At 70.3% G+C, this 228581-nt stretch carries 218 protein-coding genes and 2 pseudogenes (2 of these 220 running past the window's edge); 152 read left to right on the top strand and 68 right to left on the bottom strand.

Features of this window, described 5'->3' with window-relative positions:
* The 35 genes from HKK74_RS03300 to HKK74_RS03470 all read left to right on the top strand — a co-directional run.
* Positions 1–293: the 3' portion of an MCE family protein gene (locus tag HKK74_RS03300; RefSeq protein WP_187241530.1), read on the top strand. 1132 nt of this gene lie to the left of the window's left edge; the window shows 293 of its 1425 coding nt (coding positions 1133–1425); its start codon lies beyond the left edge, outside the window; it ends in the stop codon at positions 291–293.
* Complete coding sequence (locus HKK74_RS03305) at positions 257–832, top strand: Rv1363c family protein (RefSeq protein WP_187241532.1); 576 nt, start codon at positions 257–259, stop codon at positions 830–832. The genes HKK74_RS03300 and HKK74_RS03305 overlap by 37 nt, the downstream gene beginning before the upstream one ends.
* Positions 829–1449 carry an Rv1363c family protein gene (locus HKK74_RS03310; RefSeq protein ID WP_187241534.1) on the top strand — a complete coding sequence of 207 codons (621 nt, stop codon included), beginning with the start codon at positions 829–831 and terminating at the stop codon, positions 1447–1449. Before HKK74_RS03305 ends, HKK74_RS03310 begins: the two co-directional genes overlap by 4 nt.
* Before the next feature lie 528 nt (positions 1450–1977).
* Positions 1978–5445, top strand: coding sequence for a DNA-directed RNA polymerase subunit beta (gene rpoB, locus HKK74_RS03315; protein ID WP_187241536.1), 3468 nt, complete (start codon positions 1978–1980; stop codon positions 5443–5445).
* A 32-nt stretch (positions 5446–5477) separates the two neighbouring features.
* Complete coding sequence (locus HKK74_RS03320; protein ID WP_187241537.1) at positions 5478–9350, top strand: DNA-directed RNA polymerase subunit beta'; 3873 nt, start codon at positions 5478–5480, stop codon at positions 9348–9350.
* Between the two features lie 262 nt (positions 9351–9612).
* Positions 9613–11388: a hypothetical protein gene (locus HKK74_RS40690; protein WP_187241538.1), complete on the top strand. Its 1776-nt coding sequence runs from the start codon at positions 9613–9615 to the stop codon at positions 11386–11388.
* A 428-nt stretch (positions 11389–11816) separates the two neighbouring features.
* Positions 11817–12191: a 30S ribosomal protein S12 gene (gene rpsL, locus HKK74_RS03330; RefSeq protein WP_187234303.1), complete on the top strand. Its 375-nt coding sequence runs from the start codon at positions 11817–11819 to the stop codon at positions 12189–12191.
* Positions 12191–12661 carry a 30S ribosomal protein S7 gene (gene rpsG / locus HKK74_RS03335; RefSeq protein WP_187241540.1) on the top strand — a complete coding sequence of 157 codons (471 nt, stop codon included), beginning with the start codon at positions 12191–12193 and terminating at the stop codon, positions 12659–12661. The genes rpsL and rpsG overlap by 1 nt, the downstream gene beginning before the upstream one ends.
* A 43-nt stretch (positions 12662–12704) precedes the next feature.
* Positions 12705–14816, top strand: coding sequence for an elongation factor G (gene fusA / locus HKK74_RS03340; protein WP_187241542.1), 2112 nt, complete (start codon positions 12705–12707; stop codon positions 14814–14816).
* An 81-nt stretch (positions 14817–14897) separates the two neighbouring features.
* Positions 14898–16091 (top strand): elongation factor Tu, encoded by a 1194-nt coding sequence (gene tuf, locus HKK74_RS03345; protein WP_187241543.1) that lies wholly within the window; start codon positions 14898–14900, stop codon positions 16089–16091.
* Positions 16092–16193: 102 nt separating this feature from the next.
* Positions 16194–16502 (top strand): 30S ribosomal protein S10, encoded by a 309-nt coding sequence (rpsJ, locus tag HKK74_RS03350; protein ID WP_141956729.1) that lies wholly within the window; start codon positions 16194–16196, stop codon positions 16500–16502.
* Between the two features lie 13 nt (positions 16503–16515).
* On the top strand, positions 16516–17166 hold the full coding sequence (gene rplC, locus HKK74_RS03355; protein WP_187241545.1) for a 50S ribosomal protein L3: 651 nt from the start codon (positions 16516–16518) through the stop codon (positions 17164–17166).
* Positions 17163–17807, top strand: a complete 645-nt coding sequence (rplD, locus tag HKK74_RS03360; RefSeq protein ID WP_187241546.1) for a 50S ribosomal protein L4 — start codon at positions 17163–17165, stop codon at positions 17805–17807. The genes rplC and rplD overlap by 4 nt, the downstream gene beginning before the upstream one ends.
* Positions 17804–18106 carry a 50S ribosomal protein L23 gene (gene rplW / locus HKK74_RS03365; protein ID WP_187241548.1) on the top strand — a complete coding sequence of 101 codons (303 nt, stop codon included), beginning with the start codon at positions 17804–17806 and terminating at the stop codon, positions 18104–18106. The genes rplD and rplW overlap by 4 nt, the downstream gene beginning before the upstream one ends.
* A gap of 125 nt (positions 18107–18231) precedes the next feature.
* The gene (gene rplB, locus HKK74_RS03370) at positions 18232–19065 is read left to right on the top strand and encodes a 50S ribosomal protein L2 (protein WP_187241550.1); all 834 of its coding nucleotides are present in this window, start codon (positions 18232–18234) and stop codon (positions 19063–19065) included.
* An 11-nt stretch (positions 19066–19076) separates the two neighbouring features.
* On the top strand, positions 19077–19355 hold the full coding sequence (gene rpsS, locus HKK74_RS03375) for a 30S ribosomal protein S19 (protein WP_187234310.1): 279 nt from the start codon (positions 19077–19079) through the stop codon (positions 19353–19355).
* A gap of 26 nt (positions 19356–19381) precedes the next feature.
* A complete protein-coding gene (gene rplV, locus HKK74_RS03380; RefSeq protein ID WP_187241552.1) occupies positions 19382–19774 on the top strand; it encodes a 50S ribosomal protein L22 in 393 nt (130 codons plus the stop codon).
* A complete protein-coding gene (gene rpsC / locus HKK74_RS03385) occupies positions 19774–20649 on the top strand; it encodes a 30S ribosomal protein S3 (protein WP_187241553.1) in 876 nt (291 codons plus the stop codon). Before rplV ends, rpsC begins: the two co-directional genes overlap by 1 nt.
* A 7-nt stretch (positions 20650–20656) precedes the next feature.
* Positions 20657–21076: a 50S ribosomal protein L16 gene (gene rplP / locus HKK74_RS03390; RefSeq protein WP_187241555.1), complete on the top strand. Its 420-nt coding sequence runs from the start codon at positions 20657–20659 to the stop codon at positions 21074–21076.
* Positions 21076–21324 (top strand): 50S ribosomal protein L29, encoded by a 249-nt coding sequence (rpmC, locus tag HKK74_RS03395; RefSeq protein WP_187241556.1) that lies wholly within the window; start codon positions 21076–21078, stop codon positions 21322–21324. The genes rplP and rpmC overlap by 1 nt, the downstream gene beginning before the upstream one ends.
* Entirely contained in the window at positions 21317–21589 is a 273-nt protein-coding gene (gene rpsQ / locus HKK74_RS03400) for a 30S ribosomal protein S17 (RefSeq protein WP_187241558.1), read from the top strand. Before rpmC ends, rpsQ begins: the two co-directional genes overlap by 8 nt.
* Positions 21590–21725: 136 nt before the next feature.
* Positions 21726–22094: a 50S ribosomal protein L14 gene (gene rplN / locus HKK74_RS03405; protein WP_187241560.1), complete on the top strand. Its 369-nt coding sequence runs from the start codon at positions 21726–21728 to the stop codon at positions 22092–22094.
* 11 nt (positions 22095–22105) lie between these two features.
* Positions 22106–22420 (top strand): 50S ribosomal protein L24, encoded by a 315-nt coding sequence (gene rplX / locus HKK74_RS03410; protein ID WP_222721879.1) that lies wholly within the window; start codon positions 22106–22108, stop codon positions 22418–22420.
* Positions 22420–23001 carry a 50S ribosomal protein L5 gene (gene rplE, locus HKK74_RS03415; RefSeq protein WP_222721828.1) on the top strand — a complete coding sequence of 194 codons (582 nt, stop codon included), beginning with the start codon at positions 22420–22422 and terminating at the stop codon, positions 22999–23001. Before rplX ends, rplE begins: the two co-directional genes overlap by 1 nt.
* Before the next feature lie 55 nt (positions 23002–23056).
* On the top strand, positions 23057–23242 hold the full coding sequence (locus HKK74_RS03420; RefSeq protein WP_187234317.1) for a type Z 30S ribosomal protein S14: 186 nt from the start codon (positions 23057–23059) through the stop codon (positions 23240–23242).
* 148 nt (positions 23243–23390) lie between these two features.
* Positions 23391–23789: a 30S ribosomal protein S8 gene (rpsH, locus tag HKK74_RS03425; protein ID WP_187234318.1), complete on the top strand. Its 399-nt coding sequence runs from the start codon at positions 23391–23393 to the stop codon at positions 23787–23789.
* Positions 23790–23805: 16 nt separating this feature from the next.
* The gene (gene rplF, locus HKK74_RS03430; protein ID WP_187241562.1) at positions 23806–24342 is read left to right on the top strand and encodes a 50S ribosomal protein L6; all 537 of its coding nucleotides are present in this window, start codon (positions 23806–23808) and stop codon (positions 24340–24342) included.
* A 2-nt stretch (positions 24343–24344) separates the two neighbouring features.
* Positions 24345–24731 carry a 50S ribosomal protein L18 gene (gene rplR, locus HKK74_RS03435; RefSeq protein ID WP_222721829.1) on the top strand — a complete coding sequence of 129 codons (387 nt, stop codon included), beginning with the start codon at positions 24345–24347 and terminating at the stop codon, positions 24729–24731.
* Between the two features lie 58 nt (positions 24732–24789).
* Positions 24790–25407 carry a 30S ribosomal protein S5 gene (gene rpsE / locus HKK74_RS03440; protein WP_222721830.1) on the top strand — a complete coding sequence of 206 codons (618 nt, stop codon included), beginning with the start codon at positions 24790–24792 and terminating at the stop codon, positions 25405–25407.
* Positions 25404–25586, top strand: coding sequence for a 50S ribosomal protein L30 (rpmD, locus tag HKK74_RS03445; protein ID WP_187241564.1), 183 nt, complete (start codon positions 25404–25406; stop codon positions 25584–25586). Before rpsE ends, rpmD begins: the two co-directional genes overlap by 4 nt.
* Position 25587: 1 nt before the next feature.
* Positions 25588–26040: a 50S ribosomal protein L15 gene (gene rplO, locus HKK74_RS03450; RefSeq protein WP_187241565.1), complete on the top strand. Its 453-nt coding sequence runs from the start codon at positions 25588–25590 to the stop codon at positions 26038–26040.
* 142 nt (positions 26041–26182) lie between these two features.
* Positions 26183–27484, top strand: a complete 1302-nt coding sequence (secY, locus tag HKK74_RS03455; protein WP_187241935.1) for a preprotein translocase subunit SecY — start codon at positions 26183–26185, stop codon at positions 27482–27484.
* Positions 27484–28134 (top strand): adenylate kinase, encoded by a 651-nt coding sequence (locus tag HKK74_RS03460; RefSeq protein ID WP_187241567.1) that lies wholly within the window; start codon positions 27484–27486, stop codon positions 28132–28134. Before secY ends, HKK74_RS03460 begins: the two co-directional genes overlap by 1 nt.
* Positions 28135–28160: 26 nt before the next feature.
* Positions 28161–28991, top strand: coding sequence for a type I methionyl aminopeptidase (gene map / locus HKK74_RS03465; protein WP_187241569.1), 831 nt, complete (start codon positions 28161–28163; stop codon positions 28989–28991).
* Positions 28992–29054: 63 nt separating this feature from the next.
* Entirely contained in the window at positions 29055–29501 is a 447-nt protein-coding gene (locus tag HKK74_RS03470) for a DUF1707 SHOCT-like domain-containing protein (protein WP_187241571.1), read from the top strand.
* Positions 29502–29582: 81 nt separating this feature from the next.
* Here the strand turns inward: HKK74_RS03470 and HKK74_RS03475 are convergent, their stop codons facing one another.
* Positions 29583–30140 carry a hypothetical protein gene (locus tag HKK74_RS03475; protein ID WP_187241573.1) on the bottom strand — a complete coding sequence of 186 codons (558 nt, stop codon included), beginning with the start codon at positions 30138–30140 and terminating at the stop codon, positions 29583–29585.
* A 276-nt stretch (positions 30141–30416) separates the two neighbouring features.
* On the opposite strand from HKK74_RS03475, the gene infA reads away from it, so the two are divergent.
* From infA to truA, 8 genes and pseudogenes are all read left to right on the top strand, one after another.
* Positions 30417–30638, top strand: coding sequence for a translation initiation factor IF-1 (gene infA, locus HKK74_RS03480; protein ID WP_187234325.1), 222 nt, complete (start codon positions 30417–30419; stop codon positions 30636–30638).
* 88 nt (positions 30639–30726) lie between these two features.
* On the top strand, positions 30727–30840 hold the full coding sequence (gene rpmJ, locus HKK74_RS03485; RefSeq protein ID WP_018657566.1) for a 50S ribosomal protein L36: 114 nt from the start codon (positions 30727–30729) through the stop codon (positions 30838–30840).
* A gap of 241 nt (positions 30841–31081) precedes the next feature.
* Complete coding sequence (gene rpsM / locus HKK74_RS03490; RefSeq protein WP_187241575.1) at positions 31082–31462, top strand: 30S ribosomal protein S13; 381 nt, start codon at positions 31082–31084, stop codon at positions 31460–31462.
* A 64-nt stretch (positions 31463–31526) separates the two neighbouring features.
* Positions 31527–31928 (top strand): 30S ribosomal protein S11, encoded by a 402-nt coding sequence (gene rpsK, locus HKK74_RS03495; protein ID WP_187234327.1) that lies wholly within the window; start codon positions 31527–31529, stop codon positions 31926–31928.
* A 14-nt stretch (positions 31929–31942) separates the two neighbouring features.
* Positions 31943–32569: a 30S ribosomal protein S4 gene (gene rpsD, locus HKK74_RS03500; RefSeq protein ID WP_187241577.1), complete on the top strand. Its 627-nt coding sequence runs from the start codon at positions 31943–31945 to the stop codon at positions 32567–32569.
* 123 nt (positions 32570–32692) lie between these two features.
* On the top strand, positions 32693–33706 hold the full coding sequence (locus HKK74_RS03505; RefSeq protein WP_187241579.1) for a DNA-directed RNA polymerase subunit alpha: 1014 nt from the start codon (positions 32693–32695) through the stop codon (positions 33704–33706).
* A gap of 92 nt (positions 33707–33798) precedes the next feature.
* A complete protein-coding gene (gene rplQ / locus HKK74_RS03510) occupies positions 33799–34338 on the top strand; it encodes a 50S ribosomal protein L17 (protein WP_187241581.1) in 540 nt (179 codons plus the stop codon).
* Positions 34339–34532: 194 nt separating this feature from the next.
* Positions 34533–35369: pseudogene (truA, locus tag HKK74_RS03515) on the top strand (tRNA pseudouridine(38-40) synthase TruA); the annotation flags it as partial.
* Positions 35370–35550: 181 nt separating this feature from the next.
* On the opposite strand, the gene HKK74_RS03520 reads toward truA, so the two are convergent.
* The 3 genes from HKK74_RS03520 to HKK74_RS38945 all read right to left on the bottom strand — a co-directional run bounded on the left by HKK74_RS03520 (position 35551) and on the right by HKK74_RS38945 (position 39071).
* Positions 35551–37068, bottom strand: a complete 1518-nt coding sequence (locus HKK74_RS03520) for a hypothetical protein (RefSeq protein ID WP_187241583.1) — start codon at positions 37066–37068, stop codon at positions 35551–35553.
* A 24-nt stretch (positions 37069–37092) separates the two neighbouring features.
* A complete protein-coding gene (locus tag HKK74_RS03525) occupies positions 37093–38280 on the bottom strand; it encodes a hypothetical protein (protein ID WP_187241585.1) in 1188 nt (395 codons plus the stop codon).
* 122 nt (positions 38281–38402) lie between these two features.
* Positions 38403–39071 carry a CAP domain-containing protein gene (locus HKK74_RS38945; RefSeq protein ID WP_312881212.1) on the bottom strand — a complete coding sequence of 223 codons (669 nt, stop codon included), beginning with the start codon at positions 39069–39071 and terminating at the stop codon, positions 38403–38405.
* Between the two features lie 353 nt (positions 39072–39424).
* Between HKK74_RS38945 and rplM the strand changes: the two genes are divergently transcribed.
* The 3 genes from rplM to glmM all read left to right on the top strand — a co-directional run bounded on the left by rplM (position 39425) and on the right by glmM (position 41871).
* Positions 39425–39868 carry a 50S ribosomal protein L13 gene (gene rplM, locus HKK74_RS03535; RefSeq protein ID WP_187241587.1) on the top strand — a complete coding sequence of 148 codons (444 nt, stop codon included), beginning with the start codon at positions 39425–39427 and terminating at the stop codon, positions 39866–39868.
* Positions 39869–39942: 74 nt separating this feature from the next.
* Positions 39943–40461 carry a 30S ribosomal protein S9 gene (gene rpsI / locus HKK74_RS03540; RefSeq protein ID WP_187241589.1) on the top strand — a complete coding sequence of 173 codons (519 nt, stop codon included), beginning with the start codon at positions 39943–39945 and terminating at the stop codon, positions 40459–40461.
* A gap of 69 nt (positions 40462–40530) precedes the next feature.
* Positions 40531–41871, top strand: a complete 1341-nt coding sequence (gene glmM / locus HKK74_RS03545; protein ID WP_514130589.1) for a phosphoglucosamine mutase — start codon at positions 40531–40533, stop codon at positions 41869–41871.
* Positions 41872–41889: 18 nt separating this feature from the next.
* On the opposite strand, the gene HKK74_RS03550 is transcribed toward glmM, so the two are convergent.
* Entirely contained in the window at positions 41890–42528 is a 639-nt protein-coding gene (locus HKK74_RS03550) for an HNH endonuclease family protein (RefSeq protein WP_312881213.1), read from the bottom strand.
* Positions 42529–42652: 124 nt separating this feature from the next.
* Here HKK74_RS03550 and HKK74_RS03555 point away from each other — a divergent pair, with 124 nt between their 5' ends.
* From HKK74_RS03555 to tsaD, 15 genes are all read left to right on the top strand, one after another.
* A complete protein-coding gene (locus tag HKK74_RS03555) occupies positions 42653–43600 on the top strand; it encodes a DUF389 domain-containing protein (RefSeq protein ID WP_187241594.1) in 948 nt (315 codons plus the stop codon).
* A gap of 35 nt (positions 43601–43635) precedes the next feature.
* Complete coding sequence (locus HKK74_RS03560) at positions 43636–44556, top strand: ABC transporter ATP-binding protein (protein WP_187241596.1); 921 nt, start codon at positions 43636–43638, stop codon at positions 44554–44556.
* A complete protein-coding gene (locus tag HKK74_RS03565; protein ID WP_187241597.1) occupies positions 44553–45470 on the top strand; it encodes an ABC transporter permease in 918 nt (305 codons plus the stop codon). Before HKK74_RS03560 ends, HKK74_RS03565 begins: the two co-directional genes overlap by 4 nt.
* On the top strand, positions 45467–46378 hold the full coding sequence (locus tag HKK74_RS03570; RefSeq protein WP_187241599.1) for an ABC transporter ATP-binding protein: 912 nt from the start codon (positions 45467–45469) through the stop codon (positions 46376–46378). The genes HKK74_RS03565 and HKK74_RS03570 overlap by 4 nt, the downstream gene beginning before the upstream one ends.
* A 34-nt stretch (positions 46379–46412) precedes the next feature.
* Positions 46413–47129: an ABC transporter permease gene (locus HKK74_RS03575; RefSeq protein ID WP_187241600.1), complete on the top strand. Its 717-nt coding sequence runs from the start codon at positions 46413–46415 to the stop codon at positions 47127–47129.
* 52 nt (positions 47130–47181) lie between these two features.
* Positions 47182–49050, top strand: coding sequence for a glutamine--fructose-6-phosphate transaminase (isomerizing) (gene glmS / locus HKK74_RS03580; RefSeq protein WP_187241601.1), 1869 nt, complete (start codon positions 47182–47184; stop codon positions 49048–49050).
* A gap of 329 nt (positions 49051–49379) precedes the next feature.
* Positions 49380–49760, top strand: a complete 381-nt coding sequence (locus HKK74_RS03585) for a holo-ACP synthase (protein WP_187241602.1) — start codon at positions 49380–49382, stop codon at positions 49758–49760.
* A complete protein-coding gene (locus tag HKK74_RS03590) occupies positions 49760–51259 on the top strand; it encodes an NAD(P)H-hydrate dehydratase (protein WP_187241603.1) in 1500 nt (499 codons plus the stop codon). Before HKK74_RS03585 ends, HKK74_RS03590 begins: the two co-directional genes overlap by 1 nt.
* A 39-nt stretch (positions 51260–51298) precedes the next feature.
* The gene (alr, locus tag HKK74_RS03595; protein ID WP_187241604.1) at positions 51299–52444 is read left to right on the top strand and encodes an alanine racemase; all 1146 of its coding nucleotides are present in this window, start codon (positions 51299–51301) and stop codon (positions 52442–52444) included.
* A gap of 11 nt (positions 52445–52455) precedes the next feature.
* A complete protein-coding gene (locus tag HKK74_RS03600) occupies positions 52456–53538 on the top strand; it encodes an alpha/beta fold hydrolase (RefSeq protein WP_187241605.1) in 1083 nt (360 codons plus the stop codon).
* Positions 53535–53993: a tRNA (adenosine(37)-N6)-threonylcarbamoyltransferase complex ATPase subunit type 1 TsaE gene (gene tsaE, locus HKK74_RS03605; RefSeq protein WP_312881214.1), complete on the top strand. Its 459-nt coding sequence runs from the start codon at positions 53535–53537 to the stop codon at positions 53991–53993. The genes HKK74_RS03600 and tsaE overlap by 4 nt, the downstream gene beginning before the upstream one ends.
* A gap of 108 nt (positions 53994–54101) precedes the next feature.
* Positions 54102–54821 carry a hypothetical protein gene (locus HKK74_RS03610; protein WP_187241606.1) on the top strand — a complete coding sequence of 240 codons (720 nt, stop codon included), beginning with the start codon at positions 54102–54104 and terminating at the stop codon, positions 54819–54821.
* 66 nt (positions 54822–54887) lie between these two features.
* A complete protein-coding gene (tsaB, locus tag HKK74_RS03615; RefSeq protein WP_187241607.1) occupies positions 54888–55562 on the top strand; it encodes a tRNA (adenosine(37)-N6)-threonylcarbamoyltransferase complex dimerization subunit type 1 TsaB in 675 nt (224 codons plus the stop codon).
* On the top strand, positions 55559–56113 hold the full coding sequence (rimI, locus tag HKK74_RS03620) for a ribosomal protein S18-alanine N-acetyltransferase (RefSeq protein WP_246491168.1): 555 nt from the start codon (positions 55559–55561) through the stop codon (positions 56111–56113). The genes tsaB and rimI overlap by 4 nt, the downstream gene beginning before the upstream one ends.
* A complete protein-coding gene (gene tsaD, locus HKK74_RS03625) occupies positions 56106–57137 on the top strand; it encodes a tRNA (adenosine(37)-N6)-threonylcarbamoyltransferase complex transferase subunit TsaD (RefSeq protein ID WP_187241608.1) in 1032 nt (343 codons plus the stop codon). The genes rimI and tsaD overlap by 8 nt, the downstream gene beginning before the upstream one ends.
* A 20-nt stretch (positions 57138–57157) precedes the next feature.
* On the opposite strand, the gene HKK74_RS03630 is transcribed toward tsaD, so the two are convergent.
* The 3 genes from HKK74_RS03630 to HKK74_RS03640 form a co-directional block, all read right to left on the bottom strand.
* Positions 57158–58084, bottom strand: a complete 927-nt coding sequence (locus HKK74_RS03630) for a phosphotransferase family protein (RefSeq protein WP_312881215.1) — start codon at positions 58082–58084, stop codon at positions 57158–57160.
* A gap of 138 nt (positions 58085–58222) precedes the next feature.
* Positions 58223–59806, bottom strand: a complete 1584-nt coding sequence (locus HKK74_RS03635) for a hypothetical protein (protein WP_312881216.1) — start codon at positions 59804–59806, stop codon at positions 58223–58225.
* A 215-nt stretch (positions 59807–60021) separates the two neighbouring features.
* Positions 60022–60264, bottom strand: coding sequence for a TFIIB-type zinc ribbon-containing protein (locus HKK74_RS03640; protein WP_187241610.1), 243 nt, complete (start codon positions 60262–60264; stop codon positions 60022–60024).
* Positions 60265–60964: 700 nt separating this feature from the next.
* Here HKK74_RS03640 and groES point away from each other — a divergent pair.
* The 4 genes from groES (at position 60965) to HKK74_RS03660 (ending at position 64810) form a co-directional block, all read left to right on the top strand.
* On the top strand, positions 60965–61276 hold the full coding sequence (gene groES, locus HKK74_RS03645; protein ID WP_425544376.1) for a co-chaperone GroES: 312 nt from the start codon (positions 60965–60967) through the stop codon (positions 61274–61276).
* A 111-nt stretch (positions 61277–61387) separates the two neighbouring features.
* On the top strand, positions 61388–63010 hold the full coding sequence (gene groL, locus HKK74_RS03650; RefSeq protein ID WP_187241611.1) for a chaperonin GroEL: 1623 nt from the start codon (positions 61388–61390) through the stop codon (positions 63008–63010).
* Positions 63011–63245: 235 nt separating this feature from the next.
* The gene (locus HKK74_RS03655) at positions 63246–63890 is read left to right on the top strand and encodes a sigma-70 family RNA polymerase sigma factor (RefSeq protein WP_187241941.1); all 645 of its coding nucleotides are present in this window, start codon (positions 63246–63248) and stop codon (positions 63888–63890) included.
* Positions 63887–64810, top strand: a complete 924-nt coding sequence (locus HKK74_RS03660; protein ID WP_187241612.1) for a hypothetical protein — start codon at positions 63887–63889, stop codon at positions 64808–64810. Before HKK74_RS03655 ends, HKK74_RS03660 begins: the two co-directional genes overlap by 4 nt.
* 25 nt (positions 64811–64835) lie before the next feature.
* Here HKK74_RS03660 and HKK74_RS03665 read toward each other — a convergent pair whose 3' ends face one another.
* Positions 64836–65225: a DUF5319 domain-containing protein gene (locus HKK74_RS03665; RefSeq protein WP_187241613.1), complete on the bottom strand. Its 390-nt coding sequence runs from the start codon at positions 65223–65225 to the stop codon at positions 64836–64838.
* A 209-nt stretch (positions 65226–65434) separates the two neighbouring features.
* Here HKK74_RS03665 and guaB point away from each other — a divergent pair, with 209 nt between their 5' ends.
* From guaB to glpD, 3 genes are all read left to right on the top strand, one after another.
* Positions 65435–66931: an IMP dehydrogenase gene (gene guaB, locus HKK74_RS03670; RefSeq protein WP_187241614.1), complete on the top strand. Its 1497-nt coding sequence runs from the start codon at positions 65435–65437 to the stop codon at positions 66929–66931.
* A gap of 11 nt (positions 66932–66942) precedes the next feature.
* Positions 66943–68055, top strand: a complete 1113-nt coding sequence (locus HKK74_RS03675; protein ID WP_187241615.1) for a GuaB3 family IMP dehydrogenase-related protein — start codon at positions 66943–66945, stop codon at positions 68053–68055.
* Between the two features lie 133 nt (positions 68056–68188).
* Entirely contained in the window at positions 68189–69898 is a 1710-nt protein-coding gene (gene glpD / locus HKK74_RS03680) for a glycerol-3-phosphate dehydrogenase (RefSeq protein WP_187241942.1), read from the top strand.
* 9 nt (positions 69899–69907) lie between these two features.
* Here glpD and HKK74_RS03685 read toward each other — a convergent pair whose 3' ends face one another.
* From HKK74_RS03685 to HKK74_RS03700, 4 genes are all read right to left on the bottom strand, one after another.
* Entirely contained in the window at positions 69908–70651 is a 744-nt protein-coding gene (locus HKK74_RS03685; protein WP_187241616.1) for a DNA alkylation repair protein, read from the bottom strand.
* Positions 70648–72411, bottom strand: a complete 1764-nt coding sequence (locus tag HKK74_RS03690; protein ID WP_187241617.1) for a GMC oxidoreductase — start codon at positions 72409–72411, stop codon at positions 70648–70650. Before HKK74_RS03690 ends, HKK74_RS03685 begins: the two co-directional genes overlap by 4 nt.
* A gap of 4 nt (positions 72412–72415) precedes the next feature.
* A complete protein-coding gene (locus tag HKK74_RS03695) occupies positions 72416–73981 on the bottom strand; it encodes a succinic semialdehyde dehydrogenase (RefSeq protein ID WP_187241618.1) in 1566 nt (521 codons plus the stop codon).
* 128 nt (positions 73982–74109) lie between these two features.
* Positions 74110–75069, bottom strand: coding sequence for a zinc metalloprotease (locus HKK74_RS03700; protein ID WP_187241619.1), 960 nt, complete (start codon positions 75067–75069; stop codon positions 74110–74112).
* A gap of 217 nt (positions 75070–75286) precedes the next feature.
* Between HKK74_RS03700 and guaA the strand changes: the two genes are divergently transcribed.
* The 4 genes from guaA to HKK74_RS03720 all read left to right on the top strand — a co-directional run bounded on the left by guaA (position 75287) and on the right by HKK74_RS03720 (position 80204).
* Entirely contained in the window at positions 75287–76852 is a 1566-nt protein-coding gene (gene guaA / locus HKK74_RS03705) for a glutamine-hydrolyzing GMP synthase (RefSeq protein ID WP_376771504.1), read from the top strand.
* A gap of 91 nt (positions 76853–76943) precedes the next feature.
* The gene (locus HKK74_RS03710) at positions 76944–77687 is read left to right on the top strand and encodes an SRPBCC family protein (RefSeq protein WP_187241621.1); all 744 of its coding nucleotides are present in this window, start codon (positions 76944–76946) and stop codon (positions 77685–77687) included.
* A 196-nt stretch (positions 77688–77883) separates the two neighbouring features.
* Positions 77884–79359, top strand: a complete 1476-nt coding sequence (locus HKK74_RS03715) for a hypothetical protein (protein ID WP_187241622.1) — start codon at positions 77884–77886, stop codon at positions 79357–79359.
* Positions 79360–79460: 101 nt separating this feature from the next.
* The gene (locus tag HKK74_RS03720; protein ID WP_312881218.1) at positions 79461–80204 is read left to right on the top strand and encodes a class I SAM-dependent methyltransferase; all 744 of its coding nucleotides are present in this window, start codon (positions 79461–79463) and stop codon (positions 80202–80204) included.
* Here HKK74_RS03720 and HKK74_RS03725 read toward each other — a convergent pair.
* The 6 genes from HKK74_RS03725 to HKK74_RS38950 all read right to left on the bottom strand — a co-directional run bounded on the left by HKK74_RS03725 (position 80182) and on the right by HKK74_RS38950 (position 87982).
* A complete protein-coding gene (locus HKK74_RS03725; protein ID WP_187241623.1) occupies positions 80182–81177 on the bottom strand; it encodes a CDP-alcohol phosphatidyltransferase family protein in 996 nt (331 codons plus the stop codon). The two genes, HKK74_RS03720 and HKK74_RS03725, sit on opposite strands and share 23 nt — an antisense overlap.
* Before the next feature lie 75 nt (positions 81178–81252).
* Positions 81253–81426, bottom strand: a complete 174-nt coding sequence (locus HKK74_RS03730; protein WP_187241624.1) for a hypothetical protein — start codon at positions 81424–81426, stop codon at positions 81253–81255.
* A 192-nt stretch (positions 81427–81618) separates the two neighbouring features.
* Positions 81619–82479, bottom strand: coding sequence for an FAD binding domain-containing protein (locus tag HKK74_RS03735; protein WP_187241625.1), 861 nt, complete (start codon positions 82477–82479; stop codon positions 81619–81621).
* Positions 82476–84872: a xanthine dehydrogenase family protein molybdopterin-binding subunit gene (locus HKK74_RS03740; protein WP_187241626.1), complete on the bottom strand. Its 2397-nt coding sequence runs from the start codon at positions 84870–84872 to the stop codon at positions 82476–82478. The genes HKK74_RS03735 and HKK74_RS03740 overlap by 4 nt, the downstream gene beginning before the upstream one ends.
* On the bottom strand, positions 84869–85360 hold the full coding sequence (locus HKK74_RS03745; protein WP_187241627.1) for a (2Fe-2S)-binding protein: 492 nt from the start codon (positions 85358–85360) through the stop codon (positions 84869–84871). Before HKK74_RS03745 ends, HKK74_RS03740 begins: the two co-directional genes overlap by 4 nt.
* An 825-nt stretch (positions 85361–86185) precedes the next feature.
* Positions 86186–87982, bottom strand: a complete 1797-nt coding sequence (locus HKK74_RS38950) for a DUF222 domain-containing protein (RefSeq protein WP_222721835.1) — start codon at positions 87980–87982, stop codon at positions 86186–86188.
* 253 nt (positions 87983–88235) lie between these two features.
* Here HKK74_RS38950 and HKK74_RS03755 point away from each other — a divergent pair, with 253 nt between their 5' ends.
* Together HKK74_RS03755 and HKK74_RS03760 are read left to right on the top strand one after the other, a co-directional pair.
* Positions 88236–89168, top strand: coding sequence for an NAD-dependent epimerase/dehydratase family protein (locus tag HKK74_RS03755; protein WP_187241628.1), 933 nt, complete (start codon positions 88236–88238; stop codon positions 89166–89168).
* Positions 89165–90121, top strand: coding sequence for an RNA polymerase sigma-70 factor (locus HKK74_RS03760; protein ID WP_312881219.1), 957 nt, complete (start codon positions 89165–89167; stop codon positions 90119–90121). The genes HKK74_RS03755 and HKK74_RS03760 overlap by 4 nt, the downstream gene beginning before the upstream one ends.
* A 241-nt stretch (positions 90122–90362) precedes the next feature.
* Here the strand turns inward: HKK74_RS03760 and HKK74_RS03765 are convergent, their stop codons facing one another.
* On the bottom strand, positions 90363–91913 hold the full coding sequence (locus tag HKK74_RS03765; protein WP_187241629.1) for an alkaline phosphatase D family protein: 1551 nt from the start codon (positions 91911–91913) through the stop codon (positions 90363–90365).
* Between the two features lie 355 nt (positions 91914–92268).
* On the opposite strand from HKK74_RS03765, the gene HKK74_RS03770 reads away from it, so the two are divergent.
* Complete coding sequence (locus tag HKK74_RS03770) at positions 92269–92793, top strand: cupin domain-containing protein (RefSeq protein ID WP_187241630.1); 525 nt, start codon at positions 92269–92271, stop codon at positions 92791–92793.
* Between the two features lie 21 nt (positions 92794–92814).
* Here the strand turns inward: HKK74_RS03770 and HKK74_RS03775 are convergent, their stop codons facing one another.
* Both HKK74_RS03775 and HKK74_RS03780 read right to left on the bottom strand, forming a co-directional pair.
* Entirely contained in the window at positions 92815–93012 is a 198-nt protein-coding gene (locus HKK74_RS03775; protein WP_187241631.1) for a hypothetical protein, read from the bottom strand.
* Positions 93005–94378: a PspC domain-containing protein gene (locus HKK74_RS03780; RefSeq protein ID WP_187241632.1), complete on the bottom strand. Its 1374-nt coding sequence runs from the start codon at positions 94376–94378 to the stop codon at positions 93005–93007. Before HKK74_RS03780 ends, HKK74_RS03775 begins: the two co-directional genes overlap by 8 nt.
* A gap of 175 nt (positions 94379–94553) precedes the next feature.
* Between HKK74_RS03780 and HKK74_RS03785 the strand changes: the two genes are divergently transcribed.
* The 4 genes from HKK74_RS03785 to HKK74_RS03800 all read left to right on the top strand — a co-directional run bounded on the left by HKK74_RS03785 (position 94554) and on the right by HKK74_RS03800 (position 98311).
* The gene (locus HKK74_RS03785; RefSeq protein WP_187241633.1) at positions 94554–95729 is read left to right on the top strand and encodes an ATP-binding protein; all 1176 of its coding nucleotides are present in this window, start codon (positions 94554–94556) and stop codon (positions 95727–95729) included.
* A gap of 52 nt (positions 95730–95781) precedes the next feature.
* On the top strand, positions 95782–96411 hold the full coding sequence (locus HKK74_RS03790; RefSeq protein WP_187241634.1) for a LuxR C-terminal-related transcriptional regulator: 630 nt from the start codon (positions 95782–95784) through the stop codon (positions 96409–96411).
* 119 nt (positions 96412–96530) lie between these two features.
* Entirely contained in the window at positions 96531–97802 is a 1272-nt protein-coding gene (locus HKK74_RS03795) for an outer membrane protein assembly factor BamB family protein (RefSeq protein WP_187241635.1), read from the top strand.
* Complete coding sequence (locus HKK74_RS03800) at positions 97799–98311, top strand: hypothetical protein (RefSeq protein ID WP_187241636.1); 513 nt, start codon at positions 97799–97801, stop codon at positions 98309–98311. Before HKK74_RS03795 ends, HKK74_RS03800 begins: the two co-directional genes overlap by 4 nt.
* A gap of 15 nt (positions 98312–98326) precedes the next feature.
* Here HKK74_RS03800 and HKK74_RS03805 read toward each other — a convergent pair whose 3' ends face one another.
* Positions 98327–98527 carry a YbaK/EbsC family protein gene (locus HKK74_RS03805; RefSeq protein WP_222721836.1) on the bottom strand — a complete coding sequence of 67 codons (201 nt, stop codon included), beginning with the start codon at positions 98525–98527 and terminating at the stop codon, positions 98327–98329.
* 17 nt (positions 98528–98544) lie between these two features.
* Positions 98545–98847 carry an ArsR/SmtB family transcription factor gene (locus tag HKK74_RS03810; RefSeq protein WP_187241637.1) on the bottom strand — a complete coding sequence of 101 codons (303 nt, stop codon included), beginning with the start codon at positions 98845–98847 and terminating at the stop codon, positions 98545–98547.
* A 108-nt stretch (positions 98848–98955) separates the two neighbouring features.
* Here HKK74_RS03810 and HKK74_RS03815 point away from each other — a divergent pair, with 108 nt between their 5' ends.
* From HKK74_RS03815 to HKK74_RS03825, 3 genes are all read left to right on the top strand, one after another.
* A complete protein-coding gene (locus tag HKK74_RS03815; RefSeq protein WP_187241638.1) occupies positions 98956–99438 on the top strand; it encodes a MarR family winged helix-turn-helix transcriptional regulator in 483 nt (160 codons plus the stop codon).
* Entirely contained in the window at positions 99438–101069 is a 1632-nt protein-coding gene (locus HKK74_RS03820) for an MDR family MFS transporter (protein WP_187241639.1), read from the top strand. The genes HKK74_RS03815 and HKK74_RS03820 overlap by 1 nt, the downstream gene beginning before the upstream one ends.
* Before the next feature lie 143 nt (positions 101070–101212).
* Positions 101213–101734, top strand: coding sequence for a MarR family winged helix-turn-helix transcriptional regulator (locus tag HKK74_RS03825; RefSeq protein ID WP_187241640.1), 522 nt, complete (start codon positions 101213–101215; stop codon positions 101732–101734).
* Positions 101735–101785: 51 nt separating this feature from the next.
* Here the strand turns inward: HKK74_RS03825 and HKK74_RS03830 are convergent, their stop codons facing one another.
* The 3 genes from HKK74_RS03830 to HKK74_RS03840 all read right to left on the bottom strand — a co-directional run bounded on the left by HKK74_RS03830 (position 101786) and on the right by HKK74_RS03840 (position 103870).
* Positions 101786–102238: an SRPBCC family protein gene (locus tag HKK74_RS03830; protein WP_187241641.1), complete on the bottom strand. Its 453-nt coding sequence runs from the start codon at positions 102236–102238 to the stop codon at positions 101786–101788.
* Positions 102239–102457: 219 nt separating this feature from the next.
* A complete protein-coding gene (locus HKK74_RS03835; protein ID WP_187241642.1) occupies positions 102458–102865 on the bottom strand; it encodes a hypothetical protein in 408 nt (135 codons plus the stop codon).
* A 66-nt stretch (positions 102866–102931) separates the two neighbouring features.
* On the bottom strand, positions 102932–103870 hold the full coding sequence (locus HKK74_RS03840; RefSeq protein ID WP_222721837.1) for a nucleoside hydrolase: 939 nt from the start codon (positions 103868–103870) through the stop codon (positions 102932–102934).
* A gap of 1013 nt (positions 103871–104883) precedes the next feature.
* Here HKK74_RS03840 and HKK74_RS03845 point away from each other — a divergent pair.
* From HKK74_RS03845 to dhaL, 3 genes are all read left to right on the top strand, one after another.
* Positions 104884–107289 carry a DUF7617 domain-containing protein gene (locus HKK74_RS03845; protein ID WP_222721838.1) on the top strand — a complete coding sequence of 802 codons (2406 nt, stop codon included), beginning with the start codon at positions 104884–104886 and terminating at the stop codon, positions 107287–107289.
* A 117-nt stretch (positions 107290–107406) separates the two neighbouring features.
* On the top strand, positions 107407–108402 hold the full coding sequence (dhaK, locus tag HKK74_RS03850; protein WP_187241644.1) for a dihydroxyacetone kinase subunit DhaK: 996 nt from the start codon (positions 107407–107409) through the stop codon (positions 108400–108402).
* The gene (gene dhaL, locus HKK74_RS03855; protein WP_187241645.1) at positions 108402–109037 is read left to right on the top strand and encodes a dihydroxyacetone kinase subunit DhaL; all 636 of its coding nucleotides are present in this window, start codon (positions 108402–108404) and stop codon (positions 109035–109037) included. The genes dhaK and dhaL overlap by 1 nt, the downstream gene beginning before the upstream one ends.
* A 16-nt stretch (positions 109038–109053) precedes the next feature.
* On the opposite strand, the gene HKK74_RS03860 is transcribed toward dhaL, so the two are convergent.
* Positions 109054–109644, bottom strand: a complete 591-nt coding sequence (locus HKK74_RS03860) for a hypothetical protein (protein WP_187241646.1) — start codon at positions 109642–109644, stop codon at positions 109054–109056.
* A gap of 350 nt (positions 109645–109994) precedes the next feature.
* On the opposite strand from HKK74_RS03860, the gene dhaM reads away from it, so the two are divergent.
* Complete coding sequence (dhaM, locus tag HKK74_RS03865) at positions 109995–110411, top strand: dihydroxyacetone kinase phosphoryl donor subunit DhaM (protein WP_187241647.1); 417 nt, start codon at positions 109995–109997, stop codon at positions 110409–110411.
* Between the two features lie 86 nt (positions 110412–110497).
* On the opposite strand, the gene HKK74_RS03870 is transcribed toward dhaM, so the two are convergent.
* The 3 genes from HKK74_RS03870 to HKK74_RS03880 form a co-directional block, all read right to left on the bottom strand.
* Positions 110498–111394: a DUF1963 domain-containing protein gene (locus tag HKK74_RS03870; protein ID WP_187241648.1), complete on the bottom strand. Its 897-nt coding sequence runs from the start codon at positions 111392–111394 to the stop codon at positions 110498–110500.
* A 58-nt stretch (positions 111395–111452) separates the two neighbouring features.
* Complete coding sequence (locus HKK74_RS03875) at positions 111453–111908, bottom strand: hypothetical protein (protein ID WP_187241649.1); 456 nt, start codon at positions 111906–111908, stop codon at positions 111453–111455.
* Between the two features lie 101 nt (positions 111909–112009).
* Positions 112010–112264 carry a hypothetical protein gene (locus tag HKK74_RS03880; protein WP_187241650.1) on the bottom strand — a complete coding sequence of 85 codons (255 nt, stop codon included), beginning with the start codon at positions 112262–112264 and terminating at the stop codon, positions 112010–112012.
* Between the two features lie 150 nt (positions 112265–112414).
* Between HKK74_RS03880 and HKK74_RS03885 the strand changes: the two genes are divergently transcribed.
* Together HKK74_RS03885 and HKK74_RS03890 are read left to right on the top strand one after the other, a co-directional pair.
* Positions 112415–113224, top strand: coding sequence for a helix-turn-helix domain-containing protein (locus HKK74_RS03885; RefSeq protein ID WP_187241651.1), 810 nt, complete (start codon positions 112415–112417; stop codon positions 113222–113224).
* A complete protein-coding gene (locus tag HKK74_RS03890) occupies positions 113221–113493 on the top strand; it encodes a DUF397 domain-containing protein (protein ID WP_187241652.1) in 273 nt (90 codons plus the stop codon). Before HKK74_RS03885 ends, HKK74_RS03890 begins: the two co-directional genes overlap by 4 nt.
* A 236-nt stretch (positions 113494–113729) precedes the next feature.
* Here the strand turns inward: HKK74_RS03890 and HKK74_RS03895 are convergent, their stop codons facing one another.
* A complete protein-coding gene (locus HKK74_RS03895; protein ID WP_187241653.1) occupies positions 113730–113957 on the bottom strand; it encodes a hypothetical protein in 228 nt (75 codons plus the stop codon).
* Positions 113958–114337: 380 nt separating this feature from the next.
* On the opposite strand from HKK74_RS03895, the gene HKK74_RS03900 reads away from it, so the two are divergent.
* On the top strand, positions 114338–115174 hold the full coding sequence (locus tag HKK74_RS03900) for an aminoglycoside phosphotransferase (protein ID WP_222721839.1): 837 nt from the start codon (positions 114338–114340) through the stop codon (positions 115172–115174).
* Here the strand turns inward: HKK74_RS03900 and HKK74_RS03905 are convergent.
* On the bottom strand, positions 115155–116090 hold the full coding sequence (locus HKK74_RS03905) for an aldo-keto reductase family protein (protein ID WP_187241999.1): 936 nt from the start codon (positions 116088–116090) through the stop codon (positions 115155–115157). The genes HKK74_RS03900 and HKK74_RS03905 overlap by 20 nt on opposite strands.
* Before the next feature lie 66 nt (positions 116091–116156).
* On the opposite strand from HKK74_RS03905, the gene HKK74_RS41790 reads away from it, so the two are divergent.
* On the top strand, positions 116157–116363 hold the full coding sequence (locus HKK74_RS41790) for a type II toxin-antitoxin system HicA family toxin (protein ID WP_376771509.1): 207 nt from the start codon (positions 116157–116159) through the stop codon (positions 116361–116363).
* A 115-nt stretch (positions 116364–116478) separates the two neighbouring features.
* On the opposite strand, the gene HKK74_RS03915 is transcribed toward HKK74_RS41790, so the two are convergent.
* Complete coding sequence (locus HKK74_RS03915) at positions 116479–116943, bottom strand: hypothetical protein (protein ID WP_187241654.1); 465 nt, start codon at positions 116941–116943, stop codon at positions 116479–116481.
* Positions 116944–117231: 288 nt separating this feature from the next.
* Between HKK74_RS03915 and HKK74_RS03920 the strand changes: the two genes are divergently transcribed.
* The 3 genes from HKK74_RS03920 to icmB all read left to right on the top strand — a co-directional run bounded on the left by HKK74_RS03920 (position 117232) and on the right by icmB (position 120898).
* Positions 117232–117744, top strand: a complete 513-nt coding sequence (locus HKK74_RS03920) for a DUF6879 family protein (protein WP_187241655.1) — start codon at positions 117232–117234, stop codon at positions 117742–117744.
* 408 nt (positions 117745–118152) lie between these two features.
* Positions 118153–120399, top strand: coding sequence for a DNA helicase PcrA (pcrA, locus tag HKK74_RS03925; protein ID WP_246491169.1), 2247 nt, complete (start codon positions 118153–118155; stop codon positions 120397–120399).
* A gap of 97 nt (positions 120400–120496) precedes the next feature.
* A complete protein-coding gene (icmB, locus tag HKK74_RS03930; protein WP_187241657.1) occupies positions 120497–120898 on the top strand; it encodes a coenzyme B12-dependent isobutyryl CoA mutase small subunit in 402 nt (133 codons plus the stop codon).
* Positions 120899–120981: 83 nt separating this feature from the next.
* Here the strand turns inward: icmB and HKK74_RS03935 are convergent, their stop codons facing one another.
* Positions 120982–122373 carry a glycoside hydrolase family 15 protein gene (locus tag HKK74_RS03935; protein WP_312881220.1) on the bottom strand — a complete coding sequence of 464 codons (1392 nt, stop codon included), beginning with the start codon at positions 122371–122373 and terminating at the stop codon, positions 120982–120984.
* 357 nt (positions 122374–122730) lie between these two features.
* On the opposite strand from HKK74_RS03935, the gene sucC reads away from it, so the two are divergent.
* The 3 genes from sucC to HKK74_RS03950 all read left to right on the top strand — a co-directional run bounded on the left by sucC (position 122731) and on the right by HKK74_RS03950 (position 127074).
* Positions 122731–123921 (top strand): ADP-forming succinate--CoA ligase subunit beta, encoded by a 1191-nt coding sequence (gene sucC, locus HKK74_RS03940; protein WP_187241658.1) that lies wholly within the window; start codon positions 122731–122733, stop codon positions 123919–123921.
* A 3-nt stretch (positions 123922–123924) separates the two neighbouring features.
* Complete coding sequence (gene sucD, locus HKK74_RS03945) at positions 123925–124833, top strand: succinate--CoA ligase subunit alpha (protein WP_187241659.1); 909 nt, start codon at positions 123925–123927, stop codon at positions 124831–124833.
* A 270-nt stretch (positions 124834–125103) separates the two neighbouring features.
* A complete protein-coding gene (locus HKK74_RS03950) occupies positions 125104–127074 on the top strand; it encodes a cell division protein PerM (protein WP_312881221.1) in 1971 nt (656 codons plus the stop codon).
* Positions 127075–127139: 65 nt separating this feature from the next.
* Here the strand turns inward: HKK74_RS03950 and HKK74_RS03955 are convergent, their stop codons facing one another.
* Entirely contained in the window at positions 127140–127670 is a 531-nt protein-coding gene (locus HKK74_RS03955; protein WP_187241660.1) for a DUF4190 domain-containing protein, read from the bottom strand.
* 117 nt (positions 127671–127787) lie between these two features.
* Here HKK74_RS03955 and purN point away from each other — a divergent pair, with 117 nt between their 5' ends.
* From purN to HKK74_RS03975, 4 genes are all read left to right on the top strand, one after another.
* On the top strand, positions 127788–128450 hold the full coding sequence (gene purN, locus HKK74_RS03960) for a phosphoribosylglycinamide formyltransferase (RefSeq protein ID WP_187241661.1): 663 nt from the start codon (positions 127788–127790) through the stop codon (positions 128448–128450).
* Between the two features lie 4 nt (positions 128451–128454).
* Entirely contained in the window at positions 128455–130008 is a 1554-nt protein-coding gene (gene purH / locus HKK74_RS03965) for a bifunctional phosphoribosylaminoimidazolecarboxamide formyltransferase/IMP cyclohydrolase (protein ID WP_312881222.1), read from the top strand.
* 130 nt (positions 130009–130138) lie between these two features.
* A complete protein-coding gene (locus HKK74_RS03970) occupies positions 130139–130300 on the top strand; it encodes a hypothetical protein (RefSeq protein WP_187241663.1) in 162 nt (53 codons plus the stop codon).
* Positions 130301–130396: 96 nt separating this feature from the next.
* Positions 130397–131248 carry a bifunctional methylenetetrahydrofolate dehydrogenase/methenyltetrahydrofolate cyclohydrolase gene (locus HKK74_RS03975; protein ID WP_187241664.1) on the top strand — a complete coding sequence of 284 codons (852 nt, stop codon included), beginning with the start codon at positions 130397–130399 and terminating at the stop codon, positions 131246–131248.
* A 42-nt stretch (positions 131249–131290) separates the two neighbouring features.
* On the opposite strand, the gene HKK74_RS03980 is transcribed toward HKK74_RS03975, so the two are convergent.
* Positions 131291–132004 (bottom strand): FHA domain-containing protein, encoded by a 714-nt coding sequence (locus HKK74_RS03980; RefSeq protein WP_187241665.1) that lies wholly within the window; start codon positions 132002–132004, stop codon positions 131291–131293.
* 187 nt (positions 132005–132191) lie between these two features.
* Between HKK74_RS03980 and HKK74_RS03985 the strand changes: the two genes are divergently transcribed.
* The 6 genes from HKK74_RS03985 (at position 132192) to HKK74_RS39575 (ending at position 140831) form a co-directional block, all read left to right on the top strand.
* Positions 132192–133334: a citrate/2-methylcitrate synthase gene (locus HKK74_RS03985; RefSeq protein ID WP_187241666.1), complete on the top strand. Its 1143-nt coding sequence runs from the start codon at positions 132192–132194 to the stop codon at positions 133332–133334.
* The gene (locus HKK74_RS39570) at positions 133334–133651 is read left to right on the top strand and encodes a DUF3017 domain-containing protein (protein ID WP_222721927.1); all 318 of its coding nucleotides are present in this window, start codon (positions 133334–133336) and stop codon (positions 133649–133651) included. Before HKK74_RS03985 ends, HKK74_RS39570 begins: the two co-directional genes overlap by 1 nt.
* A gap of 162 nt (positions 133652–133813) precedes the next feature.
* Positions 133814–135034, top strand: a complete 1221-nt coding sequence (locus HKK74_RS03995) for an NADP-dependent isocitrate dehydrogenase (protein ID WP_187241668.1) — start codon at positions 133814–133816, stop codon at positions 135032–135034.
* 200 nt (positions 135035–135234) lie between these two features.
* Positions 135235–136215 carry a malate dehydrogenase gene (locus HKK74_RS04000; protein ID WP_187241669.1) on the top strand — a complete coding sequence of 327 codons (981 nt, stop codon included), beginning with the start codon at positions 135235–135237 and terminating at the stop codon, positions 136213–136215.
* A gap of 153 nt (positions 136216–136368) precedes the next feature.
* Positions 136369–138141: an HSP90 family protein gene (locus HKK74_RS04005; RefSeq protein WP_187241670.1), complete on the top strand. Its 1773-nt coding sequence runs from the start codon at positions 136369–136371 to the stop codon at positions 138139–138141.
* On the top strand, positions 138138–140831 hold the full coding sequence (locus HKK74_RS39575; protein ID WP_246491170.1) for a hypothetical protein: 2694 nt from the start codon (positions 138138–138140) through the stop codon (positions 140829–140831). Before HKK74_RS04005 ends, HKK74_RS39575 begins: the two co-directional genes overlap by 4 nt.
* 33 nt (positions 140832–140864) lie before the next feature.
* Here HKK74_RS39575 and galK read toward each other — a convergent pair whose 3' ends face one another.
* Positions 140865–142022, bottom strand: a complete 1158-nt coding sequence (gene galK / locus HKK74_RS04015; RefSeq protein WP_187241671.1) for a galactokinase — start codon at positions 142020–142022, stop codon at positions 140865–140867.
* Positions 142023–142038: 16 nt separating this feature from the next.
* Between galK and galT the strand changes: the two genes are divergently transcribed.
* Positions 142039–143133, top strand: a complete 1095-nt coding sequence (gene galT / locus HKK74_RS04020; protein WP_222721842.1) for a galactose-1-phosphate uridylyltransferase — start codon at positions 142039–142041, stop codon at positions 143131–143133.
* 60 nt (positions 143134–143193) lie between these two features.
* On the opposite strand, the gene galE is transcribed toward galT, so the two are convergent.
* A complete protein-coding gene (gene galE, locus HKK74_RS04025; protein WP_187241673.1) occupies positions 143194–144147 on the bottom strand; it encodes a UDP-glucose 4-epimerase GalE in 954 nt (317 codons plus the stop codon).
* A 204-nt stretch (positions 144148–144351) separates the two neighbouring features.
* On the opposite strand from galE, the gene HKK74_RS04030 reads away from it, so the two are divergent.
* The 3 genes from HKK74_RS04030 to HKK74_RS04040 are packed head-to-tail and all read left to right on the top strand — an operon-like array spanning position 144352 to position 146977.
* Positions 144352–145341: a hemolysin family protein gene (locus HKK74_RS04030; RefSeq protein WP_312881223.1), complete on the top strand. Its 990-nt coding sequence runs from the start codon at positions 144352–144354 to the stop codon at positions 145339–145341.
* A gap of 18 nt (positions 145342–145359) precedes the next feature.
* Positions 145360–146439 carry a tryptophan--tRNA ligase gene (gene trpS / locus HKK74_RS04035; RefSeq protein WP_187241951.1) on the top strand — a complete coding sequence of 360 codons (1080 nt, stop codon included), beginning with the start codon at positions 145360–145362 and terminating at the stop codon, positions 146437–146439.
* Positions 146402–146977, top strand: a complete 576-nt coding sequence (locus HKK74_RS04040) for a 2'-5' RNA ligase family protein (RefSeq protein WP_312881224.1) — start codon at positions 146402–146404, stop codon at positions 146975–146977. Before trpS ends, HKK74_RS04040 begins: the two co-directional genes overlap by 38 nt.
* Here HKK74_RS04040 and HKK74_RS04045 read toward each other — a convergent pair.
* Positions 146960–149092 carry a DUF6077 domain-containing protein gene (locus HKK74_RS04045; protein ID WP_187241674.1) on the bottom strand — a complete coding sequence of 711 codons (2133 nt, stop codon included), beginning with the start codon at positions 149090–149092 and terminating at the stop codon, positions 146960–146962. The two genes, HKK74_RS04040 and HKK74_RS04045, sit on opposite strands and share 18 nt — an antisense overlap.
* Positions 149093–149398: 306 nt before the next feature.
* Here HKK74_RS04045 and HKK74_RS04050 point away from each other — a divergent pair, with 306 nt between their 5' ends.
* A complete protein-coding gene (locus HKK74_RS04050) occupies positions 149399–150451 on the top strand; it encodes a YihY/virulence factor BrkB family protein (protein ID WP_187241675.1) in 1053 nt (350 codons plus the stop codon).
* Between the two features lie 33 nt (positions 150452–150484).
* Here HKK74_RS04050 and HKK74_RS04055 read toward each other — a convergent pair whose 3' ends face one another.
* Positions 150485–151750, bottom strand: a complete 1266-nt coding sequence (locus HKK74_RS04055; RefSeq protein WP_187241676.1) for a D-alanyl-D-alanine carboxypeptidase family protein — start codon at positions 151748–151750, stop codon at positions 150485–150487.
* 171 nt (positions 151751–151921) lie between these two features.
* Between HKK74_RS04055 and HKK74_RS04060 the strand changes: the two genes are divergently transcribed.
* The 11 genes and pseudogenes from HKK74_RS04060 to HKK74_RS04110 all read left to right on the top strand — a co-directional run bounded on the left by HKK74_RS04060 (position 151922) and on the right by HKK74_RS04110 (position 165892).
* Entirely contained in the window at positions 151922–153526 is a 1605-nt protein-coding gene (locus tag HKK74_RS04060) for an acyl-CoA mutase large subunit family protein (RefSeq protein WP_187241677.1), read from the top strand.
* Positions 153527–153863: 337 nt separating this feature from the next.
* Entirely contained in the window at positions 153864–155030 is a 1167-nt protein-coding gene (locus HKK74_RS04065) for a glutamate--cysteine ligase (RefSeq protein ID WP_187241678.1), read from the top strand.
* Between the two features lie 106 nt (positions 155031–155136).
* Positions 155137–156402 carry an amidohydrolase gene (locus HKK74_RS04070; RefSeq protein ID WP_187241953.1) on the top strand — a complete coding sequence of 422 codons (1266 nt, stop codon included), beginning with the start codon at positions 155137–155139 and terminating at the stop codon, positions 156400–156402.
* A gap of 826 nt (positions 156403–157228) precedes the next feature.
* On the top strand, positions 157229–158278 hold the full coding sequence (locus HKK74_RS04075) for a BMP family lipoprotein (RefSeq protein ID WP_312881225.1): 1050 nt from the start codon (positions 157229–157231) through the stop codon (positions 158276–158278).
* A 100-nt stretch (positions 158279–158378) separates the two neighbouring features.
* On the top strand, positions 158379–159920 hold the full coding sequence (locus HKK74_RS04080; RefSeq protein WP_187241679.1) for an ABC transporter ATP-binding protein: 1542 nt from the start codon (positions 158379–158381) through the stop codon (positions 159918–159920).
* Positions 159921–159940: 20 nt separating this feature from the next.
* Positions 159941–161032, top strand: a pseudogene (locus HKK74_RS04085) (ABC transporter permease); the annotation flags it as partial.
* Positions 161033–161112: 80 nt separating this feature from the next.
* Positions 161113–162300, top strand: a complete 1188-nt coding sequence (locus tag HKK74_RS04090) for an ABC transporter permease (protein WP_187241956.1) — start codon at positions 161113–161115, stop codon at positions 162298–162300.
* Between the two features lie 76 nt (positions 162301–162376).
* Positions 162377–162808: a cytidine deaminase gene (locus tag HKK74_RS04095; RefSeq protein ID WP_187241680.1), complete on the top strand. Its 432-nt coding sequence runs from the start codon at positions 162377–162379 to the stop codon at positions 162806–162808.
* A complete protein-coding gene (locus HKK74_RS04100) occupies positions 162808–164085 on the top strand; it encodes a thymidine phosphorylase (RefSeq protein WP_187241681.1) in 1278 nt (425 codons plus the stop codon). The genes HKK74_RS04095 and HKK74_RS04100 overlap by 1 nt, the downstream gene beginning before the upstream one ends.
* Before the next feature lie 47 nt (positions 164086–164132).
* Positions 164133–165227: an adenosine deaminase gene (locus tag HKK74_RS04105; protein WP_187241682.1), complete on the top strand. Its 1095-nt coding sequence runs from the start codon at positions 164133–164135 to the stop codon at positions 165225–165227.
* A complete protein-coding gene (locus HKK74_RS04110; RefSeq protein WP_187241683.1) occupies positions 165224–165892 on the top strand; it encodes a PH domain-containing protein in 669 nt (222 codons plus the stop codon). Before HKK74_RS04105 ends, HKK74_RS04110 begins: the two co-directional genes overlap by 4 nt.
* A 22-nt stretch (positions 165893–165914) precedes the next feature.
* Here HKK74_RS04110 and HKK74_RS04115 read toward each other — a convergent pair whose 3' ends face one another.
* The 3 genes from HKK74_RS04115 to HKK74_RS04125 form a co-directional block, all read right to left on the bottom strand.
* On the bottom strand, positions 165915–166580 hold the full coding sequence (locus HKK74_RS04115; RefSeq protein WP_187241684.1) for a class F sortase: 666 nt from the start codon (positions 166578–166580) through the stop codon (positions 165915–165917).
* Positions 166564–167184, bottom strand: a complete 621-nt coding sequence (locus tag HKK74_RS04120; protein WP_187241685.1) for a hypothetical protein — start codon at positions 167182–167184, stop codon at positions 166564–166566. Before HKK74_RS04120 ends, HKK74_RS04115 begins: the two co-directional genes overlap by 17 nt.
* 183 nt (positions 167185–167367) lie before the next feature.
* Positions 167368–168753 carry an NAD(P)H-quinone dehydrogenase gene (locus HKK74_RS04125; protein WP_187241686.1) on the bottom strand — a complete coding sequence of 462 codons (1386 nt, stop codon included), beginning with the start codon at positions 168751–168753 and terminating at the stop codon, positions 167368–167370.
* A gap of 85 nt (positions 168754–168838) precedes the next feature.
* Here HKK74_RS04125 and HKK74_RS04130 point away from each other — a divergent pair, with 85 nt between their 5' ends.
* From HKK74_RS04130 to HKK74_RS04140, 3 genes are all read left to right on the top strand, one after another.
* Complete coding sequence (locus tag HKK74_RS04130) at positions 168839–169294, top strand: gamma-glutamylcyclotransferase family protein (protein ID WP_187241687.1); 456 nt, start codon at positions 168839–168841, stop codon at positions 169292–169294.
* An 87-nt stretch (positions 169295–169381) separates the two neighbouring features.
* Positions 169382–170164, top strand: coding sequence for a purine-nucleoside phosphorylase (locus tag HKK74_RS04135; RefSeq protein ID WP_187241957.1), 783 nt, complete (start codon positions 169382–169384; stop codon positions 170162–170164).
* A gap of 175 nt (positions 170165–170339) precedes the next feature.
* Positions 170340–172007: a phospho-sugar mutase gene (locus HKK74_RS04140; RefSeq protein WP_187241688.1), complete on the top strand. Its 1668-nt coding sequence runs from the start codon at positions 170340–170342 to the stop codon at positions 172005–172007.
* 156 nt (positions 172008–172163) lie between these two features.
* Here the strand turns inward: HKK74_RS04140 and HKK74_RS04145 are convergent, their stop codons facing one another.
* From HKK74_RS04145 to HKK74_RS04155, 3 genes are all read right to left on the bottom strand, one after another.
* Complete coding sequence (locus HKK74_RS04145; protein WP_246491172.1) at positions 172164–173516, bottom strand: hypothetical protein; 1353 nt, start codon at positions 173514–173516, stop codon at positions 172164–172166.
* A 112-nt stretch (positions 173517–173628) separates the two neighbouring features.
* Positions 173629–174324, bottom strand: coding sequence for a hypothetical protein (locus tag HKK74_RS04150; RefSeq protein ID WP_187241689.1), 696 nt, complete (start codon positions 174322–174324; stop codon positions 173629–173631).
* Between the two features lie 135 nt (positions 174325–174459).
* Complete coding sequence (locus HKK74_RS04155) at positions 174460–176208, bottom strand: acetyl/propionyl/methylcrotonyl-CoA carboxylase subunit alpha (RefSeq protein ID WP_187241690.1); 1749 nt, start codon at positions 176206–176208, stop codon at positions 174460–174462.
* 455 nt (positions 176209–176663) lie between these two features.
* Here HKK74_RS04155 and HKK74_RS04160 point away from each other — a divergent pair, with 455 nt between their 5' ends.
* From HKK74_RS04160 to HKK74_RS04170, 3 genes are all read left to right on the top strand, one after another.
* A complete protein-coding gene (locus HKK74_RS04160; RefSeq protein ID WP_187241691.1) occupies positions 176664–176936 on the top strand; it encodes a WXG100 family type VII secretion target in 273 nt (90 codons plus the stop codon).
* Positions 176937–177118: 182 nt separating this feature from the next.
* Complete coding sequence (locus tag HKK74_RS04165; protein WP_187241692.1) at positions 177119–178123, top strand: SPFH domain-containing protein; 1005 nt, start codon at positions 177119–177121, stop codon at positions 178121–178123.
* A 30-nt stretch (positions 178124–178153) separates the two neighbouring features.
* Positions 178154–178492, top strand: coding sequence for a hypothetical protein (locus HKK74_RS04170; protein WP_187241693.1), 339 nt, complete (start codon positions 178154–178156; stop codon positions 178490–178492).
* 51 nt (positions 178493–178543) lie between these two features.
* On the opposite strand, the gene HKK74_RS04175 is transcribed toward HKK74_RS04170, so the two are convergent.
* The 3 genes from HKK74_RS04175 to HKK74_RS04185 form a co-directional block, all read right to left on the bottom strand.
* Positions 178544–178864: a PIN domain-containing protein gene (locus tag HKK74_RS04175; protein WP_222721846.1), complete on the bottom strand. Its 321-nt coding sequence runs from the start codon at positions 178862–178864 to the stop codon at positions 178544–178546.
* A gap of 65 nt (positions 178865–178929) precedes the next feature.
* Positions 178930–179190 carry a hypothetical protein gene (locus HKK74_RS04180; protein WP_187241695.1) on the bottom strand — a complete coding sequence of 87 codons (261 nt, stop codon included), beginning with the start codon at positions 179188–179190 and terminating at the stop codon, positions 178930–178932.
* Positions 179191–179346: 156 nt separating this feature from the next.
* On the bottom strand, positions 179347–183825 hold the full coding sequence (locus tag HKK74_RS04185; RefSeq protein WP_187241696.1) for a type VII secretion EssC family protein: 4479 nt from the start codon (positions 183823–183825) through the stop codon (positions 179347–179349).
* 276 nt (positions 183826–184101) lie between these two features.
* On the opposite strand from HKK74_RS04185, the gene HKK74_RS04190 reads away from it, so the two are divergent.
* The 10 genes from HKK74_RS04190 (at position 184102) to HKK74_RS04235 (ending at position 193881) form a co-directional block, all read left to right on the top strand.
* Positions 184102–184980: a hypothetical protein gene (locus HKK74_RS04190; protein ID WP_187241697.1), complete on the top strand. Its 879-nt coding sequence runs from the start codon at positions 184102–184104 to the stop codon at positions 184978–184980.
* Entirely contained in the window at positions 184981–185784 is an 804-nt protein-coding gene (locus HKK74_RS04195; protein ID WP_246491173.1) for a hypothetical protein, read from the top strand. It begins immediately after the preceding gene.
* A complete protein-coding gene (locus HKK74_RS04200) occupies positions 185785–187086 on the top strand; it encodes a TadA family conjugal transfer-associated ATPase (protein ID WP_187241698.1) in 1302 nt (433 codons plus the stop codon).
* A gap of 31 nt (positions 187087–187117) precedes the next feature.
* Complete coding sequence (locus tag HKK74_RS04205; RefSeq protein WP_187241699.1) at positions 187118–188089, top strand: type II secretion system F family protein; 972 nt, start codon at positions 187118–187120, stop codon at positions 188087–188089.
* A complete protein-coding gene (locus HKK74_RS04210; RefSeq protein ID WP_187241700.1) occupies positions 188086–189003 on the top strand; it encodes a type II secretion system F family protein in 918 nt (305 codons plus the stop codon). Before HKK74_RS04205 ends, HKK74_RS04210 begins: the two co-directional genes overlap by 4 nt.
* 278 nt (positions 189004–189281) lie before the next feature.
* Positions 189282–189494, top strand: coding sequence for a Flp family type IVb pilin (locus tag HKK74_RS04215; RefSeq protein WP_187241701.1), 213 nt, complete (start codon positions 189282–189284; stop codon positions 189492–189494).
* 4 nt (positions 189495–189498) lie between these two features.
* Positions 189499–189966: a TadE/TadG family type IV pilus assembly protein gene (locus tag HKK74_RS04220; protein ID WP_187241702.1), complete on the top strand. Its 468-nt coding sequence runs from the start codon at positions 189499–189501 to the stop codon at positions 189964–189966.
* Positions 189963–190382, top strand: coding sequence for a TadE family protein (locus tag HKK74_RS04225; RefSeq protein WP_312881228.1), 420 nt, complete (start codon positions 189963–189965; stop codon positions 190380–190382). The genes HKK74_RS04220 and HKK74_RS04225 overlap by 4 nt, the downstream gene beginning before the upstream one ends.
* A gap of 35 nt (positions 190383–190417) precedes the next feature.
* A complete protein-coding gene (locus HKK74_RS04230; protein ID WP_187241704.1) occupies positions 190418–190801 on the top strand; it encodes a pilus assembly protein TadG-related protein in 384 nt (127 codons plus the stop codon).
* Positions 190802–191001: 200 nt separating this feature from the next.
* Positions 191002–193881 (top strand): AfsR/SARP family transcriptional regulator, encoded by a 2880-nt coding sequence (locus HKK74_RS04235; RefSeq protein ID WP_187241705.1) that lies wholly within the window; start codon positions 191002–191004, stop codon positions 193879–193881.
* Positions 193882–193923: 42 nt separating this feature from the next.
* On the opposite strand, the gene HKK74_RS04240 is transcribed toward HKK74_RS04235, so the two are convergent.
* The 6 genes from HKK74_RS04240 to HKK74_RS04265 all read right to left on the bottom strand — a co-directional run bounded on the left by HKK74_RS04240 (position 193924) and on the right by HKK74_RS04265 (position 200394).
* Positions 193924–195159 carry a YncE family protein gene (locus HKK74_RS04240; protein ID WP_187241706.1) on the bottom strand — a complete coding sequence of 412 codons (1236 nt, stop codon included), beginning with the start codon at positions 195157–195159 and terminating at the stop codon, positions 193924–193926.
* A 91-nt stretch (positions 195160–195250) separates the two neighbouring features.
* A complete protein-coding gene (locus HKK74_RS04245) occupies positions 195251–195757 on the bottom strand; it encodes a methylated-DNA--[protein]-cysteine S-methyltransferase (RefSeq protein WP_187241707.1) in 507 nt (168 codons plus the stop codon).
* A gap of 15 nt (positions 195758–195772) precedes the next feature.
* On the bottom strand, positions 195773–197233 hold the full coding sequence (locus HKK74_RS04250; protein ID WP_312881229.1) for an AlkA N-terminal domain-containing protein: 1461 nt from the start codon (positions 197231–197233) through the stop codon (positions 195773–195775).
* A gap of 229 nt (positions 197234–197462) precedes the next feature.
* Positions 197463–198470 (bottom strand): NYN domain-containing protein, encoded by a 1008-nt coding sequence (locus HKK74_RS04255; RefSeq protein ID WP_187241709.1) that lies wholly within the window; start codon positions 198468–198470, stop codon positions 197463–197465.
* A gap of 85 nt (positions 198471–198555) precedes the next feature.
* Positions 198556–198777: an acyl-CoA carboxylase subunit epsilon gene (locus HKK74_RS04260; RefSeq protein ID WP_187241710.1), complete on the bottom strand. Its 222-nt coding sequence runs from the start codon at positions 198775–198777 to the stop codon at positions 198556–198558.
* A 24-nt stretch (positions 198778–198801) separates the two neighbouring features.
* A complete protein-coding gene (locus tag HKK74_RS04265; RefSeq protein WP_187241711.1) occupies positions 198802–200394 on the bottom strand; it encodes an acyl-CoA carboxylase subunit beta in 1593 nt (530 codons plus the stop codon).
* 152 nt (positions 200395–200546) lie between these two features.
* Between HKK74_RS04265 and HKK74_RS04270 the strand changes: the two genes are divergently transcribed.
* On the top strand, positions 200547–203204 hold the full coding sequence (locus tag HKK74_RS04270) for a phosphoenolpyruvate carboxylase (RefSeq protein WP_187241959.1): 2658 nt from the start codon (positions 200547–200549) through the stop codon (positions 203202–203204).
* Positions 203201–203365, top strand: coding sequence for a hypothetical protein (locus tag HKK74_RS04275; protein WP_187241712.1), 165 nt, complete (start codon positions 203201–203203; stop codon positions 203363–203365). The genes HKK74_RS04270 and HKK74_RS04275 overlap by 4 nt, the downstream gene beginning before the upstream one ends.
* A gap of 3 nt (positions 203366–203368) precedes the next feature.
* On the opposite strand, the gene HKK74_RS04280 is transcribed toward HKK74_RS04275, so the two are convergent.
* Entirely contained in the window at positions 203369–204403 is a 1035-nt protein-coding gene (locus tag HKK74_RS04280; protein ID WP_187241713.1) for an ion channel, read from the bottom strand.
* Between the two features lie 157 nt (positions 204404–204560).
* Here HKK74_RS04280 and HKK74_RS04285 point away from each other — a divergent pair, with 157 nt between their 5' ends.
* Positions 204561–205670, top strand: coding sequence for a TetR/AcrR family transcriptional regulator (locus HKK74_RS04285; RefSeq protein ID WP_187241714.1), 1110 nt, complete (start codon positions 204561–204563; stop codon positions 205668–205670).
* A 64-nt stretch (positions 205671–205734) separates the two neighbouring features.
* Here the strand turns inward: HKK74_RS04285 and HKK74_RS04290 are convergent, their stop codons facing one another.
* Positions 205735–206361 carry a transcriptional regulator gene (locus tag HKK74_RS04290; protein ID WP_312881233.1) on the bottom strand — a complete coding sequence of 209 codons (627 nt, stop codon included), beginning with the start codon at positions 206359–206361 and terminating at the stop codon, positions 205735–205737.
* 17 nt (positions 206362–206378) lie between these two features.
* On the opposite strand from HKK74_RS04290, the gene HKK74_RS04295 reads away from it, so the two are divergent.
* Positions 206379–207941 carry a pyruvate, phosphate dikinase gene (locus HKK74_RS04295; protein ID WP_187241715.1) on the top strand — a complete coding sequence of 521 codons (1563 nt, stop codon included), beginning with the start codon at positions 206379–206381 and terminating at the stop codon, positions 207939–207941.
* Positions 207942–207989: 48 nt separating this feature from the next.
* On the opposite strand, the gene HKK74_RS04300 is transcribed toward HKK74_RS04295, so the two are convergent.
* Genes HKK74_RS04300 through HKK74_RS04315 form a run of 4 tightly spaced genes read right to left on the bottom strand, consistent with a single transcriptional unit; the run spans position 207990 to position 211316 of the window.
* Entirely contained in the window at positions 207990–208769 is a 780-nt protein-coding gene (locus tag HKK74_RS04300; RefSeq protein ID WP_187241716.1) for an enoyl-CoA hydratase/isomerase family protein, read from the bottom strand.
* Positions 208770–208793: 24 nt separating this feature from the next.
* Positions 208794–209792 carry an adenylate/guanylate cyclase domain-containing protein gene (locus HKK74_RS04305; RefSeq protein WP_187241717.1) on the bottom strand — a complete coding sequence of 333 codons (999 nt, stop codon included), beginning with the start codon at positions 209790–209792 and terminating at the stop codon, positions 208794–208796.
* 27 nt (positions 209793–209819) lie between these two features.
* A complete protein-coding gene (locus HKK74_RS04310) occupies positions 209820–210326 on the bottom strand; it encodes a PH domain-containing protein (RefSeq protein WP_187241718.1) in 507 nt (168 codons plus the stop codon).
* Positions 210327–210380: 54 nt separating this feature from the next.
* Positions 210381–211316 (bottom strand): biotin--[acetyl-CoA-carboxylase] ligase, encoded by a 936-nt coding sequence (locus tag HKK74_RS04315; protein WP_187241719.1) that lies wholly within the window; start codon positions 211314–211316, stop codon positions 210381–210383.
* A gap of 77 nt (positions 211317–211393) precedes the next feature.
* Between HKK74_RS04315 and HKK74_RS04320 the strand changes: the two genes are divergently transcribed.
* The 5 genes from HKK74_RS04320 to HKK74_RS04340 all read left to right on the top strand — a co-directional run bounded on the left by HKK74_RS04320 (position 211394) and on the right by HKK74_RS04340 (position 217782).
* Positions 211394–213457, top strand: a complete 2064-nt coding sequence (locus tag HKK74_RS04320) for an RNA degradosome polyphosphate kinase (protein WP_222721847.1) — start codon at positions 211394–211396, stop codon at positions 213455–213457.
* Positions 213458–213491: 34 nt separating this feature from the next.
* Positions 213492–214493: an NUDIX domain-containing protein gene (locus HKK74_RS04325; protein WP_312881234.1), complete on the top strand. Its 1002-nt coding sequence runs from the start codon at positions 213492–213494 to the stop codon at positions 214491–214493.
* A gap of 99 nt (positions 214494–214592) precedes the next feature.
* A complete protein-coding gene (locus HKK74_RS04330; RefSeq protein ID WP_312881235.1) occupies positions 214593–215270 on the top strand; it encodes a response regulator in 678 nt (225 codons plus the stop codon).
* Positions 215267–216307, top strand: coding sequence for a HAMP domain-containing sensor histidine kinase (locus tag HKK74_RS04335; protein ID WP_312881236.1), 1041 nt, complete (start codon positions 215267–215269; stop codon positions 216305–216307). Before HKK74_RS04330 ends, HKK74_RS04335 begins: the two co-directional genes overlap by 4 nt.
* A complete protein-coding gene (locus HKK74_RS04340; RefSeq protein ID WP_187241722.1) occupies positions 216304–217782 on the top strand; it encodes a DUF4153 domain-containing protein in 1479 nt (492 codons plus the stop codon). Before HKK74_RS04335 ends, HKK74_RS04340 begins: the two co-directional genes overlap by 4 nt.
* A 42-nt stretch (positions 217783–217824) precedes the next feature.
* On the opposite strand, the gene HKK74_RS04345 is transcribed toward HKK74_RS04340, so the two are convergent.
* The 3 genes from HKK74_RS04345 to HKK74_RS04355 all read right to left on the bottom strand — a co-directional run bounded on the left by HKK74_RS04345 (position 217825) and on the right by HKK74_RS04355 (position 220323).
* The gene (locus HKK74_RS04345; protein WP_187241723.1) at positions 217825–219357 is read right to left on the bottom strand and encodes a CYTH and CHAD domain-containing protein; all 1533 of its coding nucleotides are present in this window, start codon (positions 219355–219357) and stop codon (positions 217825–217827) included.
* A 155-nt stretch (positions 219358–219512) separates the two neighbouring features.
* The gene (gene bfr, locus HKK74_RS04350) at positions 219513–219992 is read right to left on the bottom strand and encodes a bacterioferritin (protein WP_187241724.1); all 480 of its coding nucleotides are present in this window, start codon (positions 219990–219992) and stop codon (positions 219513–219515) included.
* Positions 219993–220089: 97 nt separating this feature from the next.
* Complete coding sequence (locus HKK74_RS04355; protein ID WP_187241725.1) at positions 220090–220323, bottom strand: (2Fe-2S)-binding protein; 234 nt, start codon at positions 220321–220323, stop codon at positions 220090–220092.
* A 342-nt stretch (positions 220324–220665) separates the two neighbouring features.
* Here HKK74_RS04355 and HKK74_RS04360 point away from each other — a divergent pair, with 342 nt between their 5' ends.
* Together HKK74_RS04360 and HKK74_RS04365 are read left to right on the top strand one after the other, a co-directional pair.
* Positions 220666–221337 carry a response regulator transcription factor gene (locus HKK74_RS04360; protein ID WP_187234426.1) on the top strand — a complete coding sequence of 224 codons (672 nt, stop codon included), beginning with the start codon at positions 220666–220668 and terminating at the stop codon, positions 221335–221337.
* Between the two features lie 81 nt (positions 221338–221418).
* Positions 221419–222696: a sensor histidine kinase gene (locus HKK74_RS04365; RefSeq protein WP_187241726.1), complete on the top strand. Its 1278-nt coding sequence runs from the start codon at positions 221419–221421 to the stop codon at positions 222694–222696.
* Here HKK74_RS04365 and HKK74_RS04370 read toward each other — a convergent pair.
* A complete protein-coding gene (locus HKK74_RS04370; protein ID WP_187241727.1) occupies positions 222680–223279 on the bottom strand; it encodes a GtrA family protein in 600 nt (199 codons plus the stop codon). The genes HKK74_RS04365 and HKK74_RS04370 overlap by 17 nt on opposite strands.
* 223 nt (positions 223280–223502) lie before the next feature.
* Here HKK74_RS04370 and HKK74_RS04375 point away from each other — a divergent pair, with 223 nt between their 5' ends.
* Together HKK74_RS04375 and purE are read left to right on the top strand one after the other, a co-directional pair.
* Positions 223503–224639 (top strand): 5-(carboxyamino)imidazole ribonucleotide synthase, encoded by a 1137-nt coding sequence (locus tag HKK74_RS04375; protein WP_187241728.1) that lies wholly within the window; start codon positions 223503–223505, stop codon positions 224637–224639.
* Between the two features lie 23 nt (positions 224640–224662).
* Positions 224663–225136: a 5-(carboxyamino)imidazole ribonucleotide mutase gene (gene purE, locus HKK74_RS04380; protein ID WP_187241963.1), complete on the top strand. Its 474-nt coding sequence runs from the start codon at positions 224663–224665 to the stop codon at positions 225134–225136.
* Between the two features lie 10 nt (positions 225137–225146).
* On the opposite strand, the gene HKK74_RS04385 is transcribed toward purE, so the two are convergent.
* Positions 225147–226316, bottom strand: coding sequence for an acyl-CoA dehydrogenase (locus HKK74_RS04385; RefSeq protein WP_187241729.1), 1170 nt, complete (start codon positions 226314–226316; stop codon positions 225147–225149).
* Between the two features lie 68 nt (positions 226317–226384).
* Here HKK74_RS04385 and HKK74_RS04390 point away from each other — a divergent pair, with 68 nt between their 5' ends.
* Positions 226385–227704 carry a UDP-glucose dehydrogenase family protein gene (locus tag HKK74_RS04390; RefSeq protein WP_187241730.1) on the top strand — a complete coding sequence of 440 codons (1320 nt, stop codon included), beginning with the start codon at positions 226385–226387 and terminating at the stop codon, positions 227702–227704.
* 93 nt (positions 227705–227797) lie between these two features.
* On the opposite strand, the gene HKK74_RS04395 is transcribed toward HKK74_RS04390, so the two are convergent.
* Positions 227798–228581: the 3' portion of a glycosyltransferase family 2 protein gene (locus HKK74_RS04395; protein ID WP_187241731.1), read on the bottom strand. 275 nt of this gene lie beyond the right edge of the window; only the last 784 of its 1059 coding nucleotides appear in the window; its start codon lies beyond the right edge, outside the window; its stop codon occupies positions 227798–227800.

A 228581-nucleotide genomic window follows, 5' to 3' on the forward strand; every position in this document is an offset into this window, starting at 1 on the left:
CAGGGGCCACCGAGGGCGCGGGCGAGCCTCCTGGGGGCGCTCAGGGCGGCTCTGCCTCGCAGGCCGCCGGTGAGCGGCCGGACGGCGGCGAAGGGCGGGGGGACCAGCCGGCCGCCGCGGCGGCCCCGCCCGCTTCGACCGGCTCGGTGCAATTGGCCGGATACGATCCTGCGACCGGAGCCGTCTACGGTCCCGACGGCAGACGGTACGAGATGAGCTCGGCCGGTGGTCAGCAACGTCTGTTGGGAGACGCCTCATGGAAGTGGCTGTTGCTCGGGCCGCTGGCGCCGTGAAGGGCGCGTCCACGGACCCGGCGTCCACGGACCCGGCGTCCGGCGGGCCGCTGGCCGGCCGAGCGGGGCGGCTCGCCGCGGTTGTGCTGGCCATCGCCGTGATCGCGCTGGCGGTGACGGCGAGCTGGCTCGGCCTGTCGGTATGGCGTGAACGCGCCGCCGCCGACCGCGCGGCCGGCGCCGAACAGGCGGCCCGCCAGACCGCGGTCAACATGGTGAGCATCGACTACCGCAACGTCCGGCAGGGCGTCGACCGGGTGATCAGCGGCATGACCGGTGACATCAAGGACCAGTGGGCCACCCAGGCCAAGACCATCGTCGACACCGCCACCAAGAACCAGTCCACCTCCACCGTCCAGGCGGTGCGGGCAGGGGTCGTGTCGGCCGACGGCGACTCCGCCGAGGTGATCGTCGCGGTGACGGCCGTCACCAGCAGTCCGAAGGTCAAGCAGGCGGCCCCTCGCTACTACCGCTTCTCGATGGACCTCGAGCGGGTCGACGGCCGCTGGCTCGTCTCCAGGTTGGGACTGGTTCCATGACCACGCTGATCAAACGCAGGCGCACGGCCTCCGGCAAGACCGAAGAGGCCGGCGGGTCCGATGCCGAGGAGCGCGCCGGCGGCGACGCCGCGGACGGCCGGAACGAGTCGAAGGGCCGGCGGTGGACCGGTCCCCGCGCGCGCCCCGGCACCCAGATCCTCGCCGTGCTCGCGCTCGTGGCGGCCGTCCTCACCGCCGCGGTGGTGAGCCTGGGCCTCGAGCGGGCCCGGCTGCGGTCGACCGACGAGGCGTCGCGCCAGGCGGTGCACGCGGCGTCCCAGGCCGCGCGCGACCTCTCCTCGTACGACTACCGCACGCTGGAATCCGACTTCAGGACGGCGACCGGCCAGACCACGGGGAAGCTGCGCAACGAGTACGCCGCGCTGGCGCAGCAGATCAGGGCCACGGCGGTCCAGCAGCAGGCGATCTCGCAGACCACCGTGATCAAAGCTGGGGCCGAGAGCGCCACGACCCGCCAGGTGACGGTGCTCGTCTTCGCCAACCGGAACGCGACCACGACCGCCAGCCCCAACCGCCTGCCGGAGTCGCTGCGCATCCGCATGACCATGGTCAAGGTCGGCGACCGATGGCTGGCCTCCGACCTCCAGGTGCTCTAGTTCTCTTTGCCTCGCTCCGCTCGGCGCCTCGCGGGCCTTGAAGATGGCGGCTTCCCTCGTCGCGTGCTCGCTCGTTCCTCGCTCCGCGCGCTCCTCAGTCCAGCCGCCATCGGCCCGCTCGGGGCTCCGCGCCGCCTCCTCAGTCCAGCCGCCATCGGCCCGCTCGGGCTCACTCTCGGCCCCTCAGTCCAGCCGTCGCAGCCGCGCCGCTCGCGGGGGACTGATCGTTCCGTGGCATGGTGGGGCGGGGTCTCCTAAACTATGGGTTTCCTCACTGCTGGTCAGAGCTCGAAAACTCCCTGTCTGCTCTTGACTCGGAGGCGATGAGGAGCGATGCTGCGAGGCAACTGTGATGCATACTGCGGCGGTAGAGTTGCTAGCAGTGTGGCAATCGGCTACACTGCCCCTTTGCGCTGCCCTCTGACTATCCACGTTTGAGATCCGCTGGGATCACCTCTGCGTCTCACTCATGGACCGTCTGGCGTGCGCGCCGTTCAGTACCGCCGCGAGCCCTCGGAAGGACCACTCTTGGCAGCCTCGCGCAACGCCTCGAACACCGCAACCGGTCCGAACCGCGTCTCCTTCGCGCGCATCAAGGAGCCGCTCGAAGTCCCGGACCTCCTCGCGTTGCAGACCGAGTCTTTTGACTGGCTGCTCGGCAACGAGAGGTGGAAGTCTCGGGTCGAGGCGGCCCAGAAGGCCGGTCGCAAGGATGTCCCGGCCCAGTCGGGCCTCGAGGAGATCTTTGAGGAGATCAGTCCCATCGAGGACTTCTCCGGAACCATGTCCCTGTCGTTCCGTGATCATCGGTTCGAGCCGCCCAAGTACTCCGTCGAGGAGTGCAAGGACAAGGACATGACCTACTCCGCCCCCATGTTCGTCACGGCGGAGTTCATCAACAACTCGACTGGAGAGATCAAGAGCCAGACGGTGTTCATGGGCGATTTCCCGCTCATGACGCCCAAGGGCACTTTCATCATCAACGGCACCGAGCGCGTCGTCGTCTCGCAGCTGGTCCGTTCGCCCGGCGTCTACTTCGACCGGCAGCTGGACAAGACGTCCGACAAGGACATCTACGGCTGCAAGGTCATCCCGAGCCGGGGCGCGTGGCTTGAGTTCGAGATCGACAAGCGTGACAACGTCGGCGTCCGTATCGACCGCAAGCGCAAGCAGGGCGTGACCGTCCTGCTCAAGGCGCTCGGCTGGGACGAGGCGCGCATTCTCGAACGGTTCGGTGCCTACGAGTCGATCCGCATCACCCTGGAGAAGGACCACACGACCGGCCAGGACGACGCGCTGCTCGACATCTACCGCAAGCTGCGCCCGGGCGAGCCTCCGACGAAGGAGTCCGCTCAGACGCTGCTCGAGAACCTCTACTTCAACCCCAAGCGGTACGACCTCGCCAAGGTCGGCCGATACAAGGTCAACAAGAAGCTCGGCCTGTCCCTCGGGATGCGCCAGGGCACGCTGACCGAAGCGGACATCGTCGCCACGATCGAGTACCTCGTCCGGCTGCACGCCGGCGAGGAGGAGGCCACCCTCGGGGAGGTCCCCGTCCCGGTCGAGACCGACGACATCGACCACTTCGGCAACCGCCGTCTCCGTACGGTGGGCGAGCTGATCCAGAACCAGGTCCGGCTGGGCCTGGCCCGGATGGAGCGGGTCGTCCGCGAGCGGATGACCACGCAGGACGTCGAGGCGATCACGCCGCAGACTCTGATCAACATCCGGCCGGTCGTCGCCTCCATCAAGGAGTTCTTCGGCACCAGCCAGCTGTCCCAGTTCATGGACCAGACCAACCCCCTCGCGGGCCTGACGCACAAGCGCCGGCTCTCCGCGCTGGGCCCGGGTGGTCTGTCCCGTGAGCGGGCGGGGTTCGAGGTCCGTGACGTTCACCCGTCGCACTACGGCCGCATGTGCCCGATCGAGACGCCGGAAGGCCCGAACATCGGCCTGATCGGCTCGCTCAGCTCCTACGGCCGGGTCAACCCGTTCGGCTTCGTCGAGACGCCCTACCGCAAGGTCGTCGGCGGTGTGGTCACCGACCAGATCGACTATCTCACCGCCGACGAGGAGGACCGGTTCGTCAAGGCGCAGGCCAACTCGCCGCTGAACGCCGACGGCAGCTTCGCCGAGGACCGCGTCCTGGTGCGCACCAAGGGCGGTGAGATCGAGTACATCTCACCGGCCGACGTGCACTACATGGACGTCTCGCCGCGGCAGATGGTGTCGGTCGCGACCGCGATGATCCCGTTCCTCGAGCACGACGACGCCAACCGCGCGCTCATGGGCTCGAACATGCAGCGGCAGTCCGTGCCGCTGCTGAAGAGCGAGGCCCCACTGGTCGGCACCGGCATGGAGTACCGTGCCGCGACCGACGCGGGCGACGTCATCACGGCCGACAAGGCCGGCGTGGTCGAGGAGGTCTCCGCCGACTACGTCACCGTGATGAACGACGACGCCACCCGCACGACCTACCGCGTGGCCAAGTTCAAGCGCTCCAACCAGGGCACGTGCTTCAACCAGAAGCCGATCGTGGCCGAGGGGCAGCGCATCGAGGTCGGCCAGGTCATCGCCGACGGGCCGTGCACCGACCAGGGCGAGATGGCGCTGGGCAAGAACCTGCTCGTGGCGTTCATGCCGTGGGAGGGCCACAACTACGAAGACGCGATCATCCTCAGCCAGCGGCTGGTGCAGGACGACGTCCTCTCCTCGATCCACATCGAGGAGCACGAGGTCGACGCCCGCGACACCAAGCTGGGCCCCGAGGAGATCACCCGGGACATCCCGAACGTCTCCGAAGAGGTCCTCGCCGACCTTGACGAGCGCGGCATCATCCGGATCGGCGCCGAGGTCGTACCCGGCGACATCCTGGTCGGCAAGGTCACGCCCAAGGGTGAGACCGAGCTGACCCCGGAGGAGCGGCTGCTCCGCGCGATCTTCGGTGAGAAGGCGCGTGAGGTCAGGGACACCTCGCTGAAGGTGCCCCACGGTGAGATGGGCAAGGTCATCGGTGTCCGCGTGTTCTCCCGCGACGAGGGCGACGAGCTCCCGCCGGGCGTGAACGAGCTGGTCCGCGTCTACGTGGCCCAGAAGCGCAAGATCACCGACGGTGACAAGCTCGCCGGCCGACACGGCAACAAGGGCGTCATCTCCAAGGTGCTGCCGGTCGAGGACATGCCGTTCCTCGATGACGGCACCCCGGTCGACATCGTCCTCAACCCGCTCGGTGTTCCCGGTCGAATGAACGTCGGCCAGGTTCTCGAGACCCACCTCGGCTGGGTCGCCAGCCGTGGCTGGAAGGTCGATGGCGACGACGCCGAGTGGAAGCGCCAGCTCAAGGCGATCGGTGCCGACGAGGCTCCGGCCTGGACCAACGCGGCCACGCCGGTCTTCGACGGTGCCCGCGAGGAGGAGATCACCGGGCTGATCGAGAGCACCCTGCCCAACCGGGACGGCCAGCGCATGGTCGGGCCGGGCGGCAAGGCCAAGCTCTTCGACGGCCGCACCGGAGAGCCGTTCAAGGACCCGATCTCGGTCGGTTACATCTACATCCTCAAGCTGCTCCACCTGGTCGACGACAAGATCCACGCTCGTTCGACCGGTCCCTACTCCATGATCACTCAGCAGCCGCTCGGCGGTAAGGCGCAGTTCGGCGGTCAGCGCTTCGGTGAGATGGAGGTCTGGGCACTGGAGGCGTACGGCGCCGCCTACGCCCTGCAGGAGCTGCTGACCATTAAATCCGACGACGTCCTGGGCCGGGTCAAGGTCTACGAGGCGATCGTCAAGGGCGAGAACATCCCCGAGCCGGGCATTCCGGAGTCCTTCAAGGTGCTGATCAAGGAAATGCAGTCGCTGTGCCTCAACGTAGAGGTGCTGTCCAGCGACGGCATGTCCATCGAGATGCGTGACACCGACGAGGACGTCTTCCGCGCAGCGGAGGAGCTCGGCATCGACCTGTCCCGGCGTGAGCCGAGCAGTGTCGAAGAGGTCTGATTCTCAAACGACAACAGGGGACTGAACACAACGTGCTCGATGTCAACTTCTTCGACGAGCTGCGGATCGGTCTGGCCACGGCCGACGATATCCGTCAGTGGTCGCATGGTGAGGTCAAGAAGCCTGAGACGATCAACTACCGGACCCTGAAGCCGGAAAAGGACGGGCTCTTCTGCGAGAAGATCTTCGGTCCGACCAGGGACTGGGAGTGCTACTGCGGCAAGTACAAGCGTGTCCGGTTCAAGGGCATCATATGTGAGCGCTGTGGCGTCGAGGTGACTCGCGCCAAGGTGCGGCGTGAGCGGATGGGCCACATCGAACTGGCCGCGCCCGTGACGCACATCTGGTACTTCAAGGGCGTGCCCAGCCGGCTGGGCTACCTTCTCGACCTCGCCCCGAAGGATCTCGAAAAGATCATTTACTTCGCGGCGTACATGATCACGCTTGTCGACGCCGAGAAGCGTGATCGCGACCTGCCGACGCTCGAGGCGCACATCTCGGTCGAGCGCCAGCAGATCGAGCAGCGGCGGGACGCCGAGATCGAGTCCCGGCAGCAGAAGCTCGAGCGTGACCTCGGCGAGCTCGAGGCGGCCGGTGCCAAGGCCGACCAGCGGCGCAAGGTGCGTGAGAGCGCCGAGCGCGAGATGAAGCAGATCCGCGACCGCGCGCAGCGTGAGATCGACCGCCTCGAAGAGGTGTGGAACCGCTTCAAGAACCTCAAGGTCCAGGACCTCGAGGGCGACGAGATGCTCTACCGCGAGATGCGGGACCGCTTCGGCAAGTACTTCGAGGGCGGCATGGGCGCTCGCGCCATCCAGGCCCGCCTGGAGAACTTCGACCTCGACGCCGAGGCCGAGCGGCTCCGCGAGATCATCCGTACCGGCAAGGGCCAGAAGAAGGCCCGCGCACTCAAGCGGCTCAAGGTCGTCTCGGCGTTCCTGAATACCCGCAACTCGCCGCTCGGCATGGTGCTCGACTGCATCCCGGTCATCCCGCCGGACCTGCGCCCGATGGTGCAGCTCGACGGTGGCCGGTTCGCCACGAGCGACCTCAACGACCTGTACCGACGGGTCATCAACCGGAACAACCGGTTGAAGAGGCTGCTCGACCTCGGCGCGCCCGAGATCATCGTCAACAACGAGAAGCGGATGCTGCAGGAGGCCGTCGACGCGCTGTTCGACAACGGCCGCCGCGGCCGCCCGGTCACAGGGCCGGGCAACCGCCCGCTCAAGTCGCTGTCCGACATGCTCAAGGGCAAGCAGGGCCGATTCCGGCAGAACCTGCTCGGCAAGCGAGTCGACTACTCCGGCCGTTCGGTCATCGTCGTCGGCCCACAGCTGAAGCTGCACCAGTGCGGTCTGCCCAAGCAGATGGCCCTGGAGCTGTTCAAGCCGTTCGTCATGAAGCGGCTGGTCGACCTCAACCACGCGCAGAACATCAAGAGCGCCAAGCGCATGGTCGAGCGGGCCCGTCCCGTCGTCTGGGACGTGCTCGAAGAGGTCATCACCGAGCACCCGGTGCTGCTGAACCGGGCGCCGACCCTGCACCGCCTCGGCATCCAGGCCTTCGAGCCGCAGCTGGTCGAGGGCAAGGCCATCCAGATCCACCCGCTCGTCTGCACCGCGTTCAACGCGGACTTCGACGGTGACCAGATGGCCGTGCACCTGCCGCTGTCGGCCGAGGCACAGGCCGAGGCGCGCATCCTGATGCTGTCGACCAACAACATCCTGAAGCCGTCGGACGGCAAGCCCGTCACCATGCCCACCCAGGACATGGTCATCGGCCTCTACTGGCTGACGTCGGAGAAGGACGACGCCAAGGGTGAGGGCCGGTCGTTCACCGCGATCCCCGAGGCCATCATGGCCTACGACCGGGGCGAGCTCGACCTGCAGGCCAAGGTCCAGATCCGGCTCAAGGACGTCCCGCCGCCGCGCGGCTGGCAGGCGCCCGAGGGCTACGAGGCGGGTCAGCCGTACCGACTCGAAACCACCCTCGGCCGGGCTCTGTTCAACGAGACGCTGCCCGGCGACTACCCGTTCGTGAACTACGAGGTGGGCAAGAAGCAGCTCTCGGCGATCGTCAACGAGCTGGCCGAGACCTATCCCAAGGTCGCGGTGGCCAACGCGCTCGACGCGCTGAAGGACCGCGGTTTCCACTGGGCCACCCGGTCCGGTGTCACGATCGCGATCGCCGACGTCATCGCGCCGCCGAACAAGGCCGAGATCCTGTCGGCCTACGAGCGCCGCGCCGACAAGGTGCAACGGGAGTACGACCGCGGTCTGATCACCGACGACGAGCGCCGGCAGGAGCTCATCGAGATCTGGACCCACGCCACGGCCGACGTCATGGAGGACATGACCAAGGCGTTCCCGAAGAACAACCCGGTGTGGATGATGGTCAACTCGGGTGCACGTGGTAACCCGCTGCAGGTCCGGCAGATCGCCGGTATGCGTGGTCTGGTGTCCAACCCCAAGGGTGAGACCATCCCGCGGCCGATCAAGTCGTCGTTCCGCGAGGGACTGTCGGTGGTCGAGTACTTCATCTCGACCCACGGTGCCCGTAAGGGTCTGGCCGACACCGCGCTCCGTACGGCCGACTCGGGTTACCTGACCCGGCGTCTGGTCGACGTGGCACAGGACGTCATCGTCCGCGAGGAGGACTGCGGCACCGACCGGACCATCCCGTTCCGGGTGGCCGACCGGGGCCCCGGCGGCGAGCTGGTGAAGCCGGCCACGTCGGAGAACAGCCTCGTCGGCCGGACCATCGCCGAGGACGTCGAACTCGACGGTTCGGTCCTGTTCACGGCCGATACGGACCTGTCCGACATGGTGATCACGCGGTTGGTCGAGGCGGGGATCGAAGAGGTCCGGACCCGCAGCGCCCTCGTCTGTGAGGCCAAGATCGGTGTCTGCGCGGCCTGCTACGGCCGCTCGCTGGCGACCGGCAAGCGCGTGGACGTCGGTGAGGCCGTCGGTATCATCGCCGCCCAGTCGATCGGTGAGCCCGGTACCCAGCTGACCATGCGTACCTTCCACACCGGTGGTGTGGCGGGTGCGGACATCACGCACGGTCTGCCGCGTGTCCAGGAGCTGTTCGAGGCGCGCATCCCCAAGGGTGTCGCCCCGATCAGCGAGGTCGCCGGCCGGGTCAAGATGGAGGAGACCGAGAAGACCCGGAAGGTCGTCATCATTCCCGATGACGGAGCCGAGGAGATCGCCTACCCGGTGCCGATGCGTTCGCGGCTGCGGGTCAAGGAGGGCGACCACGTCGACGTCGGTGAGCAGCTCATCGACGGCTCGATCAACCCGCACGAGGTGCTGCGCATCCTCGGCCCGCGGGCGGTCCAGCTCCACCTGGTCCACGAGGTCCAGGAGGTCTACCGCTCGCAGGGTGTGTCGATCCACGACAAGCACATCGAGATCATCGTCCGCCAGATGCTCAAGCGGGTGAACATCCTCGAGGCCGGGGACACCGACCTGCTGCCGGGCGACCTGGTCGAGCGGCCGATCTTCGAGCGGACCAACCGCGCGGTCGTCGCCGAGGGCGGCACGCCCGCGGCCGGCCGGCCGGTCCTCATGGGCATCACCAAGGCGTCGCTGGCGACTGAGTCGTGGCTGTCGGCGGCCTCCTTCCAGGAGACCACCCGGGTGCTCACCGAGGCGGCCATGCACTCCAAGAGCGACTCGCTGCTGGGCCTCAAGGAGAACGTCATCATCGGAAAGCTCATCCCGGCGGGTACCGGCATGCCGCAGTACCGCAACATCCGGGTCGAGCCCACCGAGGAGGCGAAGGCGGCGGTCTACTCCGTCGGCTCCTACGACGACGGTGCCGAGTACGCCTTCGGGCAGGGCTCCGGCGAGGCCGTGCCGCTCGAGGAGTACGACTTCGGGCAGTACAACAGGTAATGAAGCACCAGAGATGGGGCCGCTTCCCGTCGGAAGCGGCCCCATCCTCATATCACGGCCGTCCATCACAGAGCGTGGTGATTTGCGGAGGCACCGGCGATCGCGGGAAGGTGGTCGCGATGGAGCTCAGCCGGGGACGCGCCGACATGATGGGCACAGAAATAGTCCGAAGGCCGCCTTACGCGCCGTGCGTCTTCGGATGGAACCGTAAGGACTCGGGCGTCGCACGCGCCCGGGGGGACGGCGCTGAAGGAGCCCGACGATGAGCGAGCAGGACGGCACGCCCGGACCGCAGTGGCCGCTGCCCGACGACCAACGACCGCCCCAGGGCGGGCGCACCGACGAGACCGACGAGACCCCCGAGGTCTCGAAGGAGGGCCGCGACACCGGGCCGTCGCCGATGCGCCCGATCGGCGATCGCACGGTCGTGTTCGGCGCTCCCTCTCGCGGCACGTCACAACCGAGCACCGGCACCGAGCCGCCCGGGACCACCGGCCCGTCTCAGCCGACGCCGCCGCAGGAGCCCCCGGCCACGCCCGCCTACGGCCAGCCGCCCCAGCCCTCCTACGGGCAGCAGCCGGAACCGGGACAGCCCTCCTACGGGGACCGGCCGGCGGCCGGGTCCTACGGCTCGCCGTCCTACGGCCAGCCGCCCGAGGCCGCACCGGCCGCGCCGCAGCCCTATGAGCCCCCGGCAGCGCCCTCGTACGGGCAGCCGCCCGTCGACCAGCCCGTCTACGGGCAGCAGCCGCCCTACGGGCAGCCGGCGTACGGCCAGCAGCAGGAACAGCCGCAGCAGCCGCAACAGCCCTACGGCCAGCAGGAGCAGCAGCCGTACGGTCAGCAGTCCTATGGGCAGGAGCCCTATGGCCGGCAGCCGTACGCGCCGCAGGAGCAGCAGCCCTACGGCGGGCAGCCGTACGGGCAGGCACCCGGCCAGGAGAGCGGCTATCCCCAGCAACCGGTCTACGGCGGGCAGGACGAGCAGTCCGGCTACCCGCGGCAGCCAGGTTCGTTCGGCCAGGGCGAGCAGGCCCCTGAGGCCCCGGGCCGCCCGGAGCAGCCCTACGGGCAGGCCGGCGCCTACGGCCAGGGCTCGTACGGGCAGCCCCAGCAGGACCAGCAGCCCGCGTACGGTGAGCCGGAGTCGCCGTACGCGCGGCCCGCTCCGCCGGAGACCCCCGCTTCGGACGCCTCCGCCGAACGCACGATGATCGTCCCGGCTCCTGGGACCGGCTCCACCGAACCGCCCGCCGAGCAGCCACCGGCGGGCGACCAGGGCCCGGCCTACCGGTTGCCGTCGGACGTCCCGCTGGTGTCGGCGCCGGGCGGTGGTACGCCCGGGGAGGACACCGACCGGACCGTGACCGTTCCGCCGGCGGATCAGGGCTTCGGCCCCGGCGGCGGTCAGGGATCGGGCTTCGGGGCGCCGGGCCGGGACGAGGATGTCCAGCCCACGCAGGCCTTCCGGGCCGCCGAGGAGTCGCCCGCCTTCCCCGAGAGCGGACAGGGGCACTCGGACCAGGGCGGGCAGCAATGGTCATCGCCGTCCACCGATCCGGGACAGCAGCCGTACGGCGGGCAGCAGGGCTACCAGCAGCCCTATGGCCAGCCGGGCTACGGCCAGCAGCAGGGCGGCGGCTACCAGCAGCCCTACGGTCAGCAGCCGCAGCAGGGTTACCAGCAGCCCTACGGCCAGCCCGAGGGTCAGCCGGCGTACGGCCAGCCGACGTACGGCCAGCCTGAGGGGCAGCCTGGTTACGGCCAGCCCGAGGGACAGCAGGGCTATGGCCAGCACGCGGCCTACGGTCAGCCGCAGGGTCAGCACGGTCAGCAGGGTCAGCAGGGCTACGGGCAGCACGCGGCCTACGGTCAACCGCAGGGCCGGCACGGCACCGAGGCGGCCTACCCGGGTTACGGCAACGTCTCCGGGTACTCCGAGGGCGGAGAGAAGTCGCGGAGCAAGCTGTTGATCGGGATCGGTGTCGGCCTGGTGGTCGTCATCGCGATCGTGGTGATCGTCGCGTTCGTCCTCTGACGCGGGCGGACGGGTCCTTCCCAGAGCGACGGGCCTCGGGCAGAATGCCGACGGGAACAACCGTCGGCATTCTGTCGTTCCGCACAGGAGAAGACAGGGGCGGTTGTAGGCTGCCCTCCGACGGGATCGACCGCTCGCTTTGACCTTTGGTACGTGGGTGGGTAGTCTTTCCCTTCGTGCCCGCGGCAAAGCGGGCCGTCATGCGTGTGTGCTGGCTCTGCCGTGCGCCGCATTCAACTCCCCGGCTCGGTTCGGCCTTCGCGGGCCGGATGGATTGCGGCGGGCGCGACACGCCCGACCGCGGGGGTCGGAGAGGTCGGGAAACCGGCAGGTCACAGCCTCGCAAGGGGCTGCGATTGAAGGTTGCACGCGAGTGCGATCGCCCAGAGAAGACTTACCGGCTCGGTACGAGGGAAGACGGAGACGCGGTGCCCACGATCCAGCAGCTGGTCCGAAAGGGCCGCCAGGACAAGGTGACCAAGAACAAGACGCCCGCGCTTAAGGGGAGCCCCCAGCGCCGGGGTGTCTGCACGCGCGTCTACACGACGACGCCCAAGAAGCCGAACTCCGCGCTTCGTAAGGTCGCCCGTGTTCGGCTGTCGAGCGGAATCGAGGTCACGGCCTACATCCCGGGCGTCGGCCACAACCTGCAGGAGCACTCGATCGTGCTCGTGCGAGGTGGTCGTGTGAAGGACCTCCCGGGTGTCAGGTACAAGATCATCCGCGGAACCCTGGACACCCAGGGTGTGCGGAACCGCAAGCAGGCGCGCAGCCGCTACGGCGCGAAGAAGGAGAAGAGCTGATGCCCCGCAAGGGACCTGCCGCCAAGCGTCAGTTGATCGCTGACCCGGTGTACAACTCGCCGCTGGTCACCGCGCTGATCAACAAGGTGCTGCTGGACGGCAAGCGCTCGATCGCGCAGAGCATCGTGTACAACGCGCTCGAGGGCGCCCGCGAGAAGACCGGCAACGACCCGGTCGTCACGCTGAAGCGCGCGCTCGACAACGTGAAGCCCACCCTCGAGGTCCGCAGCCGGCGAGTCGGCGGCGCGACCTACCAGGTGCCGGTGGAGGTGCGCCCTGCGCGCAGCACCACCCTCGCCCTGCGGTGGCTCATCGTCTACTCCCGGCAGCGCCGCGAGAAGACGATGACCGAGCGGCTGATGAACGAGCTGCTCGACGCGAGCAACGGCCTCGGCGCGAGCGTGAAGAAGCGCGAGGACACCCACAAGATGGCGGACTCGAACAAGGCCTTCGCCCACTACCGCTGGTAATCCAGCCCACAGACGTACGAGAAGACGCGAGGACGCGAGCACAGTGGCTACTCAGACCGGTGTAGACCTGGCCAAGGTCCGCAACATCGGGATCATGGCCCACATCGACGCGGGCAAGACGACGACGACTGAGCGCATCCTGTTCTACACAGGCATGAGCTACAAGATCGGCGAGGTCCACGACGGCGCGGCCACCACCGACTGGATGGAGCAGGAGCAGGAGCGGGGAATCACCATCACCTCCGCCGCTGTGACCTGCAAGTGGGAGGTCGACAAGACCGACCACACCATCAACATCATCGACACCCCCGGGCACGTCGACTTCACCGTCGAGGTGGAGCGGTCGCTGCGGGTGCTCGACGGTGCCGTCGCCGTGTTCGACGGCGTGGCCGGCGTTGAGCCTCAGTCCGAGACGGTGTGGCGTCAGGCCGACCGCTACGGCGTCCCGCGGATCTGCTTCATCAACAAGCTCGACCGGGTCGGCGCGGAGTTCCACCGCTGCGTCGACATGATCGTGTCACGGCTCAACGCGACGCCCCTGGTGCTGCAGTTGCCGATCGGCGCCGAGGCGGACTTCAAGGGCGTCATCGACCTGGTGTCGATGAAGGCGCTCGTGTGGAGCCCCGAGGCCAAGATGGGCGAGATGTACGACACCGTCGACATCCCGGACACCCACGCCGAGGCGGCCCGCGAGTGGCACGACCGGCTCGTCGAGACGCTGGCCGAGGGCGACGACGGGATCATGGAGCTGTACCTCGAGGGCAACGAGCCCACGGCGGACCAGCTGATCGCCGGGATCCGTCGCGCGACCATCGCCGGCAACCTGACTCCGGTGCTGTGCGGAACGGCCTTCAAGAACAAGGGCGTTCAGCCACTGCTGGACGCGATCGTCCGCTACCTGCCCTCGCCGATCGACGTTCCCTCCGTCGAGGGACACGACGTGAAGAGCGAGGACAAGGTCATCGCTCGCAAGCCGAGCGAGGACGAGCCGTTCTCCGCGCTCGCCTTCAAGATCATGAGCGACCCGCATCTGGGCAAGCTGACCTACATCCGGGTCTACTCGGGTGTGCTCGAGGCCGGCACGCAGGTCCTGAACAGCGTGAAGGGCCGCAAGGAGCGGATCGGCAAGATCTACCGGATGCACGCGAACAAGCGTGAGGAGATCGGCCATGTGGGCGCCGGCGACATCGTCGCGGTGATGGGCCTGAAGTCCACCACCACGGGCGAGACGCTGAGCGACCCGGCCAATCCGGTGATCCTCGAGTCCATGACCTTCCCGGCCCCGGTCATCAACGTGGCCATCGAGCCGAAGACCAAGGTCGACCAGCAGAAGCTGGGCACCGCGATCCAGCGGCTGGCCGAGGAGGACCCGTCCTTCCAGGTCCGCACGGACGAGGAGACGGGTCAGACCATCATCTCGGGGATGGGCGAGCTCCACCTGGAGATCCTGGTCGACCGGATGAAGCGGGAGTTCAAGGTCGAGGCCAATGTCGGCCGCCCGCAGGTCGCCTACCGCGAGACCATCCGCCGCAAGGTCGAGAAGGTCGATTACACGCACAAGAAGCAGACCGGTGGTGCCGGCCAGTTCGGCCGGGTCATCATCGACCTGGAGCCGCTGGGCGGCGGTAGTGACGGCTACGAGTTCGAGAACAAGGTCACCGGTGGTCGCATCCCGCGGGAGTACATCCCGTCCGTGGACGCGGGCTGCCAGGAGGCCGCGGAGTTCGGCGTACTCGCGGGCTACCCGCTGGTGGGCATCAAGGTCACCTTGCGTGACGGTGCCTACCACGACGTGGACTCCTCGGAGATGGCGTTCAAGGTCGCCGGTTCCATGGCGTTCAAGGAGGCGGCCCGCAAGGCCGACCCCACGCTGCTGGAGCCGATGATGGCGGTCGAGGTCACCACTCCCGAGGACAACATGGGTGACGTGATCGGCGACCTGAACAGCCGGCGTGGCCAGATCCAGGCGATGGACGAGTCCCACGGGGCCCGCGTCGTCAAGGCCATCGTCCCCCTCTCCGAGATGTTCGGCTACGTGGGCGACCTGCGCAGCAAGACCCAAGGCCGAGCGGTATTCACCATGCAGTTCGACTCCTACGCCGAGGTTCCGGGGAACGTCGCGCAGGAGATCATCGCGAAGGCGCGGGGCGAATAAACGCTGCCGCCCGGTATTGCCAGCCAGTTTCAACAAACGTAGACGGACGTCGAAAGGCGTCAGATTCACAAGGAGACACCAGTGGCCAAGGCCAAGTTCGAGCGGACGAAGCCGCACGTAAACATCGGCACCATTGGGCACATCGACCATGGTAAGACCACCCTTACCGCGGCGATTACCAAGGTGCTCCACGACAAGTTCCCGGACCTGAATCCCTTCACGCCGTTCGACGAGATCGACAAGGCGCCGGAGGAGCGGGAGCGGGGCATCACGATCTCCATCGCGCACGTCGAGTACCAGACCGAGGCGCGGCACTACGCGCACGTCGACTGCCCGGGTCACGCGGACTACATCAAGAACATGATCACGGGTGCCGCGCAGATGGACGGCGCGATCCTGGTCGTGGCCGCCACCGACGGCCCGATGCCGCAGACCAAGGAGCACGTGCTGCTCGCCCGCCAGGTCGGCGTGCCGTACATCGTCGTGGCCCTCAACAAGGCCGACATGGTCGACGACGAGGAGATCCTGGAGCTCGTGGAGCTCGAGGTCCGTGAGCTTCTCAGCGACTACGAGTTCCCGGGCGACGACGTTCCGGTCGTGCGCGTCTCGGCGCTCAAGGCGCTCGAGGGCGACGCCGAGTGGGGCGAGAAGATCGTCGAGCTCATGACCGCCGTGGACGAGAACGTCCCCGAGCCGGTGCGTGAGACCGACAAGCCGTTCCTCATGCCGATCGAGGACGTCTTCTCGATCACCGGTCGTGGCACGGTCGTCACCGGCCGGATCGAGCGCGGTGTCGTGAACGTCAACGAGACCGTCGACATCATCGGCATCCAGGAGCAGGCCACCACGACCACCGTCACCGGTGTCGAGATGTTCCGCAAGCTGCTCGACCAGGGTCAGGCGGGCGACAACGTCGGCCTGCTCCTGCGTGGCATCAAGCGCGAGGACGTCGAGCGCGGTCAGTGTGTCATCAAGCCGGGCACCAACACCCCGCACACCGAGTTCGAGGCGCAGGTCTACATCCTGTCCAAGGACGAGGGTGGCCGGCACACGCCGTTCTTCAACAACTACCGTCCGCAGTTCTACTTCCGGACCACGGACGTGACCGGCGTCGTCAACCTGCCCGAGGGCACCGAGATGGTCATGCCGGGCGACAACACCGAGATGAAGGTGGACCTCATCCAGCCGATCGCGATGGAGGAAGGTCTCAAGTTCGCGATCCGTGAGGGTGGCCGCACCGTCGGTGCCGGCCGCGTCGTCAAGATTCTCAAGTAAGACCCCACGCGGGCGGCGGCCCCGGTTCGTCAATGACCGGGCCGCCGCACCACGACAGCGAAGCAACCAGCGGCACTAGAAGCAAAGGACACCGAGGCCACCATGGCGGGACAGAAGATCCGCATCCGGCTCAAGGCCTACGACCATGAGGTCATCGACACCTCGGCGCGAAAGATCGTCGAGACGGTGACGCGCACGGGCGCCAAGGTCGCGGGCCCGGTGCCGCTGCCGACCGAGAAGAACGTGTACTGCGTCATCCGCTCGCCGCACAAGTACAAGGACTCGCGCGAGCACTTCGAGATGCGCACGCACAAGCGGCTGATCGACATCATCGATCCGACACCCAAGACGGTCGACTCGCTCATGCGGCTCGACCTTCCGGCCGGTGTCGACATCGAGATCAAGCTCTAGAGGACGCACCCAGATGAGTAAGCAGAGAAAGGGCGTCCTGGGCGAGAAGCTCGGCATGACCCAGGTCTTCGACGATGAGGGCCGGATGGTGCCGGTAACCGTCGTCCAGGCCGGGCCGTGCGTTGTCACCCGGGTACGCACGCCCGACACCGACGGCTATTCAGCCGTCCAGCTCGGCTACGGCCAGATCGACCCGCGCAAGGTGAACAAGCCGCGCACGGGTCTGTTCGACAAGGCCGGCGTCACGCCGCGCCGTTACGTCGTCGAGCTGCGTACCGACAACGCCACCGAGTACGAACTCGGCCAGGAGATCACCGTTGCCGTCTTCGAGGCCGGCCAGAAGATCGACGTCACGGGCACGAGCAAGGGCAAGGGCACTGCCGGTGTCATGAAGCGCCACGGGTTCAAGGGACTCGGCGCCTCGCACGGCACGCAGCGCAAGCACCGCTCACCCGGTTCGATCGGCGGCTGCGCGACACCCGGTCGCGTCTTCAAGGGTCTGCGCATGGCGGGGCGGCACGGCAACGCGCGCACCACCGTGCAGAACCTGACGGTGCACGCCGTGGACGCGGACAAGGGTCTGCTGCTCATCAAGGGCGCGGTCCCCGGCCCGAACGGCGGCGTGCTGCTGGTCCGCAACGCTGTGAAGGGAGCGGGCGCATGAGTGAGCAGCAGTCCAAGGCGACACGAGCCGACGTCGAGCTGGCGCCCGAGATCTTCGATGCGAAGGTCAACGTGCCGCTGATCCACCAGGTGGTCGTGGCGCAGCTCGCCGCGGCCCGGCAGGGCACGGCCTCGACCAAGACCCGGGGCGAAGTCTCCGGCGGTGGCCGCAAGCCGTACCGGCAGAAGGGCACCGGCCGGGCCCGTCAGGGCTCGACCCGCGCGCCGCAGTTCGCCGGCGGTGGCGTCGTGCACGGCCCGCAGCCGCGCTCGTACGCGCAGAAGACGCCCAAGAAGATGAAGGCCGCCGCGCTGCGCGGCGCCCTGTCCGACCGGGCCCGGCACGGCCGGGTGCACGTGGTCGGCCCGCTGGTCGACGGCGACACGCCGAAGACCAAGGCCGCTCTGACCGCGCTGCGCGAGATCACCGAGTCGCGCAACATCCTGCTGGTGCTGGACGGCACGGACGAGGTGACCTGGGCGAGCCTGCGCAACGAGCAGAGCGTCCACCTCCTCGTGGCCGGTCAGCTCAACACCTACGACGTGCTCTGCAGCGACGACGTGGTGTTCACCGAGAAGGGTTACGACGAGTTCGTGACCCGGGCGATCAAGACGATGAAGAGGGAGGGGGCGGACAAGTGAGCAAGATCGATGACCCCCGCGACGTCCTGATCGCGCCCGTCGTCTCGGAGAAGAGCTACGGGCTGCTGGACGAGAACAAGTACACGTTCCTCGTGCAGCCGGACGCCAACAAGACCCAGATCAAGCAGGCGGTCGAGGCGGTGTTCCAGGTCAAGGTCGCGAGCGTGAACACGATCAACCGGCAGGGCAAGCGCAAGCGCACCCGCCACGGCTTCGGTAAGCGCAAGGACACCAAGCGCGCCATCGTCAGCCTGGCCGAGGGCGAGCGGATCGACATCTTCGGAGGTCCGGCAGCATGATCGGGCTCCACTGCGGCTCGCCGCTCGACGCCCCGGCCGCTGCCGGAGGCCCCGAAGCGATGAGCACAGTGGCGGTCCGGTCGCCTGAGGCCGGCCTCGAAGCAGACAAGGGATGAACGAATAAGATGGGCATCCGTAAGTACAAGCCGACGACTCCGGGTCGTCGCGGCTCCAGCGTGGCCGACTTCGTCGAGATCACGCGCCGCGAGCCCGAGAAGTCGCTGCTGCGTCCGCTCCCCAAGAAGGGCGGCCGTAACAACCACGGCCGCATCACCACGCGGCACCAGGGCGGCGGCCACAAGCGCGCCTACCGCGTCATCGACTTCCGGCGCGCCGACAAGGACGGCGTACCGGCCAAGGTGGCGCACATCGAGTACGACCCCAACCGCACCGCGCGGATCGCGCTGCTGCACTACGCCGATGGGGAGAAGCGCTACATCCTCTGCCCCCAGGGCCTGAAGCAGGGCGACCGGGTGGAGAACGGCGCGGGTTCGGACATCAAGCCGGGCAACTGCCTGCCGCTGCGCAACATCCCGACCGGTACGGTCGTGCACGCGATCGAGCTGCGGCCGGGCGGCGGCGCCAAGATCGCCCGCTCCGCGGGCGCCGGCGTCCAGCTGCTGGCCAAGGAGGGCACCTACGCCACGCTGCGGATGCCCTCCGGCGAGATGCGGATGGTGGACGTACGTTGCCGGGCCACGGTCGGTGAGGTCGGCAACGCCGAGCAGTCGAACATCAACTGGGGCAAGGCCGGCCGTTCCCGTTGGAAGGGCAAGCGCCCGACCGTCCGTGGTGTGGCCATGAACCCGATCGACCACCCGCACGGTGGTGGTGAGGGCAAGACCTCCGGTGGTCGGCACCCGTCCAGCCCGTGGGGCCAGCCGGAGGGACGCACCCGCCGGGCGAACAAGCCCAGCGACCGGCTCATCGTCCGTCGTCGCAGCAAGAAGAAGCGGTAGGAGTCGCTGTCATGCCACGTAGCCTCAAGAAGGGCCCGTTCGTGGACGACCACCTGATGAAGAAGGTGGACGTGCAGAACGAGAAGGGCACCAAGAACGTCATCAAGACGTGGTCGCGGCGCTCCATGATCGTGCCGGAGATGATCGGTCACACGATCGCCGTGCACGACGGCCGCAAGCACGTCCCGGTGTTCATCACCGATGCCATGGTCGGTCACAAGCTCGGCGAGTTCTCGCCGACGCGGACCTACCGCGGCCATGTCCGTGACGACCGCCGCAGCCGGCGTTGAGTCTGAGTTAGAGAGAGGGAACAGCGATGGAAGCCAGGGCCCAGGCGCGGTTCATCCGCGTCACGCCCAGGAAGGCCCGCCGCGTGGTGGACCTCATCCGCGGCCTGCCGGCCGCGGAGGCTCAGGCGGTGCTGCGGTTCGCCCCCCAGGCTGCTAGTGAGCCGGTGGGCAAGGTGCTGGCGAGCGCCATCGCCAACGCCGAGCACAACAACAAACTCGACGCCGACACCCTCGTGGTGAGCCGGGCCTGGGTCGACGAAGGACCGACGCTCAAGCGGTTCCGGCCGCGCGCGCAGGGCCGGGCCTACCGGGTGAACAAGCGCACGAGCCACATCACCGTGATCGTCGAGTCGCGGCCCGAAAGCGCCGCCACGGCGCCCCGCGGGGGTACCGCCAACAAGACGAGGAGGACCCGATAGTGGGACAGAAAGTCAACCCGCACGGGTTCCGGCTGGGCATCACCACCGACTTCAAGAGCCGGTGGTACGCGGACAAGCTCTACAAGGACTACGTCAAGGAAGACGTCGCGATCCGGCGGATGCTCCAGAAGGGCATGGACCGTGCGGGCATCTCCAAGGTCGAGATCGAGCGCACCCGTGACCGTGTCCGCGTCGACATCCACACCGCCCGGCCGGGCATCGTCATCGGCCGCCGCGGCGCGGAGGCCGACCGGATCCGTGGCGACCTTGAGAAGCTGACCGGCAAGCAGGTCCAGCTGAACATCCTCGAGGTGAAGAACCCCGAGATCGACGCGCAGCTCGTCGCGCAGGGCGTGGCCGAGCAGCTGTCCAGCCGGGTGGCGTTCCGCCGGGCGATGCGCAAGGCGATTCAGAGCGCCATGAAGAGCGGTGCCAAGGGCATCAAGGTCCAGTGCGGCGGCCGCCTCGGCGGCGCCGAGATGTCGCGGTCGGAGTTCTACCGCGAGGGCCAGGTGCCGCTGCACACGCTGCGCGCCGACATCGACTACGGCTTCTACGAGGCCCGTACGACGTTCGGCCGGATCGGCGTGAAGGTCTGGATCTACAAGGGCGAGGCGCCGCAGACGCGCGCCGAGCGTGAGGCCAAGGCGGCGGCGCAGCGCGCCGGTGCCGGTGCCGGCGACCGGCGTGGTGGCCGCGGCGGCGACCGCCCGCAGCGTCGCGGCGGCGGCGGCGGTGGCGGTGGCGGCGGTGGACGTCGTGGTGAGCGTGGCGACCGCGGTGGCGCCGCCAAGCAGAGTTCAGAGCAGCAGGCCACCGGGGCGGCCGAGCAGGCCGCGCCCGCCACGCCGGCTGCGACAGGTGAGGGGAGCTGACCGACCAATGCTGATCCCTCGCAAGGTCAAGCACCGTAAGCAGCACCACCCGCGGCGTCGTGGCATGGCCAAGGGCGGTACGAAGGTGACCTTCGGCGAGTTCGGCATCCAGGCTGTCGAGGGGTCCTACGTGACCAACCGGCAGATCGAGGCCGCGCGTATCGCCATGACCCGGCACATCCGCCGTGGCGGAAAGGTCTGGATCAACATCTTTCCGGACCGTCCGCTCACCAAGAAGCCGGCCGAGACCCGGATGGGTTCCGGTAAGGGCTCGCCCGAGTGGTGGATCGCCAACGTGAAGCCCGGCCGGGTGATGTTCGAGCTGGCCGGAGTACCCGAGCCCCTGGCTCGCGAGGCACTGCGTCGCGCGATGCACAAGCTCCCCATGAAGTGCAAGTTCGTCAAGCGAGAGGTGGGTGAGTCCTGATGGCCAAGGGTCTTACCGCCGAAGAGCTGCGGACCGAGCCCGGGGACGAGCTGGTGTCCAAGCTGAAGGAGGCCAAGGAGGAGCTGTTCAACCTCCGCTTCCAGGCGGCCACCGGTCAGTTGGAGAGCCACGGGCGGCTGCGTGCGGTGAAGCGCGAGATCGCCCGCATCTACACCGTGATGCGGGAGCGGGAGCTCGGGATCGTCACGGTCGCCGAAGAGCCCGTGGAGGACGAGAAGAATGACTGAGCAGACGACAGAGGTCCGCGGTAACCGCAAGGTCCGCGAGGGCATCGTGGTCAGCGACAAGATGGACAAGACCGTCGTCGTCGCCGTCGAGGACCGCGTGAAGCACGCTCTGTACGGCAAGATCATCCGCCGTACGACGAGATATAAGGCACACGACGAGGCCAACGCGTGCGGCGTCGGCGATCGGGTCCGCCTCATGGAGACCCGCCCGCTGTCGGCCACCAAGCGGTGGCGCGTCACCGAGATCCTCGAGAAGGCCAAGTAACTGGACCTGCGGGAGGGCGGTCCGCGTAAGCGCCCACGCCTTCCCGCACTCCCCCCTCGACGGGGGCAGAGATCTCCGTACAGGGGTAGAACCGCCAGGCTCGCAAGAGAACCGGCGTGACACACAGGAGTTAGACGTGATCCAGCAGGAGTCGCGACTCAAGGTCGCCGACAACACGGGTGCGAAGGAGATTCTCTGCATCCGCGTACTCGGCGGCTCGGGTCGGCGCTACGCGGGAATCGGCGACATCATCGTCGCGACCGTGAAGGACGCCCTTCCCGGCGCCGGCGTGAAGAAGGGTGACGTCGTCAAGGCCGTCGTCGTGCGCACCCGCAAGGAGCGCCGCCGTGCCGACGGCTCCTACATCCGCTTTGACGAGAACGCGGCTGTGCTCATCAGGGACGGCGGGGACCCGCGCGGCACGCGCATCTTCGGTCCGGTGGGCCGGGAGCTTCGCGAGAAGAAATTCATGCGAATCATCTCCCTCGCGCCGGAGGTGCTGTGATGAAGATGAAGTTGAAGATCAAGAAGGGCGACGAGGTCGTCGTCATCGCCGGTAAGGACAAGGGCGCGAAGGGGAAGGTCATCTCGGTCGACCCCGAAACGCAGCGCGTCATCGTCGAGGGCGTCAACCTCATGAAGAAGAACACCAAGGTGGACCACCAGGGTGCGCGGGGCGCCAAGCAGGGCGGCGTCATCACCAAGGAGGCGCCGCTCCACGTCAGCAACGTGATGCTGGTCGAGGGCGACAAGCGCACCCGGGTCGGCTATCGGGTGAACGAGGACGGCACGAAGGTTCGCGTCTCGCGCCGTAGCGGCAAGGAAATCTGATGACCGATACCAGTGTTGAGACGACCGGGACCCGGGCGGTGCCCAGGCTCAAGCAGCGCTACCGCGAAGAGGTCGCGAAGGCGATGCAGGAGCAGTTCGGCTACGCCAACGTCATGCAGACACCCGTGCTGACCAAGATCGTGGTCAACATGGGTGTCGGCGAGGCGGCCCGCGACGCCAAACTGATCGAGGGTGCCGTCCGCGACCTCACCGTGATCACCGGTCAGAAGCCGGCCGTGAACCGGGCGAAGAAGTCGATCGCCCAGTTCAAGCTGCGCGAGGGCATGCCGATCGGCGCCCACGTGACGCTGCGCGGCGACCGGATGTGGGAGTTCCTCGACCGGCTGCTGTCGCTCGCGCTCCCGCGGATCCGTGACTTCCGTGGTCTGTCGCCGAAGCAGTTCGACGGCCGCGGCAACTACACGTTCGGGCTGACCGAGCAGGTGATGTTCCACGAGGTCGATCCCGACAAGACGGATCGGCAGCGTGGCATGGACATCACGGTGGTCAACACCGCGACGACCGATGACGAGGGCCGGGCGCTCCTGAAGCTCCTGGGCTTCCCGTTCAAGGAAGCCTGAGCTTCCCGACGCAGTCGCCGCTCGCGGTGGCTGAGGATCGCAACTAGGAGAACTGATGGCGAAGAAGTCGCTGATCGCCAAGGCGGGGCGTAAGCCCAAGTTCGGCGTGCGCACCTACACTCGGTGCTCGCGCTGCGGTCGCCCGCGTGCCGTCTTCCGCAAGTTCGGCCTGTGCCGGATCTGCTTCCGGGAGATGGCGCACCGCGGCGAACTGCCCGGCATCACGAAGTCGAGCTGGTGACCGGCGGGGGGCGTTCCCCCCGCACGGCCCCGGAACGCGGGGCCGGGTCGACGGCCAGGGTAAGAAATGACCAACGCGCCGCCACGGCGGCGCCGGCCACGTCGAAGGTCCGCCACGTGCGGAAACCGCGGCGAGGGAGCAGTAGACCATGACGATGACCGACCCGATCGCGGACATGCTGACCCGTCTGCGTAACGCGAACTCGGCCTACCACGACATCGTGGGAATGCCGTATTCGAAGATCAAGGCGCACATCGCCGAGATCCTTCAGCAGGAGGGTTACATCTCCGGCTGGCATGTTGAGGATGCCGAGGTCGGCAAGAAGCTCGTGATCGACCTGAAGTTCGGCCCGACCCGGGAGCGTTCGATCGCCGGGATCAAGCGGGTGTCGAAGCCTGGTCTGCGGGTTTATGCGAAGAAGGACAACCTGCCGAAGGTCCTGGGCGGTCTCGGCGTCGCGATCATCTCGACGTCGTCCGGCCTGATGACCGACAAGCAGGCCGGCAAGCGTGGTGTGGGCGGGGAAGTCCTCGCCTACGTCTGGTGAGGGGAGGGTCCAGGACATGTCACGAATCGGACGTCTGCCCATCTCCGTTCCCGGTGGTGTCGAGGTCAAGATCGACGGGCGCTCGGTCGCGGTGAAGGGGCCGAAGGGCGAGCTTTCGCTCACGGTCGCCGAGCCGATCGAGGTGAAGCTCGAGGACGGCACCGTCACGGTCATCCGGCCGAACGACGAGAACACCGTGCGAGCGCTGCACGGCCTCAGCCGGTCGTTGATCAACAACATGATCGTCGGAGTGACCCAGGGTTACATCAAGACCCTGGAGATCGTCGGTGTCGGTTACCGGGTCCAGGCGAAGGGAAATAACCTGGAGTTCTCCCTCGGCTACAGCCACCCGGTCACGGTCGAGGCTCCCGAGGGCATCAGCTTCAAGGTCGAAAGGCCGACGATCTTCTCGGTCGAGGGCATCGACAAGCAGAAGGTCGGCGAGGTCGCGGCCAATATTCGCAAGCTGCGCAAGCCGGACCCGTACAAGGGCAAGGGCGTGCGCTACCAAGGCGAACAGATCCGCCGCAAGGTCGGAAAGGCTGGGAAGTAGTCATGGCTGGCAGCAAGACCCTGGTCCGGAAGGGCACGAGTGCACGCGCTGCGTCTCGTTCGCGCCGGCACCTGCGGGTCCGCAAGAAGGTCGTCGGCACCGCCGCGCGGCCACGGCTGGTCGTGACCCGATCGACCCGCCACGTGTTCGCGCAGATCATCGACGACACCGTCGGCCGTACGCTCGTGTCGGCGTCGACGCTGGAGGCCGGCCTGCGGTCCGACGACGGCGACAAGACCGCCAAGTCGCGCAAGGTCGGCGAGCTCCTGGCGCAACGCGCCAAGGACGCCGGCGTGACCGCGGTGGTCTTCGACCGTGCGGGCAACAAGTACCACGGCCGCATCGCCGCCCTTGCGGACGGCGCGCGGGAGAGCGGGCTGGAGTTCTGATGGCTCTGGTCCAGGGAACGGGCCGTACGGCCTGCAAATCGATCGAGAGGAGCCACTGATGGCAGCTCCCAGGCGTGGAGGCGGCCAGGGCGGCGACCGTCGCGACCGTCGCGACGACCGCCGCGGTGGCGCCGACAAGGGAACGTCGTACACCGAGCGCGTCGTGGCGATCAACCGTGTCGCCAAGGTCGTCAAGGGTGGCCGGCGCTTCAGCTTCACCGCTCTGGTCGTCGTCGGTGACGGCAACGGCACCGTCGGCGTCGGCTACGGCAAGGCCAAGGAGGTGCCCGCGGCGATCGCCAAGGGCGTCGAAGAGGCCAAGAAGCACTTCTTCAAGGTGCCGCGCATCCAGGGCACCATCCCGCACACCAGCCAGGGCGAGGAGGCGGCGGGCGTGGTCCTGCTCAAGCCGGCCAGCCCCGGTACCGGTGTCATCGCGGGTGGCCCGGTGCGCGCCGTCCTCGAGTGCGCGGGCATCCACGACGTCCTGTCGAAGTCGCTGGGCTCATCCAACGCCATCAACATCGTGCACGCGACGGTGGCGGCGCTGAAGCAGCTCAACCGGCCCGAGGAGATCGCGGCCAAGCGCGGCCTGGCGATCGAGGACGTCGCGCCGGCGGCCATGCTGCGCGCCCGCGCGGCCGGCTCCGAGCCTCGGGCGGAGGTCTCGGCATGACCCAGCTGAAGATCACCCAGGTCAAGTCGGAGATCGGCGGCAAGCAGAACCAGCGTGAGACGCTGCGCACCCTCGGCCTCAGGCGGATCGGCCAGAGCGTCGTCCGCGAGGACAGGCCAGAGGTGCTCGGCATGATCCGGACGGTCGACCACCTGGTCGCCGTCGAGGAGGTCGACTGAGATGAGCGACAGCTCTCCTCTCAAGGTGCACCACCTGCGCCCGGCGCCCGGGGCCAACCGGCCCAAGACGCGCAAGGGCCGTGGTGAGGCGTCGAAGGGCAAGACGGCGGGACGCGGGACCAAGGGCACGAAGGCCCGCGGCACCGTGCCGGTCGGTTTCGAAGGCGGCCAGATGCCGCTGATCCGGCGGATTCCGAAGCTCAAGGGCTTCAAGAACCCGTTCCGGGTCGAGTACCAGGTCGTCAACCTGAGCCGCTTGGCCGAGCTCTACCCTGAGGGTGGCGAGGCCACGGCCGAGGACCTGGCGGCCAAGGGCGCGGTTCGCCGCGGCCGGCCGGTCAAGATTCTCGGTTCGGGCGACATCTCCGTCGCGGTACAGGTGAAGGTGCACGCCTTCTCCGCGTCCGCCAAGGAGAAGATCGTCGCCGCCGGTGGTTCCGCCGACGTACTGTGAACCACGGTGGCGCCCACGGGGGGACCCTTCCCCCCGTGGGTGCTGTTAGAGTTCGACGGGCGGCGACCATCTCGGCCACCGCCTCAAATCGTCTACCCTGGCCCCTCAGATGTACCCGGTCGGGATTCGCGCAGGAGGAATGGTGCTGACCGCGTTCACTCGGGCATTCCGTACGCCTGACCTGCGCAAGAAAATACTGTTCACGTTGTTCATCATCGTGGTGTTCCGGCTGGGTTCCCAGCTGCCGACACCCGGTGTGAACATCGAGGCGGTAAAGACCCTAACGGATCAGGCCAAAGAGGGTGGGTCAGGACAGGTCTTCCAGCTTGTCGACCTCTTCAGCGGCGGCGCGCTGCTGAAACTCTCGGTCTTCGCGCTCGGCATCATGCCGTACATCACCGCCAGCATCATCCTGCAGCTGCTCACCGTGGTCATCCCACGGCTCGAGACGCTGAAGAAGGAAGGCCAGGCGGGCACCACCAAGATCACGCAGTACACGCGTTATCTGACCATCGGCCTGGCGATCCTGCAGGCGACGGGCATCGTGGCGATGGCCCGCACCGGGCAGCTGTACCAGACGTCCGGTGGCCAGGACGTGCTCTACAGCAACGACCTCTTCACGATCATCACCATGGTGGTCGTGATGACCGCGGGCACCTCCGTGATCATGTGGCTCGGTGAGCTCATCACCGACCGCGGCATCGGCAATGGAATGTCGATCCTCATTTTCACGCAGGTTGTCGCGATCTTCCCCGCCCAGTTCTACGGCATCCTCAAGGCCAAGGGCGGCTTCGTCTTCGTCATCGTGCTGGCCGTCGGCCTCGCCATCATGGCGGCCGTGGTCTTCGTCGAGCAGGCGCAGCGTCGCATCCCGGTGCAGTACGCCAAGCGGATGGTCGGCCGCCGCATGTACGGCGGTACCTCGACCTACATCCCGCTCAAGGTCAACCAGGCCGGCATCATCCCGGTGATCTTCGCTTCGTCGCTGACCTACCTGCCACAGCTCGCGTCGACCCTCTGGCGGGACAACAAGTTCCTCAACCAGACGCTCGCGCCCTACCTGACGCAGAGCAACCCCTGGCACATGGCGGCGTTCTTCGGTCTGATCGTCTTCTTCACGTACTTCTACGTGGCGATCACGTTCAACCCCACCGAGATCGCCGACAACATGAAGAAGTATGGTGGGTTCATTCCGGGTATCCGTCCGGGACGGCCGACCGCCGAGTACCTCGACTATGTGCTGACCCGGATCACCACGCCGGGTGCGCTGTACCTCGGCATCGTCGCGTTGATCCCGATGGTGGCCTTCTCTCTGTTGAACACGACGCAGGAGTTCGCGTTCGGCGGGACGAGCATCCTCATCATCGTCGGCGTCGGGCTGGATACCGTGAAGCAGATCGAGAGCCAACTCCAGCAGCGCAATTACGAGGGCTTCCTTCGGTAGTGCGAATCGTGCTCGTGGGTCCCCCCGGAGCGGGCAAGGGGACGCAGGCCCAGTTCATCGCATCTCACCTGTCCATCCCGAAGATTTCGACAGGTGACATCTTCCGTGCCAACGTGAGCGGCGGCACGGAGCTCGGACAGCAGGCCAAGGCGTACATGGATCGTGGTGACCTCGTGCCCGACGAGGTCACCATCGCGATGGTGCGCGACCGGCTGGCCGAGGATGACGCCAGAGAGGGCTTCCTCCTGGACGGGTTCCCCCGCAACGTGCCGCAAGCCGAGACGCTCAAGAAGATCCTCTCGGAGTGGGACGCCAAGCTTGATCTGGTCCTCGAACTGGTCGTCGACGAGGACGAGGTCGTCCGGCGGCTGTCCGGCCGCCGTACCTGCAGCCAGTGCGGGCACATCTGGCACGTCATGTTCGACGACAAGCGCGACGACATCTGCGACGACTGCGGCGGGCAGCTGTTCCAGCGCGACGACGACAAGGAAGAGACCATCCGGCACCGGCTGGAGGTCTACCAGGAACAGACCGCGCCGCTCGTGGCGTTCTATGCAGATGAGGGCATGCTGGTGGGCATCGACGCCACCGGACCGGTCGAGGAGGTCACCGAGCGCGCACTCGCTGCGCTCCGCCCCCTCGCCAAGTAGATCCTCAGGTGACCCGGGAGCGGAGTGTGTGGAAGAGGCGTAGGCCGGCGATTCAGATCAAGAGCACTGACCAGATCGAGCTCATGCGGGCCGCCGGACTGGTCGTGGGACGGACGCTGGAGCGGCTGAAAGAGGCCGTGAAGCCCGGGATGACCACCGCCGACCTCGATGGCATCGCCGAGGAATCGATCCGCTCAGAGGGCGCCACACCGTCGTTCAAGGGCTATCAGGGCTTTCCCGCGACGATCTGCACCTCGGTCAACGAAGAGATCGTGCACGGCATCCCCAGCGCCGCCAAGGTGCTGAAGGACGGCGACATCATCTCGATCGACTGCGGGGCCATCGTCGAGGGCTGGCATGGCGACTCCGCACTGACGGTGGCGGTCGGTGAGATCACCGCCGAGCGGCAGCGGCTGATGGACGTGTGCGAGGAGTCGCTGTGGCACGGCCTCGCGGCCGGCCGGGCCGGTGCCCGGCTCAGTGACATCGGCCATGCGATCGAGACCTACATCCGCGCCCAGGGACCCTACGGCATCGTCGAGGGCTACACCGGGCACGGCATCGGCACCGAGATGCACATGGACCCGGTGGTCCCCAACCACGGGTCGCCCGGCCGGGGGCCGGAGCTGGTGCCCGGAATGTGCTTCGCGGTCGAGCCGATGGTCAATCTCGGCTCCCGGCACACCTGGGAGCTCGAGGACGGCTGGACGGTGGTGGCCCAGGACGGGCGGCCTTCCGCGCACTTCGAGCACACGTTCGCGGTGACCGGGGACGGCCCGTGGGTGCTGACGGCCCTGGACGGCGGGCGTGACCGCATCGCGGAACTCCACGGCGAAGACGCGCGTCCTACCGGGTGAGGGGTGCCGATGCGCCACGGGTGCCCAAGTTGTGCGAGTTCCGATCGCGTGGAGGGATGACGGATGCCGCCGAATCCAGAGATACGGGCGTCCGACGCCGATCGTGACAGGGTCGCCGCGGCACTTCGTGAGCACTGCGCGGAGGGCCGGATCACCATGGACGAGCTGCACGAGCGGCTCGAGACCGTCTACGCCGCGAAGACCGTGGGCGCGTTGCAGGACGTGACGGCCGACCTTCCCGAGACCGATCTCTACGAGCTTCCGGTGCCCGCCACCCGCAAGGCCACCATGGCACCGGCACACCGCCAGTCCGGCGCGCTCGACCGCCCGGCCGCGCGGAACCCCCTGGCCGTCTACGCGGCGGTCAACCTGGTCACGTTCACGATCTGGCTGATCTCCTGCGTCGCCAGTGGCAGCGTGCTGTTCCCCTGGTGGATCTTCGTCGCCGGCCCCTGGGGCGTGGCCATCCTCGCCGGGATCCTCTCCGGCTCCAGAGGCCGCAGGAGCTGACGGGGCCCGGCCCGCAGCCGGTGGGCGGGCAAGGGATCGCCCGGGGCCGCAGGGCGATCCCGGGGCCTTGAGAGACACCTTCTAGGCGCTCTCGCGCACGGCGACCGCCAGCGCCGACACGACCGTACGAGGTTCCGGGGCCACCTGCGGGACGATCTCGCGCAGCGCGAGCCAGCCGTTGATCGCCCGCGAGGTCGGGCCGGCCTCCCTGATCTGCGGGTCGTCGATCCCGTACCACGCGGCGACCTGGGACCAGCGCCACAGCCGGTGGCGCGGGGTCGTGGTCTCGGAGGTGGGGAAGTTGCCGGGGCCGCGCGCTCCCTTGACCGACAGCCGCACCGACTCGATCGTGCGGCCGACGCGCTCGGCGATGTCGCGCATCGACAGCAGCGGGTCCGCCTCGACCCGAAGCGCCCGCAGACCCGGCGCGCTGGCCTCGATGTGGCCGATGACCTCCATGACCGCCGCCGCCAGCGACCCCGCCTCCCATGAGCATCCGGCCTGGCCGGGGTGCTCGGCCTGCTCGGGCCCTCGCACGAAGCCGACCGTGACGTTCCCCTGGGTACGATGGAACAGCGGATCCAGCTCTTGCTCGAACAGCGGTCGGCTGAGGATCAGCTCGAAGTCGTAGCCCGGCATGCCGATCCTCCTCGTGCGTACACCCCTGTTGGAAACCCGCAACCAGCGTACGACCCGGCGAACCGCCGCCGCGCCCGCCACGACGGCGGTGGCATATCACCCCGCCGGATGTGCGACAATTTCACATTCACCGACCGGGTGACGTACACTCTTTTGTCGGTCCACTTTCGATGCCCTGTGTGCGCGCTTCCGCGCGGCCCGAGGGGGTGTGAGGTGGCGGGTTCGCCCGCCGCGAGGACCGATCCCAGATGAGCCGACCAGCGAAACGCGGAGGATATGGCCAAGAAAGAAGGGGCCATTGAGATCGAAGGCGTCGTCGTCGAGTCGCTCCCGAACGCGATGTTCCGGGTGCAGCTGGACAACGGGCACAAGGTCCTCGCCCACATCAGCGGCAAGATGCGGATGCACTACATCCGGATCCTGCCGGACGACCGCGTCGTCGTGGAGCTGAGCCCCTACGATCTCACGCGTGGCCGGATCGTCTACCGCTACAAGTAAACCTACTGGGGTTGCCTTCTCCATCTCCCGGCGAGACGGAGACGACCCTGTGTATGCGGGGAGTTTCCCCGTACGTGAGGAGACTCCAGTGAAGGTCAAGCCGAGTGTCAAGAAGATCTGCCAGAAGTGCCGGGTGATCCGTCGCCACGGCCGAGTCATGGTCATCTGCTCGGACCCACGGCACAAGCAGCGTCAGGGCTAGCGCCCTGCCGGGCCGGTGGCCCGGCACGACGCGAAAGGTCCGTACCGGACCGCCGTACAAATGAAGACACGCTTCGCAGCTCTCGCGCGGCCGCGCCGTACGTTCCAGCCGGACCCCCGGCCGGAGCCGTACGGCACAGTTGTGAGAGAGGGACCCCCGGTCGGAGGCCGGGGCCCGCGCCCGGGCAGGGGCGGGGTGGCGATGCGTCAGACCTCCGCGACATGAAGGGAACTGCCCGACGATGGCACGCCTCGTTGGTGTCGACCTCCCGCGCGACAAGCGCCTAGAGGTCGCTCTCACTTACATCTATGGCGTCGGCCGCACGCGCGCGCTGGAGACCCTGAAGGAAACCGGTATCAGCGGTGACCTGCGGGTTCACCAGCTCGGCGATGACGAGCTGGTGCAGCTGCGCGACTGGATCGAGACGAACTACAAGGTCGAGGGTGACCTCCGCCGAGAGGTTCAGGCCGATATCCGACGCAAGATCGAGATCGGTTGCTACCAGGGCATCCGGCACCGCCGTGGTCTTCCCGTGCACGGTCAGCGCACGCAGACCAACGCCCGTACCCGCAAGGGCAAGAAGAAGACCGTGGCCGGCAAGAAGAAGGTCGGCAAGAAGTAGCCCTCCGGGGCCCGCCTGTCGCGGCCCTCGCAGGGACCGATGACCTCAGGAGTAAAGAGAGCAGATGCCTCCTAAGAGCCGAGTCGGCGCCAAGAAGGTGCGCCGCAAGGAAAAGAAGAACGTCGCTCACGGGCACGCCCACATCAAGAGCACGTTCAACAACACGATCGTCACGATCACAGACCCGATGGGGAACGTGATCTCCTGGGCCTCCTCAGGCCACGTGGGCTTCAAGGGCTCGCGTAAGTCGACGCCGTTCGCCGCCCAGCAGGCGGCGGAGTCCTGTGCCCGCCGCGCCATGGAGCACGGCATGCGCAAGGTGGACGTCTTCGTCAAGGGCCCGGGCTCGGGCCGCGAGACCGCCATCCGGTCGCTGCAGGCGACCGGCCTCGAGGTGGGCTCGATTCAGGACGTCACGCCTGTGCCGCACAACGGTTGCCGGCCGCCGAAGCGCCGCCGGGTCTGAGAGGTTACGGAGAAATGGCTCGATACACCGGCGCCGACTGCAAGCTGTGCCGTCGCGAGAAGATGAAGCTGTTCCTCAAGGGCAGCAAGTGCGAAGGGCCCAAGTGCCCGATCGAGATCCGGCCCTACCCGCCGGGTGAGCACGGCCGCGGTCGCCCCAAGGAGACCGAGTACCTCGTGCAGCTGCGGGAGAAGCAGAAGGCCCGCCGCATCTACGGGGTGCTGGAGAAGCAGTTCAGCAACTACTACAAAGAGGCCAACCGCCGTCAGGGCCGTACGGGTGAGAACCTGCTCAGCCTGCTCGAGCGGCGCCTCGACAACGTGGTCTACCGCGCGGGCTTCGCCAAGAGCCGCGACATGGCCCGCCAGCTGATCCGCCACGGCCACTTCCTGGTCAACGGCAAGAAGGTCGACATCCCCTCGTTCCTGGTGAACGAGCGGGACATCGTCGAGGTCCGGCCGAAGTCGATCGAGGACACCCCGTTCGCGGTGGCCCGCGCCGAGGTCGGCGAGCGTCCGGTCCCGGCCTGGCTCGAGGTCGTCGGCGAGAAGATGCACATCCTGGTGCACGCGCTTCCGGTCCGGCAGCAGATCGACTCGCCGGTGCAGGAACAGCTCATCGTCGAGTACTACTCGAAGTAGTGGCTTTCCCGGACGGTGGCCTTGCCACCGTCCGGGACCAGCGCAGATCCCAACGGCGGCGTAACGTCGGAGGGAAGAAGACACGCGGCAGTCAAATAGCGGGCGCCGCGGGAAGGAACAGCCATGCTCATCGCTCAGCGTCCCACTCTCACCGAAGAGCAGGTCGACGAGTTCCGGTCGCGGTTCACCATCGAGCCGCTCGAGCCGGGCTTCGGTTACACGATCGGCAACTCGCTGCGTCGTACGCTGCTCTCCTCGATCCCCGGTGCGGCCGTCACCAGCATCCGGATCGAAGGTGTCCTGCACGAGTTCTCCACCGTCCCGGGGGTCAAGGAGGACGTCACCGACGTCATCCTGAACCTCAAGGAGCTCGTCGTCTCCTCCGAGCACGACGAGCCGGTCGTGATGTACCTGCGCAAGCAGGGCCCCGGTGTGGTCACCGCGGCCGACATCGCGCCGCCGGCGGGTGTCGAGGTGCACAATCCCGACCTCCACATCGCCACGCTGAACAACAAGGCGAAGCTGGAGATGGAGCTCACCGTCGAGCGTGGCCGGGGCTACGTGTCCGCCGCTCAGAACAAGCAGCCGGGCCAGGAGATCGGCCGGGTTCCGATCGACTCGATCTACTCGCCCGTGATGAAGGTCACCTACAAGGTCGAGGCGACCCGAGTCGAGCAGCGCACCGACTTCGACCGGCTGATCCTGGACGTCGAGACCAAGGCGGCGATGCTGCCGCGCGACGCGGTCGCGAGCGCCGGGAAGACGCTGGTCGAGCTCTTCGGCCTGGCCCGTGAGCTCAACGTCGAGGCCGAGGGCATCGACATGGGCCCGTCGCCGACGGACGCCGCCCTCGCGGCGGACCTGGCGCTGCCCATCGAGGAGCTCAACCTCACGGTCCGGTCGTACAACTGCCTCAAGCGTGAGGGCATCCACTCCGTCGGAGAGCTGGTCGCCCGCAGCGAGCAGGACCTGCTGGACATCAGGAACTTCGGTGCCAAGTCCATCGAAGAGGTCAAGCAGAAGCTGATCGAGATGGGGCTGTCGCTCAAGGACTCCCCGCCCGGGTTCGACCCGAGCGCGGCGGCGGACAACTACGGCGACGACGACCAGAGCTACGCCGAGACCGAGCAGTACTAAGAAATCAGCTATCGGCGGCGCCACTTCCGGCGCCGCCGGACTGACATCGGTACCTGATACGGCCGATGCAGGTGGAACAGGAGAACCAAGCCATGCCGAAGCCCACCAAGGGTGCACGTCTCGGTGGAAGCCCCGCGCACGAGCGGCTCATTCTGGCGAACCTCGCCACGTCGCTGTTCGAGCACGGCCGCATCAAGACGACCGAGACCAAGGCGCGGCGGCTGCGCCCGCTGGCGGAGAAGCTGATCACCAAGGCGCGGCGCGGCGATATCGCGGCCCGGCGGCAGGTGCTGACGGTGATCCGGGACAAGAACGTCGTCCACACGCTCTTCGCTGAGATCGGCCCGCGGTTCGAGAACCGCGACGGCGGTTACACCCGGATCACGAAGGTCGGTCCGCGCAAGGGTGACAACGCGCCGATGGCCGTGATCGAGCTCGTTGAGGAGTCGGCCACCGGCGCTCCGGCGCAGGCGGTCCGGACCGCCCCGGTGCCGACCGCCAAGGCCGCTCCGGCGACCGAGACCGAGGCCAAGGCCGACGACGAGGCCGAGGTCGAGGAGAAGACGGCACCGGCGGCCGAGGAGACCGAGGCCGACACGGCCAAGGGTGACAAGGCCGAGGGCGACAAGTAACGCTCTTCGCCCGACGCGACCGAGCCCGCCGCCCTGATACGGGACGGCGGGCTCGATCTTTGAAAGACTTCTCCCATGGTCAGGACTCGGGGAGCAATCGTTTTCAGGGGAGTGGTGGCGCGGCATATGCCCGGCGATCATCATCATCCAACGGGTGAGAGGTACCGGTGTCGGAGAAGCGAGCCCCGACCGATATGACCGCTCTGGTAAGACTCCGGCTCGATATCGGGTACGACGGGTCGGAGTTCGCGGGCTGGGCTCGTCAGCCCGGTCAAAGAACCGTCCAGGGCGTCATCGAGGACGCGCTCGCCAGACTGCTCCGGCTCGATCCGCCTCCGGTGCTCACCGTGGCGGGGCGTACCGACGCCGGAGTGCACGCACGCGGCCAGGTCGCCCATGTCGTCGTGCCCTCAGCCCCGTACACCCAGATCAACGGCACCATGCCGCGCCGGCTGGCGGGGCTGCTTCCGCCCGACGTGCGGGTCTGGCGGGTCACCGCGGCCCCCGAGGGCTTCGACGCGAGGTTCTCCGCGCTGTCCCGGCGTTACGTCTACCGGGTGAGCGACGATCCCGTCGGTGTCGAGCCGCTGCGCCGCCACGACATGGTGTGGCATCCGCGCCCGCTCAATCTGGACCGCATGAACGCCGCGGCGGCGCTGCTGGTCGGTGAGCACGACTTCGCCGCCTTCTGCCGCCGCCGCGAGGGCGCGACCACGATCCGGCGGCTGCTGCGGTACGAGTGGGCTCGCGAGCACGAGCACGAGCGCGTCGCGGTCGCGACGGTGGAGGCCGACGCCTTCTGCCACTCGATGGTGCGGGCCCTCGTGGGAGCGCTGCTGGTGGTCGGTGACGGCCGCCGGGACGTTGAGTGGCCGGCCGAGGTCCTGGCCGCACGGATCCGCGATTCCGCCGTCAACGTGGCCCCGGCGCATGGGCTGTCGCTCGAGGAGATCCGCTATCCGGGCGACGAGGCACTGGCCCGGCGGGCCCAGGAGACCCGGCGGGTACGGACGCTCAACGCCTCGGCCGCCAACGCCTCGGCCGCCAACGGCACGGGGGCGGGCGGGACGGGGGCGGGCGGCACCGCTGCCGGTGGCACTGCGTCTTGTGGCACCGGGGCCGAGGCGTCCACGGTCCCGCCGCCCGGCGAGGCGTCGGCGGCCGCCTGCCAGGGGGGTACGGCCGGGCTGTAGTGCCAGGAGCGTGGCCCGGCTATCCGGCGCGCCTCTCGATCGGCCGCACGGCGTAGGCGATGAACTGGCGGGTCAGGCTCCTCAGTGCCTGATCCGCCGCGTTCGGCCGGGTGCCGTCCACGTACTGCGCGTAGGAGTAGATGATGTAGCGCCCTCGTACGGTGCTGGACGCGTAGCCGCCGGCCTGGTCGATCTTCGTCGCGACCTTGCCGCGCATGCCGCGGAACCACTCGTACCGGCTGGGGTCACCGGCCTTGTTCGCGGTCAGCGCCGCGGCGCGGGTGGGCATGACCGCGACGCCCGTGGTGACGGCGTACTTCTTGCCGTTGACGTACGTCGCGCGCACCACGCTGCGGCATTTGCCGCGCTCCAGTGCCGCGGCCATCGCCCCGCGTGCCGCCAGGCCGCACTGGTGGTTGACCGAGATCTTGTCCTGCTTGTACGTGCGGCCGCCCAGGCTGATCGTGCTGGAGGGGAAGACCTCGGTGAACGCGAGCGGCCGCCGGTCGGTCCGCTCGCTGTCGATGCTCGTGACCGCCGTCCGGCCGGGTCGCGGGGTCGCTGTACTGGGCTGCGCCAGCGGCGCGGCGACCGACTGCCGGGGCGCCGGCGTGGACGGGGCGGCGCGCTCGGCCGGACCGCTCGCCGCCTTGACCCCGATGAAGGCCAGTGAGATCAGGAGGACGGCCGCGGCCCCGCCGCCGACCACGAGCAGTCTGCGGCGACCGCCTCGGCCCGGTGCCGGCGGCCCGCCCATCGGCGATGGCGCCCCGCCGTCCGGCGGACGGGCCGGGGCCGTCATGGCGCCGAGAGCCTCCGAGGGCGCGCCCTGAGGGGCCGTGGGCGGCATGGTGGCCGTGGCGGTTTCTCCGCCGGCCGGGTACGGACCCGCGGCGCGCAGGCGGGCGGCGAAGTCGGCCCGGGAGGCGGCCGCCGATGCGGTCATGTCGAAAGCGGGTGCCGCCTCGGACGGCGGGCTCATCCCCGTGGACGTGGGCACGTTCGACGGCGGCCCACCGAACGCCCCACCCGGCACGGCCGCCGGCTCGGCCTGCTCGATGATCGGGATGCCGTCGGGGTCGGTGTCGAGGAAGTCCGGAGACCCGGTCTCTTTCGGCCGGCGCTGAGGCTGGGCGGTGGGCAGCGCGCCGCGGGTGTCGAAGGCCGCGATCCCGGGCCCGGCCACGAGCATGTCCGGAGAGGACGGCATGACCTGCGGCGCCGACGATTCGGGCGTGCGCCAGGCCGGTGCGGCCTCGTCGGCATGCTGAACGTCGTCGGTGTCCGCGGCCGAGTATGTCCCGTCGGTCTCGTCGGCCACGGGTGCCGTCTCCCACCACGGGGCCTTGGGCCCGTCCAGGTGGTCCACGGTGCGGGCCCGCGGTGACGCGGGCTCGTCGAGTGGCTCGGGAATGGGCTGCGGGAGGCCGGCGTTACCGAAGCTCGGCGGGGCGGCGGGCACCTGGGGCTGCGGCGCCGCCCCGCTCTCTGCTTGCGGCGCCTCGACGGGCTCAGGCGTCTCTTCACGACCAGACATAGGCAATCAGCGTATTCGTAGTGGTTACTTTTGGAGGGGTTTGCCCACGTTTCCCCGGTAGTTCAGGGCTTCGAACAGGCCGCTGCCGAGCATCACGTCCTGGCCGAACTTGGAGATCGCGCGGTGCTGGCTGGAGGGGATGTCCTTGCCGCTCGGTTGCTGCACCCAGGTCATCAGGAGGTAGTGGCCCTTGGACTGGAAGGTCCCGAGCGCGCTGCCCTTGCCGATCGTCCTGGTGATGCCCGGGCCGGGGACCGGCCGGACCCAGGCGTCCTTGGCGCTCCAGACGCGCGTCGCCGCTCTGGCGGCGGTGGCGTTGCGCAGGTTGGCCACGCCGACGGTGCCGATGAGCCTGCCGTCGGCGGAGGCGAACGTGGCGCGCATCACCTGGTTGCAGGATCCGCGCCGGAGCGCCGTCACCAGCCTGGTGCCGTTCACCGTTCTGGCGCAGTCACGGTCCGCGCGCCGGGCCGTCATGGTGTACCGGTTCGCCCCCACCTTGAAGGTGCGGCGCCGGAAGATCTCGGCCAGCGTCAGCGCCCTGGCGTCGGTGGTCCGGCTGTTGCCGAGGCCGCCGATCGGGCGCGTGGGGGTGGCACTGACCGACGGAGCGGTCGGCGACTGCGGAGTGGCCGGCGCCTTCGCCGACTGCGCGGCGGGATTGTTCTCGAGCGCGTTCGAGATGCCGATGCCGCCGCCGATGAGCACGATGCCGGCCAGGACCGCGGCACCGGCGATCAGCGGCAGGTTGCCCTTGCGGCCCGGCGGTGTGGGACCGCGGTGGCCGGGCTCGCTGCGCCGGGAGCGCCCATCGTGGCTCCGGGCGGGCCGATCATCGCCCGGGCCGCCCGGCCCATAGGGGCCCGGCCCGTAGGGACCGGAGTCGTAGGGCCCCGGGTTCTGAGGCCCCGAGTCGTGCGGCGCCGAGTCATGAGGCGGCGAGTCATGAGGCCCCGGTTCGTAGGGGCGCGGTTCGTAGGGGCCCGGCTGGTAAGGCCTCGTCTCGTGTTCGCGCCCGCGCTCGTACGGGTCGGCGGGGCCATGGGCGTCGTCGGGCCTGGGGGTGAACGGGCCGTCGTCCGGTGGGGGGTCGAGGGGACTCCGGCCGTGGGGAGCGGTGCCGGATCGCGGTCGTCCGGGGCTGTACGGCGATTGCGGCGACTGCTCTGGTGGCCAGCCGCCGGGTTGGCCTTGATTACCCGGGTAATTCATAGAAAGGGACCCTATCGGTGGATTTGTGGGGATTAGACGTCGTCAACCGGTGCTCGCCATGAGGGCTCTGAGCCACGATGGCATGGCCCGGGCGTGCCGCGCCCGGTGTCCGAGGACGGGCCCTACTCCCAGCCGAAGTCCTGCGTCCACCACGGGCCGCCGGGGGCGAAATGAGCCCCGACGCCGATCGCGCGCAGGTCGCAGTTGAGGATGTTGGCGCGGTGCCCGGGGCTCTTCATCCAGCCGGCCATGACGGCGGCGGGGGTCGAATAGCCCTTCGCGATGTTCTCCGCTCCCGGGCTCAGGTAGCCCGCCGCCTTGATCCGGTCCACGAAGGTGGAGCCGTCCGGCGCGTCGTGCGAGAAGTAGTCGCGCGCCGCCATGTCCGCCGAGTGCCGCCGGGCGGCGGTGCGCAGGCGGGCGTCCACTTTCAGCGGGCCGCATCCGGCCTTGGCCCGCTCGCGGTTGGTCAGTTGGGCGACGGTCTCCTCGACGCCGCCACCGGCACTCACCACCGTCCGCCGGGTCGGCGACGCTGAGGGCGCGGACGACCGGCGGGCCGGCTCGGGGGGCCGGTGGATCCGCTTGAGGGGAGGGGTCGGCTCGGTGGTCTGGAACGAGGTGGGCGGAGCGGCCGGGGCGGCGGGCGCCTCGCCGTCGGCGGCGGTCGGGGCCGTCGTCCCGGTGGGACGCTCCTGGAAGACGAGTTGCGTTTCCGGTTCGGTGAGAAGCAGTCGGTCCGCGGTGAATCCGGCACTCAGCGCCAGGGCGGCTAGGGCCAGTGCGGACACTGCCGTGCGGTTCCTGGACAGGGGGCCCTCCCGGGGGTAAAGCTGACCGCACCGCACTCTATACCTACATATACGGATGAAGGCCTGGTGATCAAATATGATTCGCCGGCCTTGATCGGCCCCGGAGTGGTCGAGACACCGCTCCGCATAAGGCATACTTGAGGGTGGCTGGAAGCCCGTCACCAACGACTTGCTTTGACCCATGCCCGTCCGGCTGGGTATCCTGCTCGTTCGTTGTCTGTGTCGGTGTGCCTCCGAGGCCCCGGCCACCCCAGGCCGTCAGGTCGGACGAGTTCCGAGCGGCGCGACCAGGATTCCGCTGAGAAGTCGACAAGAAACGAAGGCTTACGACCGTGCGCACGTACACCCCTAAGCCCGCTGACGTGCAGCGTCAGTGGCACGTCATCGACGCGACCGATGTCGTGCTGGGTCGCCTCGCCAGCCAGGTCGCCACCCTGCTTCGGGGAAAGCACAAGCCGATCTACGCGCCGCATCTCGACACGGGTGACTTCGTCATCATCGTGAACGCGGACAAGGTGGCGCTCTCCGGCAACAAGCGCGAACAGAAGCGCGCCTACCGGCACTCGGGCTACCCCGGCGGTCTCCGCTCGATCAGCTACGGCGACCTGCTGGACAAGCACCCCGAGCGCGCGGTCGAAAAGGCCATCAAGGGCATGCTCCCCAAGAACTCGCTCGGCCGGAAGATGTTCGGCAAGGTCAAGGTCTATGCCGGCCCCGAGCACCCGCACAAGGCGCAGCAGCCGGTGCCGTTCGAGATCACCCAGGTCGAGCAGTAGTCCGAGGATCGGTGGCGGCCGCCGCGGCGGCCCAGGACCGCAACGGGCCAACCCAAAAGGAACTTAGGAGAATCGTGGCCGAGTCCACCGGTATCGAGACGCCCGTCGACGGCGTAGAAGCAGACGCCTTCGGCGAAGAGGCACTCTCGGAGTACACCAGCGAGACCCCGCAGAGCGAGGCCGACGAGCCCGCGCCCGCGGTGGCGGTCGGCCCCGCCGGTGCCACCGGCCGCCGCAAGGAGGCCATCGCGCGCGTCCGGATCATCCCCGGCTCCGGCAACTGGACGATCAACGGTCGCACCCTCGATCAGTACTTCCCGAACAAGGTGCACCAGCAGATCGTCAACGAGCCGTTCGTGACGCTGGGCGCCGAGGGACAGTTCGACGTCATCGCCCGTGTGCACGGCGGTGGGGTGACCGGCCAGGCCGGTGCGCTGCGACTGGGCATCGCCCGGTCCCTGCAGCTCGCCGAGCCCGATCACCGGCCCGCGCTCAAGAAGGCCGGGTTCCTCACCCGTGACCCGCGGGCCAAGGAACGCAAGAAGGCCGGCCTCAAGAAGGCCCGTAAGGCTCCGCAGTACAGCAAGCGCTGACTTGTCCGTATCGGGCCGCCCGCTGACGCGTGGCGGCCCGACGCGTTTTCCTGCGCCTGGGAGTTGATGGTGGGTCGTCTTTTCGGAACCGACGGTGTCCGCGGTGTCGCCAACCGGGATCTCACGGCACGGCTGGCGATGGATCTGTCCGTCGCCGCCGCCAGGGTGCTCGGTGAGGCCGGTGCGTTCAAGGATCACCGCCCGGTGGCCGTCCTGGGCCGGGATCCGCGCGCCTCGGGGGAGTTCCTCGAGGCCGCGGTCGCCGCGGGCCTGGCCAGTGCCGGTGTCGACGTTCTGCGGCTCGGTGTCCTGCCGACCCCGGCCGTGGCCTACCTGACGCACGATCTGAACGCCGATCTCGGCGTCATGCTGTCGGCCTCGCACAACCCCGCTCCCGACAACGGCATCAAGTTCTTCGACCGCAGCGGCTTCAAGCTCGCCGACGAGATCGAGGACGCCATCGAGGCGCACCTGGGGGACCCGTGGGACCCCCCGACCGGGGCCGACGTCGGCCGGATCCGTGACGCCGAGGGCGCCGCGGAGCGGTACATCGAGCACCTGCTGTCCACCCTGAGCGGCTCGCTCGAAGGGCTCCGCGTGGTGGTCGACTGCGCGAACGGCGCCGCGACGACCGTGGCGCCGGAGGTGCTGCGCCGCGCCGGCGCCGAGGTCGTGACGATCGGGGCAGCTCCCGACGGGCTCAACATCAACTCCGGCTGTGGCTCGACCCACCTCGAGGCGCTGCGGGCCGCGGTCATCGAGCACGGCGCGCACGCCGGCATCGCCCATGACGGCGACGCCGACCGCTGCCTGGCCGTCACCGCGTCGGGCGAGACGGTCGACGGCGACCAGATCATGGCGATCCTCGGACTCGAGCTGCGCGACGCCGGGCTGCTGCCGGGCGACACGGTCGTGGCGACGGTGATGTCCAATCTCGGCTTCAAGCTGGCCATGCGCGACGCCGGGATCAAGGTCGTCGAGACGGCGGTCGGCGACCGTTATGTCCTCGAGGCGATGAAGGACGGCGGCTTCGCCTTCGGCGGTGAGCAGTCCGGCCATGTGATCATGTTGCGGCACGGGACGACCGGCGACGGCGTGCTGACCGGGATGCACCTGCTCGCGGCGATGGTCCGCAGAGGCCGGCCGCTGGACGAGCTGGCAAAGATCATGACCCGGCTGCCGCAGGTGCTCGTCAACGTGCGCGGTGTCGACAAGACCCGCCTCGGGGCCTCGGCGGAGCTCGCCGATGCGGTCTCGGCCGCCGAGGCCGAACTCGGCGAGACCGGGCGGGTGCTGATCCGGCCGAGCGGCACCGAGCCGATGGTGCGGGTCATGGTTGAGGCGGCCTCCGAGGACCAGGCCCAGGCCATCGCCGACCGCCTCGCCGGCACGGTCCGGCACGCCCTCTGAGTCAGCCCGCCATTCAACTCAGCAGCGGGAGAGGAAGTCCTCGAGGGCGGTGTGATCGGCTTGGGTCACCGGCAGGTCGTACTCCGCCGCCACCGCGACGAACTTGATCGCATAGGTGCACTGGTAGGACTTCTGCGGTTTCCACTCACCGGGACCGGAGTCGCTCTTCTGCTGGTTGGGCCGGCCCCACACCGCGAGCAGGTTGCCGGTGTCGTTGGCGAACTTCTCCCGCTTGGCGGCGTCCCAGCCGTCGGCGCCCATCCGCCAGGCGAGCCCCAGCGGATAGATGTGGTCGATCTGCACCTCGGTGGCCCGGGACTTGCTGAAGCTGATGTCCTTGCCGGTGTAGGGGTCGTCGAGCCGTCCGGCGACCACCACGCAGCGACCGCGCTTCTCGACGCCGTCCAGGTCGCGGGCGAGCACGTCGTTGCGCTGGTCGCAGCCGTTGCGGTCGGTGTCCTTCCAGCGCTGGCCGAATCGGTCGCGTTCGTAGCCGCTCATGTCACCGGCCCCGGTCACGCGCAGGTCGTCGAGCCGTTTCTGCGCCTGAGTCGCGCTCCGGCCACCGGGTGTCCGAGGAGCGGCGGAGCCGCCTTCCGGGCTCGTCACATCGACGCTGCATCCGGCCAGCAGCACGACGATCGCCCCGGCCGCCACACCGGCTCGGTGACGCCGCCTTCCTTTACGGCACCCGCTTTGTAGTTCCATGACCGCAATGTCGCACACAACCGATCTGTGTGCTCGTGCCGAGGGAAGGGCTCGGATACGGCACCATGGCTCCGTGCTGCATTTGCGTGTGATCGTGCCTGACGGCCGGACCGACACGGTCTGCGAGATGCTGGCGCGGCATCCGGGGGCCACCAACGTGGTCGTGCTGCCGGGTGCGGCCCGTGAGCCCAAGGGTGACGTGGTCATGGCCGACGTCGCCCGTGAGGCCGCCAACGAGATTCTCGAGGAGCTCCGGCGGCTCGGCATCGACCACGATGGTTCCATCGCGATGGAGCGCGTGGACCTTTCGCTGTCCCACGCCGCCGAGACCGCCGAGCGCGAGGCGCCCGGACACGGCAGCGACGCCGTCGTCTGGGAGGAGCTCGACCGGCAGACGGCCGAGGACAGTCGGCTGACCTGGTCGTTCGTTGCCTTCCTCGCGCTGTCCACACAGCTCGCGGCCATCGCAGCGCTCATCGACTCGCCGATTCTGATCGTCGGCGCGATGGTGCTCGGCCCCGAGTTCGGCACCGTCGCCGCCATCTCGTACGGGATGATCTTCCGCGACGTCCGGCGCATCGCCACCGCCGCGCGCACGCTCGCCATCGGGTTCCTCATCGCCATCGCGATCACGACCGTGTGCGCCCTCGTCAGCAGGTGGATCGGCGTGATCGAACTCAGCGAGCTGCCCAAGGAGCGTCCGCTCACCGGCTTCGTCTACAAGCCCGACCGATGGTCGTTCATCGTCGCGATCCTGGCCGGCGCGGCGGGGGTCCTGTCGCTCACCGCCGACAAGTCGTCGGCGCTCGTGGGCGCGTTCATCTCGGTCACCACGGTGCCCGCGGCCGGCAACATCGCCGTCGGGGTGGCGCTGCGGCACTGGAACGAGGTCGGCGGTTCGGCCCTGCAACTCGCGGTCAACGTGGGCGGCATGATCATCGCGGGGGTGGTCACCCTGCTGGTGCAGAAGACGTTGTGGGATCTGGTCCGGAAGAGGGGCGTACGTACACCCGCAGGATGAGGACCGGAGCGTCCTCCCTCCACTAGGTTCGAGGCATGCCGATCATCGCTACCCAGGGCCTGACGATGAGGTTCCCGGGGGTCACCGCCCTCGAAGACCTCACCGTCGCGGTCGACTCCGGGGTCGTGGGACTCGTCGGCGCGAACGGCGCGGGCAAGTCGACGCTGATCAAGATCCTGCTCGGGCTGATGCCCCCGACGAGCGGGCACGCGGCCGTACTGGATCTCGACATCCATCGCCAGGGTGAGCGGATCCGGGAACGGGTCGGCTTCATGCCCGAGTACGAGTGTCTCCCGCCGGACGTCTCCGCCACCGAGTTCGTCGTCCACATGGCCCGCATGTGCGGGCTGCCACCCACCGCGGCGCGGGAGCGGGCGGCCGACACGCTGCGCCACGTCGGGCTGTACGAGGAGCGTTACCGCCCCATCGGCGGCTACTCGACCGGGATGCGGCAGCGCGTCAAACTGGCCCAGGCGCTCGTGCACGACCCGCAGCTGGTCTTCCTGGACGAGCCGACCAACGGTCTCGACCCGGCCGGGCGCGACGAGATGCTGGCACTCATCCGGCGCATCGGCACCGAGTTCGGCATCAGCGTCCTCGTCACGTCGCACCTGCTCGGCGAGCTCGAGCGGGTCTGCGACCACATAGTGATCATCGACGGCGGGAAGCTGCTCCGATCTCAGGCCGTCGCGGCGTTCACGGAGGTCAGCGGGACGCTGGTGGTCGAGGTGGACGAGGGGCGCGACCAGCTGAGCGGCAAGCTGGCCGGTTCGGGGCTCGCCGTGCGTCCCGAGGGCCGTTTCCTGCTGATCGAGATCGCCGACGAGTCGACCTTCGACCTCGTCCGTGACGGTGTCGCCGAACTCGGGCTCCGCCTGATCCGGATGGAACAGCATCGCCACCACATCGAAGAGGTCTTCGCCGCCCCGGCGGGGCCGACCGGAGTCACGCCATGACCAGCCCCCTCACCCCCTCGACGATCCACGACATCGGCTATCGCCACTACGAGGGCAGGCGGCTCGGCCGGTCGTACGTCATCCGATCGCTGTTCGTGCACAACCTGCGGGCCGTATACGGGCTCGGCCGGCCGGCCAGGGCCAAGGTGATGCCGTTCCTGCTGGTGGCGATCATGATGCTGCCGGCGGCGGGCAGCGTGGCGGTGCTCGCCATCACCAAGGAGCCGTCCACGCTCATCCGCTACGCCGCCTACGCCGTCCTCCTGCAGCCCATCGTGGCCATCTTCCTGGCCACCCAGGCTCCGGTGATCGCCTCGCGCGAGCTGCGGTTCCACGTGGTGCCGCTGTACTTCTCGCGGCCGGTGGGCTCGTTCGACTTCGTGCTGGCGAAGTTCGCGGCGTTCGTGACGGCGATCTTCGCGCTGCTGGCGACCCCGGTGACGCTGCTGTACGTCGGCGCGCTGGTCACCCGGCCGTCGGAGGAGACGCAAGCGCCGGCGATGCCGAGCGTCGGCGCGCAGACCACGGACTACCTCGGCGGGATGGCCGGCTGCGCGGTGTTCGCGTTCGTCCTCGCCGCCTTCGCGTTGGTGATCGCGGCGTTCACCCCGCGCCGGGGGTTCGGGGTGGCCGCGGTCATCGCGGTGTACCTGCTGAGCAGCGCCACCGTCGGGCTCGTGCAGTTCATCGCTCTGTACAACAACAACTACGATGCGGCCGGGTGGGCCGGGCTGTTCACCCCGTTCAACCTGGTCGACGGCGTGCAGGTGGGCCTGTTCGGTGCAAGCGGCTCGACGCCGCAGGGGCCGCCCGACGGGATCGGCGGGCCGGTGTTCGCGCTGGTCTGCGCCGCCGTGGTCGCGGGGGCGCTGGCGGTCCTGTACGGCCGGTTCCGGAAGGCGGGTCTGTCGTGAGCGTGCTGGAGCTGCACCAGGTGTCCCGGTGGTACGGGAACGTCGTGGCGGTCAACGGGATCTCGATGACCGTCGGGCCGGGCGTGACCGGCCTGCTCGGCCCGAACGGTGCCGGCAAGTCCACGGTGATCCACATGATGGGCGGATTCCTCGCGCCCTCGTCCGGTGGGGTGACTCTGGACGGGGCTCGGATCTGGAAGAACCCGGACGTCTACCGGCACATCGGGCTCGTGCCCGAGCGCGAGTCGGCCTACGACTTCCTGACCGGCTGGCAGTTCACGCTGGCCATGGCCAAGCTGCATAAGCTGCCCCAGCCGGGGGCGGCGGCGCAGCGGGCGCTCGCCCTGGTCGAGATGGAACCCGCCAAGGACCGGGTGATCGGCACCTACTCCAAGGGCATGAAGCAGCGGATCAAGATGGCCTCGGCGCTCGTGCACGACCCGCCGGTGCTGCTGCTCGACGAGCCCTTCAACGGCATGGACCCGCGTCAGCGCCTGCAGCTGATGGATCTGATCCGCCGGATGGCGGCCGAGGGCCGCACCGTGCTGTTCAGCTCGCACATCCTCGAGGAGGTCGAGCGGCTGGCCAGCCATATCGAGGTGATGGTCGCCGGCCGGCACGCCGCCTCCGGCGACTTCCGTGCCATCCGGAGGTTGATGACCGACCGTCCCCATGTGTTCATCGTCCGCTCCGCCGACGACCGCAGGCTGGCGTCGGCGATTATCGCCGACGGGTCCGCGCGGAGCGTCCAGCTGAGCGAGGGCGGCCTGCGGGTCGAGGCGGTCGACTTCCGCAGGTTCACGTGGCTGCTGCCCCAGCTGGCGCACAAGGAGAACGTGCGGCTGTGGGAGGTCTCGCCGGCCGACGAGTCCCTGGAGAGCGTCTTCTCGTACCTGGTGGCGTCATGAACCGGATCGGCTCCGGGAGAGGGTTGAGCGACGAATGAACGCGACCATCGCCTACATCACCTTCCGCGGAATGCTGGGCCGCAGGCGGGCACTGCTGCTGTTCATGCTGCCGGCCGTCCTGCTGCTCCTGGCCGTCGCCCTGCGGATCACCGGCAACAACGACCTGAACATCTCCACCATCGTGCTGCAGCGGTTCGCGCTCACGACTTTGCTGCCGCTGCTCGCGCTGATCGCCGGTACGGGCGTCATCGCTCCGGAGATCGACGACGGCCAGATCATGTACATCCTGACCAAGCCGATCCCGCGGCCGGTCATCCTCTTGACCAAGCTGGCCGTGGCGATCGCACTCGTGGTCGCCTTCGCGGTCGTACCGACGCTCGTGGCGGGGCTGATCCTCACCGGCGGCACCGCCGGGCTGGCCGCGGGGTTCACAGTGGGGACGCTGGTCGGCGGGGTGGCCTACTGCGCCGTGTTCGTGGTGCTGGCGGTGGCCAGCCGCAACGCGGTCACGATCGGCCTGCTGTACGCCCTCGTCTGGGAGACGCTGATCGGCAACTTCGCCCCCGGCGCCCGGTCACTGTCGATCCAGCAGTGGTCGCTGTCGGTGACCGATGCCGTCAGCTCGGCGAGCACGGTCACCTCCGAGGTGGCGTTCGGCCTCGCCGCCGTGCTGCTCGTGGTCGTCTCGGTGCTCGGCGCCACGTTGGCGGCCGTACGCCTGCGCACTCTGTCGGTCGCCAGCGCCGAGTGACACGGCGCTCCCGAGGTTCGCCGCGCTGGTCACAGCGGCTATGGTGGCCGCCATGTGCGGAATCGTTGGGTACGTGGGAGCGAAGCCCGCCATCGAGGTCGTCGTCGACGGGCTGGCCAGGCTGGAGTACCGGGGGTACGACTCCGCCGGTGTGGCGGTCCTGACCGGTGGCGCGCTGAAGACCGTGAAGCGGGCCGGCAAGCTCGCGAACCTGCGCGAGGCGCTGGCCTCCGAGGTCACGTCCGCGCCGTCCGAGGCGGTGGCAGAGGGCGGCACGCTGGGCCTCGGGCACACCCGCTGGGCCACCCACGGGCAGCCGAACGACCGCAACGCGCACCCGCACACCGACTGCTCGGCGGCGATCGCGGTCGTGCACAACGGGATCATCGAGAACTTCGCCTCACTGCGCGCGGAGCTGGAGGAACGTGGCCACGAGCTGGCCTCGGACACCGACACCGAGGTGGTCGCGCACCTGCTGGAAGAGCAGATCACGGGCTCCGGCGGGCTGACCGAGGCGATGCGCCGCGTCTGCCGCCGGCTCGAGGGCGCCTTCACCCTGGTGGCCGCGCACGCCGCCGAACCCGATGTCGTCGTGGGCGCGCGCCGCAACTCACCGCTGGTCGTGGGCCGCGGCGACGGGGAGAACTTCCTCGCCAGCGATGTCGCCGCCTTCATCGCGCACACCCGCGACGCGATCGAGCTGGGTCAGGACCAGGTCGTCGAGCTCCGCCGCGACGAGGTCACGGTGACCGGTTTCGACGGCAAGCCGGTCCCCGTGCGCGAGTACCACGTCGACTGGGACGTGTCCGCCGCCGAGAAGGGCGGCTACGACTACTTCATGCTCAAGGAGATCGCCGAGCAGCCGCGTGCGGTGGCCGACACCCTGCTCGGCCGTGTCGGCGTGGACGGCCGGCTCACCCTCGATGAGATGCGCCTGTCCGACGACGAGCTCCGCGACGTCGACAAGATCATCATTGTCGCCTGCGGAACGGCCTATCACGCCGGAATGATCGCCAAGTACGCCATCGAGCACTGGGCACAGCTGCCCTGCGAGGTCGAGCTGGCGAGCGAGTTCCGGTACCGGGACTCCATCCTGACCCGTAGCACGCTCGTCATCGCGATCTCGCAGTCCGGCGAGACGATGGACACGCTCATGGCGCTGCGGCACGCGAGAGAGCAGCGGGCCCGGGTACTCGGCATCTGCAACGTCAACGGCTCGACCATCCCGCGCGAGTGCGACGGCGTGCTCTACACCCACGCCGGCCCCGAGATCGCGGTCGCCTCGACCAAGGCGTTCCTCACGCAGCTGGTCGCCGTCTACCTCGTCGCGCTTTACCTCGCCCAGGTCCGCGGCACCAAGTGGGGCGACGAGGTGTTCGCCATGGTCCAGCTCCTCTCCTCCATGCCGGACAAGGTGGACAAGGTCCTCGAGACCATGGAGCCGGTACGGGTGCTGGCCCGTTCGCTCGCCGACGAGCGGTGCGTGCTCTTCCTCGGCCGGCACGTGGGGTATCCGGTGGCGATGGAGGGTGCGTTGAAGCTCAAGGAGCTGGCGTACATGCACGCCGAGGGATTCGCCGCGGGCGAACTGAAGCACGGGCCGATCGCCCTGATCGAGGAGGGCCTTCCGGTCGTCGTCGTGGTGCCGCCGCGCGCCCGGCGGGTCCTGCACGACAAGATCGTCTCGAACATCCAGGAGATCCGCGCCAGGGGCGCCCGGACGATCGTGATCGCCGAGGAGGGTGACGAGTCGGTGGTCCCGTACGCGGACACGCTGCTCAGGGTGCCCGCCGTCCCGACCCTGCTGCAACCGCTGGTCGCCACGGTGCCTCTGCAGGTCTTCGCCTGTGAGCTGGCCACCGCCAAGGGACACGACGTCGACCAGCCCCGCAACCTCGCGAAGTCGGTCACGGTCGAATAGCGGCCGACCGGCGGCCGAGGTCGGGTGGCGGCCGGCGGCCGAGCGCGAAAGTGGCCCCTCCCGGACATCGGGCGGGGCCACCGCGGCCGGCGCGAATATATAGAACCGGCGCTCTGCCGGTGAACATAGATCCGTATCAGGTCGGATCTCCTGTGGGCAGAGCCCGGGCAGGTCTGACGTCCACCAACTCGGAGCGGGCTGGCGGGACCGGCCAACTGTAGCCCGTGCGAAGGGGGCGATCGGTACGAGTTGGCCCGATTGACAGGTGATTTTTGCGCCGGCCCGGGCACCCCGCCGGCGAGCGGATCCGGGCGTGGCACCCTGGACGGGTGATCGTGGGTGTGGGGATCGACGTGGTGGACCTCGTCCGGTTCGAGAAGTCGCTGGAGCGTACGGCCGGGCTGCGGACCAGGCTGTTCACCGAGGCGGAGCGGGGGCTGCCGGTCAGGTCGCTGGCCGCGCGGTTCGCCGCCAAGGAGGCCCTGGCCAAGGCCCTGGGCGCGCCCAGGGGGCTGCTGTGGACCGACGCCGAGGTCCGCCGCGAAGACGACGGCCGGCCCAGCCTGCACGTCGCCGGGACGGTGGCCGCGGCGGCGCGCGCCCGCGGCGTGACCCACTGGCATATCTCCCTCAGCCACGACGCCGGCGTCGCCACGGCGGTCGTCGTCGCGGAGGCCCGAGCCGACGAGACCCCCGAGCGGAGCGAGTGATGAGACACGCGCACGAGGTCGGCAAGGTACGGGAGGCCGAGCAGGCCCTGATGGCCGCGCTGCCCGAGGGCGAGCTCATGCGGCGCGCGGCCAGGGGGCTGGCGGCCGTCTGTGCCCCGATACCGCCCCGCGCGTACGGCTCGCGGGTCGTGCTGCTCGTCGGCAGCGGCGACAACGGCGGTGACACGCTGTTCGCCGGCGCGTGGCTGGCGCGGCGCGGCGCGGGCGTCGAGGCGATCCTGGCCGGCTCGAAGACGCACGAGCAGGGCCTGCGTGCGCTACGGGCGGCCGGTGGGCGGGTGACCGCCGACGAGGCCGTCATCGACGCCGCCGATCTGGTGATCGACGGCCTGGTCGGCATCGGCGGGCACGGCGGGCTGCGGGAGCCGTACGCCCGGCTGGCCGAGCGGACGGCGGCGAGCGCCGCCGTCGTGGTGGCCTGCGACGTGCCGAGCGGTGTCGACGCGAGCACGGGCGAGGTCGAAGGCGTGGCGATCACCGCCGACGTGACCGTGACGTTCGGCACGTACAAGCCGGGCCTGTTCGTCGACCCCGGCGCCCGGTACGCCGGAGTGGTGGAACTGATCGATATCGGGCTCGGGCCGCGTCTGCCGGAACCCGACGTGGTGGCGCCGCACTCGGAGGACATCCGGCCGCCGCGGCCGTCCCCCGAGTCCGACAAGTACCGCCGTGGCGTGCTGGGCTTGATCGCCGGAAGTGAGCAGTTCACCGGTGCCGCCGTGCTCGCCGCGGGCGGGGCCGTCCGCGGCGGGGCCGGGATGGTGCGCTTCGCCTCCGTGCGCCCGGCCGTCGACCTCGTCCGGCAGCGGTGGCCCGAGACGGTCACCACGGTGCTCGAGGCCGGCGACGTGGCGGACGTGGGTTCCTTGGTGGGACGGGTGCAGGCGTGGGTGGTCGGCCCCGGGATCGGCACGGACGAGCGGGCCGAGGCCCTGGTCGCCGCCGCCCTCGGCAGTGATCTGCCGGTGCTGGTGGACGCCGACGGTCTCACGGTGCTGGCCCGGCGTCGTGATCTGCTGCGCCGTACGGCCCCGACCGTGCTCACCCCGCACGCCGGTGAACTGGCCCGCCTCATCGGGGCCGACCGCGAGGCGATCGAGGCGCGGCGGCTGGAGCATGTCCGCGAGGCCGCGGCCGAGCTCTCCGCGATCGTCCTGCTCAAGGGGTCGACCACCCTGGTCGCGCAGACCGGCCGGCCGGTGCACGTCAATCCGACCGGTACCCCGTGGCTGGCCACGGCCGGTACCGGTGACGTGCTGTCCGGGCTGACCGGCGCGTTCCTCGCGAGCGGCATGCCCCCGCTCGACGCGGCCACCGCGGGTGCGTACCTGCATGGCCTCGCCGCCCGCTTCGCCGTCGCGCCCCATGATCGGCCCGGAGAGGGCCAGGCTCCGATCAGCGCGTACGACGTCATCACCGCACTGCCCAGGGCATTTCGTACCCTGTCTGGAGACACGACGTGGGCAGGCCCCGGATAAGCAGTGATCATGGTGGGAGAATCGGCAGACTTGGCAGACGTGACGAGTCCGGCTCAGGCGAGCATCGATCTTCGTGCCATCCGCGACAACATCGCGCTCCTGCGCGACCGCGCGGGCGGCGCGGACGTGATGGCGATGGTGAAGGCGGAGGCCTACGGCCACGGCATGGAGGAGGCCGCGCTGGCCGCGCTGGCCGGCGGCGCGACCTGGCTCGGCGTCGCCAAGCTGGCCGAGGGCCTGCGGCTGCGCGCGTCGGTGCCGCAGGTGCCGATCATGGTCTGCCTCGGCGTGCCCGGCGAGCCGTACGACCGGGCGATCGGCGCGGACCTGGACCTGACGGCGGGGACGGTGTGGCTGGTCGACGAGATCGCCGCCGCGGCCCGCACGGCGGGCCGGACGGCGCGAGTGCACCTGAAGGCCGACACCGGGATGTCGAGGGGCGGGGCCGGCCCGGCCGACTGGCCGGCCGTCATCGCGGCCGCGCTGGCCGCGCAGGCCGACGGGCTCATTCGCGTCGTCGGCCTCTACTCCCACCTCGCCTGCGCCGACGAGCCGGGCGACCCGTCGATCCCGCTGCAGCTCGGCGCGTTCAAGGAGGCCGTCGAGCTGGCCGAGAACGCGGGCCTGCGGCCGGACGTGCGGCATCTGGCCAACTCGGCCGCCATCCTGACCCTGCCCGAGGCCAGGTACGACCTCGTACGGCCCGGTATCGCGGCGTACGGGCTGAGCCCGGTCCCGCGGCTCGGCGGCTTCGGGCTCAGACCGGCGATGTCGCTCACCGCCGCCGTGGCCGCCGTCAAGCGTGCCCCGGCGGGCAGCGGGGTGTCGTACGGCCACACCTACGTCACCGAGCGCGAGACCACGCTCGCACTGGTGCCGGCGGGTTACGGCGACGGGGTACCCAGGCACGGATCCAACCTGCTCGAGGTGCTGGCGGGCGGCGCGCGGCGGCGCATCGCCGGGCGCGTCTGCATGGACCAGTTCGTGATCGACATGGCCGACGACCAGATCTCGCCCGGCGACGAGGTGATCTTGTTCGGGCCCGGCGACCACGGCGAGCTGACGGCGCAGGACTGGGCGGACGCCATCGGCACGATCTCGTATGAGATCGTCACCCGCATCGGGTCCCGGGTGCCGCGGCGGTACGAGCCGCTGGATCCCGGACCGCTGGATCCCGGGCGGTGAGAGTGGAGCGCATGGACGGCCAGAACAGGCGGCGGATGAGCCGGCGGATGGGCATCGTCGGCGTCGTGGCGGGCCTCGGCGCGGCCGGCGTCGGCGTCGCGGTGGGCGCCCGGAAGATCGCGGTCGGCCGGGTGCGGCTGCGTCCGGACCCCGACGCTCACGAACCGTTCGGACGGCTGCGCGGGAAACCGGTCAAGGTGCTGGCCGACGACGGCGTTCCGTTGCACGTTGAGATCGACGGCCAGGACGACGCGCCGCTCACCGTCGTGTTCTGCCACGGCTACGCGCTGAACCAGGACGCCTGGCACTACCAGCGGCGCGATCTGCCGGGCGTCCGGACGGTCTTCTGGGACCAGCGCAGTCACGGCCGGTCCGGCCGCAGCAAGCCCACCCACGCGACCATCGACCAGACCGGCGCGGACCTCTACGCGGTGCTGCGGGCCACGGTCCGCCCGGGTGATCCCGTGGTGCTCGTCGGGCACTCGATGGGCGGCATGTCCATCATGGCGCTGGCCGACCGGCATCCCGACCTGTTCGGGGACCAGGTCCTGGGCGTCGCATTGATCAATACCTCCGGCGGCGGGCTGTCCGAGATCACTCTCGGCCTGCCGCTCGTGGTCGCCAAGCTGGTGCGGCCGCTCACGCCCGGGCTCGTGCGCAACCTGGGCCGGCGGGCCGAGATCGTGGACCGCACCCGCCGCGTCGGCGCCGACATCGCCTTCATGCTGATCCGCCGCATGGGCTTCGCGGACAAGAACGTGAGCCCCACCGTCGTCGACTTCGTCGAGGAGATGATCCGCGCCACCCCGATCGACGTGATCGCGGAGTTCTACCCGGGCTTCATGACCCACGACCGGCTCGGGTCCCTGGCCGTGGTCGGCCGGGTGCCGGCGCTGGTGCTGGCGGGCGGCGACGACCGGCTCACCTCGGCGGCGCAGGGCCACGCGATCGCCGAAGCGATCAAGGGCGCCGAGATGATCGAGGTGCCCGAGGCGGGCCACCTGCTGCCGCTGGAGTATCCCGGCATCGTCACCCGTGCGCTGCGCCAGCTGATCGCCCGGGTCCATCCGCGATCCGAGGAGCGCTCGGCGTGAATTTGGTCATACCCACCGCCGAGGCCATGCGGGACCTCGGGCTGCGCCTCGCCGGCGTCCTACGGGCCGGCGACCTGCTGGTGCTGTCCGGCGATCTCGGGGCCGGCAAGACCACGCTGACCCAGGGCATCGGTGAGGGGCTGAAGGTACGCGGCCCGATCACCTCGCCCACTTTCGTCATCGCCAGGGTCCACCCGTCGCTGTGCGGCGGGCCGCCGCTCGTCCACGCCGACGCCTACCGGCTCGGCGGTTTCGTGGAACTCGACGATCTCGACCTCGACGCCACCGTCGAGGAATCGGTCACCGTCGTCGAGTGGGGCGAGGGCCTGGCGGAAGGGCTCGCCGACGCCCGCCTGGAGATCAACATCTCTCGTGCCGACGCGGCCTCGGAGGGGCGTGCCGTCCGCCTGCGGGGGACCGGAGACCGTTGGGTAGATCTGGGCGGTTTCCGGTAAAGCGGAAGTGTGGGTATTTTTTCGGTCAACGAGGACGATGAGGTTATAGGAATGTGACGTACTGTTCTGCGCACACATGTACCTCTCCTCCAGGAGGGAGTGCCCCGGATGAATGGAAGCCATCGGATGCCGGACGGCCGGCCCGAGCGCCGAGGCATGGCCTTCGTACTGGCCGGTGCCACAGTGGGAGTCATCGTGTGCGCCGGCCTGGCGGCGTTCGTGCTCAACCGGGTCACGTCGCGTGATCCGGAGAACGGCCTGGCCTCCCGGGACATGACCGTGCAGAGCTCCTCGGTGCCGGCGGGCGCCGACCGCCAGGCGGTCCCCGACGCCTGCGAGCTGCTCCCGGACGACCTCACCCGCGACCTCGTGCCCGAGGCCGACCGCACCCAGACCGACACGTTCGCGGCGACCGACGCGCACAACCAGTGCGTGTGGAGCCGGTTCGGCGACCAGCGGCGGCGCCAGCTGACCGTCGAGCTGAGAGCCGTCGCCGCGGCGGGCGACCAGCCGGCGAGCGAAGTGGCGAGCGCCATGCTGGCCGCCGAGCGCGCGGCCGACGAAGCGGGCAAGGGTCTGCCCTCGGGGCAGAAGGTCTCGGTCAAGCGCGGCGTCGACAAGATCGGCGACGGGGGCTACCTGACCTACAGCGTGCAGGCGACCCAGCGGCGGGGCGAGGCCGTCGTCAACGTCCGATCGGGGAACGTACTGATCACCGTGCACTACGCGGGAGGCGACAGCGCCAAGAGGCCGCTGCCGGCGGACCGGGCGATCGACGGGGCGCTGCGAGCCGCCGAGGACACCGTCAACGCCCTCGCGACCCGCTGACCGACCTGGCCCGGCCGAGGGGCGGGCCGCCGCCCCGACCGCGTGCTGGCACTAAGCTGTGACTCCGTGCTGGTCTTGGCTTTTGACACCGCCACCGCCGCGGTCACCGTCGCCTTGTACGAATGGGCCCCCGGCGAGGCGATTCGCATGCGCGCGTGCATGGAGACCGTCGACCGGCGCCGCCACGCCGAACTGCTCGCTCCGTCGATCGCCGCGGTGCTGGCCGAGGCGGGGGCGGCCTCGGCCGATCTCAGCGCCGTGGCCGTGGGCGTCGGCCCCGGCCCCTACACCGGGCTGCGGGTGGGGCTCGTCACCGCCTACGCACTCGGCGACACGCTGCGGGTCCCGGTGCACGGGGTGTGCACGCTCGACGCGATCGCCTGGGCCTCCGGGCGCGAGGAGCCGTTCGTCGTGGCGACCGACGCCCGTCGCAAGGAGGTCTACTGGGCGAGGTACGAGTCGGCACGGGTCCGGGTGACCGAGCCGGCCGTCGGCCCGCCCGCCGACGCGGCCGCGCCCGGCCTTCCCGTGATCGGCGAGGGAGCCGACCTGTATCCCGAGGTGCTGCACGTGGCGGGTGATCCAGCGCCGCTGCTGCCATCGGCCACGGCGGTCGCCGAACTCGCGGTCACCCGCCTGTCCGGCGGCGCGGGCCCGCCGCTGCTGCCGCCGGAGCCTCTCTATCTCCGCCGGCCCGACGCCCGAGAGCCCGGGCCCCGCAAGAAGGTCACCCCGGCATGATCGGTACGGGACCCGAGCCCGCCTCCATCCGGGAGATGACGCCCGACGACCTGCCGGTCGTACAGCGGCTCGAAGCGCTGCTCTACCCCGACGACGCCTGGTCCACGGAGATGTTCCGCAGCGAGCTCGCCGACCAGGCGGGGACCCGGCACTACGTCGTCGCCGTGGCTCCGCCGGAGTCCTCCCCGCCGGCCGCCGGTGCGACCGAAGAGATCGTCGGTTATGCCGGCCTCGCGGCGGCGGGCGGCCAGGGCGACGTGCAGACCATCGGGGTCAGGAGCGACCGGCGGGGGCGCGGCATCGGCGCCGCACTGCTCACCGCACTGCTCGACGAGGCCGCGCGCCGCGACTGCGAAGTGGTCTTCCTGGAGGTCCGGGCCGATAATGAAGCCGCGCGCAAGCTGTACGAACGCTTCGGATTCACCGAGATCAGCGTACGAAAGCGGTACTACCAGCCGTCGGGGGTGGACGCGATCGTGATGTGCCGTCAGAGCACTCCGCCGCGCAAGCGCACGACCGGGTTCGGGCCGGTGGGAGGCGCTGATGAGTGACGAGCCGCTGGTCCTCGGGATCGAGACCTCCTGTGACGAGACAGGGGTCGGGATCGTACGCGGGCACACGCTGCTGGGCGACGCGATCGCCTCGAGCGTCGACGAGCACGCCCGGTTCGGCGGGGTCGTGCCCGAGGTCGCCTCGCGGGCGCACCTCGAGGCGATGACCCCGACCGTGTCCCGGGCGCTGGCCAAGGCCGGGGTGGCGTTCGAGGACGTCGACGCGATCGCCGTGACGGCCGGCCCGGGGCTGGCCGGTGCCCTGCTCGTCGGGGTGGCCGCCGCGAAGGCCTACGCCCTCGCGCTCGGCAAGCCGCTCTACGGGGTCAACCACCTGGCCGCCCACGTGGCCGTCGATCAGCTCGAACACGGGCCGCTGCCGAAACCGTCGGTGGCGCTGCTGGTCTCCGGCGGGCATTCGTCGCTGTTGCTGGTACCGGACGTCGCGACGGACGTACGGACGCTCGGTTCGACCGTCGACGACGCGGCGGGCGAGGCGTTCGACAAGGTGGCCCGGGTGCTCGGCCTGGGCTTCCCCGGCGGCCCGCACATCGACCGGGCGGCGCGTTCGGGCGCCCCGGACGCCATGGCGTTCCCCCGCGGGAAGTACGACGACGGTACCTACGACTTCTCCTTCTCGGGGCTCAAGACCGCCGTGGCCCGGTGGGTCGAGGCACGCGAGCGCGCCGGCGAGCCGGTGCCCGTCGCCGATGTGGCCGCCTCGTTCCAGGAGGCCGTCGTCGACGTCCTGACCAGGAAGGCCCTGACGGTCTGCCGCGAGAACGGGGTGGCCGACCTGCTGATCGGCGGCGGGGTCGCGGCGAACTCGCGGCTGCGGGCGATGGCGCAGGAGCGCTGTGCCGCCGCCGGAGTCCGGTTGCGGGTGCCGCGCCCGGCGCTGTGCACCGACAACGGCGCCATGGTCGCGGCACTGGGCGCGGAACTGGTCGCCGCCGGGGCCTTCCCCTCGGCACTCGACGTGCCCGCCGACTCGTCTCTGCCGATCACCACCGTGACGGTCTGAGCCGGCCGATTGGCCCGCGCTCAGCGATGCGCGGGGGTGCCCAGCTGGGCCAGCAGCGCCTTGAGGTAGTCCTCGAGCAGCGGGACGTCGGCCTCGAGCACCGGTGAGCCGCCGCCCGGCAGCAGGTCGACGACACAGCGCAGGTCCCAGTAGGGGTCGTGCTCGTACCCGCCGCACACCTGGTCGAAGTCGGCGGTGAACCGGTCGGCGGCGGCGATTCCGTAGCGCAGCCCCAGATTGCACCGCATGTGCGCGATGTCGACCGCGATCGGGCCGTACGACGCCCTGTCCCAGTCGACCACGCCGGTGAGCCGCCCGGACGACCAGAGCGTGTTGTCCGGCTCGTAGTCACGGTGGATGAAGCGGGGCGCCGCCTCGGGCGGGGGCCCGCTCACGACCTCGAAGGCGCGTTCCCACAGCCATGGGCGGGTGGCGTGCCGCGGCGGAGTCTGGACGGTGAGGCGGTTGTGGGGGGTATACGGCGGCATGGTCGGGGCGCCCTCGAGCGCGTGCACCGGCAGCAGTGCCGCGGCCAGCTGGATCAGGTACTCCGGCAGGTCGCCGGACGCCGGCCTGGGCGCGTGGCCCGGGAGCCTGGTGATCAACAGGGCGGGGGCGTCGCAGTAGGCCCCGGACGGATCGGCCGCGACGAGCGACGGCGTGGGGAGCCGGCAGCCGGCGAGCAGAGCGAGCGCGGCGATCTCACGCTCTGGGGAGAACTCGAGATCGGTGAGGCTCCACTCCCGGCGCGCCCACCGGCGCAGGACGAACCGGTGGGCGGTGCCGGCCCGGCTCTCCACGAGCAGCGCGTGGTTCACGTGGGCGAGGCCGCCGACCAGCGGCCGGACCAGTTTCACCCTGCTGCCCGTGCCCAGGCACTCTTCGATCCAGCGCAATGTCGCGGCGGTCGGGGGACGGCTGGGGTCGGACGGCTGTGGATGCGGCACGACACCCATCAAAACGGGTTCCGGCCGGTATCGGGAGTGATTTTATGAAAGCCGAAGGTAACAACTTGCACGTCAGCGGCCTGATCATGACCGGGCGGGCCGTGCCCCCTGCGGCTCGGGCGGGGGCACGGCCGCGGCCTACTCCTTGCCCTCCCTGCGGGGCCGCAAAAGCGCCTCGGCGAGCGCCAGCATGGTCTCCTCGAGCGTTGTCAGCCGCTTGAGGACGTCCTCGTGGACGGCCGTCATCCGCTTGCTGACGTCGTCGTGCACCGAGTCGACCTTCCGGCCGACCTGATCCTGCACGCCGTCGAGCCGCCTGCTCACCTCGTCCTGCATGGAGTCGTTCCTCTTGGCGAACTCCTCGTGGACGCCCTCGACCCGCTTGGTGACGTCCTCGTGGATCCCGTCGACCTGCTTGGTCACGTTCTCGTGGATTCCGTAGATGCGCTTGGTGACGTCCTCGTGGATGCCGCCCACCTGCTTGGCGATCTCGTTGTGCACCGACTCGACCTGCTTGGTGACATCGGTGTGCGCCGACTCGACCCGGCGAGACACGATGTCGACCTGCGTGGTGAACTCCTCGAGCGCCGACTCCACCTTCCTCGTGACGTCGTCCTGGATGCCCTCGACGCGCTTGCGCACGTCCTCGTGCACGCTCTCGAACCGGCGGGAGAACTCGTCCATGCGCCTGGTGACGTCCCCGTACGCGGATTCGGCGATCTTGGACATCATGTCCTTGACCTCGTCCCGGTCGGGACGGGCCCGCAGCTCGTCGATGAGCGGGTCGACCGCCTCGGTGAGCCGCTTCTCCAGCGCGTCGAAGCGGTCGCCGTGGTCGGCGTAGGGCCGTTTCACCAGTTCGGTCAGCTTGCGGTGCAGCTCGCCGATCTCGAGCGCGGCGGGCAGCTGGCCGATGCGCTGGCTGACGGAGTCGAGCCGGCCCGTGACGCCTTCGAGCTTGCCGTCCAGCCCGTCGAACCGGCCCGACAGCCCCTCGAGCCGCCCGTCGATCCCGTCCAGGCTGCCGTCAACGCCGTCGAGGCGGCCGCTGACCCCCTCGACCCGGCCGCTGACGGCGTCGAGGCCCTGCTCGATCCGCTCGCCCATCTCGCCCAGCGACTGATCGACCCTGGTGGCGACGCCGGTGATGGAGTGGTCGAGCTTCTCCGTGCGGTGCCCCAGCTCGGCCAGCGACTTGTCGAGCCGGTTGAAGCGTACGGAGGCGGCCTCCATGCTGCCCTGCAGCTTGTCCAGCCGCTTGCCCATGTCCTCCATGCGCTGCGTCGCCTGCTGCGTGGCGTCGACGAGATGCTGCGCCGAGTCGATGACCGACTGCAGCCGGGACAGCCCCTCGTCGACGTTCTCGGCGACGACCCCGACGTCGGCCCACAGTGCGGGCAGCTCCGCCACGGGTTTGACCCGCTCACCGACGGCCTCGATGTGCTCGGCGAGTCCCTCCGCCCATTCCGGCGGCTTGGCGGAGAGCTCGTCGACCTGACCCCGTACGCTGTCCAGCTGGCCGGTCAGGCCGCTGAGCTCGCGCTCCCGGACCTCGCGGAGCAGCCACTCCATGCCTTCGAGCCGCTGGCGTATCTCGTCCAGCACATGACCCTGTGAGCGCTGTTCGTACACGTTGTCCTGCGCCGCACGGGCGAGCAACTCCCGCATCCGGTCAGAGACCGGCTGACCCCCCGTCTGCAGGAAGTTGTGATTCGTTTCCACCCGACGCTCCTTCGTGTGCCGACCGCGAAAAAGGCGGCGGCATTGAATCGTGAAAAGCTCACTGTAGTGCGTGAACAGAGTGCGCATAAGCGGGAGGGGAAAACGCGGTAAGATCCGCGCGGAATAGGAACGTTATCCCAGTGGGGCGATATGCCGGTCGCTGTCCAGGTGGAGGGTAATTGGTCGATTTCCCCTCGGTGTCGAGCGGATCCGGTTCATCCTCGCCGGTGCCGGCCCTCGTAGGCCTGCCTGTGGTAGCCGTTGGCCGAGGTTCCCCCCGGCGAGGGCGCCGCGTGCATCGCGTGCCCGGTGCCGCCCGCGTCGATGAGGCGGGCGAGCCCGGCCTCGGTGACGAACACTCCCCTGCAGGTGGCGCACTGCTCGACCAGGATGCCGCTCCGCCGGAAGCTCGCCATTCCAGCGTGGCACTTGGGGCAGTGCAAGGCCACCTCCGCCATCGTTGATCCCCATTCATCTGCACGTCTTGGACACCTATCCGTCTCGTGCGCCTCGGATGCGACGTTGCCGCCGTTCGGTGATCCTAGTGAGAGTGGCAGCGGTAAAGGCGGAGGATTTGCTCGGCCATGGTGCGTTGCCCGTCATGACTTGGCGTTTCCCGAGCCATCGAGATCATTGTCGAACAAACGACATCGCCATATAGAATAAGATCTTGCGGGACGGGGAAGTCCATATATGCGAGCAGACAAATGATCAATGGCCTACGTGCGCGCGGAGCCGCGAGCGGGCCGATGGTGGCTGGACTGAGGAGCGCGCGGAGCGAGGAACGAGCGAGCACGCGACGAGGGAAGCCGCCATCTTCAAGGCCCGCGAGCCGCCGAGCGAAGCGAGGCAGGGCAACAGGGAACGAGCGAGCACGCGACGAGGGAAGCCGCCATCTTCAAGGCCCGCGAGCCGCCGAGCAAGCGAGGCCATGAACAGGGCCATGGGCAGAGTTCACCGGCGGTTCGGCGGGGGCCGTGTTGACTGGCCCGGGGGCACGGCATACTGTTCCCACTGGCACTCTCGACGTGAGAGTGCCAACAGCGACGAGGCCGGGCTGGCACCCGCGACGACAGGCCGACCAGGGTCGCCTCTCTATAAACGTGCGGCTGGTCCATCCGGCCAGCCGAGGATCACAATCGAAGGGGAGGTCAGATCGTGACGACCGCCACCAAGGTTGTTCTCAAGCCGCTCGAGGACCGCATCGTGGTTCAGCCGCTTGAGGCCGAGCAGACCACCGCGTCGGGCCTGGTCATTCCAGACACCGCCAAGGAGAAGCCCCAGGAGGGCACTGTCCTTGCGGTCGGCCCGGGCCGGTGGGACGACGAGGGCAAGAAGCGCATTCCGCTCGATGTCGCGGTGGGCGACATCGTGCTCTACAGCAAGTACGGCGGCACCGAGGTGAAGTACAACAACGAGGAGTACCTCGTGCTCTCGGCTCGCGACGTACTCGCGGTCATCGAGAAGTAATCACGCCAGACGTGATGCATCCGCCCCGGTCGTCCCGTGAGGGGTGGCCGGGGCGGACGTGTGTTGTGACGGACGCGCGGTAGTGCGTCCGGGTAGATCGAGAGGACTTTCATGACGAAGATCCTGGAGTTCGAAGAGGACGCGCGCCGCGCTCTGGAGCGCGGCGTCAACGCCCTCGCGGACGCTGTGAAGGTGACGATCGGCCCGCGCGGCCGCAACGTCGTCATCGACAAGAAGTTCGGCGCGCCCACCATCACCAACGACGGTGTGACGATCGCCCGTGAGGTCGAGCTGGAGAACCCGTACGAGAACCTGGGTGCTCAGCTGGCCAAGGAGGTCGCCACCAAGACCAATGACATCGCGGGTGACGGCACCACCACCGCCACCGTGCTGGCGCAGGCGCTCGTGCGTGAGGGTCTGCGCAACGTCGCCGCCGGCGCGTCGCCGCTGTCGCTCAAGCGGGGCATCGACACGGCCGCGACGTACGTCTCCGACCAGCTGCTGAAGATCGCACGCGAGGTCGAGGAGAAGGGCGAGATCGCGCACGTCGCGACCATCTCCGCCCAGGACGGCCAGATCGGCGAGCTGATCGCCGAGGCGTTCGAGAAGGTCGGCAAGGACGGTGTCATCACCGTCGAAGAGGCCCACACCATGGGTCTGGAGCTGGAGTTCACCGAGGGCCTCCAGTTCGACAAGGGCTACCTGTCGCCGCACATGGTGACCGACGCCGAGCGCATGGAGGCGGTCCTCGAGGACGCCTACGTGCTGATCGTCGAAGGCAAGATCAGTAACGTCACCGAGTTCCTCCCACTGGCCGAGAAGGTCGCGCAGAGCAAGAAGCCGCTGCTGGTCGTGGCCGAGGACGTCGAGGGCGAGGCGCTGGCCCTGCTGGTCGCCAACAAGATCCGCGGCACCTTCCTCAGCGTCGCGGTCAAGGCCCCCGGGTTCGGCGACCGCCGCAAGGCGATGCTCGGCGACATGGCCGCCCTCACCGGTGGCCAGGTCGTCAGCGAGTCGATCGGCCTCAAGCTCGACAGCGTGGGCCTCGACGTGCTCGGCAACGCCCGGCGCATCACCGTCACCAAGGACACGACGACCATCGTCGACGGCGCCGGTGACCAGGACGACATCGCCGGCCGGATCGCCCAGATCAAGGTCGAGATCGAGAACAGCGACTCCGACTGGGACCGCGAGAAGCTGCAGGAGCGGCTGGCCAAGCTGTCCGGCGGCGTGTGCGTGCTGCGCGTCGGCGCCGCGACCGAGGTGGAGCTCAAGGAGAAGAAGCACCGCCTCGAGGACGCCATCTCCGCGACCCGCGCGGCCATCGAGGAGGGCATCGTCGCCGGTGGCGGCAGCGCTCTCGTGCACGTCGCCAAGGAGGGCTTCGACGCCCTCGGGCTGTCCGGCGACGAGGCCACCGGAGCCGAGGCGCTCCGCCGCGCTCTCGGCGAGCCGGCCCGCTGGATCGCCGAGAACGCGGGTCAGGAGGGCTACGTCGTCGTCGCCAAGGTCCGCGACCTGCCGACCGGGCACGGCTACAACGCCGCCACCGGTGAGTACGGCGACCTGGTCGCCCAGGGCGTCATCGACCCGGTGAAGGTCACGCGTTCCGCGGTGACCAACGCCGCCTCCATCGCCGGCATGCTCCTCACCACCGAGGTCCTCGTGGTGGAGAAGCCCGCCGAGGAGGAGTCCCCGGCCGGTGGCGGTCACGGTCACGGCCACGGTCACTGAGTCCGTCACCGCCCGGTCGCCCGGGCGTTCTGAGGCCCCCGCCGTCCATGGGCGGGGGCCTCGCTTTTCGTCATGCGCCCGCTTTTCGTTATCCGATCGTTGCAGTCGATCGGTCGGCCCTCCGTACATCCGGCTACTGATCCGGTACGAACCGTAGTTTTCGCACGATCAGCGGAGCACTGTGACCATTCCGTTGTAAGCAACAGTGGAGACACGCCCGACATCGCTGGGCATCATGCTCTACGTGACCGAGGGAGCGATCGCAGGGCCCACGCCACCCCGCGCCGTTGAGAGGGCGCGAGCGGTGCGCCGGGCGAGATCTGACGAAGGCGACCTCAAGGAATTGACGACCCTCGCCGTGCAGGGGGATCCGGGCGCCATCGAGCTACTGATCGGTGAGGTCCGCCCGATGATCGTCCGGTACTGCCGAGCCCGGCTCGGGCGGGTGTCCGGTCACTACCACATCGCGGACGACGTGGCTCAGGAGGTCTGCATCGCGGTCCTGTCCGCGCTGCCCCGCTACCGGGACATGGGCCGTCCGTTCGCGTCCTTCGTCTTCGGCATCGCCTCACACAAGATCGCGGATGCGCTGCGCAGCGCCATCCGGGCTGCCGTGCCCACCGAGGACCTGCCGGACGGGCCCGACGAGCGGCCGGGGCCCGAAGAGACCGTGGTGCGCTACACCGAGGCCGAACGGGCCAAGAACCTGCTGAACCGCCTGCCGGACCACCAGCGCGAGTTGGTGATGCTCAGGGTGGTGGCCGGATTGTCGGCCGAGGAGACCGGTAATGTTCTCGGCATGTCGGCCGGAGCGGTACGCGTCGCGCAGCACAGGGCTCTCACCAGGCTCCGGGCCATGGCGAACGAGGAGTCGGCTTGACCAGGCGTCATGGGCGGCCGGGCGCCATACCGCCGAACGGACCCACGGCTCCGCTGTCGATCAGCGCGATCCGCGATACCGACGCCGTCGTCGACGCCCTGGCGGCACGTGTCTTCGCCACGGCCGGCTCCCCGGGCGCCGTGGGCTCCCCGGGCGCCGCGGCACCTGACGGCGGCGATCCGGCGGTCCGGCTGCTCCAGTCGCTGATCCTCGACGTCGACCAAGTCGCGCCCGTCCCGGCCGCGAACGGAGCGCCCGCACCGTCCGCCGCACCGGTGTCCGCACCGGCGCCGCAGGGGCGGTCGCGCAGGCGCGGAGCGCGGACCGTCATGGCGCTCGGGATCTCCACCGCCGTGTTCGGCACGACCGGCGTGGCGGCCGCCAGCGGTGAGCTCGGAAGGACGTTCGAACGATCGATCGGGGTGCACCAGCCGTCCGGCCAGGCGCACAAGAGCTCTCCCGGCCAGGCCGAGGGCACGGGCCGGCCCGTGGTGCGGTTCCCCGTGCGCCCGGCCGATCCGGCCCCGTCGGGCACGTCGGGCACGTCGATACGCGGTGGACCCGAGCGCGCGTCCCGGGATGCCGGGCGCTGGCGGGTGACCGACCACTCCCCACCGCGCGCCGCAGCCGCTCCTGAGCGGAGCGGGGACCACATCACGGGCGGCGACCAATCAACGCCGGATCCCGATCAGGTCCCGGGCCGGACGCCCGGCGAGATCGCCGAAACGCCGACCGGGCCGGACCCGGGCACCACGCCCAGCCCCAGTCCTCGTCGGGACGACGACGCGACCTCGGCTCCCACCGTCGGCCCCTCCACCGTTCCGGCCGGAGCGGGCGACGGGGACCGCGCCGCCGCTGACCCGTGTGAGGGGCGCCCGCCGAAGACGAGCGCGCAGCCGGAAGCGCCCGGGTCGTGCTGAGCGGCCGACCGGTCGTGCTGAGCGGCTAGGGGGTTCCGCGGCCTTCCTCGCTGTCGATCACGCCGTCGACATAGCCGCGGGCGTAGTCCCAGCTGACGTAGTCGACCGGGTCGGGGGACAGCGCCGGCTCGTGCACGCGGGGCAGTCCCTGGTCGAGGAGATGGCGAAGGTTGCCGTGCAGCAGTTCCCAGTCGATGTAGTGGGTCTTGCCGCAGTCGTCGCAGTCGACGGTGAGACCACGAACGCCCAGGGGTTCGAGCAACGCCCGGAACACCTCGAGATCGGCCAGATCGGCCAGCACGTCCTCGCGCTCCGCGACGCTCAGTGGAGCGATCTCATCACCGGGGTCGCTGAGCCCGGCCGCCGGATCATTAGGGTCTCCGGCGAACGGATCGGGCGGGGCGTCGTCGTGCACACCCCCACGCTACTGCGCTGCACCCGGCCCAGGGCAACACCCGGCCACCCCTGGACGCGGCGGCGCCGCGATACCCGCCGCCTCGGGAGGCCGGCACGCGGCCGGCCGCGTCCCGGGGCTTCCCACGGGGCGGCGCGGTGAACCGCCTACGATGTAGGGGAGCGCCGTGACCTGGCCGGACGCCCGCGATCAGCCCGAGGAAGGTTGCCATGAACCCCGCCGCAGAGCCCGCGAAGTTCGCCATGCAGGGCCTGACCTTTGACGATGTGCTCCTCCTGCCGGCCTATTCGGACCTGCAGCCCGGCGACGCGAACACCTCCACCCGCCTCACCCGGGGGATCACCCTGCGCATTCCGCTGGTGTCGTCGGCCATGGACACCGTGACGGAGGCCAGGATGGCCATCGCGATGGCGCGGCAGGGCGGCGTCGGGGTCCTGCACCGCAACCTCGCCATCGACGAGCAGGCCCAGCAGGCGGACATGGTCAAACGGTCCGAGGCCGGCATGATCACAAATCCGGTGACCTGTTCGCCGCTCGCCACTCTCGCCGACGTCGAGGACCTCTGCCGCCGCTACCGGATCTCCGGGGTGCCCGTCGTGGACGAGCAGGGCATCCTGCTCGGCATCGTTACGAACCGCGACACCCGGTTCGAGACCGACCAGGCTCGGCCGGTACGTGAGGTCATGACCCCTATGCCGCTGGTCACCGCTCGGGTGGACGTGTCCCGTGACGAGGCGTTCCGGCTGCTGGCCGAGAACAAGATCGAGAAGCTTCCGCTGATCGACGGCCAGGACCGTCTCCGCGGATTGATCACCGTCAAGGACTTCACCAAGAGCGAGCAGTACCCCGACTCGACCAAGGACGCCGACGGCCGGCTGGTCGTCGGGGCCGCGGTCGGTGTGGGCGAGGACGGCGTCCGGCGGGCGCAGGCGCTCATCGAGGCGGGTGTCGACGTCATCGTCGTCGACACCGCGCACGGGCACTCCAAGGGGGTCGTCGACACGATCGGCAAGATCAAGGCCAACTCCCGGGTGGAGGTCGTCGGCGGCAACGTCGCGACCTACGCCGGAGCCAAGGCACTGATCGACGCGGGTGTGGACGCGATCAAGGTGGGTGTCGGGCCGGGCTCCATCTGCACGACCCGTGTCGTGTCCGGTGTCGGCGTGCCCCAGGTGACCGCGATCTACGAGGCCGCCCGTGCGGCCCGGGCCGCCGGTGTCCCGGTGATCGGCGACGGTGGGTTGCAGTACTCCGGCGACATCGCCAAGGCCATCGCGGCCGGCGCCGACACCGTGATGCTCGGCAGCCTGCTCGCCGGGGTCGAGGAGAGTCCCGGTGAACTGATCTTCGTACACGGCAAACAGTACAAGTCGTACCGGGGCATGGGCTCGCTCGGCGCCATGCGCAACCGCGAGCGCGGCCGGTCCTACTCCAAGGACCGCTACTCCCAGGCCGACGTCGACGCCGAGGAGAAGCTCATTCCCGAGGGCGTCGAGGGTCAGGTGCCCTACCGGGGCCCGCTGTCCAACGTCGCCCACCAGCTCGTCGGGGGCCTCCGGCAGGCGATGTGGTACGCCGGGACCCGTACGATCGCGGAGTTGCAGGACAGCGGAACGCTCATGCAGATCACGATGGCCGGGTTGAAGGAGAGCCATCCGCACGACGTTCAGATGGTCATCGAAGCCCCCAATTACCAGGGTAGATAGGAACCGGCAGAGTGGCTGAGGTCGAAATCGGGCGGGGTAAGAGCGGCCGGCGGGCATACGCGTTCGACGAGATCGGCATCGTGCCGTCGCGTCGCACACGCGACCCCGAGGAGGTCAGCGTCGCGTGGCAGATCGACGCCTATCGCTTCGAGATGCCCCTGGTGGTCGCGCCGATGGACAGTGTGGTCAGCCCGGCCACGGCGATCGCCGTGGGGAAGCTGGGCGGGCTCGCGGTGCTCGACCTCGAGGGCCTGTGGACCCGCTATGAGAACCCCGAGCCGCTGCTCGCCGAGATCGCGGGTCTCGACGAGGTGCGGGCGACCCGGCGGCTGCAGGAGGTCTACGGCGAGCCCATCAAGGCAGAGCTGATCGGCCGCAGGATCCAGGAGGTCCGGGACGCCGGTGTGACGGTCGCCGCCCGCCTGTCGCCGCAGCGCACGGCCCAGTACCACAAGACCGTCATCGACGCGGGCGTGGACCTCTTCGTGATCCGTGGCACCACGGTGAGCGCCGAGCACGTGTCGGGACGGGCCGAGCCGCTCAATCTCAAGCAGTTCATCTACGACCTCGACGTACCGGTGATCGTGGGCGGCTGCGCCACCTACACGGCGGCGCTGCACCTCATGCGCACGGGCGCGGCCGGCGTGCTCGTCGGCTTCGGCGGCGGGTCCGGGCACACCACCCGTACGGTCCTCGGCGTGGCGGTGCCCATGGCGACGGCGGTCGCCGACGTGGCGGCGGCCCGCCGGGACTACCTCGACGAGTCGGGCGGCCGCTATGTCCACGTGATCGCCGACGGCGCGATGACCAACAGCGGCGACATCGCCAAGGCCTTCGCCTGCGGCTCCGACGCCGTCATGATCGGCTCGCCGTTCGCCCGGTCGACCGAGGCCCCGGGCCGCGGCTACCACTGGGGCAGCGAGGCGCACCACGGTGAGGTGCCGCGCGGCGCGCGGGTGAACCTCGGCAGCATCGGCAGCATGGAGCAGATCCTGTACGGCCCCTCGCACGTCGCCGACGGTTCCATGAACCTCATCGGCGCGCTGCGCCGCGCGATGGCCACCGCCGGCTACTCGGACCTGAAGGAGTTCCAGCGGGTTCAGGTCGTGGTCGCGCCGCATTAAAGGGGTGTATGTCAGTGTCACCCTGGGGTGTGGTGCAAGTCTCGTGAGGCCACGTCCTACCGTTGGGTAGGAAGGCCCTGTGCCACCGTCGGAGGGAAACGCGATGACCGCTGGGGGAACGGCCGCCATCGGAATGGGCGATTCACGTCTGGGCCCGGCCGAGCGTGACGCCGCGTTGGACCGGATGACGACCGAGGAGTTCGACGTCATCGTGGTCGGTGGCGGGGTCGTCGGGGCGGGCGTCGCGCTCGACGCCGCCACCCGCGGCCTGTCGGTCGCGCTGGTCGAGGCGCGCGACTTCGCCTCGGGTACCTCGTCGCGCTCGTCGAAGCTCATCCACGGTGGCCTGCGGTACTTGGAGCAGTACAACTTCGACCTGGTCCGCGAGGCGCTGACCGAGCGCGGGCTGCTGCTCCAGCGGATCGCCCCGCACCTGGTGCGCCCGGTGCCGTTCCTGTTTCCGCTGACCCACCGGATGTGGGAACGCGGCTACGTCGGCGCCGGGATCGCGCTGTACGACGCGCTTTCGTTCTCCATGGGCAGCACCCGTGGCGTGCCGCGGCACCGGCATCTGCTGCGCAGGCAGGCCCTGCGGCTGGCGCCGTCGCTCCGCAAGGACGCGTTCGTCGGGGCGGTGCAGTACTGGGACGCCCAGATGGACGACGCGCGGTACGTGATGACCATGCTCCGCACGGCTGCCGCCTACGGTGCGCAGATCGCCTCGCGCACGCAGTGCACGGGCTTCCTGCGCGAGGGCGAGCGGGTCACCGGCGTACGGATCCGCGACCTCGAGTCCGGCACGCAGTCGAAGGTCAGGGGCAAGCAGGTCGTGAACGCGACCGGGGTCTGGACCGACGACATCCAGGAACTGGTCGGGGGCCGCGGGCAGATCCACGTCAAGGCGTCCAAGGGCATCCACCTGGTGGTGCCCCGCGACCGCATCCACTCCTCGACCGGGATCATCCTGCGCACCGAGAAGTCGGTGCTCTTCGTGATCCCCTGGGGCCGGCACTGGATCGTCGGTACGACCGACACCGCCTGGGACCTCGACAAGGCGCACCCTGCCGCGTCGAAGGTGGACATCGACTATGTCCTCGAGCACGTCAACGCGGTGCTCAACACCCCGCTGACCCACGACGACGTCGAGGGCGTCTACGCCGGCCTCCGGCCGCTGCTGTCCGGCGAGTCGGACGAGACCTCCAGGCTGTCCCGTGAGCACGTGGTCGCGCACCCCGTACCCGGCCTGGTGATCATCGCGGGCGGCAAGTTCACGACCTACCGGGTGATGGCGAAGGACGCCGTCGACGCGGTGGCGCACGGGCTCGACGGGCGGGTCGCTGAGTCGTGCACCGACCGCATCACGCTCGTCGGCGGTGAGGGCTACCAGGCGCTCTGGAACTTCAGGTACCGGCTGGCGCAGAAGTCCGGGGTGCATGTCGCCCGGATCGAGCACCTGCTCCACCGGTACGGCACCCTGATCGAGGACCTGCTCGACCTCATCCGCGAGCGGCCCGATCTCGGTGAGCCGCTGGCCGGCGCCGACGACTACCTGCGCGCCGAGATCGTCTACGCGGCCACGCACGAGGGCGCGCGGCACCTCAACGACGTCCTCGCGCGGCGCACCCGCATCTCCATCGAGACGTGGGACCGCGGCGTCGGGGTCGCCGAGGAGGCGGCGGAGCTGCTCGCGCCGGTGCTCGGCTGGACGAAGGACCAGAAGGACCGCGAGATCGAGTACTACCACAAGCGCGTCGAGGCCGAACGCGACTCACAGGCCCAGGACGGCGACCAGGAGGCCGACGCCCGCCGCCGCGGCGCCCCGGACATCGTCCCGACGCCCTGAGTTACCGGTTCAGCGAGCCCGGTACGCCGCGTCGAGCACCTCGCGGTCGGGCTCCGGCAGGCGGCGTACGGCCTCGCGGAACGTCACCCCGGAGATCACCGGGATCCGCTCGGCCACCCATGCCCGCACCCAGGCGGGATCGCGCTTCGAGAGCTCCCTGAGCACCCAGCCGAGGGCCTTGCGGATGAAGAACTCCCGTTCGCCGATCATCATGTCGCCGTACCGCGACAGGCGCGCCAGATCGGCGTCGCCCGTGCGGATGCCCGGCAGTAGCGCGAGCAGGGCCGTACGCCGTATCCAGAAGCACGGATCGGCCGCCCACCGGTCGAGGGCGGTGACCTGCGCTGGAGTCCGCAGGACGAGCGCTCCCGCCACCTTGTCGGCGAGCGCGTCGACGTACACCCAGCTGCGGGAGTCGCGCACGAGCCGTTCCACCACCCGCAGGTCGGCGGGTTCGAGCAGCCGGACCCGGCGGATCAGGACCTCGATCGCGGCCACCCGCAGCTCGTGCACCGGCGTACCGTCCTCGGCCGCCGTCCAGAGCGGCTCGGCCAGCGCGAGGATCCCGGCCCGATCCTGCTGTGCCCGCGCGGCCGCCACCGCGACCTTGCGTATGGCGGGCACGGGTACCCCGATGTGCGCGAGGTCGCTCTTCAGATAGCGCTTCTCCTGTACGGCCCGCACCGGATCCGCCTGAGCGCGGAGCTCTGCCTCGACGCGTTCGAGCACGACCGCGACCTGCGTGGGAGTCATGTCACGGCGGTGCCGTCGGGCCGGCCCACTTCCAGGCGAAGGGCGCCCTGGGCGGTGGCCGGCACCACCGGGTGGGCCGGGACGACCGGCGGGAGCCGCCGGTAGGCGGAGCCGAGCGGCGGGCGCGGGTCGGTCTGGCCCCGGTTCGGCCACAGCGACATCGCGCGTTCCGCCTGCGCCGTGATGGTCAGCGACGGGTTCACGCCGAGGTTCGCCGACACCGCCGAGCCGTCGACGACGTGCAGTCCGCCGTGCCCGTAGACCCGGTGGTAGGGGTCGATCACACCCTCGTCGGCCGACGCGCCGATGGCGCAGCCGCCGATGAAGTGCGCGGTCATCGGGATGTCGAAGAGATCCAGCCACGTGCCGCCGGCGATGCCGCCGGTCTCCTCGGCGAGCAGCCGGGTCGCCTCGTGTCCCTCCGGGATCCAGATCGGGTTGGGCTCGCCGTGCCCGCGGCCGGCCCGGATTCCCCAGCCGAGCAGACCCCTGCGCGGCCGGATGGTGATCGAGTTGTCCCGCACCTGCATGACCAGCGCGATGACCGTGCGCTCGGACCAGCCCCGGACGTTGACCAGCCGCAACAGTTCCCATGGACGGGTGACGGCGCGACCGAGGAACCTGACCCAGCGGGGCGCCGACCTGCCGCCGTCGGCGCTCGGGCCGTCGATCAGCACCGACCGGACCAGCGCCATGGCGTTCGACCCGCGGCCGTACCGCACCGGCTCGATGTGGGTGTCGTCGGTCGGATGGAACGACGAGGTGATCGCCAGCCCGCGCGAGTGGTCATCACCCTTGCGTCTCGACCGCTCCGCCCCGAGCAACGCCTCGGAGTTGGTCCGGGTCAACGCTCCCAGCCGGTCCGACAGCCCGGGCAGCCGGCCCTTGGCCTTCATCGTGTGCAACAGCCTCTGCGTGCCGTACGTCCCGGCGGCGAACACGACCTGCTCGGCGGTCAGCGTACGGCGACGCCGCAGCGGCGACGCCGTACGGACCACCTCCACCTCGTACCCGCCCGCCTCCAGCGGGCGAACCGAGGTGACCCGGGTCATCGGCAGCACCTCGGCGCCGGCTCGCTCGGCCAGGTAGAGGTAGTTCTCCGTCAGCATGTTCTTGGCGCCGTACCGGCATCCGGTCATGCACGCGCCGCATTCCACACAGCCGCGCCGCCGCGGCCCGGCGCCGCCGAAGTACGGATCGGGCGTCTCCTCGCCGGGACCCCGGCCGAAATGCACCCCCACCGGGGTGAGGGTAAAGGTGTCGCCCCGGCCCATCCGGCCCGCGATCCGCTCGATGGCCCGGTCGGCCGGGGTGGTGGTCGGATTCCGCACGACCCCGAGCATCCGCTTGGCCTGGTCGTAGTAGGGGGCCAGTTCGGCCCGCCAGTCGGTGATGTGCCGCCACTGAGGATCGTCGAAGAACGGCTGGAGCGGTTCGTACAGCGTGTTGGCGTAGACCAGCGACCCGCCGCCGACCCCCGCGCCCGCCAGCACCATGACCCTGCTGCCCCTGTCGCCGCGCACCAGGTGCAGCCGCTGGATGCCGGTCAGGCCGAGCCCCGGCGCCCACACGTAGCGGGACGCCCGCCAGGACGTCTTTGGCAGGTCCCGGTGGCGCTCCGCGGGCCCGCCGTCGGGGGAGTCGAACCGGCGGCCCGCCTCGATCACCCCGACCCGGTAGCCCTTCTCGGTCAGCCGCAACGCCGAGACGCTCCCACCGAATCCGGAACCGATGACGAGCACGTCGAAATCAGTGGTCACGCGATCACCTGAGGCGCATGCGCTTCGCGGTCTTGACCCAGCCGGCCACGAGCGACGAATAGCGCTCGAACGACATGCCGCCGGGCGGCGCGAGGCCCATGACGTGCTGGCTGGCGATCGTCTGCGGCTCGGTGTACTTCAGCATGCCCTCGGCGCCGTGCCTGCGGCCGACCCCGGACTGCTTCATCCCGCCCATCGGGGCGTCGTGCGAGCCGTACGCCGCGCCGTAGCCCTCGTTGACGTTCACCGTGCCGGCCTGGATCCGGGCGCCGATCCGGCGGCCGCGGGCCGCGTCACGGGTCCAGACCGAGGCGTTCAGCCCGTACGTCGTGTCGTTCGCCAGCGCGACGGCCTCGTCCTCGTGGGTGAACTTGTAGACGCTGACCACCGGGCCGAACGTCTCGCCACCGCACAGGTCCATGTCCGCCGTGACGCCGGTGAGCACGGTGGGCTCGTAGAACAGCGGCCCCAGATCGGGGCGCGCCTTGCCGCCGGTCAGGACGTTCGCGCCCTTCTCCCTGGCCTGCTCTACGTGCCGGGTGACGGTCTCGAGCTGACGCTGGTGCGTCAGTGAGCCCATGTCGGCGTCGAAGGTACGGTCGGCGCCGAGCTTCATCGCGCCCACCCGGTGGACGAACTTGCCGACGAAGTCGTCGTGCACCTTCGCGTGGACGTAGAGCCGCTCGATGGAGATGCACAGCTGGCCGGCGTTGGTGAAGCAGGCCCGGACCGCGCCCTCGGCGGCCTTGTCGAGGTCGGCGTCCTCGAGCACCAGCATCGGGTTCTTGCCGCCGAGCTCCAGCGAGCAGCCGATGAGCCGGTGCCCCGCCTTCTCGGCGATCGCCCGGCCACCGCGGGTCGAACCGGTGAACGCCACGTAGTCGGCGCCCTCGATGAGCGGGTCGCCGATCTCGGCGGGGTCGCCGACGACCACCTGCCAGAGGTCTTCGGGCAGGCCCAGCTCGTGCAGGAGATCCACCGCCCAGAGGGTGGACAGGCAGGTCTGGGTGTCTGGTTTGTGCACGACAGCGTTGCCCGCGATGAGCGCCGGGACGATGTCGGTGACGCCCAGGCTGAGGGGGTAGTTCCAGGGCGAGATCAGGCCGACGACGCCCTTGGGCCGGCGGAGCTCGTAGGCGCGGGTGAGCCCGGGGATGATGCCCTGGCGGCGGCGCGCTTTCAGCAGCCGCGACGCGCGCCTCGCGTAGTAGAGCGAGCACAGCGCGACGTCGAGTACCTCTTCGAAGGCGTGCTTGCGCGCCTTGCCGGTCTCGAGCTGCACGATGTCGAGGATCTCCGTGCGCCGGTCGACGATCGCGTCGACCAGTCTCAGGAACGGCTCGGTTCGCTCCCGCACCGGGCGGGCCGCCCACGCCGCCTGTGCCGTGCGCGCCCGCTCGTAGGCCTGCCGTACGTCGGCGGCGGCCGATGTACGGAACTCGGCGAGGGGCTCGCCGGTGAACGGTGCCGTGATGGTGGTCGTGCCTCCGCCGCTGGAGGCGATGCGCGATGCGAGCCGCTCGATCCGGTCGGTCGCCGGTGCCTGCTCCTGGACCCTCGGGGTTCCCATGGGGCGAGGGTACGACCGGTCGGCCACGATTCGCTACCAGTTGGTAACCAATCACTTGCAGTGATCCACATCTCAGGTACGCGGGCACCGGCCGTCACTGCCGGGCAACGGACCGGGAGCGGGCCGGCTCAGGAACGGTAGACGCCCCAGATCTTGCGCATGCGCTCGCCCTGACCGATCGAGAACTGGTTCATGCAGTTGTCGCGTGAGTAGTCCATGAAGTTGTGAATCGGATCGACGCCCGCGGCCGGGCAGGTGTCCCGGCCGGCGGCGGGGCAGCCGTTCGACGGTTCCCGCTCGTCGGGCGTGTCCGCCACCGTGTCGCCGGGGCTCTCGCAGCCGTTCTGGAAGGTGTGGTACAGGCCCAGCCAGTGCCCGACCTCGTGCGTCGCCGTGTAGCCCCGGTCGAAGTTGACGCTCGCCCCGCCGGGCAGGCTGCCGATGTGCACCACGACCCCGTCCATGGTCGGGTTCGCGGCGTACTGCCAGGGGAAGGTGGACCAGCCGAGCAACTGGTCGCCGAGGTTGGCGGTGTAGAGGTTCAGAGCTTCACCGCCGCCCTGGTGCAACTTCGTCTTGATCGCCCTCTCGTGCTCCTCGGGCTTGCCGTACCAGGACTGGTCGTCGGTTCGGGTGATGCCCTTGAGCGAGAAGCTGAAGCCGGTGTCGGCGCCGCCCATCTTCCCGCCGTAGGTGGAGTTCAGCACCGCGATCTGTTCGTTGATGGTCGCGTCGGGCAGGTTGCCCTTCGCGCCGAAGTGCAGGATGTGCACGTACACCGGGATCACGTGGGTCGCCGCGGAGGTGTTCATCTTGGCCTGCTTGCGCGCCAGGAGGTTGCTGAGCTGCCGTTCCACCTGCGCGACCTGGGCCGGGGTCAGCTCGGCGCGGTCGCGGCCGCCGTGGCCGTCATGGACGCCGGCGGGCGCCGGGGCGCCGCGCCCGATCCCCCGGGCGCTCCGCCGGCACACGTCCTCTCGGCCGGCGGGCGCGGACGCCGCCGGCGCGGTGCCGGTGACTACGGCGGGAACGGCCGGTGGTACGGCCGAAAGGACACCGGCCACGGCGAGCAGACCTGCGCGTTTCAAAAGAGACTCCAAAGGGAGTGGGGGTCTCCACAGGTACCAGATCATTACACAGTGCGACCGACTCGTCACTAATTTGGGAGGGTGGCGCGAAGTCGGGCGTCTCCGGAGTGGTCCGGGCCTGGTGACGACCTGCCACATGGGTAGGGGATCGATGCGTAAGCGCAGGCAGTGGCCTTTAGACTGGACGATCGCCCCGTATCTCCGAAAGGCATACTCGTTGTCCGTCGAGCAGTCCTTTGACACCGTCCTCGTCGTCGACTTCGGCGCGCAGTACGCGCAGCTGATCGCACGGCGGGTGCGCGAGTGCAGTGTGTTCAGCGAGATCGTGCCATCGACCATGCCGGTCGAGGAGATGCTCGCCAAGCGGCCGAAAGCGATCATCCTCTCCGGCGGCCCGTCCTCGGTCTACGAGCCGGGCGCGCCGGCCGCGCCCACGGGAATGTTCACCACCGGGGTGCCGACCCTGGGCATCTGTTACGGGTTCCAGGTCATGGCCCAGGCACTCGGCGGCCTGGTCGAGAACTCCGACGTGGCCGAGTACGGCGGCGCCGTCCTGCGCTACTCCGGCGAGGGATCGCTGCTGGCCGGGCTGCCGGCCGAACAGTCGGTGTGGATGTCCCACCGGGACTCCTGCTCGGCCGCTCCCGAGGGCTTCACCGTCACCGCCAGCACCGACGTCACGCCGGTCGCGGCGATGGAGGACCGGGCCCACGGGCTGTACGGCGTGCAGTTCCATCCAGAGGTCATGCACACCGACCACGGCATGGACGTCATGCGGCGGTTCCTCTACGAGGAGGCCGGCTGCCGGCCCAACTGGACCATGGTGAACATCGCCGAGGAGACGATCGACGCCGTACGGGCCCAGGTCGGCGACCGCCGGGTGATCTGCGCGCTGTCCGGCGGAGTCGACTCGGCGGTGGCCGGTGCGCTCGTCCAGCGCGCCGTCGGCGATCAGCTGACCTGCGTGTTCGTCGACCATGGGCTGCTGCGCAAGGGCGAGGCCGAGCAGGTCGAGAAGGACTTCGTCGCGGCCACCGGCGTCAACCTGCACGTGGTCGACGCCACCGATCGCTTCCTGTCCGCCCTCGAAGGCGTCACCGACCCCGAGGACAAGCGCAAGATCATTGGACGCGAGTTCATCCGGGTGTTCGAGGTGGCGGCCCGCGAGATCGTCGGCGAGTCGGCCGAGCCGGTCGAGTTCCTGGTGCAGGGCACCCTCTACCCCGACGTGGTCGAGTCCGGTGGCGGTACCGGTACGGCCAACATCAAGTCGCACCACAACGTCGGCGGGCTCCCAGATGATCTGCGGTTCCAGCTGGTCGAGCCGCTGCGGACCCTGTTCAAGGACGAGGTGCGGGCCCTGGGCGAGCAGCTCGGCCTGCCGGCCGAGATCGTCTGGCGGCATCCGTTCCCCGGCCCCGGCCTCGCCATCCGCATCATCGGCGCGGTCTCGAGGGACCGGCTCGACGTCCTGCGCGACGCCGACGCGATCGCCCGCGAGGAACTGTCGAGGGCCGGCCTCGACCGCGACGTCTGGCAGTTCCCCGTCGTGCTGCTGGCCGACGTCCGGTCGGTGGGAGTGCAGGGCGATGGGCGCACGTACGGTCATCCGGTGGTGCTGCGTCCGGTGACCAGCGAAGACGCGATGACCGCCGACTGGGCGCGGCTGCCCTTCGAGGTCCTGCAGAAGATCTCGACCCGCATTACCAACGAGGTCGCCGATGTCACCCGGGTCGTGGTGGACATCACCAGCAAGCCGCCCGGCACCATCGAATGGGAATAGCCTCTCGGGCCGTGTGAACGGATCCGCCGTCTGGCGGCTCGGCGGCCGATGGCCATAAGGTCGTACAAGGAGCTTACGGGAGGCATCAGTCATGGAGCTCGAGCACGAGTTCACCGTTCCGGTTCCGGTGGATCGGGCGTGGCCGACACTGCTGGACGTGGAGCGGGTGGCACCGTGCGTGCCAGGGGCAACGCTCGACTCGATCGACGGGGACGAGTTCAACGGCCGGCTCAAGGTGAGACTGGGCGCGATGACCATCACCTATCGGGGCACCGCGCGCATCGTCAAGGCCGACGAGTCGGCCCATGTCGTCACGATCGAGGGCACCGGCAAAGAGGCCCGCGGGTCCGGCACGGCGTCCGTCGCCGTGCGGGCCGAGCTGCGCCCCGAGACCGGCGACGAGACGGCGGGCGAGTCCACCCGGGTGACGGTCCACACCAAGCTCGACGTGACCGGCCGTCCGGCCCAGTTCGGCCGCAACATGCTGTCGGAGGTCGGCGGCAAGCTCATCGCCCGGTTCGCCAAGGCCCTCGCGGACGAACTCGCGGCATCGCCCCAGGGTGCCGCGGCCCCCCGGGATGCCGCGGCCCCCGCGCCCGAGGTCCCGGTGTCCGAGGCGCCGGTGTCCAAGGCTCAGGCGCCCGAGGCTGAGGCCGCCGCGCAGGTACCGGTGGCCCCCGCTCCGCCGGTGAGGCGCAGCGAGGAGGCGATCGACCTGCTCGAGGTGGCGGGCCCCTCGGTGGCCAAGCGCGTCGCGCCGGTCGCCGCCGGCGTCATCGCCGTACTCACCGTCTGGCGGGTGTTCCGTCGCCGGCGGGGGCGTCACCACCGCTGACCGCGCCGGGGGTACCGAGGGCCGTCGGCTCTGAACCTTTACCGCTTGATCACCACGAAAGCGGTGAGGTCATGCCCTGATGTGGGCAGATCTCTGGAAACGAGCTGCGGCCGATCTTGGATTCTCCGACGATCCGCCTGCTCTTTTCGTCCTCGACCGGTGGAGCCGCCCAGGCCAGGGACCAATGGAGATCGGCATGTCCCATGGGATGGGCCGCGGCTCCCGGCGCAACCTCGGGCTGCTCGGGTTGGTCGCCGCCGGATACGCGCTGGCGCAGCTCGTCCTCGGCATGCACCGCGTGTTCCTCGGCTGGGATGAGATCCTCTACGTCACGCAGTTCTCCCGTGACGTACCGCCGGGCTTCATGGACGCGCCCCGCGCCTGGGGCGTCCCGCTCATCGTGGCCCCGGTGGCCGCCATGGACGCCTCCACGGCGCTGGTGCGCGGCTATGTGATCGCGTTGTCGAGCCTCGGTGTCTTCTTCGCGTTCTGGTCGTGGCTGCGGCTGCGCGACACCGGGACGGTACCGCTCGCGGCACTCCTGCTGTGCACGTTGTGGGTGTCGGTCTTCTACGGCAACGCGGCCATGCCCAACATGTTCACCGCGTTGTGCGCCGTCGCGGCGGTCGCGCTCTTCGTCCGGGCGGGCCGGGCCGCCGAGGGTGCGGAGGCGAGATCCCGGCCGCCCGTGCGGGTGCTCGCCGGGCTGATGGCGGTGTTCGGCGTCATGTCCGCGGTGCGGCCCGTCGACACCGTGTGGATCGCCCTCCCGTTGCTCCTCACGGCATTTCCGCGTCGTCACGGGCGGATGCCCGTGCTTGGCGCGATCATCGCCGGGAGCGCGATCGGCTGGATCCCGTGGATCATCGAGGCCCAAGTGCGCTTCGGGGGTCTGCTGCCGAGGATCGCGCAGATCGCTCGGTGGAACGGCGACGGGCTGCACGTGCAGGTCGTACGCCATCTGCAGAGTTTCGGCACCGGCACGCTCCTCTGCACGTCGGCCGACGGCACCTGCGGCCGGGTCACCCTCGGCGCCGGGCTGGTCTGGCTCGTGCTGACGGCTTTCGCGGTGGTCGGGCTGCTGGCGTTGCGCGGCTCCGCGGGGCGGCCCGCGGCCCTGATCGCCGTCACGGTGGCGCTGGCCAACGCCGTTCCGTACTTCTTCTTCACCCATCTCGCCAACCCGCGCTTTCTGCTGCCCACCTACGCGCTCCTGGCGCTGCCGGCGGCGGAGGGCCTGCGATGGCTGTCGCGACGGCGGCGCCCGGGCGGCCCGGCCGCCGCGGCGGGGATCGTGACGTCGGTGGCGGTCACCCAGCTCACGATGGCTCATGGCGTGGCCCTCGAGTTGCGCGAGACGCGCCGCGAGGGGATCCAGCAGGCCCACGCGATCACCCGGCTGCCGGTTCGGCGGCCGTGTGTCATCTACGGCACCAACGCGGCGCAGATCGCCTACCTCACGCAGTGCCGCTACTGGCGGCGCTATGTCCACGGGGTGCCGCGCCGAGCCGCCACCCGTGAGATCGAGCCGATCCTCGACCGGATGCGGGCGCGTGGCCTCCACGTCGTGGTGGTCACCCGGAGCAGGAGAAGCCGTGACTTCCCGGCCGGCTGGCGGCACGTGCGCCTGCGTCCCGACCGCGGCTGGCACGCCCATCTTCCGCCCCCGTGACCGCGGTGGGAATCCGGCGATCGGCCCCGGCGATCCTCGCGGGCGCGGCACTGCCCGAACGCGTACGGTAACGCGTAGTCACATTCGGTGGCCATCGGGGGGTGGGTGGCGAAGTGGACGCGGTCGCGATCGAGCGTGCCGCCGGCTGCGAGGACCGGCACTGGTGGCACCGCGAGCGTCGTGCGGTCATCGCGCGGGAACTGCGCAGGTTGGGCGAACCGGGCCGGGCAATCGACATCGGCGCGGGCGGCGGCGGGAACACTCGTGTGCTGCTCGACCACGGCTGGCAGGCGGTCGCCGTCGACTGCTGCGAGGCCGCCGTCGAGATCGCCCGGCGGCGGGGCCTGGAGGCGTACCGCTCGGATCCGCGATTTCTTCCCGTGGCCACGGCGGAGTACGACTTCGTCCTGGCGTTGAACGTTCTGGAGCATGCCGAGGACGATCAGGCCGTGGCCGACGAGATCGCCCGGGTGCTGCGGCCGGACGGCCGGGCCCTCATCGCGGTCCCGGCCGATCCCGCGCTGTGGTCGACCCACGACCTCTCACTCGGCCGGGTCCGCCGCTACACGAGGGAGGCGCTGGCGGACGTGGTCCACGGAGCCGGTCTGCTGGTCGAGCGGATGTGGAGCTGGAACGTACTGCTCCGCCCGGTGGTGAGCCGCCGGCGGCGGGACTCGGTCGGCTGTGACCTCGGCACGCCGTCCCCCGTGCTCAACGGCGCGCTGAGCGCCGTCATCAGGTTGGAGCGCTACCTGCCGGTGGCGTCGTTTCCGGGCGTCACGCTGATGGCCGGAGTCCGTCGTCCGCGCGGCGGCGGGCACGTCACCGGCCGCCGACCACGGTGAGCGGGCGTCGCTGCGACGCCGCCTCCCTCGACGCGGCGAGCTCGTCGAGGACGCGCTGGCAGTCCCTCGTCTGCAGCAGGAGCTTGTAGATGATCACAAGTTCGAGGATCAGGAGCGGGGCGCCGGCACCGATCGTCACCGCGAAGATGGCACCGCCGCCGGCCACGGCGGCGACCAGGGGCGCGATGATGAACGCCGCCATCTGGAACTCGATACCGCTGATCAGGTGGGTGCGCACCCGGTGCCGCAGCATGAACACCCGGACCCCGCGGTACCAGGGGAAACGTGAGTTGAATTCGCGGTGCAGGTCGACCACCCGCTCCTCGGCCGGGGCGGGCTCCTCCAGATCCGGGTCCGGTTCGGGCCGCTGCCTGAGGGTGTCCTCGACGTAGCTGAGCTGCTCGTCGCTGAGCCTCGGCTGGGGCGCGACGATCCCGTTGGTCAGTTCCAGTGCCTCGTGCTCGCGCACCGCGGCCCTGATGCGCTTGCGCATCAGCCGCCGGGCCTTCGAGACCTGTGCCGAGTTGAGATAGCGCAGGACGTCCAGGCAGATGATCGCGAAGCCGAGGTACAGGTAGGCCACCTGTCCGGTCACGATGTACTGGCCGACGGTCAGCGTGAGAGCGCAGCAGACGACGCGGGCTTGGTCGAACATGAAGTCCAGCCACAGCCCGAACAGCGTGCCGCTGCGCTTCAGCCGGGCGATCTTCCCGTCGCAGCAGTCGAGCACGAAGCTCAGGTGGTAGAAGAGCGCCCCGAGGGCCAGCCAGCCCGGGGACGCCAGTGCGAAGCAGCCGGCCGAGACCGCGCCGAGGACGATGGAGCCCACGGTGATCTGGTTCGGGGTGATCGACGTGCGGTTGGCCAGGAACCGCGTCAACCGGATCGCGATGGGGTCGACCAGGAAGACGGTCCACCACGCGTCGCGCTTCTTGCGGACGGCTCGCACGTCGTCCAGGGAAAAGGTCACCATGGGGCCAAGCATCCTCACTGTGCGTAGCCCCGCGAAGGGGCAAGGGCATCACCGTGTGCTTTCATGAGGCAGCCTTTACCGCTCACGGCGCCTTTTCAGCAGGCCTCTCAGCCGGCGCTCCGGCCGGCGTTCGCGGCGGCCGGGGCGCTGAAAGGCCAGCCAGTCGCCGTACTCCAACGCCTCGTCGGCGTCGACTTCCGGATCGGAGCGCACGAGCTCCTCGAGTTCGTTGAGTGTCAAGCGCGTCATGCCCACATGGTGCACACGAAGCGTGACCGCCCCCATGCACATCGCATCCAACTCACCAATGCCTGCCCCAGACTTGACCCTGGGCGGCCGTCCGGGGTGCTCAGGATGAAGGCGCCGAAGACGACGATCCCCCGTGCGCCGCGGCCGCCCGCTACAGGAGCGGGCGGCCGGCGTGGCGGAAACGGGCCTCGGTTACGGAGCACCCGCCGCGGTGGCGAGCGCACGGGCGGTGAGCACCCGGGCCAGGTGCCTGCGGTACTCCGCCGAGCCGTGCAGGTCCGCGGGCGGGTCCGTGCCCTCGGCGGCGGCGCCCGCCGCGGACCGGAAGGCGTCGAGCGACACCGGGCCGCCGGCCACGGCGGTCTCGACCGCGTGCGCGCGCACGGGACGGGACGCCATGTTGGTGAGCGCGATCCGGGCCTCGGCCACGGTGCCGTTCGAGCGGCGCACGGCGCACGCGACCCCGACGATCGCCCAGGCCTGGGCCGTCCGGTGGAACTTCTCGTAGTGGCAGCCCCACCCCTCACCGAGCTTGGGCACCCGTACCCCGGTGAGCAGCTCATCGGGCTCCAGCGCCGACGTCAGCAGGTCGACGAAGAAGTCCGCCGCGGGGATCTCTCGGATGCCCCGGGGGGACCGGGCCACGAACACCGCGTCCAGCGCCAGCGTCACGGCGGGCAGATCGCCTGCCGGGTCGGCGTGCACGAGCGAACCGCCGAAGGTGCCGCGATGCCGTACCGCCGGATCGGCGACGGTCGCGGTGGCCTGGGCCAGCAGCGGCGCGTGCGCGTGCACCAACGGGTCCCTCACCACATCGTGGTGCGTCGTCATGGCCCCGATGAACAGTGCGTCGCCGTCATCTCGGACCCCGCGCAGCTCCGCCACCCGATCGAGGTCGATCAGCGCCTCGGGGTAGGCGAGCCGCAGGCGCATCAACGGCAGCAGGCTCTGCCCGCCGGCCAGCACCTTCGCGTCCTCGCCGGCCTCGGCCAGCGAGGCCACGGCCTCGTCCACGGACTCCGGCCGCACATATCCGAACTGAGCCGGGATCATGGGTTACCTCCCGAAGTCGATCCGAGTCCGCCGCCCGCGCCCTGTGTGATCGCCAGCCAGACCCGCTCCGGCGTGCACGGCATCGGTACGTCGTGGACGCCGTGCGGGCGGAGCGCGTCAACGATCGCGTTGACCACCGCGGGGGTCGACGCGATGGTGCCGGCCTCGCCGACGCCCTTCACCCCGAGCGGGTTCGTGGTGGCCGGCGACTCCGTACGGTCGGTGGTGAACGCCGGCAGGTCGGCCGCCGACGGCACCAGGTAGTCGGCGAGCGTCGTGGTGGTGAGGTTGCCCGCCTCGTCGTAGACCGCCTCCTCGTACAGTGCCTGGGCGATGCCCTGCGCGAGCCCGCCGTGCACCTGGCCCTCGACGATCAGCGGGTTGACGACCTTCCCGACGTCGTCGACCGCCACATAGGAGCGCAGCCGCACGAACCCGGTCTCGGTGTCCACCTCGGCGGCGCACAGGTGCGTGCCGTGCGGGAACGAGAAGTCGTCCGGGTCGAACGTTGCGTCGGAGTCCAGTGACGGTTCGACGCCGTCCGGCAGATCGTGCGCGGCGAACACGGCCAGGGCGACCTCCTGCATCGTCTTGGCCTGGTCGCGCACGCCTCGTACGGAGAACCGGCCACCCTCGAACTCGATGTCCTGCTCGGCGGCCTCGAGCAGGTGCGCCGCCACCGTACGAGCCTTGTCGACGACCTTCAGGCAGGCGTTGTGCAGGGCGATCCCGCCGACCGCCAGCGACCGGGAGCCATAGGTGTCCATGCCCTTCGGCGCGACCTGGGTGTCGCCGTGCAGCACCCGGATGTCCTCGAACGGCACGCCCAGCGCGTCCGCGGCGATCTGAGCCCACGCGGTCTCGTGACCCTGGCCGTGCGCCGAACTGCCCGTCACCACCTCGACCTTGCCGGTCGGCAGCATCCGCACCGAGGCGTGCTCCCAGCCGCCCGCGCCGTACGACAGTGAGCCGAGAACGCGGGACGGCGCGAGCCCGCACATCTCGGTGAAGGTCGAGACGCCGATTCCGAGTTGCACGGGGTCGCCGCGGTCCCGGCGGTCGGCCTGTTCGGCGCGCAGCCGGTCGTACTCGAACAGGATCTGCGCCCGCTCGGTGGCCGCCTCGTAGTTCCCGGAGTCGTAGGTGAGGCCGGCGATCGTGTCGTAGGGGAACTCCTCGTGCCGGATCCAGTTGCGTCGCCGTACCTCGATCGGGTCCAGGCCGACCTCGGCGGCGAGCTCGTCCATGAGCCGCTCGATGGCGTAGGTCGCCTCAGGCCGCCCCGCGCCCCGGTAGGCGTCGGTCGGGGTCTTGGTGGTGAAGACGCCCGTGCAGGTGAAGGAGTAGGCGTCCATCTTGTAGATGCCGTTGAACATGAACGCGCCGAGCAACGGGATGCCCGGGGTGACCAGCATGAGGTAGGCGCCCATGTCGGCGAGCAGGTCGACCTTCAGGCCGCGGATCCTGCCGTCGCGCTCTGCGGCGAGCGTCAGCCGCTGGATCTGGTCGCGGCCATGGTGGGTCGCCATCGTTCCCTCGCTGCGGGACTCGGTCCACTTGACCGGCCGGCCGAGCCGCCTGGCCAGCAGAAGGCAGAGCACCTCCTCGGCGTAGACCTGCAGTTTCGACCCGAAGCCGCCTCCGACGTCCGGCGCGATCACCCTGATCTGGTGCTCGGCGATGCCGGTGACCATGGCGAGCATGACCCGCAGGACGTGCGGGATCTGGGTGGCCGACCAGAGCCGGAACTCGTCACCGAAGGGCTCGCAGACCACCGCCCGCGGCTCCATCGCGGCCGGGATCAGGCGCTGCTGGACGTACCGGCGCTCGAGCACGACCGGCGCGTCACGGAACGCCGCGTCGAGGTCGCCGTTCTCGAACACCCACTGGTAGGACCGGTTGGTGCCGTGTTCACTGTGCACGACGGGGCTGCCCTCTCGCAGCGCCTCCTCCATGTCGAGCACCGGCTCGAGCGGCTCGTAGTCGACGTCGATGGACTCGAGCGCGTCGGCGGCGGCGTAGCGGTCGCGGGCGACCACGCAGGCCACCGCCTCACCGACGTGCCGGACCTCGCTCACCGCGAGCGCGGGGTGGGCCGGGATGATGATGTCCTCGGTCACCGGCCACGCGCACGGCAGGCTGCCCTGCTCGTCGGCGAAGTCCTGCCCGCTGAACACCGCGATCACCCCGGGCTGCCCCTTGGCGGCCTCGACGTCGACCCGCGTGATGCGGGCGTGGGCGTACGGGCTGCGCAGGAAGGCCACGTGGCACATACCGGGCAACTGGATGTTGTCGGTCCATTGCGTCCGGCCCGTGATCAGCCGGGCGTCCTCCGAGCGCTTTCGGGCGGAGCCGATCTCGCCCGGTGCCGTGCTTTGTACGGGCGCGGTCATGACGCCGCCTCCCGCTCCGGTGCCTGGCGCATCTCCTCGGCTGCTGCGCGCACGGCCCGCACGATGTTCTGGTAGCCGGTGCAGCGGCACAGGTTGCCTTCGAGGCCCTCCCGGACCTCCTCGTCGGTCGGATCGGCGTTGTCGCGCAACAGGTCGATCGAAGCCATGATCATGCCGGGGGTGCAGAAGCCGCACTGCAGTGCGTGTTCCTGGTGGAACGCCCGCTGCATCGGATGCAGCTCGCCCCCGATGCCGAGTCCCTCGACCGTGACGACCTGATGGCCGTCGGCCTGGACGGCGAGCACGGAGCAACTCTTCACGCTCATGCCATCGAGGAGCACCGTGCAGGCTCCGCAGTTGGTGGTGTCACAGCCGATCGGGGTTCCGACCTTTCCCAATCGGTCGCGCAGATAGTGGATGAGCAGAAGGCGCGGTTCGACGTCGTCCTCGTACGTCACACCGTCGACCTCGACCTTGACGCGCGGCATGTGTCCTCCATTCGGGTGCGTCTCCGGGGGTGGTTCGTCGGCAGCCGAAGACGCCGCGTGGAGGACCGCGGGATGGTTGCGACAATCGGGGTAGTACGGACATATATGCACCTCCGTCGCTGGAGGGGCGGCTCTTTGAACGTATGCCTTGGTTGAAGCGTGTGCCAGACCCGAATCGACACCTGTTTCAGGATATTTCGCGGGCGAGGCAGGCGGCCGGCGGCCCTACGGCCCGTCGGTGACTCGACCGGTCGCCAGGCCGCGATCCCGCAGCCGGGACCCCTCCCCATCGGCCCGGGCCGGTCGAGGGCGCCGCCGCGCTGGCGGCGTGCCGCCCCGGCTCCCGTTCGCTCGTCCCGCAGAAGAGCGGAGGACGTGTCGATCTCAACCCGGGGCAGAGCTACCGCACCAAGGGCGGCACGTGCATCGTGTGGGCGACCGGCCGCGAAGCGACCGTGCACGAGGCCGGGCAGGTGGACGGGGTGCCGGAACGCCGTGTTCGAACTCGCAGATCCCAGCACCAGAATCGGGGTCCGTACGGACGGAAAGCAGATCACCGGGATACGGGTCTTCCCCGAGGCCTTGGCGCTGAACAGATCCGATATGGAGGGCTTCATACCGGCGAAAGACCTTTATTACATGCCGGTATTACATGCCGGTCGGGTGTGACAAAGTCCCCGTTGGAGTCATCGATCAGCATATCTAGACCGGCGTAACCCGCGTGAGCCCGTTTCGTCGACGCATGGGCTCACGCGCGGTGCGCGTCCGCCGGGTGGCTTCGATGACATGCCGCTGCGGCCCGTGCCGTCATTCCAGTGCTCGCCGTCATTCCAGTCCTCGCATATGGTCGAGAAGGCATCGCTCGAGAACGCTGATCGCCCAGGGCGGGGTGACGGGTTCGGCGGGCACCCGATAGGTGTGGCCGAGGATGCTGGTCCAGACCGTGTCGTCGTAGCGGTTGCGGTGAACCTTCCAGCCGGCGTCTTTGAGGTCATGGCAGTGCGTGCATTCGGCGTCGAGGTTGCCGACCTCGGTAGGGCCGCCATGGGCGTGGGGGATGCGGTGGTCGATCTCCGATCGGCTGGCGGGGACACGGCATCCGGGGCCCCGGCAGGTGCGATCTCGTGCGATCACGAAGGCCCGTTGGCGTGAGGTCGGGAACCGCCGCCTGTCCCGCCCGTTCCGGGCGCGTCGCCCGGCCGCACGGCGAACCGCGGCCCGGCCGGTCCCGTTTCGGCCGGCCCGGTCCCGGCCGCCCGCATTCTCCCTGGCCGACTCGCTGCCCGAGGTCGGGCCGCCGGCATCCTGTTCGGCCTGGTCCCGCGCGGCCTCGTCGGCCTCGTGGTGACCCGAATCGGCGTGATGATCCCAATCGGCGCCCTTCGCCCCGGCCGGACCCGTTGTCGTTCTGCCCGGCCCGGCCCCGTTCGGTGGAGACCCGGGTGGGCCGGTGCTGCCTGGACGGGCTTCGCTCGGTCGGGTGCTGCTCCGCTCCTTCTTGTGCGTCTTGGTCTTGGTCGTACGGGCTCCACCTCGCCCCTCCGTCGCTGCCGCGGTGGGGCCTCGCCCGATTGTCTCGCCGGGCGTGGTCCCATCGCTGTGCAGTGTGGGCGGCCGGGTGGTGCCGTGGTAGAGGAGGGCTCCGGTGAGCGGGTGCGTGATGCTGTACCGCCAGATGGTGTCGGTGTCCGGGTCCGCGGCCCGAGCCGCGGCGATCTGACGCGCGATATCGGCGATGACCGGCCCCCACCCGGAGAGGTCACCGGCCCGTTCCGCCAGGCCCATCAGGGTCGGCAGGTCAGCGGTCAGTTCGATCACACCGCGTCGGTGGACCGGGGATGGGCCTTGCCAGGTGCCCGCGATCAATCCGAGGTAGATGTCGGCGCGAATGTGGTCCATCGGCCGGCTGTCGCCGCTCCGTTTGGCCGCACGTGCCAGCGCGTCCAGACGTTCATCGGCCGCGGCGGCCTGGTCCACCGGCAGATTGCACCCGGACAGGAAGGCGCTGCCGTCGGGATTGGTCCCGCGCACGACCTTCCGCTCTTTCACGGCCTCTTCATGGCGGCGCTGTGCCGCCTCGGGGTCGGCCTCGGCGATGAGGCGACGCAGCCGGTAGGCCAGTTGGCCCGTGGTCAGGCCCGGTGCCTCTGGCAGGATCTGCCCGATCACCAGATGGGCGATGTGGTCGTCGACGGCGTTGGTGCCCTCGACGATCACCCGTGTCTTTGGCGCATCGATCGAACCCGCCCGAAGGGCCGCCCAAACCTGTGGCAGCCGCTCGATCAGCAGCCTCGCCTCCTGCAGCCGTGATCGTGCGGTGCGCTTGGTCCAGGTCAACGCTGCCGCGATCTCGGCCGCCGCGAGCCCGTCGATATCGGAGTTCCACACCCACGACACACCCGAACTCTCGACGGCCACGCACTCGGCCACCGCCATCAGATCCGCCGCGAGCTCGGCCTGATCGAACGCCAGCTGCCGCCCCCGCGCCTGCAAGACCACCACCAGATCGAATCCGCATAGCCGCGACCGATCGACCGACGACAGGGCCGCCGCCAGCTCGGGCCCCGGCGACATCTCCGCCAGCCCCTCTGGCAGGGCTTGCCCCGACTCGCGCTCGATCATACGTTCGAATTTATCACAATGAGTAATCGATTGGAAGCCCATTGTGTTGATCCGGCCGACTGGACTACAGCCCGATGAACGCAGTGTGCGGAGCACTACTGGAGGTCCCGGTAGCAATCGCCGGTCTGAGGGTTTGTCCCAGTCGGCGCCGCCAAACGATCTTCTCCGGCTATTTCTGTCCGCATGTCACAGATGGCCGGGGCTGTCTCGTCTTGGGTGTCACAGACAGGCTCTGATCAGGAGGTTGATGGTCATGCGGGTGTTCGTCGCAGGCGGGACCGGGGTGTTGGGTCGGCGGCTGGTGCCGCAACTGGTGGCGCGGGGTCACCAGGTGACGGCGACGACGACGAGCGCGGCCAAGCTGGACTCGTTGGAGCAGCTGGGCGCGGAAGGCGTCGTGATGGACGGGCTGGACGCGGTGTCGGTCGGTGAGGCGGTGGCCAAGGCCCGGCCGGACGTGATCGTGCACCAGATGACCGCGATTTCCGTGGCGCATGCCGGCAAGCCCGATATGAAGCACATGGATCAGTGGTTCGCCGGCACCAACCGGCTGCGCACCGAGGGGACCGACCACCTGCTGGCCGCCGCCGAGGCGACCGGCGTCCCTCATTTCGTCGCGCAGGGCTACGCCGCCTGGAACGGCATCCGCGAGGGCGGTTGGGTGAAGACCGAGCAGGACCCGCTGGACCCGATGACGGGGACGCCGGCGGAGCCTGGGATGACGGCGATCGACCACGTCGATGACGTGGTCGTCAAGGCAGGCGGCGCGGTCCTGCGATACGGCTGGTTCTACGGGCCGGGCGCCACCGACGACCTGGTCGAGCCCGTGCGCAAGCGGCAGTTCCCGGTCATCGGGGGCGGCGCCGGGTACTGCTCGTGGGTGCATCTGGACGATGCGGCGTCCGCTACCGTCCTGGCCTTGGAGCAGAAGGCGCGGGGCGTGTTCAACATCGTCGACGACGAACCGGCTCCGGCGAGTGAGTGGCTGCCGTATCTGGCGGCGTGCGCGGGCGCGAAGCGGCCGATGCGGGTCCCCAAGTGGCTGGCCCGGCCGCTGGCCGGAGACGTGGCGGTGGTGATGATGACCGAGGGGCGCGGCTTCTCCAACGCCAAGGCCAAGCGGGAGCTCGGCTGGCAGCTGCGCTACCCCTCCTGGCGGCAGGGCTTCCAGGAGGAGCTGGCGTGACCCGGGTCGAGGAGTTCCAGGAACTGCGGCCGCTGCTGTTCTCGATCGCCTACCGGATCCTCGGCAGCGTGAGTGAGGCCGAGGACGCGGTCCAGGAGACCTGGCTGCGCTACGAGGCCGCCCCGACACAACCCGCCTCGACCAAGGCGTTCCTGTCGGCCGTGGTGACCCGGATCTCGATCGACGTGCTGCGCTCGGCCCGCGTCCGGCGGGAGGAGTACGTCGGGCCGTGGTTCCCCGAGCCGCTGCTCACCGACCCCTACCAGGACCCCGAGCGGTCGGCGGAGCTGGCCGACTCGGTGTCGATGGCGGCGCTGCTGCTGCTGGAGCGGCTCAGCCCGCTCGAACGCGCGGTCTTCGTGCTGCGAGAGGTTTTCGGGTTCAGCTTCCCCGAGGTTGCGTCGGCGGTGGGGCGGTCGGAGGCGGCGTGCCGCCAGCTCGCGGTGCGGGCGCGCCGCCACATGGACGCGGGTCGGCCCCGGTTCGAAACCGACCGCAAAGAGCGCGACGAGCTCGCCGGGCGATTCCTCGACGCCTTCCGGGACGGGGACGTCGACGGGCTGCGGGAGCTCCTGGCCGCCGACGTCCAGATGGTCGGCGACGGCGGCGGCAAGGCCCCGCAATGGGCCGACCGCTTCATCGGTGCCGAGAACGTGGCCCGGGTGCTCGCCGCGCTCGTTCCGCTGTTCGCCCGGATCGGAGCGAAGGTGGAGCCGCACCAGGTGAACGGCCAGCCAGGCGCGATCTTCCGCGACCGGGACGGCAAGGTCCTCAACACCTGGGCGCTCGACATCCTCGACGGGCAGATCCAGACGATCCGTACGGTGAACAACCCCGACAAGCTCGGGCACATGGGTCCCGTGGCGGATGCCTGGGCGGCCCTCCGCGAAGAGCCGACTGAGCTCCAGACCGAGGGGCCGGTACGGCTGGCGGGCCGGGAAACCCCACCGTGAGCAATCACGGCAGGGCGCCCCGGTCCGCCCCAGCCCGACAGGCAGCCACGGCGGCCTGGCCAGGCGCGATGGACGTCGCCCGGTCCACCGCCCAGACCCGCACGCAGGCCCTGCCGGACCGCGAACCGTCCGAGGGCGAGCGGTGAGCTCGTATTGCTGTGTCCGGACATCCCGCAGCACTGCGACCTCGGGCAGGTCATCCAGCGGTGGTGCGCCACCCGTCAGTGGCAACGAGGTCGAGCTATCGGGCGGGGTGGAGATCGGTCGTGTAGAGCACCGTGCCGTTCAGGTCGCGCAGGCGAACGGTCAGCTCCTTGCTTTCTGCGTCGATCGAGACCTCGCCGAAGAACTGGAAGCCCTCGGCGGGTGAGCTGTTCGCCGCCGGCGGCGTCTTGGCGAAGCGCAGCTGGGGTCCGAACGTTCCCTCGAGGTTGTTGGGGCCGAAGGCGCCCGCGTTGAGCGGGCCGGAGACGAACTCCCAGAACGGGTCGAAGTCGCTGAACGCGGCCTTGGCCGGGTCGTAGAAGTGGGCCGCGGTGTAGTGCACGTCGGCGGTCAGCCAGACCATGTTCTTCACGCGGTGCCGCTTCGCGTACGACAGCAGGTCGGCGATCTCCCGCTCACGCCCCAGCGGCCGCCCGCCATCGCCCTGCGCGATCCCCTCGGACGCGGTGCCGTCAGGGACGATCAGGCCGATCGGCAGGTCCGCCGCGATGACCTTCCAGGTGGCCTTGGAGGCGCGCAGCTCGCGCTTGAGCCATGCCAGCTGCTCGGCGCCGAGCAGGCCCGGGCCGCTGGTGGAGTTGTTCGCGCCGTTCGGGTCCTTGTAGGTGCGCATGTCGACGACGAACACGTCAAGCAGCCCACCGTGCTCGATCTTGCGATACATCCGGCCGTTCGCCCCGCGGATCGCGCTCGGCGTGTACTCGATGGTCGCCTGCCGGGCCCTCGCGGCGAGGACGTCGACGCGCTTCTCGGTGTAGCGGGCGTCATCGAGGATCTCGCCGGGGTACCAGTTGTTGACCACCTCGTGGTCGTCCCACTGGTAGATCGTCGGCACGGCCGCGTTGAAGGCGCGCAGGTTGGCGTCGAGCAGGTTGTAGCGGAACTGGCCGCGGTACTCGGCGAGGGTCTCGGCGACCTTGGCCTTCTCCGCGGTGACCAGATTGCGCCACGTGCGTCCGTCCGGCAGCGTGACCGTCTCGGTCAGCGGCCCGTCGGAGTAGACGAAGTCGCCGCTGCACAGGAAGAAATCCGGCTCGAGCGCGGCCATCGACTTGAAGATCCGGTAGCCGCCGAAGTCGGGGTTGATGCCCCAGCCCTGTCCGGCCAGGTCACCGGACCAGACGAAGTTGATGTCGCGGTGGCCGGACGAACCGGATGAAGGGGTACGGAAGCCGCCGACCGTGGGAGCGGACGAGATCCGGTCCCCGTCGAGCCGTACCCGGTAGTGGATCTGGCGGCCGGACGGAAGGCCGGTCAGGAACGTCTTGCCGGTGAAGTCGGTGTCGGCGGTGAGCAGCGGGCCCCCGATGGTGCGGGCGTGCTTGAAGTCCGGGCGGTCGCTGACGTCGACGAGCATCCGCGCGGTCCGGTCGGAGCGCGTCCATACGACGCCGCCGTGCGCCGTGACGTCGCCGCTCTGCACTCCGTGCGTCAGCTGTGGCCGGCCGCCGCGTACCAGCGAGGGCGCCGCCACGGCGGAAGCTCCCGCGCCGAGGATGGTCCCGCCGCCCACGACGCCGCCTGCGACAAGGCCGGTTCGAAGGAAGGTCCGCCGGTCCAACACCATGGATGACTCCTGTCTCGATCAAGTGACCATGCGCATGATGCGCGGCGTTCGCGAACTGCGCCAGACCCGATGATGTCCATCCGGCGAATCCGGCAGGTCGATGGCGTGGCACCCGGTTTGACAACCCACCGTGATGGAGTGTCTCCTTGTGCGCATGCCAGCGCGCGATTCTCGTCGTGACCCGATGGTGCCGGGCTCAGCGTTCTCCGCCGAGCTCCGCAGCCGTACGGGCGCCGCGCTGTGTCCTTCGTGTTGTTGTCGCTGACCGCTGTCCCAGCCGCGTTTCCAGCGTCACAGTCCCGGCTCCGGCCACCCTGTCTTCGGGCGCCCGCCCGTACACGAAGGACGTCTCCCTGTGGACCTCGATCTCATTCCCGACATCACGATGCGCGGCCAGGACGACCCGCATGGACGGGTGGTGACCAGGCGCCCGCCCACGGTCGGCCAGCTCGCCGCGCTAGTACGAGAGCACACCGGGCGGCCCGGGGACTGGTGGCACCAGGTGCGGTTCGACCCGTCCGGGCCGGTCAGCGTGCGGCTCCCCGGTGCCGAGGACGCCGACGTGTGGCTGACCGCGTGGCCGCCGGGATGCCGCACTCACCTGCGCCCGCACGAGAGTGACGTGCCGCAGGTCGCCACCTTGATCGCGGGAGAGCTGGCCGAGGTCACCATCGCGGCCGATGGGGTCACCGAGCGTCCGCTGCGCGCCAACCGGGTCCGCGTCTTCGGCGGCCGTCCCCGTCCGCGCCGAGGCGACGACGGCCATCTGCACGAGCTCGCCAATCCCGGTACGAGCTTCGCCATCACCCTGCACGCCTCCGGTACGAGCCGGGCCGCCGACGGGTCGTCCGGTCCGTCGCCGGACCGCGCCGGCCGCTGAGGAGCCGGTGCGGCCGGGTGCTCAGGGCTCGCGACGGCGGGCCCGGGTCAGCACTCGCACCAGGCCCACCACGCCGAGGCCGATGAACACGGCGGGCCCGAGTATCTCCGCCCGCACGATGGCCCGTTCGGCGAGGCCGCCGGCGAGGTAGACCGCCGCGACGGCGAGGAACAGCAGGCCGGCGAGCAGCGAGCCGGGGTCGAAGCGGTGCTTACGCAAGGCTCACCTCCACGTTTCCGATCCGGCTTCGTACGTGGAGCTCGATGACCGGTGGGTTCTTCGGGCGGCTCTCGGGCTCCAGCAGCTCGTTCACCTTGGCGTTGGGGCCACTGGTGACCCGGCGCTCCACGGTCGCGTCGCCGAGCCCGGCTCGGACGTGGAGGTCGATCCGGGCCGTCCGCGGCACCTTGACCAGCAACTCACCCACCGTGAGCTCGGCGTTGACCCTGATCCGCTGCCCCGGCACCAGCGGCAGGGCCGTGAGGTCCAGCCGTCCGCTTCCCACGGCCACCTTGTAGAACTGTTCGGACCTGGTCGCGTCGACCGGACGCCACTCGACATCACCGAACCGGCCGTTCACAGGTGCCTCCGCGATGACGGACGTCGTCACCAAGCCGAGCGACAGGACTGTGCCGCAGGCCATGAGACCCCGGCCACGGCCGTACATCGATGCGATCAACAACCCGAACCCGACGACGGCCAGCCCCGTTGCGGTCCCGATCTGTACGGCACTGTTCGGCGGATGGCCGACGGCGACCGGGACCATCGCGGCCACCGCCATCATCGCCACGAGCAGGATGACCGGCGTGAGTACGGAGGGTCCGCAGGAGGGCGCCGGCCCGCCGGCGGCCCGCGGGGGCGGCGTCCCGGGCACGGTGAACCGGCCCGGCCCGGGGTGCGGGCCCGGCGGAGACGGCGGACCGGGCGGAGACGGTGGAGACGGTGGAACGGGCGGGGCGGCGCGCCCGGCTGAGCCCTTTCCCAGCGTGGCCAGGTCGATCATCCCGGGGAGCAGTCCGGTCTCCTTGTCGAAGGCCACGGGCCGGGCGGCGGGCGCCGGCGGTGGGGGAGCCGGCGACCGCAGTGGCCGGCCCTGCAACCGTTCGGGGAGAGTCCGGGCCAGCTCGGCGAAGTTCACGCCGCGGGAGTGCGCGACGAGCAGGACCAGGGCGAACACGGGGACCACGGTGAGCGCGGTCTGGGAGCGCCCGGCGCCGGTGAAGCTGAGCAGCACGCCGAGAGAAAGCAGTCCGCCGAGGATGGCGAGCGTCGTGTCGCCGTCGAAGCGGCGTCTCAGGATCTGCTCGGCGAAAGACGGGCCCGCGTCCGAGGAGTCCGGACGTTCGTCCGGCATGAGCAGCGCGGCGGCCACGTACAGCAGGATGCCGGTGCCGTTGGCCACGACGAGCAGAGCGAAGCCGATGCGGAAGATCAACGGGTCGATGCCGGTGTAGCGGCCCAGACCCGCGCAGACCCCGTTGACGATACGGCCCTCCCGGGCGCGCGGCAGCCGGTCCGCTCCGCGGGGCGCGTACCCTTCCTTCGCGGGTTCGGCCCGGCCAGGTCCAGCGCTGTCGTCACTCATGGACACATGGTCTCGGTTCGGACTCCCACGCGGTATCAGGGAGACCCCTGATACGACCCTGAGGCCTCGCGCCGGTCGATTCGGGGGACGCCCCGATACCGCCGCCCCGCCATACGTGTGACCATCGCTTCAGAAGGCGGGCCACGCCCGCCGGAAGGCACACCAAGGGAGACCGATGACGGAGGCCGCACAGCCGGACACCCGGCTGACCCGCCGGGCCGACGGACGCCTGTTCGCGGGTGTCGCGCGGGGTCTGGCCGACCATCTCGGCCTCGACCTGCTGATCGTACGGCTGGCGTTCGTGCTGCTGACCGTGGCCGGCGGCATGGGTGTGGCGGCGTACGCCGCGTTCTGGGTGCTCGTGCCCCAGCGCGAAGAACCGGCCGGGCGCCGCGACTGGCTGCAGCTCGCCGCCTATGGCGCCCTGATCGCCGGGCTTTCCTCCGTGACGTGGTCGCGCGGGGTGGCCCAGGTCGCGCTGTGGCCGCTCCTCGTCTGCGGGATCGGCTGCGCCATCCTGTGGCAGCAGGCCGACCGCGACCAGCGCCAGCGGTGGGTCCGTACGACCACCATGCCGCTGCGGCGCATGTGGCTGCGCAGCCTGGTCGGCATGGCCCTCGTGCTCGCCGGGATCGGCGGCTTCGTCTTCCAGCAGCTCGACGCCGGCCAGGCGAGCGGGCACGAGGTGCGCCAGATCCTCGTGGCCACCGTGGTCATCCTGGCCGGAGTCGCCATGATCGCCACCCCGTGGGTCCTGCGGCTCTGGCAGGACCTGGACGCCGAGCGGCGGGAGCGGATCCGGTCCCAGGAGCGTGCTGAGCTCGCCGCGCATGTCCACGACTCGGTGCTGCACACGCTGACGCTGATCCAGCGCAACGCCGCCGACCCGCGTGAGGTGCAGAGGCTGGCCAGGTCACAGGAGCGCGAACTGCGCAGCTGGCTGTACGCGCCACGCGCGGACCCCGACCAGACGCTCGCCGCGGCCGTGCAGAAGCTCGCGGGCGAGGTGGAGGACGATCACGGGGTGCCCATCGAGGTCGTGTGCGTGGGAGACTGCCGGCTGGACGACCGGCTCGCCGCGATGCTGCAGGCCGCCCGCGAGGCGATGGTCAACGCCGCGAAGTACGCCGGAGCCGAGTCGGTATCGGTCTTCGCCGAGGTCGAGGGCGAGGAGGTTGCGATCTTCGTCCGCGACCGGGGCAAGGGGTTCGACCTCGACGCCATCCCGCCCGACCGGATGGGCGTGCGCGGGTCCATCATCGGGCGCATGGAGCGCAACGGCGGGAAGGCCACGGTGCGCACCGCCCCCGGCGACGGCACCGAAGTCCGCTTCGAGATGAAACGCTCGTGACCGCGGCCGTCACGCGCGCGGCGGCCACCGAGCGGGCAGGGAGAACAGGTTGATGAGACGTGTGGTCCTGGTGGACGACCACCAGATGTTCCGTACCGGGGTGAAGGCGGAGCTCGGCGAGTCGATCGAGGTGGTCGGCGAGGCCGGCGACGTCGACGAGGCGGTCGCCGTGATCTCCGGCACGGAACCGGACGTGGTGCTGCTCGACGTGCACCTGCCGGGCGGCGGCGGGATCGAGGTGCTGCGGCGGCTCCAGGGTGCGACGTCGGCGCGTTTCCTCGCGCTGTCGGTCTCCGACGCCGCCGAGGACGTCATCGGGGTCGTCCGCGGCGGCGCGCGCGGTTATGTGACCAAGACGATCTCAGGGCCCGAGCTGACCGCCGCCATCGGCCGGGTGGCCGACGGCGACGCGGTGTTCTCGCCCCGGCTCGCCGGGTTCGTGCTCGACGCCTTCGCCGCGACCGATGTCCCGGCGGTCGACCCCGAGCTCGACCAGCTCACCCAGCGCGAGCGTGAGGTGCTGCGGCTGATCGCTCGGGGCTACGCCTACAAGGAGATCGCCAAGGAGCTCTTCATCTCGGTGAAGACGGTGGAGACGCACGTGTCCAGCGTCCTGCGGAAGCTGCAGCTCTCCAACCGGCACGAACTGTCCCGCTGGGCCGCCGCCCGCAGGCTGGTCTAGCGTTCGTCCGTCCCGCCGATGCCGCCGGGCCGGCCCGGACTGGAACGGTGAAACCACGGCCGGTCGCCCGACGTCAGTGTTCTGCGTGGTTTCGACGTTCCCCTCGCTGGAGGTCCGGGTTGAGGCTCCCCAAGACGCTCGTCGCCGTGCTCGCCGGCTCGTTGATCGCCACCGCGGCATGCAGCGGCTCCGATGCGCCGCCGAAGCCCTCGGCCCCACCGGCCGACCACTCGACCAGCGCCGCCGCCGCGCAGCCGTTCGGCGACGCGGGCCCGGGGACGGGGCCGTTCCGGCGGGTCTGGCAGGCCGATGTCCCCGCGCCCGCCGGGCCGCCGCAGCACCCGTTGGTCTCCTTCGACTTCGTCGCGGGTCAGGTCGTGGTGATCTCGGGTCGCGGGCTGGACGTGCGCGACGGCCGGACCGGGGCGGCGCGGTGGCACTACTACGAGAGGTCGCGGGATCTGGCCGGTCTTGCGGTGACGGCCGACGCGCTGGTCGTCACCACGGTCGCCGTCGGCGTGAACGGCGCCAAGCTCCCGGACGACAAGGCCGACCTCCGCACCACCGGATTCGACGCGGTCAGCGGTCGGGTGCTGTGGCGCGCGGATCGTTTCCGCCCGCTCCACGACGGTTCGGTGGGCGGGTACGAGCCGGTGCGGGCAGCGTCGGCGGGCGTCGCGGTGCTCCGCGACGAGGCCGCGAAGAAGACCCTGGTCGGGGTGGACACCCGCACCGGCAGGCAGCGCTGGACCTGGACCATTCCGCGCGGTGTCACCTGTGACCCGGACCCGCTCGACGGCGACGGATCCCTGCTCGTACTGAACGCGAACTGCGCCCCGGACCAGGACCTGTACGCCCTCGACCCGGCGACCGGGGCGGTGCGGTGGGAGCGACCCGCTTTCGCCGGCCGGCTGTCCGGGGGTTCAGTGCGGGGTGGGATCACGATGCTGACCAGGAGAGGGCCCGGTTCCTCCCCGCCGAGATTCTCCCTCATCGGGGCCGACGGCAAGGAGATCCTGGGAGAGTCCGCGCGGCGCGTCAGCGCGGGCGGTTTCGCGGTGGCCGGTGACCGGGCCGTCGTGAGCTACCACGACAGTGACGGCGCGAGGAACTCCCGGTCCAGGACGTGGCTCGGGTTCGTCGACACCCGTACCGGCAAGCTGGAACGGCGCGTGTGGGAGCGCCAGGCCGGCGAACTGGTCACCGTCGGCGGCAGGGTGTACGGGTCGCGCAAGTGGCTTGGCGAGTACGCCGAGGATCTCTTCGACCTCGATCCCGGCCTGGTGCCGTCGGCGCTTGACGTCATCGACCCGGCCGCCGCCCGGGTGACGACCGTTCCGTTGCCCTTCCCGAAGCCCGGCTTCTGGCCGACAAGGCCGAGCACGCGGTGATCCACAGTGTGCGGGTCGTCGGAGACCGGGTCTACACGGCCAGGCTGCTGAACACCGGCCTCCGGCTGGCGGCCTACGCCGCGGCCGGCGGCGCGTCGCCGGTCGGGCTCGGCGGGGTACGACCCGGCGCCTGGCCCAACGCCTGTGCCCTTCTGAAGGGCGCCTTCTGGGCACGCGACCCCGACAACTTCCCGGCGGATCCGCTCCGCATCGGCTCGGCGTCGATCCGCCGCTGGAGCTGCAAGGTCGACGGCGGAGCGGAGGTGCGGATCGGCTGGGTGGCGCCGACAGTGCAGCAGGCCGACGAACTGCTCGACGCGTCCGGTACGGAGGCGAAGGCGATACCGAACGTTGGCGACGAGGCCTACGAGATCTACATCAACCTTCAGCCTTCGCTCGTCGTCCGGGCCGGCCGGTACATCGTGGTCTTCGACGACGTGCCTTCGATGTCCGACCCGTTCCTCCTGAAGGCGGCGCGGACCGTGGCGAAGAGGCTCGAGTCACGCTGAGTGGGCCGGTCCGGCTCAGGCCACGGTCTGGGCGATCGGCTCGAGGCGGGGCTGGGCGATCGCGGTGTAGTCGCGGGCGTCGAGCGCGAGCGACCTGTCCAGCCGGGCCGCGTTGAAGAAGATCTCGTCGCCGTCCAGAAGCGCGGGGTCGACGACCAACTCCAGCTCCGGGTCGAACGAGAACGGCAGGATAGTGCCGCTGACGCTGCCGGCCACGCAGCGGCCGTACACCGTCACCAGTCCCCTCGGAAGGCCTGTTTGATCTCGTCGATGCGCGACTCGTCACGGCGGTAGAACGTCCACTGCTTGATCCGCTTGCCCTCGATGAGGCCGGCCTGGGCGAGGATCTTCAGGTGCTCGGCGGCGGTGGGCTGGCTGACGCCGAGCTTGTTGGCGATGAAGAGCGCACACACGCCGTCGCGTTCGAGGTCGCCGTCGGTCTGCGGCGGGAAGTGGGCGGCCGGGTCTCTCAGCCACTGCAGGATCTGCAGCCGCCGCTCGCTGGCCAGGGCCTTCAGCACTCCGATCGAGAGCATTTAGGTAGTTTGCTAATTGCCTTGATAGCTGTCAAATCACCAGACCGAAAGTTGCCTAGGGCAACTAAGTGATTTATGGTTGCCCAAGGCAACTAGATGGAGGCGGTCGTGATCTCGAACGACGACGGCTGCGGCGAGCTGCTGGTCCAGCTCAGCGCGACCAGCATGGTGATCAAGAGGATCAAGGGCGAACTGCCGCCCGGCAGCCCCGGCGCCGGCCTGAGCGTCATGCGGACGCTGTCCCAGTGCGGGGAGATGCGCGTCAGCGAGCTGTCCGAGCGGTTCGGCACCGACCAGTCGGTCATGAGCCGGCACGTGGCGGATCTGGAGGAGCGCGGACTGGTCGAGCGCACGCCGAACCCCCACGACCGGCGCTCCTCGTATCTCCGGCTCACACCGGATGGTGAACAGGCGGCGGAGGAGGCCTTCGCCCTGGCCCGCGGCGTCCTCGCCGAGACCCTGCACGACTGGACCGGTGACGAGATCGCCGAGCTCACCCGCCTTCTCGCCCGCCTCCGTACGAGCTTCGACGCGCGCCGGCCCTCCGCCGCGCCGGTCTCCCGCACGACCGTGGGAGCGAAAGGAAACTGATGGCCATCACAGCGTCTCCCGAGGCCCGGGAGGTCCCCGAACCGGCCGCCCCCATGACACACCGGGAGATCATGGAAGCGCTGTCCGGACTGCTGCTCGGCATGTTCGTGGCGATCTTGTCGTCGACCGTCGTGTCGAACGCGCTGCCCACGATCATCTCGGATCTGCACGCCGGCGAGACCACCTACACCTGGGTCATCACGGCGGCCCTGCTCGCGACCACGGTGTCGACCCCGATCTGGGGCAAGCTCGCCGACCTGATGAGCAAGAAGGTGCTCGTCCAGCTCGGCCTGATCATCTTCGTCATCGGCTCGGCGATCGCCGGGGTCGCGCAGAACCCGGCGATGCTCATCGCCGCCCGTGTCGTGCAGGGCATCGGTGCCGGAGGCCTCACGGCCCTCGCTCAGGTGGTCATGGCGGTGATGATCTCGCCGCGCGAGCGCGGTCGCTACTCGGGCTATCTCGGCGCGGTCTTCGCCCTCGCGACGATCGGCGGCCCGCTCATCGGCGGGGTCATCGTCGACACGTCGTGGCTCGGCTGGCGCTGGTGCTTCTACGTCGGGGTGCCCTTCGCCGTCATCGCGCTGATCGTGCTGCAGAAGACGCTCCACCTGCCGGTGGCCAAGCGCGCCGTCAGGGTGGACTGGGCCGGCGTGACGCTGATCACGGCCGCCGTCTCGCTGATCCTCGTGTGGGTGTCGTTCGCCGGCGTCAGGTACGAGTGGCTGTCCTGGCAGACCGGCGCGATGGTCGGCGGTGCCATGGTCCTCTCGGTGCTCTTCCTGCTCGTGGAGGTCAGGGCGAAGGAACCGATCATCCCGTTGCACCTTTTCCGGATCCGTACGCTGGCCCTGTCCGTGGTCGCCAGCCTCATGGTCGGCATCGCGATGTTCGGCGCGACCACGTTCCTCAGCCAGTACTTCCAGCTCGCGCGCGGGGAGTCGCCGACGAAGGCCGGCGTGATGACGCTGCCGATGATCATCGGCCTGGCGCTCTCGTCCACCATCGTTGGACGAATCATCACGCGCACCGGACGCTGGAAGGTCTTCCTCGTCCTCGGTGGGCTCCTGCTCACCCTCGGCTTCGGCCTGATGGGCACGCTGCGGTTCGACACCGACTACCGGCTGGCCGCGGCGTACATGTTCTGCGTCGGTGTCGGCATCGGCATGACCATGCAGAACCTCGTCCTGTCCGTGCAGAACCAGGTCCGGCCCGGCGAGCTCGGAGTGGCCAGCTCGACGGTCGCGTTCTTCCGCACGCTCGGCGGCGCGGTCGGCGTCTCGGCGCTCGGCGCGGTGCTGGCCACCGACGTCACCCGTTACATGCGCGAGAACCTCGCGGCCCTCGGCCTCCCGAGCGGCGGGGACGGCCGTGAGTTGCCCGACCCGTCCACATTGCCCGGCCCGGTGCGGCTGGCCGTCGAGAGCGCGTTCGGCCACGCGGTCGGCAACGTGTTCCTGTATGCCGCGCCGGCCGCCCTCCTCGCGTTGATCGCCATCCTGTTCATCAAGGAGGTGCCGCTGCGCACGGTCAACGCCGAGCAGCTGCGGACCGGAGTGGACGCGGGCGTGCCGGCGGACGCGCTCGCGCCCGCCGCGGTGCGGGGACGGCACGCCGTGAGGACTTCGTGATGAACTTCAATCAGGTCGTGCAGGCCGGGATCTCCCTGATCGGTGCCACGCTGAAGGTGGAACTCGACATCCAGGCGGTGCGGGGGGAGGCCCCGCCCCAGGCATGATCGTTGTCCGTACGGGCATCAGGAGGAGACGCAGCGATGAGCGAGGCCCAGGTGACGGCCGTCACGCGTGAGCACGCCGGCGAGCACGCCGATGAACACGAGGCGTACTGCGCCGTCGAGCACCAGCTCGGCGTTCTTCTGCGGCGGGCCCGGGCGTTCTCGGCGGAGATGGGCCGGGAGGTGCACCCCGAGCTGGAGCCCGGCGCGTACAGTCTGCTGATCCGGATCGACGAGGTCGTGCCGGCGCGGTCCAGCGATCTCACCGAGTACTTCGGGGTCGGCAAGGCCACCATCAGCCGCCAGCTGAAGGTGCTGGAGGAACTCGGCCTGATCGAACGCGAGCCCGATCCCGCCGACGGCCGCGCGCACCTGCTGGTGCTCACCGGCGAGGGTCGGCAGCGGCTCGCCGGCGCCCGGTCCGCCCGGCAGGAGCGCTTCCGGGCGATGCTCGGCACGTGGGACCTGGGCGATGTCGAGCTGCTGGCCCGGATGCTCGGCCGGTTCAACACGCTGACCGACTCCTGGACCGAGCCCGGCCGCGAGAGAGGCCGCGCCTGATTGGCCGGCCCGGCGCCGGCCTCAGGCGGCCCGGTGGGTCTGCCGCCGGCCTTAGACGGGCCGGTGGGCCGGGCAGTCCGTTCCGCAGCGCTCCGCGTGGCGGGCCAGCCCGCGCGCCATGCGGCGGAGCAGCACCGTGAACCCGGCCCGCAGGAGCACGCCGGTGAGCGGGATCTTCCGCTCGAACCGCGCCTCCCAGCGGATCGCGGTGCCGCCCGCGCCCGGCCCGAGGGTCACGTCGGCCCGGTAGTCCCTGACCGGGGCGCCGGCCAGCATCGTGTACGCGTAGTGCCTCGGCGGGTCGAACGCCACGACCTCCTCACGGAACAGACCGGCTCGCCGGACCGAGCCGATCCCGTCGGGGTCCGCCTCGCCCGCCCGCTCCCGGGTCGACTTGAAGGGAAAACCGCCCCAGTCGGCCCAGGTCACGGCCTTGGCGAGATGGCCGAAGACGATCTCGGGCGGGGCCGACGAGGTCGCGCTGACGTCGATGCTGTACGGCACGGTGCTCTCCCTGGGGGCCGGGTGCGGCGATCCTCAGAGCAACGTAGCGAGAAGGCGCTCCTGAAAGGAGGTCAAGTCGCCGCCGACGACGACCTTCACGGTGCGGCGGGCGTACTCGGCGGGCAGCGCGCTGCTCGTAGCGGCTCAGTGACGGGTTGACGGCGATCATGGCGGCGGGCGAGCGCGTCGTGGATGACGCAGCCGCGCCGGCCGAAGGCGTCAGTAGGGGAACGGGATCGTGCGATCCTCAGGGGACCTTCGCGGGCGGCGCAGTCGCCGCCGGACCCGGTCGAGTCGCTCTCCGTCGGCCGAATCGCCCTCGTCTCGACCGGCTCGGCGCTCGAGAACGCCCTCGACCCATATCCCGAGCGGCAGATCAGGCCACTTCTTCCAGGTCTTCGGCCGGCGGGACGCAAGGCGCTCTTCGGCAGCGTACGCCGTCTCGGCGTCAGGCCGGCCCGTGGCGGCGAGCAGGTCCTGCTGAGCACGATGCCGGTTCGCGCGATTCACCTGCCGTTTCCTGGCGGGGACCGACGTGCGTGCGGCCTTGTCGCTGTTGCCGTAGTTGGGGCGCCGATCCTTGGTGTAGCTCAGCCGTTTCTTCTCCTGTGGCGTCTTCTGCGGCATTACCGCACTCCATTTCCCCGGGCTGCTGAGTCGGGACAAGCGCATCTCAGGAGTGTGGGGCGGTCGTCAGAGCAACGTAGCGAGAAGGCGCTCCTGAAAGGAGGTCACGTCGCTGCCGACGACGACCTTCACGGTGCGGCGGGCGTCCTCGGCGGGCAGTGACCGCGCGTCCCACATGGTCGCGCCGCGGGTCAGCTCGCCCCGCAGTTCGACGCGCACCGGGCGCTCCTCGTACCGGCCCAGTGACGGGTCGACGGCGATCATGGCGGCGAGCGCGTCGTGGATGATGCAGCCGCGCCGCTTCATCGTGGCGGTGTAGGCGTTGACGTAGAACTCCAGGATGCGGACGGCGAAGCGCGCGACGTCCGATTCCCCCTGCGCGAGCCGGTTCAGCCACTCGTCGCCCACCGCCGTCGGGTGCGTGGCGTCCAGGGGGACCAGCACGATGGGCCAGTCGGCCGCGAAGACGAGGTCGGCGGCCTCGGGGTCGTGCCAGATGTTGGCCTCGGCGTGCGCGGTGATGTTGCCGGGGTGGTCGAAGGCGCCGCCCATGATCACGACCTCCCGCAGCAGTTCGGGGAGCTCGGGCTCGAGCAGCAGGGCGATGCCGAGGTTGGTGAGCGGGCCGATGGCGACCAGCGTCAGCTCTCCGGGGTGCGCCTTGGCCAGCCGGACGATCTGCTCCGGTGCCGAGATCCCGTCCGGGGTGGCGGCGGGGACGGGCAGGTGCGTCTCCCCGAGCCCGTCGGTGCCGTGCCAGTCGTGGGCGAAATGCACGTCCTGTGCCATCGGGCGGCCGGCGCCCACGGCCACTGGCACGTTCTCGATCCCGGTCATCTCGAAGATGCGCAGAGTGTTGAGCGCGCCCGTCGCCGGGTCGACGTTTCCGTGCACCGTTCCCACGCCCACCAGCTCGGCCTCGCCCGCCTTGACCAGCGACGCGAGATACAGAAGGGTGACGGCGTCGTCGATGCCCGTGTCACAGTCCAGCAGAATCTTGCGCATCGCTTCCTCTCACATCGACACGCTGATGACATCGCCATCTTAGGGATGATCTCTGTTTATCCGTGCAAACGGCATGGGGTGCGCTGTCAGACGAGCCGTGGACCGGTGTGCCAAGCGCCGAGGGGCGCGGCGGGGTCCGCTGCGAGCGCACGGTCTCGGCCCACGCGAGCGCGGGGGAGGCGAAGCACGGTCGCGGGACCGGCCGGCCGAGACCCGTCTGCCGGACGGCGTCCTCGAACACTCGGAAGGGCGCATGCGACGCGCCTGCGGTCGCGTGCCCGCACCGTGGGAGTGCAGCAGGACGACCCGGCGGGTCCACCGGATTTCGCGACGTCGGGAGATGCCGCGCGTTCGAATTCTCGCCGGTGACGAGGAGGAAGAGCGTGACGGCTCCGTCGAGACGGCTTTCGGAATCTCTGGCGACCGGCGCCGAAAAGGCAGCGGAGAGCGCGAAATTCTGGCCTGCCGGCACCAGTGACAATAACTCGAGTATCGGCCTGAATTAAAGCACTGATATCGGGCGGAGAGTGGCGCTCACGATGCGCCGAATCTGTGGCGACGCCACCGAGCCGCCTTTCCTCCCGTCCGACGCCCGGACCTCGGGTGCGCCACCCAAGTAAAGCCGCCACCCCCCCGAACCCCAACCCTTCGGCCGACTCCGGCCAAACGTATGGTATGCCGCTTCGGTTGCCGTTCCTCCTTACGGGCGTTGACGCGGGGAACGGCAAGGAACTCCTATCCCCGCCGGATACTGCGGAGCCTACGACATTTCCTTATGGTCCCGAACTGTCTGCATATCTGTGCACAACTCGCCGTGTCGTATCACCGCCGAGGATGGAGCGGAGGTAAAGCATGATCTTTTAGGATCTGCAGACGCCGTGTCCTATTCGACGACGTCACAGACGGCCCTGCCGGGTGTAGGGCAGAAAGAGCTGGAGATGCGGAGATATCTTTCCCGGAAAGCATTGCGGATGGGTTCGTTAACGACTACCGGAATGCTCATAATGGGGGCGATGATCGGATTGGCGGCCACGTCGGCACCCGCGGCAGACGTTTCGGCCCTGCAGAAGAGCGCGCAGAACGTGACCCACCCGGGCTCCGACCCGGCCGATCACAGTGACGTGATCAACTGGGTGGTCGGCTACACGGGCAACGGCTCGGAGAGCCCCGCGCCGGCGACGATCACCGACGCGATCGATCCCAACGCCCAGACGTACGTGCCCGACTCGCTCAGGGTCCCGCCGGGCTGGACGCCGTCATGGTCCACGGATGGGAACACGTTCCAGGACACCGACACCGGAACGGCGACGACAGCCGTGCGGGCGAGCCATCCCTCGGCTCGTCAGGGCGGTACCGACCTGGGGTCGCCCCTGCTCCCGCCGGTTCGGGCCGTCAACGCCGCGACGGGAGGCGATGGCTTCACCCCCATCCTGTACCGCGGGAACGGCCGGGTCGAGGCGTGGAGCACCTTCCACCACTCCAACGCCCCCGCGGCGGTGCTCGTCTGCACGGATCTGTCGACCGGGCAGTTGTGCTCCGGGGGGCCATGGCCGAAGCCGCTGAACACGGCCGCGGGCCCCCTCGGATCCGGCGCCACCTCGGACATCTCGACCACGCTCACCCCGCAGTACGTTCTCGACCCCGACCGGCCCGGCGTGGTCTACTACGCGGCCCTGTCCGCGAGCGCCGCCGGGGTGGGCTGCCTGGACATGGCCGCCCGCGCCAACTGCGGGTTCTTCCCGCTGGTGAACAGGGGCGGCTCGCCGTCGAGCGTCAACGGCCTGGCCGGTTTGGTGGAGACGGGCGGCGACCTGTACGGCGTCGCCACGACCGGGCAGTTGCTGTGCCTGGACATGGCGTCCCGCACCCCGTGCGCCGGGCAGCCGTACGACCCGGTCGTCACGCCCAACAACGATCAGCCCGGCGCCGGCCACATCGACTACCAGGGTTCCATGACGGTTGCCGGCGGCAAGGTCTTCGCCTCGTCGTCGCCGCTGAGTTCCTCTACCGGTGCGCATCCGACCGCGCTCGGTTGCTTCGATCCCGCCACTCAGGACTCCTGCGCCGGATGGAACACCCCGCGCACTGTCGGTGCCGTCGGTCAGTACACCTACAGCGCCTACACCGCCTACGACACCGCAGGTGCGGCCGTCGGCGCATGCGCCACCCTCACCAGCGGCCCTGTGCAGACCGGCTGCTTCACCATCGACGGTTCGGCGCTGGCCGCGCCGAACGCGTTCGGGTCGGTGCCCGCCGGCGTGCTGGTGTTCAACCCCGAGACGTTCACCGGCGGCGACGGACACCGGCGCAGCTACTTCGCGATCTGGGGAGGTTCCGTCCCCGGCGCGGCCGTGTGCTACGACTGGACCGCCGCGGCGCCGTGCACCGGATTCCCGGCCATCGCCACCCATCCGAACGTCAACGGCGGGCAGACCCGCGACTACGGCTACGCCTGGGACGCGACCACCGAGTGCATGTTCGGGCTCGGCGATGCCGGCGTGCTGTTCTCGCTCGACCCGGCCACGGGCAAGTCCCCCTGCTTGCGCAGCGGTTCCGCCGTGCGACTGACCCCGTCGAACTTCTACTGCGACGGGGGCACGGGGCACGTACAGGGCTACCGGAACGCGCGCCTGGCGAACATTGACATGGCCAACGTCCATCTCGGCCAGTCCACGGTGAAGGTGACCGGCACGGACGGGGCCACCATCACCACCCCGGGTCTCGCCGCCGACGGGACCGTCGACCTGTCCGGGGTCTCCGTCGCCGCGCATCCGAGCATCAGTGTCGAAGTCCACCTGGTGTTGAACGACGGTGGCGACTTCACCGGGGACAACCGGCCGGAACTGGTCGTCACCTTCGACGGCGACCCGCCGCAGGTCTGCTTCAAGACGACGATCAGCGAGAAGTGCACGGTCACCTCCGTGTCCAACACCGCCACCGGCTCCGACTCCACCGGTGCCCTGACCTCCAACACCGTGAACCTGAAGGTCGCCCCCGGCCCGCTCTGCCAGCCCAAGGTCACCGTGAACAAGGAGGTCTGCGCCTCGACACTGGCGAGCAAGTGCGGCCCTGGCGGCGGCGGGAAATGGGTCAAAGAGACACCGGTGGGCCTGTTGGGCGTGCTCGGCACCGCCTACTGGCGGATAACGGTGACCAACGCCGGGCCCGTCGGCATCGAGAAGGCCACCCTGGACGATCATGTGGCACCGTCCTGTGAGAACGCCGCCGGGACCTTCACCCTGGCGGCGAACCAGAGCAAGCAGTTCTACTGCTCGACGTTCCTGCTGGTCCTTCCGCTGAAGAACACGGTCACCGCGTCCTTCAAGCCGGTGAACTCACCGCACGGCACATCGCCCACCACCACGAAGCCGTCGTCCGCGATCGCCTGCGGCCTCGTGCTGTGCATCCTGAATAAGTAACGACCGCAATATGACGGCGCCCGTGGGTACCCGCGGGCGCCGTCATACGGTGGGCACGGCGGCGAGCTTCGTGAGAGGGGGCTGGATTTCGGCGGCGAACGGGAGTACGAGAGATCCATGAGGAAACTCATCAACAACCCAGCCGATGTCGTCTCCGACGCGCTGCGCGGCCTGGCCGCGGCGCACCCTTCGCTGCGCGTCGACCTGGAGGCCCGGGTCGTCGTACGGGCCGACGCGCCGCGTACGGGAAAGGTGGGACTGGTGTCCGGGGGCGGGTCCGGCCACGAACCGCTGCACGCCGGATTCGTCGGGTTCGGCATGCTCGACGCCGCCTGTCCCGGTGAGGTCTTCACCTCTCCCGTACCCGACCAGATCCTGGCCGCCACGGCCGCCGTCGACGGCGGCCAGGGCGTGCTGCACATCGTGAAGAACTACACCGGCGACGTCCTGAACTTCAAGATGGCCGCCGAGCTCGCCGAGGACGACGACATCGAGGTCGCCTCGGTGGTCGTGGACGACGATGTCGCGGTGCAGGACAGCACCTTCACGGCCGGCCGGCGCGGCACCGGCGCGACCCTGTTCGTCGAGAAGATCGCCGGCGCGCTGGCCGAGGCCGGAGCCGGTCTCACCGAGGTGGCGGCCGCCGCCCGCGAGGTCAACGAGCGCACCCGCTCGTTCGGCGTGGCGCTCTCTTCGTGCACGGTTCCGGCCGCTGGAGAGCCGACGTTCACGCTCGGCGAGGACGAGATGGAGCTCGGCATCGGGATCCACGGCGAGCCGGGCCGGGAACGCGCCGAACTGGCCACCGCCGACGAGATCGTCAACGCGGCGCTCGCCGCCATCCACACGGACATGCCGCTGGACGGCGCCGAGGTGCTGGTGCTGGTCAACGGGATGGGCGGCACTCCGCTGATCGAGCAGTACATCGCGTACGCCGCCGCCGCGAACTGGTTCGAGGGCCATGGAGTGACGGTCGCGAGGTCGCTGGTCGGCGACTACGTCACCAGCCTCGAGATGGCCGGCTGCATGATCACCGTCTGCCGGCTCACGCCGGAGCTGCGCCGGCTCTGGGACGCGCCGGTGGAGACGCCCGCGCTGCGCTGGGGCCGTTGATGGACGCGGCGTTCTTCGCGGGCTGGCTCCGCCGGGCGGCCGAACTGATCGAGGCGGACTCGGAGCGGCTGACCAGGCTCGACGCGGCGATCGGCGACGGCGACCACGGCCTGAATCTCAATCGGGGGTTCTCCGCCGCCGTGGCCGCGCTGCCCGCGCTGCCCGACGACACGGTGCCGGGAAAGGTCCTCATCGCGGCCGGACGGGCCATCGTGTCCAAGACCGGGGGAGCCTCCGGGCCCCTCTACGGGGGCGCGCTGCGTGCGGCCGGCAAGGCGCTGGGCGATGCCCCGGATGTGGACGAGGCCGCCCTCGGCGCCGCGCTGCGCGCCGCACTCGACGGCATTCAGGGGCTCGGTCAGGCCGCAATGGGCGACAAGACCATGGTCGACGCACTGGCCCCGGCGGTGGACGCCTATGAGCAGGCGCTGCGCCGGCACGGGGATCCCGCGGCCTGCGCTGAGGCGGCCGCAGAGGCGGCGGCGCACGGCGCCGTAGCGACGGTGCCGTTGCAGGCGCGCAAGGGCCGGGCCAGCTATCTCGGCACGCGCAGCATCGGCCACGAGGATCCCGGGGCCGCGTCGACCGTGCTCCTCATGCGGGCACTCGCCGACGCGGCCGCGGGAACCCGCTGACGTGTCGGTCGGCGCGTTAGGCGGCAGCCGGCTTGAGGTAGGTCACCTGGACGTTCAAGTAGGTCGCCAGGCCGTAGTCATGGCCACGGATGGCGAGCAGGTTGCAGCAGTCCAGGTACTTCGCCGGAACGACGACGTCGATCGCACCGGCGGCGCATTTGCCGCTCAATGCGGTTTGCAAGAGGTGACCGTTGAAGTAGACACGCGCGTCGTTGTCCACTGTCCCTTGGATGCGGACCTCCTGAGCGTCCCGCGGTATGTGGACCCAGTGGCGCACCAGCATGTCGGTATTCACAGCCCAGGGGGTCTTGACATTGGTGGAGTTGTTCCAGGAGCACGTGCCGTTGGTGGTGCCGAAGCCCTCCTGTGCGGTCCGCCAGCCGCTGTCGTCGAAGCTCCGCTCGTAGAACAGGGGTTCGTCCGTTGTGTTCGGCACCTGGCGGTATTTCCAGTCCGTGCTGTTGTAGCCGAGCGCGGTCACGACGCCCGCACGCGCGCTTCCCGCCGGGGATGCGGATGCGGATGTCGGGACGGACAGGGCCATGGCGGCCAACAGCGAGCCTGCCGCCAGGCCCATGGGCAGGAAACGCAATGGTCTTGTGAACATGAGCGATCTCCTTGTCGGCTATTCTGATATGCCGTGATCGGCGAGTGTTCCAAGCGGCTACGGCCACTGCAGGCCGTCACGCTATTCACCGGTCCGCGGATGGGAATTCGGGAAAAGCAAACCACGGCCAGGCCGGCATTGAACAGATTCGCGGCTGCAAGATTAATCGTTCCTTGCAGAGACATGGCTCTATGCGGCTGGAGATGCATTTCGGTTATGCGGCTGATCCTTCCGATTTTCTGGGCAATATCCATACGGAGCATCCCGGCACGCCATCGCTGGTGCTCGGCCGACACTCTCACCCTTACATCGATGTCAGACTTTAGTCGAGCACGACAGAAAGGGAGCCGATGGACACAAGGGGCACCGTGGGCATAGTCGTCATCTCACACAGCCGGATGCTGGCCGAAGGGGTCGTGGAACTGGCGCGTGAGCTGGGGGGCGGCCGAGTGCTGATCGAACCGGCCGGAGGCGATGCCTCGGGCGGGCTCGGGACCAGCATCGAACTCGTGGAACAGGCGGTGCGCGCGGCCGACTCCGGAGCCGGTGTCGTCCTCCTCGCCGATGTCGGCAGCTCCGTGCTGACCGCCAAGAGCTTTGTGGCCGACTGTGAGGCCGATGAGGCAATAGGGACCCAGGAGGTTGTGCTCGCGGACGCCCCGCTTGTCGAGGGCGCGGTCGCGGCCGTGGCGACGGCGGCCGGCGGCGCCGATCTCGCGACCGTCGTGGCGGCGGCGGGAGAGGCGTACGACTTCCGGAAGTCCTGATCAGGCACCGCCGCTACGTGACGAGCCTGGATGTCCGTTCCCGTTGATTCTCGGCGTCAACGGCTGTTACTGGGTTTTCGACCCGCTCAGTGCAATCCGTCCGTTTCATACGCCACGTTCGCAAACTCGCCAGTGCTGAGCGCGCTCGCGGGTACCATGACGCGCCCGAAACCATCCCCATAGGGCCAGAGAACATCCCCCGAGAGCGTGAGGAGGTGCGTGTACTCCTCTTCCTTCTCCTCCATCAGCCAGCTGTCGATATACGGCCATCCGAACGCCTGGTCAGGACGGAACCAGCCCTCCTCGTTGCGAAATCCCTGCCTGCTCCGGCAGTAGTCGTACCAGACCTCGCGGAACGGCTCCTGGATGAACCGTTCACGGGGAGGCAGCCAGTCATCTTCATCGAACTCGGGCTCTGCGCGGTAGTCGAAGGTCTTCAGTACCGGGTCTGCCATCTCGCCGGCGACAGACGGCAGGGTGATGACCGGGGCGGCGTGCAAAGGGCGCCGTTCGAAGGTGCTGGCCGGTGGCGGTGCAGGTACCTCCACGGCACACTCCGGATCGGCGAGGATGATCTGGCAGTCCAGGTCGGTGTCGCACCTGTCGCCCCATTTCCGGTACCGCTCCAGCGTCTCGGTGTACCGGGGATCCCCGTCGTACTGAGGGTCCGGCTCCACGCTGAAGATGTTGACCAAGCCAAGCCGAGAAGGCAGTTCATCGCCGAGCCACGGGACGAACTCGTCGGTGTCCAGCACGGCGACCGGACTGAGCGGCACACCCACCCTATTTTCCGGCCAGGGGGTTCCCGGCTCCAACAGCGCCGCGCCACGCGCCTGGCAGCGACCGGTCGGCGGGGCCTCGTCAGTCGCAGGCTTGAGCACGACCCCCCGCTTGGCCAGCGCGGCCATCTGCGGCCCCAGACGCTCCCCCAAGTGCTCAAGGCACAACTCCCGGATCTCGGCCAGAGAACTCTCGTAGTCCATAGGCCGATCCAAGTAGACGACACCGACAGATTCTTCGATCTTCGCCCGATCGGCTCCTTCAAGAGGTGTGCTGGGGTTCGCCGAGATGGTGCAGGAGAGCCTGGGCGGCGCTGGCGTTCATGCGGATGACGACGCTGGGCTGGTCGGCGAGGTCGACGTAGGGGGATACGCCGACGTCGGCGGTGATGATCCCGCGCCGGGCGATCCAGTTGCCGATCTGGTGGCGGAGTCGCTGGGCGAGGGCGAGTGCCTGATGCTCCTGGACGCTGAGTCGATAGGTGGGGGGTGTCACGAGGGTCTCCTTGGCGGTGATGGCCCGGTCGGTCAGGTGCTGCCCGGCGGCCGGCGGCGTCGTCCTGTGGTCCGAGCGGGGAGGCGCGGCGGTACGGGAGGTTTCCTCGGGGGCGGGGGTCTCGACCGCACCGCCGCGCCGGTCCTGGGGCCGGTCCTGGGGGTCGTACGGCCCGGCGGTCTCGTTGCTCCGGCGGTGGCCGGGCCGTACGACGTCATCCATCCGGCTGCCCCGATAAGGACCGGGGGTGAGCAAGCCGACGTGCTCGTCCGGCTCACTCGCGTTTCTGGGGATCGGCCACAGTGGCGGATCTGACCAGAGGATCACGGGGGGACCAGTCTCCGGACCGTCGGCCGCTCGTCCACGTCGGCTGTGCCCTCGATCCGTGCCTGGCCGAGCAGCGCCACGCGCAGTTCCTCGGCGGTGTCCTCCATCAGGGTGGCGGCGAGGCCGGAGTGCGTCTGGGCCTCCGTCAGCCGTCGCCCGCGCCGGGTGGCCAGCCATGATCCGCCGTCCGCTCGCCACACCCGCCAGTCCGGGTGCTGCCGCTGGAGTCGTTCGCATTCCTGGTCGCTCATATTCCGAATTCCTCACCACTGTGGTCTATTCGCGGTGACCAGAATCACAGGAGTGACTACGCTCGGCTACGAACCTTCGAACCCCCAGACGACCCCCCGCTCCGGCAGGAAGCACCGCCGATCAAGGTGATGGCAACCGGGAGGACCCCGATGGCACCCCGACAGAATCCGGACCCGCTTCTGGAAACCTTCGCCGCCGAGTTGCGGGCTCGGCGTGAAGCGGCCGACCTGTCCCGCAACAGGCTGGCGGAGGCGCTGGGCTGTTCTCCCCAATGGATCGCCAAGGTGGAGAACTGCGAGAAGCCGCCGTCTCCAGACTTCGCCCGAGACCTCGACACCTATTTCAAGACCGGCGGAACCTTCCACCGCATCTGGGAGAAGTTCAATGACCTGCGCAAACGGCGCCTCATCCCGACCGGGTTCAGGCCACTCGCCGAGGCCGAGCAAGAGGCGACGGAGATCAGCATTTTCGCGCCGATCCTGATCCCCGGTCTCGTCCAGACAGAGGATTGCGCTCGCCGAGTGCTGAGTGCCGGACAGCACCCGGACAAGGCAGAGGAAATGTTGGCGATCAGACTGGCACGGCAAGCGATCCTCACCAAGCCCGACCCGCCGTGGATGTTCCTACTCGTCGGAGAGTCGGTCATCCGTGACCTCCGGCCGGAGACACGTACAGGGCAGTGCAAGCGATTCTTGGACGTGATCGCTCAGCACAATGTCTCCGTCCAGGTTCTCCCGGTGCATGCCCCCGTCTACGAGTCCAGTGGCTTCCAACTGCTCGGCTTCAACACCTCGCCAGACGTCGCCTATATTGAGGGGGCGGGAGGTCATGGACGGATGCTCACTGACGCCCATGACGTACATAGGCTGACCGTACTGTTTAACGTGATCAGGTCCGCCGCGCTGTCTGCGGAAGAATCTGAGAACCTGATTCGCTTGATCATGGAGGCTGACGCGTGAGCACCCTGGACAACCTGTCGGCAATTCATTGGCGTAAGAGCAGCTACAGCGATTCATCACACGGCGACTGCGTTGAAGTCGGTGCCGTGCCATGGCACAAGAGCAGCTACAGCGGCTCCTCTGGCGGTGCCTGTGTTGAGATCGCAGACCTTTCTCGAATGATCGCCGTGCGGGACTCCAAGGACGTGGACGGCCCGATGCTGGCGTTCGGCCGTTCCGCGTTCCGGACGTTCGTGGGGGAGATTCGCACGGGACGTTACGACCGTTGACCCGCTTCCCGGGCTGAAGCCCGGGGATCTTCGCCGGTGCCGCACGGGCTCTGCGGCACCTCGATGGCTTCCTGCTTCATCGGCTTGTGCCGCCGCGAGCGGTGGTCTTATCGGGCCTCCACTGCATGTGACCTCGACACACGCGCTGCCTGTTTCACCGCTTCGGATGCTTTCACGCAGTCGGTCGCCCGAGTGGTACTCAGAGGCTCTCTAAGATCCCGTGGAGAATCGGTGGATCAGTCGAAGAGGTCCTCGATCGAGGTAATGGTGAGCGCGCGGTCCAGCCAGCCCTCCAGAACGGCAGTGTCGGCGCAGGAGAGGATCTGGTCGCGAACGGAGGAGGGCACGTGGATCCCGCGCCGGTCGAGGACGCGCAGCACCGCCTTGGCCTCGCCTCTGGCCTCGCCTCTGGCCTCACTCTCGGCACGAAGCTGGGACACGTACCGGTAGTTCTGGGTCGACATCAGTGCTCTCCAAGCCTTCCGTGTGGTCGTGTCACCCAAGCCCATCTCGGTGAACTCGGCGAAGAATCCGGCGGTGTCGGTATCGATGGTGGCTGACTCGTGGGGGGAGTTGACCACAACTGAAAGTTCTCGAAAGACTACGATCTGTTGCGGAACTTAGCGACATCAACTTATTCAAGCCTCGCAAGCGCCCTACAGAGTGGACGGGTGAGGGCTGTCAGGTGTCGTCGGCGTTCACACGCGTCGTGTGTCGACACGTGAGCGCCGCCATGTCAGCGCCGAGCCCGGCGCCCCGCGGTGGTCGGCGGCGATCTGCCCGTAGCGGCCGATCACGCGGAACCTCAGGATTTCGCCTGGCCGCTCATGATGTGATGCGTCAGGTGGCTGACGAGATGTTCGACCTCCGCGAACACGTCCCCGACGGCATCGTCTTCAAAGTGGAACGGGCGCTGGAACTCAGCCTCGACCTGAGCACCGTCGCCTACGGCAATGACGGTGATACGGCAGGCTATGCCACGAGTGAGGGGACCTGGCTCCGGGTCCAGTGGCGACCCCGCTGGCGGCTGGCCGAGCAGGCGTGGACCGGAGCTGAGGCCGCCTCGGTGCTACGCGGCGTCGCCCGTCCGGAGCTGCTTCGGTCGATGCGCTGGGCGGACCAGGACCGGGATGTGGTGTGGAAAGCTGAAGAGCTGACCCTCATAGGCTCGAAGGCGGTGGCGCCGAACGGAACACCGACCGCGGACCCTGGCCTCTCCGATGCATGGTGGGTGTCGCTGAAAACGTCCCTGACGGCTCTGGCCGCCCACCCGACCGGCAGGGTCGGCATGGGTCAGGAGCATCTCTCCCTGCGGATCGCCGAGGTCTATGGCGGCGAGGTCGCCACCGTGGTCGAGGAGTGGACGACCGCGCACGCCGACCTGCATTGGGGGAACCTGACCGCGCCGGACTGCTGGCTGCTCGACTGGGAGGACTGGGGGGCTGGGCCGCGCGGGCTGGATGCGGCGACCCTCTGGGGGTTTTCTCTCGGTGTGCCCGCGCTTGCCGACCGTGTCCTGGCCGAGTTCGCCGACGACCTCGCCACCCGGAGCGGACGGCTCGCGCAGCTTCTGTTCTGCGCGAACGTCGAGCGGGCGTTTCGCCGAAGCGGCAGGGAGATGCCGTTCACCGGCCCCGCGATCGAGGCCGGTAAACGGTTGCTCAGCGAGCTGCCGGCCTAGCGGTGGCGAGCAGGTCCCGGTAGGCCGCGACCGTTTCCCGGTCGATCTCCAGGCCGGTCGCCTCGACGAGCGCCCGTAGGTGGCTGGGGTCGCCGGTGCCGACGGCGACCCGTTCGATCTCCGGCAGCGCGTAGGCCGTCCGGAAGACCGCCTGCAGGTCGGTGCAGTCAGGCCCCTGCCGCAGGAACTGCCAAGCGTTCACCTCCCGCCAGGCCGGGTCGGTGGCGTCACCTCCGAACGGGCTCATCCCCCACAAGGCACAAGAGTCGAGCCGTCCGGCCAGCTCCTCGATAAGGGTGAGAACCGGGGCTCCGACGGTGAGCCCGGCCCTGGTCATGAGAACATCGGGCCGCAGCGGCGTGACCGCCGCCAGGACCGGCCGGGGGCTCCAGGTGGAGATTCCCCATCCGCCGCACAGGCCCGTGCTCACGGCGTTGATGAGCACGCCGCAAGCCTCGGCCAGGGCGTCGGGGGCGCGAGTATCGTCGAGCCGTTCGAGGGACGTTTCGGGGTTGTGCAGCAGCACGAGGCCAGGCGGGTGGCGGAGGTCGATACAGCTCTGCTCGATGGCCTGGCGCAGGCGCGCCGGGTCGAGTGAGTGATTGCCGCCGGTGAAGACCCCGACTTTCGTAGACACGGTGAACTCGGCCAGCAGGCCGAGGGCGGCCACTAACGAGCCGAACCTGGACGGCCGGACCGTCGAGGCGATCCGCGGTGACGGGGAGTGGGTCGTGCTGGGGAGCGCGTTCTTGAACCGACTTCGGGACGACTCCGCGGCGTGACCCGCACAGGTTCGCGGGCGTGCGGCCAGTCTTCGAATTCTTCGCAGCGACGCGAAGACACGGCGACCGACCACGGCGAGGCTCTCGATCTCCTCTTGGTAGAGGTGAGCAAGAACTTCCCGAACCGTCCCCATGCCAGGTCGTACCTCGGTACAAAGGAAGACGTGTCGAACCCCTTCCCATCCCTCGATAGACGGCGGATGTTGCGTGTGCTGCGCAGCCTTGGGTACGAAGAGGTCAGGCGGAGGGGCTCTCACTGTCGGCTGGAAGCGGAGGGAAGACCATCGTTGACCTTCGCGTTTCACGATGGGGTGAGTCTTGCCCCTGGCGTCGTACGAGACATACTGGTGAAGCAGGTTGGGCTTGACGTTGATGAGGCGTTGAAGGTGGTGAACGGCGATGACTGAGACCATCCACCTGTTCGTGCGCCCAGGGGAGGGCGACCGCAACGTGTACGTCACGTCTCCACAAGCACCGGGGCTCGTGTTCGGCCGGCCAACGTTGGGAAACATCCACGAAGAGCTAGAGGAAGTTCTGGAATTTCATTTCGATCACGCTGGCCCATTCACTGTGATCGAGCATCACGAACGCCACCACGACGTTGCTGGTGGTGAACTGGTGACCCGTCTGGCGGCGGATGAACATCGCGCCGAGCGAGAAGTCGTATACGAACGGATCGGCGCCGCACTTCGGATTCCGGAACAGGCTCATGGTCTTCTTGAGGCACCAAGAAACAAACTGGGTGAAGTCGTTTACGTATGCGCGGTCCCGTCGGACACTCTTGGATGGCTCGGAGACCAACTGGATCCCCGCTACGAGGATGCGCTCATGGTTGCGGTCGCTGTAAGCGACGACCTGCTGTTCGCTATTGCCATCGTGAAGGGCGAGGAGCACGCGGCACCAGGTTTGATAGAAGCAGAGCATGCTCGCACTGTCGCCGACGTGATACGTCAGGTCGCTGTTGTCGGACCGGCGCCAGCGCCGCATCCGGCTATTCGCATACCTGCATAGTGTCGGCGCCCGGTGGGTGACCAACCAGGGCACCCTCGGCCGCTGCCAAGTCCGCCTCGTGGATTGCGTGGGCGTAGACCCGCATCCGATCACTGAGCGGTAGCCGTAGACGAACGCAGCGAGCCGCTCCAGTTGCCGAAACGTCCACCGGCTCGGAGGGAAGCATCGCCCGGAGCTCATCGGCTGCCCAGATGGCCATCCCGGACCACGAGACCGCAATTGAGCTCCCGCTGCGAATGATGCAGTTCTTCCCGGAGGTGAACGGTGACGGAGACGGCACGGACGTTCGATGACCTGCTTCGCTCGGCCCGGCGGAGGGCCTGGCACTTGGAGATGCGCGACAGCTACGCGGGCACGTCACCGGCCTTCGCCGCGTGGAAGGCCGGCGAACCGTACGACCGTAGCGCGGCTGACAGCGCGTGGCACTCCGTGGTTCGTTCGGTGATCCAGCAGGGGGCAGACGTGTGGCGTGCTCGCATCGTGTCCGAACCGATCAGCGACTACGTCAGGTATGAGTACGAGGCGACGCCTGCGACCAACCTCGCGGCCGGCGAACGGGTGCGATGGCTGCCCCGGCGGCGCGCTTCAGAGCTTGCGTTGCCCGGCAACGACTTCTGGCTGCTGGACGATCAGGTCGTGTTCAATCACTTCACCGGCGACGGTGAGTGGACAGGGATCGAGGCGGTGACCGACCCAGCGGTGGTAAAACTCTGCGCGGCGGCGTTTGAAGGCGTGTGGGAACGCGGCATCGACCATGAAGACTACCGGCCCGCCTGAGACCGCGCAGATCAGCAACCTGTGACGGGCACCCTTCACAGAGGCCGGGCATCACGAAGACGAGGAGCCGTGGGCGTTTCCGCGGAAACGGCTCATTGGTCATGATCGCCCGGCTCGTCCCCGAGGAAGGAGCCATCACCCTGGCCGCCCGGCGCGCAGCACACAGGCACGAGCATCGAACTGGTGGAACGGGCCGTCGGTGGGAGAGGCGTACGACTTCCGGAAGTCCTGATCAGGCCTACCGGCGTGATCACCCCGATGGGGGCGGCGGGCCGCTCCGGTGGGCCGAAGCGCGGAAAGTGTCGGCGCCGGGCCGTAAACTCGGCCGTGATGTCGACCGCACCGATTTCCCCCAGACCCTCAGATGAGAGCGGACCCTCAGGTGGGAGCTCCTCGGATGAGAGCCCGTTGCTCGACGGGCTGAACCCGCAGCAGCGCGCCGCCGTCGTGCACGAGGGCGGTCCCCTCCTGATCGTGGCCGGTGCCGGATCGGGGAAGACGCGCGTCCTGACCCACCGGATCGCCCATCTGCTGAGCCGGCGCGGTGCCCACCCCGGCCAGATCCTGGCGATCACCTTCACCAACAAGGCCGCCGGTGAGATGAAGGAGCGCGTCGACGCGCTGGTCGGCCCCCGGTCCAGGGCCATGTGGGTGATGACCTTCCACTCCGCCTGCGTGCGGATCCTGCGGCGGGAGGCGAAGCGGCTCGGCTTCCCCACCAGCTTCTCGATCTACGACCAGGCCGACTCACAGCGGCTCATGGCACTGGTCTGCCGCGAGCTCGACCTCGACCCCAAGCGCTACCCGCCGAAGTCGTTCTCCGCACAGGTGAGCAACCTCAAGAACGAGCTGATCGACTACGAGACCTTCAAGGACCGCGCGTCGACGCACATGGAGCAGACGCTCGCCGAGGCCTATGAGATGTACCAGGCGCGGCTGCAGCAGGCCGGCGCGCTCGACTTCGACGACCTGATCATGACGACGGTCAACCTGCTGCAGGCCTTCCCCGAGGCCGCCGAGCACTACCGGCGCCGGTTCCGGCACGTGCTGGTCGACGAGTACCAGGACACCAACCACGCGCAGTACGAGCTCGTACGCGAGCTCGTCGGCAGGCCGAGCGCCGACGTGGGCGCCATCGAGCCCGCCGAGCTCTGCGTCGTCGGCGACGCCGATCAGTCGATCTACGCCTTCCGCGGCGCGACGATCCGCAACATCCTCGAGTTCGAGCGCGACTACCCGAACGCGACGGCCATCCTGCTGGAGCAGAACTACCGTTCCACTCAGACGATCCTGTCGGCGGCCAATGCGGTCATCGAGCGCAACAGCGACCGCAAGCCCAAGAAGCTCTGGTCCGACCAGGGCTCCGGCAACAAGATCGTCGGCTATGTCGCCGACAACGAGCACGACGAGGCGGCGTTCGTCGCCCAGGAGGTCGACCGGCTCACCGACGAGGGCGAGACCACGCCCGGCGGCGTCGCGATCTTCTACCGCACCAACGCGCAGTCCCGTGTGTTCGAAGAGGTGTTCATGCGGGTCGGGCTGCCGTACAAGGTCGTCGGCGGGGTGCGCTTCTACGACCGCAAGGAGGTCCGCGACCTGCTGGCCTACCTGCGGGTGCTCGCCAACCCCGAAGACACCGTCAGCCTGCGGCGCGTCCTCAACGTGCCCAAGCGGGGCATCGGCGACCGGGCCGAGGCGTGCGTCGAGGCCTACGCCTCCCGCGAGCGGATCAGCTTCTGGCAGGCACTGCGGCTGCCCGAGGACGTGCCCGCCCTCGCGACCCGGTCGCTCAACGCCATCCGCGAGTTCGTGGCGCTGCTCGACGATCTGCGGGCGGCGGCGGAGTCCAAGACGCCGGCCGAGCTGATCGAGTCCGTGCTGATCAAGACCGGTTATCTCGCCGAGCTCGAGGCGTCCCGCGACCCGCAGGACGAGACCCGGATCGAGAACCTCCGGGAGCTCGAGGCGGTCGCCCGCGAGTTCGAGGACCGCCTCGACGGCGAGGCGGCCGAGGGGCGGCTGGTCGACTTCCTCGAGCAGGTCGCGCTGGTCGCCGACGCCGACTCCATCCCCGGCGGGCCGCCCGGCCCCGTGCCGCCCGGCGAGCGGGCTCCCGAGACCGAGCAGGGCGTCGTCACCCTGATGACCCTGCACACGGCCAAGGGCCTGGAGTTCCCCGTCGTCTTCCTCACCGGGATGGAGGACGGGGTCTTCCCCCACCTGCGCGCGATGAGCAACCCCAAGGAGCTCGAAGAGGAGCGGCGGCTCGCCTACGTCGGCATCACCCGGGCCCGGCAGCGCCTCTATGTCAGCCGGGCCGTGATGCGCAGTTCATGGGGGGCGCCGCAGGTCAATCCGGCGTCCCGGTTCCTCGCCGAGGTGCCCGACCCGCTGATCCGGTGGGAGCGGGCGGCGTCCTCGCCGTCGTCGTCGGCGATGACATCGATGGCCGCGCGTCCCGGCGTGCGCTCGCCCGGCAACCGGGCGGTGCCCTCGTTGTCGGCCGGCGACAAGGTCACCCACGACTCCTTCGGCCTCGGCACGGTCGTCGCCGTCGACGGCGCGGGCGAGAAGGCCGCGGCCACCATCGACTTCGGCGGCGACTACGGCGTGAAGCGCCTCATCCTCCGCTACGCCCCGGTCGAGAAGCTCTGATCCGCCGGCCCGGCACGTCGCCGGGGGCCCGAGTCCGCGGATCGGGACCGGCTGCGGTTACCCTGCGCTGGTAGGCCGTACCGACTGGAGGCAACTGATGAGTGCTCCGATCCGCGTGGTGATCGCCAAACCGGGTCTCGATGGCCACGACCGTGGGGCCAAGGTCGTCGCCCGGGCCCTGCGGGACGCGGGCATGGAGGTCATCTACACCGGGTTGCACCAGACGCCGGAGCAGATCGTCGAGGCGGCGCTGCAGGAGGACGCCGCCGCGATCGGGCTGTCCATCCTGTCGGGAGCGCACATGACCTTGTTCGCCAAGCTGGTGAAGCTGCTGGAGGAACGCGACGCCACCGACATCGTCGTCTTCGGCGGCGGCATCATCCCCGACGACGACATCCCCGAGCTCGAGCGCCTCGGGGTCGCCAAGATCTTCACTCCGGGCGCGACCACTCAAGAGATCGTCGAGTGGGTGCGGGCCAAGGTCCCCGTCGACGCCTGACACCGCCCGTCACGGTTGGACCTCCCGTCACGTGATGACCTCCCGTCACGGCATGGATCGCCCGTCACGGCATGGATCGCCCGTCACGGGATGGGCAGCCGCCCGTCCAGCGCCTCGAGGGCGAGCACAACGAGGGAGGCGGTCCAGCCCAGCGGAGCGACCGCCGCGGGCCGGCCGTACTGGTCCACCTTCTCCGGCAGTACGCCCAGGGTGGTGCGGTGCCCAGCCAGCCAGTCCAGCCAGTCGGCCGCCTCGGCCCGCTGACCGGACGCCGCGGCGGTCAGCGCGAACATGGCGGTCTCCGGAGTCCACGCGACCTCACGGTTGCCCGCCCAGCGTTCGCCCGGGAGCACCCCGCCGCCGGGGAGCCGCAGTTTGGCGGCGGCGGTGTGCACAGCCGTGTCGACGGCCGGGTCGTACGCGGCGAAGGGCGGGGCGAGGAACGTCACCGCCGCGTCCATCGCACCGCCCTTGATCGGGGAGCGTGGATACCCGTACGGCGCGAACTGCCGTGAGATCGCCGCCGACAGCCGGTCGGCGGCCATCCGCCACCGGTGCGTCTCCTCGGTGGCCCCGCGCGTCCGCGCGATCGCCGTGGCGCCGCGCAACCCGGCGAGTACGGCGCCGACCACCCCCAGCGTGGGCCGTCGCGGGTCCTCCTCCGCCTGGGGGCTGCGCTCCCAGTAGTCCGAGGAGGGCGGCGGCAGGCCGTCGGCTCCGAGTGTGGCCGACAGCCGGTCGGCCGCACGGCGCACCATCGGCCACAGCTCCGGAATGTTCCTGGTGCCCGGATCATGCACGGTCAGGAACCATCCGGCCCACAGCACCCAGCCGAGCGAGTCGAGCTGGAACCGGCGGCCGTCGGTCACGGCGCTGCCGTCGGTCTCATAACGTGCCGCCCACATCCCGTCCTGGTCCTGGACCCGGGCGAGGAAGCGCAGGATCCGCCGCGCCTCGGGGGCGTGCCCCGTCGCGGCCAGCGCGGCGATGGCGAAGGCCGAGTCGCGGGGCCACACGAACCGCCACGCCCCGTACCACGAGGCGATCGAGGCGCCGCTGGGCCGGGTGAGCAGCCGCAGGTCCAGCAGCGCGCGGGCGGCCATGTTGCGGTGCACCGGCAGCGTGCCGGGGACCTTCCCGGCCCGCAGCCACGACCGGTCCGTCCGCAGGGCGACATCGACACGGGGATCTTCGCGGAGGACGGTCACCGGATCCTCGGCCCCGAACGGGATGAACCGCGCCCGGCCGTCGCGCAGCAGCACCACCGAACTGTCCGGCAGGTACGTGGCTCCGTAGGCATCCAGCGGATCGAGCGGCTCGCTGGCGAACGGCCACCCGCCCCCGCCGACGAGTCCCGGGCTGCTCCACTCCGGCAGGTTCCGGTCGGGAATGGTGGCTCCACAGGTGGCGGCCAGTGCGGCGATGACCAGAAGTGCGACTACACGCCGTATCGTACGCGTCGTGGCGCTGGTCACCAGTGCGTTCCTCCCGGTGATGACAGGTACGGTCTTCCCCCTGCGGGCTGCTCGGACGCGCGTTGTTCAAATCGGGTTTACCCCGATGTGTCTTTACTGTACCTATCCGTCATCGTGAGACCGGACCCGGCGGAGCGATCACAGGCCGTGGCCAACTAAGCTGCCTGGTCGGAGCGGACCGCTGAGTGGCCGCGCGCACAGCCCGCCTGTGAGCGTTTCTGTACGTGTGGGCACTGGAGTGTCCGGAAGGGCGTTGCCGAACTACCCGCGCCGCTCGTACGCAGTGTTCCCCGCATGCGTTACGGCCCGGATTGTCCGGCATGCTGAAGGCTGTCGATCCGTTAAGGACGAACCCTCGTGGATCTGTTCGAACATCAGGCGAAGGAGCTCTTCGCGCAGTACGGGGTACCGGTGCCGGCCGGCAAGGTGGCTCGTACCCCTCAGGAGGCCAGGGCGATCGCGGAAGAGTTCGCCGCGGCCGGTACCTCACGTGTCGTGGTGAAGGCGCAGGTGAAGACGGGTGGGCGGGGTAAGGCCGGTGGTGTGAAGCTGGCCGACTCTCCCGCTGACGCCGAGGAGAAGGCCGGTCGGATCCTCGGTATGGACATCAAGGGCCATACGGTCCACAAGGTGCTGGTCGAGGAGGCCAGTTCGATCGCGCAGGAGTATTACTTCTCGTTCCTGCTGGATCGTGCGAATCGTACGTTCCTGTCGATCTGCTCGGTCGAGGGTGGGATGGAGATCGAGGAGGTCGCCGCGACCAACCCGGACGCGGTGGCCAAGGTGCCCGTGTCGGCGCTGGCGGGGGTCGACCGCGTCACGGCGCGTGAGATCGCGCTGAAGGGCCGACTGCCCGAGCAGGCGCTGGAGGGCGCGGCGGAGCTGATCGAGCGGCTGTGGGCCGTCTTCGTCGATGAGGACGCGACGCTGGTCGAGGTGAATCCGCTGATCTTGACGGCGGATGGGCAGGTCAAGGCGCTCGATGGCAAGGTGACTCTGGATGGTAACGCGGAGTTCCGGCAGGAGGATCACGCGGCGCTGGAGGATGAGGCGTCGGCGGATCCGCTGGAGGCCAGGGCCAAGGCCAAGGATCTGAACTACGTCAAGCTGGACGGCACGGTCGGGATCATCGGCAATGGTGCGGGCCTGGTGATGTCGACCCTGGACGTGGTGGCGTATGCGGGTGAGTCGTTCGGCGGGCAGCGCCCGGCGAACTTCCTGGACATCGGTGGTGGTGCGTCGGCCGAGGTGATGGCCAACGGCCTGGAGATCGTGCTCTCCGACCCGTCCGTGAAGAGCGTGTTCGTGAACGTCTTCGGTGGCATCACCTCCTGCGACGCGGTCGCCAACGGCATCGTGTCCGCCTACCAGCTGCTCGCCGACCGCGGTGAGCGGGTGGACCGCCCGCTGGTGGTCCGGCTGGACGGCAACAACGCCGAACTCGGACGAAAGATCCTGGCCGACGCGGCGCTCCCGGGCGTCGAGCAGGTCGAAACGATGGACGACGCGGCCAAGCGCGCCGCCGAACTCGCAGCGGCAGGTGTGTGAGCAATGGCTATCTGGCTGACCGAGAGCAGCAAGGTCATCGTCCAGGGGATGACCGGGTCCGAGGGCTCCAAGCACACCGGCCGCATGCTTCGGGCCGGTACCGACGTGGTCGGTGGCGTCAACGCCCGCAAGGCCGGGCAGAGCGTCGACTTCGACGGCAAGGCGCTGCCGGTGTACGGGACCGTCGCCGAGGCGATGGCCGAGACGGGCGCGGACGTGTCGGTGGTGTTCGTGCCGCCGAAGTTCACCAAGGACGCCGTGACCGAGGCGATCGACGCCGAGATCGGTCTCTGTGTAGTGATCACCGAGGGCGTCCCGGTGCACGACACCACGTGGTTCTGGGACTACGCGCTGTCCGAGGGCAAGGTGACCGCCGACGGCACGCCCAAGACGCGGATCATCGGCCCGAACTGCCCCGGCATCGCATCACCCGGCAAGTCCAACGCGGGCATCATTCCGGCCGACATCACCACCCCGGGCCGGATCGGCCTGGTGTCGAAGTCGGGCACGCTGACCTACCAAATGATGTACGAGCTGCGTGACATCGGCTTCTCCACCTGCGTGGGCATCGGCGGCGACCCCGTCATCGGCACCACCCACATCGACGCGCTCAAGGCCTTCCAGGACGACCCCGACACCGAGGCCATCGTGATGATCGGTGAAATCGGCGGCGACGCCGAAGAACGCGCCGCGGCCTACATCGAAGAGCACGTGAGCAAGCCCGTCGTCGGCTACGTCGCCGGGTTCACCGCGCCCGAGGGCAAGACCATGGGCCACGCCGGCGCCATCGTCTCCGGCTCCTCCGGCACCGCCCAGGCCAAGAAAGAGGCACTGGAGAAGGTCGGCGTCCGCGTCGGCAAGACGCCGAGCGAGACCGCGCGGCTCATGCGCGAGCTCATGCGGAGCCGATGACCCCCTGGTGATCTGGTTTGAAAACGGCTCCCCGGCCGGGGACCTGTTTTCAAACCAGATCACTGCAGGGAGAGTGGGCCGGCCGGGTCCCGGTTCGGCGCCGGTCCCTCACTGTCGTGATCATGCGATCGTTCGCGTGATCCGTACGTTGGCGCGCGTGAGCCGCGGCGCGATCGTGCGGCGTTGATCAGCGGCGTTATTCATGGGCAAACAGCGACACGCCGGGCGTGCGGGCGCGGTCGAGGGTGGGCGGCTGCCAGCATTGGTCGCGTGAGCGACGTGACCCCGGGAGACGAGGGCTCCGGCCGTGCGGGCGGTGCCCCCCGTGAGGCGAGCGTCATCGGTGCGCCGGGTGCCGCCGAAGATGGTGCCGCCCGTAAGGCCGCCCGTATGAGCGGTGGTGCGGGCGCTGCGGGCGCTGCTCGCGCCGGTGCCGCCGGCGAGGTCGGCGTCGACGCGGACCTCAACGGTGATGCCGCTGAACGCGCTGGAGCCTCGCGGCCGCTGGTCGTGACCGGTATCGTCGCCGCCGCCTGGTGCGTCGGCATCGGGCTGGCCGTGCTGACCACCGTCACCCTCGTCGGCTGGACAGCCGCCCCGCGCGCCGCGCTCGGTCCCGGGCTGCCGGGGGTGTTCCGCACCGCTGTGAACTTCTGGCTGGTCGCCCACCACGCGGGATTCTCGCTGCAGGATGGGCGGGTCGGGCTTCTGCCGCTCGGGCTCACCGTGCTGCCGGGAGCGCTGCTCTACCGCAGCGGCGGATGGATCATCCGGGTCACCGAGGTCCGGGGCCGTCAACGCATCGGCGTCATGCAGGTCGCCCTGGCGCTGGCCGGCCCCTACGCGATCCTCGCCGGGCTGCTCGCGCTCACGGCGCGTTCGTCGGTCGTCCGGCCGTCCGCGTGGCAGGCGCTGCTCGCCGGATTCCTGCTCGCCGCCTTCGCGGGCGGGCTGGGCGCCGCCCGCGCGCTGGTCGCCGCCGGCGGCAAGCGGGTGCGGTCCGGTCTCTGGGCGCTTCTGCGGCTGCTGCCGGAGCGACCGCGCTCGCTGGTCGTGGGCGTGGTCGGCGCCACCGCGGTGCTGCTCGCGTCGGGCGCGCTGCTCGCCGGAACGTCCTTGGCGATGGACCTGCCCGAGGCCAAGGCGTCCTATGACGCGCTCGCCCCCGGGTTCGTCGGGGGGTTCCTGCTGCTGCTCGTCGAACTGGCCTTCCTGCCCAACGCGGTGATCTGGGCGATGGCCTACGCCATCGGGCCGGGTTTCTCCGTCGGCGCGGGCACGAGCGTCTCGCCGACCGGGGTCTTCCTCAACGTCGTGCCCCTCTTCCCGCCCCTGGCCGCGCTGCCCGAGCCCGGCCCGGCACCGCTGCCCTCGCTGCTCGCGTTGGCGGCGCCCTTCGTGGCCGGTGCCGTGGGCGGCGTGCTGACGATCAGAGCCATGCCCAGCCCCGTCTACGAGGCCGCGCCGCTGTGGGGTTTCGTCTCAGGTGCTCTGACGGCCTGCGTCGCCGCCGTGCTGGCCGCGCTGTCCGGTGGGCCGCTCGGCGGTGGCCGGCTGGCCCTGATGGGGCCCTCCGCCTGGCAGGTCGGGCTGCTGGCGGCGCTCGAGGTCGGGGTGTCCGCGGCGATCGCCGCATGGGTGACGAACTGGGCACTGCTCCGCCGGGCGGGCGGTCCCGGCGGCGCGGCGGAGGCCGAACCGTCCACCGAACCCACCAAGCCCTCCAAGCCAACGAAGCCCACCAAACCGGCCAAACCCGGCAAGCCGGCCAAGGCCGGTAGGTCCCGGAAAGCGGGCAGGGCCGCCAGGCGCGCTGGGCGCGCCGAGCCGGGCAAGCCCGGTGACGCCGCGAAGCCGGGCGGCGGGGACGGAGCCCCAGAGCGGACGCCGGTGCCGCCGGGACGGGCGAAGCCGTCGGTCCTGATCCAGCCGCCGGTGCAGTTCGTCGACCCCGAGCCGGTGCTCGGCACGCGCAAGGCCGCGTCGCGCAAGACCGGCTCCGGCGGCGGCGCGGCCGGGCAGAGGTCCGCGGCCCGGAGCCCCGAGCCCCCAGCGGTGGAACCCACCCCGGTCCCCGCGCCCCGCGACGAGAAAGAGATCGCCGAGCCGGTGCCCCCGGAGGCACCGGACGCCGCGGAGGCGCCCGACCCCGGCCCTGAAGCCGAAGATGAGGCGCAGCGGGAGGTCGAGAACCGAGGCGGCGCGATCTACGTACTCAGGAAGCAGCCGCCGGAGGCTTGATCGCCGCCTGATCGCCGGGCTCGGCCACCACTCTCAGCGCCGGCCGGCGATCTCAGCGGAGGGTCTCAGAGGAGGTCGCCGTACCTCGACATGCTTCCCTCCGGCAGGTTCAGCTTGTTCTCGATCCGGGGGAACCACTCCTGGCGGCAGGTCTGCTTGTCGCTGTTGGTGTTCGCCTTGCCCAGGCACTCCTGGTAGCCGCTCATCTCCGGCCACAGGATCACCGTGAGCACCAGCGAGAAGGCGGAGAAGGCGAGCCCGATGCCGCCGAGCACGATCCCGGCGATCGCCCCGGGTGCGGTACCGCTGTTCCGCTTCGCCCGCCGGCGTGCCCGCACGCCGATGACCAACGCGGCGATGGCGGCCACCAGGCCCAGAGGGGCGAAGAACACCGTCAGCAGCGCGGCCAGGACGCCGAGCCACAAGGCCTGCCAGCCGCCGCGATCGGCCGGCCGTGGCTGACCCGGCACGCCCGGTGGCGTGGGCATCGAACCGAACTCTGACCGCTCGGACGCGTCCTGTTCGGGTGGCGCGGTGCTGTTCCCAGCTCCCTGACGGGCGGGGGCCCCCGCCTTCCGCGCCGGGTCCTCACTCACGTTTCCTCCAGTTGGCGAGCACGACATCACGTTCATGTGCGCACGACCGGTGTCGATAAACTGCCTGGCGACGGGCGAGTTCGTCCGCAGACCACGACCGTCCACCAGGGAGTCACGGTGTCCGCCCGGCTTGTCGTCCTCGTCTCCGGCGCGGGGACCAACCTACAGGCGCTGCTCGACGCGTGCGCAGATCCAGCCTACGGTGCCCGGGTCGTGGCCGTGGGCGCGGACCGCGACGGGACCGTGGGATTGGAGCGGGCCGAGCGGGCCGGACTGCCGACGTTCGTGGTCCGGACGCCCGATCACGCGTCCCGTGCGGAGTGGGACCTGTCCCTCGCCCGAGCGGTCGGCGCGTACGAACCCGATCTCATCGTCTCGGCCGGGTTCATGAAGATCCTGGGTTCCGGGTTCCTCGACCGGTTCGGCGGCCGGATCGTGAACACGCATCCGGCGCTGCTGCCGGCGTTCCCCGGGGCGCACGCCGTGCGCGACGCCCTGGCCTACGGGGTGAAGGTGACGGGCTGCACCGTCCACTTCATCGACGAGGGCGTCGACACCGGCCCGGTGATCGCGCAGGAGCCGGTCCCGGTGCGGTGGCACGACGATGAGACGTCCCTGCACGAGCGGATCAAGCAGGTGGAGCGCCGGCTCCTGATCGACGTCGTCGGGCGGCTCGCCCGCGACGGATGGACCACCCGGGACAGACGGGTGTCGATGAAGTGCCAGACCTGCCGTACGGATGAGGGGAGCCCGACAGGTGAGTCGCGTCGCGAGGAGTGAGCCGGTGGGGACGAACCCGATCAGGCGCGCGCTGATCAGCGTTTATGACAAGACCGGTCTGGCGGAGCTCGCCAAGGGGCTGCACGAGGCCGGTGTCGAGATCGTCTCCACGGGGTCGACCGCGGGCCGGATCGCGGAGGCCGGCGTGCCGGTGATGCGGGTGGAGAAGCTCACGGGCTTCCCCGAGTGCCTGGACGGCCGGGTGAAGACCTTGCATCCCAAGGTCCACGCGGGCCTGCTCGCCGACCGCCGTAAGGACGATCACCTGCAGCAACTCGAGGACCTCGACGTCGAGCCGTTCGATCTGGCCGTGGTCAACCTCTACCCGTTCACCGCGACCGTCGCCTCCGGTGCCGAGCCGGACGAGTGCGTCGAGCAGATCGACATCGGCGGCCCGTCCATGGTGCGGGCGGCCGCCAAGAACCACGCCTCCGTGGCCGTGGTGGTCGATCCGGGGTCGTACGGCGCGGTGCTCGAGGCGGTGCGCTCCGGCGGCTTCACGCTCGATCAACGCCGCCGGCTGGCCGCTCGCGCGTTCGCGCACACCGCCGCGTACGACGTGGCGGTGGCCTCATGGTTCGCGAACGTCCATTCCCCGGCGGACGACTCCGGCTGGCCGGACTTCCTGGGGGCCACCTGGGAGCGCGCGGCGGTCCTGAGGTACGGCGAGAACCCGCATCAGCGGGCGGCTCTCTACACGGACGGCGGCGGCAAGGGCCTCGCGGCCGCGGAGCAACTGCACGGCAAGGAGATGTCCTACAACAACTACGTCGACGCCGACGCGGCACGGCGTTCGGCATACGACCACGCCGACCCCTGCGTGGCGATCATCAAGCACGCCAACCCGTGCGGCATCGCGGTGGGCGGCGACATCGCCGAGGCGCACCGGAAGGCGCACGCCTGCGACCCGCTGTCGGCGTTCGGCGGTGTGATCGCCACCAACCGCGAGGTCTCCGCCGAGATGGCCCGTCAGGTCGCCGAGATCTTCACCGAGGTCGTCGTCGCGCCCGGCTTCGCCGACGAGGCCGTGGAGATCCTCACGCGCAAGAAGAACATCCGGCTGCTGCGCTGCGCCGACGACGGCCCGGTCGATCCCGGTGAGTTCCGGCGCGTCGACGGGGGAGTGCTCACCCAGACCGTCGACCGGCTCGACGCCCCGGGCGACGATCCATCGACGTGGGAGCTCAAGGCGGGCGCTCCCGCCGACGAGGCCACCTTGCGCGATCTGGCGTTCGCCTGGCGGTCGTGCCGCTCGGTGAAGTCCAACGCCATCCTGCTGGCGGCCGACGGGGCCACCGTCGGGGTCGGGATGGGCCAGGTCAACCGGGTCGACTCCGCACGGCTCGCGGTGTCGCGCGCGGGCGACCGCGCGGCCGCCTCGGTCGGGGCCTCCGACGCGTTCTTCCCGTTCCCTGACGGGCTCGAGGTGCTCACCGACGCGGGTGTCCGCGCGGTCGTCGAGCCCGGCGGTTCGGTCCGTGACGCCGAGGTCATCGAAGCGGCGGAGAAGGCCGGGATCACGCTCTACTTCACCGGAGCCCGGCACTTCTTCCACTGACCGGCACCCCGGCCACGAGGACTCTCGCCCCATCGCCGGGTCACGCCCGCGCGGTGTTGTAATCTCGGCGGGAACCCGCGTGCTCGTCCCGTCCCTCTGCCGGCACGCCCCCGACTCCTGAGGAACAGCCGTGGACATCCTGGTGAGCTTTGTCCTGTTGACCGTGACCGGGGTGTCGCGTGTGGGTCCGCTGGCGGCGCCGGTGCTCGCCGTACTCGCCGCCCTCGTGGCCGGCTACGTCGGCTGGCAGCTGACGGACCGGCTGATCGCCTGGCGCGAGGACGCCGACTGACGGTGATGATGTAGATGAGCAACTCCGGCCGGTTCTGACCCAACGGGTGGGCACTGCCGTTGTGATCAGCCGGCACGTACCTGAGACAATGACGCTGTGACTGCACAGATCCTGGACGGCAAGGCGACCGCGGCGGCGATCCGCACGGAGTTGAAGCAGCGGGTCGCGGCGCTGCGCGAGCGCGGCGTCGTGCCCGGCCTGGGCACGATCCTGGTCGGCGACGACCCGGGCAGCCGCGCCTATGTCCGCGGGAAGCATCGGGACTGTGCCGAGGTCGGCATCGAGTCGATCAAGCGCGAGCTGCCCGGGACCGCGACCCAGGAAGAGGTCGAGGCGGTGGTCGACGAGCTCAACGCCGACCCCCGCTGCACCGGCTACATCGTGCAGTTGCCGCTTCCGCAGGGGCTCGACGAGCAGGCGGTGCTCGAGCGGATGGACCCGGACAAGGACGCCGACGGGCTGCATCCCACCAACCTGGGCCGGCTGGTCCTGATGAAGGACGGGACGCTGCCGGGCACACCGCGCGGCATCGTCGAACTGCTCGCCCGCCATGACGTGCCGCTGCGCGGCGCCGAGGTGACGGTGATCGGGCGGGGCGTGACGGTGGGCCGGCCGCTCGGGCTGCTGCTCACCCGCCGGTCCGAGAACGCGACCGTCACGCTGTGCCATACCGGCACCAAGGACCTGGCGGCGCACACCCGGCACGCCGACATCGTGGTGGCCGCCGCCGGCGTCCCCGGCCTGCTCACGGCCGGCATGGTCAAGCCGGGCGCCGCCGTGCTCGACGTCGGCATCACCCGCACCGAGGCCGGGCTCGTCGGCGACGTCGCCCCGGCCGTTCACGAGGTGGCGGGCTGGATCGCCCCCATGCCGGGCGGGGTCGGCCCGATGACGCGTGCCATGCTGCTCGTCAACGTCGTCGAGATCGCCGAAGCCGCCGCCGGCTGACGGCCCTCGGGGGACCGTCGGCCGGCGGCGGGCCTCAGGCGATCAGCTGGCCCGCCGGCCCGCTTCGGTCGCCGGGCGGCCGACTGGATTGCCGTGGCCCGGCGGTGCCCCGGGCCGGCGCACTTCGCCGGTGGTGCGGCCGTCGACCGGGCCTCTGGTCTGCTGGGGCACGTGCACGGGCGGCAGCGGCCGTACGAGCCCCATCGCGATCACCTCGTTGGCGAGCCGGGTGCGCCGGTTGACGCCCTCGGGAATCCGGAACTTCTGGTAGAGCCGGAGCAGATGCTGCTTCACCGCCGCTTCGGTGACGACGAGGTCGCCGGCGATCTCACGGGCCGTCGCCGGGGCGACGAACGCCTCATCGGACAGGGCAGGGCGGCACAGCGAGGTGAGCACGTCGACCTCGCGCCGGGTCAGCTCGGGCGCGACCGCGCGCCGCAGCTCGACGTCGGGATCGACCTCCTCACGTGGGATGCCACCCATCCGGCACCGTGCTGTGCCGAAACTCACGACGTCGCCGTCCTCCAAGACGCGGCGGGCGATCGGGCGCCCGTTCACCCGGGTGCCGTTGCGCGACAATCCCATGTCGACGACGTACACGTACGGGCCGCGCCGAACGATCTCGGCGTGAAAGCGGGACACACTCGGGTCGTCGAGACGAACGTCGACTCCTCGGCCACGACCGACCGTCGTGACGTCGGGGCGCAACGCAATCACCATGCCGCTGTCCTCGATCCGTATGAACGGCCCCTCCACGGCACTCCTCCCAGCTAGTTAGCGACCCCTGTCTGGCGGGTTACCCGAAGGAGTCATGGTCACACCCACCTACTGGTGGGTAGCACCGAGGACACAGGGCATTTCGGGCGTTGGGTCGGGATCCCACTAGACTCTTTCGTTGTCAGCGGGTGTGTCAGCGGGTGATCGGCGGGAAAGGAACTCGCGCATGGCCCCCAGACCTTCGAAGGGCCTCGCCGATGTCGTGGCCGCCTCGACGGCGGTGAGCGACATCGACGGGCAGGCCGGCCGGCTGTTCTACCGTGGCTACGACATCCACGACCTCGCCGGCAAGATCAACTTTGCCGAGTGCGTGCATCTGCTCCAGCGCGGAACGCTGCCGACGCGGGGCGAGCTCGCGGGGCTGACCGGCGAACTGGCCGCCGGACGCGAGCTGACCCCGCTGGTGCGGCGCAACATCGAACCGGTCGCGCGGGTCCAGTCGCCGATGGAGGCGCTGCGCAGTTACGTCTCGCTCGCGTCCGGCGAGGATCCGGACAAGGACTCGGGCTCGCCGGAGGCCAACCTGCGCAAGGCGGCCCGGCTCACCGCCCAGCAGCCCGTGCTCGTGGCCCGCTACCACGCGGCCCGGCGGGGCGTCACCGCCCCGGATCCGGACCCCGAGCTCGGCATCGCGGGGAACTTCCTTCTGCAGATCACCGGGGAGCGGCCCTCGCCACGCCAGGCCGACATACTCGACGAGTGCCTGGTGCTGCACGCCGACCACACCATGAACGCGTCGACGTTCGCGGCACGCGTGTGCGCCGCGACGCTCTCGGACATGCACTCCGCCGTCTGCGCCGCCATCGGCGCGCTCAAGGGCACCTTGCACGGCGGCGCCAACGAACAGGTCATGCGCACTTTCCAGGCCATCGGTACCGTGGCCGACGTGGACCGGACCGTGCACGAGAAGCTGGCCGCCGGCGAGAAGATCATGGGTTTCGGGCACCGGGTCTACAAGTCCGAGGACCCGCGTGCGACGCACCTGCGGCGGATGTCGGCCGAACTCGCCGAGACCACCGGAGACGACCTCTGGTACCGGATGTCGCGGCGGATGGAGGATCTCGTCTTCGCCGAGAAGGGCCTTCGCCCGAACGTCGACTTCTACGCCGCGAGCGTCTACCGCTACCTGGGCATCCCGGTGGACCTGTTCACGGCCGTCTTCTCGGTGAGCCGGATGGCCGGCTGGACCGCGCACGTGATCGAGCAGCACGCCGACAACCGCCTGATCCGCCCGGACAGCGAATACATTGGCGATCACGATATGAAGTGGGTCCCCATCAGCGAACGGACCCAGGGGACGGAGCGGTAGTGGCGCAGATCCGCCGACAGCGGCGCACGGGACCGAAGGCCCGCGGCGGTGCGCCGCGCTGGCTCGGCCAGCTGCCGTATCTTTTCGTGCTGTCGGGCACTTTCGCCGGGCTGGCGCTGGTGGCGATGAGGCATCCCAAGCGCGGATCCGTGCTGGTCGCCGCCGCGGTGCTCCTCGGCGCGCTGGCGCGGCTGGTGTTGCCCGAGAGCCAGGTGGGGCTGTTGGCCACCCGGAAACGATGGACCGACGTGCTGATTCTGGTGGTGTTCGCGATCGGCATCGCGGTGACGGCTTATGTCGTTCCGCCGCCCAGGTGAACACCGGGTCCGGGCCGGATCGCCTGGCGCTGTTGCGGGCCCAGGGCTAGATCTTTCCTTAGGCTCGGATAACCTCGCATTGAGCCTTACGAAGGACTGCTTGCCGTTGTGGAGCGAGCCGACGAGCGAGCGCGCCCATGGGCAGGAAAGGGACACCACAGCATGCCCAAGATCAAAGTAGCGGGCCCCGTCGTCGAACTCGACGGCGACGAAATGACACGGATCATCTGGGAGTTCATCAAGGACCAGCTGATCCTGCCCTATCTCGATGTGGACCTGAAGTACTACGACCTGGGAATGGAGCACCGTGACGCCACGGACGACCAGGTCACGATCGACGCCGCCAACGCCATCAAGGAGCACGGCGTCGGTGTGAAGTGCGCCACGATCACCCCCGACGAGGCCCGGGTGGAGGAGTTCGGCCTCAAGAAGATGTGGCGCTCGCCGAACGGGACGATCCGCAACATCCTCGGCGGTGTCGTCTTCCGTGAGCCGATCGTCGTCTCGAACATCCCGCGCCTGGTGCCGGGCTGGACCAGGCCGATCATCATCGGCCGGCACGCGCACGGTGACCAGTACCGCGCGACCGACTTCGTGGTCCCCGGCCCCGGCACGCTGACGATCTCGTTCGTCCCCGACGACGGCGCCGAGCCGATGGAGTTCGAGGTCGCCAAGTTCCCCGGCGGCGGCGTCGCGCTGGGCATGTACAACTACGACGACTCGATCCGGGACTTCGCGCGCGCCACCATGCGTTACGCGCTTGACCGCCGGTTCCCGCTCTACATGTCGACGAAGAACACGATCTTGAAGGCCTACGACGGCCGCTTCAAGGACCTCTTCGAGGAGATCTTCGAGTCGGAGTTCAAGGCCGACTTCGAGGCCGCCGACATCACCTACGAGCACCGGCTGATCGACGACATGGTCGCGCAGGCCCTCAAGTGGGACGGCGGGTTCGTGTGGGCGACCAAGAACTATGACGGTGACGTGCAGTCCGACATCGTCGCCCAGGGCTTCGGCTCGCTGGGCCTGATGACGTCGGTCCTCATGACCCCCGACGGCCGGACGGTCGAGGCCGAGGCGGCGCACGGCACGGTGACCCGGCACTTCCGCCAGCACCAGCAGGGCAAGCCGACGTCGACCAACCCGATCGCGTCGATCTTCGCCTGGACCCGTGGTCTCGCGCACCGCGGCAAGCTCGACAACACACCGGAGGTCACCGCGTTCGCCCACCGCCTCGAGCAGGTGTGCGTCGAGACGGTCGAGGCCGGTCAGATGACCAAGGACCTGGCGCTCCTGGTCGGCAGCGACCAGGGCTGGCTGACCACCCAGGAGTTCCTCAACGCGCTCGACGTCAACCTGCAGAAGAAGAGCAAGACCGCCTAGCGGTCTCGCCCCCGCGTGGGGCTCGGCGTCAGGGGCCGTTCCGGAGCACCGGGGCGGCCCCTGCCACGTCCGATCGGGCGTCCGTAACCTGGGCACCCGCGCGGAAACGGCGCGCGGTAGCCTGACGCGTGGACTATCTCGACGACGAGAGACCCATACGCGGCGGTTCGCCACCCCAGTGATCAGCAGGAGAAACGCAAATGACCGTCAATGTCACCGTCACCGGTGCGGCCGGCCAGATCGGCTACGCACTGCTCTTCCGCATCGCGTCAGGCCAGCTGCTCGGTGCGGACACGCCCGTGAGCCTGCGCCTGCTGGAGATCCCGCAGGCGGTCAAGGCCGCCGAGGGCACCGCGATGGAGCTCGACGACTGCGCGTTCCCGCTGCTGGAGGACATCGAGATCACCGACGACGCCAAGAAGGCGTTCGACGGGGCCAACATCGCGCTGCTCGTCGGCGCCCGCCCGCGCACCAAGGGCATGGAGCGCGGCGACCTGCTGGCGGCCAACGGCGGCATCTTCAAGCCGCAGGGCGAGGCCATCAACGCCGGTGCGGCCGACGACGTGCGCGTGCTCGTGGTCGGCAACCCGGCCAACACCAACGCGCTCATCGCCCAGCAGCACGCTCCCGACGTCCCGGCCGAGCGGTTCACCGCGATGACCCGCCTGGACCACAACCGCGCCGTCGCCCAGCTGTCGAAGAAGCTCGGCGTCCCGGTGTCGGCGATCAGGCGGCTGGCGATCTGGGGCAACCACTCGGCCACCCAGTACCCCGACCTGTTCCACGCCGAGGTGAACGGTGAGAACGCCGCCGCCGCCGTCAACGACGAGGCATGGCTGCGCGACACCTTCATCCCGACCGTGGCCAAGCGCGGCGCCGCCATCATCGAGGCGCGCGGCGCGTCCTCGGCGGCGTCGGCGGCCGGCGCGGCGATCGACCACGTCAGCACCTGGGTGCACGGAACCGCCGAGGGCGACTGGACCTCGGCCGCCGTGGTGTCCGACGGTTCCTACGGCGTGCCCGAGGGCCTGATCTCCTCGTTCCCCGTCGTCGCGCGGGACGGCCGGTACGAGATCGTCCAGGGTCTCGAGATCGACGACTTCTCGCGCGAGCGGATCGACGCCTCCGTCGCCGAACTGGTCGAGGAGCGCGACGCCGTCCGCAAGCTCGGCCTCATCTGAGTCACTGATTCCGGGCGAACCCCGCCGCCGTCCTCTCCGAGCCATCGGAAAGGGCGGCGGTCTTTCCTTTTTGCCGGAATTCTGACGACCGGTCCGAGTGATGGTCAATACTGGGATCTTTCGCGGTATCGCCCGATCAGGAGGACCATCAGGGTGGAGCAGGCCTTTCAAGTCGACCTTCGCGGTGTGGTCGATCTCCTCAGCAGGCACCTCTACTCCAGTCCCCGGGTCTACCTCCGCGAACTGCTGCAGAACGCGGTCGACGCCATCACCGCCCGCGGCGAGGGCCAGGGGAGCATCGCCGTCGAGACCGCGGACGGTGCCCTGCGGATCCATGACGACGGCATCGGCCTCACCGAGGACGAGGTCCACCGGCTGCTCGCCACGATCGGGCGCTCCTCCAAGCGCGACGAGCTCGGCTTCGCCCGCCACGACTTCCTCGGCCAGTTCGGCATCGGGCTGCTGTCGGCGTTCCTGGTCGCCGACGAGATCGAGGTCGTGACCCGGTCGGCTCGCGGCGGCGCGGCGGTCCGCTGGACCGGGCTCGCCGACGGCCGCTACCGGGTCGAGCCAGGCGAACGCGACGAGCCCGGCACCACCGTCACGCTCCGCCCGCGCCCCGGTGCCGCCGACTGGGTGAGCCCGGCGATGGCCGGAGACCTCGCAGACCTGTACGGGTCGCTCCTGCCGGTGCCCATCACCGTCGACGGCCGGCAGGTCACCGGCGACGGGCCGCCCTGGCTGGCCCGACACCCCGATCCCGGCCGCAGGCGCGCCGCGCTGGAGGCCTACTGCCGCGAGCTGTACGGATTCACCCCCTTCGACGTCATCGACCTGGAGGTGCCCGAGGCCGGCCTGACCGGGGTCGCGTTCGTACTGCCGCAGGCGGTGACGCCCACCGGCCGGGGCACGCACCGGGTGTACCTGCGCCGGATGCTGCTCGCCGAGAAGGTCGAGGGACTGCTCCCCGACTGGGCGTTCTTCGTGCGCTGCGTCGTCGACGCCGGCGAGCTCCGGCCGACCGCCGGCCGCGAGGCGCTGTACGACGACGAGCTGCTCGACACGACCAGGCAGGCCCTCGGCGAGAGCCTGCGCGAGTGGCTCGTGCGGCTCGCCGAGACCGATCCGGCGCGGCTGCGCGCCTTCCTCGGGCTGCACAGCCTGGGCGTGAAGGCGATGGCCGTGCATGACGACGACCTGCTGCGCATCGTCGACCGGTGGCTGGAGTTCGAGACCTCGGCGGGGCCGATGACGCTCGCGGAGTTCCGCAGGCGCCATCCCGACGGCCGCTACACCGCGGAGGTGGACGAGTTCCGCAGGCTCTCGGCGGTGTCGGGCGCGCAGGGCGTCGGACTGGTCAACGGCGGTTACGTCTACGACATCGAGATCATCGAGCGGCTGCGCGACATCGACCCGGACGTGCGGCTGAGCCGGCTCGACCCCGCCGAGCTGACCACGCACTTCGGCGTGCTCGACCCGGCGACCGAGCTGAGCCTGCGGCCGTTCCTCGCGGCCGCCCGCCGCGCCGTCGACCGGCTCGGCTGCGAGGTCGTCGTGCGCGACTTCGATCCGGCGTCGCTGCCCGCGCTCTACCTGACCAGCCGGGCGGCCCGGCATCAGGAGGAGCTGCGGCAGGCCAGGGACCTCGCCGACGACCTGTGGTCGGACGTGCTCGGCGCGCTCGAGAACGCGGTCGCGACGGATCGCCCCCAACTGGTGCTGAACCACCGCAATCCGATGGCCCGCCGGGTCACCTCGCTGCGCGAGGACGGCCTGATCGAGCTCGCCGTCCAGGCCCTGTACGGGCAGGCGCTGCTCCTCGGCCACCATCCACTGCGCGCCGCCGACACCGCCGTGCTGAACCGGTCCTTCCTGGGCCTGCTCGACTGGGCGACACGAGGGCCGGACCACGGAGGACCCCGATGAGCACGGACGCCGTGTACCGCCTCATGGAGCGTGCGGGCGAGCTGCCGTACGGCGAGGCCAGGACGGTCCTCGTCGAGGACGCGCTCCGGCAGGCCGAGGCGTCCGGTGACGAGGTCCTCTCCTTCAGGGTGCGGATGGAGCTGGCCACCGCCTACCAGTACGGTGGTGAGCCGATCAAGACGTTCGGCACGTTCAGCCGGTGCCTGGCCGAGCACGACCGCGATCCCGGCCGGTACGGCGAGGACGCCGAGCACCGCCTACTGTGGAAGTTCAAGGCGGTCGTGAACTCGCTCGCGAGCTTTCCCGAGGTCCCGCTCGACCGGACCTACGCGGTGCTCGACGACATGGAGCGGCGGTACCGGCTGGGCGGCCACAGCCTGCACGCCGTCCATGCACGGCGGGAGGGCGTCGCCCGGCATCTGGGCGACGCGGAGGGCGCGGAGCACTGGTATGCGAAGTGGCACGGCGCCGCGCGCGACGAGCTGTCGGACTGCGATGGCTGCGATCCGACCGGCAAGCTGGCCCATCTGGCCTGGCGCGGTCGCGACGAGGACGCTCTGGCGATGGCCGAGCCGGTGCTGCGTGAGGAGTTCCGCTGCAGCGAGCAGCCGCAGGACGTCCTCACCGGCCTGCTGCCCGTCTACCTGCGGACGGGCCGGCTCGACGCCGCACGTGACGCCCATCGCCGGGCCTACCGGATCATGCGCGCCAACGTGCGTGACCTCGGCTCGCTGGGTGACCACCTGGAGTTCTGCGCGCGTACCGGCAATGGGGCACGCGGCCTTGAGATCGTCGAGCGGCATCTCGGCTGGCTCGACCGTGCGCCGAGCCCTTACGCCGCGATGCGGTTCGCGGCGGGCGCCGCGCTCGTTCTCGGCAGGCTGCGGGACGCCGGGTACGGCGACGTCCGGGTGCGCCGTCCTTCGCACGGGGACCGGGTCGCGGGCGAGGTCGCGGTGGCGGCGCTGCGCGAGGAACTGGCCGCCATGGCGATCGAGCTCGCCGCCGCCTTCGACGCCCGCAACGGCACCGATCACCAGAGCGGGCTCACGCGGGCGGTGCTGGACGCCGAGCCGGTCGCCGACCACCTGCCGCTGACCCCCCACGCTCGCGGACCCGTCCCGGCCCCGGGTGCCGAGACCGCCATCGGCGCTGATCCGGAACCCGGCGCGGACCTCGCGGACCCGGCCGAGCTGCTCGACGCGGCGGAACGGCACTGGGCCCGGGAGGAGATCGCGGCGGCGCACGCGGCGTGGCAGCGGTTCGACGCGGTCGCCGGACCGGCCTCCGGCCTGCCGGTCGCGCTCGCCGGACGCCGCGCCGACGGTCACGGCTTCGAACTGATCATGGGTGACGATCCCGAGGGCGCGGTCGCCGCGTGGCGGCGGGCCGCCGGCCTGCACGAGGAGGCCGGGGACGAGGAACGCCGCCAGTCGGCTCTCAGCCGGGTGGGCGCGGTCCTCTGCCGGATCGAGCGGGCCGACGAGGGCATCGCGCTGCTGGAGGCGGCCGCTGGAGGGGCGGTCGCCGAGAGCGCCCCCGCCGGCCGCCGGGTCGCGATGAGGTTGCGGCTGGCCGGCGCGTACGCCCACCTCGGCCGGCCGGCGGATGCCCTGTCGGCGCTCGACGCGACGACCGCCTCCGACCCGGCGGACAGGGCGGCCGTGGACCTGGAGCGGGCCAAGGTGCTCGCCGAGCTGGAGGGAAGGCGGGCCGAGGCGGCGGCCGCGGCCCTGCGGGCCCGCGACGGCTACCGGACGGCGGGACACAAGCGGCCCCTGGCCGAGGCGGCGCTCCTGCACGGCCGGCTGCTCGCCGAGGACGCGGGCTCGGAGGGCGACCCGGCGGGTGAGGCGTTCGCCGAGGCGGTGGTGAACACCCCCGCCGACGCGCCCTTCCTGCGCGCCGCGGCGCACGCGCACCGTGGCAACTGGCTGCTGTCGCGCGACCGGGTTCCTGAGGCGGTCGAGGACCTGATCGAGGCGGTCGCCGGCTTCACCGCGGTGGGCGCCTTCCCGCAGGCGGCCTACGCCCGTCAGGACCTGTGCGCCGGGTACCACCGGGCCGGCCGGCTCCTCGAGGCGGCCGAGGCCGCGGAGGAGGCCCTCGCGATGCTCGCCGAGCTGGGCGACGCCGAGGCCGTCAACCGGTCCCGGTGGATGCTGGCCAACATCCAGCGCGACCTGGGAGAGCTGGAGGAGTCCGCCGAGGCCTTCACCGCGCTCGCCGACGACGTGAGCGCCGCACAGCCGGAGGCCGCCGCCGAGTTCTACGAGAGCGCCGGGGAACTGCTCGGCAGGCTGGACAAGGACGGCATCGCGGCTGAGCGGTTCGCGGTGGCGGCCGAGCTCCACCTCTCGGCGGGGGCGCCGTTCGGGGTCGTGCGCGCCCGTCGTCAGGGCGCGCTGTGCCTGCTGTGGAGCCGGCGGCCCGAGGAGGCCCTGCGGATGATGGAGACGGCGCGGCAGGCCCTCGCGGACCTGCCGGGCGACGAGCCAGAGGCGGCGACGTGGGAGACGGCGCTGGTCGGCTACGACGCGGCGCGGTTGCTGTCCGCGCTCGGCCGGCCGGCGGACGCTCTCGCCCGGGTCGACGAGGCCGTCGCCGGTTTCACCGCGCTCGGCCGTACGGACGCCGCCGAGGCCGCCGCCCGCCTGCGCGCCGAGCTGCTGGAGGCGGCCGCGGAGTGAAGCCGGCCACCGCGGTCACGTCACCGGACGCGGTCAGGTCAGCCGCCGTGCTCCGGCGGACGGTACGGCGGTGAGGAACGCCGGGGCCCGCCAGCCCCGCGCCTCGTACGCGGTCAGGACGGCGTCGCACACCCGTCCGACGAGACCCGACGGCACGAGCGCGATCACCGAGCCGCCGAAACCCCCGCCGACCATCCGGCCGCCACGGGCTCCGGCGCGCACGGCGGTCTCGACCGCGACGTCCGCCTCGGGCCACGACACCTCGAACTGGTCGCGCAGGGACAGATGCGCCGCCGTGAGCATCGCCCCGACCTCGGTCACGGCTCCGGCGCGCAGCAGGCCCACGGTGGCCTCCACGCGGTGGTTCTCGGTCACGACGTGCCGCACCCGGCGGCGCTGGACCGGGTCGTCGAGCGCGTCGAGCGCGGCGGTGAGGTCGGTCACATCGCGCAGCGCGGGAACGCCGAGCGCCCCGGCCGCCGCCTCGCACTCCGCCCGGCGCGAGGCGTACTCGCCGTCGACGAGCTCGTGGGCCGCCCGCGTGTCGACCACGAGCAGCGTCAGGCCGCCGAGATCCAGGGGGACCTGCGCGGACAGCTCGCTGCGGCAGTCCAGCAGCAGGGCGTGCCCGGCCGTGCAGAGCAGCGCGGCCGACTGGTCCATGATCCCGCAGGGCATGCCGACGAAGTCGTTCTCGGCGCGCTGGGCGAGCCGGGCCAGCTCGGGCCTCGGGACCTCGGCACCGGACAGCTCGCACAGCGCGAGCGCGACCGCGCACTCCAGGGCGGCGGAGGACGACAGCCCGGCGCCCTGGGGGAGGTCCGAGTCGATCAGCAGGCTGGCGCCGCGCGGGCGGTGACCCGCCTCACGCAGGGCCCAGGCGACCCCCGCGGCGTAGCCGGCCCAGCCCTCGGTCGCGCCGGGTGCGAGGTCGTCGAGCCGTACGCTCGCGGCCTCGTCGGCCGCCTGCAGCGACCGCAGTTCCAGCACGTCGTCGTCGCGGGCCGCGGCCGCGACCGAGACGCCCTGCGCGAGGGCGAACGGCAGCACGAGGCCGTCGTTGTAGTCGGTGTGCTCCCCGATCAGGTTGACCCGCCCGGGGGCGTGCCAGATGCCGTCGGAGGGGCGCCGGTAGGCCTCGTGGAACGCCGCGTCGAGGTCGCGGCTCGCATTCGTGATAGGGGTGCTCATGGTGAATGCTAAGGATATGCGCCAAGACCCCGGCCGTACGTCGGCCCGCCTCGCGGACGGACGCGAGATCATCTATTTCGACGAGGAGGCCGGGCGGGTGCCCCCGCCGGACCGCCGGGACCTGCCGCCGGCCGAGCCGGAGTGCGAGACCCGGCTGGATCCGCTGACCGGCGACCCGGTGGCGATCACCGCCCACCGCAACACCCGGACGATGCTGCCGCCGGCACGCGAGTGCCCGCTGTGCCCGAGCACGGACGACCGGCTCACCGAGATCCCGGCCGCCGGCTACGACGTCGTCGCGTTCGAGAACCGGTTCCCTTCGTTCGACGCGCGGACACCGCCGGTCGAGCCGTACGTCGACGGGATCGAGCTGTTCGAGCGGCGGCGCGGGGCCGGCCGGTGCGAGGTGGTGTGCTTCACCAGCGATCATGACACCGCGTTCAGCAGGCTGCCGCCGCGCCGGGTCCGTACCGTGATCGAGGCGTGGGCCGACCGCACCGAGGCGCTGTCGGCCCGGCCGGACGTCGAGCAGGTGTTCGTCTTCGAGAACCGGGGCGTCGAGATCGGCGTGACACTGCACCATCCGCACGGTCAGATCTACGGCTACCCCTACGTCACCCCCCGGACGACGCGCGTCGTCGCCTCGGCCGAGCGGCACCGCGCCGCCACCGGCCGGGAGCTGTTCGCCGACGTGCTGGCCGCGGAGCAGAAGGCCGGTACCCGGGTGATCAGACAGGGTGAGCACTGGACGCTGTTCGTGCCCGCGGCGGCGCGCTGGCCGGTCGAGGCGCACCTGATGCCGCACCGCCACGTGCCCGACTTCGCCGCGCTGACGACCGATGAGCGCGACGAGCTGGCCGACGTCTACGCCGACCTGCTGCGCCGCTGTGACGCGCTGTACGACGCGCCGCTGCCGTACGTGGCGGCCTGGCACCAGGCGCCCGTGCGCTCCGGCCGCGACCTGGTGCGGTTGCACCTGCAGTTGTTCTCGATCAAGCGCGCCGCCGACAAGATCAAATACCTGGCGGGGTCGGAGTCGGGCATGGACGCCTGGATCAACGACGTGCCGCCGGAGCGCGTCGCCCAGCGGCTCCGCGACGCGAAGGCCTGAATGCTCACCGCCCCGGGCGGATGCTCACCGCCCCGGGCGGACGGCCCGGCGGGGACCGGCTCAGCCCCGCCGGGCGAACGCCCAGGCGTCGGCGACCATGGCCCGCAGGTCGCGCTCGGGCTTCCAGCCGAGCTCGGAACGGATCCGCTCCGAGGAGGCGACCAGCACGGCCGGATCACCGGCGCGGCGCGGCCCCACCTCGGCCGGGATCGGATGACCGGTCACCTGGCGGCAGACGTCGATGACCTCGCGTACCGAGAACCCGGAGCCGTTGCCGAGATTGAAGATCTTGTGGCTGCCCGGTTCGCAGGCCTCCAGCGCCAGCAGGTGGGCGACGCCCAGGTCGATCACGTGGATGTAGTCGCGGACGCACGTGCCGTCCGGCGTCGGGTAGTCGTCGCCGTACATGAACACCTTCTCGCGGTGTCCCGCGGCGACCTGCAGGACGATGGGGATCAGGTGCGTCTCGGTGGTGTGCCGCTCGCCGAACGGGCCGTGCGCGCCGGCGACGTTGAAGTAGCGCAGGCTCACCCCGCCGATCCCGTGCAGCCGGGCGTGCTCGGCCAGCGCGGTGTCGATCGCCAGCTTGGAGGCGCCGTACGGATTGGTCGGCCGGGTCGGATCGGTCTCGAGGATCGGCGACGACTCGGGCTCGCCGTAGGTGGCGGCGGTGGAGGAGAACACGATCCGGGGGACGCCGGCCCGCCGCATCGCGTCGAGCAGGGCCAGCGACTCGCCGAGGTTCTTGTCCCAGTAGAGCCCCGGCCGCTCCACCGACTCGCCGACCAGCGACTTGGCCGCGAAGTGCAGGACCGCGTCGAAACCGGCGCCGTCGAGGACCTCGAACGCCAGATCGCGCAGCGTGCCGACGACCAGCCGGGCCCCGGCCGGGACGGCGTCGCGGTGCCCGGTCGACAGATCATCGAGCACGACGACCTCGTGTCCGGCCCCGAGCAGCTGATCGCTTACGACGCTTCCGATGTAGCCGGCACCGCCGGTGACGAGCAACCTCACTGGGCAACCTCCGTATCCGTGTTCACACAGCGTATCCGGGTAGGCTGGCGCTTCGAGGTCGCGTGGCCGACGCCGCCCGGCCCGCGGATGGAAACGCCCGGAACACCGTCTGGACAAGCCGCCTCGGACAATGGACGACCCTAGCGCCAGATCGCCCGCCGCACCGGCGGGTTCCTCGCGACGCCGCTCCCGGGAGGGCGCGGGGTGAGCGAGCTCGTGAAGTACGGCCTCGTGGCGCTGTGCTCGATGCTGCTGGGCGGTTTCTGCGCCACCCTGGTGATCTTGCGGCGGCTCGGCGGCGGCCTCGGCGATCTCCGTGATCGGATCACCGCCGCCGAGGTACGGGCCCTCGTCGCCGGGCACCAGGGCATCACCGGCGACGAGCGCAGGCTGATCGAGGAGGTCTTCGCGGCCGGCGCCCGGCAGCTGCGCGAGGTCTTCGTGCCGCGCACGGAGGTGGAGTTCCTCGACGCGGCGACTCCGCTGAACGCCGCCGCCCGGATCGCCGCCGACAGCCCGCACTCCCGATTCCCCGTCTACCGGGACACCCACGACGAGGTCATCGGCTTCGTGCACGTCCGTGATCTGCTCGATCCCGATCTCGCCGGCCGGTCGGTGCCGGTGTCGGAGGTCATCCGGCCGGTGAAGTACCTGCCGATGAGCAAACGGGTGCTGGCCGTGCTGTCGGAGATGCGCCGCGAGGGCCACCATCTGGCGATCGTCGTGGACGAGTACGGCGGCACGGCGGGGATCATCACTCTCGAGGACCTGCTCGAGGAGCTCATCGGGGATATCCGCGACGAATATGATGTGGAGGACGCGCAGGCGCGGCGGCTGCACGGTGGGGCGGTCGAGGTCGACGGTCTGCTCAACCTGGACGCCTTTGCGGCCGAGACCGGCATCGCGCTGCCCGAAGGGCCGTACGAGACCGTGGCAGGGCACATCATGGCGGCACTCGGGCACGTGCCCCAGGTGGGGGAGGCCGTCGAGTTCGCCCGGCACCGGATGGGAGTCATCGAGATGGACGGCCGCCGGGTGGCCCGCGTGCGTGTCACGCCCTTAGACGGTGACGACCCCGGCACCGCCGACCCCGGCACCGCCGACCCCGGCACCGCCGACCCCGGCACCGCCGACCCCGGCGGCGCAGGGAAAGCAGAAGCGACGGCAACCGACATCGCCTCCAGTGAGGCCTGACAGAATCGATTCGTGCACATGTCCGCAGTGTCCGGCCCCCAGGGCTACGCTCCGCCGACCCCGGGCTCCACTCCGCGCGTCCTTTCGGGTATCCAGCCCACGGGTGACTCCTTTCACCTGGGCAACTACCTCGGCGCGTTGCGCCAATGGGTCGCGCTGCAGGACACCCATGACGCCTTCTACTGCGTCGTGGATCTGCACGCCATCACCGTCGAGTACGATCCCGAGGCGCTGCGCAGGCGCACCCGCGTGTCGGCCGCGCAGCTGCTCGCCATGGGCGTCGATCCCGAGCGTTCGACCCTCTTCGTGCAGAGCCACGTGCGCGAGCACTCCGAACTGGCCTGGATCCTCGGCTGCCTGACCGGCTTCGGCGAGGCCGGCCGGATGACGCAGTTCAAGGACAAGTCGGCCAAGCAGGGCACGGGCGGGCCGAGTGTCGGCCTGTTCACCTACCCGATCCTGCAGGCCGCCGACATCCTCCTCTACACCCCGGTGCCGGGGGCGGGCGGGCAGGGCTTCCAGGTGCCGGTCGGTGAGGACCAGCGCCAGCACTTGGAGCTGACCCGCACGCTCGCGCAGCGGTTCAACCACCGTTTCGGCGAGACCTTCGCGCTGCCCGAGGCGTACATCCCCAAGGCCACCGCCAAGATCACGGATCTCCAGGAGCCCACGGCGAAGATGAGCAAGTCGTCGTCATCGCCGCAGGGCATCATCGACGTGCTCGAAGAGCCGGGCTCCATGCGCAAGAAGATCATGCGCGCCGTCACCGACACCGGCACCGAGATCACGTACGACGAGGAGAAGAAGCCGGGGATCACCAACCTCCTGCGGATCTACTCCGCCCTGTCGGGCTCGACCACCGGCGATCTCGAGCGGCAGTACGCCGGCGCCGGCTACGGGTCGCTGAAGAAGGACCTCGCGCAACTCGTCCTCGACACGCTCACCCCGATCCGCGAGCGTACGGAGAAGGCGCTGGGCGACGAGGAGCAACTCGACCGCATCCTGGCCCGGGGCGCCGCCCGGGCCGGCGAGGTCGCCGCTCGGACCATGGAGGCCGTGCGTGACCGGGTGGGATTCGTCGGACGTGGGCACGCCTGACCCGCTGCGGACGATCGGAGTGGCGATTCCGATTCCCGATCCCTATGGAGCCGAGCTGCAACGCTGGCGGGAGTCGTTCGGCGATCCGCTCGCCCGGTCCATTCCGACGCACATCACGCTCATGCCGCCGACGCCCGTCGACGCGGCCGCCCTCGGCTCGATCGAACGGCATCTGCGTGACGTGGCCGCCACCGAGCGGGCCTTCCCGATCCGGCTGTACGGCACCGCGACGTTCCGCCCGGTGTCGCCGGTGGTCTTCGTCGCGCTCGCCGAGGGTGCCGGCGCCTGTACGCGCGTGGAGCGGAAGGTGCGCAGCGGCCCGCTATGGCGGTCGCCGCGCTTCCCCTTCCACCCGCACGTTACCGTGGCGCACGATCTCACCGACGAGGCGCTCGACCGTGCCGCCAAGGAGCTCGGCCACTACGACGCCCGGTTCTCGGTGTCGGGCTTCGCGCTGTACGAGCACGGCTCCGACGGCATCTGGCGTCCGCAGCGCGACTTCCCGTTCGGCGACACCGGCTCACCCGAGCCGGGCTGAGCCCGGCCCGCCGTCCGCCGCCGGCCCGGCCGGCCGGAACCGGCAGCGCAGCCCGCGGATGTGGCCGGGACGTCGTTCGTACCCGGCCTCCTGGAGGACCCGCAGTGCGGCGGCGTTGTTCCAGTGGACGCAGGCGACCACCACGCCGACCCGGTCGAGTGCCGCCCGTACGTCCGCCGCCGGCGGGAAGCCCGTCCGCCGCTGCACGACGTCGGTGAGCAGTAGCCGGTCCATGATGAACGACTCGCCCACGGGCAGGTTCTCCAGGTAGTGCGGGTTGGCGTTGACCGCCTGTACCCGTGAGGTGATGAGGGGCAGGTTGCGCATGTACCGCGCCGGCATGAGCACGGCACCGGACTCGCCGCCGGTGGCGGCCACCACCTTCCTGGCGGTGACGAGCGTGAAGGGGGCGGCCTTCCACGAGGGCCGGTCCGCGACGACCGACTTGGCCTCGGCCGTCCACAGCGGGGTGCCGCAGATCACGAACGTGGCGCACAGCAGCACCGCCGGCAGCGGTGCGAGCCGGCGCCGGCCGCCGGGCAGTGGTACCGCCGCGAGCAACCCGATCAGCGCGGCGGCGGGAACCACCCACATCGTGCGCCACATCACCGGCGCCGCACCGGTGACATGCGCCATCAGCTCCAGCACGCCCGGGACGAACAGGACGGTGGCCACCGCCGCCACCCCCGCCGTGACCAGTGCCGGCACGCCGCGCCGGCTGATCCAGGGCGCGGTCCACAGTGCACAACCGGCGATGACGCCCAAGACACCGGTCAGCAGCACGGTCGAGTAGGCCACCGGGCCGGGGGACAACTGCCCGCCCACCTCGACCGTGTCGCTGAGCAGCGCGACCGCCACGCCGGCCGCGACCGGGTAGGCCATGGCCGCGCAGGCGGCCACCGCGGTCCGCAGCCCCTCGGCCCGCCGCCGGCCGGTGTCGAGCCGGGCGCGCAGGAGGAGCGGGCCGACGGCGGCGATGGTCACGAGCGGCACGACGAAGGTCGCGACCGAGGCCAGCCCGGTGGCGGCGGCGCCCACGGCGGCGGCGAGCCACAGGTCGCGAGGGTTCCGGCGGTCCGCCCACCGGGTGAGGTACACGTACAGCAGTGGTACCGCCAGGGACACGAGGACGCCCTTGCCCTGCCACATCCTGATCAGGTGGAACGAGCCGAGGGAACCGGTGCTCGCCCCCGTCCAGAGCAGATAGACGGCGGCGGTCGCGAAACACGCCGCCGCGCGCCGGGGAGCCCACTGCCGGATCAACCGCCACATGGCCCAGACGGCCAGGAAGGTCACGACCGGCAGGAAGAGGTACCAGGTGAACGACGACGCCGAGACGCCCAGCAGGCGGGCCAGCGCGCCGTTGAAGACCTCGACGGAGGCGACGGGCGGTTCGCCCCCGACCGTCCCGACCGACCCGGGCGTGAAGATGACGTCGCTGAACGGGATCCGGCCGTGCTCCGCGGTCCACACCGACCGGGACATGAAGTAGGCGTCGTCACCGTCGGGGTTGATGACGAAGAGGGAGGCACCGGCGAATCCGGCGGCCATGAGGAGCGCGAGGAGCGAGCCGCGGTCGGCGACCGGCACCGATCCCGGCCCGTACCGGCTGGTTCGCAGCGCCGTCAGGGTGACCGCGACGGCCGCGGCCCCCAGAACGCAGGTGATCCACCAGGGCACCCCCGACGCGTACAGACCGGCCGCCGCGCCGGCCGCGACACCGAGCACCGGACCGGCCTGCGGCGCGTACGAACGCGGCCGGCCGCCGGCGACCTCGTCAGCGCCGGTGGCCTCGGTGCCGGCCCCCTCGGGGGACGCCGCCCGGTCGCCCGTCCACCTGCGCACCCACACGGCGGCGAGCACCGTCATGATCACCAGCCAGCCGGCCACCAGAACCGCCGTCGGAGGCCGGATCAGCAGCCCGGCGTGATAGACCACCGTCCACATGGCGAACGCCACGACGGCGGCGTCGGTCGCCCCGTCCAGGAGCGTGGTGACGCGACCGGGCCCGCCCGCGCCGCCGCGCCCGGTCGCCAGGCCGGCGAGTCGGCCGATCCCGGCGGGCGAGTGATCGACACCGAGCACCCGCCCCCGCCCGGAGTCTTCGGTCTTCACAGCGATGACACACCTCGCGTCGGTCGGAGTGCGGCGACGACCAGTGCGAGACCCGCTCGGGCGTCACGTCACCGGCTCCGCACTCGGTCGTGCCGGCACGGCGGTCGGCCGTGCCGGTGGAGCGCTCCGGATCGCCTGGAACGCCGGTCCCCGCCGGTGGGCGGCGCGGGACGGGCGGGACGCTCACGAGACGATGTCTTGATGACGCCCCGTTCACTGCCGGGGTTTACCCCGGTGCGCGGCGAAGCGGCGGCGGTGCTCGTGCGGAGGTCGCATTGTCGTCACCTTCGGGGGTAGGGACCGTGCATGTCGAGCGTCGTCGGGGTCACGCGGCGCCGGGTCGAATCCGGGGTCGAGTCCGTGCGCGAGCGAGCGGATCGGCTGCTGCGCGGTGCCCGGCGGCGGTGGCCGTGGCTCGACCACCTGGCCCGTGCCCACGAGCGGTATCAGGAACGTCGGGGCGACCGGCTGGCCGCGGCCGTCACCTACTTCGCGTTCCTTTCCTTCTTCCCGCTGCTCGCGCTCGCCTATGCCCTGCTCGGCTACGTCGTCGGCGTCAGCGAGCAGGCCCGAGGCTATCTGGTCGACGCCATCAACTCGGTGCTGCCCGGAATCGCCCACCGGCTCGCGATCGAACAGATCGCCCAGGCCAAGACGACCGCAGGGGTCATCGGTCTCGTCGGCCTTCTGGTCATCGGCGTCGCCTGGGTCGAGGCGCTCCGTGAGGCGCTTCGCGAGATCTGGGGCAACGATCCGACCGGTGGCGGCAACTTCCTGATGAGACGGCTCGGGGACGTCGGGGTGCTCGTCTTCCTCGGCACGGTCCTCATCGCGTCGGTCGCGGTGTCGACGTTCACGACCTCGGGCACCGACTGGGCCCTGCACGCCCTGGGGCTGGACCGGGTGCCCGGCATGGGCATCGTGCTGAGGCTGCTCGCGGTGGCGGTCGCCATCTGCTTCAACACGTTGATCTTCCTGGTGCTCTTCTCCCGGCTGTCCGGCACACGCGCGCCGTGGCGGCGGATCCTGCGCGGCGCGCTGTTCGGCGCGATCGGCCTCGAGATCCTCAAGCTGATCGGGACCTTCCTCGTCGGGCACACGACGAGGAATCCCGTCTACGCCTCGTTCGCGGTCGTCGCCGGGCTGCTCGTATGGATGAATCTGGTCTCGCGCTTCACGCTGTTCGCCGCGGCCTGGACCGCCACCCGCCGGGTCGTCCTCAGCGCCGACCAGGCTCAGGACGCCGACCAGGCCGAGGGCGCCGACCCGGCCCAGGACGCCGACCAGGCCGAACAGCCGGAAGAATCCCGGAATACCGGCCGTGACACCGAGCGGGGGCGGCAGCCCGGCTCCGACTGAGGACCGGCTCGACCTGAGGGGGCGCCGGCGGCGCTATCCGGTCGGCGGCTCGACCGGCTGCCGGGCGTCCTCGCGTCGCGGCGGGCCACCGGCCGCGGCGTCGCGGCGGCGGCGCCTCAGCAGGAACGCGAGACCCACCCCGACCACGACCACGGTGCCGCCGCCGGCGGCGAGCGCGGTGACCCCCCAGCCGCTCGCCTTGTCCTGGTCCAGCGGGATGACGGGAAGCTTGCGGGGTTCCTCCCGCGCGGGCTTCTTGGTCTCCGGCACGACCGGGTTCACGAGCGTGCCTACCGGCTGCACCCTGCCCCGTGCGGCGAATCCCCAGTCGAGCAGCTGAGTGGCGTACGTCCAGAGGACGGGCGAGCGCATCAGCGCGATGATGATCGTGTGGCCGTTGCGGCGGGCCGCGCCGACGAAGGTCTGTTGTGCGGCGTTGGTGTAGCCGTTCTTGCCGCCGATCATCCCGGGGTAGCGGGCCTGCCCCGGCCGCAGCAGCCGGTTGTGCGTGTAGATCGGATAGCCGCCGACCCGCCGCCCCTTCGCCCGCTGCTCCTTGGACGGCGGACCCGGCCACTTGGCCTCGATCGTGCCGATGTACTCCCGGAAGTCCGGCAGCCGAAGCCCCTGCCGCATGATCAGCGCGAGGTCGTACGAGGAGGTGTGCTGCGTCTTGACCGACAGCCCGAGGTCCACGTCCAGGCCGTTGGGCGAGCCGGCGAGCGTGTCGCGCGCCTGGAGGCGGGCGGCCTCGGCGTTCATGGTCGCCAGAGTGCGCCGCATCCCGCCGCCGGCCTGTGTGAGAGCGAGGGCTGCGTCGTTTCCGGACACCATCATCAGCGCCTTGAACAGATCCGACACCGGGTAGCGCCACTGGGTCGACATGCCGACCTTGGTGCCCTCGACGTCGACGGTGCTCTGCGTTGGGCGGATCATGGCCGTCCGGTCCAGCTTGGGGATCAGCGCCACCGAGGTGAGGGTCTTCAGCGCGCTCGCCGGCAGGTAACGGCCGTGCGGGTTCTTCGCGGCGAGCACCTCGCCGGTGTCGGCATCGGCGATGAGATAGGACGCGGCGTCGATCGTCGGCGGGGCCTTGACGCCCTGCGCGCGCTCGTACACCACGCCGCGGCCACCGAGCCGGGAGCCGCCCACCGGCTCACCGGAGAGGGCGCCCGAAGGGGGAGTGGCGGCGGTGCCGGTGCCCGTCGCGCGGACCGTGGAACCGGCGGCAGGGCCTGTGGTCAGGGCCACGACGAGCGGTGCGGTGATCAGGGCGGTCGCCCGGCGTACGGTTCCCATGGCTCCACGAAGACTAGAGGAAGTGTCCAGAAATGAGATACACCGGATCACGTCATCTGACCCTGCGGGAAGTGAAAAGGATTATTTCTGGACATGAGGTGTGGTGCGACGAGACGCGCGTGAGGGGCGTCACCGTCCACTTCCCGGGGTACCGGTCGTACCATCGCGGTTATGACGAGTGAATCGGAATCGGGTCTGCCCATCGAACCGGTGTACGGGCCGTCGGCGCTGGACGGATTCGACCCGCCGACCGAGCTCGGGGAGCCGGGATCCTATCCGTTCACTCGCGGCGTCTACCCGACGATGTACACCGCCCGGCCGTGGACGATGCGGCAGTACGCCGGGTTCGCGACCGCCGCGGAGTCGAACAAGCGCTATCACCAGTTGATCGACGCCGGCACCACTGGCCTGTCGGTGGCGTTCGACCTGCCGACGCAGATGGGGCACGACTCCGACTCCGCGATGGCGCACGGCGAGGTCGGCAAGGTCGGCGTGGCGATCGACTCGATCGAGGACATGAGGACGCTGTTCGACGGCATCCCGCTGGGCAAGGTCTCGACCTCGATGACCATCAACGCGCCCGCGTCGATCCTGCTCCTGCTCTATCAGCTGGTCGCCGAGGAGCAGGGCATCTCCGGTGGCGAACTGACCGGAACCGTGCAGAACGACATCCTCAAGGAGTACATCGCCCGCGGGACCTACATCTTCCCGCCCAAGCCGTCGCTGCGCCTGATCTCGGACATGTTCTCCTACTGCCAGACCGAGATCCCACGATGGAACACCATCTCGATCTCCGGCTACCACATGGCCGAGGCGGGCGCGACGCCCGTACAGGAGATCGCGTTCACCCTGGCCAACGCGATGGAGTACGTGCGCACGGCGGTCGCCTCGGGCCTCGACGTCGACTCCTTCGGACCCCGGCTCTCGTTCTTCTTCGTGGCCCGGACCACGCTGCTCGAGGAGGTCGCGAAGTTCCGCGCGGCCCGGCGGATCTGGGCGTCGATCATGCGGGACGAGTTCGGCGCGAAGAACCCCAAGTCGCAGATGCTGCGGTTCCACACCCAGACGGCGGGCGTACAGCTGACCGCCCAGCAGCCCGAGGTCAACGTGGTGCGCGTCGCGATCCAGGCGCTGGCCGCGGTGCTCGGCGGAACGCAGTCGCTGCACACCAACTCCTTCGACGAGGCGATCGCGCTGCCGTCGGAGCGGGCGGCCAGGCTGGCGGTGCGCACCCAGCAGGTGATCGCGCACGAGTCGGACCTGACGGCGACGGTCGACCCGTTCGCCGGCTCCTACGCCGTCGAGTCGCTGACGTCGCAGGTCGAGGAGGCGGCTCGCGCGCTCATCGGCCGGGTCGAGGACTTCGGCGGTGCGGTGGCCGCGATCGAGCAGGGCTTCCAGAAGGCCGAAATCGAGAAAACGGCCTACCACGTGGCGCAGCAGATCGAGTCCGGGGATCGGACGGTCGTCGGCGTCAACAGGTTCCGGACCGACGGGCAGGAGCCGTACGAGCCGCTGCGCGTCGACCCGTCGATCGAGAGCGCGCAGGCGGCCAGGCTGGCCGAGCTGCGGGCCGCCCGGTCGGGCGACGACGTGCGACGTCACCTCGACGACCTGCGACGGGCCGCCGAGAAGGACGCCGGCGAAGGGGTGCCCGGCGAGGCGAACCTCCTTTACCCGCTGAAGGACGCGCTGAGGGCGCGCGCGACGGTCGGCGAGGTCTGCAACGCCCTCAGGGACGTCTGGGGCGTCTACGTCCCCGCGGACGCCTACTGATCCGGCGGCACTGGCCCCATACCGGCCCCATACCGGCCCCATACCCGCCCGATACCGGCGCTGACGCCGCCGTCCGCTCCGGATCCGCGCGGGCGTCGCGGGCCGTGATGAGCGTCGCGGGAGTAGATTACGGACAGTGGTCGGCCGTCGCGGATACGCGTCGGCCGCGCTGCTCCGGGCATGGCACTCCGCGAGACGGTGTGTGGTGGCATGGGGCGAATGATCCCGTGTTGACCAGGCTTGGAGCGCCCTGAGCGGGTCGGTATCGGGAACGCGCTGGTCCAATAGCCCCACGTGCCACGCATCGACCTGCAAAGATTGTGGATGGAGGTTGGCCGTGGCCATTGACTTCAACGCGTCGCGTGGGGCGACGCTGGGTGTCGAGTGGGAGCTTCAGCTCATCGACACGGAGACCAAACACCTTCGGCAGGACGCGCGCGAGGTGCTGGCCGCGCTGCCCGGGCTCAGCGAGGGCGGGGACATCCCGAAGATCCGGCACGAGCTGATGGAGTCGACGGTGGAGATCGTGACCGATATCTGCCATACGGTCGGGGAGGCCAAGAGTGATCTTGCCGCGACCGTCAAGCAGCTCCGGTCGGTCGCCGAGGCGCGCGGCACCGCGCTGGCGTGCACGGGCTCGCATCCGATCAGCGACTGGCGCGACGCCGTGATGGCACCGGTCCAGCGCTACGCCGAACTGGTCGAGCAGATGCAGTGGCTGGCCCGCAGGATCCAGACCTTCGGGGTGCACGTGCACGTCGGCGTACGCCACGTCGACAAGGCCATCCCCATCGTCAACGCCCTCTCGGCCTACCTGCCGCACTTCCTCGCGCTGACCGCCTCGAGCCCGTACTGGAACGGCCAGGACACCGGACTGGCGTCCAGCCGGGCGATCATCTTCGGCTCGCTGCCGACGGCCGGCCCGCCGCATCTGCTCGCCGACTGGGCCGAGTTCGAGGAGTACATGGACACGCTGCTGCGCGCCGGCACCATCCGCAGCATCAAGGAGGTGTGGTGGGACATCCGCCCGCACCCCGACTTCGGCACGATCGAAATACGGATGTTCGACGGCATTCCCACCCTGCGCGAGGTCGGCATGGCGGCGGCGCTGTGCCAGAGCCTGGTCACCCTCTTCGACCAGCAGCTCGACCGGGGCTACACTCTGCCTCGTCCCGCCGCGTGGGTCGTTCGCGACAACAAGTGGCGGGCCACCCGTTATGGACTCGACGCCACCGTCATCACCGATGACACCGGCAGCACGACGCCGCTTCGAGATGATCTCTACGAGCTGATCCGTGAGCTGGAGCCCGTGGCCGACCGGCTGGGCTGCGCCGAGGAGCTTAAGGTCGCGAGCGAGGTGCTCGAGCATGGGGCGCCCTACGAGCGGCAGCGTGCGATCCGCGCCGAGGGCGGCACCCTGGAGAACGTCGTCGACGCCGCGATCAAGGAGTTCTACGAGGACAGGTTCGTCTCCCCGCGGGAGGTGGCCCATGGCGGGATGTGACGTCCCCGAGGAGCCGCCCGCGGAGGGGGACGAAGCGGAAACGGCGGCGTCACACGGCGCCGTCATGCCTGAGGGGGCGCACATGACGCGGTCGGGACACGGGGTGATGCCCGCTTTCGACACCGGTGTCAGCGGGGACGCGCGGAGGCTGCAGATGCAGCTCGACGCCTTCCTCGCCCAGCACGAGGACGGGCTGATCGCCTTTCGTCGCGATCTGCACGCGCATCCCGAGCTCGGTTATGTCGAGCATCGCACCACCCAGCGGATCGTCGAGCAGCTGACCGCGGTCGGGTTGCGGCCGACGGTGCTGCCCAAGGGCACCGGCGTGCTGTGCGACATCGGCCCGGCCGAAGGACCCATGGTGGGCCTGCGCGCGGACATCGACGCCCTGCCGCTCATGGACGAGAAGGACGTCGCCTACCGGTCCGTGGTCCCCGGCGTCGCGCACGCCTGTGGCCATGACGTGCACACCACCATGCTCATCGGGGCCGGCCGGTTCCTGGCCCAGCAGGCCGCCGCGGGGCTGCTCCCCGGCCGGGTCCGGCTGATCTTCCAGCCGGCCGAGGAGAAGCCGGGCGGCGCGCTCGACGTCATGGCGGCCGGAGGGATCGCGGGCGTCGACCGCGTCTTCGCGCTGCACTGCGACCCCCGGGTCGAGGTCGGCCGGCTGGGCCTGCGGGTGGGGCCCATCACGGCGGCGTGCGACAAGGTGTACGTCAAGGTGACCGGCCCGGGCGGCCACACGGCCAGGCCGCACCTCACCGCCGACCTGGTCTACGCGCTCGCCAAGATCGTCACTGAGCTTCCGTCGGCGCTGTCGCGGCGGGTCGATCCGCGATCCAGCCTGAGCCTGGTGTGGGGTCGCGTCTCCGCCGGGTCGGTGGCGAACGCGATCCCCGATGACGGCCTCGCCGAGGGCACCGTGCGCTGCCTGGACGACGAGGCGTGGCACCGGGCGCCCGAGATGATGAAGGCCCTGCTGCAGTCGGTCGCCGCCGCCTACGAGGTCGAGGCGTCGCTGGAGTACGTCCGTGGTGTCCCGCCCACCGTCAACGAGGCGACGAGCGTGCAGATGTTCCGCGACGCCGCCGGTCAGGTGATCGGTGAGGACGGTGTGGTGCCGACGCCGCAGAGCCTCGGGGGCGAGGATTTCGGCTGGTATCTCGAGTCGATTCCCGGTGCGCTCGCGCGGCTCGGCGTCCGCACGCCGGGCTCGACGCTCGAGTACGACCTGCACCGGGGCGACTTCGACGTCGACGAGCGGTGCATCGCCGTGGGCGTGCGGGTGATGGCCGCCACCGCCTTGACCGCCCTCTGGGAAGGCCAGCGGCCGACCGGCACCGAGGCGGTCGAGGGCGCCGCCCTCGCCTGACCGCGACCCCCGCCGTCGCCCGACCCGCGACCCCCGCCGGACGGCTCCGGCGGGGTCGGTCGCGCGGCCGAACGGCCCTGGCGGGACGTCATCGGCCGATCCGCCGGTACGCCGCCGACGGGGTCCCATCGGCGTTCGAAAATGCCGCCGGGCGCCCGGCTGGCCGCACGACAAAGCGCGCTCCACACGCCGTGATAACGCCTGATCAGAGTGGTCGCTTCGCACGTCCACCGGCCACCGCCCGCATTCCCCTCGACCCGGAGAAAACGCCTTGCCCGCTTCTGGGCGGTCGTCGCCTCGCCGTCACGGAGCGCCGTGCCGCCGGGCCAGGCGAGGCGTCGCGCCACTCTCTCGGATCTCACGGAGGCGGCGCCGAGTTCGCGTTCCACACCGGAAAAACGAGAACTCGTGGCGGAAAGTGAACGGTGTTTTCCCGATAGTAAGGAAACCGTTGAATTAAGGCGATACCGAGCTGTCCGAATCCGCTGAATCAACACGTCCTCACAGCCGTCGGCGCGTGCAATCGGGGGGCCGAATTCGCCGGGTCGCGGCTCGCCCGCGCCGGGCGGGGCGACCGGGGGCGGGGCGTGCTCCGACGGGGTCCGGGCGGGCACGGAGCACGGTCTTGACCGGACGGTCCACCGGTGACGGCGAAATGATCTCGGTGGAGCGTCTGACCAGTGGCGATGCGGTTACCCTTTGGTAACGGACTCATTGCGAAAATGTACGACGGTTTGGCCGTACCCGGACCTAGCGAGTAACGTCCGATCGATTTCGTGCTGAACCGGCACTTTATCCCTTAGCAGGGAACGGAAGGAGCGCGTCCGTGCGCCGTGGACTCAAGACGACCCTCGTCATGCTGACGGGGGCCGCCCTCACGCTGAGCGCCGGGGCCTGCGGTGGCAAGAAGGCCACCACCGGCGGCGACAGCGGCGAGGGTGCCAAGAAGACCGTCAAGGTCGGGCTGGCCTACGACATCGGCGGGCGGGGCGACAAGTCGTTCAACGATGCCGCCTTCGCGGGCCTCGACCGGGTCAAGCAGAACCTGAACCTCGAGATCAAGGACATCGAGGCCACCAAGAACGAGACCGACAACGACAAGATCCAGCGGCTCGACCTGCTGGCCAAGTCGGGCTACAACCCGGTCATCGCCGTCGGCTTCGCTTACGCGGGCGCGCTCGGCAAGGTGGCGCCCAAGCATCCGAACACCAAGTTCGGCATCGTGGACGACGGCTCGGTGGAAGGCCCCAACGTCACGAACCTGCTGTTCGCCGAGGAGCAGGGCTCCTACCTCGTGGGTGCCGCGGCCGCGCAGAAGTCCGAGTCCGGCAAGATCGGCTTCATCGGCGGCGTGGACACCCCGCTGATCAAGAAGTTCGAGGCCGGCTATGTCGCCGGTGCCAAGAAGGCCAAGCCGGACATCAAGATCGACGTCAAGTACATCTCCCGCGGCACGGACTTCAGCGGCTTCACCGACCCGGCCAAGGGCAAGACGATCGCCCAGGGTCAGTACGACGGCGGGGCCGATGTGATCTACCACGCCGCCGGCCTGTCGGGCCTGGGCCTGTTCCAGGCCGCCGCGGCGGAGAAGAAGTTCGCGATCGGCGTCGACTCCGACCAGTACCAGAACGCCGAGGCCGACCAGAAGCCGTACATCATCACCTCGATGCTCAAGCGCGTCGACACCGCCGTGTACAACTTCGTCGAGGACACCAACAAGGGAACGGTGAAGGCCGGGCCGGTCATCTTCGACCTGAAGAACCAGGGCATCGACTACTCCAAGGCGAACACCGAGGCCATCGCGGGCCTGCAGGCCAAGATGGACGAGTACAAGCAGGAGATCATCGACGGAAAGATCACGGTTCCCACCAAGTGACGTCCACGTCATGGCGGTGAACCTGGTCTGAACGTGCCGGGCCGGGCCCGGGGAGGGACCACGAAGGCCCCTTCCCGGGCCCGTTTCTAGGAGAGCAGGGATGTCCACGACTGAGCGGCCGAAGGTCGCCGAGCCCGCGTTCGAGCTGCACGGCATCACCAAGCGCTTCCCCGGGGTGGTCGCCAATCACGACATCGACCTCAGGGTCACGGTCGGCACGGTGCACGCGGTCGTGGGGGAGAACGGCGCCGGCAAGTCCACCCTGATGAAGATCCTTTACGGCATGCTGCGGCCGGACGAGGGCACGATCAGGGTCGGCGGCGAGCGGGTCGCCTTCGGCTCCCCGGCCGATGCCATCGCCCGCGGCATCGGCATGGTGCACCAGCACTTCATGCTGGCCGACAACCTCACCGTGCTCGAGAACGTCGTCCTCGGCGCCGAGAAGCTGCACGGCATCGGCGGCAAGGCCCGCCGGCGGATCGAGGAGCTGGCGAAGAAGTACGGCCTGCAGGTCGAGCCGGGTCGCCTGGTCGAGGACCTCGGCGTGGGCGACCGGCAGCGGGTCGAGATCCTCAAGGTCCTCTACCGCGGCGCCCGGATCCTCATTCTCGACGAGCCGACCGCCGTGCTGGTCCCCCAGGAGGTCGAGGAGCTCTTCGAGAACCTGCGCGAGCTGAAGCGCGAGGGCCTCACGGTCATCTTCATCTCGCACAAGCTCGACGAGGTCCTTTCGGTCGCCGACGAGATCAGCGTCATCCGGCGCGGTACGACGGTGTCCAAGTGCCTGGACCCCGGGGAGGTCACCGCACGCGAGCTCGCCCAGCTGATGGTGGGCAGCGAGCTACCGGTACCGGAGCTGCGCGAGTCGACGGTGACCGACCGCCCGGCCCTCAAGCTCACCTCGTTGACCGTTCGGGACGAATCGGGCCGGGCGGTCGTCGACGACGTCTCCCTGACCATCCACCACGGCGAGATCCTCGGTATCGCGGGCGTCGAGGGCAACGGCCAGGCGGAGCTGGTCGAGGCCGTCATGGGGATGCGCTCACCCGACTCGGGGTCGATCGTCCTCGACGGGCAGGACATCGGCGCGTGGCCCACCCGGCGGCGCCGTGAGAGCGGCATCGGCTTCATCCCCGAGGACCGGCATCGGCACGGGCTGCTGCTCGAGTCGTCGCTGTGGGAGAACCGGATCCTCGGCCACCAGACCGAGCGCCCCAACGCGAAGGGCTTCTGGATCGACCGCTCCGGCGCCCGTGCCGATACCCGCCGGATCGTCGACGAGTACGACGTCCGTACGCCGGGGATCGACGTCAGCGCAGCCTCGCTGTCCGGCGGCAACCAGCAGAAGCTCATCGTGGGCCGGGAGATGTCCGGGAAGCCGAAGCTGCTCATCGCCTCGCACCCGACCCGCGGCGTCGATGTCGGAGCCCAGGCCGCGATCTGGGACCATCTGCGGCGGGCTCGGGCGGAAGGGCTCGCGGTGCTGCTGATCTCCGCCGACCTGGACGAGCTGATCGGCATGTCGGACAGCCTGCGGGTGATCCTGCGGGGCCGGCTCGTCGCCGAGGCGGACCCGGCCGCCGTCACCCCGGAGCAGCTCGGTTCGGCGATGACCGGTGCGTCATCCGAGGGGGAACGTTGAAGACGCTGCGCACCTCGCCGCTGGCGCTGACGGTCATCGCGGCCGTCATCGCCCTGGTGTTCTCCGTGATCATCACTTCGGTGGTCCTGTCGATCAGCGGATTCAATCCGCCCTCGGTCTTCCAGGCGATGATCGACTTCGGGCTTGAGCCGGACAGCGTCGTCAACACCCTCAACCGGTCGTCCACGTACTACCTGGCGGCCATCGCCGTGGCGATCGGCTTCCGGATGAACCTCTTCAACATCGGCGTCGACGGGCAGTACCGGCTCGGGGCGATGCTGGCGGCGGCGGTCGGCGGTGCGTTCGCGCTGCCGCCGGTGATCCACCAAGTCGTGATCATCTTGGTCGCCATGGCGGTCGGCGGCATGTGGGCCGGCATCGCCGGCCTGCTCAAGGTGACCCGGGGCGTCAGCGAGGTCATCTCGACCATCATGCTGAACTTCATCGCCACCGGGATCGTCGCCTTCCTGTTGCACGAGGACCGGCTCGCCACCCAGGTGGCGGGCAGCAACAACATCGGGACCGAGCCGATCGCCTCCTCCGGCCGCGTCCCCGGGATCCCCTATCCCGGGGCGGGCCTGGAGATCTACGGACTCGTACTGCTCGCCGTCGCCGTGGGAGTGGGCTTCCACGTCATGATCAACCGCACCCGCTTCGGGTTCGATCTGCGGGCCACCGGCCTGTCGTCGAGCGCGGCGGTGGCCGGCGGTGTGGACGCCCGCCGCATGGTGGTGGCCGCGATGCTGATCTCGGGCATGGCGGCCGGCCTGATCGGCATGCCCCAGTTGCTCGGTTCGTCCTACTCGTACGGGCTCGACTTCCCCGGCGGGCTGGGCTTCATCGGCATCGGCATCGCGCTGCTCGGCCGTAACAACCCGGTCGGCATCGCGTTCGCCGCGCTGCTCTGGGCGTTCCTCGACCAGTCCTCGCAGATCCTCGAGTTCAACGAGATCCCCAAGGAGATCGTGGCCATCACGCAGGCGGCCGTCCTGCTCTCGGTCGTGGTCGTGTACGAGATCGTCCGGCGTCTCGGCCTGCGCTGGCAGCAACAGGCGGTCGCCGCCGAGCTGGCGGCCGGGTCGGCGAAGCGTTCTAAGGAGGTGGCGGCGTGACAACCCTCCAGGAGGCGACGCCGGTCAAGGGCGGCCCTGGCGGTCCCGCGCGTCAGAACCGTACGGTCCGGCTACTGATCATGCTTGGTGGCGTCTTCGGCGCGCTGGTGCTGCTGAGGGTCATCACCGGCGAGACCGCGATCACCTCGAGCGCCACGGTCGGGACCACCCTCGCCCTCGGCATCCCGATCGGCATGGCCGCACTGGGCGGCCTGTGGGCCGAACGCGCCGGCGTGGTCAACATCGGCCTCGAAGGCATGATGATCTTCGGCACCTGGGGCGCGGCCTTCGGCGCCCATTTCTCCGGCAATCCCTGGATGGGACTGCTCATGGGGATCGTCATGGGTGCCCTCGGCGGGTTGCTGCACTCGGTCGCGACGGTGACCTTCGGCGTCGACCACATCGTCTCGGGCGTGGCGCTCAACATCCTGGCGCCCGGCGCGGCGCGCTACCTGTCCACGCTGTTCTTCGTGGACGAGAGGGGCGGCGGCGCGACCCAGTCACCGGCGCTTCCCCAGTTCCCCACTCTCAGCGTGCCGGGTATCGGCGATCCCCTCGGCGACCTCGAGCAGCACCACTGGTTCCTCATCTCCGATCTGGCCGGGCTGGTGCGCGGCCTCACCACCGACCTGTCCGCGCTCACCGTCATCGCCATCGCGCTGATCCCGCTGACCTGGTTCGTGCTGTGGCGCACCGCGTTCGGCCTGCGCGTGCGGTCCTGCGGGGAGAACCCGTACGCGGCGGAGTCCCTCGGCGTCCGGGTCTACACGATGAAGTACATCGCGGTGATCATCTCCGGGGCCCTGGCGGGCATCGGCGGAGTCTTCCTCGCCATGGTCGGGTCGGCGCAGTACCAGGAAGGCCAGACCGGCGGCCGCGGGTTCATCGGCCTGGCCGCGATGATCTTCGGTAACTGGCGGCCCGGCGGGCTCGCGCTCGGCACCGGGCTGTTCGGCTACACCGACGCGTTGCAGCAGCGCGGTGCAACGGGCGCCGTGCACGCGCTGCTCCTCGTCGTCGCCGTGCTCCTGTTCGCTTATGCGGTGTGGGCGCTGCTGCCCGGCCGGCGCCGTGTCTACCATGCGGTGTTCGCGCTGGTCGCGGGTGTGGCGCTGCTCGCGTGGTATCTCACGACCGATGAGCTGCCGAAGGAGATCGTCACCTACAGCCCGCACATCACGACGCTGCTGGTGCTGTCACTCGCCTCGCAACGGCTCCGGATGCCGGCCGCCGACGGCCTGATCTACCGTCGCGGTGAGGGGCACTGACGCAGACGTAACGGTGTGCCGGTGACATGGCCAAGGACCTCGTCACCGGCCACGGCGCACCACATTGGGGGAGTTCATGAGCGAGATCGATTGGCCCGCGCTGCGTGCCGCCGCGCGGGCGGCGATGCGGCGCGCGTACGCGCCGTACTCCGGCTTTCCGGTGGGGGCGGCGGCCCTGGTGGACGACGGGCGCGTGGTGACCGGCTGCAACGTGGAGAACGCGTCGTACGGCCTCGGCCTGTGCGCCGAGTGCAGTCTGGTCTCCGACCTGCACGGGGCCGGCAAGGCGGCCGTGGACGCCGGTGGCGGCCGGCCGCGTCTCGTGGCGCTCTCGGTCGTCAAGGGCGACGGTGCGCCGGTCATGCCCTGCGGCCGGTGCCGGCAGCTGCTGTGGGAGCACGGGGGCGCCGACCTGCTGGTCGAGACGGCTCATGGCATCCTGCCCATGTCCGAGGTGCTGCCCGACGCCTTCGGGCCCGATGATCTCGACCGCGCGAAGGAGCGCTGATGGACGTCATCGATGTCATCCTCACCAAGCGCGACGGCGGGCGGCTCTCCGGCGAGCAGATCGACTGGGTCGTCGACGCCTACACCCGCGGTGTCGTGGCCGAGGAGCAGATGTCCGCGCTCGCGATGGCGATCCTGCTCAACGGCATGACCCGGGCGGAGGTCACGGCCTGGACCGAGGCCATGATCCGCTCCGGCGAGCGGATGGACTGGACGGGCCTTGACCGGCCGACCACCGACAAGCACTCCACCGGCGGCGTCGGCGACAAGATCACGTTGCCGCTGGCTCCGACGGTGGCCGCTTGCGGCGCCGCGGTGCCGCAGCTGTCCGGCCGCGGTCTCGGGCACACCGGCGGCACGCTCGACAAGCTGGAGTCCATCCCGGGTTGGCGCGCCTCGCTGTCCACCGAGGAGATGCTCGATGTCCTGCGCAGCGCGGGCGCCGTCGTGTGCGCGGCCGGTACCGGGCTCGCCCCGGCCGACCGCAAGCTGTACGCGCTGCGCGATGTCACCGGGACGGTCGAGTCGATCCCGCTCATCGCGTCCTCGATCATGTCGAAGAAGATCGCTGAGGGGACCGGGGCGCTGGTGCTGGATGTGAAGGTCGGCTCCGGTGCCTTCATGAAGAACGTGGAGAGCGCCAGGGAACTGGCCGAGACCATGGTGGCCATCGGCGGCGACCACGGCGTGCGGACGGTCGCGCTGCTCACCGCGATGGACCGGCCGCTGGGCCGGGCCGTGGGCAACGCCGTCGAAGTGGCCGAGTCGGTGGAGGTGCTCGACGGCGGCGGCCCCGAGGACGTCGTGGAGCTGACGGTGACGCTGGCCCGCGAGATGCTCGCCGCGGCGGGCCTCGACGGCGGCAAGGACCCCGCCGACGCGCTGCGCGACGGCTCGGCCATGGACGCGTGGCGCCGGATGATCTCGGCCCAGGGCGGTGACCCGGACGCCGAGCTGCCGCGCGCGGCCGAGACCCACGAGGTCACGAGTTCGGAGACCGGAGTGCTGACCCGGCTCGACGCCTATGGGGTCGGCCTGGCCGCCTGGCGGCTCGGCGCCGGGCGGGCCCGCAAGGAGGATCCGGTCTCGTTCGGGGCCGGAGTCATCTGCCACGCCAAGCCTGGCGAGCAGGTCAAGGCGGGACAGCCGCTGCTCACCCTGCACGCCGACGACGCGGGCCGGTTCGAGCACGCGCTGCGGGCTCTGGACGGTGCCGTCGAGGTCAGCGCGGAAGGAGCTCCGGAGCTCCTTCCGCTCGTCATCGACCGGATCGGCTGAGCGGCGGCCGCCCACGGCCACACGCTTCCAGGGGGTAACGTTCGACTGTGACGACTCAGCCGACCCTAGACGACATCCGTCGCGCCCCGAAGGTGCTGCTGCACGATCACCTCGATGGGGGACTGCGGCCCGAGACCATCGTGGACCTCGCGCGCGACGCCGGATACGACGCGCTGCCCTCCAACGACCCGGGCGGCCTCAGCACCTGGTTCGCCGAGGCGTCCGACTCGGGGTCGCTCGAACGTTACCTCGAGACCTTCACGCACACCGTCGGCGTGATGCAGTCCGCCGAGGCGCTCGAGCGGGTGGCCTACGAGTGCGCCGAGGACCTCGCCGCCGACGGCGTCGTCTACGCCGAGGTGCGCTACGCCCCGGAACAGCACACCGAGGGCGGGCTCACGCTGGAGCAGGTCGTCAAGGCGGTCCTCGCCGGTTTCGCCGAGGGCGGTCGCCGGCACGGCATCCGGGTCGGCACCCTGCTCACGGCCATGCGCCACCAGGCCCGGAGCCGCGAGATCGCCGAGCTCGCGGTCCGCCACCGCGACGCGGGCGTGGTCGGCTTCGACATCGCCGGGGCCGAGGCGGGCTACCCGCCGACCCGGCATCTGGACGCCTTCGAGTACCTCCAGCGCGAGAACGCCCACTTCACCATCCACGCCGGCGAGGCGTTCGGCCTGCCGTCGATCTGGCAGGCGATCCAGTGGTGCGGCGCCGACCGCCTCGGACACGGCGTGCGCATCGTCGACGACATCACCGACCGCGAAACGGACGACCCGCGGCTGGGCCGGCTGGCCGCCTACGTGCGGGACAAGCGGATCCCGCTCGAGATGTGCCCGACGTCCAACATCCAGACCGGTGCGGCGAAGTCGATCGCCGAGCACCCGATCGGCCTGTTGCGCAGGCTCTACTTCCGGGTCACGGTCAACACCGACAACCGGCTGATGAGCGGCACGAGCCTGTCCGAGGAGTTCGCCAAGCTGTCCGAGGCCTTCGGCTACGACTGGGACGACCTGCAGTGGTTCACGGTCAACGCCATGAAGTCGGCCTTCATCAGCTTCGACGAGCGGCTCGAACTCATCAACGGCGTCATCAAGCCCGGCTTCGCGCAGCTCAAATGGCGCGGAGATCGGCCGGTCGGGTGAGCGAGACGAAACGGGCGGCGGGCGCGAAACCGAAGGTGTTCCGCTCCGTCGGCCCCTACGTGGCCGGCTGGGTGTGGATGGTGGTCGCGGCCCTCAACCTGGCCGACATCGTCATCCGCGGGCGTGACATGGCGGCACTGATCGCCGCCGCCGTGTTGCTGATGGGCTGCGGCCTCGCCTACGTGTACGGGCTGCGCCCCGCCATCGTCGCCGACGAGACCGGGGTACGGTTGCGCAACCCGCTGAGGGACGTGCGCATCCCGTGGCCGGCGCTCAAAGAGGTCGAGGTCGCCGAGGCCCTGCGCTTCCATTGCGTCGCGGACGGCCGTCCGTGGCAGGTCAAGGCATGGGTGATGCAGACCTCGCCCCGGGCCCGGGCCCGGATGGAGCGGCGGGCCGAGAAGGCCGAGAAGGCCGGGACCGCCGCGGGGGGCGTACCGGACCCGATCGCCGAGCAGCTCAAGGGGCGCACGCCCGCGGGCTTCGCCGCCGAGCAACTGACCGAACTCGTCGGCGCGCACGGTGGCGGCGAGCGTGCCGCCGAGGCGGCCGCCGGCGAGGGCACGGAGCGGCCGTCGGGGACGTGGTCGACGCCCGCCATCGCGGCCGTCGCCCTGCCCGGCGCCGTCCTGGTCGCCCTGATCCTGGTGGCCGCCCTGACCTAGGGACCTCGTCGCCGAACCAGGGCTATCCGGCCGTGGCCGAGACCAGCCGGGCGTAGGCGATCACATTGTCGTCGTAATGGCGGGTGCGCGTATTGAAGCTCCCGCCACAGGTGACCAGACGCAGGCTCGAATAGTCGATTTTCTCGCCATAAACCCGCTCGGTGGGAAACTCGGATTTCGCGACCTTCTCCAGCCGTTCCACGGTGAACGTCGCGACCGATCCGTCTTTTCGGGTCACCTTGATCCGGTCGCCGCGGCGAAGATCTTTGAGCCGATAGAACACGGCCGCCTGCCGGTGCGCGTCCACGTGCCCGAGGATCACCGACGGCCCGAGCTCGCCGGGGCTCGGTCCCTCCTCGTACCACCCCGCCAGATTCGGCCGGCTCAGCGGCGGCTCCTCGATCTTCCCGTCCGGACGCAGGCCCAGCATCGACACGGGCGCCGAGACACCGATCGCAGAGATCCGGAGGGAGACCGGCGGGGAGCGGTGCATCAGGTCATCGGCCAGCCCTGGGGCCGCCGGGGAACCGGGCGACCGGCCGGCCGCCGTGGGCGACTTGACCGGCTTCTCGCCGGGGGCGCAGGCGGACAGCGCGAGACCGGCGACCAGCGTCCCGGCCGCCGCGCGCAGGGCGTGGTGGCCGGCCGCCGGGCACCGGCCGCGCCGTGCCTCAGGACGACTGGTCATGGCGCTCGCGGCGGCGCAGGGCCAGTACGCCGAAGGCGGCACCGGCCAGAGCGACCGCGGAGCCGCCGGCCAGCAGCGGCACGGGAGCACCACCGTCCCGCCCGGACAGGGACCCGTCGCCGGTGTCCGGGGCGCCGCTCGGGAGCCTGCCGGTCGATCCGCCCGGCCTGACCTCCTCGCCCGGCCGGTGGGTGTAGGTCACGTAGCCGTAGCCCTCGCATTCGACCCTGAGCGTGGCGACTTCGGGGAGCGTCTGCTTGAAGGTCCCCGAGCCGGTGAACGTGCCGTCGCCGCCGGTGGCGAACCGCGGGTCGGCGACGAACGCGTTCGACGTCGCACTCACGGACGTCGGGCACACCACCTTGATGGTGAGCGTGCCACCGGGGGTGATCGTCTTGGTGGACAGGGTGACCTTGTCGAAGCCGAACTCGAACTCCGGCGGCTCGGTCGTGGGCGTCGGCGTCGGCTTCGTGGGCGTCGTGGTCGGGGTCGGGGTGGGGGTCGGCGTGTCGGTCCGCGTCACGCTCGCGAACGCAGGCGCCACGCCGCCGAACAGCGCGAGACCCAGGAGCATGCTGGGTACGGCGATCCGCTTCATGGGCATGAATTCCTTTCTCTGCCATGATCGGCTTTGCGGGATTCGCGGGGTGATGTGGATCCCTATGCCACTGAGACGCGCGAAAGCGCGAAGGGGTTGACGTAAGTCAGCGGGCGATAAGATGCGCGAAAAAGATCACTATTATGGCGATCATTGCGAGAAAGTGAATCGCCGGCGCGGCGGCAATTCTCAGAACGCGGATTCCTGCATGAGGCGGCGCGAGGCCTCGGTGATGCTGCCGGACAGCGAGGGGTACACGGTGAAGGTGTACGCCAGCTGGTCCACGGTCAGGTGCTGCTGCACCGCCACCGAGAGCCCGAGGATCAGCTCGCTCGCCCGGGGGGCGACGATGACGCCGCCGAGGACGATTCCGGTGGCGGGACGGCAGAACAACTTCACAAAGCCGTCCTCGAAGCCCTGCATCTTGGCGCGCGCGTTGGTGTTCAGCGGAAGCATGACCGTGCGAGCGTCCACCTCGCCGGAATCGATCATGTTCTGCGACACGCCGACGGTCGCGACCTCGGGATCGGTGAAGATGTTGCCGGCCACCCAGCCGAGCTTGAGCGGCTGCACCGCCTCGCCCAGGGAGTGCCACATCGCGATGCGGCCCTGCATCGCGGCGACCGACGCGAGCATGAGCACGCCGGTGCAGTCGCCGGCCGCGTAGATGTGCGACGCGTTGGTCCGCGACACCTTGTCGACCTTGATGAAGCCGCGCTTGTCGAGCTGTACGCCGACCTCCTCGAGCCCGATGCCCGCCGTGTTGGGCACCATGCCGACGGTCATCAGGCAGTGCGAGCCCTCGACCTTGCGACCGTCCTCGAGCGTCACGATGACCCCGTCGCCCGAGCGCTCGACCCGGGCCGCGCGCGACCGGGACAGAACGTTCATCCCGCGCCGCTGGAAGACCTCCTCGAGCACGGTCGCGGCGGCGGCGTCCTCGGTGGGCAGGATCCGGTCCCGCGAGGAGACCAATGTCACTCGGGACCCGAGAGCCTGGTAGGCGGACGCGAACTCGGCACCGGTCACGCCGGACCCGACCACGATGAGGTTCTCGGGCAGCTCGGGCAGGTCGTACAGCTGCCGCCAGCTGAGGATGCGCTCGCCGTCGGGCTCGGCGCCGGGCAGCACCCTGGGCGTCGCCCCGGTCGCCACGAGCACCACGTCGGCCCGCAGGCGCTCGTCGCCCACCGCGATGATCTGCGGATCGACGAACCTGGCCTCGCCCCGCACGATGCGCACGTCCTCGTAGCACAGCCGCTCGGCGACGTCGAAGGACTGCGCGCGGGCCAGCTCCTTCACCCGCTTGTTGGTCAGCTGAAGGTCGACCCCGAGGCCGCCGACCTCACCGTCCGGACCGCCCGAGAAGCGCACCCCGAGCGTGGCGGACTCGGACATGACCGCCATCCGCGTCGACGTGGCGATGAGCGTCTTCGACGGGACGCAGTCGGACAGGACGCAGGCCCCGCCAGGGCCGTCGCGCTCCACGAGCGTCACGTCGGCTCCGAGCTGCGCCGCGACCAAGGCGGCCTCGTAGCCCCCCGGGCCTCCTCCGATGATCACGATGCGGGTCACGTGACCATTCTCCCGCATTTGTGGTGGTGCCCTGGCAGCAGGTACTCGGAGCGCGGGCCCGGCGGAGGCCGTACTCTTGCCAACCGTGGCCTTGTACGCGGCGTACGCCTCCAACATGGACCCGGAGCAGATGGCTCAGCGGGCCCCGCACTCACCCCTGCACGGTTCCGGCTGGCTCCAGGGCTGGCGGCTGACCTTCGGCGGTCAGGACGTCGGGTGGGACGGGGCGCTCGCCACCGTGGTCGAGGACCCCTACGAGCAGGTCTTCGTCGTGCTCTACGACGTGCCCGAGTGGGACGAGCGCGATCTCGACTCCTGGGAGGGCGACGCGCTGGGCGTCTACCGCAAGATCAGGGTGCGGGTCGCGACGCTCGACGGCGACGTGCTGTGCTGGCTGTACGTGCTCGATGACTATGAGGGCGGGCTGCCCTCGGCACGCTATGTGGGGATCCTGGCCGACGCGGCCGAGCGGGCCGGAGCCCCCGACGACTACGTCAAGGACCTGCGCACCCGTCCGTGCAAGTCACTGGGCGGCGCCTGACCCGGCACCGGCCCGTGAGCGTGCTCTCGCGGGTGTCCGGTTCGCCCTCGGCACCCCGATAGTGTCTGGATCGTGAGACACGACGCGATGGACCTGGCGAGCAGAGCCGCCGACGAGCTGCGATCCCGGACGTTCGACTCCTTCGATGTGGCGCTTGTGATGGGGTCCGGCTGGGTGCCCGCCGCGGACGCGCTCGGCGAGCCCGCGGTCGAACTCCCGGTGACCGATCTGCCCGGCTTCGCACCACCGGCCGTCGAGGGGCACGCAGGCCGGATCAGGGCGGTCGACGTGGCCGGCCGGCGCGCGCTCGTCCTGCTGGGCCGCACCCACCTGTACGAGGGCCTCGGCGTCGACCCGGTCGTGCACGGGGTCCGTACCGCCCTCGCCGCGGGCGTCAAGACCGTGGTGCTCACCAACGCGGCCGGCGGGCTGCGGCCGGAGCGGCACGGCGTCGGCTCTCCGGTGCTCATCAGCGACCACCTCAACCTGACGGGCGCCAACCCGCTGACGGGCGCGCGGTTCCTCGACCTCACCGAGGCCTACTCGGCCCGGCTGCGCGAGCTGGCCAGGCGGATCGACCCGGACCTGTCAGAGGGCGTGTACGCCGCGTTCCGAGGGCCGACCTACGAGACGCCCGCCGAGATCCGGATGCTCCGCACCATGGGCGCCGACCTGATCGGCATGTCCACGGTGCTGGAGACGATCGCCGCGCGCGAGGGCGGTGCCGAGGTGCTCGGCATCTCGCTCGTCACGAACATCGCGGCGGGTCTGTCCGGCCGGCCGCTCGATCACGAGGAGGTGCTCGTCGCCGGCCGTGACGCGGCCGCGCGGATGGGCGCCCTCCTCGCCACGATCGTGTCGAAGCTGTGACCCCCCTCGAAGCCGTGACCCCCCTCGAAGCCGTGACTCCCCTCGAAGCCGTGACTCCCCTCGAAGCCGTGACTCCCCTCGAAGCCGTGACCCCCTCCGACGCCGTGACCCCCTCCGACGCCGTGACGCCTCTCAACGCCGTGACGCCTCACCAGGGTGCGAGCGAGGCCCGGCGATGACCACGTACAGGCGGGCGGCCGAGCGGTGGTTGGCGCAGGATCCCGATCCTGTGACCCGGCAGGAGCTTCGGGCCGTTCTGGACGCCGGGGACGACGCGGCGCTGGCCGACCGGTTCGGCGCCAAGCTCGAGTTCGGCACCGCCGGTCTGCGCGGTGAGCTCGGCGCGGGGCCGAACCGGATGAACCGGGTCACGGTCATGCGCGCCGCCGCCGGGCTGGCCGCGTGCCTGCGGCGGTACGCCACCGATCCGCCCGGCGCGCCGGTGGTGGTCGGCTACGACGCGCGGCACGGCTCGGAGCGCTTCGCCCTCGACACGGCCGCGGTGATGACCGGGGCGGGGCTGACCGTCCGGCTGATGCCGCGCCCGCTGCCCACGCCAGTGCTCGCTTACGCCGTACGGCACCTGGGCGCGGACGCCGGGGTCATGGTGACCGCGAGCCACAACCCGCCCCGCGACAACGGCTACAAGGTCTACTGGGCGGACGGCGCCCAGATCGTCCCGCCGCTGGACGAGGAGATCTCCGCGGCCATCGACGCGGTCGGCCCGGTGGACGGGCTGCCGCTGGGGGAGGACTGGACGGTCCTCGGCGACGACATCGTCGAGTCCTACCTCCGCTCGCTGTCCCGGCTGCCCCTGGGCGAAGCGCGCGAGATCGCGGTCGCCTACACGCCCCTGCACGGGGTGGGCCGCGACGTGCTGCTGCGGGCGTTCGCGTGGGCAGGTTTCCCGGCGCCGGCCGTCGTCGCCGAACAGGCCGAGCCGGATCCGGACTTCCCCACCGTGGCCTTCCCGAACCCGGAGGAGCCAGGGGCGATGGACCTCGCGCTCACCCTCGGTGTCTCGGCGGGCGCCGACCTGGTGATCGCCAACGATCCGGACGCCGACCGGTGCGCCGTCGGCGTCAGGGTCGGCGTCGACGGCCCCGAGGGCCCGCGGATGCTCACCGGTGACGAGGTCGGCGGGCTGCTGGCCGAGTACGTCCTGCGGCACACGAGCGGTGCCGACCGGCTCGTCGTCACCACCATCGTGTCCTCGTCGCTGCTCGGCAAGATCGCACAGGCGTACGGCGTGCGCTTCGCCCGGTCCCTCACCGGCTTCAAGTGGATTATGAAGGCGGAGTCGCCCGGTGACCGCCTGGTGTTCGGCTACGAGGAGGCGCTCGGATACAGCGTCGGCGGTGACGACGGGCTGCCGGTGCACGACAAGGACGGCATCGGCGCCGCACTCGTGGTCACGGCGATGGCCGCCGAGGCCAGGCGGGAGGGCCGCACGCTGCTCACCCTGCTCGACGACCAGGCCCGCCGCCACGGCCTGCACGCGACGGCACAGCTGTCGATCCGGCTCGAGGACCTCTCGCTGGTCGGCGGGTTGCTGGCCCGGCTCCGGGACGACCGGCCGGCGTCGCTCGGGGGCCGTACCGTCGAGGCGGTCGACGACCTGTCCGAGGGGATCGACGGCCTGCCGCCCACCGAGGGCCTGCGCCTGTGCCTCGCCGGCGGAGCCCGGGTGATCGTTCGGCCCTCCGGTACCGAGCCCAAGCTCAAGTGCTACCTCGAGGTGGTCGTCCCAGTCGAGGACCGCGTTGCGGACGCCCGCGCCGCCGCCTCCGCGGCACTGGAGGCACTCCGCGCGGAACTCGCCGCGGTGCTTTCACCGGCCTGAGCCGGACGGAGAGTTCCACGAGTACCGGAGCCGATCGAGTCCCACCGGGGTCACGATCGGCCGCAGGTACGCGCTGTGGGTCTTCATCTGCCCGGTCTCGTTCGACCACCCGCACGGGGTGAGAGTGCGTGCAGTAGAGCGCGGCCGGGGCGGCCCTCAGAAGTCCCCTCCGCCGCCGAAGTCCCCTCCGCCGAAGTCGCCGCTGCCGAAGTCCCAGCCGCCGCCGATGTCGCCGCCGTCGCCGCCGAACACGTCGCCGCCGCCGTCGGCGAGGCCACCGCCCATGCCGCCGAAGCCGCCGAAGCCACCGCCCAGCATCGAGCCGAGCGCGGTGCCGATCAGGATGGGGCCGAGAATGTCCATGCCGCCGTAACCGGCGTAGTAGCCGCCGGCGTAGGGGGCGTAGGCCGGGCCCGCCTCCCAGTACGGCCTGCGCGCGCCGCCGACCGGCACGAGCCGAGAGTCCGGCGCCATTCCGTTCAGTACGGCCTGGGTGTCCGCGGCGCAGGCCGGCACAGACCGGGGCGCCGAGCCGGGCGGCGCCCATGGAACGTCCTGCACGGACGGGCCGTGCTGCGGGTTGAAGAAGCACGGCGCCCGCCGTTCGGGCACCGGGTCGCCCGCGATCCGGGCCCGTACGGCCGTCATGTAGTAGCGGCCGTCCTCCAGCGCCGTGGTGACGCCGCGCATGTCGTCGGGCCGCCGGGCGGTCTCGGCCGCCGCCTTGGCCCGGTCATAGGAGTCGAGGGCGCGGGTGTAGTCGTCACGCGTCTCCGCGGCGAGGGCGGGATCGGTCACCTTGAGGTCGAGCGCCGCGATGTCCTCGCCGAGTGAGGTGACGTCCTCTTCGACGCCCTCCTTGAGCTCGGCCATCTGCTGGGCGTCCCGGACCTTGCGCCGCTTCTGGGCCACGGCCACGAGCCCGACGACCCCGGCCACGATCAGGACGAGGACTCCGAGGCCCACGAACATCGAGTTCCGGCTCGACGCGGCCTTGTCCGCCGCCTTGGCGTCGGCCAGCTGGGTGAACTTCACCAGCCGGGTCGTGACGTCGCCGCCGGAGGCCTGGCTGATCAGCTGGTTGATCTCGGTGGCGGAGAACTCCTTGGAGATGCCCACCATCTTGTCGTCGGCCGTGACGGCGACGTAGGTGTCGCCCTTTCCGACTCGCTGGCGCACGCCGTTGAGCATCTCGCCGAGCGCCTGCCGGTCGGCCCCGGCCTTGGTGACGACGACCCGGATGTCGGTGTGGTCCGCGCCGTTCAGGGCCCTGCGCACCTGGTCCTGCGCGGGGCCGGAGAGCACGCCTTGCGCCTCTGAGGAGACGTACAGCTTCGAGGTCCGCAGGCCGTTGGCGATCTCGGACACGGTGTCGGCGCGGGCCGGTGTGGCCCAGCCGAACACCAGGATGCCGACGAGTGCCAGCAGAGCCGGCAGCGCGAGACGGCGGGCGGCCGCGGACAGCCGGCCTCCCCGACCGTGCCCGGAAGTTGAGAATGCGTAGCTCATGCCTTCAGTCTGCCTCCTTTATCAGAAGACGAACCGAAGGCGAGGGTAGTTCCGCAAAGGCGCCGGGTGAAGCCGGGCCGATCCGGTGAAAGCCCCGGTCAGCGGGCGTTGCTCAGCCCTGGGCGCCGGCCGAGCGGTTGCGCTTGCGCCACAGCAGGAAGCCGCCACCCGCAGCGATGATCACCAGGGCGGCGATGCCCCCGATGAGTGGCAGGCTGGAGCCGCCGTCGTCCTTCTCCGTGGCGGTCACCTGCACGTTGGCGTTCTCCGGAGCGCTCTGCTCGACCGGGGCCTGCTCCGGTGGCTGTGCCGTCTCGGTGGCCTGCCGGGTGGGCGTCGTGCTCGGGTTCGCCCTGGGCGTGCCGTTGGTCAGCCGTACGAACGAGACCAGCGCGCCGGCCGGATCGGCTCCGTTGCCGCGGAGCGCCCCGCTGAGGGCGGATCGGAGCTGCGCCGAGGGCAGCACGCTCGACGACGCCTTCAAGTCGTTGCCGTTCAGTACCGCGAAGGTGCCCTGCCGCTGGACGATCTGAGAGAGCTGGGCCGGGGTCAGCGACGAGCCGGCCGGCATCACCGCGACGTAGACCGGCCGACGCGCGGTCTCGAGTTGGGCCCGCAGGCGGTCCTTGGCGGCGTCGTCGGTGAAGAGCCTGGCGCCGGAATCGACGTAGACGCCGCCGTCGCTGATCGACTGGGCGACCAGGTCCGGCTCGATGGGGTCGGCATGGGCCGGGGCCGTGGCGACGTTGAGCGCGAGCACGCCGGTGACGACGGAGACCAGCAGGGCCGGGAGGGTTCGGCGGTTCATAGGAGGCTTACCTTAGTGGTCATGGCGCCCCGGCTCGCCCGGAAAAGTGAGATTCCCCGGGTCATCCGCGCGGTAGATCGCAGCGAAGGATCCGCTGGACGAGATCGTCGCGGAACCGCGCGTGGACCCGGGGGCCTAGTCCTTGATCTCGCAGATCGCGGCGCCGCTGGTGACGGTCTGGCCGACCTCGGCGGACAGGCCGGTCACGGTGCCGGACTTGTGCGCGGTCAGCGGTTGCTCCATCTTCATGGCCTCGAGGACGACGATGGTGTCCCCGGCCGCCACGGCGGCGCCCTCAGTGGCGACGATCTTGACGATCGTGCCCTGCATCGGGCTGACCAGGGCGTCGCCGCCGGCCGCCGCGCCGCCTCCGCCGCGCCGTGCCTTGCCGCGCCTGGGCGGGGCGCCCTGTGGTGCGGTGCCCGCCGTCGTACCGAGCCCGGCGGGCAGCACGACCTCGATCCGCTTGCCCCCGACCTCGACAGTGACCCGCTCGCGGTCGGCGGTCTCGGTCTCCTCGGGTGCGTGATCGTACGGTGCGATGGTGTTGTCGAACTCGGTCTCGATCCACCGCGTGTGGACGCTGAACGGCTCGCCGACGAAGGCCGGGTCGTCGAGCACGGCTCGATGGAAGGGCAGGACGGTCGGCATGCCCTCGATCGTGAACTCGGCCAGGGCGCGCCGTGAGCGCTCGATGGCCTGCTCACGGGTGGCGCCGGTGACGATCAGCTTGGCCACCAGTGAGTCGAACGCCTGCGGCACCGTCATGCCGGCCGTGTAGCCCGTGTCGAGCCGTACGCCGGGGCCCGAGGGCGGCTCCCACGCGGTGACGGTCCCTGGAGCCGGGAGGAAGCCGCGACCGGCGTCCTCGGCGTTGATCCGGAACTCGATCGAGTGGCCGCGCAGGGGCGGGTCGCCGTACCCGAGCTCTTCGCCCGCGGCGATCCGGAACATCTCCCTGACCAGGTCGAGCCCGGAGACCTCCTCGGTGACCGGATGCTCGACCTGCAGGCGCGTGTTGACCTCGAGGAAGGAGATGGTGCCGTCCTGGCCGACGAGGAATTCGCAGGTGCCCGCGCCGACGTAGCCGGCCTCGACGAGGATGGCCTTGGAGCTGCGGTAGAGCAGTTCGACCTGCTCATCGGTGAGAAACGGCGCGGGCGCCTCTTCGACCAGCTTCTGGTGCCGTCTCTGCAGCGAACAGTCCCTGGTCGAGATCACCGCCACGTTCCCGTGCCGGTCGGCCAGGCACTGGGTCTCGACGTGCCGCGGCCGGTCGAGATAGCGCTCGACGAAGCACTCGCCGCGGCCGAAGGCGCCGACGGCCTCACGAACGGCCGAGTCGTACAGCTCAGGGATCTCCTCCAGCGTCCGCGCGACCTTCAGGCCGCGCCCGCCGCCGCCGTACGCGGCCTTGATCGCGACCGGCAGGCCGTGCTCCCGGGCGAAGGCGACCACCTCGTCGGCGTCGCTCACCGGGTCGGGGGTGCCCGGGACCAGCGGCGCGCCGACCTTCTGCGCGATGTGCCGGGCCTGGACCTTGTCGCCCAGCGTGGTGATCGCAGCGGCCGGCGGGCCGATCCAGGTCAGCCCGGCGCCGGTCACCGCGGTCGCGAAATCGGCGTTCTCGGCGAGGAAGCCGTAGCCGGGATGGACGGCGTCGGCGCCCGTCTCGTTCGCGATCTTGAGGAGCTTGTCGATGTCGAGGTAGGTCTCGGCCGCCGTCCGGCCGCCCAGCGCGTACGCCTCGTCGGCCACGCGAACGTGCAGCGCGTCCAGATCGGGCTCCGCGTACACCGCGACGCTGGCCAGGCCGGCGTCCTTGCAGGCGCGGGCGATACGGACCGCGATCTCGCCACGATTGGCGATCAGAACCTTGCGCACGGGCGACTCCTTCTAGAACTTCCGCACGGAAGTCTAGGCAACTGCGCCGCTCGACCTCGTAAGGCCCTCCTCGGCACCCGGCCGGCGGCGCTCGCCGGCGGAGCGGCGACCGGTCGGCCGGCGGCATTGACGGCGAAGATGACGATGAGAAAAGATCTGGTTTCCCCGGCCGGGTGGGAAGGCGTTCGAACAGAGGTCGCTGCCGCCTTCTCGGGGGTCGGGCCGTATTTCCATTGCGGTGTCCATGGCCGCATGCGGTCAGTTCTCTGTGGTGCGAATGGGGGCGAAGTGACATTCGAACGGCGATGTGCGCCTGGAAAGGTCAATCGCCGATCTCTAAGCTGGGCGCCGATGCGATCGCGTCGCCCTCCGAGCCGGCCATCGGACCCCGGAGACGCTGGGTGACCCGGAACGGGCAGCGGCATGACCCTTGTTCTCAATGAAAGGATCAAGTCATGAGCGGAGACCGGCGCGGTGCCAATATCGCGGCACTGGAAGAGCTGTCCCGGATGTTCAGCAAGCACTCCCGGAATCTCGACGCGCTCATCAAGGACCTGAACGGGCGCACGGTGAGCAGCACCGAGACCTGGTGGGGGCCCCAAGCCGATCGTTTCCGCAGCGCCTGGCAGGAGGCGAAGACCGCCTTCGACAAGATGGCCGTGGCGCTCGATCAGGGCGGCCAGGACATCAAGAAGTCCCGGCAGAACATCGAGTCGGCGACGCGCTGACCTAGTTTCGGTATATCCCTGAATTCCTGGTATATGCCGATTTGCGAGGCCTCGACTGACCCCCCCGGTCGAGGCCTCGCGCCATGTCCCGCTCTCAGCGCTCCCGCGAGGGATCCCGGAACCGGCCGCGAACGTCTCATCGAGACCAATGGCCGGCCCGGCCGGGTTCGAAAGGGATCGCGATGCCTCAACCATCTACGCCTGCCCGGAATCTTTCGCGCACGGGCGTCATCACCGTGCTCGTCGTACTGCTCGTCGTCGGCCTGCCGGGTCTGCTCGCGCTCGCGGGCGGCTTCGAGCGCACCGGCGGTGGTGACGTCGCGGTCGTCCGCAACGGCGGGTTCTTCGACAACAACCGGATCCGCCAGGTCATCGAACCGGGCTCCGGCCGGACCTGGATCGGCTTCTACTCGAAGATCCACAGGTACCCCGCCCAGCAGCGCTTCTACACGATCACCTCTGAGAAGAAGCGGGGCGACACCGCCGGGGTCGACGTCGTGACGGTCCCCAGCAGCGACGGCGTCAACATGGGCATCGAGGGGACGCTGTACTTCACCCTGAACCTGGACCACGCCGCGCTGAGGGCCTTCGACGACAAGTTCGGCACCCGCAAGTTCAGCGGTCCCGACGGCGAGTCGAACTACGCCTGGGAAGGCGACGACGGCTGGTTGGCCTTCCTCAACCAGATCGTCCGCCCGGTCATCGACAACGCCCTCCGCACCCAGATCAACAGCTTCCGCTGCGCCGAGCTGGTGTCGTCCTGCGCGCTGGTGCAGAACACGTCAGCGCCCCGGCAGGGAACCCGGACCTCCGGCCTTCAGGCGCAGAGCAACAACGCCAACATCGCGAAGGTGCAGACCGCGATCAACACCAGCCTGGCCGCCGACCTGGAGTCGACCCTCGGCGGGAAGTTCGTCACCAACATCCACTTCAACCTGGTACGGGTGACGCTCCCGGACAAGGTGCAGGAGTCGGTCGACCGGGCCCAGGCGGCGTTCGCGCAGGTCAGCGAGGCACAGGCCAAGGTCGCTTCGGCCCGTGCCGACGCCGAGGCCAACCGCGCCCGCCAGGAGGGCTACAACAGGTGCCCCACCTGTGCTGAGATCGAGAAGCTGAAGGCGCTGCCACAGGGCATCACGGTCTACGCTCCCGGAAACCCGGGCGGCGTGAACGTCCCCGGCCGCTGACGCGCCGCGGCCCGGATCGGGAGGTGCCACATGCGTGCTCTGGTCATGCTCGGGGGGCTCTTGTTCCTCTGCGTCCTCGTCTACCTGGTGGTGCTCGCCCTCTCCGGCGGCTCCGGTCGCGGCCGGGCCGGCCGCGCGGCGCCGCCGGTGGAGGCGGACGCTCGTTGGGAGACCCACACCGAGGTCGGTGGCGGCGTCACGGCGGTGGTCGTACGCCGGGTGACCGACGGCGGGCAGGGTGTCCTCGAGCTGGGCCGCCAGGTCATCCGCACCATTCCGGACGACGACCCGGAATGGGACACGAAGTATCACGCGGCGATGGCCGAGGCCCGCTCCCGCGTCGCCGCCCTGGAGATCGAGTCCGACTGATCAACTCCAGGTCCGAAGGTGACGGACCACGTCGTGCTGAGGAAGGCCGGCTCAGTTCATGCTCGAAACGGGGATCGCCGGGATCCCGAACTGTCGATATTGATCGGGAGACGAGCTGAACACCGTGCATCCGTCCGGCCATTCGACGTTGGGGCGGGCCACGTGAACGGCATGGGCCATACGCCAGTCGGCGCCGTCGTTGATCAGGTGGCCGACTGCGGCCGCCCCTGAGAAGTCCAGTTCGACGACGTTGATCGCAGGCAGCGAGCCGACGTGGTCGGCAAGAGCAGGTCGCTCTACTGTCGCGGCCGCAAGACACAGCGCGGGCACGACGACGTAGTCCTCCGTCGTCCTGTGCGGTTCGGCGACCAAGCGCGAGAGACCACGGTTCCCGGCGCCGAGGGCGCTCAGTGCTGTGTGGTCGAGAATCACCGCACTCATATCGAGGTGAGCTTTCCGGCTTTGAGGTCATCCCAGAGCCGTCTGCCCGCAGCGACATCGGACTCGTCGAAGTCGGGGACCAGATGTCCACGGATGTACTCGACGGCGGCCCGATGCCGGGCGTCGAGTTCGTCGCGGGTGGGCGTCGTATCGGCGAGGTTCCGGACCAGATCGCCGATCGTGCAGCCGCGCTCTCGGGCAAGGGCGGCCAATCGGTCGCGTACTTCGCTGTCCACCTTGATCGTGGTCGTCGCCATGTTCGCAGTATACCCCCGGTATACCGCGTCCCTGGGATCGAACATCAGTGTCATGGCGTCAGCCTGACACCACCGCACACATCACACACTGTGTTCACATAAATGCACAGTGTTTCAATGGTGCGTTGTGAGAAACCGGGAAGTGGGTGGGAACGGTCACGGTTCGGGGAGGTCGCCGTCGGTGGGGTCGGGCAGGGCGACCTGGATCTGGGTGGTGACGCCGACCGCGACGAAGACGCCGCGGCCGGTCGGCCCGCCGCCGGCGGCGTTGCGCGGCAAGCGCAGCCCGAACACATCCCCGTCGTCGGGCGAGTCGACCGACAGGAGCACGCCGGAGCGGGACCGGCGGGTGTCGGACAGAAAGCCGCGGTAGCCGCGCGCGAGGTCCTCGGTGGTCCCGCCGAGGATGACCGCGTGCTCGCCGTCCCGCGCGGCGCGCAGGACTGTGCGGAGCGCGTCGTCGAGTTCGGTCTCGTCCAGCAGTTCGGCGTCGTCCACCACGACCGCGTAGCGGTGCTCGTGCTCCAGCAGCGACTCCAGGTCCTCGGCCGAGGCCGTGGCGTCGAGCACCCCGAGCACCCCGGGCCGACCGGCCAGCTCGCGCAGTGGCGACCGGCGCGGCGTGATGATGGCGACGGGTACGAGCCCGCCGCCGACCGACGGATCGAGCAGGCACCCCGCGATGGTCAGCAGCGTCGTCGAGCGGCCGGACCGCGCCGGGCCGGCCACGACGAAGCCCGGACCCTCGGCGAGGAGGTCGACGCCCACCGGCGCGAGCGCGTCGCCGCCCACGCCGACCAGGGCCCACAGCGGCGACGGTGCGAGAAAGTCGGGGTCGAGCGCGAGGGCCTCCCGGTAGGACACCCGTACCGGCAGCTCGTCGACGTGCAGTGGACGCATCCGGCGCGGCATCCGCCCGTAGCGGGAGGCGCAGCCGCGGGTGATGTCCTGCAGGGCCGAGACCTGCGCCGTCCCCGACGGGTCGTCGCACAGCAGCCCGATCTGCGACTCGCGCAGCGGCTCACCGGGACCGGTCTGCTCGAGCGCCCGTCCCGGCGGCATGGCGGACGGCACCTGCCGCTCCTGGATCCCGGCGTAGCCGTAGTCCTGTGGATCGGCCATGCGCAGCACGAGCCGCCGGTCGAACACGGTGGACACCTGCCCGCCGAGGCCGGAACGGTCCCCGGTGAACACCGCCCGCAGCCCGACGGCGGCGCCCTCGCGCAGCAGCCGGAGCACCGTGTCGATGAGCCGGCCGTAGTCGTAGTTCTCGAACGCCCCGACGAAGCCCTCCCAGCGGTCGAGCAGCAGGACCATCCACGGCAGCCGCTCGGCGGAGGTGACCGCGGCGCGCTGCTCGGCGATCGAGGCGAACCCGGCCTCGGCGAGCAGCTGCTGGCGGCGGGCCACCTCGGCGGCGAGCGCGGCGAGCAGGCGTTCGACCCGGTCGAGCTGGTCGCGCCCGACCACCGCGCCGCAGTGCGGCAGTGCCACGAGCGGCAGCAGCGCGTTGGCGCCGCAGTCGATCGCGTAGAGGTGCGCGTCGTACGGGGAGCACGAAGCGGCCAGCGAGCCGGCGAGCGTGCGCAGCGCGGTGGACCGGCCCGACCGCGGCGAGCCGGCCACGTAGACATGGCCGCCGCGTGCGAGGTCGAGGGTCAGGGGCTCCCTCGACTGGGCGGCCGGCAGGTCGGTCACGCCGAACTCGATGGGCGGCAGGTCGACCACCGAGCCTCCCGCCGCGGTTCGGGGCGACAGCGTCACCTGCTCGGGCAGCGGCTCCAGCCACGGGCTCGGCAGGCGGCGGATCCCCACGCCGCGTGCCGCGCCGGCGACCGCCCGCACCAGCGCCCCGAGATCGGTGGCCATGGTGGACTCGTCCGCACCACCGTCGGCCGCGTCGGCCCGCGGCAGCGCGCGCCCCAGCCCGCGCCACGGCAGCGGCAGCACCGACGCGGGGCGGGCGGCGGTGCCGGCGCCAGGCCGCCGGCCACCGATCCGCGCGGTCTGCACGGCCTGCGGGGCCGAGACCCCGGAGCGCACGTAGCAACGTCCCGGCGTGGCCTTGGAGATGCGCGCGGCCTCGGGAGAGTCGATCACGTCGGTCGACTCGTCGGCGTCGGTCACCCGCAGCGCGATCCGCAGGTTGGTGTTCGCCCGGATGTCGGCGGTGACCACGCCGGCCGGCCGCTGTGTGGCGAGGACCAGGTGCACTCCGAGCGACCGGCCGCGCCGGCCGATGTCCACCAGCCCGCTGACGAAGTCGGGCAGCTCCGCCACCATCGCCGCGAACTCGTCGATGATCAGCACGAGCCGGGGCATCGGCTCGTGGGCCGCGCCGTCACCGCGGTCGCGCAGGTCGTGGTAGTCCTCGATGTCCTTGGCGCCCGCGGCGAGCAGGATCGCCTCCCGCCGGCGCAGTTCCGCGCCGAGCGAGTCGAGCGCCCGCTGGGTGAGGTGCCCGTCGAGGTCGGTCACCATGCCGACCGTGTGCGGCAGCTCGGCGCAGTCCTTGAACGCCGCGCCGCCCTTGTAGTCGATGAGCACGAAGGTCATCTCGTCCGGGCGGTTGGCCACGGCCAGCGACGCGATCAGCGTCTGCAGCAGCTCGGACTTGCCCGCGCCGGTCGTGCCCGCGATGAGCGCGTGCGGCCCGTCGGCCCGCAGGTCCACGTGGAACGGGCCGTCGGTGCCGAGGCCGATCGGGACACGGGTCGTGCGGCCGCCGCCGGCCCACGCGGCCAGCACGTGGTCGGGGGTCGGGTCGGGCATGCCGAGCAGCTCCAGCAGCCCGGCCGCCGCGGCGAGCGACTCCTCGGAGTCCTCCCTGGAGACGTCGCGCAAGGGTGCCAGCGCGCGGGCCAGCCGGTCGCACCACGCGGGCGAGACCTGATCCGCCAGCACCGGGCCCAGCCGGTCGAGGCCGTGGCCGCGCAGCCGGAGCGAGGCCGGCCGGTCCCAGTCCCACGCCGCCACCGCCGTGCACTCCTCGGGCAGCAACCGTTCCTCATCGTCGACGCAGATCGCGTGCACGCCGAACTGCGGACCGCTCGAGAGCACCTGCGGCATCCCCGGCACCCGCCGCAGCGTACGGGCGCCGTCGAGCACGACCAGGATGTTGTACGGGGGCGTGGCCCGGTCGGACGGAGCGGGCGGCAGCCCGCCGGCGGCGTTCTGGTGACGGCGCCGGTCGGTGATGCGGATCGCCAGCTCGGTGATCCGCCGTGCCACCGACTCGGGGTCGGTGCCGACCATCGCGACGCAGTCCTCACCCTCGCGGGGAGCGCAGTGCGGCAGCCAGCGCACCCAGTTCCAGTGCTCGGCCGCGCCGGGCCCGGCCTCGCCCGATTCCGCGCAGAGCACGACGATGGCCAGGTCGCGCGGGCTGTGCTGGGCCGCCGCCTGGGCCACGAGCCAGCGGGCCAGCGCCCGTGACGCCGGCCGCGGCCCGGTCAGCCCGATCACGCCGAGGTCGGCCAGCGGCAGTGTCACCGGCACCGTGCGAGCGACGGGCTGCTCCCGGTCGGCCTCCTTGTCGATCAACTCGATGTTCGCCGGCTGGTCGGCGAAGCCCACGCGCAGGCACAGCGCGTCCGGATCGGTGATCCGGCGCTCCCACAGCCTGCGGCGGGGGCCGGTCGCGGTGAGCAGGACCTCGGCGGGATCCGGGCTCATCTCCCGCCGCTCCGACTCGTCGGCCCGGCGTAGCCGCTCGACCTCAAGATCGAAGTCCTCGATGCGCCGGTGATACTCCTTCAGCGCCTTCCGGTAGGACTTGCGGCCGTGGACTCGGTCGCTCGCCCACTCGGCGACCTGCATGATGGGCCAGGTGAGCGCGAACAGGGCCCACCACCACTGTTTGAGCGCGAAGGCCATGACCATGCCGAACGCCGAGAACATCAGGGCGCTGAGCAGCCTCAGCCGCTGACGTTCGCCCCGCTCGGGCCGCTGTGGCACCTCGATGCGCCACGGGCGCCGGGACGGGCCGATGCGGGGCGGCCGGTTGAAGGCGAGCCCGCCCTCGGGAAGGGGCTCCAGGTGAGTGTCGGGGCGCGACGACGGCGACAGCGCGAGAGCCGTCGATCCCATGAGGAGCAGGCCACCGACCGGCCACTCGCACGGCACCGTCAACGGCACCCGGTCCAGCGTCGCCTCGGCCTGCGGCGAGGCCTCGACCGTGACCTGGCCGGGCCGTACCGTCACCCGGAGGGACCGGCCGGGGATCCGTGGACCGGCCAGCCTGACGTCGGCGTCCTCGCCGGTGCCGATCGTCGTGGCACCGAGCCCGAGCCGGTGCACGCCGCCGGCCGCCGGCCCGCCGACCACCCGGATCTCGACCAGGCCCGAGGGCTCGGCCAGGACGGTGGCCGCGGCCGCCCTCGGCTCGACCGTCACGACGGCGCCGTCGCGCAGCGCCCGGGCGGCCTCGGCCTGCGGGTCGAGCATCCGGCCGTCCATCCACAGCGGCCGGGCCCGCGGGGACTTGACCGCGAGCGCCGTTGGATCGGACGGGTCGTCATCGCCGATGGTGCGGATCAGTGATGTTGCGACGCTCGCCACGGTCATATCGGAATCGCCATTGATCACGATATCCCGGGGGCCCTGATCGGTCAGCGCCGTGAGCGAAATGCGCATCCGTACCCTCCGCTGTTCGGCCTGGCGCCAAGCCTAGGATGTGCGCCTCCTCCATGGGTGGAGGCCCAGGTCATTCTGACCGGGTGTATCTGTTGCCCGGCGCGGTGTGACGCATTGTGGGCAGGTGGCGCCAATGGTCCGAGTATGTGCAGGTCAGTTCGGAGAAAAGAGTCACGGGACGGCCTCACCCGCGCGAATCCATTGACGCAGGCTTGTCAAGCCCGGAACCATGGGTCGCTCGGGCCGTCTGCGCATCGCTTCGGAGTGGCCAATTCGATGAATACCAGTCAATCGACCGCCGCGAACACCGCGGCCGGCCCTGGGCGTACCGGCCTCGGCACCTCGACAGGTCAGCGGCTGCCGGTGCCGCCCCGTGAACGCAAACCCGCCCTCGCCGCCCTCGCCGTCCTGCTCATCCTGGGCGGCGCGCTCACGAGCGCCTACCTCGTCATGGCGAGCGGCGAGCGGGTCTCGGCGATCCGCGTCGCCCAGCCGGTCGCGGCCGGCCAGCGTATACCGGCCGACGCCCTCGAGGAGGTGCAGATCGGCAACACCGGCATCGAGTTCATCGGCTGGGCCGAGCGGGCCGACGTGAGCCGTGCCTTCGCCGCCGTGCCGCTGGTCAAGGGGGCACTGCTCACGAACGGAATGGTCGCGAGGACCGACGCCGCTACCGACGGCCGGGTGATCGTGGGGCTTGCGCTCAAACCCGGGCAGATGCCGGCCGACGGGCTGAGCGCCGGAGACCGGGTGAGCCTGTACGGAGTCGGCGGGCAGAACACCTCGGGCGTACGGGCCGGCACGACACTCGCCGAGGACGCGATCGTGATCGGCGTCGCCGGGGGCGGTGATCGAACCCTGCAGTCCGACCAGACGATGATCTCGATCGCGGTGCCGCCCGCGCAGGCGCCGCAGGTCGCCCAGGCCGCGTCGGCGGGAGCCGTGGCGGTGGCCCGCGTGCCCATCGGCACGAAGGTCCCCGGCGCCCCGACGGTGCCGGGCGGGCAGACGTCCGGAGGTCAGAACCCGACCGGCCAGAATCCCAGTGAGCGGAACGCGGGCGGCCAGGATCCAGGCGAGCAGACCTCCGGCGCGCCGTCGCCCGGCGGCCAGGACCCGAACCAGCGCGCCACCACGCCGGCCGGGAGCGGCTAGGTGGCCCTCATCGCCCTCGCGGCGGACAAAGGTGCACCGGGCGTCACCACCGCCGCGGTGGCCCTCGGCGCGGTGTGGCCACGGCCGGTCCTCGTCGCCGAGTGCGACCTGGCCGGCGGCGATCTCGTCTACCGGCTGCCGGGCGAGTCCGGGATGCTCAACCCGGCGCGCGGGCTGCTGAGCCTCGCCGCGACCGCCCGCCGCGGTCTGCGGCCCGACCAGATCGGCGAGCACGGCCAGCGGCTCGTCGGTGGGCTCGATGTGCTGGTCGGGCTCACCAACGGCGAGCAGGCGCAGGGCCTCACCTGGCTGTGGGGGCCGCTCGGCCGCGCCTTCGCCTCCCTTGCGCCGGTGGACGTGATCGCCGACTGCGGCCGGCTCGGCGCGGGCACCGCGCTGCTCGACCTGCTGCGCGAGGCCGACATGATCGTGCTGCTCACCCGGCCCACACTCGAGCAGGTCGCCCATCTGCGCGAGCGCGTGAACGCCCTCGGCGCCGAACTGCGCGGCGGCCCGCCCATCGGGATCATCGTCGTCGCCGATCCCCGGGACTACCGCGCCTCGGTCGCCGAGGTGGACCGGATCGTCACCAACGCGCGACTGCCGGCGACGGTGCTGGGGGGTTTCGCATTGGACCCCAAGGGTGCTGAAATGCTGCGGGGCCAATGGGGCGGGCGACTCGACCGGTCGCTGCTGATCCGGTCGGCGCGAGAGGTGGCCGGAGGTCTGGTCGGGCGGCTGACGACGCCCCCTGGCCCGGGGGCGGGAGGCGTGCACCCCGCCGACGCGGTAAGGGGGCGTTAGGTGGACCACGGTCTGGTCAAGCGATTGCGCCAGGAGGTCGGGGACCGGCTCGCCCAGCAGCGGCGGCTCGACGCGGCGGGCGGGCTCGCGCCGATGTCCTCCGAGGACGAGCGGCAGTTCGCCCGCGCTCTGATCGCCCAGGTCCTCGAGGAGTACGCGCGCGGGGAGATCACCGCGGGCCGCCGCCCTCCGAACGCCGAAGAGGAGGAGCAGCTCGCCGCCGGCGTCCACGCCGCGCTGTTCGGCGTCGGCCGGCTGCAGCCGCTGCTCGAGGACACCGAGATCGAGAACATCGACATCAACGGCTGCGACCGCGTCTTCATCGGCTATGCCGACGGCCGTGAGGTCATGGGCGAGCCGGTCGCCGAGTCCGATGACGAGCTCGTCGAACTGGTCCAGGTGCTCGCGGCCTACAGCGGGCTGTCCTCGCGGCCCTTCGACACCGCCAACCCGCAGCTCGACCTGCGGCTGCCGGACGGCTCACGGCTCTCGGCGGTGATGGACGTCTCCGTACGGCCCGCCCTGTCCATCCGCCGGGCCCGTCTCGGCAAGGTGTTCCTGTCCGATCTCGTCGGCAACGGGACGTTCTCCTCCGAGGTGGGGCTGTTCCTGCGGGCGGCGGTGGCGGCACGCAAGAACATCATGATCGCGGGCGCGACCAACGCCGGCAAGACCACTCTCCTGCGCGCGATAGCCAACGAGATCCCCCCGCAGGAACGCCTGATCACCGTCGAGCGGGCGCTGGAACTCGGCCTCGACCACTTTCCCGAGCTGCATCCGAACTGCATCGCCCTCGAGCAACGGCTGCCCAACTCCGAGGGCGAGGGCGCCATCTCGATGGCCGACCTCGTCCGCCGCTCGCTGCGGATGAACCCCTCGCGGGTCATCGTCGGCGAGGTGCTCGGCGACGAGATCGTCACCATGCTCAACGCGATGACCCAGGGCAACGACGGCTCGCTGTCGACCATCCACGCCAACTCCTCGGTCGAGGTGTTCAACCGGGTGGCGACCTACGCGATCCAGTCCGAGGAACGGCTGCCCATCGAGGCGACGCACATGCTGATCGCGGGCGCGATCGACTTCGTGGTGTTCATCGAGAAGCGCAACGACTACGCGGTGGGCGGCCGGCTGCGCCGCTTCGTGTCGAGCGTCCGCGAGGTGACCGGCTGCGACCAGCGGGTGCTGTCCAGCGAGGTGTTCGCGGCCGGCCCGGGCGGCCACGCGGTGCCCGCCGCGCCGATCGCCTGCGCCGCCGAACTGGCCGAGTTCGGCTATGACCCGTCCCAGGGGGTGTCGTGGTGACGACGCCGGCCGAGCGCGAGGGGGGTGGCGGATGCTGACGCCCGACGTGCTGTACGCCGTCCTGGCTGGGAGCCTGACCGGCGGCGGTCTCGTCCTGCTCGTCGTCGCCGTCCGCGGGCTGCCGGTCCGGCGGGGCCGGTTCGGGCGGGGGCGCAGCCGCGAGGAGATCCTGCGCACCCTGACCACCCGCGGCTCGATCGGCATCGGTGCCGGGGCCGCCGCGCTGGTCGCGACGCGCTGGCCGGTCGCCGCGATCGGCACCGGGCTGCTCGCGTTCGGCTGGAACGGCATCGCCGGCGGCGCGGCCGAGGAGCGCAGGGCCATGGCCCGGCTGGAGGCCCTCGCGGCCTGGACCGAGTCGCTGCGCGACACCATCGCGGGGGCGGTCGGTCTCGAGCAGGCGATCCCGTCCTCGATGCGGGCGGCGGCGCCCGTGCTCCAGCCGCACCTGCGGATCCTGGTCGACCGCATGCACACCCGGATGCCGATGGGCGACGCGCTGCGCCGGTTCGCCGACGACCTCGACGACCCCTCGGCCGACCTCGTCATCGGCGCGCTCATCCTCAACGCCAGGCTGCGCGGCCCGGGGCTGCGGGACATGCTCGGCGCCCTGTCCGGTTCGGCCCGCGCCGAACTCGACATGCGCCGCAGGGTCGAGGCCAACCGGCGCACGACCCGCCGGAGCGTCCAGATCGTCGTCGGGGTGTCGGTCGGCACCGCGCTGTTGCTCGCCGTCTTCAACCGCTCGTACGTGAACGTCTACGACGGGTTCCTCGGGCAGTTCGTGCTCGCCGGGGTCGTCGGGCTGTTCGGGCTCGGGTTCGTCTGGCTGCGCCGGCTCGCCCACTACGACATGCCGCAGCGCTTCCTCGGCCGGCCCGACGCGCAACCCGGCGTGCCGACCGAGGTCCCGGCCACCGTGGCGGGGTGGCAGGGCGGCCGCGGCGACGGCGCTCGGCTGCGAGGCCGGCACGCCATGGACGCGGGAGGTGGGCCGTCGTGAACGCGCCGCTGCTGGCCGGGGCCGCCTTCGGCGTCGGCCTGTTCCTGCTCCTGCGGGCGCTGTTCCCGCCGCGTCCCGGGCTGGCCGCCAGCCTCGCCGCCTTCGACGCCGCCGCCCGCCGCCGGGACGAGGACGCCCGGGCCCGGCGCTCGTCCCCGACCCGGGAGAAGGTCGGCGGCCTGCGCTCACAGCTCGGCCGCAGGCTGGCCCGGCTGTACGAAGAGCGCGGCTGGGAACAGCGGTCGGTGCGCGCCGACCTGGCGATCGTGGAGAAGTCCATCGAGGGCTTCCTCGCCACCAAGTTCCTGCTGCCGGCGGCGGCGCTGGTCTTCATCCCCGTGCTGGTCGGCTACTTCGCACTGCTCGGCATGGGTTCCTCGCTCACCGTTCCGCTCTGGCTGGGCGTGCTCTTCGCGGCGCTGTTCTTCTTCCTGCCCGACCTGCAGCTCCGTCAGGAGGCCGCGCAGCGGCGCCGGGACTTCCGGTACGTGGTCGGCGCCTTCCTAGACCTGGTCGCGATGAACCTGGCCGGCGGGCGCGGCGTGCCCGAGGCCCTCATGACGGCGTCGCAGGTGGGCGAGGGATGGGCGATCGGGCGGATCCGGGACGCCCTGGCCAACGCCAGGATCACCGGGCAGACTCCGTGGCAGGCCCTCGGCAACCTCGGCGACGAGATCGACATCGCGGAGCTGCGGGACCTGTCTGCGGCACTGGGGCTGGTCGCCGACGACGGTGCGAAGGTACGGCAGTCGCTGTCGGCCCGGGCCGCGTCGATGCGCAGCCGCCAGCTGTCGGAGGTCGAGGGCAAGGCAGGAGAGCGGTCCCAGTCAATGCTGGTCGCGCAGCTCCTGCTCTGTACCGGTTTTCTGGTCTTTCTCGCCTTTCCGGCGGTGATGCGAGTGCTTGCCGCTTGACGTCCTCTCCCGCCTGAAGGCGGGAGATTCCAACCTCTCAGACAGGAGAAGCCGGTGGTTCGCGGTTCACGGCCCCATCTGATGACTGGAGGGCTCCCCGCGCTGTCACGGCCCGCCCGGCCGCGAATCCGCTTGGCTATCGCGGAGTCACTCAAAGTAGCAGAAGGGAGGAAGCGGCGTTTCCTCTCCGGTAGTCTCCGGCCGGAAAACTGGAGTGTCCACGCCGCGATCTCGATGACCGGAGGTTTTCCCGAACAGAGAACGCCGAGGAGCGCCATATGAACCCCCTGACCGACCCGGCGATCGTGTATCTGCGGGCCCTGCTCGGGCACCGCCTGCACCGGCTGCGCGCCGACAGCGACCGGAGCCGGGGCGCGTCCGCGATCGAGTGGGCCATCATCACCGGCATCCTCGCGCTCATCGCGATCGGCATCGGCGTGACCATCAAGAACAAGGTGGACGAGGCCGCGTCGAACATCAAGACCAAATAGCGGCATGCGCCGTCTCGCCGACCACGACCACACGCCACCGGCACGGGCCGGTGGGGGATCGGGCGCACGCGACTCCGGGGCGACGTCGCTCGAGCTGGCGCTGCTGACCCCGATCCTGCTGCTGGTGATGCTGCTGGTCGTGCAGTTCGCGATGGTCTACCACGCCCGGCACGTGGCCCTCGCCGCCGCGCAGGGCGGCGCCAGGGTCGCGCGCAGCGAGGTGACCGGCGACTGGAAGGGACGGTCGGAGCAGACCGCGCGGTCGCAGGTACAGCAGTTCGGATCACGGCTGCTCGGCAACTCGCGCACCGAGGCCGGCGGTGACGGGGACGAGCGGTGGGTCGAGGTCAGCGGCGAGGCCGTGCAGGTCATCCCGTTCTTCACCTTCCGGGTGCACCAGCGCTCGGGCGGCCCGATCGAGTGCTACCGGCCCGACGTCGGCGCCGGTACCCGGTGCGGTGAGGGCCCGTGACGGCCGGGCGGGGTGCGTCCCGGGGGTCGATGGCACTGGAGCTGGCGCTGCTGACCCCCGTCCTCATCGCGTTCATGATGCTCATGGTCGGGGTGGGCCGGATGGTCGAGGCGCAGAGCCAGATCGACGGCGCCGCGCGCGACGGCGCCAGGGCCGCGTCGGTCGGCCGTACGAGGGGTGACGCGGTCGCCTTCGCCGACCGGGCGAGCAGGGAGACGCTGAAGACCAGGGACTGGTGCCAGGGCGGTCCCCGCGTGGGGCCCGACCTGTCCGAGTGGGCGCCCGGCGGGCAGGTCACCGTGACGGTGACCTGCGACGTCGACCTTGGCGGGATGACGCTCATCGGGCTGCCGGGCTCGAAGACGATGACCGGCACCGCCACGGTGCCCCTCGACACCTACCGGAGGATCGATTGATCGCACGGCCGGACCGGGACCGTGGCACCGTTGCGATGTTCACGGTGATCTTCGCGTTGTTCGTCATCCTGCTGGCCGGGCTGCTCGTCGACGGCGGCCTTGCCATCCACGCTCGGCAGCGGGCGGCCGACATCGCCGAGCAGGCGGCGCGGGCCGCCGCCGATGACATCGACGTCGGGCTGCTTCGGACCACCGGTGAACTGCGCATCGCCGACGCCGGCACCGCTTGCGCGAAAGCGCGCCGGCTGGTGGCGAGATATCCCGAGGCGGGCGATGTGCAGTGTGGGCTGCGGGATTCGCGAACGGCGTGGGTGCAGGTGAAAATCACGGTGAAATTGCAGTTGTTGTCGATCATGCCGGGCTTCTCGGACATGGAAATGACCTCTTCCGCGACGGCCACCCCGGAAACAGGAACTTGATCTTCATGGCGAGAAGTGCGGTCGGACGGCGGTTCCGCAATGGCGCTCCGCCGCCGGTCATGGCCATTGACCGAGGGGACATGGCGGATGGGTGAGCACCGATTTCGGAGGGACTTGCGCGGCTTCGCCTGTCATAGTGGCGGCGGTCGTACGATGACGTTCGATGGCATTCGCCATCCGCAGACAGGGGTCTGAAGCCTATGGGCGCGTCGCGGCAGGCAGTAAAGGTTCGGAGCAGGCGCAGCGCGGGCGACGTGCTCCAGGGGCTCGCCGCCGTGGCGGCGCTGGCCGCGCTCGTCGCCGGGGTCCCCTTCGCCCTCGTCACCTTCTTCGGTTCCCCCGTCCCGGAGCACCTGCCCACGGCCGACGACCTGACCCAGCGGCTCGGCCCGAGTTCGCTCATCACGATCCTGGTCCTGCTCGTGTGGCTGGCGTGGCTGCAACTGGCGGCCTGCGTGATCGTCGAGGTCTACGCGGGCGTGCGCGGGGTCGGGGTACCGGCCCGGGTGCCGTTGGCGGGCGGGACCCAGTCGCTCGTTCACCGGCTCGTCGTCGCGACGCTGCTGCTGTTCACCGCGACGACCGCGATCATGCCGGCGTTCACGAGCCGCGATCTGCATCCCGCCCGGCCCGTCCAGACCCAGTCGCAACAGCTCGAGCGGATTCCGGCGACTCCGGCCGAGGTGACCACGCCGGCGCTCGCCGAGAGCGTCCAGAGCCCGCCGGTGCGGAAGGCGAAGGCCCAGAAGATCTACCGCGTACAGCCGCCGCACGGCCGCCATCACGAGAGCCTCTGGGAGATCGCCGACAAGTGCCTCGGCGACGGCCGCCGCTATCCGGAGATATACGAGCTCAACAAGGGGCGCGAACAGCCCGACGGCACGCGGCTGACCATCGCCAGCCTGATCAGGCCCGGCTGGGTCCTGGTGATGCCCGACGACGCGGTGGGCGCGCAGGTCGTACCGGCGCACGATCTCGACGACCGCTCCTCACCCGCCAAGGCCGGTGCCGGCCGGCCGGATCCCGCCGAGCCGCTGCCGCCGGCTCCGCAGCCCGGCGGCGCGAGCAGCACTCAGGCCGTGCCGCCGCCGCGCGACGACGCCGACCGCCCGCCGCAGGTAAGTCCCGTCCCGGAGCAGGCCGGCCGTGGCGAGGGCGGCCAAGGCGGCGCGGCGCCGCAGGAGCGGCCCGTGACCGGTCCGGTCGCCCCCGGTCAGGACTTCGGCTGGCCGCAGAGCCTGGCGCTGGCCTCGCTGCTCGCCGCCGGGCTGCTCGCCGCGCTCGGCCGGCGGCGGCGCGAGCAGATGTGGAGCCGCGCGTTCGGCCATATGATCGCGGTGCCGGACGGCGACGCGGCCGTGGCGGAGCAGGCGCTGCGACTCGGTGCCGACACCGAGGCGACCAAACTGCTCGACCTGGGGCTGCGGCAGATGTCCAAGGCGCTGGCCGTCGACGGCCGTACGCCTCCGACCGTCTACGGGGTGCACCTCGGGTCCGACAGCCTCGACCTCTGGATCGCGCCGGCCGACCGCGAGCCGCCGGCGCCATGGGAGGCGCACGACGGCGGCCAGGTGTGGCGGCTGCACCGCGACCGGGCCGATGACCCGGCGCTCGATCCGGACGGCCTGCGTGACGTGCTGGCGCCCTATCCCGGCCTGATCTCGATCGGCACCAACGACAACGGCCGCATCATGGTGGACCTCGAGGCCGCCCACGGGCTGATCGTGTTGCGCGGCCCGGAGACGGTGCGGCGGGCGGTGCTCGCCGCGATCGCCATCGAGCTGGCCACCAACCGCTGGTCCGATCACATGCGCATCACGCTCGTCGGCTTCGGCGAGGAACTGTCGCACATCGCACCGGATCGCATCCGGGCGGTCGCCTCTCTGGCCGAGGCGCTGCCCGAACTCGAGGCGCGGGCCGAGGAGGTCCGGCAGGCCCTCGCCGCGTCCGGCGCCGCCTCCGTGCTCACCGGCCGCTGCCGCGGCGTGTTCGGCGAGGCCTGGATGCCGCACTACCTGATCATGGCGGACCAGCCGACGACCGAGGAGGCCGACCGGCTGGTCGCGCTGGCGAGGACCGGCCAGCGGATGGCGGCCGGCTACATCGTGCCCGGCGACGTCCAGGGCGCGAAATGGACCTGGGAGGCCGACCCGGTGGGCCGGTTGCAGGCGGGCGTGCTCGGGTTCGAGGTCGAAGCCCAGATGGTCCCCGAGCAGCACTACCGCGCGGTCGTCGAGCTGTTCCGCACCGCCGGCCGCCTCGAGGGAGTCCCGCTGCCGGAACCGGCCGACGAGCCCGCGAGCGGCGTGGTCAACGCGGAGCAGCAGCCCGTGGTCGACGTCCGGCTGCTCGGCCCGATCGAGGTCGACGCGCCGGGCCCGATGGACGAGTCGCGCCGGGCCCTGTGCACCGAGGTGCTCGTCCACCTGGCCACCCATCCCGGCGGGGTGCACCCGACCGTGCTGAGCGGCGCGGTCTGGCCGCGCGGCGTCACCGCGGGGGTGCGCGACGCCACCATCGCACGCGTGTCCGACTGGCTCGGGCGCGATTCGCGCGGTCGGCCCAACCTCTATTACGACGACGCCGGGCGGATCAAGCTGGGCTCCGAGGTCCGGGTCGACTGGAGCGTGCTGCGCTGGCTGGTCTGGCGGTCGGCCGCCGAGCCCGCGTCAGAGACGGCGTACATGTCGTACGCGCTCGACCTGGTGCGCGGGCCGCTGCTCGCCGATCGGCCGCGCGGACGCTACGCGTGGCTGGCCGCCGATCCTCTCGAGTACGAGGCCGGTGCGCGGGTCGTCGACGTCGCCCACCGGCTCGTGGTGCTGCGGCTCGAGGACGGCGACGCGCGAGGCGCGGTCACCGCCGCCCGCGCCGGGCTCCGGCTCGCCCCCGCGGACGAGGGGCTGTGGCGCGATCTGTTGCGGGCCACGCACGCCACGGGTGATCAGGCGCAGTTGCGCGCAACGGCCGAGGAACTTCGCGGCCGCGCCGAGCGTGACATGATGCTCGGCCACCTGCGGCCCGAGACCGAGGCACTGATCGAGGAGCTGCTGCCGCAGTACCGCCGGGTCTCCATCTGACCTGCGCGCTCCCCGGCCGCCGGCGCCCGGGGTATGCCGCCCTCAGCGGAAGTTCCCCGTGTGGCCGAGCGAGTAGCGCCCCGGCTGGGGAAACACGCACAGACCCACCGCCCCCGTGCCCGCCCTGATCGCGTGGACCGGACGGCCGGTCTCGGTCGAGATCGCGTACACCAGATCGGGCGAGCGGCCGGGCAGCCACAGCACCTTCCCGTCGGCCGACACCCCGCCCATCCCGGTCGAGCCGGCATTCGGCAGCCGCCATCGGCCCACCACGCGGCGGGCGGCGAAGTCGATCAGCGAGATCGTGCCCCTGCCCGAGACGTACAGGATCGTGCCGTCCCGGCTCGGCGTGAGCCCGCCGGCGCCGGGCCCGGTGCGGATGAAGCCGAGCTTGCCGAACCGCTCGGCGTCGATCACCCAGACGCCCTCGGCCACCGGATCGGACACGTAGAAGACAGTGCCGTCAGGGGACAGCCGCACGTCCTTGGGGGCGGCCCGCCGGTGGAGCAGCAGCACACCGGTCACCGTGCGCCGCCGCGGATCCACCCGCACGACCTGACCCGAACGCTCGCACGTCGCGATCACGTAGTCGCCCGTGGCGGAGAAGTCGGCATGTCCGACCCCGTCGCACGGCACCCGCAGCGCGTAGTGCAGCCGCATCGTCCGCGGATCACGGAAGTCGATCCGCCGCAGGGTGCCGGTCATGACCAGGGCGGTGCGCCCGTCCGGGGTGAAGTAGAGGTCGTGCGGCGAGGCCACCGCCACGGGCGCGCCCCGGCGGCCGGTACGCGCGTCCATGGGCACCAGCGTGCCGCCGCCGTCGCTGATCCACAGCGTCCTCAGGTCCCAGGACGGCACGATCTCGCGTGGCACGTTCCCGACCCGGAGGCGGCGTACCACCTGGAGCGTCTCGGGGTCGATGAGCTCGACGGCGCGGCGCGCGGTGTTCGTCACCCAGATCCGGGCGGGCAGCCCTCTGACGGCGGCGCTCAGCATGCCCGGCCGGGTCCAGCCGTAGACCGGAGCGATCCGGCCCAGTGCACGAGAGGCCTCGGCCAAACCGCCGGTACGGCCTCCGGAGACGTCCGGCCGTGCCGTCGCGGCGTCGTCCGGCTCGACGTACGGCATGGGGCCGCCGAGCCCGAACACGGGCGCGTCCGGGCGGTGGCCGTCGGCGTAGAACGGCACCGGTGAGCGGCAGCCCGACAGGACGGCAAGACCCGCGCAGACGCCCGCCAGGGCCCCGCGCGGCCATCGCCGCTCTCGCACGCGTGCCACGCGGGGACTGTACCGACTTCGCAACTCCCGGTGTCGGGTCAATCACAAAAGGTGTGTGTCGGGGCGCTTTGGGGACCGGTGGCGCCGGGCGTCATCCGCCCGATTCATGGCGAAGTAGCCATTCCTTGCGATCCAGGCCGTAGTAGTAGCCGTTCAGGCGCCGAGCGCCGGTTCCGGCGGACGCCACCACGCGATGGCAGGGGATGACCGGGGCGATGAGGTTGCGCGCGCACGCCTGACCGGCCGCCCGCGCACCGCGCACGAGGCCCGCCCTGGCCGCGAGCTCGCCGTAGGTCACGGTCTCGCCGGACCGCACCTCGCGCAGCGCCGCCCACAGCCCCTCCCGTATCGGCGGACCGGGCGCGTGGACGGTGAGCGTGTCGAGGGCGTCGAGATCGCCGTCGAAGTACGCCTCGTGCGCTTTGCCGATCTCGCCGAGATCGTCGGCGCCGATCAGCTCATGTGATCGCAGCGACGGGTGCAGGCGGGAGTGCAGTTCCCGGGGGTCGTCGGTGAAGCCTGCGGCGACGAGCACCGCTTCGTGTTCCAGCAGCGACAGCGGCCCGATCGGGGTGCGCAGCACGGTCGTACGGATCATGAAGGTTCCTTCCGTTCAGTGCGAGGTCCACAGGTGCATGGCGGCGTACGCCCGCCAGGGCCGCCACCTCTCCGCGCGCTGTTCGAGCGAGGTCTCCGCGTGGCCGAGCGCGTCGAAGGCCCGGCGCAGGCCGAGATCCGCCGCGGGGAAGGCGTCAGGGTCTCCGAGGGCGCGCATGGCGATGTAGCCCGCCGTCCACGGGCCGATCCCGGGCAGTGCCATGAGCCGGTCGGCGATCTCGGCCGGGTCGGCTCCGCCGTCCAGGTCGAGCTCCTCCGCGGCCACGGCCGCCGCCAGCGCCCGGAGGGTCCGCTGCCGGCCGCCGGTCAGCCCCAGACCGCTCAGATCCGCGTCCGCCAGCCGCGCCGCCGTGGGGAACAGGTGAGCGGGCTCGGCCTCCGCGGACGCCGCGAGGCCCGTACGGGGAGTGCCGCAGCGGGCCACCACCCGTCCCGCGAGAGTGCTCGCCCCGGCGACCGAGACCTGCTGGCCCAGCACGGCGCGGACCGCGAGCTCGAAGCCGTCGAAGGCCCCCGGCACCCGCAGGCCGGGCCGGGCCGCCACCAGCGGGGCCAGCAGGGGGTCCGCGCCGAGCGCGTCGTCGACCGCGCAGGGGTCGGCGTCCAGGTCGAACAGCCGCCGGCATCGGTTCACCAGCGACGCGACCCCGCGCGGGCTCGGCCCGCCGGCCCGCAGCAGCACGTGATCTTCGCGTGGGATCAGCTCGATCGTGCTCGCTTCGCCGCCGGTGTCGGAGGTGCCGCCCGGCGCGGCGGCGACGGTCCGGACGTACCGGTCCGCCGTCACCTTCTCGACGCCCGGGATCGCCCGGGCCGCAAGGAAGGCCAGCAGCGACGCCGAGTCGTACGGCCGCCGGACCGCCAGGCGCAGCTCCAGCGTGGCCGGGCGGCCGAGCCCCCGGCCGACGCCGCGCAGCTCCGACGGGGCCTGCCCGTAGGTCTCGCGCATGCTGGCGTTGAACTGGCGTACGCTCCCGAACCCGCTCGCGAAGGCCACGTCGGTGACCGGCATGAGCGTCTCGGTGAGCAGCCGCCGGGCGAGCCGCAGCCGCCGGTTGCGGGCGACCGTGAGCGGGGGCGCTCCCAGCTCCGCGACGAACATCCGGTGCAGGTGCCGGTCGGTGACCGCGAGGCGTCGCGCCAGCCCGCGGACGCCGTGGTCGTCGACGACGCCGTCGTCGATCAGCCGCAGGGCACGTCCGACCAGATCGCCGCGAAAGTCCCAGTCGGGCGATCCGGGGCTGGCCTCGGGCCGGCACCGCTTGCACGGCCGGAAACCGGCACCCTCCGCCGCCGCGGCGGCGGTGAAGAACCGCACGTTGCGCCGTGCGGGCGTGCGGGCCGGGCAGATCGGCCGGCAGTAGATGCCGGTCGAGGTCACGCCGGTGAAGAACCGGCCGTCGAAGCGGGCGTCGCGGGCGCTCACCGCCCGGTAACAGGAGTCGAAGTCGAGCACACTTCGATTCAACCCCAGGCAACGACCTCACACCGGCGGGAATCGGACCCGACCACCGTCCCCCTATGGGGTCGCTCGAGCGTGCGAGGGGCGCGGCGCTGTCTGGACTGAGGAGCGCAGGAGCGAGGAACGAGCGACGGAGCGACGAGGGAAGACAGCGCCTCAAAGGCGCCCCGAGCCGCGCGAGCGGAGCGAGCGCAGTTCAACACAGCGCCGGAGGCGCGGTGGTTCACCCGGATTTGCCGATGCCGATGCCGAACTCGCGGTAGACGCGTTCCCAGAAGCCGTCGCGCAGCCAGGTGCGGGCCTCCTGGTAGGGGCGCAGTGACCGGCCCAGTTCCTTCTCGGCCTCGATCAGGAGTTCCTTGTCGATGACGGGCGGCAGGATGGGCCCGGGCAGCAGGTCGCGGATGTTGTCGCGACCGCGCTCGAACACCCATTTCTGGGCGACGTGCTCGCCGATCTCGAGCATCTGGGCGCGCTCGGGGCCGAGCTTGCCGTCGGTCGAGGAATGCTGGGCGGCGTGCTTGACCGCGGCCGGGATCGGACGGGCGACCGCGGTGGGCGACGGGGCCCGGCCCGCGAACACCTGCGAGGGCTTCGGTACCGGGGACGTGGTGGTGCGGGGTACCGCCGCGTCGGGCGGCTGCTCGCCCGCGGGCACAGCGATGACGCCGGCCTTGCTGAAGTACGGGCGCAGGAAGTCCGACGGCAGCACCTCGACGGTGTCGGACTCCCACACCAGCCATTCGGCCTGGTTGGAGCCGTGCGTCGGCTCGACGCCCCACAGGTGGACGCGTACGCCGTAGCGCTGCGCCGCCTCGACCGCCGGCAGCATGTCCTCGTCCCCGGCCAGGAGTACCGCGTCGGTGATCGCGCGGTGCCGGGCGAGTGCCTCGAGGTCGGCGCGCAGCTGGGCGTCGACGCCCTTCTGCTGCCCCTGCGCGTTGAGGTTGCCGAGCCGGAGTTTGACCAGCGGCAGGTTGGCGATCACGCGCTGGTCGACGGTCGGCTGTCGCTTGGGGGCGGCGTCGAACCAGTACACGCGCAGTAGCTCGCCGCGCAATTCCTCCGCCGCGTGACTGGTCAGCGCCCGGATCAGCTTCTCGGCGGCGACCCGGTATTCCCGGCGGGAAGTCGCGTCGAGCAGCAGCGCCCCGGAGGCCGCGTAGAGATAGCCCGCGTCGACGAAGACGGCATAGCGGGCTGGCTGGGGAACAAGCTCCGAGGTAGTCATGGGCTTTCTAGCTTATTCATGCCGGAGCCTTTACGGGCACGAACCACCGTTACACGCTTCCCCGTGAAACAGCCGAGTCCCTTGGTTAACACGGGAATGCGCTCGCACGCCACGCTCCCGGGCCGGGTGCCAGAGGCCGGCGGGTCGACCTTGACCTGTTCGCCCAGCGTGATTCACGGCGTGTCGCCGGCCCGGCGGCGGCGCGGGCGGCGGCCTCGGCGCGGGCGCTGAGCACCGCGACGAGGGCGGCGATGTCCTCGTCGCTGGGCTCACCGCGCACAATCTGCAGGAACGGCTGGTCAGCCATGGCGTCTCCCGGTCACGGTCGGTGTCACAGCGGGATGTTCCCGTGCTTCTTCGGGGGTAGTGTCCTGCGCTTCTCCCGGAGGGCCCGCAGGGCCTTGACGACCTGTGCCCGGGTCTCCGACGGCTTGATCACCCCATCGACATATCCCCGCTCGGCCGCGATGTACGGGTTGGCCAGCGTGTCCTCGTACTCGGTGATCAGCTCGGCGCGGCGGGACTGCGGGTCGCCGGCGGCGGCCAGCTCGCGCCGGTAGAGGATGTTCACCGCGCCCTGGGCGCCCATCACGGCGATCTGGGCGGTCGGCCAGGCCAGGTTGATGTCGGCGCCGAGGTGCTTGGAGCCCATGACGTCGTACGCCCCGCCGTACGCCTTTCGAGTGATCACCGTGACCAGAGGGACGGTTGCTTCGGCGTAGGCGTACAGCAGCTTCGCGCCACGCCGGATGATGCCGTTCCATTCCTGATCTGTTCCGGGGAGGAATCCCGGCACATCCACAAATGTCAGAACTGGAATATTGAATGCATCGCAGGTTCGTACAAAACGTGCGGCCTTCTCGGATGCGTCGATATCAAGGGTTCCGGCGAACCGCATCGGCTGGTTGGCCACGATGCCGACCGAATGTCCTTCGACCCGGCCGAAGCCGCAGATGATGTTGGGCGCGAACAGCGCGTGCACTTCGAGGAACTCGCCGTCGTCGAGCACGTGCTCGATCACGGTGTGCATGTCGTAGGGCTGGTTCGGCGAGTCCGGGATCAGCGTGTCCAGGGCCTCGTCCAGCGCGGCGACGTCCACGGCGGTGGGCTGGGCCGGGGTGTCGGAGAGGTTGTTCGACGGGAGGTACGACAGCAGTTCCTTGACGTACTCGATCGCGTCCTTCTCATCCGACGCCTGGTAGTGCGCGACTCCCGACTTCGTGTTGTGCGAGTGAGCGCCGCCGAGTTCCTCGAACGTCACCTCCTCGCCGGTCACCGTCTTGATCACATCCGGGCCGGTGATGAACATGTGGGAGGTCTTGTCCACCATCACCACGAAATCGGTGATCGCGGGGGAGTACACCGCACCGCCCGCGCACGGCCCGAGGATCAGCGAGATCTGCGGGATCACCCCGGAGGCGTGCACGTTGCGCTTGAAGATCTCGGCATAGAGCCCCAGCGCGACCACGCCCTCCTGGATCCGCGCGCCGCCGGAGTCGTTGATCCCCACCACCGGGCAGCCGGTCTTCAGCGCGTGGTCCATGACCTTGCAGATCTTCTCGCCGAAGACCTCGCCCAGCGAACCCCCCGAGACGGTGAAGTCCTGGCTGAACACCGCGACGGGGCGACCGTCCACCGTCCCGTGACCGGTCACGACGCCGTCGCCGTACGGGCGGTCCCGCTCCATGCCGAAGTTCGTGGACCGGTGCCGGGCGAGCTGGTCGAACTCGACGAACGAGCCGGGGTCGAGGAAGGCGTCGATCCGCTCCCGGGCGGTCATCTTGCCCTTCGCGTGCTGCTTCTCCACCGCCCGCGCCGACCCGGCGTGCACGGCCTCGAAGCGTCGCCGTTCCAGGTCGGCGATCTTGCCCACGGTGGTGTGGATGTCGATGTCGTCCGCGGGTTCTGGAGCTTCGGTCGCCATGGCAACACCCTAGCCAGGCATTGTTCAACCACATTTGCCCGGGCCGGGCCCACCGCGAGGGCGGCTCCGCTGACTACGCTGAGCGGGTGGCTACGAATATCGGTGAAAGCTCCGCGACCGGGCATACCGAGCGAAATTCGGCACGGCAGGAGATGCCCGAGCCGTTGCGGCGCGATGTCCGGATGCTCGGCTCTCTACTCGGCCGGGTCCTCGTCGAGTACGGCGGTCAGGGCCTTCTCGACGATGTCGAGAGCCTTCGGCACGCGGTGATCGCCGCACGGCGCGGCCAGGAGCCGGGCGGTTCCGGCGACGCGGCGGGCGGCGAGATCACCGGCAACCAGGTGGCCGCGATGGTCGCCGCATGGAGCCTGGAGCGCTCCGAACTCGTCGCGCGGGCGTTCACGGTCTATTTCCACCTCACCAACCTGGCGGAGGAGCACCATCGGATCCGCACGCTGCGAGAGCGTGACGCCGCCTCCGCCGCGGCTCCCGGTGACGCGCGGGCCGAGCCGCTGAGCGATTCGGTGGCCGCCGCGGTGGCCGAGATCCGTGCCGCCGGCCCGGACCGGCTCGACGAGACGCTGCGCGAGCTGGAGCTGCGGCCGGTGTTCACGGCGCACCCGACCGAGGCGCGCCGCCGGGCGGTCGTCACCGCGATCATGCGGATCAGCGGGCTGCTGACCGACCTGAACGACGTACGGCTCGGGGCGAGCGAGCACCAGGACATCCGGCGGCGGCTGCTCGAGGAGATCGACCTGCTGTGGCGTACGGCGCTGCGCCGGCACACGCAGATGGACCCACTCGACGAGGTGCGCACCGCGATGGCGGCCTTCGACGAGACGATCTTCCGGGTGGTACCCGCCGTCTACCGGGTGATGGACACCGCGCTCGATCCCGAGAGTGTGGGCGAACGCCCGCCGCGCGCTCCCGCCTACCTGCGGTTCGGCAGCTGGATCGGCGGTGATCGCGACGGCAACCCGCATGTGACCGCGCAGGTCACCCGCGAGGCCATCATGATCCAGGCCGACCACGTGCTGCGGGCACTCGAGGCCGCATGCCTGCGGATCGGCCGGCAGCTCACCGCGCACGTCTCCACCACCGCCCCCTCGGCCGGGCTCAGCGCCGCGCTCGCCGCTGCCCGGGCGGCGCAGCCCGAGCGCATCGCCGAGATCGTCAAGCGGTCGCCGGGGGAGCCGTACCGGCAGGCGCTGCTGTACGCCGCGGAGCGGATCGCCGCCACCCGTACCCGTGACGCCGACCTCGCCTATGACACGCCCGGCGAACTCCTCGCCGACCTGCGCCTGGTGCAGGACTCGCTCGCGACGGCGGGAGCGGCCCGGCAGGCCTACGGTGAGCTCCAGCATCTGATCTGGCAGGTCGAGACGTTCGGCTTCCACCTCGCCGAGCTGGAGATCCGCCAGCACTCCGCGGTGCACGAGAAGGCCCTCGCCGAGGTGCGTGCCGGGGGAGCCCTCTCCGAGCAGACCGAAGAGGTTCTCGACACCCTGCGGGTGGTGTCCTGGATCCAGGAGCGGTTCGGGGTCGAGGCGTGCAAGCGCTACGTCGTGTCCTTCACCCGTTCGGCCGAGGATGTCGCGGCGGTCTACGAGCTCGCGGCGGCCGCGGGAGGCGCGGCCGACGGGCCGGTCCTGGACGTGGTGCCGCTCTTCGAGACCGGCGAGGACCTGGAACGGGCGCCCGCGGTGCTCGAGGGGATGGTCGAGCAGCCGGCGGTCCAAGCCCGGCTCGCCGAGACCGGCCGCCGCATGGAGATCATGCTCGGTTACTCCGACTCGGCGAAGCAGCTCGGCCCGACCAGCGCCACCCTGCGGCTGTACGAGACTCAGGAGGCCCTTGCCGCCTGGGCCGAGCGGCGCGAGGTCACGCTGACCCTGTTCCATGGCCGGGGCGGCTCGCTCGGCCGCGGTGGGGGCCCGGCGAACCGGGCGATCCTGGCACAGGCGCCGGGTTCGGTCGCGGGCCGGTTCAAGGTCACCGAGCAGGGCGAGGTCATCTTCGCCCGGTACGGACATATGGCCATCGCCCGGCGCCATGTCGAGCAGGTCACCAACGCGGTCCTGCTCGCATCGACGCCCGCGGTCGAGGACCGCGCCCGTGAGGCGGCCGCCCGCTTCCGCGGCCTGGCGGAGCGGATCGGCGCCGCGGCACAGCGCGCGTACCGGGCCCTGGTCGAGGACGACGGTTTCGCCGAGTGGTTCGCCAGGGTCAGCCCGCTGGGCGAGATCTCGCAGCTGCGGATCGGCTCACGCCCGGCCAGGCGCAGCGCCTCCACCTCGCTCGAGGATCTGCGCGCCATCCCGTGGGTGTTCGCCTGGACCCAGACCCGCGTCAACCTGCCCGGCTGGTACGGCCTCGGCAGCGGACTCGAGGCGGCCGCCGAGGAGGACCTCGGCACGCTTCGCGAGGCGTACAAGGCATGGCCGCTGTTCGCCGCGCTGCTCGACAACGCCGAGATGAGCCTGGCCAAGACCGACCGCGACATCGCCGCCCGTTATCTCGATCTCGGTGGCCGGCCGTCGCTGACCGAGACCGTGCTGGCGGAGTACGACCGGACGCGCTCGCTCGTCCTCGCGGTGACCGGCCACCAGCGGCTGCTCGAGAACCGCAGGGTGCTCTCCCGCGCGGTGGAGCTGCGCAATCCCTATGTCGACGCGCTCTCCCATCTGCAGTTGCGGGCACTGGGCGCGCTCCGCGAGGGCATCGCCGACGACGCCGAACGGGAGCGGCTGGAGGAGTTGCTGCTGCTCACCGTCAACGGCGTCGCCGCCGGCCTCCAGAACACCGGATGACGGTCGCCGACGTCAGGCCCGTCCTCCACGCCGAGCAGCGGGACGTGGAGGAGGTGGAGATCCCGGTGGGCGTCTACGGCATCGCGGTCACCTACCTCAACCCCGACCACTTCTCCGGCTACACGACCGGTCGAACGGGGCGACCTGTGGACGGCCTGTGACGGTCAGTCGGCCTCGCGCAATGCCTTCGCGATCTCGTCGTGGGTGAGGCGGCGGGAACCGACGTAGTAGAGAACGGCCCCCGCCGGCAGTTGGGTTTGCCAGCTTGGATTGACCAGCAGAACGTCGCCGGCGCGCGCCGCGAGCATCGTGGCGCCGTACCGCCGGCCGAGCGAGGTCTGGCAGTGGTCGACCAGCACCGAGCCCAGGGACTCCGGCAACCGCACCGAATAAGTGTCCGCGCCGCCGTGGGTCATCAGTTGCGTGTAGATCTCGGTGATGCCGGGATCCTTCAACTCCTCGGTGATCATGTGAGGGCTGTGCCACTGGACGCAACGCACGGCCTCGTTGACATAGCGCAGATGCCGGACCCTGCCGATGTCCCGCAATGCGACGACGAGATGGGCGCCCTCGGCGACGTGGTCGGCGGTGACCGCGACCGCCAGTGCCTCGTTGTCGTCTCGAGCGTCGACCAGCACGCTGTACGCCCGCTGCACGCCGGCCCGGCGGAGCACGCCATCGTCGGTCAGATCACCGCGCACGAACGTGACGTCGCGGTCGGACATCGGATGCACCGGCACGTCGTCCCAGGCGCACAGCACGATGCGACTTGACCGGTCGGCGATCAGCTCGTCCACCATTTCCTCGGTCCGTCCCGGCGTGTAGCCGAGCAGCACGATGTGGTCGGAGACCTCCACCGTGATGGCACCCTGCATCCTTCGTCCCTTCGCTTCTGCCAGCGCCGTCGACAGCCTGGCGAACACCGTCGTCAGCGTCGCGATACCGCCAACGATGACGTATACGCCGACGACGTGGCCCGCGGCCGACTTCGGATACAGGTCGCCGTAACCGACGGTCGCGGCGGTGACCACGAAATACCACCAGTAGTTGGCCGGCTCGACGATCACGCTGCCCGCGGGCTCCGCGAGCGTCATCAGGGGCCAGCTCGTCACGAACACGAGGCTGAAGACGAGAACCGGTGTCCACCATGTCCGCAGCACCGCGATTCGGGCCAGCAAGCGAGTCAGTACGATCGGCACGCTTCCTCCTGTACGGCACGCTGCGGTGCGACCACCCTAACCGGGGCAAACCACCGAAACAGCCTCTCTATGGCCCGGCCCGGCCAGGTGCTGAATTCTCCCAACATCTGAGTGTTCCGAGTATCTTGTTGTCCTGAGTCGAAGGGGAGGGGTCGCGATGGTCCGGTTGACTCGGGCACAGCAGCAGGAGCGCACGCGCGCGGCCGTGCTGGCCGCGGCGCGGGAGGAGTTCGCCGAGCACGGATATGTCGAGGCGAAGGTCGACCGGATCGCCGAGCGGGCCGAGCTGACCCGTGGCGCGGTGTACTCCAACTTCCCGAGCAAGCGCGCGCTCTATCTGGCGGTGCTGGTCGACATGGTCGAGCACACCGGCACCGGCCAGGTGCCGGTGTCGTCGCCTGGTCCGGCCGAGGCGCTGGGCGCGTTCGCCCGAGTCTGGCTCGAACGGCTGCCCCTGGGGAACGACACACGCGCGGGCGGCCACCTGCAACTGCGCTCGCTGGCCGGTGTGCTCGACGACGAACCGGCTCGCACCGCACTGGCGCACGTCACCCGGCTGGAGGCGCTGCTGCTCGCTTTGGCGCTCGAGTCGCGCGTACCGCCCCCTACCGGGCAGGTGCGGCGGGTGCGGCTGGCCGAGCTCGTCTTGACGTTGTTGAACGGCTCGGGCCACCTGGCCGATACGGCGCCCGGGTTCGGCGATCCCTTCGACGTGGCGCGCGCTTGCGAGCATCTGGCCGGGATCGACCTCGCCGACACCTGGCACCCGCCGCATCTGCCCTATGTCCCCCCGGCGCGACCCTGCCGGGACACGTGGGTTCCGCCGCCGGAGCTGCCGGATCAGATCACCGGTCGCCGGGTCGGGTTCGACGCCGACGGTGTGATCGCGGTTCTCGGGACCAGCCGGCTGGGTGCGGCCGAAGAGGTCGTCCGCGCCGCCGGCCCGGGAGACTCGGTCACCGTTGCCGTGGTGACGAGCGATCGAGCTGAGAACGGCCGCCTCGTGCGGCTCAGGATCAGCGACCTCACCGGGTGCCTACGGCGCGTGTTCGCACCGGACGCCTGGCCGCGCCTTCACCTCGTCCTCGACGACCACGCCCTTGTCGCCTCGGCCATCGGCGCATCGGGCGCCGACGATGCCACCGAGGCCGCGGTACGCGTCCAGGAGGGGCGGATCGTGGCCCGAGCCCACTGGCGAGGCGCCGCCCACGCCGCGGCGACCGCCGGTGCCTCGAACACCGCACGACCGCACGAGGCCGGAAGGTGACGCACGGCGCTCGACGTCCTGCCGGCGTCGAGACGCGGACCTCCTCGACGGGGGTCGGTGGTGCTCAGTGTCGCGGGATTCCCAGACTGGCGAGCAGGTCCTCATGAAGCTGGAACCACACGGTGTGGTAGGACTCGATGCCGTCCGTCACGTAGTCCAACGCACCGGACTTGGAGCGAGCGAGTGCGTGGGTGAGCCGGACGCGATACCGCTGGAATCGGAGCATCGCCGCGGACAGGTCCGCGCAGACGACATCGGCACGCTGGTCGAAGTCCGTGAGCCGGTCCAGAACCCGGGTGTCGTAGGCGCGGTCGGTGTGGTCATTCGGCCGCACGACTCCGTCGACGGATCGCATCTGCCATGCCGTGCAGAGGTCGAGCAATTCCGGGTTGAGTACGAGAAAGCCGTCGTACGCCTCGGCCACAGCGGTTCGGGTATCGGACGTTTCGAGCTCGTCGGCGATCCGCTCGGCGTCCACGGTGCGGCCGGCCTCGGTGAGACCCCACCCGCCGAAGTCACCCGCCACATGCGTGACAAGACCGGCCACGGCGAGATCGATGAGTTCCGATTCGATGTCGGACTCAGAGAGCCCCGATGCCGCCGCCACACGGGCGAGGCCCGCGAAACCGATGCAGCGAAGGGTATGGAGCACCAGCAGGTCGGTGCTGGTCCGGTGGGGCAGATCCGACACGGCCACATGCTACCGCGATGAGGTGGATTCACCCGCTCTCGGCGGAGGCCGAGGAAACGGCGGACATCCTCGGCGGCAAGGCGCACGGCCTCGTCGTTCTGCGACGTCTCGGCTTGCCGGTGCCCCCCGGATTCGTCATCAGCACCGAGGCATGTCGCGCCTTCCGGCGTGACGGGCGGCTTCCCGATGGCCTCGATATCGAGCTCGCGACCGCCATCGCCGATCTCGAAGCCGCCACCGGGCGGCGCTTCGGTGGACCCGAGAGGCCACTGGCGGTGTCCGTTCGCTCCGGCGGCACCGTGTCGATGCCCGGAATGATGAGCACGATCCTCAACCTCGGTCTCACCGCCGAGGCCGCCACCGGGTTGGCGGCTGAGACAGGGGACTCGCGGTTCGCGCTGGACTCACGGCTGCGGTTCTTGTCCAGTTTCGCCGATGCGATTCGAGGGGTCGAGGCCCTCACCCGGCAACGAGGCGGCGAGCCGATTCCGGACGACGCGACCCGGCAGTTGGAGCTGGCGGTCGCGGCCGTGTTCTCGTCATGGGACACACCGCGCGCGAAGACCTACCGCGAACTGCATGACATTCCGCACGACCTCGGCACGGCCGTGACCGTGCAGGCGATGGTGTTCGGGAACCGCGATGAGCACAGTGGCACCGGTGTCGCGTTCAGCCGCGACCCCAACACCGGTGAACATGTCCCGTTCGGCGAGGTCCTGTTCGGTCGCCAAGGCGAAGACGTCGTCTCCGGCGGATCGCCGACCCGCCCCCTGCGCGAACTGGCCGATCGAGAGCCGACGGTGTGGGTCGGCCTTCTGGAAGCCCTGGATCGGACCGAGCGGCACTACCGCGACGTGTGCCACCTGGAGTTCACGTTCGAGGCGGGCGAGCTGTCGGTCCTGCAGGTACGACCCGGCGGACTCATCGGACGTGCCGCCGTCCGCGTCGCGGTCGAACTCGCCGACGAAGGCGCGATCGGGCGCCGCGAGGCGCTGCTCAGGGTCTCTCCACAGGATCTCCAGCACGTCCGTACGCCCCGCATGGTCACGGCCGACGAGGCCGACATCCTCACCCGAGGGTTGGGCGCCTGTCCGGGTGTCGCGGTCGGCAGGGTGGCGACCACCGCCGACAGGGCAGCCCGGATGGCCGCTGAAGGTCCGGTCATCCTGGTGCGTCCACAGACCTCCCCACTCGACCTGCGTGGCCTGGCCGCCGCCGCGGGAGTCGTCACCGCCCGCGGCGGGCCGGCCAGCCACGCCGCCGTCGTCGCGCGAGCGATGGGCAGACCGGCCGTCGTGGGGGCCACGGACCTCACGGTCGACGTCCTCGGCGCCTCTGTGCGAGCCGGTGGGCGTACGGTCCCGGAAGGCACGCTCATCACCATCGACGGGACCGGCGGAGAGGTCGTCATCGGCAGCGCTCGCGTCGTAACGGCTGAGAACGACCCTCACCCGCACCGATTGCTCGAATGGGCCGACGAAGTGTCGGGCGGCGACCCGGATCGCGACGAGGCCGAACGCCTCAGCGCGGCCCATGCCGTCCTTCATGGCCAGGGAACCACACCCCGGCCGCCGAACTGATCAACGAACTCGTCGAGGCCGCCGCAGCGGCCGGCTCTGGGGCCGGTCTCAGCGGCCGGGCCAGTCGGGGGTGCGTTTCTCGTTGAAGGCGGCGATGCCCTCCTTGCGGTCGGCCGAGAAGGCCGCGGTGCGCCATGCGGCGTCCTCGATGTCGAGGGCGGCGGCCATGGGGACGTCCGCTCCGTTGCGCATGGCGCGCTTGGCGGCCCGTACGGCGACGGGTGAGTTCCCGGCCATCAGCGCCGCGACCGTGAGGGCCTCCTCGCGGACGCTGCCGGCGGGCACCTGGCGATCGACCAGGCCGTAGCGCACCGCCTCGTCGATGCCGAGCCGCCGTCCGGTCAGCACCAGATCGGCCGCCCGGCCCGGGCCCAGGCGGCGCACGGCCGACTGCGTGCCGCCACCGCCGGGGACCAGCCCGACGCTCACCTCGGGCAGGCCGAACACCGCGGACTCGTCCGCCACGATCAGATCGCACGAGAGCGCGAACTCGCATCCGCCGCCGAGGGCGTAACCGTGCACGGCGGCGACGGCCGGCTGGGGAAGGCCGAGGACGGCACCGAACGCCGCACGGAAGATCTCACGCTGACCCAGCAGCTCGGCGTCGGTCATGCCGGCCCGCTCCTTGAGGTCGGCTCCAACGCAGAAGGCCCGGTCGCCTGCGGCGCTCAGCACGACGGCTCGGACCCGTGGGTCACCGGCGACCTCGGCGCACACCGTGGCCAGCCGCCGGGCCATCGCGGTCGAGAGGGCGTTGAGCGCCTCCGCACGGTCCAGGACTATCTCGGCGACGTGGTCATGCCGGCGCAGGCTCACACCCTCGTTCATGAGGAGCACTCTAGACCGGGGTGATCAGTATCTGACGCGGCGTCTCAGCACGTACGGCTGGATGATGCCGAGGCCGCGGGCCGGCCGGCGGACGATCCGGGTGATCTCGAAGGCGCGGGAGTGCTCGAGCTCGGCGGCCAGCCCGTCATCGATCACGACCGCGCCGGGGCGGGCGATCGAGGTCAGCCTCGCCGCCAGGTTGACGGTGGTCCCGAAGACGTCGCCCATGAGCGGCAGGACGGGGCCGTACGCGACTCCCACCCGCACGTCGGGCACCTCGGTCTCATCCTTGATCGTCTCAGCGATGGACAGGGCGATCTCGGCGCCGGCCTGGGGCGAGTCGGCGCTGAAGAGCACCTCGTCGCCGAGGCTCTTCACCAGCCGGCCGCCGTTCGCGGCGACGACGTCGGAGGCGGTCTCCTCGAACCGTTCCACGACCCGGGCCAGTTCCATCTCACCGAGCTCGCGGCTCATCTGCGTGAACGACACCATGTCGGCGAACCCGATGGTGGCCTCGGTGCGAGCCGGTATCACGTCCCTGTCGTTGGCGGCCATGGCCATCGCACGGGTCCCGGCGGCCGCCAGCTGGCGGCGCCACGCGTGCACGATCAGCGGCTCGAAGTCGGCGATGTGCTTCTCGGCCAGCTCAATGATCTGCTCGACCGACTCGACGGTGGGCGGTTCCGCGGAGTCGCCGGTGAGCTTGCTGGTCAGTACATCGACCTGCCACTCGGCCAGCTTCGTCATGGTCTGCCCAACGGCCCGAACCATGCGGAGGACGTCCTCGTCATCGAGGACGTCCTCCTTCATCAGCCGCTGGATCCGGAGCAGCGCGGCGACGTCCCGTTCGGTGAACGCGACCGTGTCGTCGGCCATGTGGGGGTAGCCGAAGGCGCGCCACAGCCGGTGGGTGAACTCGCTCGACACACCGGTGATCCGCTGGACGTCGACACGCGTGTAGCGGAGCTCGCCGCCGAGCAGGAGCTCTTCGATCTGTCTGGAGTCCGGGCCCTGATCAGACATGTTTCATCCTTCGACCGGCAGGAGCGGCTAGCGGCCGTCCCTCACCCCGTCGGCCATGTCGTCGATGAGCCGGTAGATCTGCTGATGCCAGTTGTCGACGTCCGGGACGTTCTTGAGCACGAGCCGGCCGCGCTCGCCCCCGGACTCCACGGTCAGCGTGCCCTTGCCGAGCATCCGCTCGATCAGCCGCTGTGAGTGGGACGCGTCGTTGACCCGTCCGATGGGGATGGTCCGCACCGAGCGGGAGAGGATGCCCTCGCGGATCACCAGGCCCTGTTCCGTCAGTTCGTAGCGGGTGGCGAACCAGCGCAGGAACGGCACGACCGAGACGACGAGCGCGACGAGCACGGCCACGCCGACGATGCCGAGCCGCACCTGCCCCTCGACGTCCGAGTCGGGCACGAAGTAGATCGCGATGCCGGCCGCCACCACTGTGACGATCAGCAGGAAGATCGTTCGGATCAACGTCGTCCAGTGCGGGTGGTCGCTCAGGATGACCCGCTCGTCAGCCGTTGGCTGCTCAGGTAGCCCCATAGCGCATATCGTGGCAGAAACAACGTCCCGTAGGTGATCGACCGCACAAACGCTTCAGGTGCCGGGGCGCACGTGCACCACGTCACCGGCGCTGAGCGCCCGTTCACCGTCGGCGGTGCCGACCAGCAGGCGGCCCGCCGCGTCTATGTCGTGGGCCGTTCCGGTGGCCGTCTCGCCCGCCGGCAGGTCGACCCGCACCTTGCGGCCCAGTGTGCCGCACAGCGCGCGATACGTGCCCCGCAGGCCGCCGCGATCGCCGGCCGGGATCCCCGTCACGTCCGGATAGCCGCCGGGGCCGTCCGCATCGGGATCTCCGCCGACGGCCTGCCAGGCCGCGTACCAGCTCTCCAGCTCGCGCAGGATCGCCCTCAGCAGCGGCTCACGGTCGGTGAGGGCGGCGTTCTCCAGCGCCAGTGAGGTGGCCGTGCCCACCGGCAGCTCATGGGCCCGCAGGCTCACGTTGAGGCCCACGCCCATGATGACGGCATGATCGGCTCGCTCGGCGAGGATCCCGGCCAGCTTGCGTTCGCCGACCATGACGTCATTGGGCCATTTCAACCGGGCGTCGATCGCCTGCTCGCCGGTCGCCTCGCCGAAGTCCCCCGCCAGGGCGCGCGCGGTCATCCGGCGGACGGCCGACACGACCGCCACCCCGGTCAGCAGGGGCAGCCATCCCTGCCGCGCGACGGGCGTGGTGGGACGCAGCAGCACGGAGAAGGTCAGTGCGGATCGCGCCGGCGCCGCCCACTGCCGGCCCAGCCGGCCCCGGCCGGCCGTCTGCTCCTCCGCCACCATGACGGTGCCCTCGGCGGCACCTTGCTCGGCGGCTCTGGCGAGGTCGGCGTTGGTCGACCCGGTCTCCGGTACCACCTGGACGTCCTGCCACAGTGAGCCCGGCCGCACCAGGGCGCGGCGCAGGGCCTTCTCGCTCAGTGGCGGCCTGGTCAGGTCCCCGTACGGCGATGTGTTCACCCCCTCATCCAATCCCATCGGCGTCCGGTGCCGGCGGCGAGGTATCGCCAGGACCCGTTGTAGTTTTGTTTACCTTTATCGGGGATCATTGGGATATGGGTATCGATTCCGGACATGCCCCGACCACCGAGGACGTGCTCCCCGACAACCGATTTCTCGACCGCGAAGAGAGCTGGCTGAGGTTCAACGAGCGGGTGTTGCAGCTCGCCCAGGACCAGACCCAGCCACTGCTCGAACGGGTCCGGTTTCTTTCGATCTTCGCCAGCAACCTCGACGAGTTCTTCATGGTCCGTGTGGCCGGGCTGATCCGGCGCATGGCCACCGGCCTCGCCGTCCAGTCGGCCAGCGGCCGCCAGCCGTGGGAGTCGCTGGAGAGCACGACCCAGCTCGCGCACAAGCTGATGCTCGAGCACGCGGCCTGCTATCGAGATCAGATCTCCCCGGAGCTGGGTAAGCAGGGCATCGACGTGCTGCGATGGGACGATCTCGGCGACGATGAGCAGAAGAGCCTGCGGCGGCTCTTCCGCGAACGGATCTACCCGGTGCTCACCCCGCTCGCGGTCGACTCCGCACACCCGTTCCCGTACATCTCGGGTCTCTCCCTCAACCTCGCGGTGATCGTGGCCGACCCGGGCACCGGAGAGCGGCTGTTCGCCCGCGTGAAGGTGCCGCCGGTGCTTCCGCGCTTCATCGAGTCGGCGCCGGGCCGGTTCACCCCGCTCGAAGACGTGATCGCGGCTCAGCTCTCGGAGCTGTTCACCGGCATGGAGGTGCTGGAGTGCCACGCCTTCCGGGTCACCCGCAACGAGGACCTGGAAGTCGACGAGGACATCACCGAGGACCTGCTCCAGGCGCTGGAGCGCGAGCTGCTGCGCCGCAGGTTCGGGCCGGTGGTGCGGCTCGAGGTGGAGGACACCATCTCGCCCGAGGTACTCGACCTCCTGACGGCCGGGCTCGACATCGAGGAGCGCGAGGTCTACCGGGTACCGGGCCCGCTGGACCTGGCCGCCATGAACGCGATCGCCGACCATGACCGGCCCGAGCTGAAGTATCCGCCCTTCGTGACGTCGAAGACGGCGCTGCCGCGGGACGCCGACATGCTCTCGGCGCTCGAGGAACGCGACGTCCTCGTGCACCACCCGTACGACTCCTTCACCACGAGCGTCCAGCGGCTCATCGAGGTGGCGGCGAACGACCCGCAGGTGCTCGCGATCAAGCAGACGCTGTACCGCACCAGTGGCGACTCGCCGATCGTGGACGCGCTCATCGGCGCGGCCGAGGCGGGCAAGCAGGTGGTCGTCGTGGTCGAACTGAAGGCGCGCTTCGACGAGCATGCCAACATCAGCTGGGCGCGCAAGCTCGAGCACGCCGGCTGCCACGTCGTCTACGGGTTCGTCGGCCTCAAGACGCACTGCAAGCTGGCCCTGGTCGTACGGCAGGAGAACGGGCGGCTCCGGCGCTATTGCCACATCGGCACCGGCAACTACCACCCCAAGACCGCCCGGATCTATGAGGACTTCGGGCTGCTCACCGCGGATCCCGAGGTCGCCGAGGACGTCACCGACCTGTTCAACCACCTGACCGGGCACTCCAGGCAGATCCCGTACCGCCAGCTGCTGGTCGCCCCGCACACACTGCGCTCCGGACTGGTGCTGCGGATCGAGCGGGAGGCCGAGCATCACCTGGCCGGCCGGCCCGCCCACATCCGGTTCAAGTGCAACTCGCTGGTCGACGAGGTGATCATCGACGCGTTGTACCGCGCTTCGCGGGTCGGGGTCCCCATCGACATCTGGGTCCGCGGGATCTGCGCGCTGCGGCCCGGTGTGCCCGGGCTGTCGGAGACGATCCGGGTCCGGAGCATCCTCGGCAGGTTCCTTGAGCACTCCCGGGTGTTCGTGTTCGACTGCGGTGGTGATGCGGAGGTGTGGCTCGGCAGCGCCGACCTCATGCACCGCAACCTGGACCGGCGCGTGGAGGCGCTGGTACGGGTCAAGGATCGCCGGCATCGCGACCATCTGATCGAACTCCTCGACCGGGCGATGGACGAGGGCACCGCCAGCTGGTGGCTGGACGGCGACGGTGGCTGGACCCGGCGATCCGTCGATGGCGAAAAGCCGTTGCTGGACATCCAGCACCATCTGATGGGAACCCGCCGGTGAACCGGTCCGCCGGCCGTACGAAGTGTTCGAGCCCGTGGAGACGGCGATCACCGACGATCTGATCCGGGCCGCGGGGGCCGTGCTGTGGCGCGAAGGCGACGCGGGCGCGGAGGTCGCGCTGATCCATCGCCCGAAGTACGACGACTGGACCTTCCCGAAGGGCAAGCTCGACAAGGGCGAGCATGTCCTGCGCGCCGCCGTGCGCGAGGTGGCCGAGGAGACGGGCATCACGCCACGGCTCGGCCGCCCGCTGCCGCCGCAGTTCTACGAGGTCGCCGGCCGGCCCAAACAGGTCGACTACTGGGCCGCGACGGCCCGGGACGACCGCACGGGGACGTACCCGGGGGGCGGTCGGGGGTTCGTCCCGGGCGACGAGGTCGACCGGATCGAGTGGCTCGCGCCGGCCGAGGCGGAGGGGCGGCTGAGTCACCAGCGGGACGTCGAGCTGCTGCGGACCTTCGCCGCGGGGCCGTTCCGGACCACCGCAGTGATCGTCTTGCGGCACGCGTCGGCGGGCGAACGCCACGACTGGCGCGACCTCGACGCCCTGCGCCCTCTCGATCCCCGTGGCCGGGCCGACGCGCGCGAACTCGCCCACCTCCTGTCCGCGTACGAGCCGGTCCGATCGATCAGCTCCGCGACGGCACGGTGCGTGGACACGCTCATCCCGTACGCGCTGCTCGACCGGACCAGCGTGACCACCGACCTCGCCTTCACCATCGACCAGACCGACCTCGGCCGGGCCCGGGCCCGCATCGCCGAGATCGTCGCGGAACCGGTCCGCGCCGTCGTGTGCACGCACGGTGAGATCGCTCCCGCCCTGTTCGCCGAGATTTGCGCGGCGTACGGCGGTCGGACGGCGGGGGAGACCCCGGAGCGTACAGCCGAGGAGATCGGGGCGGACGCCGGGGAGCCGACGAGGCTGCGCAAGGGCGACTTCCAGGTCCTGCACTTGACCGTCGGCGAGACGGGCACGGCGACGGGGCTGGCCGCAGTCGAGCTGCACGGCCCGCACGGCCCGGGGGCCGACACCTGACGCGAGGGCGCCCGCCGGCCGCGGGACCGGCCGCGATCTTCACAGAGTCACCACATGTGCTTCGCGAAACGCCCGCACCGTGCTCTTAAGGTCATTCCCGTGACACGGCAACGCGTACTGGTGGTCGAGGACGAGCCCATGATCGCGCAGGCGGTCGCCGCGCGGCTGTCCGCCGAGGACTTCACGGTGGAGATCGCCGGTGACGGACCTGCGGCGGTCGAGCTGGCCCGCACGTTCCGGCCGGATCTCATCGTTCTCGACGTCATGCTGCCGGGGTTCGACGGGCTCGAGGTCTGCCGCCGGGTGCAGGCGGAGCGGCCGGTGCCCATCCTCATGCTGACCGCCCGCGACGACGAGACCGATCTGCTCGTCGGGCTCGGTGTGGGCGCCGACGACTACGTGACCAAGCCCTTCAGCATGCGGGAGCTCGTGGCGCGGGTGCGGGCGCTGCTGCGCAGGGTGGACCGCACGGTGCGATCGGCCGACGAGACCCTGCGTACCGGGCCACTGGAGATCGACCGGGCGGCCCGGCGGGTCCGGTGCGACGGTCGCGAGGTCCGGCTGACGCCGACGGAGTTCGACCTGCTCGACTGCCTGGCGCGCCACCCGAGGACAGTGCTCACCCGGGCGGTCCTGCTGGAACAGGTGTGGGACTGGGCCGACGCGTCGGGGACGCGGGTGGTCGACAGCCACATCAAGGCGCTACGCCGCAAGCTGGGAGCCGATGTCATCCGCACGGTGCACGGCGTCGGCTACTCCCTCGAGGTGACCGCGTGACCGCCGTCCACAGGCTGTGGAGCAAGGTGCCCCGTCCGCTCGACCCGCTGCGCTCGATCAAGATCAAGCTGGGTGCGGTCTCGATGGGCACCGCGGTCGTCGCCGTCCTCATCGTTCTCTGGGGCTACTACCTGGGGTTCCGCGCGCGTCACACGCTGCCGGTCGGGGTGCTGATCTCGCTCGGGGTCACCCAGCTGCTGGCGCACGGGATGACCGCGCCCCTGCGCGAGATGACCTCGGCGGCCCGCGCGATGGCACGGGGGGACTACAGCCGGCGGGTGCGGTCGACCTCCCGCGACGAGGTCGGCGAGCTGGCCCTGGCGTTCAACCGGATGGCGGCCGACCTGGCCGCCGTGGACCGGCAGCGCCGCGAGTTCGTCGCGAACGTCTCGCACGAGCTGCGCACGCCGATCAGCGCGCTGCGGGCTGTGCTGGAGAACGTGGCCGACGGGGTCACTCCCGCGACCCCCGAGGTGATCGAGTCCGCCCTGGGCCAGACCGAGCGGCTCGGCCGTCTGGTGACCCAGCTCCTCGACCTGTCCAGGGTGGACGCCGGCGCGGTCCCGCTGGACCTGATGCCGTTCAGTGCCGACCTCTTCGTCTCCGAGGTCGTCAGCGAGATCCGGGCCGGCCATCCGGAGGGGCGATTCGTCCTCGACGTGCCGTCGGGGCTCACCGTGGTGGCCGACCGCGACCGGCTCCACCAGGTGCTGGCCAATCTGCTCGACAACGCGGTTCGGCACAGCCCGCCCGGCGGTGTCGTGAGCGTCCTGGCCCGTCCGGCACAGGACGGCCGGCCCGACCACGGCCTGGTGCTCGAGGTCGCCGACGAGGGACCCGGCATCCCGCCCGCCGAGCGCGCTCGCGTGTTCGAGCGGTTCACCCGGGGCGTGACGGCGACCGCGCCGGACGGCGGGACGGGCCTCGGCCTGGCGATCGTCAAGTGGGTGGTGGAGCTGCACGGCGGCCGGATCGCCGTCGTGGACTCGCCGTACGGCTGCCGCATTCGCGTCCAGATTCCCGGAGGGACTTCATGACGGTGCACCTCGACCGGTCCGTCGACCGGCTGGATCGGGTCTTCGAGGAATGGCCGCCGCCACCTCGGCCCGCCTCGCTCCGGGTGCTGGTGAGCGCACTGCTCGCCGGTCTGACCGGAGCGATCGCGCTCGGCGACGTGTTCGGCGGCGGGCTCGGGATCAACATCGTGATCACAGCGGCGGCGGTGGCCCTCGCGGTGCTGCCCGCCGCCCGCGCCGCGGGCCGGGTGGACCTGGCGGGCGGCGCCCTGGCGCTGATGGCACTGTGCCTGGTGGGCATGGCGGCGGTACGGGACGCCGTGTGGATCACTGGGCTGTGCGTGGCGCTCGCGGTGCCGCTGGCCTCGTACGCGTTGGCCGGGGGACGGACCTGGACCCATCTGCTGACCGGCGGGCTGGCGCTGCCGTTCGCGGCGGGACGGATGCCGCCCTGGGCCGGCGCCGGGATCCGCGAGGCCGTCGGATCGAGCGGGCCGCGGGTGCGGCCGATCGCCCTCACCGCGCTGAGCGCCATCGGGCTGGTCGCCCTGTTCGGCGCGCTGTTCGCCGGCGCCGACGCGGCCTTCCGCGATCTTCTCGGACACCTCGTGCCATCGGTCACGTACGGAAGCGCCCTGTGGAGGACGCTGGCCTGCGTCGCGACCGCCGGCGTCGTCCTGGCGGCGGTGTTCCTGGTGCTCGCGCCTCCACCGGCGCCGGCCGCTCCGCCCGGCCGCCCCGTAACCCGGTGGGTCTGGGCGGTTCCCCTCCTGGCACTGAACCTGCTGTTCGTCGCCTTCGCGGCGGTGCAGGCCACCGTCGCGCTGGCCTCCGACAAGGACCGGCTGCTCCGCTCCACCGGACTCGGCTACGCGGAGTACGCGCGGCAGGGCTTCTTCCAGCTCGTTCTCGTGACCGTACTGGTCGTCGTGGTGGTCGCGGTCGCCGTCCGGCTCGCCCCGCGCGGCGACGCGGCCGACCGGGCCGTGGTCAGATCGCTGCTCGGTGCGCTGTGCGGGCTGACGCTCGTGGTGGTGGCGGTCGCCCTGCGCCGGCTGTATTTGTACGAGGAGGCCTACGGCTGGACGCGGCTGCGGCTGTGGGTGCACGCGTTCGAGCTGTGGCTCGGCCTGGTGATCGTGCTCATCGCCGCCGCCGGGATCAGGCTCAGGGCCACGTGGCTGCCGCGTGCCGTCGCGGCGAGCGGCGGCGCGGCGCTCATCGCGCTGGCCGCCCTGAATCCGGACGGCTTCATCGCCGAGCGCAACATCGCGCGGTACGAGCAGAGCGGCAAGATCGACATCGCGTACTTGCGCGGGCTCTCGGCCGACGCGGTGCCGGCCCTGCGCGGCCTGCCGGAGCCGCATCGTTCCTGCGTGCTCGGGCACTTCGCCGGCCGGCTCGAGGGTGAGGAGCACCGGCTGAGCGCGAACCTCGGCCGGCACCGGGCCCGCGCGATCGTGGCGCCGGTGCCCGTCGCGACCTGCCGGCTCTGAACCGCCCGATGAGTCGGGTCGGCGGCCCGGCTCGGGCAGCGGTTAGAGGCGCAGGGCGTTCAGCGCGGCGGGGTCGCCCGCCTTGGCCCACGTCGCGGCCACGTCGTTCAGCGCGGACCTCGCCTCGGCCCGTTCGATCTCGTACAGCGCACCCAGCGTGAACGCCTCGCGCGGATCGGTCGAGTCGGCGGCGATCCGGGCGAGGTGCTCCTGGGCGATCACGCCGTCCTGGAACCGGCCCAGCACGTCCTGCATCGCCTGGGCGTTCGCGGCGACGGTGGCGGCCGGCTTGCCCAGTACCCCCTGGGCGGCCTCGGCCGCGTAGCGGGCCCGCTTCGCCTCCTTGCGGGTCTCGTGCCGAGCGGTGTCGCGTTCCTCCGGCGGGGCCGCCTCGATGCCGTCATAGGCGCGCTGCAGCTTGCGCCAGGCCTGCCGTACCAGCCTCCGCAGCTCCTTGGCCGCCTCGCGGTCGGCCCGGTCGGTGAGCGGTGGGTCGGCGAGCAGCTCGTCGAGGGCGTCGAGCAGCCGGAAGTAGCGGGGCTCTCCCAGGGCCGTGTTGAGCCGGCGGTAGGCGGCGGTCTCCTGGTTCCGCAGGGCGTCGAGCCACCCCTGATGCGCGGCCAGATCCGCGGGCAGCGCGTCGAGGCGGCCGGTGAAGCGCTCGCGCAGCACTTCGAGGTCGCGGACCGCACCGAGCTCGTCGGCCAGCCATTTCAGCTCGGGCCGCAGCGCGTCGGTGCGGCTCCGGTCCAGCACCGGCCGGTAGCTCTTCAGCGCGCTGCGGATCCGGCGCACCGACACCCGCATCTTGTGCACGGCGTCGTACTCGGCCAGCCGGGCCTTGGGGTCGTGTGCGAGCAGCGCGTCGACCTGCGCGGCCAGATAGGCCGTGAGGGCGGCACCGGCGGTGCCCTGGGCGGGACCGGTGGCCGGTGGCCGCTGTTCCCGGCCGCGTGCCAACACCGGCTCGAGCACCCTCCCCAGCTTGGAGGCGGATTCGGCCTTGCGCGCGCCGGCCTTGCGCACCCGCTTGCCCACGGCCTTCAGCAGGGCCGCCGGCCCGTCGACGAGCTCGACCTCGATCTCGCGCCACGTTCCTCCGGAGGGCGGGCCGCCGCTCTCACCGTCGGCACCGGCGATCACCTGTCCGGCCACGGCGTCGTCGGCCACCTCGGCGAGGACCTCGCCGTCCGGGCCGAGCAGCCGGATGACCGTACGGCCCGTCTCGAGGGTCGCCACCGGCTGGAGCGGCTCGCCGCGGGTGTGCGCCGAGACCAGGCCGGCGAGCCGGGCGGGGACGACCTGGGCCCGGCCGAGCGGCGCGCGCAGTTCCTTCTTGGTGTCCGGTCCGACCGGCATCTTCAGGTGCCAGCCCGCGTCGTCACCGCCACGGCGGCGGCGGAGGGTGATGCCGCGGGCCGCCAGCCGGAGATCTGGAGTGTCGAAGTACTTCGCCACGAGAAGGTGCGTCTGGGGTTCACCGACCGCGTGAACGCCGGGTACGTCGCTCAGGTCCGGCAAGACGAAGTCGGACTCGGCGTCGTACTTCCGCTCGATCTCCACATGGTCGGCCACGCCGGTTCCTCCGCCCCCACGTGACGCTCGCGCCACATTGGTAAATCTTGCGCAACGGTCAGATAACGGTAGACGTCCGATTTTAAGGTACAAGTAAGACGGCCCTTGGCGTCCCGCCGGAGCGGGCGTGCCGAGGGCGCGGCGCCCGTCGCGGGTTACGCGCTCGGCGGTTCGGCGTAACGCTGCAGGTAGAGCGGCTCGCCCAGCGTCTCGACGAGCTGCAGTTCGGTCTCGAGGTAGTCCAGGTGCTCTTCCTCATCCGCGAGGATGTCCTCGAAGATGCGCGCCGACGTGACGTCGCCGCGCGAGCGCATGAGCTCGATGCCGGGCCGCAGGCGCGCCACCGCCTCGAGTTCGACGGCCATGTCGGCCTTCAGCTGTTCGACGACGGTCTGCCCGATGCGCAGGGTGCCCAGCTTCTGGTAGTTCGGAAGCCCCTCGAGGAAGAGGATGCGGTCGGTCAGCCGCTCGGCGTGCCGCATCTCGTCGAAGGACTCGGCGCGGGTGTGTTCGGCGAGGCGGGTGAAGCCCCAGTTCTGCTGCATCTTCGCGTGCAGGAAGTACTGGTTGATCGCGGTGAGCTCTGCGGTCAGCTGCTCGTTGAGCAGCGCGATGATGTCCTTGTCGCCTTCCATACCGTCCAATCGTGGCATGACCGGCGCCGGAATGGCAGCCTCGCCTCCCATGATCGGCGGTACGCGGCCCGGAACGCCGCCCCCGGCCGTGGCCGGATCAGGCGGCCGTGCCGACCTCGGCGTCGAGGCCGGCGAGCGTGCCCGAAAGGTCGTCCGCGAGGAGGTCCGGTGCCCGGCGCTCGCTGACCAGGGCGCACAGCCGCTTGGTGCAGGAGCCGCAGCCGGGCGGCATCCCGCAGGCCGCGCGGACCTCCTTGACCGAGGCGGCTCCGGCGGTGATGCGGCCACGTACGTCGTCTTCAGTGACGGCGTGGCAGATGCAGACGTACATCCGGTGAAGTGCCTCTCGGTCCCGAGCCCGGTCAACGGGCCCCCTTTAGGTAAGCCTCCCCTAAGTTAGCCCACTACGGCGATTATGGCCAGTCTGGGGCCTCGGGTGGGACTCGTTCCCGTTTGTGAAGATCTTTGAGGGGCTCGGGCCGCGGTGCGGCGGTCCGGCCGCTCCGGGGCGACGCTGCACCCGAGTCACGTTCGGTGACGACTTCGACATGGGCGGTTGTATCTGGTTAAAGCTGCTTCAGCCGTGTTCAAGCAAGTACTACGAGTGTTAAACCGCAGGTCAAGGCGCTCGCACTAAGCGGGAAACGTTCTTGAATAGTCCTACGATCGGGACATGACCTCAGTACTGCTCGCCGAGGACGACACGTCCATCTCTGAGCCCCTTGCTCGCGCGTTGCGACGGGAGGGGTACAACGTTGAAGTCAGCCCCGATGGGCCTCAGGCCCTGGAGCGAGCGCTCGGGGGCGGTGTGGATCTCATTGTCCTCGATCTCGGCCTGCCCGAGCTCGACGGGCTCGAAGTCGCACGCCGCGTGCGCTCCGAAGGGCACGGGGTGCCGATTCTCATCCTCACCGCACGCGCCGACGAGGTGGACACCGTCGTCGGGCTCGACGCCGGTGCGGATGACTACGTCACCAAGCCATTCCGGCTGGCCGAACTGCTCGCGCGGGTCCGCGCGCTGCTCCGCAGGGGCAGCACCGAGACGCCGATCGTTCAGGGCGTCCGGATCGACGCCGAGTCCCGCCGGGCCTGGATGGGTGAGCAGGAGCTCCAGCTCACCACGAAGGAATTCGATCTCCTGCGGGTCCTGGTCCGCGACGCGGGCAAGGTCGTCACGCGGGAACAGATCATGAGGGAGGTGTGGGACACGAACTGGTGGGGGTCGACGAAGACGCTGGACATGCACATCTCGTGGTTGCGGCGGAAGCTCGGCGACGACGCCGCCAGCCCCCGTTACATAACGACGGTGCGAGGGGTCGGTTTCCGCTTCGAACGCGGTGACTAGCCCGTCGGCCGCCGCGATCCGGCATGACGACCGCGCGATCACGGTGCAACCCCATATTCGTCCATAGCGGAAGGAGCCTTGATGAGGCGCCGGCTGCTCGTGTCGACGTTCGCGGTGGCGATCGTCGCGATCCTGCTGCTCGGTATCCCCCTCGCCTATTCGACGCACAAACTGATCTATGAGGAGGCGGAGCAGTCGCTCCAGCGAGAGGCGGCGATCATTCTCGCTGGAGTGCAGCTGCGCTGGGACTCCCGACAACCCATCACCTCGGAGCAGATCGGGCATGAGTTCCCCGGTCGCTACGTTGTGATCATCTTGCCGAACGCCTCCGTGGTGACGGCGGGAACGGTGCCGCCGAGCCGCGGGCAGCGGCTCACCGACTCGCGTGCGGCCGGCGGCATCCACGTCGACGTCTCACAGAACGCCCAGGACGTGGAGAACGAGGCGCTGCGGTCGCTGCTGCTCATCGCGGCCCTCGTCGTGCTCGGCATCGCGGTGACGATCGCGCTCGCCGTGTTCCAGGCACGCAAACTCACCGTGCCGCTCATCGATCTGGCCGAGACCGCCGACCGCCTCGGATCCGGCGACGCCCGGCCCCGCCGCAGGCGGTACGGGATCCCCGAGGTCGACCGGGTCGCGGAGGTGCTCGACCGCAGCGCCGTGCGGATCGCCGACCTGCTGGCCGCGAGCCGCGAGTTCGCCTCCGACGCGAGCCACCAGCTCCGCACACCGCTCACCGCGCTGTCGATGCGGCTCGAGGAGATGGTCGAGGCGGCGGACTACCCCGACCTGGTCCGTGAGGAGGGCGCGGCGGCGCTGGCCCAGGCGGAGCGGCTCGTCGCCGTCGTCGAGCAGCTCCTCGCCCGCGCGCGGCACGACCGTACGGGCGCCGCGACCGCGGTGGCCGTCGACGACATCGTGGCGCAGCAGGTCGAGGAGTGGCAGCCGATCTTCCAGCGGGACGGCCGACGGGTCGAGGTCACCGGGGAACGGGGGCTCGTCGCGGTGGTGACCAGGGCCGGGCTCTCCCAGATCATCGCGACTTTGCTGGACAACTCGCTCGTGCACGGCGCCGGAAGGGTCACCCTGTGCACCAAGCTCACCGCCGGATCGGTGGTCGTGGAGATCGGCGATGAGGGCCCGGGGGTGCCGCCCGATCTGGAGCGCAAGGTCTTCGACCGCAGTGTGAGCAGCGGCGAGGGCACCGGCCTCGGGCTCTACCTGGCCCGCTCGCTCGTCGCCGTCGATGGGGGGCGGCTGGAACTCGTACGTGCCCGCCCGGCGGTGTTCGCGATCTTCTTGAGGGAGGCCGCCGACGTCCGGGCGGCGGGGGAGCGGCTCGTCATCGGGCCCGCGTGACCTGCCCCGAGTGCAACTCAACGTGGCCGACGTCGGCGGGCGGGCGGCGCTCGTCGTGGCCCCAGGCCGGGCGGTCGCCGGGAACGTGCGTCGCCGTCTGCGGGGCACCGCCGGTCCCCGGCAGCCCCGTGTGCGCGTCCACCGGCGGTGCCGACATGGGGAGGAACACCCACTTCTTGTACGACCAGAAGCGGAACAGTGTGGCCACTCCCGTGCCGATGATCAGTGAGACGTTGAAGGCGATCGGGTTGCGCTGGTCGAGCACGTAGTAGGTGAATCCGATGAACAACTGGGTGATCACCAGGCCGATGCCGTTGAGCCCGAAGAACAGGGCGTACTCACGGCCGAGCCCCGTACGGTCCCGGTGCCGGAAGGTCCAGTGCCGGTTCGCGAAGTACGCGAACGTGGTGGAGACCACGGTCGCGACCCCGTTGGACGTGAGCGGGCCCACATCCAGACCGGCGTGCAGGATGTTGCCGGTGCCGATGGTGATGACGAAGGCGATGGCCCCTACGCTGCCGAACTTCGCGAGCTCGTGCGCGAGACGCGCGAACCGTCGGTAGAGATTGACGACAAAGCTCACGGAGACGGACCGTCCCTTCGGGATACCAGCACATTGCGGCACATCGAGGATAGAGGCTGAGCGAGATGGCCGTGCTGCATTGCCTCTGTGTCTGATCGCCACCCGCGTGTGTGTTGCTTCCCTCTTACATGGACGGTGAACCTCCCCGTATCGTTCACATCTTCGGCGGGCGGATAACCTCGTGCACGTGAGAGATCCTGCTCAGCGCGGTGGAGACACCCGGATGCCGGTTGTGGGAATGATAGGCGGCGGGCAACTGGCCCGGATGACCCAGCAGGCGGCGATCGGGCTCGGCGTGACGCTGCGGGTCCTCAGCGACTCGGCTCACGCGTCGGCCGCGCGTGCCTGCGCGGACGTGCGGATCGGCGACCATGGCTCACTCGACGACCTGAGCGCCTTCGCCAAGGGCTGTGACGCCGTCACCTTCGACCACGAGCACGTCCCGTCCGATCACATCCGGGCGCTCGAGGCGGGCGGCATCGCCTGCCGGCCCGGGGCGGACGCGCTGCTGCACGCCCAGAACAAGCTGATCATGCGGGAGCGGCTCAGCGCCGCCGGAGTTCCGTCCCCCCGGTTCTCCCCCGTGCGCGAGCCCGCCGACCTGGCCGCCTTCGCCGAGCGGACGGGATGGCCGGTCGTCCTCAAGGCCGCCTTGGGCGGGTACGACGGCAAGGGCGTCTGGGTGTTCCACTCCGTGGACGAGGCCCGCGACGTGATCGACGGCGCGGTGGCCCGGGGAGTGGAACTGCTGGCCGAGGAGCACGTGCCGTTCCGGCGCGAACTGGCAGCGCTGGTCGCCCGCTCGCCGTACGGTCAGGGCGCCGCCTATCCCATCGTCGAGACCGTCCAGCGCGACGGCATCTGCCATGAGGTGATCGCCCCGGCGCCCGGTCTGGACGAGGAGGTCGCGGCGCGGGCCCAGGGGCTCGCCCTCGACATCGCCGAGCGGCTCGGCGTGGTCGGCCTGCTCGCCGTGGAGATGTTCGAGACCGACTCGGGGATCCTCGTCAACGAGCTGGCGATGCGCCCGCACAACTCCGGGCACTGGACGATCGAGGGTTCCCGGACCTCCCAGTTCGAGCAGCACCTGCGGGCCGTGCTCGACCTGCCGCTCGGCTCCACCACCCCCACCGCCCCGTACACCGTGATGGCGAACGTCCTCGGCGGTGCGGACCCGGCCGTCTACGACCGCTACATCCACGTCATGGCCCATGATCCGGGCGTCAAGGTGCACTTCTACGGAAAGGAGGTGCGTCCGGGCCGCAAGATCGGTCACGTGACCGTTCTCGGCGACGACCTGGACGACCTCCTGGCACGCGCGCGGCACGCCGCCGACTACCTCAGGGAAGGCCCCCGGTGACCGCTCCACTCGTCGGCCTGGTCATGGGCAGCGACTCCGACTGGCCCGTCATGCGCGCCGCCGCCGAGGCGCTCGACGAGTTCGCCGTGCCCTACGAGGCCGACGTCGTGTCGGCCCACCGGATGCCGAACGACATGATCGCCTACGGCACGGGCGCCGCCGAGCGCGGGCTGCGCGTGATCATCGCGGGGGCGGGCGGGGCGGCCCACCTGCCCGGCATGCTGGCGTCGGTGACGCCGCTGCCGGTGATCGGCGTCCCGGTGCCGCTGAAGCACCTCGACGGCATGGACTCGCTGCTGTCCATCGTTCAGATGCCCGCCGGTGTACCGGTGGCGACGGTGTCCGTCGGGGGCGCGCGCAACGCCGGCCTGCTGGCCGTACGGATCCTGGCGGCGGCCGACGAGGACCTGCGCGGGCGCATGACCGAGTTCCAGGCCGACCTGTACGACCAGGCGAAGGCCAAGGGCGCCCGCCTGCGCGACTCCCTCTCGCAGTGAGCGCCCCCGCCTACTTCAGGATCTGGCGGGCCATGACGACGCGCTGGATCTGGTTGGTGCCCTCGTAGATCTGGGTGATCTTGGCGTCGCGCATCATGCGCTCGACCGGGTAGTCCTTGACGTAGCCGTAGCCGCCGAGCAGCTGCACCGCGTCGGTCGTGACCTCCATCGCGACGTCCGAGGCCAGGCACTTGCACGCGGACGACACGAACGTGAGGTCCTTGATCGTCTCGCCGTGCATGGCGCGCTCGGACTTCACCGCGGCGTGGTAGGTGAGCTGCCGGGCGGCCTCGATCTTCATCGCCATGTCGGCGACCATGAACTGCACGCCCTGGAAGTCGGCGACGGGCCGGCCGAACTGCTTGCGTTCCTTGACGTAGCCGACGGCGTAGTCGAGGGCGCCCTGGGCGATGCCCAGCGCCTGCGCGGCGATGGTGATCCGGGTGTGGTCGAGCGTGGCCAGCGCGGTCTTGAAGCCGGTGCCCTCCGCACCGATGATCCGCTCGGCGGGGATCCGGACATCGTCCATGATCACCTGGCGGGTCGGGGACCCCTTGATCCCGAGCTTCTTCTCCGGTGCGCCGAAGGAGACGCCCTCGTCGCCCTTCTCCACCACGAAGGCGGAGATCCCCTTGGCTCCGAGTGTGGGATCGGTCACGGCCATGACCGTGTAGTAGTCCGAAACCCCCGCGTTGGTGATCCACATCTTGGTGCCGTTGAGCACCCAGTGATCGCCGTCACGTACGGCGCGGGTCTTCATCGAGGCGGCGTCGCTGCCAGCCTCGGGCTCCGAGAGCGCGTAAGAGAACATCGCTTCGCCTCGCGCCACCGGCGTCAGATACCGTTTCTTCAGTTCTTCGGATCCGGAAAGCAGAATCGGGACCGTCCCGAGCTTGTTCACCGCCGGGATCAGCGACGACGAGGCGCACGCACGGGCGACCTCCTCGATGACGATCACGGTGGCGAGAGCGTCGGCGCCGGCACCGTCATATGCCTCCGGAACGTGGACGGCGTGCAGGTCCGCCTGCACGAGTGCGGCGAGGACATCGTGAGGGAACTCGCCGGTCTCGTCGATCTCCGCTGCCCGCGGCGCGATCTTCGCGTCGGCGAGCTCGCGGACCGTCTGCCGGAGGAGCTCATGCTCCTCTGCGGGGCTGTACGAGGGAAAATCGGGGCTCATGCCCCGAATGCTACCGGTCAGTACGATTAATCAGTGGCGTGCGGGGACGTCTTCTGAAAGGAGTTCCCTTGGCTCACCGGCTCACCGTGATCGGCACCGGCTATCTCGGCGCCACCCATGCCGCGTGCATGGCCGATCTCGGGTTCGAAGTGCTCGGGCTCGATGTCGACGAGCGCAAGGTCGAACGGCTGTCCGCCGGCGACCTCCCTTTCTTCGAGCCGGGGCTGGAACCGGTTCTGCGCCGTAACCTCGCCAACGGCCGGTTGCGCTTCACCACGTCGTACGAGGAGATCGCCGAGTTCGGCGACGTGCACTTCCTGTGCGTGGGCACGCCGCAGAAGCCGGACGAGTACGCCGCCGACCTGACGTACGTCGACGAGGCCGTGGCTCGCCTGGCGCCGCTCCTGAAACGCGCCTGCCTCATGGTCGGCAAGTCGACGGTCCCGGTGGGCACCGCCGCACGCCTCGCGAAGCTGCTGGCCGCGCTCGCCCCCGTCGGCGTGGACGCCGAACTGGCCTGGAACCCGGAGTTCTTGCGGGAGGGCTTCGCCGTCCAGGACACCATGCATCCGGACCGCATCGTCGCGGGCGTGAGGTCGGAGCGCTCCGAGAAGATCATGCGGGAGGTCTACGCCTCGATGATCGGGAGTGGGACGCCGTTCATCGTGTCCGACTACCCGACCGCCGAACTGGTCAAGGTCGCCGCCAACGCCTTCCTCGCCACCAAGATCTCCTTCATCAACGCGATGGCGGAGGTGTGCGAGGCCGCACACGCGGATGTGACCAAACTGTCCGAGGCGCTGTCGCACGATGACCGGATCGGCGGCAAGTTCCTCGGCCCCGGGTTGGGCTTCGGCGGCGGATGCCTGCCCAAGGACATCCGCGCGTTCATGGCCCGGGCCGGTGAGCTCGGGGTCGACCAGGCACTGTCGTTCCTGCGCGAGGTCGACGCGATCAACATGCGCCGCCGGAGCCGCATGGTCGACCTGGCCCGTGAGCTTCTCGGCGGATCCTTCATCGGCCGCACCGTGGGGGTGCTCGGCGCCGCGTTCAAGCCGAACTCCGACGACATCCGTGATTCGCCGGCGCTGGACGTGGCGGTCACGATCCGCTCGCAGGACGCCAAGGTGACCGTGTACGACCCGCAGGCGCTCGGCAACGCCCGCCGGGCACAGCCGGCCCTCAGCTATGGCGAGTCGGCCCTCGACGCGGCGCGCGGCGCGCACGTGGTGTTGCTGCTCACCGAGTGGGCCGAGTTCCGCGACATGGATCCCGAGGCGCTCGGCGAGGTCGTGGCCGAGCGCAACATCGTGGACGGGCGCAACGCGCTCGACCCCGAGCGCTGGCGCGACGCCGGCTGGAACTACCGCGCGCTGGGCCGCCCCTGACCCCGAGCACTCCGATCGCGTGAAGGATCCCGGTGCCCTGGACCGCCGCGATCCTTCACGCGGTCACGGGACGCCGCACGCGTGGGCGCGTGCTCAGACCTTGGGCTGGCCGAGGCGAGGCGGGCTGGTGAGGAAACCGAGGCCCCAGGAGACGTGCATGGTGGCGTACACCAGCGGCAACCGCAGCCACGCCGACAGCGGCAGGCCACGGCCGGTCGCCAAGGCGCCGAGCGCGATGGCCGCGGCATAGCCGCCAGGAAGGAGCCAGCCCGGCCAGAAGCCGAAGGCCCCGGCCACGGCGCCCACCGTCATCGCGACCACGGCGATGGGCGGGGCCAGGTAGCGCAGGTTCAGTGTGCCCTGGTGCTCGCGGCCCACGACGCGGCGCCAGCGGCCGGTGTGGAAGTACTGCTTGGCGAGCGCCCGCAGGTCGGGACGTGGCCGGTAGGTGACCCGCATGCGCGGCGTGAAGTAGACGGTGCCGCCGGTGCGCCGGATCCGGTGGTTCATCTCCCAGTCCTGGGCGCGTACGAACGTCTCGTCATAACCCCCGACCCGTTCGAGCGCGCTGCGCCGGAACGTTCCGAGGTAGACGGTCTCGACCTCACCGGGCGCTCCACCGGTGTGGAAGCGGGCGTTGCCCACGCCGATGGGCGAGGTCATGGCCCGGGCGACCGCCTTCTCGAAGGCCGTGACGCCCTCGGCCGCCATGATCCCGCCGACGTTGTCGGCCTTGGTCTCCTCCATGGTCTCGACCGCCGCGCGCACGTAGTCGGTCGGCAGCAGCGAGTGGCCGTCGACCCGGACCAGGATGGAGTACTGCGACGCCTTGATCGCGATGTTGAGCCCCTGCGGCGTACGGCCGGTGGGGTTGGCC

The organism is Actinomadura alba (assembly GCF_014323705.1).
Lineage (GTDB): Bacteria > Actinomycetota > Actinomycetes > Streptosporangiales > Streptosporangiaceae > Actinomadura_C > Actinomadura_C alba.

Excerpts from the sequence above, each read along its gene's own strand:
- HKK74_RS03780 (WP_187241632.1), bottom strand. The coding sequence starts at position 94,378 with ATGAGTGACGACAGCGCTGGACCTGGCCGGGCCGAACCCGCGAAGGAA.
- rplV (WP_187241552.1), top strand. The coding sequence starts at position 19,382 with ATGGAAGCCAGGGCCCAGGCGCGGTTCATCCGCGTCACGCCCAGGAAG.
- groL (WP_187241611.1), top strand. The coding sequence starts at position 61,388 with ATGACGAAGATCCTGGAGTTCGAAGAGGACGCGCGCCGCGCTCTGGAG.
- dhaM (WP_187241647.1), top strand. The coding sequence starts at position 109,995 with ATGGACACAAGGGGCACCGTGGGCATAGTCGTCATCTCACACAGCCGG.
- HKK74_RS04170 (WP_187241693.1), top strand. The coding sequence starts at position 178,154 with ATGCGTGCTCTGGTCATGCTCGGGGGGCTCTTGTTCCTCTGCGTCCTC.
- HKK74_RS04245 (WP_187241707.1), bottom strand. The coding sequence starts at position 195,757 with ATGATCCGTACGACCGTGCTGCGCACCCCGATCGGGCCGCTGTCGCTG.
- HKK74_RS03505 (WP_187241579.1), top strand. The coding sequence starts at position 32,693 with ATGCTCATCGCTCAGCGTCCCACTCTCACCGAAGAGCAGGTCGACGAG.
- HKK74_RS03755 (WP_187241628.1), top strand. The coding sequence starts at position 88,236 with ATGCGGGTGTTCGTCGCAGGCGGGACCGGGGTGTTGGGTCGGCGGCTG.
- HKK74_RS04060 (WP_187241677.1), top strand. The coding sequence starts at position 151,922 with ATGACGAGTGAATCGGAATCGGGTCTGCCCATCGAACCGGTGTACGGG.
- HKK74_RS03420 (WP_187234317.1), top strand. The coding sequence starts at position 23,057 with ATGGCGAAGAAGTCGCTGATCGCCAAGGCGGGGCGTAAGCCCAAGTTC.
- glpD (WP_187241942.1), top strand. The coding sequence starts at position 68,189 with ATGGGCGATTCACGTCTGGGCCCGGCCGAGCGTGACGCCGCGTTGGAC.
- tsaD (WP_187241608.1), top strand. The coding sequence starts at position 56,106 with ATGAGTGACGAGCCGCTGGTCCTCGGGATCGAGACCTCCTGTGACGAG.
- rpsQ (WP_187241558.1), top strand. The coding sequence starts at position 21,317 with ATGACTGAGCAGACGACAGAGGTCCGCGGTAACCGCAAGGTCCGCGAG.
- icmB (WP_187241657.1), top strand. The coding sequence starts at position 120,497 with ATGAGTGCTCCGATCCGCGTGGTGATCGCCAAACCGGGTCTCGATGGC.
- HKK74_RS04340 (WP_187241722.1), top strand. The coding sequence starts at position 216,304 with ATGACGGTGCACCTCGACCGGTCCGTCGACCGGCTGGATCGGGTCTTC.
- HKK74_RS04095 (WP_187241680.1), top strand. The coding sequence starts at position 162,377 with ATGAGCGAGATCGATTGGCCCGCGCTGCGTGCCGCCGCGCGGGCGGCG.
- rplR (WP_222721829.1), top strand. The coding sequence starts at position 24,345 with ATGGCTGGCAGCAAGACCCTGGTCCGGAAGGGCACGAGTGCACGCGCT.
- HKK74_RS03735 (WP_187241625.1), bottom strand. The coding sequence starts at position 82,479 with ATGATCCCGGCTCAGTTCGGATATGTGCGGCCGGAGTCCGTGGACGAG.
- HKK74_RS04255 (WP_187241709.1), bottom strand. The coding sequence starts at position 198,470 with ATGACTACCTCGGAGCTTGTTCCCCAGCCAGCCCGCTATGCCGTCTTC.
- HKK74_RS03730 (WP_187241624.1), bottom strand. The coding sequence starts at position 81,426 with ATGACGCGCTTGACACTCAACGAACTCGAGGAGCTCGTGCGCTCCGAT.
- HKK74_RS03640 (WP_187241610.1), bottom strand. The coding sequence starts at position 60,264 with ATGGCGGAGGTGGCCTTGCACTGCCCCAAGTGCCACGCTGGAATGGCG.
- HKK74_RS04150 (WP_187241689.1), bottom strand. The coding sequence starts at position 174,324 with ATGAACCGCCGAACCCTCCCGGCCCTGCTGGTCTCCGTCGTCACCGGC.
- HKK74_RS04310 (WP_187241718.1), bottom strand. The coding sequence starts at position 210,326 with ATGGGGCTACCTGAGCAGCCAACGGCTGACGAGCGGGTCATCCTGAGC.
- HKK74_RS04080 (WP_187241679.1), top strand. The coding sequence starts at position 158,379 with ATGTCCACGACTGAGCGGCCGAAGGTCGCCGAGCCCGCGTTCGAGCTG.
- purE (WP_187241963.1), top strand. The coding sequence starts at position 224,663 with ATGGGCAGCGACTCCGACTGGCCCGTCATGCGCGCCGCCGCCGAGGCG.
- HKK74_RS04070 (WP_187241953.1), top strand. The coding sequence starts at position 155,137 with ATGCCCGCTTTCGACACCGGTGTCAGCGGGGACGCGCGGAGGCTGCAG.
- HKK74_RS03905 (WP_187241999.1), bottom strand. The coding sequence starts at position 116,090 with ATGGGGACGGTTCGGGAAGTTCTTGCTCACCTCTACCAAGAGGAGATC.
- HKK74_RS04385 (WP_187241729.1), bottom strand. The coding sequence starts at position 226,316 with ATGAGCCCCGATTTTCCCTCGTACAGCCCCGCAGAGGAGCATGAGCTC.
- rimI (WP_246491168.1), top strand. The coding sequence starts at position 55,559 with ATGATCGGTACGGGACCCGAGCCCGCCTCCATCCGGGAGATGACGCCC.
- rpsM (WP_187241575.1), top strand. The coding sequence starts at position 31,082 with ATGGCACGCCTCGTTGGTGTCGACCTCCCGCGCGACAAGCGCCTAGAG.
- HKK74_RS03840 (WP_222721837.1), bottom strand. The coding sequence starts at position 103,870 with ATGCGCAAGATTCTGCTGGACTGTGACACGGGCATCGACGACGCCGTC.
- HKK74_RS04180 (WP_187241695.1), bottom strand. The coding sequence starts at position 179,190 with ATGGCGACGACCACGATCAAGGTGGACAGCGAAGTACGCGACCGATTG.
- bfr (WP_187241724.1), bottom strand. The coding sequence starts at position 219,992 with ATGGAAGGCGACAAGGACATCATCGCGCTGCTCAACGAGCAGCTGACC.
- HKK74_RS03600 (WP_187241605.1), top strand. The coding sequence starts at position 52,456 with ATGGACGGCCAGAACAGGCGGCGGATGAGCCGGCGGATGGGCATCGTC.
- HKK74_RS04295 (WP_187241715.1), top strand. The coding sequence starts at position 206,379 with ATGAGGTGGATTCACCCGCTCTCGGCGGAGGCCGAGGAAACGGCGGAC.
- rplB (WP_187241550.1), top strand. The coding sequence starts at position 18,232 with ATGGGCATCCGTAAGTACAAGCCGACGACTCCGGGTCGTCGCGGCTCC.
- HKK74_RS04275 (WP_187241712.1), top strand. The coding sequence starts at position 203,201 with ATGACGGTCGCCGACGTCAGGCCCGTCCTCCACGCCGAGCAGCGGGAC.
- HKK74_RS03305 (WP_187241532.1), top strand. The coding sequence starts at position 257 with ATGGAAGTGGCTGTTGCTCGGGCCGCTGGCGCCGTGAAGGGCGCGTCC.
- HKK74_RS04320 (WP_222721847.1), top strand. The coding sequence starts at position 211,394 with ATGGGTATCGATTCCGGACATGCCCCGACCACCGAGGACGTGCTCCCC.
- HKK74_RS03525 (WP_187241585.1), bottom strand. The coding sequence starts at position 38,280 with ATGAATTACCCGGGTAATCAAGGCCAACCCGGCGGCTGGCCACCAGAG.
- galT (WP_222721842.1), top strand. The coding sequence starts at position 142,039 with ATGCGCCAAGACCCCGGCCGTACGTCGGCCCGCCTCGCGGACGGACGC.
- HKK74_RS04090 (WP_187241956.1), top strand. The coding sequence starts at position 161,113 with ATGCTTGGTGGCGTCTTCGGCGCGCTGGTGCTGCTGAGGGTCATCACC.
- rpsJ (WP_141956729.1), top strand. The coding sequence starts at position 16,194 with ATGGCGGGACAGAAGATCCGCATCCGGCTCAAGGCCTACGACCATGAG.
- HKK74_RS03820 (WP_187241639.1), top strand. The coding sequence starts at position 99,438 with ATGGCCATCACAGCGTCTCCCGAGGCCCGGGAGGTCCCCGAACCGGCC.
- rpsG (WP_187241540.1), top strand. The coding sequence starts at position 12,191 with ATGCCCCGCAAGGGACCTGCCGCCAAGCGTCAGTTGATCGCTGACCCG.
- HKK74_RS04145 (WP_246491172.1), bottom strand. The coding sequence starts at position 173,516 with ATGAGCTACGCATTCTCAACTTCCGGGCACGGTCGGGGAGGCCGGCTG.
- dhaK (WP_187241644.1), top strand. The coding sequence starts at position 107,407 with ATGAGGAAACTCATCAACAACCCAGCCGATGTCGTCTCCGACGCGCTG.
- HKK74_RS03880 (WP_187241650.1), bottom strand. The coding sequence starts at position 112,264 with ATGAGCGACCAGGAATGCGAACGACTCCAGCGGCAGCACCCGGACTGG.
- HKK74_RS04375 (WP_187241728.1), top strand. The coding sequence starts at position 223,503 with ATGCCGGTTGTGGGAATGATAGGCGGCGGGCAACTGGCCCGGATGACC.
- HKK74_RS03860 (WP_187241646.1), bottom strand. The coding sequence starts at position 109,644 with ATGTTCACAAGACCATTGCGTTTCCTGCCCATGGGCCTGGCGGCAGGC.
- HKK74_RS40690 (WP_187241538.1), top strand. The coding sequence starts at position 9,613 with ATGAGCGAGCAGGACGGCACGCCCGGACCGCAGTGGCCGCTGCCCGAC.
- HKK74_RS04050 (WP_187241675.1), top strand. The coding sequence starts at position 149,399 with ATGTCGAGCGTCGTCGGGGTCACGCGGCGCCGGGTCGAATCCGGGGTC.
- galK (WP_187241671.1), bottom strand. The coding sequence starts at position 142,022 with ATGAGCACCCCTATCACGAATGCGAGCCGCGACCTCGACGCGGCGTTC.
- rpsH (WP_187234318.1), top strand. The coding sequence starts at position 23,391 with ATGACGATGACCGACCCGATCGCGGACATGCTGACCCGTCTGCGTAAC.
- HKK74_RS04260 (WP_187241710.1), bottom strand. The coding sequence starts at position 198,777 with ATGGCTGACCAGCCGTTCCTGCAGATTGTGCGCGGTGAGCCCAGCGAC.
- rplO (WP_187241565.1), top strand. The coding sequence starts at position 25,588 with ATGAGCGACAGCTCTCCTCTCAAGGTGCACCACCTGCGCCCGGCGCCC.
- HKK74_RS03715 (WP_187241622.1), top strand. The coding sequence starts at position 77,884 with ATGTCCCATGGGATGGGCCGCGGCTCCCGGCGCAACCTCGGGCTGCTC.
- trpS (WP_187241951.1), top strand. The coding sequence starts at position 145,360 with ATGTCCGCAGTGTCCGGCCCCCAGGGCTACGCTCCGCCGACCCCGGGC.
- HKK74_RS04185 (WP_187241696.1), bottom strand. The coding sequence starts at position 183,825 with ATGCGCATTTCGCTCACGGCGCTGACCGATCAGGGCCCCCGGGATATC.
- HKK74_RS04300 (WP_187241716.1), bottom strand. The coding sequence starts at position 208,769 with ATGAACGAGGGTGTGAGCCTGCGCCGGCATGACCACGTCGCCGAGATA.
- HKK74_RS04190 (WP_187241697.1), top strand. The coding sequence starts at position 184,102 with ATGAATACCAGTCAATCGACCGCCGCGAACACCGCGGCCGGCCCTGGG.
- HKK74_RS03885 (WP_187241651.1), top strand. The coding sequence starts at position 112,415 with ATGGCACCCCGACAGAATCCGGACCCGCTTCTGGAAACCTTCGCCGCC.
- HKK74_RS03520 (WP_187241583.1), bottom strand. The coding sequence starts at position 37,068 with ATGTCTGGTCGTGAAGAGACGCCTGAGCCCGTCGAGGCGCCGCAAGCA.
- HKK74_RS03810 (WP_187241637.1), bottom strand. The coding sequence starts at position 98,847 with ATGCTCTCGATCGGAGTGCTGAAGGCCCTGGCCAGCGAGCGGCGGCTG.
- HKK74_RS04355 (WP_187241725.1), bottom strand. The coding sequence starts at position 220,323 with ATGTACGTCTGCATCTGCCACGCCGTCACTGAAGACGACGTACGTGGC.
- HKK74_RS04115 (WP_187241684.1), bottom strand. The coding sequence starts at position 166,580 with ATGACCAGTCGTCCTGAGGCACGGCGCGGCCGGTGCCCGGCGGCCGGC.
- HKK74_RS41790 (WP_376771509.1), top strand. The coding sequence starts at position 116,157 with ATGTTGCGTGTGCTGCGCAGCCTTGGGTACGAAGAGGTCAGGCGGAGG.
- HKK74_RS03560 (WP_187241596.1), top strand. The coding sequence starts at position 43,636 with ATGCCGATCATCGCTACCCAGGGCCTGACGATGAGGTTCCCGGGGGTC.
- rplP (WP_187241555.1), top strand. The coding sequence starts at position 20,657 with ATGCTGATCCCTCGCAAGGTCAAGCACCGTAAGCAGCACCACCCGCGG.
- HKK74_RS04000 (WP_187241669.1), top strand. The coding sequence starts at position 135,235 with ATGACCGTCAATGTCACCGTCACCGGTGCGGCCGGCCAGATCGGCTAC.
- guaB (WP_187241614.1), top strand. The coding sequence starts at position 65,435 with ATGAACCCCGCCGCAGAGCCCGCGAAGTTCGCCATGCAGGGCCTGACC.
- HKK74_RS03575 (WP_187241600.1), top strand. The coding sequence starts at position 46,413 with ATGAACGCGACCATCGCCTACATCACCTTCCGCGGAATGCTGGGCCGC.
- HKK74_RS03590 (WP_187241603.1), top strand. The coding sequence starts at position 49,760 with ATGAGACACGCGCACGAGGTCGGCAAGGTACGGGAGGCCGAGCAGGCC.
- HKK74_RS03870 (WP_187241648.1), bottom strand. The coding sequence starts at position 111,394 with ATGGACTACGAGAGTTCTCTGGCCGAGATCCGGGAGTTGTGCCTTGAG.
- HKK74_RS03845 (WP_222721838.1), top strand. The coding sequence starts at position 104,884 with ATGATCGGATTGGCGGCCACGTCGGCACCCGCGGCAGACGTTTCGGCC.
- rplQ (WP_187241581.1), top strand. The coding sequence starts at position 33,799 with ATGCCGAAGCCCACCAAGGGTGCACGTCTCGGTGGAAGCCCCGCGCAC.
- HKK74_RS03740 (WP_187241626.1), bottom strand. The coding sequence starts at position 84,872 with ATGACCGCGCCCGTACAAAGCACGGCACCGGGCGAGATCGGCTCCGCC.
- dhaL (WP_187241645.1), top strand. The coding sequence starts at position 108,402 with ATGGACGCGGCGTTCTTCGCGGGCTGGCTCCGCCGGGCGGCCGAACTG.
- HKK74_RS04270 (WP_187241959.1), top strand. The coding sequence starts at position 200,547 with ATGCCCGAGCCGTTGCGGCGCGATGTCCGGATGCTCGGCTCTCTACTC.
- HKK74_RS03475 (WP_187241573.1), bottom strand. The coding sequence starts at position 30,140 with ATGCCGGGCTACGACTTCGAGCTGATCCTCAGCCGACCGCTGTTCGAG.
- sucD (WP_187241659.1), top strand. The coding sequence starts at position 123,925 with ATGGCTATCTGGCTGACCGAGAGCAGCAAGGTCATCGTCCAGGGGATG.
- HKK74_RS03745 (WP_187241627.1), bottom strand. The coding sequence starts at position 85,360 with ATGCCGCGCGTCAAGGTCGAGGTCGACGGTGTGACGTACGAGGACGAC.
- HKK74_RS03470 (WP_187241571.1), top strand. The coding sequence starts at position 29,055 with ATGCCGCCGAATCCAGAGATACGGGCGTCCGACGCCGATCGTGACAGG.
- HKK74_RS03685 (WP_187241616.1), bottom strand. The coding sequence starts at position 70,651 with ATGACTCCCACGCAGGTCGCGGTCGTGCTCGAACGCGTCGAGGCAGAG.
- HKK74_RS03895 (WP_187241653.1), bottom strand. The coding sequence starts at position 113,957 with ATGTCGACCCAGAACTACCGGTACGTGTCCCAGCTTCGTGCCGAGAGT.
- HKK74_RS03310 (WP_187241534.1), top strand. The coding sequence starts at position 829 with ATGACCACGCTGATCAAACGCAGGCGCACGGCCTCCGGCAAGACCGAA.
- HKK74_RS03875 (WP_187241649.1), bottom strand. The coding sequence starts at position 111,908 with ATGGATGACGTCGTACGGCCCGGCCACCGCCGGAGCAACGAGACCGCC.
- HKK74_RS39575 (WP_246491170.1), top strand. The coding sequence starts at position 138,138 with ATGAGCACGGACGCCGTGTACCGCCTCATGGAGCGTGCGGGCGAGCTG.
- HKK74_RS04230 (WP_187241704.1), top strand. The coding sequence starts at position 190,418 with ATGTTCACGGTGATCTTCGCGTTGTTCGTCATCCTGCTGGCCGGGCTG.
- HKK74_RS04055 (WP_187241676.1), bottom strand. The coding sequence starts at position 151,750 with ATGGGAACCGTACGCCGGGCGACCGCCCTGATCACCGCACCGCTCGTC.
- HKK74_RS04360 (WP_187234426.1), top strand. The coding sequence starts at position 220,666 with ATGACCTCAGTACTGCTCGCCGAGGACGACACGTCCATCTCTGAGCCC.
- HKK74_RS04140 (WP_187241688.1), top strand. The coding sequence starts at position 170,340 with ATGACCACGTACAGGCGGGCGGCCGAGCGGTGGTTGGCGCAGGATCCC.
- HKK74_RS04235 (WP_187241705.1), top strand. The coding sequence starts at position 191,002 with ATGGGCGCGTCGCGGCAGGCAGTAAAGGTTCGGAGCAGGCGCAGCGCG.
- HKK74_RS03835 (WP_187241642.1), bottom strand. The coding sequence starts at position 102,865 with ATGCCGCAGAAGACGCCACAGGAGAAGAAACGGCTGAGCTACACCAAG.
- HKK74_RS04215 (WP_187241701.1), top strand. The coding sequence starts at position 189,282 with ATGAACCCCCTGACCGACCCGGCGATCGTGTATCTGCGGGCCCTGCTC.
- HKK74_RS03725 (WP_187241623.1), bottom strand. The coding sequence starts at position 81,177 with ATGGTGACCTTTTCCCTGGACGACGTGCGAGCCGTCCGCAAGAAGCGC.
- HKK74_RS03825 (WP_187241640.1), top strand. The coding sequence starts at position 101,213 with ATGAGCGAGGCCCAGGTGACGGCCGTCACGCGTGAGCACGCCGGCGAG.
- rpsE (WP_222721830.1), top strand. The coding sequence starts at position 24,790 with ATGGCAGCTCCCAGGCGTGGAGGCGGCCAGGGCGGCGACCGTCGCGAC.
- HKK74_RS03785 (WP_187241633.1), top strand. The coding sequence starts at position 94,554 with ATGACGGAGGCCGCACAGCCGGACACCCGGCTGACCCGCCGGGCCGAC.
- rpsS (WP_187234310.1), top strand. The coding sequence starts at position 19,077 with ATGCCACGTAGCCTCAAGAAGGGCCCGTTCGTGGACGACCACCTGATG.
- HKK74_RS04160 (WP_187241691.1), top strand. The coding sequence starts at position 176,664 with ATGAGCGGAGACCGGCGCGGTGCCAATATCGCGGCACTGGAAGAGCTG.
- HKK74_RS04305 (WP_187241717.1), bottom strand. The coding sequence starts at position 209,792 with ATGTCTGATCAGGGCCCGGACTCCAGACAGATCGAAGAGCTCCTGCTC.
- glmS (WP_187241601.1), top strand. The coding sequence starts at position 47,182 with ATGTGCGGAATCGTTGGGTACGTGGGAGCGAAGCCCGCCATCGAGGTC.
- HKK74_RS04265 (WP_187241711.1), bottom strand. The coding sequence starts at position 200,394 with ATGGCGACCGAAGCTCCAGAACCCGCGGACGACATCGACATCCACACC.
- HKK74_RS03790 (WP_187241634.1), top strand. The coding sequence starts at position 95,782 with ATGAGACGTGTGGTCCTGGTGGACGACCACCAGATGTTCCGTACCGGG.
- HKK74_RS03565 (WP_187241597.1), top strand. The coding sequence starts at position 44,553 with ATGACCAGCCCCCTCACCCCCTCGACGATCCACGACATCGGCTATCGC.
- rpsD (WP_187241577.1), top strand. The coding sequence starts at position 31,943 with ATGGCTCGATACACCGGCGCCGACTGCAAGCTGTGCCGTCGCGAGAAG.
- HKK74_RS03765 (WP_187241629.1), bottom strand. The coding sequence starts at position 91,913 with ATGGTGTTGGACCGGCGGACCTTCCTTCGAACCGGCCTTGTCGCAGGC.
- HKK74_RS04365 (WP_187241726.1), top strand. The coding sequence starts at position 221,419 with ATGAGGCGCCGGCTGCTCGTGTCGACGTTCGCGGTGGCGATCGTCGCG.
- HKK74_RS03610 (WP_187241606.1), top strand. The coding sequence starts at position 54,102 with ATGAATGGAAGCCATCGGATGCCGGACGGCCGGCCCGAGCGCCGAGGC.
- infA (WP_187234325.1), top strand. The coding sequence starts at position 30,417 with ATGGCCAAGAAAGAAGGGGCCATTGAGATCGAAGGCGTCGTCGTCGAG.
- HKK74_RS03995 (WP_187241668.1), top strand. The coding sequence starts at position 133,814 with ATGCCCAAGATCAAAGTAGCGGGCCCCGTCGTCGAACTCGACGGCGAC.
- rplC (WP_187241545.1), top strand. The coding sequence starts at position 16,516 with ATGAGTAAGCAGAGAAAGGGCGTCCTGGGCGAGAAGCTCGGCATGACC.
- HKK74_RS04100 (WP_187241681.1), top strand. The coding sequence starts at position 162,808 with ATGGACGTCATCGATGTCATCCTCACCAAGCGCGACGGCGGGCGGCTC.
- HKK74_RS04165 (WP_187241692.1), top strand. The coding sequence starts at position 177,119 with ATGCCTCAACCATCTACGCCTGCCCGGAATCTTTCGCGCACGGGCGTC.
- HKK74_RS03710 (WP_187241621.1), top strand. The coding sequence starts at position 76,944 with ATGGAGCTCGAGCACGAGTTCACCGTTCCGGTTCCGGTGGATCGGGCG.
- HKK74_RS04205 (WP_187241699.1), top strand. The coding sequence starts at position 187,118 with ATGCTGACGCCCGACGTGCTGTACGCCGTCCTGGCTGGGAGCCTGACC.
- HKK74_RS04135 (WP_187241957.1), top strand. The coding sequence starts at position 169,382 with ATGGACCTGGCGAGCAGAGCCGCCGACGAGCTGCGATCCCGGACGTTC.
- rplD (WP_187241546.1), top strand. The coding sequence starts at position 17,163 with ATGAGTGAGCAGCAGTCCAAGGCGACACGAGCCGACGTCGAGCTGGCG.
- HKK74_RS03985 (WP_187241666.1), top strand. The coding sequence starts at position 132,192 with ATGGCCCCCAGACCTTCGAAGGGCCTCGCCGATGTCGTGGCCGCCTCG.
- HKK74_RS04120 (WP_187241685.1), bottom strand. The coding sequence starts at position 167,184 with ATGCCCATGAAGCGGATCGCCGTACCCAGCATGCTCCTGGGTCTCGCG.
- HKK74_RS38950 (WP_222721835.1), bottom strand. The coding sequence starts at position 87,982 with ATGATCGAGCGCGAGTCGGGGCAAGCCCTGCCAGAGGGGCTGGCGGAG.
- rpmC (WP_187241556.1), top strand. The coding sequence starts at position 21,076 with ATGGCCAAGGGTCTTACCGCCGAAGAGCTGCGGACCGAGCCCGGGGAC.
- rpmD (WP_187241564.1), top strand. The coding sequence starts at position 25,404 with ATGACCCAGCTGAAGATCACCCAGGTCAAGTCGGAGATCGGCGGCAAG.
- rplE (WP_222721828.1), top strand. The coding sequence starts at position 22,420 with ATGACCGATACCAGTGTTGAGACGACCGGGACCCGGGCGGTGCCCAGG.
- HKK74_RS03655 (WP_187241941.1), top strand. The coding sequence starts at position 63,246 with ATGCTCTACGTGACCGAGGGAGCGATCGCAGGGCCCACGCCACCCCGC.
- HKK74_RS04315 (WP_187241719.1), bottom strand. The coding sequence starts at position 211,316 with ATGGGATTGGATGAGGGGGTGAACACATCGCCGTACGGGGACCTGACC.
- HKK74_RS03915 (WP_187241654.1), bottom strand. The coding sequence starts at position 116,943 with ATGCGGCGCTGGCGCCGGTCCGACAACAGCGACCTGACGTATCACGTC.
- HKK74_RS04220 (WP_187241702.1), top strand. The coding sequence starts at position 189,499 with ATGCGCCGTCTCGCCGACCACGACCACACGCCACCGGCACGGGCCGGT.
- HKK74_RS03695 (WP_187241618.1), bottom strand. The coding sequence starts at position 73,981 with ATGGGAACCCCGAGGGTCCAGGAGCAGGCACCGGCGACCGACCGGATC.
- rpsK (WP_187234327.1), top strand. The coding sequence starts at position 31,527 with ATGCCTCCTAAGAGCCGAGTCGGCGCCAAGAAGGTGCGCCGCAAGGAA.
- HKK74_RS04285 (WP_187241714.1), top strand. The coding sequence starts at position 204,561 with ATGGTCCGGTTGACTCGGGCACAGCAGCAGGAGCGCACGCGCGCGGCC.
- rplF (WP_187241562.1), top strand. The coding sequence starts at position 23,806 with ATGTCACGAATCGGACGTCTGCCCATCTCCGTTCCCGGTGGTGTCGAG.